We start from the raw sequence: 230,686 nt of genomic DNA on the forward strand, positions 1-230,686 counted from the left end.
CGTATAGAGCCACAGGGCGACCGCACGAGGACGGGCTTTGGTGAGAAAAGCGGCGCTGGGTTGAAGCATGGGAGGCAGATAGTGGTTTGCGAGGCGCGGCGCCATTCCTTCATGATGTGCCGTTGCTTCATGTTGCCGGACCGGCGGAGGTGGGGGCGTCAAGCCCTCTCCGTCATCCTGACGAAAGTCAGGACCCAGGGTACCAAGCGCTGCGGGTTACGGCTCTGGGTCCTGACGTTCGTCAGGATGACGGAGGAGTCGTCGTCGGGTTGATTGAGCATGATTGCCACGCGATCCCTGACGCCGATCCGGCCCAACGGAGCTGAAGATTCCGTCAGAAAAATGCGATGTAATGTTGTATCCTTTCGTTGAGGCGTCTATATCGAACGAACGATGACGCCCTCGGCCACGCATACCCACCGTTTCGCCGGTCTCGATCGCTATGCGATCGGGCTGTCGGGTCTGTGCATGGTGCATTGCCTGGCGACTTCGGTGCTGGTCGCGTTGATGTCGACCGCGAGCGGGTTCCTGCTCGATCCGATCTTTCACGAGGTCGGCCTGACGATCGCGATCGCCCTCGGCGCGCTGGCGCTCGGCCGCGGCGTGCTCAATCACGGCTATATGATGCCCGCCGCAATGGGCGCGCTTGGGCTCGGCATCATGGCGGGCGCGATGACGCTGCCGCACGACAGCGGCGGCGGCGAGACGTTGTGGACGATCGTCGGCGTCGGCCTGCTTGCCTTCGGTCACGATCTCAACCGCCGCGCAGACAGTTGAGCGGGTTGCTGGAACCCCTCCGGCATCCTACTTCGTCCAGCATGGCGCACGCTCACAACCACACCGAACCGCAAGGCGCCGATCTCACCATCGCAGCGCAGACGACGCTCGAAAAGGCCGGCGAGCAATGGACATCCATGCGCGCGAGCGTGTTCGCCGCGCTCGCAAGTTTCGAGAAACCGGCCTCCGCCTACGATATCGCCGAAGCCGTTTCGAAATCCGAAGGCCGCCGGGTTGCCGCGAACAGCGTGTACCGCATCCTCGACCTGTTCGTCGGCGCGAACCTCGCCCGGCGGGTCGAGAGCGCCAACGCCTATGTCGCCAACGCGCATCCCGACTGCCTGCACGACTGCATCTTCCTGGTTTGCGACTCGTGCGGCCAAACCACGCATCTCGACAACGATACGATCACTAAAGGTGTTCGTAACGCGGCGGAGGCAGCAGGCTTCTCCCCGGTTCGCCCGGTTATCGAAGTGCGCGGTCGTTGCGCGGAGTGCGAGGCGAAGTAGGGCTTACCCCGGTTTCAGTTCGTCCCTCCCTGAAAGGGAGGGGTAGGGGTGGGTTGGTCAGTTTTCGCCAGCGTCCCTGATACGGAAGCCGACCCACCCCGGCCCCTCCCTTCCAGGGAGGGGGGGCAGAAGGGAAGCCGTCAGGCCAAATCCTTCCCCATCCGGATCATCGGCACCGGTACCTCTCCCGACGTCTCGATTCTGCTCGATCGGCAGATAACCGCAGGCCCGGTACAGCGGCTCCCCCGCCAGCGTCGCCATCATCTCCGCCCGCATAAACCCCGCCTCCCGCGCAGCCGCCTCGCAAACCGACAGCACCAAGCGTCCGACACCCCGCCGCACGAAATCGGGATCGGTATACATCGCCCGGATACGCGCCGCATCGCGCGCCGGGTCCAGCAGCGCCGAATCGCGCAACGCGGTGCTATGATCGCCACCGTACAAGGTCGCCCGCCGGCTCCACCCGCCACATCCGGCCAGCCGCCCGTCCGCCTCCACGAGCACATACGTCCCGTCCGCGATCAGCTGCGTATCCAGCCCCATCACCGCGCGGCTCGCCTCGATCTGCGCCGGCGTGAGGAAATCCTCCTGCAGCGCGCCGATCGCCCGCGTCATCAGCGCCGCGATCGCCGGGATATCCGCCTCGACGGCAACACGGTGCGTAAAGTTCATAATTGTGCACTTCCCGAGCAATTTCAGCGCGAATGCTAGCTTAGGACACGGTAACAATCGACACGATACCCGCGCTGCATTAAGCCTGCATGATGGCCGACCTTCCCTCGACACCGCTGCTCGATACCGTTTCGACGCCCGACGACCTCCGCAAGCTGAAACCCGATCAGCTCCGACAACTCGCCGACGAGCTGCGTACCGAGACGATCTCCGCGGTCGGCACCACCGGCGGCCATCTCGGATCGGGTCTCGGCGTGGTCGAGCTGACCACCGCGATCCACTACGTCTTCGACACACCGCGCGACCGCCTCGTGTGGGACGTCGGCCACCAATGCTATCCGCACAAGATCCTCACCGGCCGCCGCGACCGCATCCGCACGCTCCGTCAGGGCGGTGGGCTCAGCGGCTTCACCAAGCGCAGCGAGAGCGAATACGACCCGTTCGGCGCGGCGCATTCCTCGACGTCGATCTCCGCAGCGCTGGGCTTCGCGGTCGCCAACAAGATCGCAGGCACGCCGGGCAAGGGCATCGCCGTGATCGGCGACGGCGCGATGTCCGCGGGCATGGCGTACGAGGCGATGAACAACGCCGAGCAGGCCGGCAACCGCCTGGTCGTGATCCTCAACGACAACGACATGTCGATCGCGCCGCCCGTCGGTGGGTTGTCGGCGTATTTGTCGCGGATCGTGTCGAGCCGCGAATTCCTCGGCATCCGCGAACTCGCCAAGAAGCTCGCGCGTCGCCTGCCGCGCCCGTTCCACAACGCCGCGCGGAAGACCGACGGAGTTCGCCCGCGGTATGACGATGGGCGGCACGCTGTTCGAGGAACTCGGCTTCTATTATGTCGGCCCGATCGACGGCCATAATCTCGAACACCTGATCCCCGTGCTCGAGAATGTCCGGGACGCCGAAGAGGGCCCGATTCCCGTCCACGTCGTCACCAAGAAGGGCAAGGGCTATGCGCCCGCCGAGGCCGCGGCGGACAAATATCACGGCGTGCAAAAGTTCGACGTGATCTCCGGCGTGCAGACCAAGGCACCGCCGGGGCCGCCGCAATACCAGAACGTGTTCGGCGCGCAGCTCGTCGCCGAGGCCGCTAAGGACCCAAGGATCTGCGCGATCACCGCGGCGATGCCTTCGGGCACCGGGCTCGACGCGTTTGCCAAGGCCTATCCCGACCGGTTCTTCGACGTCGGTATCGCCGAGCAGCACGGCGTCACCTTCGCCGCTGGCCTCGCCGCACAGGGGATGCGCCCGTTCTGCGCGATCTACTCGACGTTCCTCCAGCGCGCCTATGATCAGGTCGTGCATGACGTGGCGATCCAGAACCTGCCGGTCCGCTTCGCGATCGATCGCGCGGGTCTGGTCGGCGCGGACGGTGCGACGCATGCCGGGTCGTTCGACGTCACCTATCTGGCGACGCTGCCGAACTTCGTCGTGATGGCGGCGGCGGACGAAGCCGAGCTGGTCCACATGACGCATACCGCGGCGCAGTACGACACCGGCCCGATCGCGGTCCGCTATCCGCGCGGCAACGGCACCGGCGTCGCGCTGCCCGAGATCCCGCAACTGCTGGAGATCGGCAAGGGGCGCGTCGTGCGCGAGGGCAAGACCGTCGCGATCCTGTCGCTCGGCACGCGTCTCGAGGAGGCGCTCAAGGCCGCTGAAACCCTCGAAGCCAAGGGGCTGTCGACCACGGTCGCCGATCTGCGCTTCGCCAAGCCGCTCGACGTCGACCTGATCCGCAAGCTCCTGACGACGCACGAGGTCGCGGTGACGATCGAGGAAAACTCGGTCGGTGGCTTCGGCGCGCACGTGCTGACGATGGCGTCGGACGAGGGGCTGATCGACGGCGGGCTCAAGCTGCGCACGCTGCGCCTGCCGGACGTGTACCAGGACCAGGACAAGCCCGAGATCCAGTACGCTGAAGCGGGCCTCGATGCGACTGCGCTGGTCGACACGGTGCTCAAGGCGCTTCGCCACAATTCGGGCGGGGTCGCCGAAGCGCGGGCATGACCGGGCCGACCAAAGCCATCGTGATCATCGTTCTGGCGGTGATCGTGATGGTGTCGCTGAACATCGCGATGTGGCGGCGCATGCGGGGTGGCCTGGCCGCGGCGAAGGCCGAGCAGGTGGCTAATCCCGATCTGTTCGATAAGGACGGTTCTCGGATTCAGTGAATCGCTCCCCGCACGCCACCCCGGCGGAGGCCGGGGCCCAGTTGGTGAGGTCGCAGTAACGAGGGACCGCGCTCCGTTACCAACGCTTCCCAACTGGGCCCCGGCCTTCGCCGGGGTGGTGGCTCATTAAGTAGGCGGCGTTACCCGCCTAAATAGTGCGCCTGCGCAGCATCCGTCCCACTCACCGCAAGGATCGACCGCGCCGTGCTCGGCGGCAAAGCCTGCCCCGCCCATCACCACTCGCCGCGATCACCCGCTCCAGCAGGTCCTGCCCCTCGCGCCACCAGCCGATCCCGCTCGCGGCGTTCAGATGTCCCTGCGGTCCGGCGTCGACGAAGTGGCTGCCCCAGTCGGCTGCCATGCTGTGCGCGCGTTCGGGCGTGACCCAGGGGTCGTCGCTGCTCGCCACCACGATCGACGGGAAGGGGAGCGGCGTGCGCGGCGTCGGCGAGAAACCCTTCAGCTCGGCCTGCGCGCCGCCGCGATCGACATCGGCCGGCGCAACCAGCAAGGCGCCGGCCACCGGCCACCCATAAGGTTGCGGGCTGAGTTCGGCCCACCATGCCACCGCGAGGCAGCCAAGGCTGTGCGCGGCGAGAATCACCGGTGCGTCCGCGCGGCGGATCGCCTCGTCGAGCCGCGTCACCCAGGCGTTGCGGTGCGGCGTGTTCCACATGCCGAGTTCGACGCGGACCGTGTCGGGCCGCGCGTCTTCCCACAGGGTCTGCCAGTGCGAGGGCCGGAACCGCCGAGACCCGGCACGGTCAGGATGGTCGGCTGGACGGATTCATACGGTGCGAAACTACCCACAGCGCTTCTCCTTCTCCAAATTCCCGGTTTCCGGGCCCTCTGGATAGAGGGTGGAAAGCATGGGTGAACGGCGCTCTAGGGGACGCCGGTCACGCCACGCTCTCCGATATCGAAGCTAATCCTACTTAATCGATAGGCAATGAGATTGCGGCGAAAGGAAGGCAGCTTGCGGTGGCCGGACGGGGCGGCGATAGGCGGGCATGGCAAGGATGCGCGCATGGTAAAAATACGGGCGGACCAGATGCTGGTCGACAGGGCCTCGTCGAGTCGCGGACGCGTGCGCAGGCGCTGATCATGGCGGGCCTGGTGTTCGCGGGCACGAAGAAAGTCGACAAGCCCGGCCAGACGCTCCCCGACGACGTCGTGCTCGACGTTCGCGGGCGCGATCATCCCTGGGTCTCGCGCGGCGGGATCAAGCTCGCGCACGGCCTCGCGCATTTCGACTGGGACGTAAGCGGCGCAGTCGCGATCGACGTCGGCTCGTCGACCGGCGGCTTCACCGACGTGTTGCTGAAGAATGGCGCGACCAAGGTGTACGCGGTCGACAGCGGCACCAACCAGCTTGCATGGTCGCTTCGCCAGGACGAGCGCGTCATCGTCCACGAACAGACCAGCGCGCGCATCCTGACGCCCGCGCATATCCCCGAACCCGTCGACCTGATCGTGTGCGATGCGAGCTTCATCGGCTTGGCCAAGGTGCTCGAACGCCCGATGTCCTTCGCCGCGCCCGACGCCCGGCTGATGGCACTGGTGAAGCCGCAGTTCGAGGCGGGCCGCGAGGAAGTGGGGAAGGGCGGCGTCGTCCGAGATCCCGCCATCCACCAGCGGGTCTGCGACGAGGTCGCGGCATGGCTGACCGGGCAGGGCTGGCACGTCGAGGGCGTGGTCGAGAGCCCGATCACCGGCCCTGAGGGTAACGTCGAGTTCCTGATCGCTGCTAGGCTTGGGGATGAAAGGCCTGCATCGGAAGCGTCGAAGTGTCCTCAAACCCTCCCGTCATCCTGACGAAAGTCAGGACCCAGAGCCAAGAAGGCTGCGCTCTGTACTCTGGGTCCTGACTTTCGTCAGGATGACGGATGTGGCGGTGGGTGTGCTTCAAAACCGCGGCCAGCGCCGCCACCGTGCCGGAATGAACCACTAGCGGAACGATTTCCCCGCACGCACGGTTTACGGATCGCCAAACGCGCGGCAGGACGTGCCCGCGTAGAGACGGAAGGACGTATGTGGGCGGTATCGCTTCGAAGGGCCAGTTGAGGATGTCGTTCCTCCGCTGGGCGGTCGTGACCGTGCCCCTGATCCTGCTGCTCGGCTTCCTCTCCGGACGATCGGTCAGCGTCGGCAGCGACAACGCATGGTACATGGCGCTTGCCAAGCCTGCGCTGAACCCGCCGGGCTGGGTGTTTCCGGTCGTCTGGACGACGCTCTACATCCTGATCGGGCTCGCGCTGGCGATGATCCTCAACGCGCGGGGCGCGCGGTTGCGCAGGCTCGCGGCCGCGCTGTTCGTCGGGCAGTTCGTGCTCAACCTCGCCTGGACGCCCGTCTTCTTCGGCGCGCACCGGATCGGTGCGTCGGTATTGGTGATCGTCGCGATGCTGGCGCTGTCGATCGCGGCGACCTTCGTTTTCGCACGGATCCGGCCGGCTGCGGCGTGGCTGATGGTGCCGTACATGGTGTGGATCAGCTTTGCCGGCGTGCTCGCGTTCAGCATCGGGCAGTTGAACCCGGATGCCGAAACACTTGCACCGACGGCCCGTACCTCCCAAATGCTGTGACGCAGCAGTATATGCAACAGTCTCTGGGGTTTTGAAGCAATGCAGTCCGAAAACCGCGTGTTCGACGATATCGTCAAGGTCTTGAACGGTGCGGCCGGTACGCTTGCGGGCGTCGGTCGCGAAGCCGGTTCGGGCGCGCGGGAACGGGCGCGCGAATGGCTCGGCGGGCTCGATTTCGTCAGCCGCGAAGAGTTCGACGCGGTCAAGGCGATGGCCGCCGCAGCACGCGACGAGAACGATGTGTTGAAGGCGCGTCTCGATGCGCTCGAGGCCAAGATCGCGGCCCAGTCGACGGTAAATGCACCGCTCGGGGCGTCGGTCGACTGACTTTTCCACAGTTTTCCGCACAAACGGGTTCGATGGGGTTGCCGTGGCGTTTTTGCCTCGGCACCCTTGTCGTGCGATAAGGACCGCCAGGACCTAATGATGCTCGACCAAGTAGACCACGACCACGAAGACGCTGCTCCGATCGACATGCTCGAAAGCTATTATGCTGCGCATGGCTGGGAGCATGAGCGCCACGAGGACGAGATTGTCGCGACCGTGAAGGGCAGCTGGGCGACGTATGAACTGCGTGCCCTGTGGCGCGAGGACGATAGCGTGCTGCAATTCCTCGCTTTTCCCGACATCAAGGTGCCCGACGAGCGCCGCCAGGCGGGTGTACGAGACGATCGGGCTGGTCAACGAACAGCTCTGGATCGGCCATTTCGAGCTCTGGTCGTCGAGCGGCATATTGTTGTTCCGGCATGCGGCGATGGTCGATGGCGGCGATGACGGGACGATGTCGCTCGAGGCCGCCGAACTGCTCGTCGAATCGGCGATTGAAGAATGCGAGCGCTTCTACCCCGTGTTCCAGTTCGTGCTGTGGGGCGGCAAGACCCCAAGGACGCGCTCGCTGCGGCGCTGATCGAAACGCACGGCGAGGCTTGAGCATGGGGTTTCCGGTCAACGGATTTCCGACGTGCCCGCTATGGTTGATCGGCTGTGGCAACATGGGTGGGGCGATGCTGCGGCGCTGGATCGCCGCCGGGCTCGATCCGGCGAGCGTGACGGTGATCACGCGCAGCGGCAAGGGTGTCCCCGACGGTGTCCGCTCGCTGACCGCGCTGCCTGATGAAGACGCGCCTGGTACGCTGATGCTGGCGCTCAAGCCCCAGCAGATCGACGCGGCGCGGGCGTTGCTCGCGCCGATGAAGGGCGCTCCGAAGCTGTTGCTGTCGATCCTTGCGGGTGTCGATCACGCCGCGCTTGCCGGGCGGTTCGAGGCCGACGCGATCGTCCGGGCGATGCCTAACCTCCCGGTCGCGATCGGCAAGGGCGTGACGTCGCTCTACACGCCCGGCGCGTCGGCCGAGGCGACCACCGCGGCGGAAGCGTTCGCAGCCCCGCTCGGCCATTACGAGTGGATCGCCGACGAAGCGCATTTCGATGCGGTGACCGCGCTGGCGGGCTGCGGCCCCGGCTTCGTGTTCCGCTTCGCCGATGCGCTGGCCAAGGCTGGCGCGGCGTTAGGGCTTCCGGCTGACCAGGCCGCACGGCTCGCGATCGCCACGCTGGAGGGCTCCGCGATCATGGCCGCCGATGCGGACGTCTCGCCCGCTGTACTGGCCGACCGCGTCGCCGGCCCCGGCGGCTCGACCCGCGAAGGCATGAACGTCCTCGACCGCGACGATGCGCTGGTCGCCTTGCTCACCGAAACGCTGGCCGCATCCGAGCGCCGCAACGCCGAAATGGCCGCCGCGGCTCGCTAGATCGATTTAAGGGAAGTTGGCTGGGGCGGCAGGGTTCGAACCTGCGCATGGCGGCATCAAAAGCCGCTGCCTTACCACTTGGCGACGCCCCAACAGAGGCGGCCTTATAGCGGGGCCGCGCCGCGCTGAAAGCCCTTCCGCGCGTCAATCGGCGAGATGGTGCAGCCAGTTGTTGGCGTCGGGGGCGGTGCCGCGCTGGATCGACACGAGCGCGTCGCGCATCCGCATCGTCAGCGCGCCTGGACCACCGCTGCCGATCGTGAAGCGTCCCTCGGGGCTCGCCACCGTGCCGATCGGCGTCACCACTGCCGCGGTGCCGCACGCGAACGCCTCGACCAGTCGTCCGCTCGCCGCATCGGCGCGCCACTGGTCGATCGTGTAGCCCTCTTCGCGCACCTTGATGCCCTGAGCCCGTGCGAGCGTCAGGATCGAGTCCCTGGTGATGCCGGGGAGGATCGTGCCGGTCAGCGCGGGCGTCGCCATGCTGCCGTCGTCGAACACGAAGAAGATGTTCATGCCGCCCAGTTCCTCGACCCAGCGGCGCTCGGCCGCGTCGAGGAAGACCACCTGGTCGCAGCCGTTACGGATCGCTTCCGACTGCGCGAGCAGGCTGGCCGCATAGTTGCCGCCGCACTTGGCGGCGCCGGTGCCGCCCTGCGCGGCGCGGGTGTTGCTGGCTGACCCAGATCGACACGGTCGGGGCGCCGCCCTTGAAATACGCGCCGACCGACGAGGCGAGCACCATGTAGAGATATTCCGACGACGGCTTCACGCCGAGAAACACTTCGGACGCGAACATGAACGGGCGCAGGTACAGCGCACCGCCGTCGCTTTCGGGGATCCAGTCGGCGTCGGTCTTCACCAGCCGCTCGACCGATTCGATGAACAGGTCCTCGGGAAGTTCGGGCATCGCGAGACGCCGCGCCGAATCCTGGAAGCGGCGCGCGTTGGCCTCGGGACGGAACAGCGCGGTGCCGCCGTCGGCGAGTCGATACGCCTTCATCCCCTCAAAGATCTCCTGCGCGTAATGCAGCACCGACGACGCCGGATCGATCGTCAGCGGCGCGCGCGCGGTGATCCGCGCGTCGTGCCAGCCCTTGGCGTCGCTATAGCGGATCATCGCCATGTGATCGGTGAAGACGCGCCCGAATCCGGGATCGATCAGCCGCTTTGCACGCTCGTTCGCCTCGACCGGGGTCGCGTTCGGTTCATGCCGAAAGGCGGAAGGCGACGTAAAAGCTGGAGCGGACATCGAAAATCTCTCTCGTGGCGGGTTGCCGACGACTACGGGCGATGTCTAAACCGGTCAACATGCCTGCCACAGCGTCTTCTGCTTCACCCTGTTCCTTCGGGAACCCGAACTCCGCCGCGGCATGGAGCTGCTGTACTTCGGCTATAGCCACCTGACCCGATCGATCGACCAGGGGCTGGCCGAGGAGGGGCTGGGGCGCGCGCACCACCGCGCGCTGTATTTCATCGCGCGCAAGCCCGACATGACGGTGAGCGAACTCCTGTCGCTGCTGGCGATCACCAAGCAGTCGCTCGGCCGCGTGTTGAACGAGCTGGCGGACCGCAAGCTGGTCGAGACCCGGCCGGGCGAGCGCGATCGTCGGCAACGATTGCTGCGGTTGACGGCCGAGGGCTCGAAGATGGAGCGCGAGCTGTTCGAGGCGGCGCGGATCCAGATGGCCGCGGCGTATGCGAGCGCGGGACAGAGCGCGGTGTCTGGGTTCTGGGCGGTGCTGGAGGGACTGGTGCCCGAGAGCGAGCGGTCGCAGGTGATCGGGTTGCGCGGCTAGCCGGTCCGGCAGCTGGCTGCCTTGGTGCTTGGGACGATTTTGCGTTGACGTCGCCGCAAGGACTGTGGCACTCGGCCGACCATCGAGAGCCGGTGGACGAACCGGACCGACCGGCGTCAGATAGCCGTTCGCGGGTGTAGCTCAATGGTAGAGCTTTTGCTTCCCAAGCAAGTGACGAGGGTTCGATTCCCTTCACCCGCTCCATTCCAGCGTAGCTGAAATCCCAGTCGACTGAGCCGTTTACCGTGCTCGCTCGCCGAGCAGGTTCGCCAGGGTCGGCTCGATCGCCTCGGCCATCATCCGCTGGCCATGGGTGTCAGGATGCAACGGCTTGCCGTGCTGTGGCAGGCGCGGATCGTAGAAGAGCGTCTCGTCGAGCGTGCCGTCCGGGCGGCGGAAGATCGCGCCGATATCGCGGTAGGCGACGCGGGGATCGGCCGCATAATGGTCGGCCAGATAGGCGTTCACCGCTGCATCCGTCGCCGATTTGGCGGCTGTGATCGCACTCGGTAGCAACCCGAGCAGCAGGATCTTCGTGGTTGGCAGGCGGCGCTTGAGATCGTCCACGACCGCGTCGATGCCCGCTTGGGTCTGCGCCGCGGTTCGCCCGGCCCCTGCGGTGTCGTTGGTACCGATCAGCACGATCGCGACCTTCGGACGAAGCCCTCGACCTCGCCGTGCTGGAGCCGCCAGAGGACGTTGGCCGTGGTATCGCCGCTGAACCCGAGGTTGAGCGCGCGGCGGGGCACATAGTATCTCGCCCATGTCGGCGCGAAATTCTCGTCCGGCGGCGTCGCCTTGTCGTAGTTGTTGGTGATCGAATCACCGATCAGGACGACGGCGGGGTCGGGATGTTCAGCGATCGTGGCGAGGATCGCGTGGTGACGATCGGTCCACCATCGCTCGTTCAGGCGGTCCGTCGGCGGTGGCGCGAGAGCTGGCGTATCGGGCGCCTGCCGGGCGATGACGGGCACAGACGCGGTGACCAGTAACGCGGGCAGCAGCCAGAACGGGGATCGGCGCGGGATCACGCCAGATCCTCCCCGTCGATGGTTGTGCTGCCCGCTTGCGCTTGCCGGGGGCGGCGACCGAGAGGCTGGGGTTGAGCGGCATCGCCTGCGGATCGGACCAGCCCAGCGCCTGCGAGATGGCGGTGGCGGTCCGTTTCAGTGCGATCAACGCTTCGTCGGCGGAGATATGCGGGGTCTCGTCGATCACCTCGAGGAACGGGATCGTCAGCGCGGCGACGACATGCCCGTCATAACCGAAGATCGGGCAGCTCATGTCCGATACGCCCGCCATCCGGTTGCTCTTGCTCCATTCATGGCCGCGGTCGCGGATCGCGGCGAGATGCGGGGCGAGGCTCGCTCGGGTCGCGGCGTCGGTCGTCTCGTCGAGGATCGCGGTTCGTGCGTCCTCGCCCATGAACGCGAGCAGGACATGGCCCGAGCAGTTCGTCGCGAGCGCGATACTGGTCCCCAGTCGCACGGCGAAACCGGTCGGGCCCGGGCTTTCCTGCCGCAGCACGATCAGGCCGCTCGCGCCGTTGCGCACGACGAGGTGGCAGGACTGCATCGCGGTCGCCGCCAAGGCGTGCATCAGCGGCGCTGCGACATGCGTCAGTTCCTGCGCCGGGGTCGCGCGGTGGGCGGTTTCGAGCAGCTTGTAGGTCACGCGGTAGCGGTCGCTCGCAGGATCCTTGTGCAGCCACCCGCGCCGGTCGAGCACGACGATCACGCGGAACAGCTCGCTGATCGATCGCGACAGGCGGGTCGCGATGTCGCTGACCGTGAGCCCGCCCGGCTCGCGCGCGAGGAGCTCGATGATCTCGATCGCCTTCTCCAGCGCGGGTGCGGAATAGACGCGGGGCCCTGCGGTATCCGTGTCCGGGGCGGTGTCCGGCTTGAGCGGTGGCGGTGGCGACTGCGGGGAGGGGGCATGGCGGGGCGATCGTGGTTGCGGACGCGAACCTTATGCCGCAAGCGCGGCGGGTCGATACAGCAATCTTTCATATCTGAAAGTTGCTCGCCGTGGTGGTGGCTTGCTAGGGCACGCCCGTACGCCACGGTTTCTGGATCGATGCGCATGAATGGGAGACGCCGCATGACGATCGCCTCGACGCTCGATTTCCGCGAGGCCGCGCGCAAACGCCTGCCGCGGTTCCTGTTCGACTATGCCGATGGCGGCTCCTATGCGGAGGCGACGCTCGCCCGCAACGTGAGCGACTTAGCCGGGATCGCGCTGCGCCAGCGGGTGTTGCGCGACGTGTCCGATCTCGATCTGTCGACGACGTTGTTCGGCCAGCATCAGGCGTTGCCGGTCGGGCTCGGGCCGGTCGGGATCGCGGGCATGTATCATCGTCGCGGCGAGACTCAGGCGGCGTGGGCGGCGCATGCCGCCGGCGTACCGTTCTGCCTGTCGACCGTATCGCTGTGTTCGCTCAGCGAGGTGGTGAAGGCGGCGCCGGCGGGGCCGACCTGGTTCCAGCTCTATGTCATTCGCGACCGCGCGTTCATGCGCGACCTGCTGGCGACCGCCAAGGCGGAAGGCGCGAAGGCGCTGGTGTTCACGGTCGACATGCCGGTGCCGGGCGCGCGCTACCGCGATCAGCATTCGGGGATGTCGGGGCCGCGCGCGCCGCTGCGGCGGATGTTGCAGGCGATGGGGCGGCCCGGCTGGGCGTGGGACGTGGGCTTGCACGGGCGACCGCACCAGCTCGGTAATCTGGAGCCGGTGCTCGGCAAGGCGAGCGGGCTGAACGATTATATGGGCTGGCTCGGTAGCAACTTCGATCCGTCGATCGCGTGGAAGGACCTGGAGTGGATCCGCGAAGGCTGGGACGGTCCGCTGATCATCAAGGGCATCCTCGATCCCGACGATGCGCGCGAGGCGGCGGCGATCGGTGCGGACGGGATCGTCGTGTCGAACCATGGCGGGCGGCAACTCGACGGCGTGCTGTCGAGCGCGGCGGCGCTGCCGGCGATCGCGGACGCGGTGAAGGGGCAGCTTACGGTGCTGGCGGACTCGGGCGTGCGGTCGGGGTTGGACGTGGTGCGGATGCTGGCGTTGGGGGCGGACGGTGTGTTGTTGGGTCGCGCGTGGCTTTATGCGCTGGCGGCGCGGGGCGAGGCGGGGTCACGCAGTTGCTGACGCTGATCGAGCGGGAGATGCGTGTGGCGATGGCGCTTACGGGGGTCAGGTCGATCGCGGAGATCGACCGGGGTATTCTGGTTTGAGAGCGGGACTTCCCAAGGCCCGCTCTATGCAAACGCACGCCGCCCAAGTTCACCACCCCGGCGGAGGCCGGGCCCAGTTGGAAAGGTCGTCATAACGTAGGACGGTCCCTAGTTACCTCCGTCCCCCAACTGGGCCCCGGCCTTCGCCGGGGTGGTGGTTAGTGGCGAGGTCCTGCGAACTCTCCTCGGCGTGTCGTGTTTGGTTGCTCAGTGGATCGTCGGTTGGATCGCCTGACCCGAAACCGTCCGCCCGGCCTTCACCGCGAACGCCAGCACCACCAGAAAACACACCGCCGGCACCAGCATCGCGGTATCGATCCCGGCAAGATCGGAGATGTGCCCCATCAACCCGGTCAGCACAGCGCCGCCGATGATCGCCATGATGATCAGCGACGCCCCCGCGCGGCGGAGCGGGCCCAGCCCGTCCATGCCGAGCGCGAAGATCGTCGGGAACTGGATCGACATGAACAGGCTCGCGAGCACCAGCGCGTACAGCCCGACCTGTCCACCGACGAGCCCCGCGATGCCCGCCAGCACGGCACTCACCACCGCGAAGATCGCGAGCAGGCGAGGGGGCGATCCGGCCCATCAGCGCGGTGCCCACGAACCGGCCGATCCCGAACAGCACGAGGCTGGCGAACAGGTAATCCGCAGCATCGTGCTCGGCCATGCCGGGGACGTTCGCCTGCGCATAGCGGATCGTATAGCTCCACATCCCGACCTGCGCGCCGACGTAGAAGAACTGCGTGATCGTCGCGAAGATCAGCCGCGGATGGCGGAACACGTCGACGAACCGCGACGGCGCACCGACGGTTTCTTCCGCACGGTGCTCGGGAAAGCGGATCACCGCGGCGGCGACCGCGAACAGCAGCACGACCAGCCCGATCACCAGGTACGGCGTCTGCACCGCGACCACTTCGCTGCGATAGAAGGCCTCGCGCGCCGCCGGGGTCATCGCCGCCACCGTGCTATCGTCATGGACGATCTCCGACAGGATGAAATACTTGCCGATCAGCACGCCCACGACGGTACCGACCGGGTTCGCCGCCTGCGCCCAGTTCAACCGCTTGGCCGCGGTCTTCAGGTCGCCCAGCTCGGTCATCAACGGGTTCGCCGACGTCTCGAGGAACGCCAGCCCGCACGCGATCACGAACAGCGCCGCGAGGAAATACAGATATTCGCCGTAATGCGCGGCCGGATAGAACAGCAGCGCCCCCGCCGCATACAGCACCAGCCCGGTGACGATCGCGGTCTTGTAGCCCTTCGCCCGCGTCACCAGCGCGGCCGGGACCGCGAGCAGGAAATAGCCCATGTAGAAGGCCTGCTGGACGAAGCTCGTCTGGAAATCGGTGAGCGTGAACGCCTTCTTGAACTGCGCGATCAGGATGTCGTTGAGGTTGTTCGCCATCCCCCAGAGGAAGAACAGCGCGACCGTCAGCACAATCGCCGGCACGTATTTCCTGTCGGCGGTCGTTCCGCTCATGATCCACTCCTGATTATGTTTTTGGTCGTCAGTCTATCGCGCGGTCGAGATGGGTGTAGCCGCCATCGACGTAGAGCCATTGGCCGGTCGTGTGGCTCGCCCGGTCGGAGAGCAGGAAGACCACCGTATCGGCGATCTCGCGATCCTCGGTCATGCGGTGGCCGAGCGGGATGCGCGCGACGATGCCGTCGAGCTTTTCCGCCGGGTTGTCGAAGCTGTCGATCCAGCGCTGGTAGAGCGGCGTCATCACCTCGGCGGGGATCACCGCATTGACGCGGATCCCGTCGCCGCGCAGCGCCACCGCCCATTCGCGGGTCAGCGCGAGTTGCGCGCCCTTTGCAGCGGCATAGGCGCTGGTATCGCCTTGCCCGGTCACCGCGGTCTTCGACGAGATGTTGACGATCGCACCGCCGGACTTGCGCAAATGCGGCACCGCGTGATGCGCCATCGCGAAATAATGGACGAGGTTCTGGTCGAGCGAGGCGCGGAACTGCGCGGGCGTCTTGTCGAGGCCGATATTGTCGTTGGCCCCGGCGTTGTTCACCAGTCCGTCGATCCGGCCATAGCGCGCGACCGCCGCCTCGACCGCCGCCGCGCACGCATCGTCGTCGGACAATTCGGTCGCGACGAACAGGTGCTCGGCCGTGAAATCCTCCGGCGGCGAGCGCGACACGATCACCGGGATCGCGCCCTCCTCGGCCAGCCCGCGGGCGATGGCGAGGCCGATACCGGCCCCGCCACCCGTGACGATCACGACCTTGCCGTCGAGCCCGAGCTTCATCCGGCGAACCGATAATCGACCAGCGACTGCGGCTTCATCTCAATCGAATACCCCGGCAGCGTCGGCGGCATATAGGCCGCGTCGCGGATCACGCAGGGGTCGACGAAATGCTCGTGCAGATGGTCGACATATTCGATCACGCGCCCCTCCTTGGTCCCGGAGAAGCAGAGATAGTCGATCATCGACAGATGCTGGACATACTCACACAGGCCGACGCCGCCCGCATGCGGGCACACCGGCAGGTCGTACCGGGCCGCGAGCAACAGCACCGCGAGCACCTCGTTGACGCCGCCCAGACGGCAGCTGTCGATCTGCACGACGTCGATCGCGCCCGCCGCCATGAACTGTTTGAACATGATGCGGTTCTGGCACATCTCGCCGGTCGCGACCTTCACCTCGCCGATCGCATCGCGGATCGCCTGGTGGCCGAGGATATCGTCGGGGCTGGTCGGCTCCTCGATGAACCACGGCTTTGCGAAGGCGAGCGCGTTGACCCACTCGATCGCCTGCGGAACGTCCCACACCTGGTTCGCGTCGATCATCAGCTTCCGGTCGGGACCGAGCACCTCGCGCGCGATCGTCAGGCGACGAATATCATCCTCCAGATCGCGACCGACCTTCAGCTTGATATAGTCGAACCCGGCATCGACCGCTTCCTGGGCCAGCCGCCGCAGCTTGTCGTCGGGATAGCCGAGCCACCCCGCCGACGTGGTGTAGCAGGGGAAGCCGGTCGCCTCGAGATCGGCGATCCGCTCGGCCTTGCCCGCAGCGCGGTTCGTTAGCAGCGTGAGCGCATCTTCCGGCGTTATCGCGTCGGTCAGGTACCGGAAATCGATCGTGCGGACCAACTCCTCCGGGGTCATGTCCGCTACCAGCCGCCAGACCGGCTTGCCGACCGCCTTCGCCCACAGGTCCCAGATCGCATTGACCACCGCACCGGTCGCGAGGTGGATCGCGCCCTTGTCGGGGCCGATCCAGCGCAACTGGCTGTCACCCGTCAGATGCCGCCACATCCGCCCCGGATTCTCGATGATCCAGTCGAGGTCGAGCCCGATCACGAGATGCCGCATCGCCTCGATCGCGGCGACGCAGATGTCGTTGCCGCGACCGATCGTGAAGGTCAGGCCGTGGCCTTCGAGCCCGTCCGTATCGGTGTCGAGGACGACATAGGCGGCCGAATAATCCGGATCGGGATTCATCGCATCGGAGCCGTCGAGCCCTGCGCTGGTCGGAAAGCGAAGGTCGATCGTCCTGAGGCCGGTGATTTGCGTCATGCGGCGGCGATCCCGGCGGCGACCATCGTCTGGGTCTGCTCGCCCAGGCCCTCGATACCGAGCCGTACGGTCTGGCCTGCGCGCAGATATACCGGCGGCTTCTGGCCGAGACCGACGCCCGCGGGCGTGCCGGTCGAGATGATGTCGCCCGCCTCCAGCGTGCAGAAGTCGCTGAGGTACGAGACGATCGTCGCAACGTCGAAGATCATGTTGGCGGTGGTGCCATCCTGATAGCGATGGCCGTCGACCTCCAGCCAGAGGTTCAGGTTTGCGGATCGACTTCGTCGGCAGTGACGAGCCACGGCCCGATCGGGCCGAACGTGTCGCAGCCCTTGCCCTTGTCCCACGTACCGCCCCGTTCGAGCTGAAACGCGCGCTCGGACACGTCATGGACGACGCAATAGCCAGCGACGTGCGACAGTGCATCGGCCTTGGCGATGTGGCGACCGGGGTGCCGATTACGACGCCGAGCTCGACCTCCCAGTCGGTCTTTTCGAGCCGCGCGGGATTTCGACGTCGTCGTTCGGGCCCTGGATCGCGCTGGTCCATTTGCCGAACACGACCGGCTCGGCCGGCAGAGCCATGTTGCTCTCGGCGGCGTGGTCCGAATAGTTCAGGCCGATGCAGATGAACTTGCCGGTCCGCGCGACGCACGGCCCGATCCGCGGAGCGCCCTCGACCTTGGGCAGCGTCGCCACATCGAGCGCGGCGATCTTCGCGAGGCCTTCGGGCGACAGCAATTCACCGGCGATGTCGCCGAGCTCCGCGGGCAGCGCGCGAATGACGCCGTCCTGATCGAGGATGCCGGGCTTTTCCTGGCCGCGTGGGCCGTAACGCAACAGTTTCATCTGATGATCCTTAGTTGACCCAGCCGCCGTCGATCACATGGACCGCGCCGGTGGTGAAGCTCGATTCGTCGCTGGCAAGATACAGGAACAGCGCGGCGATTTCCTCGGCACGACCGAGCCTACCCATCGGCTGGCGCGCGACGAAAGCGGCGTCGGCCTCGCTGACCGATATACCCTGTGACCCTGCCTGCGAGACGATGCGTTCGCGCAACGACGGCGTCTCGATCGTGCCGGGGCATACGCAGTTGCAGCGGATGCCGCGCCCGACGAAATCGGCGGCGATCGCCTTGGTCAGCCCGACCACGGCGGCTTTCGACGCGCCATAGGCATAGCGATTGGGGATGCCCTTCACGCTGGAGGCGATGCTGCTCATGTTGACGATCGCGCCGGCGCCCTTGTCGAGCATGCCGGGCAGGAACGCACGCGTCATGCGGTGCATCGCGTGGACGTTCAGGTTGAACGACAGGTCCCAGTCCGCATCGCTGCCTTGCAGGATGTCGCCCGCTGCGACGAAGCCGGCGATGTTGGCGAGGATATCGATCGGGCCGGTCGCCGCGGGCAGCGCGGCGATGGCGGCGGGATCGAGCAGGTCGACGACGATATGCTCGACGCCTTTGACCGCCTTCAGCGCGGCGCCGTCGCGGTCGAGCGCGAACACCCGGGCGCCCTCGTCGCGGAAGCGTTCGGCGGTGGCGCGGCCGATGCCCTGCGCCGCAGCGGTCACCACCGCGGTCTTGCCCGACAGTCTCATTCCATCTCCTGCGCGTCGTTGTGCGTTGGCTCGGTTTTATTAGTCAAAGTAGCTTTTGTGAAGGGTTGCGATATGATTGGGCGGTAGCCGGGTCCCGCGACGCGGTCAGATGAGGCTGAGGATCAAGCGAACATGGCATATCGGATCGTAAGCGCGCTCGATCTCGTCGACGACGCGGCCCTGATCGCCGCCTATCGCGAGCGGCACGCGGCCGGCGCGGTCTGGCCCGAGATCGTTCGCGACATTCGCGACCGGGGCTATCGCGACATGGAGATCTGGCAGGTCGCCGACCGGCTCGTGATGATCGCGGAGGTCGAGGATGATTTTCCCGCGCCGCGGACCCTGCCGTCCAGTCCAAGGTCGCCGAGTGGGAATCGGAGATGGACCGCTACCAGCGGCCCATCGATCCGGCCGGCCCGAAATGGGTGGCCATGGAGAGGATCTTCTCGCTCCGGGACCAGCCGAGCGACTAGGCTCGACCGGTCCTGTTCGGGTTGAATTGGTATTGTTTGGTCGGCGTCGTCGTTACGATCGTGTCACGCCTTGAACAAGGATGCCGCCTTCAACACCGTCGTCCGGCCTGCCGCATCGGTCACGGCATAGGTAAAGCCGGGCAGCAGGCAGAACGCGCCGACATTGCCCTTGTTGTCGAGCGCGAGGAAGCCGACCTGGACGCCGCGGATCGCGTCGCCGCGCAGCTTGGCGATATGGCGAACCACCTCTTCGCACGCCTGTTGCGCAGTGGCGCCGCCGCGCATCGAGGCGACCACCCGCGCCGACCCGGCGACCCGGGTGACCTCTTCGCCGAGCCCGGTCGAGGTCGCGCCGCCGACGCCGGCCTCGACATACAGGCCCGAGCCGACCTGCGGTGAATCGCCGACCCGCCCGCGCATCTTGAACGCCATGCCCGATGTCGTGCAGGCACCCGCCATCCGCCCGTCGGCCGTCCGTGCCAGCAGCCCGATCGTGTCGTGATCCAGCGCACCGCCCGGCGTGCGGGCTGGCTTGAGCCCGCGCACTTCGCTGTTCGCCTCGGGCTGATATTTGGCGGTTTTCAGCCATTCCCGCCATGCCTTCTCGGAGTCTGGCGTCAGCAGCGACTGTTGCGGGAAGCCCTGATCGCGCGCGAACCGCGTCGCGCCTTCGCCGACCAGGAACGTGTGCGGCGTCCGCTCCATCACCCGCCGCGCGACCGAGATCGCGTGCACCGTGTCCTCCAGGGCCGCGACCGCGCCGACGCCACCCGCATCGTCCATGATGACGGCATCGAGCGTCACGTGCCCGTCGCGGTCGGGATAGCCCGAATAGCCGACGCTGTGATTGGTCGGGTCCGCTTCCGGTACCATCGCGCCAGCCTCGACCGCATCGATCAGCGATCCACCTGCGGCGAAGTCGTGCGAATGCCGCGGCATTGGCGGCGGCGCCGAAATCCCAGGTCGACAGGATGACCGCCCCCGATCGACCGCCGGTGGCCGCGGTGGCCGCCCTCGAAAACGGTGCGGCCAGCGAAAAAGTCCCGATCGTTCCGAGGCTTGCGAGCAGTGAACGGCGTGAAGTCATCGGTATTGGCCCCCATTTCACGTGATATCCCGACGGTATCGCGATGTCGCGTGGTCCGCCAGAGGCGTCACGCATTTGCAACATCTCGTCGTAAATGTTCCGTAAAGGTATGGTATAGGTATTGACGGCATAAATTATATGATCAAGCATTTAGCCCACACGCCGGGCAAGCGACGTCGCGCAATCCGGGACAAGGGGTAGGGTATGAACTTCAGTCATTCGGTATCGAAGATAGCGCTAACCGGTTCGCTGATGCTGTGGGCATTGCCCGGCGCGGCGCAGGAGATGACGCCCGATCCCGTCACGCCGGCCCAGGCTGCTGCGCCGACCCCCGCCGACGCCAAGGTCCAGGCCGATGCGACCACCGCCACGACCGCGGTCGGGCCGACCGATAGCGGGGCGAACGATTCGATCGTCGTCACCGGATCGCGCATTCAGCGGCCGAACACGACGTCGGCCGCGCCGATCACCTCGGTCACCGCGCAGGATATCCGCGCGCAGGCCGCTGTGAACGTCGAGGACGTGCTGAACCGCCTTCCGCAGGTCGCGCCGGACAGCCAGCAGACCTATAACGACTCCGACGGCCGCCAGCGGATCAAGCTGCGCAGCCTCGGGTTCGAGCGCACTCTGGTGCTGATCGACGGCAAGCGGCTGGGTACGCAGAACGGCCAGGACGTCGGCATCATCCCGCCGTCGCTGCTCGAGCGGGTCGACGTGCTGACCGGCGGCGCCTCGTCGGTCTACGGATCGGACGCGGTCGCGGGCGTCGTCAACTTCGTCCTCAAGAAGGACTTCGAAGGTCTTCAGATCGACGGCAACTATAATTTCTACAACCACAACAACAAGGACACGGTCGTGTCGCCGCTGGCGCGCGCGGCCGGGTTCAGCAGCCCGCGTGGCCTGACCAACGACGGCGGCCGGGCGGACATCACGGTGACCGCGGGCAAGAAGCTGTTCGACGGCGCGCTGCGCATCAACGGCTTCGTCAACTACAAGCACACCGATCCGGTGTTGCTGTCTGAGCGCTCGAACTCGGGCTGCTATCTCGACGCAGACGAGCCTGAACGCGCCGCTGTCGTGCGGCCTGACCCCGAGCAGCTCGACGAGCGGCCTGATCACGCCGCAGACCGGCGCGAACGCCAACGCGCAGTATGTCAACAACCCCAATGGCACGCGCGAATTCGTGCCGTTCGGTCCGGGTGCCGGCAACGCGTCGAACTATTTCAGCAACTATGCCTATCAGCGGCCTTCGGAGCGCGTGAACGCCGGCGGCTTCGTCAGCCTGGACATCGCGCCGGACGCCGAGCTGTATGCGTCGGGCATCTGGTTCCGCGACAAGTCGTACAACAACTATCCGGCGATCGCGGGCGGCACCGTGAACGTCAACTGCAACAACCCGTTTCTGTCGGGATCGCAGGCGACCGCGATCTGCGGCGCCGCTGCCGGTACCGCGGCGACCGCGCCGATCGACCTGCGCTATCGTCTCGGCGAAGGCAACGATCAACCCGACACGTACCTGAACACCGGCGTCCGCCTGACCGGCGGCGTCCGTGGCAAGGTCGGCGATGCGTGGACCTATGACCTCGGCGGCGTCTATGCGCGCAATCATCAGGATTACACGCCGAGCTTCGTCAACGCGACCAACCTGCAGAATTCGATCACCGTCGGCGGCACGCGTACGTCGCCGACCTGCGCCACCACCACCGATGCCGCCTGCGTTCCCTTCGATGCGTTCAGCGCGGGCAACACCAACACCGCATTGATCGACTATCTGTACGACCAGGGCACCTCGACCACGACCGGCACGCTGTACGACGTGCAGGCGAACGTCACCGGCGACCTCGGCAAATACGGCGTCACGTCGCCGTTCGCCGAACAGGGCGTCGCGATCGCGCTGGGCACGGAATATCGCAAGGATACGCTGAAATCGACCGCCGACAGCGTGTATCGCGCAGGGCTGGGCGGCACCGATACCTATCTGAAGCAGGATGTCTGGGAAGCCAATATCGAGGTGCAGGCGCCGCTCGTCGAGCATAAGCGCTTCGTCGACCTGTTGCAGGTGAACGGCGGCTACCGCGTGTCGAAGTACAGCAGCAACCCAAGCACCTTCAACACCTGGAAGATCGAGGGCATCTACGCGCCGGTCAGCGACCTGACGTTCCGCGCGTCGTTCAACAAGGCGCAGCGCGCACCGACCGTGGTCGAGATCCGCCAGGCGACCAACGTCGAATTCGCCCGCGGCGGTTCGGGCACGATCAACGATTTCTGCGCCCTGACCGTCACCACCAACGCGAACGGCGGCGTCAGCTATGGCGCACCGATCGCCTCGCGTGACGTCTGCCGCGCGACCGGCCTGTCCGACGCGCTGTACGGGAGCCCGACGCTGATCTGCCCGGGCGATGCTTCGACCGGGGCGACCGGGTGCACGGTGCGCTCGGGTGGCTTCACCGCCGATCCGGAAACCGCCTACACGCAGACCTATGGCCTGATCGTGAAGCCGCGGTTCGTGCGCGGGCTGGTCTTCTCGGTCGATCGTTACAAGATCAAGATCGACGACTCGCTCGGCTATAACGACTACAGCTATTACACCGATGGGTGTCAGCGTTCGAACGGCGACGCGTTCTTCTGCCAGGGCATCGTCCGCAATCCCGGCACCGGCACGCTGTATTCGCCGGCGTCGAGCAACCCGACCACCGGGTTCATCCGCCAGGGCACGACCAACTTCTACAAGTCGATCGCGCGCGGCTATGATTTCCAGGCCCAGTACACGATGGATCTGGCCAGCATCGGCAAAGTCGACTGGAGCTTCAACGGGTCGCTGACGACGTTCGCGGGTGGTCAGGATTCGCCGGTTCAGCCGCAGCGCAACTGCGCGGGCTATTACGGCAATGGTTGCGGCCAGCTGATCCCGAAATGGTCGCATGGCCTGCGTGCGACCTATACGACGGTCGACAAGGGCTTCAGCGCGTCGTTCAACTGGCGCTATGTCGGTTCGCTGACCAACGCGGACAATTCGGGTGATCCGGCGATCGGCGGCACGCCCGAGCGCGAGCGGACGAGCTACTACCACGTCTCGCCGCAGAGCTATTTCGATCTCGCGCTCAACTTCGCGATCGCCAAGCAGTTCTCGCTGCGCCTGATCGCGAACAACCTGTTCGACAAGACCCCGCCGATCGTTCCGGACTCGTACAACGTCGCTTCTCGCGCGGACCAACACGATCCTGCAGCGCTACGACTCGCTCGGCCGGAACCTCGCGATCGGCACGACGATCAGGTTCTAAGGGTTTCCTTCTCTCCCCGACTGGGGCCCGCCAGCGATGGCGGGCCCTTTTTTTGTCGAGCGAGCAGGGACGTCTACGGGTTGATCGTGACGAAGCTGTCCATCACGCGCTTGCGACCGGACGTCTCGAAGTCGATCTCCAGCTTGTTGCCTTCGATCTCGGCGATCGCGCCGTAGCCGAACTTCTGGTGGAACACGCGCATGCCGAGCGACAGGTCGTCGCGCCCCTTGTTGCCGAGGCTGATCGCGCTGGACCGGCTCTCGACGACGCGGGCGGGTTTGGCGTTGAAGGTGCTGCCGGTACCGGCGGCGCTTCCCGACGCGCGCTGCCAGCCGGGACCGCGGCCGGTGCCGCGCGCAACGTCGGCGAAGGGATCGGCCCGGTCGGACCAGTTGGCTTGCCAGAGGCTTGCGCCGCCCGACATCGTCGTTTCCGTGTCGATGTGCTCGGCGGGGAGCTCGGCGACGAAGCGCGAGGGATCGACGAGTTCCACTGGCCATAGATGCGGCGGTTGGCGGCGTGGAGTATCACCGCCAGACGCCGCGCGCGCGTGATCGCGACATAGGCGAGGCGGCGTTCCTCCTCGAGGCTCTTCACGCCGCCTTCGTCGAGCGAGCGTTGCGACGGGAACAGGCCTTCCTCCCAGCCAACCAGGAACACCGTGTCGTATTCGAGGCCCTTCGCCGCGTGGATGGTCATGATCGTGACCTGCGGATCCTGCGCGCCGCCTTCGTTGTCCATCACCAGCGAGACGTGTTCGAGGAACGCACCGAGTGAATCGTATTCCTCCATCGCGCGGACGAGCTCGCTGAGGTTCTCAAGGCGCCCGGTCGCCTCGACCGATTTCTCGGCCTGGTACATCGCCGTATAGCCGCTCTCGTCGAGCAACTGCCGCGCGAGTTCGGCGTGCGGCAGGCTGGTCGCCATGTCGCGCCAGCGGGCGATGTCGCCGACCAGCCGGCCGAGCGACTTCTTCGCCGCCCCTGTCAGTTCGTCGGTGTCGAGGATGCGCGCGGCGGCCGTCGTCAGCGGGGTGCCGGTGGCGCGCGCCAACTGGTGGATGCGTGCGACCGCCTTGTCGCCCAGGCCCCGCTTGGGGACGTTGACGATGCGTTCGAAGGCGAGGTCGTCCGCCGGCTGGTTGACGACGCGCAAATACGCCAGCGCATCGCGGATTTCGGCGCGTTCGTAGAAGCGGAAGCCGCCGACGATCTTGTACGGCATGCCGATCGCGATGAAGCGGTCCTCGAACTCGCGCGTCTGGTGCTGCGCGCGGACCAGGATCGCGACCTCGTCGAGGCTCTTGCCCGAGCGACGTACGATGTCGATCTCCTCGCCAACGCGCCGCGCTTCCTCGGGGCCGTCCCAGACGCCGATGACCTTGACCTTCTCGCCCACGTCGCGCTCGGTCCAAAGCTGCTTGCCGAGCCGCCCGCCATTGTTGGCGATCACGCCCGATGCCGCGCCGAGGATGTGCGGCGTGCTGCGGCTAATTCTGTTCGAGGCGGATGACCTTCGCACCCGGAAAATCACGCTCGAACTTCAGGATGTTTTCGACCTGCGCGCCGCGCCACGAATAGATCGACTGGTCGTCGTCGCCGACGCAGGCGATATTCTTCCGCTCCTGCGCGAGGAGCCGCAGCCAGAGATATTGTGACGAGTTGGTGTCCTGATACTCGTCGACCATGATGTATTTGAAGCGCTGCTGATACTGCGCGAGCACGTCGCGGTGCGTCTTCAGGATGACGAGCATGTGGAGCAGCAAGTCGCCGAAATCGCACGCGTTGAGCGCGATCAGGCGCGCCTGGTATTGCTGGTACAGCTCGCCGCCGCGGCCATTGGCGTAGCGTTCGGACTCGCCCGCATCGATGTCGGCGGGGACGAGGCCCTTGTTCTTCCACTGGTCGATCAGTCCGGCGAGGCTGCGGGTCGGGAAGCGCTTCTCGTCGATATCGGCGGCGAGGATCAGCTGCTTCAGCAACCGCAACTGGTCGTCGGTATCGAGGATCGTGAAATTCGATTGCAGCCCGACCAGTTCCGCATGACGGCGCAGCATCTTGGCCGCGATCGCGTGGAAGGTGCCGAGCCACGGCATCCCCTCGACCGCATCGCCGACCAGCCGCCCCACGCGCTCGCGCATCTCGCGCGCGGCCTTGTTGGTGAAGGTGACGCTGAGGATTTCCGACGGCCACGCCTTCCTCGTGAAGATCAGGTGCGCGAGGCGGGCGGTCAGTGCCGCGGTCTTGCCGGTGCCGGCGCCGGCGATGATCAGGACCGGGCCATCGGTGGTCAGCACAGCCTCGCGCTGCGGCGGATTGAGGCCGCGGAGATAGGAGGCTCTGCTTGCGGCGCGGACGTTTGGGCGATCTGGTTCACCGGTGAACAGGTAGGGAACGGCGGCCGATCGGGCAAGCACTTGGTCTTGTCGGCGCGAGGGCATGCGGTAGGGTGGTGGTGCGTGTGAGGGAGATGCCGGATGGATCGACGTGACGTGATCTCGGATGCTGGCGGTGGCCGGCGGGGGCATTGCGATCGGCACGATCGGCGTGGCGCGCGCGATCGCGGCCGAGCCCGGGCGCGTGCTGGTCAGCAAAATCGAACTTGTCGGCAGTCGCGTCGTGATGGCAGTGATGATCGGCGATGCGGGACCGTATCTGTTTGCCATCGACACTGGTGGCTTTCTCAGCCTGATCGACAACGAGCTGGCAAAATCCCTCAAGCTGACCCCGACGGGCATGACCCGAGCTTCGGGCGTGGGCGGACGGACGACCGTGCCCGTCTACCTCGCTCGCGATATCGTGTTCGGCGGGGGCGTTCGGCAGAACGCGGTCGCTTTCGCCGGGGTGGACGGTTTCGGTTTCGGCAGCGACGTGAAAGGAATGCTCGCCGCCGGGATACTGACCACGATGGACAGCGACCTCGACATCGAGGCCGGCGAGTGGCGGACCTATCCCGACGGGCACCCGCCCCGTACCGGCTATTACCGGATCGAGTCCGCGATCAGCGACATGGCGTCGGGTAGCGGACCTAGCGCCGGATCGCGGCATCTGTACGGGAGTGCAACGGTCGGGGGCAGGGGCCTGCGGTTCCTGCTCGATACGGGGGCGCCGGGCGGATTGTCGCTTGATCGGCCGACCGCGCAATCGCTCGGGTTGTGGAACGAGACGCAGCCCTACGCGCCGGTGCGGCCGCGCGGAATCGGCGGACAGGCCGGGATTGCCAGGATCGTGCGCGCCGCCAGCTTCACGTTCGGCGACTCGCAGTTCGACCGCCCATTGGTCATGCTTCGCGGCGAGGGAGACACGCGGCCGCGGGTCAACGGCATCATCGGGTTGCAGGTGCTGCGACAGTTCAACCTGTCGACGGACGTGCGGGCGCGTGCGCTGTGGGTCAAACGGCACACCACCGCCGACGCTTCGGAAGAGCGCTATGGGATGTCGGGGCTGTGGATCGACCGGAAAGGCGAAAGCATGACCGTGGCCGCGGTCGGTACGGGCAGTCCGGCGGCTGCTGCGGGCGTCAAGATCGGCGACCGGATCGTCGGCGAACCGTTTCCGGCGGTGATCCGCAAGATCAGCGGCGCGCCGGGTACGCCAGTGACGCTGTCGGTCGAACGGGGTGGCATCGCGACGGACCGGACATTCGTCCTCAAGCCGTTTCTGTAGGATGAGGATTGCCATCGGCAGGGCCGTGTCGAGCAAACAGGGACTATAGGGGACTGGCCATGACGACGAAAATGACGGGTCGGTGCCATTGCGGCGCGATCCACTACGAAACCCAGGGCGAGCCCGAGCATCATGCGCTGTGCCATTGCAGCGATTGCCGGCGGAACGCGGGCGCGCCGATGGTCGGCTGGATCGCATTCAAGACGGAGCAGGTGACGATCTCGGGCGATCCGGTGACGTACGAATCGTCCGCATCCGGCCGGCGGCAGTTCTGCGGGCGGTGCGGGACGGGGCTGTTCTATGCCAACGCCGAATTTTTGCCGGGAATCATCGATGTGCAGTCGTGCACGCTCGACGATCCCGAAGCGGTGACGCCGGGTGCGCATATCCAGGTGGCCGATCGCCTGTCTTGATGGCGGACGTGGCCGCATTGCCTGCGTTCGAGCGATATCCGGGCATGTGACATAAGGCCGTTCGCGCGGCGCTTGCGACTATGTGCGGCGAATGGTGGCGGCGGTGTCGAACCGTCGCGAAAGCGTCGCGTGGGCGTCATGAACCGCGCCTAGGGAGTGCGCAGCGACGAGGTTCGTCGTCGGAGATGCCGCATCCAGAAAGGCGTCCCGACGCACTGGCGCCGTCGCCCGCAGGCCGAGGCCCGCGGACCGCAGGACCAATCGAGGAACATCATCATGAAGCTTTTCATCAGCGTCGCTTCGGCGGCGATCGTCGGCGCGTGCCTGTTCTCGGCGGGCGCATCGGCCAATCCCGCGCGTGAGCCGGTGTCGGTGCGCGTGTCGCGTGCCGGGCTCGACCTGACCAGCGATGCCGGGCGGACCGCGTTCCAGCGCCGGCTGCGCTCGGCGATCGCCAGCGCCTGCCAGCCGCGGACCGGTGGCCTCGACGCGCTCGCCGATCTCGCGGCAGTGCCGTCAGGAAATGACCGCGGATGCGAGCGTGAAGCTGGCCGCGTTGCTCGGGCGGAGCGGGACGCAGCTCGCCAGCATCGGTGCGGCTCGCTGAACTAGCGCGCTGATCGGGGAAGAACGTCGGTTCTCATTGATCCTCCCCCGCGAGGGGGAGGTGGCTGGCGCTTGCCAGATGGAGGAGGGAAGCGAAACCTCTGCTCCGTGTCCTCCCCTCCGTCACCTTCGGTGCCACCTCCCTAGCGGGGGAGGATCGGTAAGGCGGCTCCCAAATCAGGCCGAGCCATCGCTTGATCTGCATCTGTCATAAGATTGTCATCGTAAGGGCCGACTGCACATTCCCATGGCAACCTCCACATTTGCACCCGACGCGCTAACGGCTGATTCGAGCGCTGCGGCGTCGGTGCCGCACACTGGCCCCAAGCTCGATCATTCGCTGCATCCCGCGGGGCGCTGGCTGTTCCTCGCCGTGTTGATTGGTGGGCTCGCCTATGCCGGGTTCAGCATCGCCTTCGACACCGCGCAGGTCGGCGAAAGCCTGGCGGGCGGCGCGTTCGCGTTCCTCGCGCTCGCGCTGCTGATCGCGCTCGGGTTCGAGTTCGTGAACGGCTTCCATGACACCGCCAACGCGGTCGCCACCGTCATCTACACGCATTCGATGCCCGCGCCGCTTGCAGTGGTGTGGTCGGGGTTCTTCAATTTCCTCGGCGTGATGCTGTCGTCGGGCGCGGTGGCGTATTCGATCGTCACGCTGTTGCCGGTCGACCTGATCCTGAACGTCGGCAGCGTCGGCGGGTTCGCGATGATCTTCGCGCTGTTGCTGGCGGCGATCGTGTGGAACCTCGCGACCTGGGCGGTCGGTCTGCCCAATTCGTCGAGCCACGCGTTGATCGGGTCGATCCTCGGCGTCGGGCTTGCCAACCAGCTCATCAGCGGCGGTGGGGCGGACGGCACGTCGGGCGTCGACATGGCGCAGGTCTGGAAAGTCCTCTCGCGCTCGCGTTCAGCCCGGTCGTCGGCTTTGTCGGCGCGCTGTTGCTGCTGCTAGTGATGAAGCGGTTTCTCCGCGACAAGAAACTGTACGAGGCACCCGAGGGCCAGACGCCACCGCCGCGCGGCATCCGCGCGCTGCTGATCGGGACCTGCACCGCGGTCAGCTTCGCGCATGGCAGCAACGACGGCCAGAAGGGCATGGGGCTGATCATGCTCATCCTGATCGGCTGCGCGCCGACCGCCTATGCGCTGAACCGGACGATGCCCGAGAGCGCGACGCCGGCCTTCGTCCAGGCGGCGCGGGCGGCATCGGCGGCCTATGTCGCGCATGCCAACGGCGCGCCCGCCACGGTCGGCGCGGCGCGCACGACGGTGACGCAGGCGCTGAAATCGAAGCGTGTCGCGGACCCGATCGTGTACGGCGCGCTGGCGACGCTGTCGGACGACGTGTCGAGCCGGATCGCGGGCTATGGCTCGCTCGGCAAGGTGCCGGCGGCGGCGACGCCGAACCTGCGCAACGACATGTATCTCGTGCTCGATACGACCAAGCTGATCGCCGCCGACAAGGCCGCGCAGGGCCGCTTCACCGCGCAGGAGATCACTACGCTGAAGGACTATGGCGGCAAGCTGGAGCAGGGCACGCGCTATATCCCGACCTGGGTGAAGATCACCGTCGCGCTCGCGCTGGGCCTCGGGACGATGGTCGGGTGGAAGCGGATCGTCGTCACCGTCGGCGAGCGGATCGGCAAGACGCACCTGACCTATGGCATGGGCGCGTCGGCCGAACTGGTCGCGGCGGCGACGATCCTGCTGGCGGTGAATTTCGGCATGCCGGTGTCGACGACGCACATCCTGTCGTCGGGCGTTGCGGGTGCGAGCGTTGCCAATGGCGCCGGGCTGCAGCGGCGCACGGTGATGAACATGGCGCTGGCCTGGGTGATGACGCTGCCGGTGGCGATGCTGTTGTCGGGCGGATTGTATTGGCTGCTGCTGACGCTGGCGCATTCGCTCGGGTATTGAAACTACTCCCGTCATCCTGACGAAAGTCAGGACCCAGAGTAACGAGCGCTGTCCTGCACGGCTCTGGGTCCTGACTTTCGTCAGGATGACGGCGGTAAGTCGATAGGCCGAGTGCCGGAGAGCGGCATGGGAACTACGCGCGCACGCCGGGGGTTGCCTGACCCATGCGCTTACGATGCTCGATCTGTGGCAACTGGGACTGGCTCGCGCGCGACAACTGGTCCGAGTGTAGCCACTGCCGCCTGATGGTACGCGACGTGAACGAGGTCGGCGAAGTGTCACGCGACATCGTCGCACGGCTCGAAAGCGGCATCGTCGATCTGAAGCTCGACCCGGCCGAGCAGTGGACGCTCGACCCGGCGGGTTTGCGCAACGCGGCCTGGCGCTTCGGGTTCGAGGTTACGCCCATCGCACACGTCGAAGGCGATGCACGGTTCCCGCCGGATTATAGTCCCGCCCGAGCGCATTCTAGCCGGGCGAAAGCCGAGCCCCACAAGATAGGGCTCGGAATCATGGCGCGCGCCGCCGACGCGGCCGATATCGTCGAGATCGCGACCGACTATCGCGGCGCCTTTGCCCGGATCGTCGTGCTTCTCGACGGCACGGCGGACGAAGCAGGCGGGCTTGCCGCGCAGATCCCGTGGATCGAGGTTGCCCACCACCCGCTGGCAGGCGATTTCGCCGCGCAACGCAACCGCCTCCAGGATATGATGCGGACCCGCTGGATAATGCAGATCGACACCGACGAGCGTCCCGATGCCGCCTTGCTCGACGCGCTGGGCTGGCTGGTCGCGGCGGCGGACCGCGACGGGTTGCGCTCGCTTGGCCTTCCGCGCCGCAACCTCGTCGATGGCGTCCAGTCCGCGTCGTATCCAGACATCCAGTATCGTCTGAACCGGAGCGATATCCGTTTTGCCGGACGCGTTCATGAGCGGCCGGTCGTACCGTTCGTCGAGAGTTCGCTCGCATTGGCCGGCGCGCTCGAACATCGGCTCGACGGCGAGCGGGTGCGCGAGCGCACGCGGATCTACGAGGCCATGTCAACCGGTGCCGGCAGGCCCGAGGACGAGACGTTGCTGCTCGCTCCTTCGATCCCGTCGCAGTGCCATAGACCGCGATCGTCTGCGCGGCGAGCGTGTCGCGCGTGAACATTCCGGCGGCCCGGCGGCTTGCCGCTGCGTAATGCGCGCGCAACACCGGGTCTTCGATCAGCCGCTGGATCTGCGTCGCCAGATCGTCGCCGGTGCAGGTCTTCGCCAGCAATCCGGCGCCGCTCTCGCCGATAAACAGCCGCGCGCTGGGGTCTTCCGCACAGGCGACGACCGGGCGGCCGAACATCATCGCCTCCTGATACACCAGACCGAAGCTCTCGTACCGCGACGGGGCGACGATCACGTGCGCAGTCTCCATCAGGTCATGCAGCGCCGCTTCGTCGACGCGGTGGTGGCAGGTCAGGCGCGCACGCGCCGATGCCGGGATCGCGCCGACGTCCTCCGCGCGTACGCCGACGATCGTCAGCCGGAAATCGCGCATCCCGGCATCCGCGCGACGCGACAGGATGCGCAGCGCCATGATCAACGCGTCGAAGCCTTGCGATGCTCGTCGCGGCCAACGAACAGCAGGTCGATCGGCTCGCCGAGCGGGTAGGGCGCCGCAGAGCCGCGTGCGACGATCTCGGGCGGCAGGCTCAGGCCAATCACCGCGTGCCGCGGGCCTCGCTAGGCGCCGCGACGCCGTACAAATCCGCGATCTTGTCGCCGTGAAGCTGCGTGTTCGAGATCAGCGCCTTGCTAAAGCGCGCGGCGATGCGTTCCGCCAGCATGGCGGCGCGGCGATCGAACCGGTCGCGCAGGCTCGTTACGGTCTCCGCCGAGGTAGCCGCCGGCGTGGAGTTGCGCGTCACCAGCGGCGCGGGGCCGGCAAGCGCGATCGCCAGACCGGGTGCGTACCAGTTGGTCGCCTCGACGATGTCGAACGGTGCGCGGCGGTGCTCGCGTGCCACCGCTCTACGGAAGGCCAGCGGCGCGACGAGATGGCCGATCCCCGCCACCTTCCTCAGCCCGGCGGCGAAGGACCCCTCACGCAAGCCGCACCCGATTACCGAAACCCGGGCGTCGCGGCTGTCTTCGCGCCGATCCATCGTGAATACACAGACGTCGTTGCCAGCATCCGCCAGCGATTGCGCAATCTCGCGAGCCGCGCGCGTAAGTCCGCTTTTTTCAGGGGGATAGGCCCAGGTGAGTAGAGCGATCCTCACGATGCGCAGTCGCAAGTCGAACGGTGCGCCGAATAGAACGTACTAATCTGCGTCAATACAGGGGTTTCGAGGGTCATCGGCCTGGAACTCGGCAACCCCGCGAGGGGTTCCCTGGGTGAATTGCAGATGAACGGGGACGGGTGTTCGTACTTCATATCGCGTTGCAGGGATGTTTACGCGCAACCGACGTTGAATACGGAATCACCGCCGATACCGGTGGCCATATCCGCTATCTGCTCGATCTGGTCGCCGCCAGCGGTCGAAATCCCGCGATCGACCGGATGGAAATCGTTACCCGCGCGTTCCGCCACGCCGTCTATGCCGAATGCTATGCCGAGCCTGTCGAGACGATCGACGGCACCACGCGAATCGTCCGCCTCCCCACCGAGTCCGAGGCCTATCTGGTCAAGGAAGACCTGTGGACCGAGCATGACAGCCTGGTCGAGGCCCTCGTCGCGCACATCGCCACGCTCGAACAGGTGCCCGATGTCATGCATGCACATTATGCCGATGCCGGGCTGATCGCAGCGCGTGTCTCGGCACGTACCGGCATACCGTATGTGTTCACCGCGCACTCGCTGGGCCGCGTGAAGCTGGCCGCGTTCGACCGCGACTGTGCGGAGACCGCCGGGCTCGATCGCCGGATCGCAATCGAAGAAGAGGCGATCGCCGGCGCCGCCGCGATCATCGCATCGTCGCGCGACGAGGCCGAGGTCCAGTACGCGGATTATGCGAACTACGATCCCGGCAGGATCCGCGTGTTTGCCCCCGGCAGTGACCTCAAGCAGTTCGCGAACTGCCGCACCGACACGCGCGTCGATGCGTTGATCGACCGGTTCCTCGACGATCCTTCCAAGCCGGTGATCCTCGCCATCGCGCGTCCTGTGACCAAGAAGAACCTCGCCGCGCTCGTCCACGCTTATGGCCGCTCGCCCGCGTTGCAGGCCGCGGCGAACCTTGTGATCCTGGCGGGCACACGCGACGATAGTGCGACGCTGGAGCCGGAGATCCGCGACAACATCGCCGAACTGCTACAATTGATCGACCGCTACGACCTGTACGGCAAGGTCGCCTATCCCAAGCAGCATCGTCCCGACGATATTGCCGCAGTATATGCCTACGCGCGCACCCGACGCGGTATCTTCGTCAATCCGGCGCTCAACGAACCGTTCGGTCTGACCCTGCTCGAAGCGGCGGCGAGCGGCCTGCCGGTGGTCGCGACCGACAGCGGTGGTCCGAACGACATCGTCGAGACATGCGGCAACGGCATCCTCGTCGATCCGCGCTCGTCGACCGCGATCACCGATGCGATCCTGAAGATCCTCGACGATCCAGCGCTCTGGTCGCGTTATTCGGCAGCCGGGTCGGTCGCGATCCGGGCGTACGACTGGGACCGTCACGTGCAGCTTTATGTCGGGCTGCTCGAAGAGGTCATCGGCGCCTCCGCACCACCGGTCGCCGAGCGCGAAACGGCGTTGCTGTTGGTGTCCGACATCGACGGAACGCTGATCGGCTGCGCGCAGGGTGTCGGCGACTTCGCGGCCTGGCACGAGGCGCAGACCGACGTCGCGTTCGCGATCGCCACCGGGCGCAGCTTCCACAGTGCGATGGCGGTGCTCGGCCAGCACGACGCGCCACGCCCCGAGATCCTGATCACGTCGGTCGGCTCGGAAATCTATTACCGGACGGTGCGCGGCGCGGTGTACGATCGCGACACCGAATGGGACGGGATCATCGCTGCGGGATGGGATCGCGAGGCGGTCGCCGCGTTGATCGGGCAATATGCGGGGCTGACCCCGCAAAGCCCGCTCGAGCAGCGCCGGTTCAAGCTCAGCTATTTCGCGGACGGCGACATGGCGGCGGCCGAACGTGTGCGTGCGCTGCTGGCGGAGCATGGCCATAGCTGCTCGATCATCCAAAGCCATGGCCGCTATCTCGACGTCCTGCCGCATGCCGCGTCGAAGGGGACGGCGGTCGAGCATGTCCGCCGCCGCCTCGGCCTCGAACCGCGCCAGGTGATCGTCGCGGGCGACAGCGGCAACGATATCGAGATGCTGCGTTCGTCGAGGCACGCCATCATCGTCGCGAATTATTCCGACGGCCTCGGCACGCGCGCGGACCTTGCGCACGGCTATGTCGCGGTCGGCCACCACGCCCGCGGGGTGATCGAAGGCGTGGCGTATTTCCGTGCCGCGGGCGGAGACGGCGAACGGATCAAGCAGGCGTCGTGAGCGTCAGCGTCCTGACGCTGGTCCGCGGCCGCCGCGCGCATCTGGTCAACCTGATCGCCGGGCTGAACGCATCGACGCGCAAACCCGACGAACTGGTGATCGCGTATATGCAGGACACGCCGCACGCCGATCTGCCGGCTACCGATTTTCCAGTGCGTACGGTGTTCGTCGAGGGCGACGAGATGCCATTGGCCGCTGCCCGCAACTGTGCCGCGGCGACGGCGATCGGCGAGCAGTTGATCTTCCTCGACGTCGATTGCGTGCCGTCGCCGACCTTGGTCGCGCGCTATGCCGAGACGGCAGGTTGGCCGGGCGGCATTCGGCTCGGCGAGGTGCTGTATCTTCCGGCGGGGCGATCGATGGCGCGATCGACGTCGTTGCGCTCGACCGGATCGGCGTGCGCCACCCTGCCAAGCCACCGATCGCGATCGACGAAATTCGTCCTACGCCAAGCCACGGCGAACTCTGGGGCCTGTCGTTCGCGCTGTCTGCTTCGGACTGGGCGCGGGCAGGGGGCATGGACGAGCGCTATGTCGGCTATGGCGGCGAGGAAACCGACTTCGCCGCACGCCTCGAGCGTGCCGGCGTGCCGATGTGGTGGATCGGTGGCGCGCGTGCGTATCACCAGCATCACGTCGTCCACACGCCCGCCTACCAGCATTTCGACGCGATCGTCCGCAATGCGCGGCTGTTCCGTGCGACCTGGGGGCGGTGGTGCATGGACTATTGGCTCCGGCAGTTTGCCGAGCGCGGGCTGATCGCGTGGGATGCGGATACGATTACGGTCTTGCGCCAGCCAACTGAAGCGGAGGTCGCTGCTTCGAGGATGCCGCCGGAGACGTTGTTCAGTTGATGCGAGGTGTGCGTGGCTTCGATCGCCTCTTGAGTGCGCCGGCTCCCAATACGTCACCCCCGCGAAAGCTGGGGTCTCCCGCGTTGCAGCCGACGGAAGTCCCATGACGATATCCCAGCTTTCGCTGGATGATGGGGGAGGACGAGAGATGGCGGGGACAAACACGGAAGGCAGTTACGTCTCGATCCTCCCCCGCCAGGGGAGGTGGCTGGCGTCAGCCAGACGGAGGGGGCGGTTGGCGACACATCTGTTTCCTGTCCTCCCCTCTGTCACCTTGGGTGCCACCTCCCCTGCCTGGAAAGGATCGTTTACCCCCCGGAGCGCGCCTATTCCGCCGCCCAGAGAGAAACCGCCAGCCCTTCCAGATACGCCGCCGCGACCTTCGCCGCGTCGTCGTCATACAACCCGGCCAGCGCCCCGGGATCGAGCGCCTTCGCAGCGTCCAGAATCCCCCGCCACGGCGCCAACGCCCCGGGCCACGCCGGCAGCGCAACCGCCGCCCCAAGCTCCGCGAGCCGTTCCGCCTTGCGTGTTTGCTCGCCGAAATACCGCCACTCGGGCGCGCACACATAAGGCCGCCCGACCCGTGCGATCTCGTGCACCGTGTTGTCGCCCGCCGACGCGATCACCACGTCGGCCGCGGCGATGTGGTCGGTCACGCCCGGCACCCAGCCCAGCTCGACCAGATTGCCGAAGTCGGTCTCATGCCCCTCGCGGTGGACCGGCCCCAGCACCAGCCACAACGCATCCGGCACCGCCCGCGCCGCCATCGTCAGCGGCGCATACGGTGTGCCCGCCCCACCACCACCGGTGAGTACGACGACAATTTCCTGATCCGGATCTAGGCGGAGTTTGGCGCGCGCCTCGGCCTTGGTCGGCACCGGATCGACCGTCGTGCAGAGGCCGCCCGCGTAGCACGTCTTGGCGCGTACCCAGTCCGGCGTGTCGCCCTGCTCGAGCGCTTCGCCGAAGGGCGCGAGCAGGCCGACGCTCGCCTGATACGCGCCGAGATGCCCCGGATCGAGCCGGTCGCCGTGCATCCGGATGCTGATCGCCGGGACACTGGCGATCCGCGCGAGCAGCGCGATCTCCGCCGACACGTCGACCACGAACAGCGCCGGATCGACGTCGTCGAGATGATCGACGATCGTCCGCATCGTCGCCCGCGTCTTCGACACCCCGAGCGGGACGCAATGCATCACCTCGGGCGTGGCCTGTGCGAACAGCCCCGGGGTCGGCACGGGCGCGCCGATCATGTCGGGCAGCGCCGCGATCGTGATCGGCCGCTCGAAGCCGTCGAACAGCGACGGTCTGGCGGTCAGGATCGTCACCGCGCGCTCGGGCGGAAGTTCGCGAATGATCGCCATCGCGCGGTTGGCGTGGCCGCGACCCTGGTGATGGATGAAGAACGTGATCGGTTGGCTCATGCCGATCGCTGTACCGGAGCCGCGCGCGAAGGCGATTGATGTCGATCAGCATAGTCGGCGCTCAACCCGAATGCCGCCTCGACATCGGGATCGAGCCAAGCCGCGATATGCGCCGCATCCTCCGCCGCCAGATCGGGATACGCGGTCGGCACATAGGGCGCATGGCCTTGCCCCTTGTAGCTGGTGATCGGCACGAACGGCTCGCGCCGCTCGATTTCCGCGACCGCCGCCAGCGCCGTCACGAACGCGGCCGGATCGCGCGAGAACGCATCGTAACCCAGCAGCGCGACGTTGTGCGCGCGGTTCGTCAGCGACGACCAATGGCGAAGCTTGGCGGTCCGCTTGGCGATGCAATTGGCGAAACGTTCGCCGGTCTCCGGATCGCGCTCGTGCAGCATCTCGTCGCCGTGCATCGGGTGGCCGGGCTCGATATGCCCGAAATGATCGTCCCAATAGCTGTGCCAGTCGCTGCGGATGAACGCGTCGAACGGCTTTGCCTTGAGCTCGGGATGCGCATGCCACGGCTGGCGGTGAAGGCTGCGCGCCCAGTCATACGCATCGCGCGCCACCACCAGCACCAGCGTATCCTTCACGAACAGCGTCTGCGGCGGCACGAACCAATGCTTGAACCCGAACGCCTCGGTGATCGCGACGCCGGGCATGTTCGCCTCGATCGCGCGCGTCACGAGGTTGGTCCCGCTGCACCGCTGGCCATAGATCTGGACGCGCGTGATCGGCACGTCGCCACGTTTTACGACCCGCAGCCCGGGCAAAGGCTGTTGCCAGTTCAAGGACTTGGGGGCGTTGGTGGCGATCGACATGATGCCGTGCCGCTAGCCCCGACGCGCGGTTCGTTCAATACCGCCGATCGCGGCAGCCGGCAGCCGACGTGCACCCCCGGTATATGTTTCGTGCATGTTCACAATGTGAATCCCATGACACGCACCAGTCACCAAATGTATAGATCGGCAATGGACCGTTATAAACCGTGCCGACCATACAACACATCACGACGATGACGGTTCGAAGACACTTTAACGATTGTCGAACATTCAGACGCGCTTCAGATATCGGCGACGGAACCAATCCGTAATCGCACAAAAATGCCGCAATACATGGGATTGCGGTTCAGGGAGTATCGACATGCGTCTGGATTTTCGCAAGCGCCTTCTGGCGTCTACGCTACTGCTTGGGATCGCCACGCCGGTCTGGGCGCAGGCCACGGAGCAGACATCGCCTGCCGCATCGCTTGATACGGCGACCGATCAGGCGGCGCCCGAGGATGGCGACACGATCGTCGTGACCGGCTCGCGGCTTGGCGGTGAAAGCCTGCGTCAGGCGTCGCCGATCTCGGTGGTCAGCGCCAAGGAAATCGCGCTGTCGGGCCAGATCAACGTCGAGAGCGTCCTGAAGGACCTTCCGCAGTTGATCCCCAGCACGACCGGCGCCTCGAACAACCCGGGCGGCGGCGTCGCGACGGCGGACCTTCGCGGTCTCGGCTCGACGCGCACGCTCGTCCTCGTCAACAACCGTCGCTACGTCGCCTATGACTCGAACCAGGTCGTCGATCTCAACACCATACCCTCGGCGCTGATCGAGCGCGTCGACATCGTCACCGGCGGCCGTTCGGCAGTGTACGGCTCGGATGCGATAGCGGGCGTCGTCAACTTCGTGATGAAGAAGGACTTCAGCGGCGTCCAGGCGAACGCGAACTACCGAATCAACGAAGCCGGCGACGGCGGCAACTTCAACGGCAACCTGTTGCTCGGCGGCAATTTCGAAGACGGCCGCGGCAATGCGACGATCTATTTCGATTACACCAAGCGCAACGGCATCCTCCAGTCGGCGCGCGATTATTCGCGCCAGGCTCTGGTCGACGACGGCGCGGGCGGCCTGATCGCTGGCGGTTCGGGCTCGATCGAAGGCACCCGCTTCGCGCTCGGCGGCGTCAACCGCAAGTTCGAGACCGACGGCAGCTACTCGGCGTACAACTCGGCGACCGACGCGTATAATTATGCGCCCTCGAACTATCTGCAGGTCCCGCAGGAGCGGTTCCTCATGAGCGCGCAGACGCATTACGAGGTCAGCAAGGCGTTCAACGTCTATGCCGAAGGTCAGCTGATCAACAACCGCGTCAAGAACCAGCTCGCGCCGACGCCGTTCACCGGCTCGGTCGAACTCGACGTCGATTCGTCGTTCCTGTCGCCCAGCTCGCAGGCGTTGCTGCGCGGTCGTGATACCGATGGCGACGGCTATGTGACCTCGACGATCTATCGCCGCCTGACCGAGGTCGGTGCGCGTGTCTCGAACAACGACAACACGGCATATCGCGCGGTGCTCGGTGTCAATGGCGATATCGGCGGCGGCTGGAACTACGACGCGTATTACAGCTATTCGCGTACCCGCGCGACCGAGACCCAGACCGGCAACGTGTCGCGCAGCCGCGTGTTGCAGGCGCTCAAAACCACGTATGACTCCAGCGGTAACCTGGTATGTTCGGATCCCAGCAACGGCTGCGTCCCGCTGAACATCTTCGGTGCGGGCAACATCAGTTCGGCTGCCGCGGACTTCATCTCGATCCCGACGCAGAACTCGAGCACGATCAGCGAGCAGGTCGCCAGTGCGTCGATCTCGAACCGCAACCTGTTCGATCTGGGCGCGGGTCCGGTCGGCATCGTCTTCGGTACCGAGTATCGCCGCGAACAAGGCGCCTATAGCCCCGATTTCGCGCTGTCGTCGGGCGACGTGGTCGGCTTCAACGCGGGCGAAGGGCTCAGCGGCGGTTACGACGTGAAGGAAGCCTATACCGAAGTCGCCGTCCTGTTGCTCGCCGATATCCCGCTGATCAAGAAGCTCGAAGTGAATGGCGCGTATCGCTATTCCTATTATTCGACCGCGGCAAAGTCGGTGAACACCTATTCGGGTGGCGTCGTCTGGTCGCTGATCGACGACATCTCGCTGCGGGGGCAATATTCGCGGGCCGTCCGCGCACCGACCGTGAACGATCTTTACAGCGGTTCGTCGCAGGATTTCCCGGCGGCGACGGATCCCTGCACGACCGCGGTTGCCGTGACCAACACCAACCTCAACGCAAGCTGCCTTCGACCGGCGTTCCCGCCTCGCTGATCGGTACCGCTTATGACGGTGGCAGCACGCAGATCCAGACGATCAACGGCGGCAACCCGGCACTGCGCGAGGAAACGTCGGACACGTACACCGCCGGCATCGTCCTCCAGCCCCGCTTCCTGCCCGGCTTCTCGTTCACGGCCGACTATTACAAGATCAAGATCGCGAACTACATCTCGACGGTCGGCACCACCAACCTCATCCGTGCCTGCTATGGCGATGCGGACAACAACTACACGCCGTACAACGCCAGCTATTGCTCGTCGCTGCCGCGCGACGGCAACAGCTATGCGATCACCGATGCCGTCAACACGCTGGCCAACACCGGTGGCGTGACCACCCGCGGCGTCGATTTCGAGGCGCGGTACGGCCTGCCGTTGAACTTCGGTGCATTCGGCAGCGAAACGAGCAAGCTTGACTTCAGGGTAAGCGGCACGCGGCTGATCGCGTTCAACTACAACCCGCTCGCATCGATCCCCGACCTGACGATCAACTGTGCGGGCAAGTTCGGCACGACGTGCGGCAACCCGTACGCCAAGTGGCGCCTGTCGGCCCGCACGACCTATTCGACCGGTCCGGTGACGGTTTCGCTGCTCTATCGCTACCTGTCGCCGGTGAAGGACGATGACAATGGTACGGTATATGCCGTCGAGAAGATCAAGGCGTACAACTACTTCGACCTGACCACGGCGTTCGAGGTGAAGCCCGGCTTCACCTGGTCGGTCGGCGTGAACAACCTGTTCAACAAGAAGCCCCCGATCATGGGCGACAACCAGGAACAGGCAAACACCTACCCGTCGACCTACGATTCTTACGGCCGTGCCTTCTTCGTCAGCACGAACGTCAAGTTCTAGGGTCGAACGCCTGCAATCCTCCCCGCGGGGCGGAGGATTGCAGGCACTGCCCGACGGGACGCGTGCTCCTGACCCTGTGCTGCCCCCGCCTCCATGTCACCGTGGCGGCTGGGGCAGGGCAGGGCTTTTCGACTTCGCAATATTGCGTGCGGGCCTCGCTGATGCGCGCTTTGAAACAAACGGACATATCGCGGACAAACGCGCGATCCATGACCGCGTACATGATCGCAAACCATTACGGCCTCCCCGTTTCCGTCTCGCCGGGTTCACATGGCCCCGCCTCGCATGTCCCGGCTTCGCAACTCGACGACCACGCAGCCGTCGACGGCACCGATGCCGGTGGCGCGCGGATCGTCATCGTCGACGACGATCCCGGCCTGCGCGAGTTGCTGACCGAGTTCCTCGTCGATCACGGCCTGCGCGCCGAAGCGGTCGATAGCGGCGCGGCACTGCGCACCCGGCTCGGCCGATCGCCCTGCGACCTGATCGTCCTCGACATGATGATGCCCGGCGAGGACGGCCTGTCGGTGCTGCGGACGCTGACCCGTAATGGCCAGGCACCGGCGGTCATCATGTTCTCGGCACTGGCGAGCGAGGTGGACCGGGTCGTCGCGCTCGAACTGGGCGCAGACGATTATGTCACCAAGCCCGCCAGCCCGCGCGAGATCCTCGCCCGGATCCGTTCTGTCCTGCGGCGGCGCTGTGCCGGGCTCGCGCACAGGGATGGCGCATCGAATGCGGAGCAACAGGGCGACGGCGCGGTGCCGCCGGCGCGCGCGATGACCTTCGCGTTCGCCGGCTGGACGCTCGATTGCCGGATGCGCACGCTCTACGCGCCCGACGGCACGATGGTCCGCCTGACCGATGGCGAGTTCCAGTTGCTCAACGTGTTCGTGTCGCAGCCGCAGACCGTGCATTCGCGCGACGACATGATCGCGCAGTCGGGCCGCACCGACAGCATGGCGCGTGGGCGGACGATCGACGTGAACATCAGCCGCCTGCGTCGCAAGCTGCACGCCTATGACACCGTCGAGATCATCCGGACGGTGCGCGGCAACGGCTATATCTTCATGCCGGCTGTCACCGCGGCCTGAGACGTCGCGCGATTCCGACCCCGATCGCCGCTCTGATTGCGGCCCCGATTGCGACAAGCGCACGGTCGCAATACACGGCGCGTGTATGACGCAATCGTTCTTTCCGATCGGCCGCCGGTGATGCGGATCGACGCGCACCAGCATTTCTGGACCTATTCACCGGTCGCGCATCCGTGGATCGAGCCCGGCAGCGTGCTGGCGCGCAATCATGCGCCGGCCGATCTGATGCCGTTGCTCGATCGGGCCGGGTTCGACGGCTGCATCGCGGTGCAGGCCGAGCAGACCGAGGCTGAGACCGACGTGTTGCTTCGGCTCGCCGCGGATACGCCGCGTATCCTGGGCGTGGTCGGCTGGACCGATCTCACCGCGGACGATGTCGAGGACCGGCTCGATGCAGTGCGGCGGGTTCCGGCGCTGGTTGGCTTCCGGCACATGGTGCAGGACGAACCGGCGGACGATTTCCTGCTGACCCTCGCGTTCGTGCGCGGCGTCCGCGCGGCGCTGGCGCGCGGGTTCAGCTACGACATCCTCGTCAAGCCGCGGGAGGCCGGGCATGTCCGCCGGTTCGTCGATCTGGTCGGCGTCGACGCTGTCCGCGAAGGCCAGCTGATCCTCGATCACGGCGCCAAGCCCGCCATCGCGACCGGCGGCTGGCAACCCTGGGCCGATGCGATCGCCGACATGGCTCGCGCGCCTGCGCTGCTTTGCAAGCTGTCGGGGCTGGTGACCGAGGCGGACCACGCGACCTGGACCGCGGATCGGATTGCGCCCTATCTGGATCATCTGCTCGCCTGTTTCGGTCCCGATCGGCTGATCTTCGGCTCCGACTGGCCGGTCTGTCGCCTCGCGGCTGACTATCAGGCGGTCCACGATCTGATCGAAGACTTTGTCACGCACGCCTGTCCCGAAGCGCGCGACCGCATCTTCGGTGGTACCGCGGCGATCGCCTACGGTCTGTAGCGGGCGCGGCGCTCGGTCGGAGCGTCGCGCTCCGCGCTACTCACCCCGCACCCCGCACCATTTCCTGACGGGGATCCCGGTTATGGATGCGGCGATGCCCCAGCGACGCGCTCGATCTCCTGCCGTGCGCCTCGCTCCCACGGCGCTCGCTCCCAGGGCTCTCGCTCGCGGCCATCACCGCGTCGGCCGTCCTCCGAACACTGGCTGCTGCTGCTCGGCGCCGCGGTCGTGTTTGCGGTGATCTGCGGTTCGCTCACCGATCTGCCCTGGCCGACCGCAAGCACCGATTTGCGGCGTCCGCGCCGGCTCACCATGGCGCAGGCCCGCGCCTCCAATGCGCTCGTCCCGATCGTGGTAAAAGAGCGCTCGCCCGCCAAGCGCTTCCGCTTCCGCGGCGGTCCGGCGGCGCGCGAACAGGCGACCGAATGCCTCGCGACGGTCGCGCTGTACGAGGCCGGCAGCGACCGCGACGGACAGCGCGCCGTGATCCAGGTCGTGCTCAACCGGGTCCGCGCGCCGGGGTTTCCCAAGACGGTCTGCGGCGTGGTCTATCAGGGATCGAACCGGAACACCGGGTGCCAGTTCTCGTTCACCTGCGACGGATCGCAGACGCGCCGGCCCGAACGCAACGGGTGGGAGCAGGCTCGCCGTGCCGCCCGCAGGGCGCTCGGTGGTTACGTCTATGCGCCGGTCGGCCGGGCGACGCACTATCACACCGACTGGCTGGTCCCCTATTGGCGGTCGTCGCTGGTCAAGGTGGCGACCGTGCGTTCGCATATCTTCTATCAGCGGCGATGACGCTCTTGCCGGAGCCCATTCCCGCATCGGCCCGACGGACAAGGATATCCATGTCGAACCTTCTACGAACCGCGACCGGCACCGCGTGCCTCGGCCTGCTCGCTTTGGCCGGTTGTGCAGGCGGATCCTATCGCCCGGTCAGCGATGCCCCGGTCAAGCTCGGCGGTCCCTATCGGGTGAGGGGCGCCACCTATGTGCCCGCCGTCGATCCCACCTACGACGTGCTTGGATACGCTAGCTGGTACGGATCGGAATCGGTAACCGTACCGCGAGCGGCGAGCGGTTCCGCCCCGACTGGACGACCGCGGCGCATACCACGCTGCCGCTGCCGACCTATGTCGAGGTCACCGCGCTCGATACCGGTCGGCGGATCATCGTGCGGATCAACGATCGGGGCCTGCTCGCCGGCGGCGCGCGGATTATCGACCTGTCGCGCGGCGCGGCCGATCAACTGGGGGTTCGCGCAGCGGGCCAGGGCGCGGTCAGGGTTCGCATCGTCGAGCCGACCGCCGACGACCGTGCCCGCCTCCGCAAGGGCAAGCGCGCGAGAGCTGCCGCCGATCTCCGAGCATGATCGGCTGAGCCTCAGGTCACAGCTGGCTGCCGCCGGATTCTGATCGCCGAACTATCGGTCAGGATCTACGGGTCAGGATCTATGGGTCAGTCTGCGCGATCGCACCAATGCCCGCGATGCGCAGCCTCGAACGCGGCGAGATCGTCCGCGTCGTCCATCATGCGACGCGCGCGCTCCAGGCAGTGATCGGCCAGTGCGCGGATGTCGCGCCGGCTGCGGGCAGCGCCGAGTGAAGCGCCGCGAGCGTGACGGTCAGCCGGATCGTGACTTCGGCCTCCTGGCTCCCCTCGCGCAGGATCGGGCGGAAGGCATCGGTCAGCATCTCCTCGACGGTCGGGCGCGTCAGATAGACCGGCGGCAGGTCGTCGATCTGCACCGCGTCGGGCTGGTCGACCGGCAGGTTGAGCAGCACCCGCAGCAACGCGTTGAGCACCTCGATCGCGGTACCGGGATCGTTGGTCGCGGGCGACAAGGCCCGGCTTGCAATCTCCGACAGCGCGATCAACCCGAGCCGCGGGTCCTGGTCGAACGAGCGATGCCGCTCGATCGTGAAGGCGCGCAGCATGAGCGTCCGCAGCGCGTCGTCGACCGTGCCTTCGATCCGCATCAGGTCGCGGTGCGGGTGGACCATTGCGCCCGGCAGTACGACGACATGGATGACGATCCCCCGCTGCGTCGCGATCGCACCCAGCGCGGCGACGTCGACATGCGTGACATAGCCGGTCGTCTCGCCACGGATCGACTGTGCCCCGGCCGGCACCGCGATCGCGGGACGCCCGCCGAGATACGGCGTGGCGGCAAAGTCCGTCATCGCGTCGGCGGCGGCATTTTCGACCCGGTCGATGACGTCGGACATCCGGCCGAACGCGGTGATGTGCGCGATCCAGCGCAACAGCGTGACGACCACCCAGATGACGATCAGGACCGTCGCGCCGAACAGGATGATGCGGCCTTCGCTGCCATAGGCGTGCGTCTGGAGGCCGATGATCCCGACGATCGAGAATACGAACGCGCCGAGGAAGGTCGACAACGCGTTCTGCGAGGTGGGGTCGTTGATCAGCAACTGGCGTCGCGCGCGGCGTCGCCAGTTGCGTCGCCGACGAATAGGCGCTGACCATCGCCGTCAGCGAAAAGGTCGTCACCGCCAGCATGCTCGACGCCATGATCTGCAGGATCGTGCCGACCGCGTCCTGGCCCAGATCGGCGCCGAACGCATAAGGGAGATAGGGCACGATCGCGCCCGACAGGATCGCCAGCACGACGCTCAACAGGCTGATGACCGCGGCACGAAACCAGATCTTCCGGACGATCCGGCGCAGGATCCACGACCATTTCTTCATGCCTGTTCCCCGGTCGAAGCCTGTGCGCCCTAGACGGGAACGGTCGCGCGCATGAAACGCTCCGGGGTACATTGCAGCTTGCCATGCCGGGGTGACGGACGAGGGCGCATAATCTAGGTCAATGTCGCATGTCTGGGTTTTTCGATCGATTGATGCCGGCGCGGCGCTGGACCCCGTCGCGGTATCGCGCGCTGCTGCGGGCGCGTGGCCCTCGCTCGGTCCAGTTCAGGACGCGTGCGGCGATCCTGGTAGGGGCGATCCTCATCGGCGTGGTCGCGACCGTCTTTGCCGAGGCGGCGGATTGGGCGGCGTCGGTTTTCGCCGGCTATGCGTCGCGCTGGCACTGGTTGCCGCTGGTGACGACGCCGCTGACCTTCATGGGACTGGTCTGGCTGACCCGCCGCTATGCGCCGTTCTCGCGCGGCTCGGGCATCCCGCAGGTGATCGCCGCGCAGGCCGACCCCAACGAGGCCACCCGCACGCTGATCTCGCCGCGGACCGTCGTCGCAAAGGCGGTGCTGACGATCGGCGCGGTGCTGGGCGGCGCATCCGTCGGCCGCGAAGGGCCGACCGTCCAGCTCGCTGCGGCGGTCATGGGCGCGACGCACCGCCTCGTCCGCGTGCCGTTGCGGGGCGGCGTATTGATCGCAGGTGGCGCGGCGGGCGTTGCCGCGGCGTTCAACACGCCGCTCGCCGGCTTGCTGTTCGCGATCGAGGAACTGGCGTCGGCCTATGAACAGCGCGTGACGTTGCTCGTGCTAGCGGCGATCGTCATTGCCGGGATGGTCGCACAGTCGGTACAGGGCGATTACATCTATTTCGGCGCGATCGGCGCGCACATGCCGCTGCTGTCCGCCTTATTGGTCGCGCCGGTCGCCGGGATCGTCGGTGGCATGGCGGGCGGCCTGTTCTCGCGCACGCTGCTGGCGATGGCGCTCGGACGCAACCGCGTGACGGGCTGGACGCGTGCGAACCCGGTGAAGTTCGCCGGGGCGTGCGGCGCTGTCGTCGCGCTGCTCGGCGTGTTCACCGGGCTCACCTGGGGCACCGGCTATTCCGCCGCGCGGGCGATGATCGTCGGGGTCGACGCGCCGCTCTGGTTCGGGCCCGCCAAGTTCGTCGCGACCGCGGCGACGGCGATCGCGGGGCTGCCCGGCGGCATCTCGCGCCCTCGCTCGCGGTCGGCGCCGGCGTCGGCAACCTGCTGCGCGAGGTCTTTCCCGGCGAGCCCGCAAGCGCGATCGTCATTCTCGGCATGGTCGCCTATTTCGCCGGCGTCGTCCGCGCGCCGTTGACCGCGGTGATCATCCTGTCCGAAACCACCGCCAGTCGCGGCCTCATGCTGCCGATGTTCGCAACCGCCTTCATCGCCGACGCCGCCAGCCAATGGATCTGCCGCGAAAAGCTCTATCACGGACTATCCAAGACCTTCGCCATGCCAGTCCCGTCCTCGCCCGCCGCGACCAAGTGACGGGCTGAGCAGCGGACATCCGAGAAGCTTAGCAGCCGTTTCTCGCTATACCCTTTGCCGAGAAACGTCCGTCTCAGGGCCCGATATCGATCGCCTGCGCCTCGGCCCGCTTCGCCGCCGCCTTGGCGAACCCGAGCTGTTCCGCGATCGGGTCGTTCCAGCCATACGGATCGGTGCGGAACGCGACCCGCCCGCCATCGTCGACATAGACGTTGTGATACAGCAACCGGACCGGGATACGGCGCGGCAACGGCACGAAGGTCATTTCGCCCGAGGCCTGCGCGATCTGCCACGCCTCGGTAACGCCCTCGTCCTCGGCGAGCATCTGCGCGAACCCCAGCGCATCCTCGACACGCACGCAGCCGTGACTCAGATGACGCTGGCTGCGATCGAACAGCCCCGGCGCGGAGGTGTCGTGGAGATAGATCGCCTGGTCGTTCGCCATGTCGAACTTGACCAACCCCAACGCGTTGCTCGGCCCCGGCTGCTGGACGATCCAGCCATCGCGCATCACCATGTTGTGCTCGGCGAGATAGTCTTCGCCGACATTCGCCATTTCGCCGTTCTGGATCGACTTCGGCACCGTCCATGTGGGATTGGCGACGAGGCGATAGATCGGCGACGACAGCGCCGGCGTTTCGCGGCCGGGCTCGCCGACGATCACCTTGCGCTGGTTGACCACCGCGCCGTCGCGGTAATAGCGGAGTTGCGCGGCGGCGGTGTTGACGTCGATCCGCGTCGCCGGTGGGGTCCGCGTCAGCCAGCGCCGCCGCTCGAGCCCGACTGCCAGCGCGCGTGCCCGGTCGCCGGCGCCGAGATTGAGCACCTTCAACGTCTCTGGCCCGACCACCCCGTCCGCGGCGATACCGTAATCGGTCTGTAGCCCTTTCAACGCGTCGGCCATCGCCTGCGTGTAGAGCATCGACGGCTGCGTCGCGGCGAGCGGCACTAGAGCGGGCGGCGCAGGGGCCAGCGGATCGGCGGCCACCGCCAATGGGTCCGTTGCGGTCGGCAGATACCCACTCTCCATCAGTTGCTCGACGATCGTCGGCACACGCGCGTCGCGATTGCCGACGCGGATCACACCTGACGGGATTGCCTGCACCGGCGCTGCGACGGTCGCCTTGGCGCTGAACGCGAGATACGCGTCGGACAGCGCCTTATACTCGGCGTCCTGCGGGGCCAGTCCGTCGAACCACGCGACGAGATCGCCCTTGGCCAGCGCGCGCGCCAGACCCGCGGCGAGGTCCACCTTGGGCCGGGGCAGCGTGTAGACCTCATGCAGCGATGCCGGATCCACCCGACCCTGCGCGAGCGCTCCAGCATAATCGAGCGCGGCTTTCGTGCGGGTGATGTCGTCGCTTTCCGCTGGATCGGCGAGGAACGCGATCCGGTCCAGGCCGTGGCGCGCGCGATCGGCGAGCACGCGGTCGAATGCCTCCATATTGCCCGCCGACCAGACCGCGCGCCACCCGGCCTTGGCATAGAGGGCACGACTGGCAGGATCGGTAACCGCCTGCTTGGTAATGGCGATCGGTCGTTCCGAGGGGGTATCCGCGGGTCGGCGGACAGCGTCCTGAGCGAAGGCGAACCCTGCAGGGGCCAGGGTAACGAACGGCAGCGCGGCCAGAATCAGCCGCGCGCGCAATGTCTTGACTATCATGGCTGCCCAACGCCTGACCGGGGCGATCGCCTCACCAACACGTCAGAATTCGCGCCCGCGACCGGCGGCTATCTTGCTCGAGAGCGTTGTATTTCCGGAGGGGCGGCCGTGAAATTCACGCCGATCGATCGCGACATGCGCGGATCAAAAATGGCTCCCTGAGTAGGATTCGAACCTACGGCCACTCGATTAACAGTCGAGAGCTCTACCGCTGAGCTATCAGGGAACGTTGCCGGAGGCGGCTCTATAAACGGCCAGTCGGACGATGCAAGCAGGTTTCGCCGCAAAAATGCAAAGTCCGCGATAAACCGGGGTCAGGAGACGAACTGCTCCATCGTGATGCGGTCGTCCAGCGCGTGCTCGGGATCGAACAGCAGCGTCAGTTCGCGTGCGCGGTCCATGCAGATGTCGACCTGGGCCACATCGCGGATCTCGCGCTGGTCTGCGACCGCGGAGACGGGGCGCTTGCCGGGATCGAGCACGCGGATGCCGATGCGGGCCTTGTCGGGTAGGATCGCGCCGCGCCAGCGCCTGGGGCGGAACGGGCTGATCGGGGTGAGCGCGATCATGCCGGAGCCAAGTGGGAGTATCGGGCCCTGTGCCGACAGGTTGTAAGCGGTCGAGCCGGCCGGCGTCGCGACGAGGATACCGTCGCAGGCGAGCTCCGGCAGGACGATGCGGTCGTTCACCGTCACTTCGAGGTTCGCGGTCTGGCGGGTCTCGCGCAGGAACGACACTTCGTTGATCGCGGGCAGCGTGTGGGTGCGCCCATCGACGCCGAGCGCGGTCATGCTGAGCGGGACGACCTTGAACGGTTTCGCGCGCTCCAGGCGGTCGCCCAGGCCATGATGGCGCCATTCGTTCATCAGGAAGCCGACCGTGCCGAGGTTCATCCCGAACACCGGAACGGGCGGCTTGCGGCGTTCCAGCATGGCGTGGAGCGTCTGGAGCATGAACCCGTCGCCGCCGAGCGCGATGATGACGTCGGCCTCCTCGACCGATACCCACTCGCCCAGGTCGGCGAGTTGGGCCTCTGCCGCACGAGCGGGCGGGGTGTTGGACGCAACCAGCGCCCGCCGCTCGTACCGGATCATCCGCCGGTGACGCTCATGTGGCGTGCGACGGCCGGGCCTTCGCCCTGGCCGATGCGGAAGTCGTGTGCCTTTGGCTTGGCGAACAGGCCGGCGTCGATCGCTGCGTCGAGCCCGGCGGTACCGCCCTCGCGCAGCGCCGCCTTCAGATCGACCTGATCGTCATGGCCGAGGCACATGTAGAGCTTGCCTTCGGTGGTCAGGCGAACGCGGTTGCAGCCATCGCAGAAGTTCGCGGTCAGCGGCGAGATCAGCCCGAGGCGCGTGCGCGTGCCGTCGACGCTCCAGTAGCGCGCGGGGCCACCGGTCTTGTGCGCGTCGCGCGCCAACGTGAACTGCTGGCCGAGTTCGTCGAACACCTTGGTCAGCGGCAGGAAACGATCGGTGCGGTCCTCGTCGATCGCGCCGAGCGGCATGGTCTCGATCAGCGACAGGTCGAAGCCTTCGTCGCGGCACCAGGCGAGCATCGGCGCGATCTCGTCCTCGTTGAAGCCCTTCAACGCGACCATGTTGATCTTGATCGCGAGACCGGCATCACGTGCGGCGTAGATGCCGCCGATGACCTGCGCGACATCGCCGTGGCGGGTGATGTAGCGAAAGCGCTCCGGGTCGCGGCTGTCCATGCTGACATTGACGCGGCCGATGCCGGCATCGACCATCGCCTCGGCATGCTGCGCGAGACGCGTGCCGTTGGTCGTCATCGTCAGCTCTTCGAGCCCCGATCCGATGTTGTGACCGAGGCGCTGGATGAGTTCCGCAACGTCGCGACGCACGAGGGGTTCGCCACCCGACAGACGGATCTTGGTGACGCCGCGCGCGATGAAGCGCTCGGCGATGATCGCGATCTCCTCGAGGCTCAACAACTTGGCGCGTGGCAGGAACGTCATCTGCTCGGCCATGCAATAGCGGCAGCGCAGGTCGCAGCGATCCGTCACCGAAATCCGCAGATACTTGATCGTGCGGCCGTGCGTATCCTGCAATGGCTTTTGCGTGAGGGTTGGAGCTGACGTCATCGCATCAGAGCTAAGACGTGGCTGTCCCGATAACAATGCCGGATCGGCCGGTAACGGACGGGCAAATGGATTGGCGGGGGCGATGCGCCAGCTAAGCTCGCACCGATGGGAGTGGGTGCGACGGATATGGAAGACATGCAGACAGCAACGACACTGTTTGCGGTATCGTTCCGTCAACGCGGTGAAATCGCGGAGATTTTGACCGGGGCGGGGCTGGTGCGGACTGGCATGCGGCGGTGTCCAGCGATGCCGTTGCGATCGAAAGTCGCTTCCTCGCCAGCGGTGCGGCGGTGGCGCTGATCGACGCGCGCGGCGCGCTCGACGAAGGGCTCGCGGCGACGCTGGCGCTGGGTGGACTGTGCGCGACCAATGGCGCTGCGCTGCTCGTGCTGGTGTCGCGCAGCGACGTCGGGGCGATCGGCGAGTTCTTCGATGCGGGCGCGACGCAGTTCCTCGTCAGCCCGGCAAGCGGCAGCGAACTGGTTCAGGCACTGCGCTTCGCCGGGCGTCATGCGGTCCGCACCGCTGGCAACGCGATCGACCGGCGCCGGATACCCGGTGCGTCGCTGTACGACCGGGAAACCGGTGACGTCCGCCGCTGGATCATCGGGCGGATCGCCGGCGATTGCCCGGTCGCGGTGGTGCTCGTGTCGTTGTCGCGGCTCGACATCGTCAACGCGGCGCACGGACGGCCCGCGGTCGACGCGCTGATCGAGACGGCGGTGCGGCGGACCGAGACGATCGCACACGCGGCGATCGGCGTCGATCTGATGGTGGCCCGGCTCGGCGGTTCGGAATTCGCGCTCGTATTGGAGGCATCCGGCGCGGCCGTGACGGCGGCGATCACCGCACTGGACGCCGCCTTGGCGCGACCGTTCCGCGTGGCGGATACGCGCGCGGTGCTCGGCTGCCGGTTCGGGGTGGCGCAGCGCCAGCCGGGCGACGATGCGGCCGCCTTGCTGCGCAGAGCTAGCGAGGCGCTGGCGGAGGCGAAGGCGAGCGACGGTTCGGTGTTGCACGTCGCGTTGCCCGACGGCGTCGCGCCGATCGATGCGCTGGCGATCGATCTGCATCACGCGATCGAGCGCGACGAGATCGACCTGCGCTGGCAGCCTCAGGTCGAGATTGCGGGCGGGCGGATCGCGGGGGTCGAGGCGCTGGCACGCTGGAACCACCGGACGTTGGGGCCGCTGGGGGCCGATACGCTGTTCGACGCTGCCGACCGCGCGGACCTGGGCATCGCACTGTTCGACCATATCCAGCGGCTCGTCCTGGCGCGTGCGGTGGCTTGGCCGGAGGCGCTGGGGCGCTGCGCGTGTCGCTCAACCTGACCGCGGCGGATATCACCCGGCCCGGGTTCGCGGCGCTGTTCCTGGCGCGGGTAGACGAGAGCGGGTTTCCGCGCGGGCGCCTGACCGTCGAGATCACGGAAACCGGCCTGATCGAGGATCTGGCGGCGGCCTCGGCCTTGCTCGCCGAACTGCGCGGGGCAGGGTGCCGGGTGGCGATCGACGATTTTGGGACGGGCTATTCGAGCCTCGCTTATCTTAAGTCGCTGCCGCTCGATTACGTCAAGATCGACAAGTCGCTGGTGCGCGACATCGACGGTTCGGCGCGCGACCGGGTGGTGGTGGCCGGTGCGATCACGATGGCGCGGTCGCTCGGGCTCGCGGTCATCGCCGAGGGCGTCGAAACGCCGTCGCAGTTGGAACTGCTCGCGGCGGGCGGCTGTGGCCTGTACCAGGGCTTCCTGTTTTCGGAGCCGGTCAATGAGACGGCGCTGCTCGACCTGGTGGGGAAAGAATGATGCGGGCTCTGTTGGTGCCGATCGCGATGATGATGGTCGCTGTCCCTGCCACCGCCGCTCCCGTCGCCCCGGCACCCGCGCAGGTTCCGGCGGAAACCGCGATCCGGCAGGCGATGGAGGCGAGCGCCACCGCCTGGAATGCGGGCGATCTCGCACGGTTCATGGCGGTCTATGCCGACGATGCGGTGTTCGTGACGCCGAAGGGGCTGTTGCGCGGCAAGGAGGCGATCGCCACCAAATACCGGCCGAGCTTTCGCGGCGTCGGCAATGCCCGTGGCGCGCTGACGTTCGCATTCCTCGAGATGCGCAGGATCGATCCGCGTCACGCGATGCTGTTCGCACGCTGGACGCTGACCGGGCCGTCGACCACGGAAAGCGGGATGACGACGCTGGTGTTCGAACGGCGCGGGACGGCGTGGCAGATCATCGCCGATCACAGCAGCTGAACCCCGTACTGCACCGATACAGGATGACGGAATGATCGATACGCTCGACCGCACAACCGCGGCGCGCTTCGCCGCGCTGACGCTGGGGCATCTGACCCGCGAATGGCCGTACAAGCTCGATCAGGTGCTCGACGGACCGGGCGATCTGGCGCTACCCAAGACGCTGCATCCGGTGTTCCACGGCAGCTTCGACTGGCACAGTTGCGTGCACGGCTGGTGGCAGGTCATGCGGCTCGCGCGCCTGTTCCCCGATATGGCCGAAGCCGCCGCGGTCGAGGCATTGGCGGACCGGATGCTCGTACCCGGGCTGATCGCAGGTGAGGTCGCCTATCTCGATCGGCCGGGCACCGGCGGATTCGAGCGGCCTTATGGCTGGGGCTGGCTGCTCGCGCTGCATGGCGAACTGGCATTGCGGCCCGATCGGCCTTGGGCGGCGGCGGTCGAGCCGTTGGCGCGGGCGTTCGCAGCCCGGTTCGCGGCGTATCTGCCGAAGCTCATCTACCCGGTGCGTAGCGGCAAGCATGACTGTACCGCGTTTGCGCTGGTCCACGCGCTGCGGTGGGCGAGGGCGCATGACACGTCGCTGGCCGAGCTGATCGAGGCGCGGGCGCGGGACTGGTATGGCGACGATCGCGACTGCCGGCCGTTCGAGCCGAGCGGCGAGGATTTCCTGTCGGCGACGTTGTGCGAGGCGGCGTTGATGAAGGACGTTCTCGGCACCGACTTCCCTGCCTGGCTGGCAGCGTTCCTGCCAGATCCGTTCGGTGCGGCGACGGCGTGCCTGCGCGCGCCTGCGATCGTCAGCGATCGTTCCGACGGGCGGCTCGCGCATCTCGACGGGCTGAACCTGTCGCGGGCGTGGTGCTGGCGGACGATCGCGGAAGCCTTGCCGGTGCCGGCGGCGGCCTATGCGATCGCCGACGCGCATCTCGCCGAAGCGCTGCCGCACCTCGCGGACGATTACATGGGCGAGCATTGGCTGGCGACGTTCGCGCTGCTGGCGCTGGAAGCCGCCTGATCGCCGATTGGCTCGAGAGAAGGGGTTAGCAGAGCGGACCGCGCTGCCTAAGGTCGCATCATCGAACGAAGAAAGAGTGATGATGCACCAACGCCTGCCGTTCCTGGCCCTGCTGGCCCTTTCCACGACCGCGCTCGCGCAGACGCCCGCTCCGATCCCAGCGCAAACACCGACGCAGGCTCCTTCCAGTGACCCCAACGCGTATCTGGAAGACATTCACGGCGCGCGTGCGCTCGATACGGTCAGGCGGTGGAATACGCGCTCGCTCGCCGCGCTTGAGGCGAAGCCGGGTTATGCGCGGTATCGCCAGCGCGCGCTGGACCTGTTGCAGGCCGACCGCCAGATCGCCAACCCCGACCAGGTCCTCGGCGATCAGGTGCTGAACCTGTGGCAGGACAAGACGAACGTGCGCGGCCTGTGGCGGGTCGCGTCGCTCGCGTCGTTCAGCAGCGGCAAGCCGGTATGGCGGACGCTGATCGACGTCGATGCGCTCGGCAAGGCGGAAGGCAAGAGCTGGGTGTGGAAGGGCGCGACCTGTCGCTCGCCGTCCTATGATCGCTGCATGGTGGCGCTGTCGAACGGCGGCGGCGACGCGGTCGAGGAGCGGGAGTTCGACATCCCTTCGGGCAAGTTCGTCGCGGACGGCTTCGTCGTGCCGATCTTCAAGACGCGGTTGAACTGGGCTGGGCCGGACGCGCTGTACGTCGCGACCGATTTCGGTCCCGACAGCCTGACCAAATCGGGCTATCCGCGCGTCGCCAAGCTGTGGCGCCGCGGTACGCCACTGACCGCCGCGACCGAGATCGCCCGCGCGACGCAGGATGACGTCGGGATCAACGTCAGCGTCTTTCCGGATGGCGAACAGCGCTATCCGCTGGTCGTCCGCGACACCGATTTCTTCCATTCGAAGCGCAGCCATGTCGCGCAGGACGGCCGGCTCGTGCCGTCGCCGCTGCCCGACGACGCAGTGATCAACACCGTGCTCGACGGCCGGCTGATCGCGACGCTGGCGTCCGATTGGCGCGGTGTGCCGGCGGGAGCAGTGGTCGCCTACAGCATCGCCGACGTGTTGGCCGGCCGCGCGCCGACGATCGAGCGGGTGCTCGTGCCGACCGCGACGCAGGCGGTGGAACAGGTCGATTCGAGCAAGTCGGTGCTGTGGGTGAAGATGCTCGACGACGTCTCCGGCCGGCTGGTGTCGCTCACGCGCGGTGCGGACGGGGTCTGGACTCAAACGGTTGCGGCTTTGCCGACCGCTTCGACGATCCACCTCGATGCGACCGCGGGGAAGGATGACCTAGCCTTCGCGACGGTTGAGAGCTTCCTCAGCCCGCCCGCGCTTTACGCCGTTCGCCCGGGCGCCAAGCCGATGACGGTCGACACGCTACCCGCGCGCTTCGATGCGTCCCGGATGCAGGTCGAGCAGCGGTTCGCGATGTCGAAGGATGGGACGAAGATCCCGTATTTCCTCGTGCGGAAAAAGGGCACGAGAGGACCCGTACCGGCGCTGGTCCACGCCTATGGCGGGTTCCGCAATGCGCAGACGCCGACCTATCTCGTCGACCAGCCCTATCGCTCGGGCCCGGCCGGTCTGTTCTGGGTCGAGGAGGGCAATGCGTTCGTGCTCGCCAATATTCGTGGCGGTGGCGAATACGGGCCGCGCTGGCACCAGATGCCGCTGCGCGAGAACCGGCAAAAGGCGTATGACGATCTGCACGCGGTCGGCGACGATCTGGTCCGTACCGGCGTCAGCGCGAAACGGAAGATCGCGGTGTCGGGACGTTCGAACGGTGGCCTGCTGGTCGGCGTCGCGATGGAGCAGCGGCCGGACCTGTACGGCGCGATCGTGATGGGATCGCCGCTGCTCGACATGCAGCGTTACTCGCATCTGTCGGCAGGCGCGTCGTGGATCGGCGAATATGGCGACCCGGACAAGCCGGCGGACTGGGCGTTCATCTCGAAATATTCGCCGTACCAGAACCTGAAGCGCGGCGTGAAATACCCGGTGCCGTTCATCTACACCTCCACCGAGGACGACCGCGTCCACCCCGGCCATGCGCGCAAATTCGCGGCGCGGTTGGAGACGTATGGCGATCCGTTCTTCTACTATGAGAACCCCGAAGGCGGCCACGCGGCGGGTGCCGACAAGATCGAGGACGCCAAGCGCGCGGCGCTCGTCACCGTCTATCTCAACACCCAACTCGGCACCGCTCCACAGCGCTGATCGTCAGGAATTAGACCATGCGTAACTTCCGTCTGCTACTCGGCGCCGCGATCCTGGCGCTGCCCGTTTCATCGATCCCGACCGCAGCCGTGCACGCTGCGGAGAACGCGACGTTCGCATCGCTGTCGAAGCGCTATGTCGATGGGCTCGCGCGGTTGAACCCTCGTCGGCGACCGGCCTTGGCGATCATCGGTTCGACGCGCAGGTCACCGATATGTCGGCTGGCGGTCGTGCCAAGCGCGAGGCGTTTTCCAAGGCGATGCTCAGCGATCTTCAGCGGATCGATCGGAAAGCCTTGTCGCGCGAAGAGCAGGTCGATGCGGCGTTGCTCGACAATGCGCTGCGCTACGACATCTGGGATGCGGAGACGCTGCGCGGCTGGGCGTGGGATCCGCAGGTCTATAACGACATCGCCGGCAGCTCGCTCTATTCGCTCGCGGCCCGCGATTTCGCACCATGGCCGCAGCGGCTGAACGCCGCGACCGCGCGGATGGAGGCGCTGCCTGCGTTGCTGGCACAGGCGCGCGCGAACATCGTCCCCGCGCGCGTGCCCTCGATCTACGCGACGACCGTGGCGAAGCAGAACAGCGGCATCGTCGACATCGCCGAAAGCATGCTGGCGCCGCACAAGACGGAGCTGTCGGCGGCGGACACGAAGCGCTTCGATGCGGCGCTCGTCAAACTGAAGGCGGCAGTGGCCGAGCATCAGGTCTGGCTCGACAAGACGCTGGTGCCGGGCGCGAAGGGCGACTTCCGCCTCGGCGCGGCGCTGTACGACAAGAAGCTCGGCTTCGCGCTGCAATCCGATCTCACCCGGACCGAAATCAAGCGGCGCGCACAAGCTGCGATCGTCGATACGCGCGCGCAGATGTACGCGATCGCGCGGCAGATCTTCGGCGCAAAGCCGGGCGCCATGCTGCTCCCCGATAAGCCCTCCGACGCGCAGCAGCAGACCGCGATCCAGGCAGCGCTCGAACTCACCTACGCCAAGCGCCCGGCACGCGACGGCATGATCGACGCCTCGACCAAGGCACTGGCGCAGGCGACCGCGTTCGTCCGCGACAAGGGGTTGGTCGGGATGCCCGATGGCCCGGTGAAGATCATCACGATGCCCAAGTTCCAGCAAGGCGTCGCAGTCGCCTATTGCGATTCACCCGGCCCGCTGGAGAAGAACCTCGGGACGTTCTTCGCCGTGTCGCCGGTCCCGGACGACTGGACCGAGACGCAGGCGACCTCGTTCCTGAGCGAATATAACGACTATATGATCCACGACCTGGCGGTGCACGAGGCGATGCCGGGGCATTTTCTCCAGCTCGCGCACGCCAATGCGACGCAGTCGACGCTGCGCGCGGTGCTCGGCTCCGGGCCGTTCATTGAGGGCTGGGCGGTGTATGCCGAGGGCATGATGGCGGACGAGGGCTATCTGAACGGCGATCCGCTCTTCAAGCTGACCGTGCTCAAGATGCGGCTGCGCTCGATCTCGAACTCGTTGCTCGACATAGGCATCCATACCGAGGGCATGACGCGCGAGCAGGCGATGCAGCTGATGACCCACACTGCGTTCCAGCAGGAGCGCGAGGCGGCGGGCAAATGGGTCCGCGCGTCGCTCGGCTCGACCCAGTTGCTGAGTTATTTCACCGGCTATTCGGAGCACATGGCGCTGCGGGACGAGGCGAAGAAGCGTGAGGGCGCGAAGTTCGACCTGAAGCGCTACAACGACGCGCTACTCGCGCATGGTTCGCCCCGGTCCGCTACGTCCGCGAACTGCTGTTCGACCTGCCGATCGGGTAAGTGCCGGTCGCTTGACCGGGTCTGCGAATGCTGTGACCCTACTTCGATAAAAGAAGCCATCGGGGGGTGTCATGGCCGCAGGATTTCGTGGGCGCCGTACAGGGTTGCGGCGTTGACCGGCCCGCTCGCCGGGATTCGGATCGTCGAGCTTGCCGGGATCGGGCCCGCGCCGTTCGCCTGCATGATGCTCGCCGATCACGGGGCCGAGGTCATCCGGATCGAACGGCCGGGTGCGAAAAAGGGCGGGCCGGGCGGCGATCCCGCCAAGGACATCCTGCTGCGAACCCGCAAGACGATCGCAGTCGATCTCAAGTCCGCCGAGGGAATCGGTGTCGTCCGCGATCTGGTCGCGTCGGCGGATGGCTTTGTCGAGGGGTTCCGGCCGGGCGTGACCGAACGACTGGGGCTCGGGCCGGACGTGCTGATCGAGACCACCCCGCGGCTCGTCTATGGTCGGATGACCGGTTGGGGGCAGGACGGGCCGTACGCGCAGGCGGCGGGCCACGACATCAATTATATCGCGCTGGCCGGCGCTCTGCACGCGTTCGGGCGTGCGGGTGAAAGCCGACGCCGCCGATCAACATGGTCGGCGATTTCGGCGGCGGTGCGATGATGCTCGCGTTCGGCATGGTCAGCGCGCTGCTCCACGCGCGGACGACCGGGCAGGGGCAAGTGATAGACTGCGCGATGACCGATGGCGCCGCGCTGCTGATGAGCATGATCTGGAGCTTTCACGGGCAGGGCCTGTGGCGCGACGAGCGCGGCGTGAACCTGCTCGATACCGGGACGCACTTCTACGACACCTATGCCTGTGCCGACGGGAAGTACGTGTCGATCGGTGCGATCGAGCCGCAATTCTACGCCGTGTTGCGCGAGAAGGCGGGGCTGGCGGCGGATATGGAGTTCGATCGGCAGATGGATTCGCGGTGCTGGCCAGCGCTCAAGGACAGGCTGGCGGCGGTATTCGCCAGCCGGACTCGCGACGAATGGTGCGCGATTCTCGAACACACCGACGCGTGTTTCGCGCCGGTGCTGTCGCTGGCCGAGGCGCCCGCGCATCCGCACAATCTCGCGCGCGGGACGTTCACGGAGGCGGGAGGCGTCGTCCAGCCGATGCCCGCGCCGCGCTATTCCGCCACGCCGACCGTCGCGCCACGCATGGCCGACGGGCATACCGATACGGATGCGCTGCTCGACGGGCTTGGCTACGCTGCGGACACGATCACCGCGCTCAAGGCTGGCGGAATCGTCGCGTGATAAGATGGGCGGTTGGTGGGCCCGGCAGGAATCGAACCCGCAACCTAGCCGTTATGAGCGGCCAGCTCTAACCGTTGAGCTACAGGCCCCACCGGCGCCTGCGTTAGCGCAAGCGATCATCCGGCAAAAGGGCGCAAAGCAAAACGGCAAAGAAAAAGGGCGCTCCCGAAGGAACGCCCTTTCCGACACTAAATCCTATCGAGCGTAGAAACGCCCGACAGATTTTAGTTCATGTTGTCGGTCTTCTCGTCGGCAGCGTCACGGACGTTGTCGGCAGCTGCGTTCATGTTGTCAGCAGCGTTCTCGAGCACGTCGGTAGCGACTGCGTTCGAGGTGTTGTCCGCCATGGCGTCCATGTTGTCAGCCTGCATTTCCATGTTGTCAGCCAGCATGTCCGCGTTGTTCTCAACGGCGGCGGCTTCTGGCGACTTGCTGCAGGCTGCGACGGACATCAGGCCGGCGGCAGCGGCGATCAGAACGATCTTCTTCATTCGAATGCTCCCAAGCATAGTTTCACTCGCGGCCGACCCGATTGCCGTCGCGAAGTCACGTCAAATAGCGGACCCCGGCGGCCGGTCAATCCGCTAAATTCATCTGTCCGCAAGGTTTGCGGCAGAACGATGACGTTTCGGTTGCTGCAACTCGTCACTTATGGGGCACGATCGGACCGATTTCCTCGGGCGCATTGGCGACCGTCGCGATCATCGCGGTCCACGCCGCGACGTTCTGGCGAAGCTGTTCGGGGTCGATCAGATCCAGCGTATCCTCGGGCGTGTGGTGGTAGTCGAAGTAGCGCAGGCCCGACTGGTTGAGGTCGATCCCGGCGACGCCCGTCGCAATCACCGGGCCGACGTCGGTGCCACCATGCGGGGTGCCGGCACCGCGGATGATCCCGAGCGGGGCGAGTGCGACGGCGAGGCGATCCTCGATGGGCTTGGCGGCGGCGGGCAGGCTGCTTTCGAACCGCCAGACGCGATCCGCACCGAAATCCGATTCGGCGGCGGTCGCGTGGCGCTCGCCGGCATGCGCCTTGGCATAGGCGGCCCCGCCGAAGCCGCCGCTCTCCTCGTCACCGAACCAGACGACGCGGATGGTGCGGCGTGGGCGCTGGCCGCTGTCCATGACGAGCTTGGCGGCAGCGGCGGTGATCGCGATGCCCGCGCCGTCGTCGATCGCGCCGGTACCGAGATCCCAGCTGTCGAGATGGCCACCGACCAGCACGATGCCCGCCTTGGGATCGGTGCCCGGAACCTCGGCGACGACGTTGCCCGATTCCTGCATCCCGGCCTGCTTGTCCTCCAGCACCAGCTTCAGCGTCACCGGCTTGCCGAGCTTCACCAGCCGCTCGACATGCTCGGCGTCCGCGACCGACAGCGCTGCAGCGGGGATCGGCGTCACGCCCGCCTCGAAATTGGTGTTGCCCGCGTGCGGCCCGCGGCCGTGATCGGTGCCGATCGACCGGATCACGATCGCCGCCGCGCCCTTCTTGGCGGCGACGTTCGGTCCGACGAAGCGCGCGGTACCCTGCGATCCATAGCTCGACCCGTCCTGGGTCGGCTGCATCGCGTTCGACACGAAAGCGATCTTGCCCTTCAGGCTGCCGTCGGCGGCGAGTGCCAAGTCGTTGTATGTCGGGAAATACATGATCGGGAGGGTCAGCCCGCCCGGCGGCGTCGCGCCCGAATTGCCGAGGCCGACCAGATGCAGCTTCTGCGCATAGGGCGCGACCAGTTCCCCGCTCTCCGTGCCGCGCGACCAGACCGGGAGCTGGTATGTCTCGATCCGCACGTTCTTGAACCCGAGCGCCTTCAGCTTGGCGACCGACCAGGCGCGCGCCCGCGGTGCCGCCTCGGTGCCGGGCATGCGTGGGCCGACCTCGGTCGTGATCCCCTCGACGATCTTGTAGGCGGTGTCGTCGGTCAGCGCCTTGTCGCGGAGTGCGGCGACCTTCGCATCCGCCGCAGTCGGCGGGGCGGCGGTACGCTGCGCCGACAGGGGAGGTGAGGGCGGAGGCGGCCAGCGCCGCGAGCAGGGTGCGTTTCATCATGGGGGCAGCGTATGTCGGCGCTCCCCGTTTGCCAACGGCTCGCCGCATCGCTATCTGCGCACGTCAAATCCCGCCCTTATTCAGAACGGAGCTCGGCACCCACATGGCCGTCCAGTATACCTACGTCATGAAGGGTCTGTCGAAGACCTTCCCCGGTGCCAACAAGCCCGTTCTCAACAACATACACCTGCAGTTCATTCCGTCTGCGAAGATCGCGATCATCGGGCCGAACGGCTCGGGCAAGTCGACGCTGATGAAGATCATGGCCGGCATGGACCCCGATTTTACGGGCGAAGCTTGGGCCGCAGAAGGCGTCAACGTCGGCTATCTCGCGCAGGAACCGCAGCTCGATCCGACCAAGGACGTGATGGGTAACGTCAAGGATGGCGTGCGGCCCGTCGCGGACCTGGTCGACCGGTTCAACGCGATCTCGGCCGAGATGGGCGATCCGCAGGACGACACCGACTTCGACGCGCTGATGGAGGAGATGGGCGAGCTCCAGGCCAAGATCGACGCGGTCGACGGCTGGGCGCTCGACAGCCAGCTCGAACAGGCGATGGAGGCACTGCGCTGCCCGCCGGGCGATGCATCGGTCGTGAATCTCTCGGGCGGCGAGAAGCGTCGTGTCGCGCTCTGCAAGCTGCTGCTGGAGAAGCCGCAGATCCTGCTGCTCGATGAGCCGACCAACCATCTCGACGCCGAAAGCGTGTCGTGGCTGGAAAACTACCTCAAGGAATATACCGGCAACGTCATCCTCGTGACGCATGACCGCTACTTCCTCGACAACGTCGTCAACTGGGTGCTCGAGCTCGATCGCGGGCGCTACTACACCTATGAGAGCAACTATTCGGGCTATCTGGAGAAGAAGGCGCAGCGCCTCAGCCAGGAAGAGCGCGAAGAGGCCGGCAAGCAGAAGGCGATCGCCGACGAGCTGGCGTGGATGCGCCAGACCCCAAGGCACGCCAGACCAAGTCGAAGGCGCGTATCCGTGCGTTCGACGAGCTGATGGAGAAGCAGGAGAACCGCGTCGCCGGCAAGGCCGCGATCCTGATCCAGCTGCCGGCACGTCTCGGCGGCAAGGTGATCGAGGCGAAGGGCTTGACCAAGTCCTATGGCGACAAGCTGTTGTTCGACGGTCTCGACTTCACGCTTCCCCCGGCGGCATCGTCGGCGTGATCGGCCCGAACGGCGCGGGCAAGTCGACGCTGTTCAAGCTCATCACCGGCCAGGAAACGCCAGACGAGGGTACGATCGAGGTCGGCTCGACCGTCAAGCTCGGCTATGTCGACCAGAGCCGCGACGATCTCGATCCGAACAAGAACGTCTGGCAGGAAATCTCCGACGAGCTCGAGATCTTCCGCTTCGGCAAGCAGGAGATGGGCACGCGGGCCTATGTCGGCGCGTTCAACTTCCGCGGGCCGGACCAGCAGAAGAAGGTCGGCCAGCTTTCGGGCGGCGAGCGCAACCGCGTCCACATGGCCAAGATGCTCAAGGAGGGTGGCAACGTCCTCCTGCTCGACGAGCCGACCAACGATCTCGACGTCGAGACGCTCCGTGCGCTCGAAGAGGCGCTGGAGACGTTCGCGGGTTGCGCGGTGGTCATCAGCCATGACCGCTTCTTCCTTGATCGCCTGGCGACGCACATCCTCGCGTTCGAGGGCGACAGCCACGTCGAGTGGTTCGAAGGCAACTACGCGTCGTACGAGGAGGACAAGCGCCGCCGCATGGGCGATGCGGCCGATCGGCCTACGCGTCTGGCGTACAAGAAGCTGACCCGCTGAGGACGATGCCGGTCGTCGAACACCCCCGGGCGGTACCAACGCTCCCGCTGCTGGCGAACTCGAATATCGTCTTCGCCAGCAGTCGATCCTGGCCGATTTCGGGATTGAGGCACTGCGCGCGCGGGATCTGGATCCTATGCTGCAGCGCGCGACCGAGCTGTGCGGCGAGGGCATGCGGTCGAAATACTGCAAGTTCCTCGAATATCGCCCCGAGCAGGACAGCCTGCTGGTGCGCGCGGGGATCGGCTGGGAGCCGGGGGTGGTCGGGTCGACCGAGATGCGGACCGATCTCGGCTCGCCTGCGGGGTTCGCACTGAAGACCGGCGAGCCGGTGATCTCGAACCATCTCGGCAACGAGCAGCGGTTTCGCACGCCGGAGTTCATGGCGCGCCACAAGATCCGGCGCGCGATCAACGTGCTGGTCGAGACGTCGGGCAAGCGCTTTGGCGTCCTTGAGGTCGATAGCCCCGACGAAGGCCAGTTCGAGCCTGCCGACTTCGCGTTCATGCAGGGCTTCGCCAACCTCATCGGCGTGGCGATCGAGCGGCAGCAGGCGGAACAGCGGCTGAGCGAGGCGATGGAGCACCAGGAGCTTCTCACGCGGGAGGCCAGCCACCGCGTGAAGAACAGCCTCGCTTTGGTCTCGGCGATGCTCAACCTGCAGATGCAGGAGGACGACGATCCGCGGATCCGGCGGCTGCTCGGCGATGCGCAGGCGCGAATAACGGCGATCGCGCAGACCCACGACCAGCTGTGGCGTGGCGATCAGGTCGGCATCGTCGCGCTCAACGATCTGGTCTGCGGGATCGCGACGGGGCTGGGCGAGCAGTCGCTCAACCACCGAATCGACTGCGATATCGAACCGATTCTGATCAGCGCGGACGTCGCGATCCCGGTCGGGTTGCTGGTCACCGAACTCGTCACCAACGCGATCAAATACGCGTATGGCGACGATGGCGGCGTGATTTTGGTCTCGGTGCGCAGCGCGGACGGGCGGATCGTGTTGACCGTGTCCGATGAAGGCGGCGGATTGCCGGCGGACTTCGACCTCAAGGCAGCATCGCGCAAGAGTCTCGGGATGCGGATGATCGGCAGCCTCGCGCGCCAGCTCCGCGGGACCGTGACGATCGAGAACGCCGCGGTCGGGACCTGCGCGACGCTCGAAGTGCCTGATCCACGGGCCGAGGTCGCAGGCTAGCCACAGTTCTCCTGCGTTCGCAGGGGTCCAGAGTCAGGAGCGTTTCGGTTGGTATCCTGGGCTCCTGCGTTCGCAGGAGAACAATGGCTTACGCCGCTACCGCGTCGGCTTTAGTCGCCATCCACGCCTCGGCCTTGGCAAGCGCAGGGGCGTCGTCGACGTCGATCCAGTCGAGGTCGCTGCAATCCACGATCCGAGCGAGACCTTGCGCGGCCAGCAGGCGGACGCCTTCGGTGAGCGAGGGGCTCGACAGCGTTGCCAGCGCATCGGACAGTGCAGGCCCGATCGCGAACACGCCGGTGTCGTAGCAGTCGTGCGGTTCGAGGCCCTTGCCGATCGCGACGATCCGGTCGCCTTCGGTCGCGACGCAGGTCACGTCCTCCGGGTCGACCCAGTCATGGCCGAGGCGTCGGTCAATGCCGAGGCGGAGACCACCGCCAGCGCCGGCTTTCGCCATGCGGGCGTAAAGTTCAGGACTGACGAGGTGGTCGCACATCGCCAGCACCGCTTCGTCACCGGCCAGCGCATCACGCGCCGCGAGGACCGAGACGCCGTTGGGCTCACGGTGGTCGGCGAGCACGGTCTCGACCTTAAGGGGCCAGCGCCGGCTCGCTAAATACGCTTCGATCGCCTCGCGCCCATAGCTGACCGTCACGATCGCCCGCGCAAAACCGGCTTCCGCCAGCCCTTCGAGCGCGTGGGCGATCAACGGCCGCCCGCCACCGGGCAGAGCGGCTTGTACGGGGCGGAGGTGCGAAGGCGGCTGCCTTCCCCGGCGGCGAGGAGGACAGCCGTGTCGATCATCTCAGGCGGCCTTGATGAACCGCTCGACTTCGATCTGTGCGAGATCGTCGGTCATCTGCGTACGCGGGTGCTTGCAGAAATAGGCCGAGGCGGGGTCGATCACGCCGGCGATGCCGCGATCCTTGGCAATCTTGGCGCAACGGATCATGTCGATCGCGACACCAGCCGAATTGGGGCTGTCCTCGACCGAGAGACGCAGCTCGATGTTCATCGGCACGCCGCCGAACAGCTGGCCTTCCATGCGCAGGAAGCAGACCTTGTTGTCGTTCTGCCAGGGGACATAGTCCGACGGACCGATATGGACGTTATCGTCGTCCATCCGCTCGGCCGCGACCGACTGGACCGCTTCGGTCTTCGAGATCTTCTTCGACTCGAGACGGCGATGGTTCGACATGTTAAGGAAGTCGGTGTTGCCGCCAGTGTTGAGCTGGTACGTACGATCCAGCTTCACGCCGCGCTTGGCGAACAGGTCGGTCAGCACGCGGTGGACGATCGTCGCGCCGAGCTGTGCCTTGATGTCATCGCCGATGATCGCGACACCGGCGTCTTCGAACTTCTTTGCCCAGACCGGGTTCGACGCGATGAAGACGGGGATGTTGTTGACGAACGCCACGCCCGCTTCGATCGCGCACTCGGCGTAGAATTCGGTGGCTTCCTGCGAGCCGACCGGGAGGTAGTTCATCAGCACGTCCGCACCCGATGCCTTCAGCTCGGCGATGACGTCTTCACGCGTCGGCTCGGGAGCGTCCGCGACCAGGAAGGTACGGTCGTCCTTGAAGTCGGCCATGTGGTCGGCGACGCCGTCCAGCTTCTTGCCCATCTTCACGATCGTGCCGGTGTTGCCGACGTTCGGTGCGAACACCGCGGTGCAGTTCGGCTTGGCGAAGATCGCCTCGGCGACGTCCTTGCCGACCTTGCGACGATCGACGTCCCAGGCCGCGACGACCTTGATGTCGCTCGGCTTGTAGCCGCCCATGTCGAAATGCATCAGGCCGACCTGGTCGTTTGCCCCCTCGCGGTAGTGCTCGAGGCCTTGCACGAGCGAGCTCGCGCAGTTGCCGATGCCGACCACGGCGATCCGAATGCTATTCATTACTGACCCTGTTCCTTACGAAAGATGCATGCGCGACGCGGTCTTTGGTCGCGGCGGCGTTGTACTACGAACGAAGGCGCGTTCGACACGACGGTGCCAGACGAGCCCGACGATGGCCACGAGCGTCAAAGGGACGATCTCGAACCACCAGAAGATGCGTGGGTTGCCCGCGAAGCAGGCGACGAAGATCGCCCATACTCGTACATTCGCGGTAAGCAAGGCCATCAAGCGCAATGGCGCGACGGCGCGGGTGCCGTAACTGGCGCCGAAGGCCACCGGATCGCTTGCTTGGCCGAGCGTCCGTTCGAACGGCATGGCGATGCGATCGATGCTGCTCGCGACCCCGTCGTAGAACCGGACGAGTGCATTGCCGGTGGGGACGGGAGGCGCTTCGAGCGCTACGCCCTTGATCCGGCGATGGAAGCGCGCGCGCTCGCCTTCGTACATGTTCGACTGCACCGCATGCGCGCCACCGGCGGCGAACGCGAGGATCCAGCCCTCGGGCGTGTCGATCGTGATCGCCAGCGATGTGTAGATCAGCGCGAAGACGCCGTGGTCGCAGAGCCCGTCGAGCATCCGCCCGAGCGGGCTCGCGGTCTTGGTCGCGCGCGCGACCATGCCGTCGAGTCCGTCGGCGATCAGCCACCCCATCGACAGCACCAGACCGACCAGCGCCAGCGCCCAATTGCCCCATTGCGTATAGGCGAGAGCAGCCGCTCCGCCGAGGCAGAGCCCGGCCACCGACACCGCATTGGCCGAAATTCCACGCGCCAGCGCCAACGGCAAGAGCGCACGGCCCGCCGGGTGAATCAGCCAAAGGTTAGATGGGATCTCGATCCGGCGATCGCGCGATCCATCCGGTGGAGCCACTGTCATAGGATTTTCACAATGCGCCCGGCCGCCGATTTATGCAAGGCAGCGCAACTAACCCAACGGAACGCTTGACCGCAATTCTTCGATCCAGACCGTCGCGATCCCGTCCGACGGCGCACGCCAATCGCCGCGCGGCGACAGCGCACCGCCCGCCGAGACCTTCGGCCCGTTCGGCATCGCCGACCGCTTGAACTGACTGGTCGTGAAGAATCGGAACAGGAATTTTTCCAACCAATGCCGGATCGTCGGTAGATCATAGGCGACGCGCGCATCGGCGGGCAGGTCCTCCGGCCACGCGCCGATGCTCGCATCGCGCCATGCGTGCCAGGCGAGAAATGCGATCTTCGATGGCGCAAGGCCGTGGCGGATCACGTAATGCGCGAAGAAATCGTTGAGCGCATACGGCCCGATCATCGACTCGGTGCTTTGCAACGCGCCGTCCGCGCCCGCCGGCACGAGCTCGGGCGAAATTTCCTGCGCGAGGATCGTCGACAGAATGTCGTCGGTCGCGGCGTCATACTGATCGGTGCGGATACACCAGCGGATCAGGAACTGAATCAGCGTCTTGGGCACGCCGCTGTTGACCGCATAGTGGCTCATCTGGTCGCCGACGCCGTAGGTGCACCAGCCGAGCGCCATCTCGCTGAGGTCCCCCGTGCCGAGCACGATGCCACCGCGCTGGTTGGCAAGGCGGAAGAGGTAATCGGTGCGCAGCCCCGCCTGCACGTTCTCGAAGGTAATGTCGTAGACGGGTTGGCCATCGCTGAAGGGGTGGCCAACATCCTCCAGCATACGGCGCGCGGCCGGCCTGATGTCGATCTCTTCCGCGGTTATGCCGAGCGCGCGCATGAGCGCCCAGGCGTTCGCCTTGGTGCCGTCGCCGGTCGCGAACCCGGGCATGGTGAAGCCGAGGATCGCGCTGCGGGGACGCCCAAGCCGGTCCATCGCCTTCGCCGCGACGATCAGCGCGTGGGTCGAGTCGAGACCGCCCGATACCCCGATGACGATCGTCTCGGCGTTCGCGGAGACGAGCCGCTTCGACAGCGCCTCCACCTGGATATTGAACGCTTCGTAGCAATCGTCGTCACGCCGCGTCGGATCGTTCGGGACGAACGGGAAGCGGCGAATGGCACGTTGCAGACTGTCCGATCCTCCCCGCCAGGGGAGGTGGCGCCGTAGGCGACGGAGGGGAGGACACGGAGCAGGCGTTGCGTGTGCCTCCCCTCCGTCAGGCTGCGCCTGCCACCCCCTGGCGGGGGAGGATCGTTGACTTCGAGGTTGATCTCAGCTTCAAGCACCACCGCATGATCGAACGCGATCCGTCGGAAACGCGTCTCAGGATTGCCGGCGAGCACCACCGCATCGTTGAACGTGCCGTTGCGCAGGCGGTCCTGCGTGATGCGCTCGCAGTCGACGTCGGCGATCACCAGTTCCGGCTCGGTCGAGAACCGCGCCGACTCCGCGATCTGCTCGCCGAGTTCGTGGATCAGCCCTTGGCCGTCCCATGCGACTTCGGTCGTGCTCTCGCCGGGGCCCGCGGCGGAATAGACATAGGCGCACATCGCCCGCGCGGACTGCGAGGCCGCCAGCATCGCCCGCTCGCGCGCCTTGCCGATGACGATGTTCGACGCCGACAGGTTGCAGCAGATCAGCGCGCCCGCGAGCGCCCCGCGGTCGAGGGCGGGGTGGGGCCCAGTAATCCTCGCAGATCTCGGCATGGAAGACGAAGCCGGGCAGGTCGCGCGCAGCGAAGATCAGGTCGGTCCCGAAAGGTACCTCCTCACCGTCGAGCGCGATCGTCACTCCGGTCAATCCCGCGCCGCTCGCGAACCAGCGCTTCTCGTAGAATTCGCGATAGTTGGGCAGGAACGTCTTCGGCACCACGCCGAGCACTTCGCCCCGAGCGATCACCAGCGCACAATTATACAGCCGCCCGTTCCGCACCAGTGCCGCACCGACGAGCAACACTGGCCGCAGCGTCGCGCTCGCCTCGACCACCGTCGCGATCGCGGCCAGAGTCGCCCGCTGCTGCGCGGTCTGGAGGTGCAGATCGTCGATCGCATAGGAGGTAATGTTCAGTTCCGGGAACACCACGAGGTCGACGCCTTTCGCATCCGCCTCGCGCGCGAGGGCGATCGTGGCTTCGGCATTGGCGCCGGTATCCCCTACCGAAGCGCGCGGCGTAGCGGCGGCAACCCGGATCAGCCCGTGCGTGTGGATCGCGTAGAATGGATGCGTCATGGCGCACCGATAAACGGCCTCGCCGCGTCACGCCACCGGCTTGATCCAGGCGAGCATTGGCGCGGTGCGCTGTCCTGTGAGAGGATAGGCGCATGACAGCCCGATCAATCCAGCCTCTCGCACTCCTGCTCGTCAGCCTCCTGTATTGGCAGCTCGTCAGCCAATTTTCGGGCGCGAAGGAGCCCTGGGACGCGGATGGCTATTGGCGGATCTGGTATCCCGGGTCGCTGGTGATATCGGCGCTATCGGGTTTCCTGCTGGGACGGCGAGGTTGGCTGGCCGGAATGATCGTCACGTTTTCGCAATTGCCGGTGATGTGGGTCAATACCGGCTTCGGCGGGCTGTTGATGGTCGGTGCGACGATCCTGTGCATCCTGGCCGTACCCGCCGTCGCCGTTTCCATGATCGGTGGCCGGCTCGCACGGTCTCGCGCTGGTGGTGGGAAGACGGACGGCGCGGTATGACGCCGGTCGGTTCGAACCGGTGGCGAACTTTGCGCCACGCGGCGACAGGGAGGCGATTTTGACGATCACGATGTTCGGCATCAAGAATTGCGACACCATGAAGAAGGCGCGCGCGTGGCTGGACGAACACGGCGTTGCGTATGCGTTTCACGACTACAAGACCGCCGGAATCGATACGGCACGCCTGAACGATTGGATCGACCGGGTCGGTTGGGAGGTGCTGCTCAACCGCGCCGGCACCACGTTCCGGAAACTGCCCGAGGCGGAGCGGGCGGATCTCGGTGCAGGAAAGCCACCGCGCTGATGCTGGCGCAGCCTTCGATGATCAAGCGCCCGGTCCTCGATACCGGCGAGACGCTGCTGGTCGGGTTCAAGCCCGAGCGGTATGAGGCGGCGGGGCTGGGGCGCGCTTGAAGGAGACTGACATGCCTGTCGCTACATGGAATGGCCGCGAGATCGCACGATCGGACGATACCGTCGTGGTCGAGGGTAATCACTATTTCCCCGCGGACAGCATAGACCCGGCGCTGCTGGAGGATAGCGCGACGCACTCCAACTGCCCGTGGAAGGGCGCGGCGAGCTACAAGACGCTCGTCGTCGACGGCAAGCGCAACGTCGATGCGGTCTGGTATTATCCGGACCCGAAGTCGGCCGCAGCCGAGATCAAGGGCCGGTATGCGTTCTGGAAGGGCGTGACGGTCGGTTGAGAGGCGGGCGACTTGGATCCTCCCCCGCCAGGGGAGGTGTCGCCGAAGGTGACGGAGGGGGAGGACAGGGAACAGACGTGACCCTTTCCTCCCCCTCCGTCTGGCAAGGCCAGCCACCTCCCCTGGCGGGGGAGGATCAAGGTTCACCTCAGATCGCCCCCGAGAACGTGTCGCACTGCGCGGGATCGCCGCTGTCCAGCCCGCGCTTCAGCCACGCCTGACGCTGCGCCGACGTCCCGTGCGTGAAGCTATCCGGCACCACACGCCCCTGCGACTCCTTCTGCAGCGTGTCGTCGCCGATCGCTTGTGCCGCCGTCATGCCCTCCTGGATATCGCCAGCCTCGAGCCGCGACCGATTCGCCGCCGCCCACACGCCCGCATAGCAATCCGCCTGAAGCTCGAGCCGTACAGACAGCGCGTTACCCTCGGTCTCGCTCGCCTGGCGCTGCGCCTGCTGGACCTGCGCGTTGGTGCCGAGCAACTTCTGGATGTGATGGCCGAACTCGTGCGCGATCACGTAATCCTGCGCGAAGTCCCCGTCCGCCTTGAACCGGGTCGACAGCTCGTTGAAGAAACTCGTGTCGAGATAGATGCCCTGGTCGGTCGGGCAATAGAATGGCCCCATCGCCGACTGCGCCGCGCCGCAACCCGACCGGCCATTGCCGTCGAAGAACACCAGCTTGGGCGCCTCGAAGCGCTGGCCGTTCTTGGCGAAGATCGCTTCCCAGGTATTGTCCGCCGAACTGAACGCGTTGCAGGCCGCCTTGCTCTCGGGCGTCAGGTTGCAGCTCGACGTCGTGTCGGTGCCGGCACGCGGCGCTCCGCTCTGCGTGGTCGGCGCGGACGATTGCCCGCCACCGAGCAGCCCGCCGAGCCCGCCCATGCCGCCGAACACCGCCATCAGGATCAGCACGACGACGATCCCGCCACAGCCGAAGCGGCTGCCGATCATCGGCAACAGCCCCATCAGCAGGCCGCCACCACCGCCGCCGAAACCGCCGCCGCCGCCGCCCGACCCACGCTGGTCCTCGACGTTGATGTTCGGATCGTAATCGTCGAGCCGCATGAATATGCCCCTTTTCGTTTCTTCTCGGGAACGAAATGCGCAAGGTGGCGCTAGAGTTGCACGGCGGTCGAATCCGCTGCGTAAAGCGATAGGGGAGTGCGCATGTTCCTGAAGGGCAAGACCGCGGTCATCACCGGATCCACGTCGGGGATCGGCCTCGCCTACGCCAAGGCGTTCGCGGCGGAGGGCGCCGCGGTGGTGCTCAACGGCTTCGGCGACGCGGACGCGATCGAGCGGGAACGCGCCGCCCTGGCCCAAACCAGCGGCTCGCCTGCGCTCTACGATCCCGCCGACATGACCAAGCCCGACGAGATCGCCGCGATGGTCGCACGGGCCGCCGCCGAGACCGGCAGCGTCGATATCGTCGTCAACAACGCGGGTATCCAGCACGTCGCCGGAATCGCCGACTTCCCGATCGACAAGTTCGACGCGATCATCGCGATCAACCTGTCCTCGGCGTGGCACATGATGCGCGCCGCGGTGCCGCACATGCGTGCGAAGGGCTGGGGCCGGATCATCTCGACCGCCTCGGCGCACTCGCTCGTCGCGAGCCCCAACAAGTCGGCCTATGTCATGGCCAAGCACGCGATCGCCGGGCTCACCAAGACGATCGCGCTGGAGACCGCGACCGACGGGATCACCGTCAACTGCATCTCGCCCGGCTATGTCTGGACCCCGCTGGTCGAGAACCAGATTCCCGACACGATGGCGGCGCGGGGGATGACACGCGATCAGGTGATGAACGACGTGCTGCTCGCCGCACAACCGACCAAGGAATTCGTCACGCCGGAGCAGGTCGCGGCATTCGCGCTGTTCCTGTGTCGCGACGAGGCCAAGGCGATCACCGGCGCGAACCTGTCTATGGATGGCGGCTGGACGGCGGCGTGACCGATCGGCGCGCCGCCGCCGGGAAATCCATTGCAGTTCAAGGGGATACGCGCTTAGCTTGGCGCAGGCCAACGGGACACGAGACGATGCGAACCTGGTTCGGAACTGCCGCGTGCATGATGGTCGTGGCCTGTGGATCGACCGTGGTCGGTGTCGCGAGCGCAGGCGCCGCGCGGTCCAACCTGGATTGGCGCCGGGTAGCCACCCCAGCCGATCGCGCGCGACTGCGCGGCTGGCGGGGCGCGTGGGTCGCCGCCCTCGCGCAGGTCGACCCGGAGGAGGTCGCGCGCGATCCGGTGCTGTTCAATCCCGACCGTTCGCTGGTCGACCCGCTGCCGCCCGCGGGCCCGTATCGATGTCGCACCTACAAGCTCGGCGCCCGCGCGGGCATCGGCCCGACCTTCACGGCCTCGGGCTGGTTCGCCTGCCGGATCGGCACGAGCGAGGACGATGGCGAGCGCGTGGTCAGCCTCGTCAAGCTCGACGGATCGCAGCGCCCGGTCGGCTCGGTCTTCGCCGACACCAATGCGCGGGCCATCTTCCTGGGTACGATGGAGCTCGGCGACGAGACGCGGCCGATGCGCTATGGGCGCGACGCCAACCGCGACATGGCCGGACTGATCGAGCGGATCGCCCCGCAGCGCTGGCGCGTGGTGCTGCCCTATCCGCGGTTCGAATCGCTCCTCGACGTGGTCGAGCTGGTCCCCGCGGCTTAGCGAGCGGCGGGCAGGGGCCCCGGAACCGTCGTCGTCACCATGCTGCATCCGGCCGCTCCCGTCGCGACCGCCACGGCGGGCGACCCGATCGGGCCGAGGCGCGCGAGATACTGCTTGCCGTGCATCTCGATCGGCGTGACGCGGCCGGCGTTACCGGCCAGCACCGCCTTCAGATACGAGCGCGGTTTCTTCATCAACCCCGGCTGATCGAGCGCGGACAGCCCCACAAGGCGCGCGGCTTCCTTGACGAAGTGGACGCAATTATGGTCGCCTAGGCGGTACACGCTGTCGGGCTTTCCCTCGCTCCACGCGTCGACCAGCCGCAACACGGCGACGTATTGCGCGTCGGTCATCACCACCGAGAATTGCGCGTCGCTGCTTGCGACATAGCTCGGCCTGGCGATGTCGAGCTTGCCCGCGACCGGTCCCATCAACAGCGCGGGCGATACCGATTTCGCCGTGAAGCCTGCATTCGTGTCGACCGGCGCGCCGCCTGCATCGGGCACCCCGCGCAAGGTGAAGAACGCGTGCGGGAAACTGTTGCCGAGTTCATGGCTCCAGAACGTGATCGTGACCGCAGCCTGCGCCGGCAGTGCGTATCCGACGCACAGGCAGAACAGGGCGATCAGGCGTAGCAGCGGTCTCATCAACCGAGGCTATCGCCGAGATCTCCAGCCTTACCAGCGGCATGCGTCTGATTTAGATCAGCGCTGCGTGGTAGTTTCGCCGCCGCTGGAGGCCGGGGCGGTAGCGGGCACCGGGGCAAGCGTCGCGTTCTCGCGCTTCTCGGGCCGGATATAGATCGACGACAGCGTCGGCACCGCGGCGCGCAGCTCGGTCTCCATCGCCTCGATCATCGTCTCGCCGTCGCCCATCGTCACCGAGATCGTCGAAGTCCGCGCTGATCGCGGCGAAGATGCTGTCGGGCGCGGCGTGGACCGTTCGGACATGGTTGACCGAGACGATGGCGGGATGCGCCGCGACGATCTTGCGGATCGTGGTGATTACCGCCGGGTCGGCGCGCTCGCCGATCAGCAGGCCCTTCGACTCGCGCGCGAGCAGCACCGCGACCAGCGCGAGGATCAGCCCGATCGCGATCGACGCGGCGCCGTCGATGCGCGGATCGTCGAACGCATGGCTCGCCCAGATACCGATCCCGGCGATCACCAGACCCGCTAGCGCCGCCGAATCCTCGAACAGCACGATGAAGCCGGCGGGATCCTTCGACCGGTGGATCGCCGACCACCAGCCCATTTCGCCCTTGGTCTTCGAGAATTCGCGCACCGCGATCGTCCAGCTGCTGCCCTCGAGTGCGAACGAGATCGCCAGCACGACATAGTTGATCGTCGGGCTCGTGAGCGGCTCGGGCTCCTGGATGTGTCGCCAGCCTTCGAAGATCGACACGCCCGCGCCGATCGCGAAGATCAGGATCGCGACGACGAACGCCCAGAAATACAGCTCGCGGCCATAGCCGAACGGGTGCGCCTCGTCGGCGGGGCGCTTGGCCTTGCGCTGGCCGTAGAGCAGCAGCACCTGGTTGCCGCTGTCGACCACCGAGTGGAAGCCCTCGGTCAGCATCGACGACGATCCGGTCATCCCGGCCGCGACGAATTTCGCCACGCCGATTCCGAGATTGGCGGCGAGGGCGCCGTACAGGACGATGTCGTCCTTGATGCGAGCGGTCAGTGTCTTGGCCATCCCGCCGTCCTACACGAGGGGATGCGGTTGGAAAGGGGCGGCTTTGCAAGAGGTTGGGGGTGCAATCGAAGCGCGACGGCAATTGGAATGCGGCTGCGGCGTGCGACTTGCTACTTCGCGTTGCGTCATCCTGACGAAAGTCAGGACCCAGAGCCACAAGCGTATCTGCCTGTAATCCTGGGTCCTGACTTTCGTCAGGATGACGGATGGCCACAAAGTGCAGCCGCCGCGCCAAAACAGGAATACCCGCCGGTGGACGAACCACCGGCGAGATCCTTTCCTCCCAGGAAACTGCGTAAATCGTGTCAGCCGAGCCGACCAAGGCGGTGGTACAGCGCACTCATCCGCATCAGCCGCGCGTCGTCGATCGAGGTCTTGCTGATCATCTCGCCGAGCACTTCCTTCATCAGCGCGAAATCGTTGGTCGAGAAGACGGCGCGCGCGCGGGGTTGTTCGGTGGTGGTCTGCATGGCTTGCCTCCTTCGATGGCTCGTCTTGTCTCTCTCTTTACAGCGACTGCGTATCGAGAGAGGCGATGCACATTCAATAGCGAGCGAGACCGGCGTGTCGGAAGGCGCGACCGCGTTACGCCAGCGTCGCGGTGTCCGCCGTCCTTGTATCTCGGCTGTCGCTCTGTAAAGATCGTGACAGGAGGGTTTGGGATGGCGGAACGAAAATTGCTCGCGGGGCACGCGATCCGTCGTCTGCGGCGCGGCGCCGGGCTGACGCAGGCGGCGATGGCCGACATGCTGGCGATCAGCCCGAGCTATCTGAACCTCGTCGAGCGCAACCAGCGCCCGGTCTCGGCGACATTGCTCATCAAGCTGGCGGAGAGCTTCGACTTCGATCCGCGCTCGCTCACTGCGGCCGAGCCCGGCGGTGGCGCGGAGGCGATCCGGCGGCGGCTGGCGGACCCGATGTTCGCCGACCTAGAGATCGACCGCAACGAGGTTGAGGAATGGCTTGCCAGCGCGCCCGGCGGCGCGGCGGCGTTCGCGCGCGTGTTCGATCGGATCGGTGGGGGAGAGGTGGTCGAGGCGGGCGACGATCCCGTGACGCTCGTGCGCCGCGAGATCGAGCGCTGGCGCAATCACTTCGCGGATCTCGACGCCGCGGCCGAAGCGCTGGCGGACGAGCTGCGGCTCGGTGCGGGCGACCTGTACGGCGCCATCGCCGAGCGACTGCGCGCGAAACACGGCCTGACGATCCGCGTTCTGCCGGCCGACGTGCTGCCGGACATGCTGCGCCGGCTCGACCTCCACGCGCGCCAGTTGCAGCTGAGCGAGATGCTCGACCCCGCGTCGCGGACGTTCGCGGTCGCGTTCCAGCTCGGCCAGATCGAGGCGAAGGCGGAGATCGATGCGCTCGCGAAGGGCGCAGGCTTCACCGATCGCGCTGCCGAGCGGCTCTATCGCCGCCACCTGCTGGGCTATTTCGCCGCCGCGCTGATGATGCCGTACGCCCGGTTTCTGCGCGGGTGCGAGACGACCGGCTACGATATCGAGCTTCTGCAACGCCGGTTCGGTGCAGGCTTCGAACAGGTCGCACACCGGTTGACGACGTTGCAGCGGGTGGGTGCGCGCGGGCTCCCGTTCTTCATGATCCGGATCGACCGCGCGGGGCAGGCATCGAAGCGCTATCCCGGTGCAAGCGGCGCGGCGCTGGTCGAGGCGGACGGGCGTTGTCCGTTGTGGCGGCTCCACCATGCGTTCGACCGGCCGGGCAGCCTGATGGTCCAGCTCGTCGAGTTGGAAGACGGCGCGCGCTGGCTGACGATGGCGCGGACGGTGACGCCGCAGGGCAGTCGCTTCGGCGCGGTCCATGCCGAATTTGCGATCGGCCTCGGCGTGGCGGCATCGCAAGCCGGCGTGCTGGCGGCGGCGAGCGGTTTCGATCTGGCGGGGAGGGCGATGCCGATCGGCAGGTTGCCGCGCCTGCTTCCGCAACGACTGCCCACAACGCTCGATCGCACCGGCGGGCCGCGCACTGCTGATAAACGAGCGGGAGCGCCGGACCTCGGCGCTAACGTTCGCGGGCGATTAGAGGCAGCCCGACCCCAAACCGATCCTCCCCCGCAAGGGGAGGTGGCACCGAAGGTGACGGAGGGGAGGATACGGAACAGGGGTTTTCCGCCCCCTCCGTCTGGCAAGTGCCAGACACCTCCCCTGGCGGGGGAGGATTGTTGGGTCAGGCGCCGGCTTCGGTCAGGGAGTCCAGCTGGTCCTTCGTCAATTCCAGCGTCATCGCCGGCAGCAAATCCTCGATCTGCTTCACGCTCGTGGCGCTAGCGATCGGCGCAGTCACGCCCGGCTGCGCGATCAACCAAGCGAGCGCAACCTGCGCATGCGTCGCGCCGGTAGCCTCGACCACCGAGTCCATCGCGTCGAGAACGGCCTTGCCCTTTCCTTCGAGCAGTTGGTCCATCCGACCCCCGCGGACGCTCTGCCCGAGATCGTCCTTGGTGCGATATTTGCCGGTCAGGAACCCCGAGGCGAGGCCGTAATAGGGCAACACGCCGATGTTCTCGGTGACGCAGTAATCCTGCAGTTCGCCCTCAAACTTGGTGCGGCTGACGAGGTTATATTCGGGCTGGAGCACGTGATAGCGTGGCAGGTCCGAGGTCTTGGCGGCCTCGACCGCGGATTTCAGCCGCGCGGCGTGGAAGTTGGACGCGCCGATCACGCGGACCTTGCCGGCATCGACCAGCTTGCCAAACGCTTCGAGGACGGCGTCCTGTGGTACGTCCTCGTCATCCTGATGCGCGTAGTAGAGATCGATGCGGTCCGTGCCGAGACGCTTGAGCGAGGCTTCGGCGGCGGCCGCGATGCGCGCGGGGGCAAGTTTCTCACCGCCCTCGCCCGGGAGCATGCCGACCTTGGTCGCGATCAGCACGTCGTCGCGCTTGCCGCTGGCCTTCAGCCACTCGCCGATCATCGCCTCGGACTCGCCGCCTTTATGGCCATCGACCCACCCCGAATAGACGTCGGCCGTGTCGATCATCGTGCCACCACCCGCGACGAACGCATCGAGTACCGCGAAGCTGGCCTCACGGGCGGCGGTCCAGCCGAACACGTTACCGCCGAGGACGAGGGGGCGATCTTCAGATCGGTCGAGCCGAGGCGGCGAAGGGTCATCGAGTCTGATCGCTTTGATTCGAGGGTAGTTCGGGATTCGAGGGTAGTTCTGTATCGCCAGGAGCGGCAGCGACCGCATTCAGGTCGACGCTGTTCGCATCGAGCATCGCGGCGGCTTCGTTCAACTGATGCGCTTCGTCGGCGGTAACGGCGCCGGGTTCGCTGGCCGATGAGCAGGCCGCGAGCGTAGAAACAGCAAACAGCGCCCCCACCATCACACAGTCATGCCAGCGAAAGCTGGTATCTTTCCGCGTAGGTCGTCGTGACCCGACCCGGGAGATCCCAGCGTCCGCTGGGAGGACAGGGAAGTGGGGGCGCCTTGGCAAGGCTTAATCCTTGATCGCGTTGCCGGCGCGGGTCAGCGCGTTGCCGGTGGCGTCGGCGGCGCGGTCGGCACCGTTGGCGATCGACGCGCCTGCGCGGTCTGCGCCAGCTTCGATCCGGTCACCGGCGCGGTCGGCCTTGACGTCGAGATTGTCGGTGGCGTTGTCGAGCTTCGCACCGGCGTTGTCGAGCGAACGCTCGGCCGAACCCAGTGCACGATCGCTGGCGGCGCTTACGTCGTCGACGGCGTTCTCGGTGGTCGCGCTCGCGTCTGCGGCGATCGCGTTGGCAGCCTGGGCCGTCTGGTCCTGCGCGTTGTTGCTGCAGGCTGCGAGACCGGCGGTGAGCGCCAGGGCGGGGATCAGGAACTTCTTCATGCGTATGCACTCCCGTGGATATCGTCTTGTGGACCAGCGAATGCCCGGCCCATAGCGCAATCGAACGCGGATAAAGCGTTTCCGATCCGTCACGATCGTGCGCGATGCGATAAGTCGCAGAGACTTATGGCGGAAGTCGAAGACGCTCACACCTGCGTTGACCTCATATAAAGAAATCTTTATATGAGCTTTTATGACGATGGCGCTCGAAATCTTCCGTGCACTGGCGGACGCAACCCGGTTGCGGATCCTTGCGCTGTTGCGGCGGATGGAGCTGTCGGTCGGCGAACTCGCGCAGGTGCTTGGTCAGAGCCAGCCGCGGGTGTCGCGGCACGTAAAAATCTTGTGCGACGCCGGACTTGCCGAACGCCGCAAGGAGGGCAGCTGGGTGTTCGTCGCGCTCGGCGCGCCGGCTGTGGTCGAGCCGGTCGCGAGTGCACTCGACGTCTGGGCGAAGGCCGAGCCGGATCACTGGGCGGTCGCGGATGCGGCGCGGCTGGCGGCGGTGCGCGCCGACCGGGCGGCGTCCGCGGCGGCGTGGTTCGAGGGGCATGCCGACGAATGGGATGCGATCCGGTCGCTGCATGTCGCCGACAGCGAGGTCGAGACGGCGATGGCCGCGGTACTGGGCGACGCGCCGATCGGGACGCTGATCGATATCGGTACGGGCACCGGGCGGATGCTCGAACTGTTCGGCGGGCGGGCTTCGGTCGCGCTCGGGATCGATCGCAGTTCGGAGATGCTGCGGCTCGCACGCGCCAAGCTGCACGACATGACGCACGCCGAACTGCGCCAAGCGGATTTGTACGCGCTGCCGATGGCGGATGCGGCGGCCGATGTCGCGATTCTGCACCATGTCCTGCATTTCGCGCAGCAGCCCGGCGCTGCGGTGAGCGAGGCGGCACGCGTGCTCGCACCGGGTGGGCGGTTGCTGATCGCCGACTTTGCCAGCCACGACCGCGAGGAACTGCGGGTGCGCGATGCGCATACGCGGCTCGGCTTGCGGACGAGCAGATGGCGGCGTGGTTCGAGGCGGCGGGCTTGCAAACGGCGCGCGTGGAGACGCTCGAGGGCGGTGAGTTGACGGTGAAATTATGGCTCGGCCGAAAGATCGGCGCGAGCTTGCGTGAGGTGAAGGCGGCATGACGAACTCTTCGATTTCCCAATTGGCCCCCAACCCGACCGAAGCGCGCCGCGCGCTCGAGGAACCGCTGTTCGCGGATCTGGCGGGCGACGTCGGCATCAGCTTCGAATTCTTCCCGCCGAAAACCGAGAAGATGGAGACGCAGCTCTGGGAGGCGATCCGCACGCTGGAGCCGCTCGGCCCGGATTTCGTGTCGGTGACGTATGGCGCGGGCGGTTCCACGCGCGAGCGGACGCATGCGACGGTCGCGCGGATCCAGCGCGAGACGTCGATGAACGCGGCCGCGCACCTGACCTGCGTCGAGGCGACCAAGGCCGAGATCGACCAGGTCGCCGAGGAATATTGGGCGGCGGGCGTGCGCCATATCGTCGCGTTGCGCGGCGACATGCCGACGCTCGGCCAGCCGTATCAGGCGCATCCGGGCGGGTATGAGAATGCGGCGGCCTTGGTCGCTGGCCTGAGGAAGCTGCACCCGTTCGAGATTTCGGTCGCGGCCTATCCCGAATGCCATCCGGAATCGGGGGGCATGATGCGGACATCGACAATCTGAAGCGCAAGATCGATGCCGGTGCGACCCGCGCGATCACCCAGTTCTTCTTCTCGCCCGAGGCGTATTTCCGGTTTCGCGACCGGGTTGCGGCGGCCGGGATCACCGCGCAGATCCTGCCCGGTATCCTGCCGGTGTCGAACGTGGCGCAGACGCGGAAGTTCGCCGGGCTGTGCGGGGCGGAGATCCCGGCGTGGATGGACCGGTTGTTCGAGGGGCTCGACGATCATCCCTCGGCGCGGCAGCTCGTGGCGGCGACGATCGCGGCCGAGATGTGCCGACGGCTCTATGCGGGCGGCGTGAAGGATTTCCATTTCTACACGCTCAACCGCGCGGAACTGGCCTATGCGATCTGCCACATGCTCGGTGTTCGCGCGAAGCCGAGCGAAAAGGTCGCCGCGGCATAGCTCCTCCCGCTTGCGGGAGGGGTCGAGGAGGGCGTGGCCCAACCCGACCGTCTCGCTTGCGGCACTTCCCTCCCCGACCCCTCCCGCCAGCGGGAGGAGGAGATTGACGATGACACCACGTGAACGTTTCAACGCGGAAGCCGCCAAGCGCATCCTGATCACCGATGGCGCGTTCGGCACCGAGATCCAGAACTGGAAGCTCGACGAGGCAGCCTATGCGGGGTCCTATGCGGGGTCGCTCGGCCTGAGCCACGACCAGAAGGGCAACAACGACATCCTGGCGATCACCAAGCCGGAAGTCCCCGAGACGATTACGAGGGAGTATCTCGAAGCCGGGTCGGACATCGTCTCGACCAACACGTTCAGCGCCAACGTGATCTCGCAGGCTGATTACGGCGCGGAGCATCTGGTCCGCGAGATCAACGTCGAGTCCGCGCGGATCGCCCGCGCGCTCGCGACCGAATACGAAGCGAAGGACGGCCGTCCGCGCTTCGTCGCCGGCGCGATCGGGCCGACCAACAAGACGCTGTCGCTGTCGCCCGACGTCAACGATCCCGGCTATCGCGAGATCGACTTCGATTACCTCAAGGGCGTGTACCGCGAGCAGATCGACGCGCTGCTGGAAGGCGGCGAAGGGGTCGGCGTCGACTTCATCCTGATCGAGACGGTGTTCGACACGCTCAACGCCAAGGCGGGCATCATGGCGGCGATCGAGGCGGGCGACGCGCTCGGGCGCGACGTGCCGATCATGATGTCGATGACGTTGACCGATCTGTCGGGGCGCAACCTGTCGGGGCATACGGTCGAGGCGTTCTGGCACGCGGTGCGGCATGCCAAGCCGATTACGATCGGGCTCAACTGCTCGTTCGGCGCGGAGCAACTGCGGCCGCATGTGAAGACGCTGTCGGCGATCGCGGACACGCTGATCATGGTGTATCCGAATGCGGGGCTTCCCAACGAACTCGGCGAGTATGACGAGCAGCCGGAGACGACGGCGGGGCTGGTCGGCGAGTGGGCGGTGGCCAAGCAGGTCAACGTGCTCGGCGGGTGCTGCGGGTCGACCCCGGCGCATATCAAGGCGATGGCCGACGGCGTGCGCGGGCTTGAACCGCGTGCGGTCTCGCGGCCCGAAGTGCGGACCAAACTCGCCGGACTAGAGCCGTTCACGATGGCGGCTTAGTTCCCCTTCCGCTTGCGGGAGGGGTTAGGGGAGGGGCTGGCCCAACCCGACCCCCTCGCTTGCGGCACGTCCCTCCCCCGACCCCTCCCGTAAGCGGGAGGAGGAAAGCAGATCATGACCACCACTTCCTCCTCCTCCTTCGTCAATATCGGCGAGCGCACCAACGTCACCGGCTCCGCGCGCTTCAAGAAGCTGATCATGGCGGGCGATTACCCCGCCGCGGTCGAGGTCGCGCGCCAGCAGGTCGAGAGCGGGGCGCAGGTGCTCGACGTCAATATGGACGAGGGGCTGCTCGACGCGCACCACGCGATGACGACGTTCCTCAAGCTGATCGCCGCCGAGCCCGACATCGCGCGCATCCCGTTCATGGTCGACAGCTCGAAATGGAGCGTGATCGAGGCCGGGCTGAAGTGCGTCAGCGGCAAGCCGATCGTCAATTCGATCAGCATGAAGGAGGGCGAGGAGCAGTTCCTGGCGCAGGCCAAGAAGTGCATGGCGTACGGCGCGGCGGTCGTCGTCATGGCGTTCGACGAGGTCGGGCAGGCCGACACCAAGGACCGGAAAGTCGAGATCTGCGAGCGCGCGTACAAGCTGCTCGTCGGGATCGGCTTCCCGCCCGAGGACATCATCTTCGATCCCAACGTGTTTGCGGTCGCGACGGGGATCGAGGAGCACAACAACTACGGCGTCGACTTCATCGAGGCGTGCAAGGAGATCAAGGCACGCTGCCCGCACGTCCATATCTCGGGCGGGCTGTCGAACTTCAGCTTCTCGTTTCGCGGCAACGAGCCGGTGCGCCGGGCGATGCACAGCGTGTTCCTGTACTACGCGATCCCCGCGGGCATGGACATGGCGATCGTCAACGCCGGCCAGCTTGACATCTATGACGACATCGATCCCGAGCTGCGCAAGGCGGTCGAGGACGTCGTGCTCAACACCGATCCCGAGGCCGGCGACCGGCTGGTCGCGCTCGCCGAGCGCTATCGCGGCACCGACGTGGTCGCCGAGAAGGCGGCGGCGGAATGGCGTTCGCTCGGCGTCAACAAGCGGCTCGAATATGCGCTGGTGAAGGGCATCGACCTGCACGTCGTCGAGGATACCGAGGAAGCGCGGCAGATCATCGCCGGCAACGGCGGGCGGCCGATCGAGGTCATCGAAGGCCCGCTGATGGACGGCATGAACGTCGTCGGCGACCTGTTCGGCTCCGGGAAAATGTTCCTGCCGCAGGTCGTCAAGTCGGCGCGCGTGATGAAGAAGGCGGTCGCGCATCTGCTGCCGTATATCGAGGCGGCCAAGGAGCCCGGCGCACGCGGCAAGGGCAAGATCATCATGGCGACCGTTAAGGGCGACGTGCATGATATCGGCAAGAACATCGTCGGCGTGGTGCTCCAGTGCAACGGCTTCGACGTGGTCGATCTTGGCGTGATGGTGCCGTGGTCGAAGATCCTCGAAGCGGCGAACGAGAACGACGCGGACATGATCGGGCTTTCGGGGCTGATCACGCCAAGCCTCGATGAGATGGTGACGGTTGCCGAGGAGATGAAGCGGGCGGGCATGACGATGCCGCTGCTGATCGGCGGCGCGACGACGTCGAAGGTCCACACCGCGCTCAGGATCGCGCCGGCCTATGATGGGCCGGTGGTGCATGTGCTCGACGCGAGCCGCGCCGTGGGTGTGGCGTCGACTTTGGTGTCGGACACGATCCGCGACGAGTTCGTGACGAAGACTGCGGACGAATATGAGGCGGTGCGGATCTCGCGCGCGAACAAGGGGCAGAGTGAATTGCTGCCCTTGGCTACCGCACGGGAGCGTAAGTTCGTGGCGGACTTTTCGTTGAAGCCTGCTGCGCCCGTGAAACCCGGCGTGCACGTATTCGCGGACTGGGACCTGACCGATCTGCGCGACTATATCGACTGGACGCCGTTCTTCCGCGCGTGGGAACTGGCGGGCAATTTCCCGGCGATCCTGACCGACGAGGTCGTCGGCGAAGTGCGAGCGCGCTGTATGCGGATGCGCAGGCGATGCTCGACACGATCGTCGCGGAGAAGTGGCTGACCCCGCGCGGTGTTGCGGGGCTATGGCCGGCGCGCCGCGAAGGCGATGACGTGGTGGTTACTGCTCCTCTCCCCTGCGGGGAGAGGGCTGGAGTGAGGGGCAGCCAAGCCAGTGCTGCGCCCGGAACAGCCCCTCACCCCAGCCCCTCTCCCCGCAGGGAGAGGAGCAGGAAGAGTCCGCCTCCCATGCTGCGCCAGCAGATCGCCAAGCGCGAGGGCCGCGCCAACATGTGTCTCGCCGACTTCATCGACACCCAGGACGACTGGTTCGGCGGGTTCGCGGTCGGCATCCACGGCATCGACGAGCATATCGCGCGCTTCAAGGCGGGGCATGACGATTACAACGACATCCTGCTCAAGGCGCTCGCCGACCGCTTCGCCGAGGCCTTCGCCGAACGCCTCCACAAGCATGTCCGTCAGGAGCTGTGGGGCTATGCGCCGGAGGAGCAGCTCACAAACGACGCGCTGATCAAGGAGCAGTATCGCGGCATCCGCCCCGCACCGGGCTATCCCGCGTGCCCGGACCACAGCCTCAAGCCGATTCTGTTCGACCTGCTCGACGCGCCGACCGCGACCGGCCTCGAACTGACCGAGAGCTTCGCGATGTTCCCGACCGCCGCCGTCTCCGGCTTCTATTTCGGCCACCCGCAGGCGGAGTATTTCGGCGTCGCGCGCGTCGGCCGCGACCAGCTCGAGGATTACGCGACACGCCGTGGCGCCGACCTCAAGACCGCGGAACGCTGGCTTCGTCCTAACCTCGACTAAGGTCCGGGCTCGCGCGCGGAACAACCGCCGCGAGCCCGCGCTTATCATGGGTCCACATGCGGAGACCCGATGACCGTTCCCCAATATCTCTCGATCGCCACGCTGATCGGCATGATGGCGCTCTTCATCTGGGGCAGGTTCCGCTACGACGTCACCGCGATCCTGGCGTTGCTTGCCAGCATCGCGCTCGGCATCGTCAGCCCGAAGGAGGCGTTCAAGGGCTTCTCGGACGACATCGTCATCATCGTCGGCTCGGCGCTGGTGATCTCGGCGGCGGTGCAGCGCTCGGGCATCATCGAACGCGCGCTCGCCAAATTCGCCAAGCGGGTGACGCGGGTCCGCTCGCAACTGCTACTGCTGACCGCGTCGGTCGGGTTCGCCTCCGCGCTGGTCAAGAACATCGGCGCGCTGGCGATGCTGATGCCCGCCGCGTTCCAGATGGCGAAGAAGAACAATACGTCGCCCTCGGTCTTCCTGATGCCGATGGCGTCCGCCTCTTTGCTCGGCGGGCTCATCACGCTGGTCGGCACGTCGCCCAACATCATCGTCAGCCGCGTCCGCGAACAGATGACCGGGCACCCGTTCGGGATGTTCGACTACGCGCCAGTCGAGCTCGGGCTGACGCTGATGGGGCTGGTCTATCTGCGGTTCGCGTACCGGCTGCTGCCGCGCGATCGGCGGGCGGCACCGACGATGGGCGAGGCGCTCGACATCAAGGGCTACTGTGACCGAGGCGATGATCCCGGAGGGGTCTCCGCGGTCGACGATACGGTCGACGCGTTCCTCGACCGTCACGACCACGAGGTGACGATCACCCGCATCCTCCGCGCCGGCATGCGCAGCGCGCCGCACGACCACACGCATCTGCGCGCCGGCGACACGCTGATCCTCGGCGGCGATCCCGATGCGCTCGAACGCGTGATCGCGCGCGACCGGCTGAAGCTGGAGGGCGAGGACCGCGAGAAGGCCGACGAGGACGACGACGACGAGGTCGGCGTGATCGAGGCGGTCATCGGGCTCGGCTCGGCGCTGGTCGGCAAGACCGCGGCGCGGCTTGCATTGCAGGCGCGCTACGGCGTCAACCTGATCGCGATCTCGCGGCAGGGCGAGCATCTCTCCCGTCGTCTCGCCAACACCGAACTCCGCGCTGGCGACGTGCTCGTTTTGCAAGGACCCCTCGAGCAGCTGCCGAGCAAGCTGCGCGATCTCGGCTGCCTTCCGTTGGCGCAGCGCGAGATGCGGCTCGGCGTATCGAAGCGGAGCTGGCTGCCGATCGCCATCCTCGCGGTGGCGATGAGCGCGACCGCATTGGGGTTCGTGCCGGTGGCGGTCGCGTTCTTCGCCGCGGCCGGCTTAATCATGGCGACCGGCGTGCTGCCGGTGCGCGAGGCGTACGACCATGTCGAATGGCCGATCCTGATCATGCTCGGCGCGCTGATCCCGGTCAGCGATTCGCTGCGCACCACGGGCGCGTCGGAGGTGATCGCGACCTGGCTGTCGTCGACCGCGGCGACCTTGCCACCCTGGGGCGCGGTCGCGCTGATCCTGGCGGCGGCGATGGCGGTGACGCCGTTCCTCAACAATGCCGCGACCGTGCTGGTGATGGCGCCGATCGCCGCGACGTTCGCGGGCGATCTCGGGTTTCGGCCCGAGGCGTTCCTGATGGCGACCGCGGTCGGGGCAGGGTGCGATTTCCTCACCCCGATCGGCCACCAGTGCAACACGCTGGTGATGGGGCCGGGCAGGTACAGGTTCAGCGACTACGCGCGGCTCGGCGCACCGCTGTCGCTGCTGGTGCTGCTGATAGGCACCCCGCTGATCGTAGCGGTCTGGCCGATGCATTGAGGCTACCTGGATCCTCCCCGCCAGGGGAGGTGGCTAACCCTTGCCAGTCGGAGGGGAGGAAAGGGTAACTATTGTTGCGAGTTCCGCCCCCTCCGTCGCCTACGGCGCCACCTCCCCCTGGCGGGGAGGATCAGAAGAAGACCCGCGTCCCTCCGAGAAAGGGTTTACGCGCCAGCTTCAGCCGGCTTTCCCTCGCGAACGTCACCCGGCAGGCCGGTGATCGTCTTCACCTCCATGAAGTCCGTCAGCCCATAACGCCCGTTCTCGCGCCCATTCCCCGACTGCTTGTAGCCACCGAACGGCGCGCCGATGTCCGGGCTCCACGAGTTGATCGTCACCAGCCCCGCGCGCAACCTGGGCGCGACCTTCGCCGCCGCCGCCGGATCGCCCGAGATCGTCGCCGACAGCCCGTATTCGGTCGCGTTGGCGATGCGGATACCCTCGTCCTGATCGGCATACGCGGTAATCGTCGCGACCGGCCCGAACGTCTCCTCCTGCGCGATCCGCATGTCCGGCCGCACGTCGGTGAACAGCGTCGGCTGGATATAATAGCCGGCGTTGCGCCCGTCCGGCCGACCCACGCCGCCCGTCACCAAGGTCGCACCCTCGTCGATCGCGGACTGGATCAGCCCCTGGATCTTGTCGAACTGCGCCTTGTTGACGACCGGGCCGATATGCTGGCCCATTTCGGCGGGATCGCCGACCTTGGTCTGCTCCATCATCGACTTCACGATCGCGGTCGCTTCGGCGACCTGGCTCGCATGCACCAGCAGCCGCGTCGGCGCGATACAGCTCTGGCCCGAATTGGCGAGCACCCCCGCGACCGTCGGCGGCAATAGCGCTGGCGAGATCCGAACCCTCCAGCACGAGGTTCGCCGCCTTGCCGCCAAGCTCCTGATGCACGCGCTTCACCGTCGGCGCCGCCGCCAGCGCGACCGCGATGCCGGCGCGCGTCGAGCCGGTGAAGCTCACCATGTCGACGTCGCGATGCGCGCACAGCGCCGCGCCGACGCCCGGCCCGTCGCCGTTGACCAGGTTGAACACCCCCGCCGGCACGCCCGCCGCATCCATGATCTCGGCCAGGATCACCGCGCACGATGGCGCTTCCTCGGAGGGTTTCAGGATCATCGTGTCGCCTGCCGCGAGCGCCGGGGCGACCTTCGCGCAGATCTGGTTCAGCGGCCAGTTCCACGGTGTGATCATCGCGACGACGCCGAGCGGCTCGTGCACGACGGTCGCCTTGCCGATGACCTCGGAAAACTCGAACGCCGCCAGCGCCTTCGCGGTGGCCGAGAAATGCGCGAGCCCGGTGGGCGCCTGCGCCATCGAGGCGAGCGCCATCGGCGCGCCCATCTCCTGCGACATCGCCTTGGCCAGATCGGGCATCCGCGCCTTGTATTCGGTCATGATCCGACCCAGCACGTCGAGCCGCTCCTGCACGCTCGTCTGGCTCCAGCTCTCGAACGCCGACCGTGCCGCGGCGACCGCCTTGTCGACATCGGCGGCGGTGCCGAGCATGATCTCGGTACACGGTTGCTCGGTCGACGGGTCGATCACCTGATAGACGGTGCCGCCCTCGCTCTCGACCCACGCGCCATCGATATACTGCTTCAAATAGCTTTTCATCGTGCCTCTCCGCATCTTGTCTCGCCAAGGAATGGGCTCGGCGGAGATCGGTTGCAACCCGAAACGCATGCCGTAGGGTAACCCGGAAATTCATCAGGAGGCCGGCATGGCGAAGTGGCATTCTTCGAACAGACCGGCGGCCCGGAAGTCATCCAGTGGCGCGACGTGACGCTGCCGCCGCCCGCCAAGGGCGAGGTCTGGATGCGCAACACCGCGGTCGGGCTGAACTATATCGACACCTATCACCGCAGCGGCGTGTACCCGGTCGACCTGCCCTCGAGGCCTCGGCAGCGAGGCGGCGGGCGTCGTCATGGCAGTCGGCGAGGGCGTGACCGACTTCGCACCCGGCGACCGCGTCGGCACCTTCGGCCCCTCGCGCGGCGCCTATGCGACCGAACGCAACGTGCCCGCGAGCCAGCTCTTCAAACTCCCCGACACGCTCGACGACCGCACCGCGGCGGCGATGCTGCTCAGAGCACCACCGCCGAGTTCCTCGTCGAACGCTGCGCCAAGGTCCAGCCAGGTCAGACCGTCCTCGTCCACGCGGCGGCGGGCGGCGTCGGCCACATCCTTGTGGGCTGGTTGAAGGCGATCGGCGCCACCGTCATCGCCAGCGTCGGCAGCGAGGACAAGGCCGCACGCACCCGCAAAGCCGGCGCCGACCACGTCATCCTCCACAAGTCCGAGGACATCGCGGCCCGAGTCCGCGAGATCACCGATGGCAAGGGCGTGCCGGTGGTGCTCGACGGCGTCGGCGGCGCGACCTGGAACGCCTCGCTCGACAGCGCGGCCAAGCGTGGCCTGATCGTGAGCTACGGCAATGCCGGCGGGGTGGTCGACGGCGTCAACCTCGGCATCCTCGCGCGGAAAGGGTCGCTGTTCGTGACCCGCCCGACGCTGTTCGATTACTACGTCACGCCCGAGGAAAGCAGGCCGGTATCGCCCGCCTGTTCGCGATGCTCGACCGCGGCGCGATCACCCCCGAGATCGGCCAGACCTTCGCCCTCGAAGACGCCGCCGACGCGCACCGCGCGGTCGAAAGCGGCGAGACTTCTGGCAGCACGCTGCTGCTGCTGCCGTGATCCCCGAGTCAGCGAAGGAAGGTTGATTCATGCGGAGGCGCGGAGACGCGGAGGGTCACGTACGGGACCAATGGTCCCCTTCATCATCGACGTTGGGGTATTGGACGGGACGGGCGTACCGATCGAGACACCTCCGCGTCTCCGCGCCTCCGCGCGAACCCATTCTTCTATCCTCTTCGCGCCTTCGCGCCTTCGCGCCTTCGCGTGAATCCATGCTGAGGCTACGGCCTCCGCGCGTTAAGATGGCGCAAGCGCTTCCCCGAGTGAGACGACGATGAGCCTGAACCTGTTGCTGGTCGAGGACGATGCGGTGTTCGCGCAGGCGATGGCGGAGGAACTGCGCGGGCTCGATCACCGCGTCACGATCGCGGTCGACGGGCGCGAGGCGCTGGCCGCGGTCGACAGCGCGCCGTTCGATGCGGTGGTGCTCGATCGGATGCTGCCAAGGATCGACGGCATGACGGTGCTCGAACGGCTGCGCGGCAGCAACATGACCCTACCAGTGATCATGCTCACCGCCCTCGGCCGCTCGGTCGAGAAGGTCGAGGACTCGAGGCGGGCGCGGACGATTACGTCGTCAAGCCGGTCGCCGCCGCCGAACTCAGCGCGCGCCTTGCCGCCGTCGTACGCGGACGCGGCTGGACCGGGGGCAGTGCCGACACGATCCGCGCGGGCGACATCGTCGTCAGCCCTACGAAGTTCCGCGCGTGGCGCGACGGCATCGCGCTCGACCTCGGCAAGCTCGAGTTCAAGCTGCTCGCCGAGTTCGTCGCCAATGCCGATGCGGTGCTGACGCGCGCGATGCTGGTCGAGCGCGTCTGGGGGTATGACTTCGCACCGACCACCAACATCGTCGACGTCTATGTCCGCCACCTCCGCGTGAAACTCACCGCGGCCGGGGGCGAGGATCCGATCGTGACGATGCGCGGCGTCGGTTACATGTTGCGCGGCTGATGCGGTTCCGGTCGCTGCGCGCGCTGACGCTGGCGTTCCTGCTGGCGTTCCTGCTGGCGACGATCGGCACCGGTTTCGCGATCCACGGAATCACGCTGCAGACGATTGAGCGGCTGGTCGACCGCCGTATCCTCGTCGTTAGCGACGCCATCGCAGGCGCGCCGGGCGATCGCCGACCGGCCGACGTCTTCCGCCGCATCGACGCGGCGATGCGCGAGCGCGATACCGGTGATATCGGCCTGCTGCTGGTCGACGCAAACGGAAATCGGCTCGGCGGCAACATCGCTTTGTCGCGCCGCCTGCCGCTCGGCTTCTCGACGATCGCCCGTGACGATCGGATCGCCGGGCTGTCCGCAGGCCGCGCGCTGGTCCGCGACGTCGGCGGCGGCATGACGCTGACGACGGTCGCCGAGACCGAGCCGTTTGACGACTACAACGCCGCGCGCACGCGAATTTACCTGATCGGGTTCGGCTCGATCGTGCTGATCGTGGTCGGCGGCATGGTCTTCTTCGTCGTCACGATCGGCCGGCGGATCGGCGAAACCCGGCGCACGGTCGAGGCGATCATCGACGGCGATATGACGCGACGCGTGCCGATCCACCCCTCGGGCGGCGAGTTCGCGCATCAGGCGATGGCGTTCAACCGGATGCTCGATCGCATCGCCGAACTGATGGCGAGCATCAGCAACGTCTCCAACGACATCGCGCACGATCTGCGCACGCCGCTCGCCCGGCTGCGGAGCCAACTCGCCCTGGCGCTGCGCCGGGCCGAGACCGAGGCGCAGCGCGACGATCTGGAGGCTGCGATCGCAATGAGCGACGAGTTGCTCGCGATGTTCGCGGCGATGCTGCGGATCGCCGAGATCGAGGGTGGCGATCGTCGCGCCGCGTTCGCGCCGTTCGATCTCGCCGACCTGGTTCGGGAGGTAGGCGACATGATGCAGCCGGTTGCGGCCGATAGCGGCCGGCAACTCGACATCGCCGTGGATGCACCGACCAGGATAATCGGCGATCGCCAGTTGCTGGGCCAGGCGATGGTCAACCTGATCGAGAACGCGATCCGCCATACGCCGGCCGGCACGCGGATCGAGATCGGCGTCGTCTCGACCGATGCCGCGACAATGCTGACGGTGACCGACGATGGCCCAGGCATCCCAGTCGACCAGCGCAAACTGGCGCTTCGCCGGTTCGGGCGTCTGGACATCAGCCGTCACGAGGTCGGGCACGGCCTGGGCCTCGCGCTGATCGATGCGATCGTCCGCCTGCACCGCGGCACGTTGTCGCTCGAGGACGCCAATCCGGGTTACGCGTGGTGCTGAGCTTGCCACGCGGCTGAGCAAACAACTAATCCTCCCCTTGCGGGGGAGGATCGCGCGGTCAGAACTTGACCGACGCCTCTATGCCGTAGGTCCGCGGCGCGTTGAAATTGCCATAGTCGCCCAGCACGTTGCTGATGCTGCCCGACGTGGTGCTCGTCGTCGGTGAGCCCGGCAGGCTGTTCGACGGATCGCGGCGGAACACATATTGCTTGTCGAACAGGTTGCGGACCCAGGCGGAGATCGTCACCGCGTTGCTGCCGCCGACCCGGATGTTGGCCAGCGCAAGACGTGCGTTGGCGAGGAACGCCGCGTCGTTCTTGGTCGCATATTGGTCGAAGGTCTGCGTGGCTTGCGAATAGTTGCCGTCGAGGTGGAATTTCAGGTCCATGTCGCCGATCGGCATCGTATAGTCGATCGCGCCGTTGGCCGCATTGCGCGGCGTGAAGACGATGTAGAAGTTCTGGTACACGCCGGTCGACTCGATCAGCACCGGCGGGATCTTGGTGTAGGTATAGGCATAGCCCGCGGTCAGCGTCAGGCCGGTGACCGGCTGCACCGTCAGGTCGGCCTCGATCCCGCGGATCTTGGTGATGCCGGGCGCATTGATCGTCACCAGGTTGTTGAAGCTGCCCGTCGAGGTGGTCTGGATCGAACTGATGTCGACCTGGCTGTTCTTGCGATCCATGATGTAGCCGGCCAGGTTTAGGCGGGCGCGGTGATCCCAGAAATCGGTCTTCGCGCCGATCTCGTACGACTTCACGTCCTCGGGATTGAACGTCTGGTAGTTCGATGTGCGCGAGCTGGCACCGCCGGCGCGATAGCCGGTCGCGTACTTGGCGTACAGGTGGAGCAGATCGCTGGCGTCATAGGCCAGCGTCGCCATCGGATTGAACCGGTTCCAGCTCGCGTCGAGCGGCTTGTAGCCCGCCGCCGTCAGCTGCGCTGTGGTCGCCGTGTCGTAGTTCAAATTGCGCGAATAATGCAGCACGCCCTTCTTGTCGTCGTGCGTGTAGCGGCCACCTGCGGTCAGGTGGATCCGATCGGTCGCGTTCCAGGTGACCTGGCCATAGCCGGCATAGCTCTTCGACCAGACTTCGGACGCCCGGTCGATCGAGCGGCAACCCTCCTGCGAGCCGAATCCGCCCGAGCCGGTGCAGGGATCGAGCACGGTGATCGTCGACAGCGTGGAATCGAACGCCAGTGAGTTCGGCGTTGCCGCGTCGTCGCTGACGTGCTCGTTGAAGTAATACAGCCCGGCGACATAGTCGAACTGGCCGACCGTGCCGACCGCCTGGAATTCCTGACTGAATTGGTTCTGGTGCAGGTCGGCGAGGCTGTAGCGGCTGAAGTTGCACGCGGTTCCGGTGCAGCCGGCCGCGACGACGGGCACGCGGTGATAGCCGCCGCTATTGTCATACTGGGTCGCATTCACGCCGCGCCACGCGGTGATCGAGCGGAGTTCGATCTCGGGTGCGACGTCCCAACGGATGTTCGAGGTGAAGCCGTGCGTCTTGTCGACGCTCGGCTGCTGCGGCACGCCGATGTCGGCGACCTTCGCGCGGCTGGTGCCGTTGACCACGACCCGGCTCGGCAGCGGCTTCACGCTGCCGGTGAGCGTCGTGTAGTTGGTGCCGGGCAGGGCACAGGCGGGCGATGCAGACTGCGCACCCGCCTTGCACCCGTTCGGGTTCACGTTGAGCAACTGGCTGTAGAACGGGCTGTTCGAGTCGTAGCCGTTATCGTAGCTGAAATCGGCGGTCATGCCCGAGATCGGGTGGACCCGCGCGGTCGCCTTGAAGCCGCGGCGATGATAATAGTTGAAGCCGGTCTGGCCCTCGAGCGGGTTCTTGGTGGTCGCATCCTTGATGCTGGATGACGCCGTCGAGCTTCAGCGAAACGCCGTAGGTTTCGGGCAGGTCGAGATGCAGCGCGCCGTTATAGCTGCCGTAGTTCGCGATGCCGCCGGTCGCGCTGCCGCCCCATTTGCCGGTCAGGCCCTTGGTGACGATGCTCAGCGCGCCGCCCTCGGTGTTGCGACCGAACAGCGTGCCCTGCGGGCCTTTGAGGACTTCGATCCGGTCGACATCGAACAGCGCGGCGTTCAAGCCGTGCTGGCGCCCGAGGTACACGCCGTCGATATAGACGCCGACCTCCCTGCTCGCGCGCGGGCTGGTTCGCATCGAGCGGGACGATGCCGCGGATACCGATCGTCAGCGCGGACTGGCGTGCCTCGAAGGTGGCAACGCGCAACGACGGCACCGCGCCATCGGCGAGATCGTACAGGCTCTGCACATGGCGATCGGTCAGCGCCTGGCTGCTGAGCACGCTGATCGCGATCGGCGTCTTCTGGAGATTGGTCTCGCGCTTGGTCGCGGTCACGACGATCTCGCCGAGACCCGTCTGGTCGGCGGGGGCGGCCGCAGCGGGATCGGTGGGCGTGGGATCGGTAGCGGCAGTCGGTGCCGGGTCTTTGGCGGCAGTCGGCGTGACGGCAGTCGGCGTGGCGGCGGCGGCGAAGGCGGGCGACGCGATCGCGACCGTCAGGGCGGCGCCGGCCAGCAGCCGCAAGCGCAGGCTTGCTGAATTCAACATCGAGGGGTTCCCTTTTTCGGCAGTGTTTGCCTTGGGGGCGCGATAAGCGGCGGTCGTGGCACGTCCGTTACGAATATAAGAATCGCGTGTCCGGCGTTTTTAACGTTGGTTTAATGTGGGATGTTCGGCGCGATTACGGGATCGGGTTGCTGCCGACGCGGCTGTCACGGCGTTGTCACGCTGACGTAACGGCGCTGCCATGCGCGACCGCTACCGCGCCTCCCAAGCCGGCTGAAGAAGTCGGGACCATCCGGGGAATACCATGAAATCGAACCTGTCGAACCGCGTCCGCGGTCGCGTCCTCGCGCATGCGCTGCTCGCCGGCTGCGCGCTGAGCCCGCTGACCATTGCGAGCGCCCATGCGCGTCCCGACGCAGCGACACCGGTCGGTGCACCGCGCGCGCCCGGCGCGATCACCGGCACCGTGTCGCAGGCGGGCAGCGGCGAGTATCTCGATGGCGCATCTGTCTCGATCCCCGCACTCGACCTGTCGACCGTGGTCGACCGCACGGGACGGTTCTCGCTGGTCGGCGTTCCCGCCGGCACGCACGAGCTCGTGATCCGCTATGTCGGCTTTCCCGATGCCCGCCGAACCGTGACGGTTGCAGACTCCCAGGTCACGCTCGACGTCGCGATGACCACCGAAGTCGGCGCAGGCGCAGGCGAGGGGCCGAGATCGTCGTCTCCGGCTCGCGCCCGATCGCGGAATCCGAAGCCGCAGCACTCCAGATCCAGCGTACCAGCCCCTCGCTCGTCTCGGTCATCGCCTCGGATCTCGATCGGTCGACTGCCCGATCAGAACGTCGCGCAGGCGGTCAGCCGCCTCCCCGGTGTCGGCGTCCAGCGCGACCAGGGCCAGGCGCGCTACATCACGCTGCGTGGAGCGCCGATCAACTGGACCACGCTGTCGATCGACGGCATCAACGTCGTCAGCCCCGAAGGCCGCGATGCCCGCTTCGACTCCATCCCCTCGGCGATCGCCTCGCAGATCATCGTGCGGAAAGCCGTCACCCCGGACATGACAGGCGAGACGATCGCCGGCAATGTCGACATCATCACGCGATCCGCGTTCGATTATCCGGGCATGAAGGTGCAGGCCAAGGGCGGCCTGGGCCATGTCGAACTCGGCAAAAAGACCGAATATGAGGGCTCGCTCGTCGTGTCCGACCGGATCGACACCGGGATCGGCGAGTTCGGCATCGTCTCGTCCGCCAGCCTGTACCGCCGCGGCATGGTCACCGACAATTTCGAAACCGATTTCGAGGCGGTCAAGGAAGACAAGCGCCCCGGCTACCAGACACGCAACTGGGCGCGCGAGACCGAGAACAAGCTGTATCGCCTGACGCGGAAGAACTACTCGCTCTCGACCCGGCTCGACTGGCGCCCGGCATCCGGCCACAAGCTGTTCGCGGAGACGATCTACTCGGCGTTCCAGGACGATGAGCAGCGTAACAACTACATCTTCGATCTCGACGACCAGCAGTCGCGGGCGCCGACCGGCAGCGCTGCCTGCAACGTCAACGCACGGCCCGCGTCGGGCACCACCGGCTATGCCGACATCTGCACCGGCAACACGCCCTTGCTCGGCACCGTCTACGGCGTCGATCTCAACGCGAACTTCACGGTGCGCAAATACAAGCAGTCGGTGTTCACCAACACGGTCGGCGGCGATCACGAACTGGGCGAGTGGAAGGTCGCATGGCGCGGCAACTTCACCCGCTCGATCGACGACCGGACGCAGCCGGCGCAGCTGAACTACGAAAGCCCCAGCTTCACGAACGCCACCAACCGGCTGACCGTGGGTTATGACCTGACCGACCCGCAGCTTGCCAAGGTCCAGCTGTTCCGCACGATCCGCAACGCCGACGGGACGTTCTCGCGCGGTGCACATGTGACCGCGATCGAGGATTTTCCGACGTCGCTGACCCGCCTCCGCTCGCTGAAGGCGCAGGACGTGACCGAGGCCTACACCGCCAAGCTCGACATCAGCCGCGAGGCGTCGCTGTTCGGGGCGCAGACGGTGTTCACCGCCGGCGTCCGCTATGACGACCGCACCAAGACCGCCAACGAGGATCTGCTCGACATCAACAGCGCGGCACAGTTCGCCGCCGCGGGGATCTCCACCAACTATTCCGCGATCGCCAAGCCCGGCGGGTTCCAGGGCGAGATCCCGCTCGGCTACACCTTCCAGTATTTCGACCGCGACAAGGTGCTCGGGCTCGTCGATCAGGCCAAGAGCGTCGCCAGCTACCAGCCGGTCGACGCCAATTTCTACGAGGTCGGCGAACGGGTCTATTCGGCCTATGCGATGGCCACCACGACGACCAACTGGGGCAGCATCGTCGGTGGTGCCCGCGTCGAGCATATCCGCAACGACGCGCGCGCCTTCTCGATCGACGCGGCGACCAGCGTGGCGACGCCGGTCGAGGCGAAGTCCAATCAGACGCTCGTCTACCCGAGCCTCCACCTCAACTGGGACGTCAACGACCGGATGAAGGCGCGGCTGTCGTTCAACACCGGCGCCGCACGGCCCGATTACGATCAACTGCGTCCGAACCTGACGTACAACGACGCGAACCTGACGGTATCCGGCGGCAACCCCGACGCGAAGCCCGAAAAGGCCAAGGGCGTCGACGCCTATGTCGAATATTACACGATGCCGCGCGGCTTCCTGTCGATCGGTGCCTATTACAAGGACGTCACCAACGTTCTGTTCGACTCGGTGCAGACCTTCGGCAGCACGATCCTCAACAGCGGCAATACCGATCGTTCGCAATATCAGTTCTCGACCGTCCTGAACGGCGGCAAGGGCTATATCATGGGCATCGAGGGCGCGATCCAGCAGCAGCTCGACCGTTCACCGCCGATCTCGGCCTGCCGGACTGGATGGGCGGCTTCGGCATCCAGCTCAACGCGACGATCAACAAGAGCCGCGCGGATACGCCCGGCACGGGCGATATCCCGTCGCGGAAGGTGCCGCTGCCCGGTGCATCGGACGCGATCTACAATCTGATCGGCTATTACGAGAAATACGGATTCTCGGCCCGCGTCTCGTATCAGAACCGCTCGGCATGGCTCGACGCGATCGGGTCGGTGGCGAAGGTCGGCGACACCGTCCGTGGCGTCGACGGCGGCGATTTCTACTGGGCCAAGGACAATGAACTGGACGCATCGGTCCGCTACGCGATCAACGGCAATGTCGAGATCTATGCCGATTTCGCCAATCTCCTGAACGGCCCCGGTCGTCGCTATGTCGGCACGTCGGCCTACACGATCGAGCATGAGACGTTCGGTCGGCGTTACACCGGCGGCGTTCGGGTGACGTTCTGATGCGCGCGTATTCCCTCGCCGCCGCGCTGTTGCTGGCGGGATGCTCGACGACCTCGGTCCCGGTGGGGGGCGAGGCACCGATGGTCGCTGCGGCCGCGGAGACCGATCCGGTCGACACCGCCGCCGATGCCGCGGACGATCCCGCGATCTGGCGCAACGCCGCCGATCCATCGAAGAGCCTCGTCATCGGCACCGACAAGAAGGCCGGCATCCACGTCTACAGCCTGACGGGCAAGCGACTGAGCTTCACGCCGGCCGCACGGTTGAACAACGTCGATCTTCGCGATCTCGGCGGACGGGTGATTGCCGCTGCCAGCGACCGCGCCGAAGCGGCGACCGCACATGTCTCGCTGTTCACGCTCGACACGGCGGCGGCAAAGCTCGTGCCGCTCGGTCGCTTCCCGGTCGGTGCGGGCGAGGCCTACGGCATGTGCCTCTGGACCCGTGCCAGCGACAAGGCGTTGTTCGGCTTCGTCGTGCTCAAGGACGGCCGCATCGACCAAGTCGCGATCGACCTGTCCGGGACGACGCCAAAGGTCACGACGGTCCGCTCGATGAAGCTCGGCACCCAGTCGGAAGGCTGCGTCGTCGACGATCGCACCGGTCAGCTTTATGTCGCGGAAGAGGATGTCGGGCTCTGGCGCTTCGATGCCGACCCATCCGCACCGGTGACCGCAACGCCGATCGCCAAGGTCGACGGCAAGACGCTGGTCGCCGACGCCGAAGGCCTCGCGCTCGCGCCCTTCGGCAAGAGCGGCGGCTATCTCGTCGTGTCGAGCCAGGGCGACAACGCCTACACGCTCTATCGCCTGCCGGACGTCACCTATGCCGGCCGCTTCCGGATCGGCAGCGGCCCGATCGACGGCATCAGCGACACCGACGGCATCGACCTGATGCTCGGCGATTTCGGCCCGGCCTACCCGCGCGGCCTGCTGGTAGCGCAGGACGGCGACAACGCCCCGCCACGCAGAACTTCAAATATGTCAGCTGGGCCGGCGTGCAGCGGGCGCTGAAGTTGCGCTGAACCTCACGATGGCGCGCCGTCGCAATAGGCTGCGACCATCGCACGGACGTCGACCTGCGCCTTCAACCGCGCGGCGAGCAGCGCGGTGCCGCTGATCTTGCGCTGGACGAACAGCGTATCGATCGGCGGCAGGTGCCACGTATCGCGGTCGCGCGCGATCTCGGTGCCCTGTTCGCGCAGCACGCCGACGAACGCGCGGTCGCCGAAGTCGAACGGGCCGGGCTTGGCGAGTTCTGCGAGGATCACGTCGATCATCCGGTCGACCAGCGCGCGGTGCTGGAGGACGGCCGCTTCGCCGAGAAAACCGGCGGCTATAGCGGCTTCGCGGACTGCATCACGATCGCCCGCCAGCGCCGCGGTGAGCAGTCGGCGATAGCCTTCGCCGGTTTCGGCGGAGGGAGCGGGCGGCACCGAAATCGAGCAGGACCAGCTTCTCGGTTTCGGGCTGCCAGCGATAATTGGCGAAGTTCGGATCGGTCTGCATCAGCCGCCAATCGAACAGTTCACGCAGCACGAGCGAGATCAGGTCGTGCATGACGCGGTCACGCACGACCTGCGGCGCGGTCTCCACGTCTCGACCGGAACGCCGGTAACGAAGCTCATCGCGAGGACGCGCGGCGTGGTGAGATCGGAATGGAGCGTGGGGACGACGAACTGTGGCTGGTCGGCGAGCAGATCGCCGTAGCGCGCGAGCATCTGCGCCTCGCGAAGGTAATCGGCTTCCTCGTGGAGCTGCTTCTTCGCCTCGTCCAGCAACGGCGCGATGTCGAGCGACTTGGGCAGCATCCCCGACACGCGGAGCAGCGTCGCGACGTTGTCGACATCCGCGTCGATGCTCTCCTTCACGCCGGGATACTGGACCTTGATCGCCAGCTCGGTGCCGTCGGGCAGGCGGGCACGGTGAACCTGGCCGATCGAAGCGGCAGCGACCGGGTGTGCCTGGAAATGCGCGAAGCGGCGACGCCAGTCCTTGCCCCATTCGGCGGCGAGCACGCTGTCGAGCTGCTGCGGCGGCATGTGGTGCGCGTTGTTGCGAAGCCGTGCGAGAATAGTCGCAAGCTCGGGCGGGAGCATGTCGCCCGCGTCCATCGAGATCATCTGGCCGAGCTTCATCGCTGCGCCACGGAGGTGGGAGAGCTGGTCGGCGACTCGCGTGGCGTTGGCGGGGGTAGGGAGAAGATCGCCGATCTTGGGACGTTCGCCGCTGGCAAGCCGACGCGCGCCCTCGGCGACGACGCCGCTCGCGACCCCGCCCGCGAGTTTGCCGAAGACGCCGAGGCGAGCGAGACGGCCGCTCGGGATCGCGCGTCCGGCGCTGTTACCGCTGTCTTCGGTCACGGATGTTCCTTGGGTTTTTGGGGAAGTCTCTCTGGAGGGATATGGGTGGCGAGAGCGGTCGATCAATCCGAGCCCAGCGAGCGAAGTTAACCGAAGCTACCCCTTCTTGTTCTCCCGCGAAGGCGGGAGCCCAGTCTGGTTCCCCGCCTTCGGGAGGAAACAAGCTTGGCGCGGACGCAATTGAGCCCATACCTTTTCATCATTCCCAACCCCCATTCCCAGCCCCATCGTCATCCCCGCGCAGGCGGGGATCCATATTCTCGACCGCTCGCGCGTCTATCGCGCGGTCAGCCAGTATGGGTTCCCGCCTCCGCGGGAATGACAGGAACGGACCCGCCTGCAACGTGATCCTCCCTGCAAGGGGAGGTGGCAGCCGCTTGGCTGACGGAGGGGTATCCGCCCTATCGAGAACGGAGATACCCCTCCGTCTGGCTACGCCAGCCACCTCCCCTTGCAGGGGAGGATCTACGAAAAAGGGCGCCCGGATTGCCCCGGGCGCCCTCTTCTCATTCAGCGACGTGGCAAAGCCACGCCGTCGGTCGTCGCTACACGACGCCGGCCGACAGCGGATATCCGCTGCGCGGATCGGCGCGAGCGTGGTCGCGCCTTATCCGCTGTAGTACATGTCATATTCAACCGGGCTAGGCGTCATCTCCCAGCGCGCAACCTCGGCGTACTTGATCTCGACATAGCTCTCGATCTGGTCCTTCGAGAACACGTCGCCCTTCAGCAGGAAGTCGTGATCCGCGAGCAGGCATTCGAGCGCCTCGCGGAGCAGAACCCGCGACGGTCGGGACCTGGGCGAGCTCTGCCGGCGGCAGGTCGTACAGGTTCTTGTCCATCGCTTCGCCCGGATGGATCTTGTTGAGGATGCCGTCCATGCCAGCCATCATCAGCGCCGCATAGGCGAGATACGGGTTGGCCAGCGCGTCCGGGAAGCGCACTTCGACGCGCTTCGCCTTGGGGCCGGTGCCGTACGGAATGCGGCACGATGCCGACCGGTTGCGTGCCGAGTATGCGAGCAGCACCGGCGCTTCGTAGCCGGGGACGAGGCGCTTGTAGCTGTTGGTCGACGGGTTGGTGAACGCGTTCACAGCCTTGGCGTGCTTGATGATGCCGCCGATGAAATACAGGCACATGTCGCTGAGGCCCGCATAGCCGTTGCCGGCGAATAGCGGCGTCTTGCCGTCCCAGATCGAGAAATGCGTGTGCATACCCGAACCGTTGTCCTCCTTGATCGGCTTCGGCATGAACGTCGCCGTCTTGCCATAGGCATGCGCGACCTGGTGGACGACATACTTGTAGATCTGCATGCGATCCGCGGTCTGCGTCAGCGTGCCGAAGGTCAGGCCCAGCTCATGCTGCGCGGCCGCGACCTCGTGGTGATGCTTGTCGCAGGGAAGGCCCATCTCGATCATCGTCGAGACCATCTCGCCGCGGATGTCGACAGCCGAGTCGACCGGCGCGACCGGGAAATAGCCGCCCTTGGCGCGCGGACGGTGGCCGAGGTTGCCGCCCTCATATTCGCGACCCGAATTGCCCGGCAGCTCGATGTCGTCGATCTTGTAGTAGCTGGTCGAATAGCTGTTCTCGAAGCGGACGTCGTCGAACATGAAGAATTCGGCTTCGGGGCCGACATACACGGTGTCGCCGACGCCGGTGGTCAGCAGATACGCCTCGGCGCGCTTGGCGGTCGAGCGGGGATCGCGCGCGTACAACTCGCCGGTCGACGGGTCGCTGATGTCGCAGATCAGGATCATCATCGGCGTCGCCGAGAACGGATCGACATAGACCGCGTCGAGATCGGGCTTGAGCGTCATGTCGCTCTCGTTGATCGCCTTCCAGCCCTCGATCGACGAACCGTCGAACATCAGGCCGTCGGTCAGCTCGTCTTCGCCGATCAGGCTGGCGACCATCGTCAGATGCTGCCACTTGCCCTTGGGATCGGTGAACCGCAGATCGACCCACTCGATCTCCTGGTCCTTGATCATCTTGAGAACGTCGGAGGCCGAATTCGCCATGATGCTTGCCCTTCGTTTTTGAGACTTCCGCCGCGCCATGCGGGAATCTAATTGCGGTATGGATTAAGAATTCCACACAATGTTGCGCTGCGTCAAATGACGATGTCGTCACTAGCCGTCAACGCCGTATGTATGGTTGAAACCTAGATTGCGTCGTCGTCGCGCTCGCCGGTGCGGATGCGAAGCGCACTCTCGACCGGGATGACGAAGATCTTGCCGTCGCCGATCCGGCCGGTCTGGGCCGCCGCGGCGATCGCCTCGACGACGCGCTGCGCGAGCCCGTCCTCGACGACGACCTCGAGCTTCACCTTCGGCAGGAAGTCGACGACATATTCCGCGCCGCGGTACAGCTCGGTATGGCCCTTCTGCCGGCCGAAGCCCTTGGCCTCGGTCACAGTGATGCCGCTCACGCCGATCTCGTGCAGCGCTTCCTTCACCTCATCCAGCTTGAACGGCTTGATGATGGCTTCGATCTTTTTCACAGGTACGCCCCCGATTGTCGTTGAAACCCTCGCCCTCGCGAGCGAGCCGTCCGCCCTGAAGGGCGCCTTGCACCAAGCGTGCCAGCCGCAGCGCCCTCGGGCAACCGCGTAATGTGGGTGATTTCACTGCCCGAAATTGCGGCACCTGGGCGGTGCGTGCGCAATGCGAGGGCAGGGAGCCGATCACAGGATCTCGTTCAGCCGTGCGATCGGGCGGCCTAGCCGGACGCCCTTGTCGGTCTCGACCAGCGGGCGCTCGATCAGCAGCGGATCGATCATCATCGCGTCGAGGATCGCCTCGGCGTCGCCGTGCTTGACCGCCTTGGCGCCGTCCTCGGCCATGCGAAGGCCTTGCCGCGGCGTCATGCCGGCGCGGTCGTAAAGGCGGACGAGTTCGGTGCGGGAAAGCGGAGTCTTGAGGTATTCGACGATCGTGACGTCCGCCCCGGCCTCCTGCAGCAGGGCAAGCGCCTCGCGGGACTTGGAGCAACGCGGGTTGTGGTAGATCGTCGCCTTCACGAATGCTCCGTCAGAACTCCCCTCCCTGGAAGGGGAGGGGTAGGGGTAGGTCGGTTTCGAGGGAACGTCCGGCCAGCCCTAAGCCGACCCACCCCGGCCCCTCCCTTCCAGGGAGGGGGACGTCAGACGGTTAAGCCCCTGCTTGGCCAACCACTCTTCCAGCCACTTGATCGTGTACGCGCCCTCCTGGAACTCGGGATCGTCGAGCAGCGCACGGTGCAGCGGGATCGTCGTCGTAACCCCTCGATCACCATCTCCTCCAACGCACGCCGCAACCGCCGCAGCGCACCCTGGCGCGTCGTGCCATAGACGATCAGCTTGGCGATCATCGAGTCATAGTAAGGCGGTACGCGGTACCCCGCATACAGCCCGCTATCGACGCGCACATGCATCCCACCCGGTGCGTGATACACCTTCACCAGCCCCGGCGACGGCGCGAACGTGCGCGGGTCCTCGGCATTGATGCGGCATTCGATCGCATGGCCGCGGAACTGGACATCTTCCTGGCGGAGCGTCAGCGGATGACCTTCGGCCACGCGGATCTGCTCGCGAACCAGATCCAACCCGGTGATCATCTCGGTCACCGGATGCTCGACCTGGAGCCGGGTGTTCATCTCGATGAAGTAGAATTCGCCGGCTTCCCAGCAGGAACTCGATCGTCCCCGCGCCGCGATAGCCCATGTCGGCCATCGCTTTGGCGACGATCCCGCCCATCCGCTCGCGCTCTTCCGCGGTGATGATCGGCGAGGGCGCTTCCTCGAGCACCTTCTGGTGGCGGCGCTGCAGCGAGCAGTCGCGCTCGCCCAAGTGGATCGCGTTGCCGTTGCCGTCGCCGAAGATCTGAAGTTCGATATGCCGCGGATTGCCGAGGTATTTTTCCATGTAGACGGTGGCGTCGCCGAACGCGGCCTTCGCCTCGCTGCCGGCCTGCTGCATCTGCGTCTCGAGATCGTCGGCGTCGTTGACGACCTTCATCCCGCGACCACCGCCGCCGCTCGCGGCTTTGATGATCACCGGATAGCCGATCGACTCGGCGATTGCCTTGGCCTCGGCGATGTCGCTGATCGCGCCGTCCGAGCCGGGGACGAGCGGAAGCCCGAGCGCGCCCGCGGTGCGCTTGGCCTCGACCTTGTCGCCCATGGTGCGAATATGCTCGGGCTTGGGGCCGACGAACAGGATGTTGTGCAGCTCGACGATCTCGGCGAACTGCGCGTTCTCGCTGAGGAAGCCGTAGCCCGGATGGATCGCGTCCGCACCCGAGATCTCAGCAGCCGAGATGATGTTCGGGATGTTCAGATAGCTGTCGGTCGCCGACGGCGGTCCGATGCAGATCGCCTCGTCGGCGAGCCGCACATGCATCGCGTCGGCGTCGGCGGTCGAGTGGACGGCCACCGTCTTGATGCCCATCTCATGGCAGGCGCGGTGGATCCGCAGCGCGATCTCGCCGCGATCTGCAATCAGCAGCTTCTTGATTTGCGGCATTATTCGACCACTACGAGGGGCTGGTCGAACTCGACCGGCTGGCCGTTCTCGACCAGGATCGCGGTCACGGTACCGGCCGATGGCGCGACGATCGTGTTCATCACCTTCATCGCCTCGATGATCAGCAGCGTGTCGCCAGCCGCGACCTTCTGGCCGACCGTCGAGAACGGCTTCGCCTCGGGGTTGGCGGCGAGATAGACGGTGCCGACCATCGGCGACTTGACCGCGCTCGCGCTGGTCGCGGGGGCGGACGCGCCGACCTCGGCCTGCGGGATCGACAGCGGTGGCGAGACGGGGGCCGGGGCGGGCGCCGGCGCATAATGCGCGACGGGTGCAGCCTGCGCGGCCTTGCGCGCGACTCGGATGCGACGCGAGCCGTCCTCGACTTCGATCTCGGTCAGCTGCGTGGTGTCGAGCAGTTCGGCGAGCTGGCGCACCAGGGTCACGTCGACCTGCATTGCGCCTGTGTTTTCGGTTGTATCGTTCATGGCGGGGCCTCCTGTCAGAACCGTGCGACGGCTTCAAGCGCGAGCAGATACGAAAGCGCGCCGAAACCCGCGATCGTGCCCTTCGCCGCCTGCCCGACCAGGCTCACATGCCTGAACGATTCACGCGTGTGGGGGTTGGAAAGATGCACCTCGATCACCGGCGTCTTCACGCCCTTGATCGCGTCGTGCACCGCGACCGAGGTATGCGTGAACGCACCCGCGTTGAGGATCACGGCCTTGGCACCACGCGCTTGCGCCTCCTGGATCCAGTCGACGAGGTGCCCCTCGTGATTCGACTGGCGCATGTCGATTGCCAGGTCGAGTTCGCGGGCGCGGTCTTCCAGCATCCCGGCGATATCGTCGAGCGTCTCGTCGCCATAGATCTCCGGCTCGCGCGTTCCCAGCAGGTTGAGGTTGGGGCCGTTCAGGACGAAAACGGTATCTGGCAAGAGCGATGGCCTTTCGGTTGCGGATCGGTTGCGGGGCCGGCGAAGCGATCCCTATATGCGCGTCACGCCATTCCTTACAGGCACCGCTCGCGACAAGTCGAGCCGTGCCTTCGCAGTATAGTGGATCACACACCCATGCCCCATTCCGATGGCACCGTCTCGATCACCGTCAACGGCGAGCACAAGCGCGTCACCGCGGGGCTGAGCCTCGCCGAACTCGCGACCGAACTGGGGCTCTTGCCCGAGAAGATCGCGGTCGAGCGCAACATGGAGGTCGTGCCGCGCTCGACGCTGGCGGACGTGATGGTCGAGGACGGCGACGATCTGGAGATCGTGCATTTCGTCGGTGGTGGCGATCATGAGGACAGCTGGACCGTCGCGGGCAAGACGTTCAAGTCCCGGCTGATCGTCGGCACCGGCAAGTACAAGGACTTCGCGCAGAACGCCGCCGCGGTCGAGGCGTCGGGTGCCGAGATCGTCACGGTCGCCGTCCGTCGCGTCAACGTGTCGGATCGCAACGCACCGATGCTGACCGACTTCATCGACCCCAAGAAGATCACCTACCTGCCCAACACCGCCGGCTGCTTCGATGCCGAATCGGCGATTCGCACGCTGCGACTGGCGCGGGAAGCTGGCGGCTGGGAGCTGGTGAAGCTCGAAGTGCTCGGCGAGGCGAAGACACTGTATCCGGACATGGTCGAGACATTGCGCGCGACCGAGATCCTGGCGAACGAAGGCTTCAAGCCGATGGTCTATTGTGTCGACGATCCGATCGCCACCAAGCGCCTCGAGAACGCCGGCGCGGTCGCGATCATGCCGCTGGGTGCGCCGATCGGTTCGGGGCTTGGTATCCAGAACCGCGTGACGATCCGGCTAATCGTCGAGGGGGCAGGGGTGCCTGTGCTGGTCGATGCCGGCGTCGGCACCGCGTCGGATGCGGCGGTGGCGATGGAACTCGGCTGCGACGGCGTGCTGATGAACACCGCGATCGCGGAGGCCAAGGACCCGCTAATGATGGCTGCGGCGATGAAGGCGGCGGTCAGATCGGGGCGGCTCGCCTATCGCGCCGGGCGGATGGGGCAGCGCCGCTATGCCGACCCGTCGAGTCCGCTGGCGGGGTTGATCTGATTCGGCGGGTGATGACGCAAACGTCACGGAACCCACGGTAAAGACGGCCGTTATACCTTGGCAAGTTCAAGCGGCCCGGTTGGCGGGTCCGCAAAAGCAAGTGGAGGCTCTGATGGGCGAGTTCACCGATAAGGTCGCAGCAGCCGGCAACAAGGTTGCAGGTAACGTCAAGGAAGCCGTCGGCAAGGCAACCGACAACGAGAAGCTGGTAGCCGAAGGCGAGGCGCAGCAGGCCAAGGGCACTGCGCAGAACGTCAAGGGCAGCGTCAAGGGCGCACTCGGCGACGACATCTAAGCTTTGGTTTGATGAGAGAATATAGGCCGCTTCGGGAAACCGGAGCGGCCTTTTCTGCGTGGTGGGTTTTTGCTGCCGTCACTGCCAGAACTGCCACCACCCCGGCGAAGGCCGGGGCCCAATTGGAACGTCCTGAGTAACGAAATGAACCGCTCCGTTAGCTGCGTCCCCCAATTGGGCCCCGGCCTTCGCCGGGGTGGTGACGGGCGCCGAACCAAATCGCCTTGCCCAACCCTACAACCTCCCTCACGAGCCCCCGCATGACTCTCCCTACCCGCACCTACGCCGCGTTCCTGTTCGACATGGACGGCACGATCCTCACCTCGATCGCCTCCGCCGAGCGAACCTGGACCAAATGGGCGATCGCGCACGGCCTCGATGCCGCGACGTTTGTGCCGACGATCCACGGCGTGCAATCGGTCGAGACCGTCCGCCGCCTGAACCTTCCCGGCGTCGACCCGGTAGCCGAAGCCGCAGCGATCACCGCGGCCGAGATGGAAGACGTCGACGACATCGAACCGATCGCCGGCGCCGCCGCGTTCCTGGCCAGCCTGCCCCCCGAACGCTGGACGATCGTCACCTCGGCCCCGCGCGCGCTGGCTGAGGTCCGCCTCAAGGCCGCCGGACTGCCGATCCCCGCCACCATGATCGCCGCCGACGACATCCCCAACGGCAAACCCGCACCGGATTGCTTCCTCGTCGCTGCCGAACGTCTCGGCGTCGCGGCCAGGGATTGCCTCGTGTTCGAAGACGCCGCCGCCGGAATCACCGCAGGCGGGGCGGCGGGAGCAGACGTGCTGGTCATCACCGCCACCCACGGCGCGGCCCATGATCTCGCCGCGCGACATGTACGGATCGTCGACTATCGTGACCTAACGGTCGTGACGCAACCCAACGGCGGATTGGTCCTCGCGCTCCGCTGAGCAAGTCTAGTTCTAGGTACTTGACCGCTGCGCCCGAGCGATCAGTTCATCGAGCGCCGCCTCATCCAGCCGCCCGGCGGTCCGCAGCGCGGCTTCGGGCGTCATCGCAATGATCTCCCCGTCCGGCCCGTCGATGATCACCTCGCCATTTTCATGGAAGACGTCGCGGGGTTGGGCATGCGGACGGGTCATCGCGCTCTCCTGGCTTTTCGGGATCAACGTCAGCCGGCACATATAGGTCCGTCATGCTGGCCTACATCGTCACCCCGAGACGAGTTCGCCCATCCAGCGATCGAACAATTGCGGCCATAACGATCCAGGCGACCGCGGCGACAGGCGCGTGCCGAGATCCGTGGCCGCCGTGCTGGAGGAAATGCGCTTCCGCCGGGATGCCGGCGCGGCGTGCGGCGGCCAGCGTGTCGACGCTGTTCGCGACCGGCACGGTGGTGTCGTCCTCGGCATGGACCAGGAACAGCGGCGGGTCGCCAGCCTTCAACTGCCGGTCGATCACGAAGCGTGCCTGCACGGCCGGCAGTGGATCGGGGCCCAGCAGGTTCGCGCGCGATCCGCCATGGCTGCGGCCCGGGTCCATGTTTGAGACCGCATACATCAGCCCGGCCCAGGCAGGGCGCGCTGAGTGACGATCGGCCGCATCGACGGTCCGGTAGGCCTTGAAGTCGGGCAATATCGTCAGCGAGCCGGCAAGGTGCCCGCCGGCGGAGAAGCCGAGCACGCCGAGCTTCTCCGCCCGGATCCCGTAGCTGCGGGCATTGGCGCGGATCAGCCGCATTGCGCGCTGCGCGTCGGCAAGCGGTACGTCGGCCCGGTCGGCCCAGCCTTCGCCGGGCAGCCGGTAGCTCAACACAAACGCGGTGATCCCGAACGCATTCAGCACGCGCGCGACGTCGATGCCTTCGTTACGCAGCGACGTGATCGAATAGCCGCCGCCGGGCACGATCAGCACCGCGCGACCATCGGGCCGAGTAGGCCGGAACACGCCGACCTCGGGACGCACCACGCCGCGCATCTGGAAGTCGCGATAGCCGTCAGGATAGCGCGGCATGCGCGGCTGCGGGACCGGCAACGGGTTCGGCGCGCCCTGCGGGATGCCGGGCCACAACGCAAACCGCTCGGCCGGCGGCCAGACCGGCAGCTCCGCTGCGCGAGGCTGGCCGGCTGTCAGTTGCGCCCCATTCCGCGCGAACGCCGGTAGCGTCAGCCCGGCAGCGAGGAAGGGTGAGGAGCGAGCGGCGGTCGAAGGTCATGCCGGATTTCTAGACGATCGATCGGTATCGGGGAGGGGCGGATCACACGATCGGCGATTATTTGTGTCACTGTCTCAAAACACCGCCAAAGCCGCGTGCAGCGTCAACGCGGCGAGCATCACGCTCGACAGGATGAAGAACAGAAAGCGGACGCGGACGCGGTTGCTGGTTGCCTGCACCAAGCTGTGCACGATCCGCAGCCCGACATAGGCCCAGGCTATCCACGCGTTGACGCCATTGCCCGTGCCGCTCAGCGCGAGCACGGCGCAGACCGCGTAGAACAGCGTCGGCTGTTCCATCAAATGATTGTAGTTGTGCGCCTTCCACTGCGCCTGAGGCGGCAACGACCGGTCGGCATCGGATGCCTTGGTCCCGACCAGCTTTCCCATGTCGACGCCCGCCGCCTTCATCGCGGGTAGCCGCGTGACGAGCATCCACGCGAGCATCACCAGCGTCCAGACGATCAGCACGACCATCGGTCGCAGGATCTCGCTGTGCATGAAAAAGCCTCCCCGGTTATCCGGGAGAGGCTGCATCAATTGCTCCGCAGGAGCAACGGTATCTCTAATCCTCCCCCGCCAGGGAGGTGGCAGGCACTTGTCTGACGGAGGGGAGGAAAGGGCAAACCGACGGTATCGCCGCCTCCCCTCCGTCGCTTCGCGCCACCTCCCCTAGCGGGGAGGATCAGCGAAGCCGCCTCAGGCCTTGTCGAAGCTCGCGCCCCACTTGCGGACCGGACGGTCCTTCCAGAGACCACGATGATACGCATCCGACGCCAGCAGCGGCATGACCGAACCGGCCTCCGCGAACACCATCTGCTCGATCCCCGTGTTCACCTTGCCCCACGAAGCCGCTTCCTGCAGCGTCGACGACGAGCACGCACCGTCGCGAACGTCGGCAACGGTGATCTGCACCGCGTACTTATGAACCTGGACGTCGTCGTGACCGAGGATCTCGGCGCAAACCACCGTGTCCTGGATGAAGTTCTTCGGCACGCCGCCGCCAATCATTAGCAGGCCGGTGGTGCCCGCCTTGATCTTGATCTCCGTGAGCTCACGGAAATCGGCGATCGCATCGAGCACCATGTACGGCTTGCCCGCCTTCGCGGCATCTACCTGGTGCTTGACCAGACCGAAGCCCGCCGAGCTGTCGACGAACGCCGGGCAGAAGATCGGCACATCATGCTCGTAGGCGAGCTTGACGAGGCTGTTCTCCTTCTTGCCGTGCTCGACGAGATACTTGCCCATCTCGCGAATGAACTCGCGGCTCGAATAGGCGCGCGGCTCGAGCGTCTCGGCGATCTCGAAGATCGTGTGGTCGACGTGCTGGAGCTCTTCCTCGTCGATATAGGTGTCGTAGATCCGGTCGATCATCAGCGAGCGCAGCACGTCGTCGTGCGGCACTTCGAGCGCCTGGTAATGCTTGTGGCCGAGACCCTCGAAGAAATCCATGTCGACGATCGTCGCGCCGGTCGCAACGATGCCGTCGATCATGTTGTTGCGCAGCAGCTCGGCATACAGATCCATGCAACCGCCGGCCGACGTCGAGCCCGCGATCACGAGGAAGATCGTGCAGTCCTTGTCGGCCAGCATCTGGTTGTAGATGTCGGTCGCACGGCCGAGGTCGCGGCTGGTGAACGACATCTTCTTCATCGCGTCGACGATCGGCCGCGCGTCGAAGCTCTTGATGTCGATATGCTCGACGGTGGTGGAAAGGAGTTCCGCCTTGCGCTGCGCGTCGATGCGGGTGTCTTCGGTCATAACATGCTCCATAAATCCCCCTTCCGCTTGCGGGAGGGGTTAGGGAGGACTGAAATATCCGCGAACGCCACGCTCGCGGACAAGCCCTCTCGACCCCTCCCGTAAACGGGAGGGGAGGAAGAAGGGCGCGGTACTAGAGCTTGGTTACAGCTTGACGACGTTCGACGCGAGGTCCTGGAAGCGTTCGTCGTACAGCGAGACCATCGGCTCGTCGGTGACGATCACCGTCTCGTCCGATCCGAACCCGTTGAACGCGGTCCGCATCGCCGAGCCATAGGCGCCAAGCATGCCGATCTCGATATAATCGCCAGCCTGCGTGTCCGCGGGCAGCATGAACGGGCCGACCATGTAATCCATGTCGTCGCACGTCGGACCGTAGAAGCTGAACTCCATGTCCTTCGCGCGGCTGTCCGGCTCGCGGAGCAGCTCGGTCGGGAAACGCCAGCCGATATGCGCCGCATCGAACAGCGCGCCATACGCGCCGTCGTTGATATACAACTCGGTCCCGCGACGCTTCTCGACGCGCACGATGATCGACGAATATTCCGCGCACAATGCCCGGCCCGGCTCGCACCACAGCTCGGACGAATAGCTGACGGGCAGCGATTCGAACGCACGGTGGATCGTCTCGAAGAAATGCTCGAGCGGCGGGGGCTCCATGCCGGGATACGAAGACGGGAAGCCGCCGCCGACGTCGATGACGTCAACCGTGACCGCCGCTTCGACGATCGCCGCACGGACGCGCTCCATCGCGTTCGAATAGGCCTCCGGAGTCATCGCCTGCGAGCCGACATGGAAACAGATGCCGAGCGCATCCGCTGCCTGGCGTGCCGCGAACAGCAGCTCCTTGGCTTCGTGCGGTGCCGCACCGAACTTCGACGCCAGCGACAGCTTCGAATGCTCGGACGACACGCGCAAACGCACGCAGAGCGTCAGATCGGAAGCTTCGCGGGTGGCACGGACGACCTTGTCGAGCTCTTCGAGGCTATCGAGGCTGAAGGTGCGGACGCCGTGCGTGAAATACGCCTCGGCAATCGCTTCCTCGGCCTTGACCGGGTGCATGAAGCACAGCGTAGCCGCGGGAAGCGTCCGTGCGACCAAACGCACTTCGGCGATCGACGCCACGTCGTAATGCGTGATGCCGTTGTCCCACAGGATCTGCAGGAGTTCGGGAGACGGGTTCGCCTTCACCGCATACATCGAACGGCCCGGGAACTTCTCGACGAAGAACCGAGCGGCGCGCGCAGCGGCGTGCGGACGAACGAGCGTGACCGGGTTGACCGGGCGCCCTTTAGCGATGTCGATGCCGCTCCCGATGCGGGAGGTGTCGGCGGTCGAATGGGCTTTCGCTAACCCCAGCGCGATATGATGCTTGACCAATTCAAGGGACCTCCAATGTCCTGAGACAAATTACGAAAACACTGCCTTGCGGTTGGAAGTCCCATGGGGCAGCGGAAGGGCGATCTACGGTCGCTTGCCCCCCATGTAAATAGGGTTGGGCGCATAGGAGCCAGTGTGTGACGATTTTGCGACAGCCGACGCGGGCGGGGGTACGGGACGCCGCGGAAAAGATCGCGCGGGTCTTGCCGCCAACGCCGCTTTTTATTAGTGAAATCAAAGGCGTAACGGTCGCGTTCAAGGCCGAGTCGTTGCAACCAATCGGCGCGTTCAAGATCTGCGGTGCGTGGCATCGGCTCACCGCCCTGGACGACGCAGCGCGAAAAAGGTGTCGTCGCATTTTCCTCGGGCAATCACGCGCAGGGGTGGCCTGGGCGGCGAAGCGGCTCGGAATGGCGGCAACGATCGTGATGCCGTCGCATGCGCCACGGCTGAAGCGCGAATCGACGCTGGCACTGGGCGCGGAAGTGGTGACTTACGACCGCGCCACCGAAAGCCGCGAGGTGATCGCTGCCGGACTGGCGGAAGCACGGGGTGCGACACTGGTGCCGAGCTTCGACGATCCGTGGATCATCGAAGGGCAGGGCAGCGCGGGCATCGAGGCGGCTGCACAGATGGCGGCACTGGGCTTGGGCGTGCCGAGCCGCGTGATAATCCCGTGCGGCGGTGGCGGCCTGTCGGCCGGTATCGCGCTGGCCTTGAAGGACAGCGCGATCACCGTCGTCGAGCCCGAAGGCTGGGACGACATGCGCCGCTCGCTCGAGGCCTCCTGGATCGAACCGGTCGGCCCCAACCCGCCGCCGACCGCGTGCGATCTGCTCCAGACGTTGCGCGTGTCGCCGCTGACCTTCGACGTCCTATCCCGCCGCGACGCGACCGGCGTGGCGGTCACTGAACCGGAAATCGCCGCGGCCCAGCGCTGGGCCGCGGAGAAGCTTCGGCTGGTGATCGAGCCGGGTGGCGCGGTCGGGCTGGCGGCGGTGCTGGCTGGCAAGGTGGCGCTCGAACCCGGACTGCTCGTCATCCTGTCCGGTGGCAACGTCGACCTCGCTGCGTACGCAAAGGTAATGGCCGCATGAACCCCACACTGACCTCGATCGCCGCCGCGGCGCCCGCCATCGCCATGCTGGGGATGTTCGCCTGCCTCATCGGCGGGATCATGTTGATCGTGAAGAAGCGCGACCGCAAGAACGGCTTGCTGATGCTGGTGATGGCTGCGGTGTTGCTGGCCAACGTCGCGATCTGGACGCTGTAACCTCCCTCGCCCTGCGGGGCGAGGAAGGACCCGCCGCGCTTGCGGTGGGAAGGGAGAGGGAGTTGGGGAGAGCTGGCCCATCCCAACTCCCCTCATCCGGCGCTGCCGCGCCACCTTCTCCCCAAGGGGAGAAGGACGAAATCACCTAATCGGCGAGTTCGGGTCGAGCCGCATGTCGAGATACTTGTCCACCGACCCCATCAGCTCCGGCATCTCATGCTCGAAGAAGTGGTTAGCCTTCGGGATCGTGTCGTGATGGATGGTGATGTGCTTCTGCGTCCGCAGCTTATCCACCAGCTTCTGCGTGGCGCCCGGCGTCGCGACCTCGTCGGCCTCGCCCTGGATGATGATCCCGCTCGACGGGCATGGTGCCAGGAACGTGAAGTCGTACAGGTTCGCCGGCGGCGCGATCGAAATGAACCCGCGGATCTCCGGACGGCGCATCAGCAACTGCATGCCGATCCACGCACCGAAGCTGACGCCCGCGATCCAGGTCGTCTGCGCCTCGGGGTGGAAGCTCTGCACCCAGTCGAGCGCGCTCGCCGCATCGCTCAGTTCGCCGACGCCATTGTCGAACACGCCCTGGCTCTTCCCGACGCCGCGGAAATTGAACCGCAGCGTCGCAAACCCGCGCCGCTGGAAGGTCTTGTAGAGCTGCTGTACGATCGCGTTGTTCATTGTGCCACCGGCTGACGGATGCGGATGCAGGATCATCGCCACGGGTGCGCGCGGACGCGGGCCCGGCGCAAAACGACCTTCAAGACGGCCTTCGGGACCGGGAAAAATGACTTCTGGCATAGGCACTCGCGAGCTGGGATACGCACTCGGGTGGAGTGCGGGATGATCTGCATTATATAGGCGACACGCCCCTTTCCGCAATTGGAACCGACCCTGTCCCGTACCGAGTCCCGCATCTACCTCGATCACGCCGCCACCACGCCGATGCGCCCCGAGGCGGTGGCGGCGGTGACGGAGGGCATGGCGCGCTGGGCGAACCCGTCGTCGCCGCATGCCGAGGGGCGCGCGGCGCGGGCTGCGCTGGAGGATGCTCGGAGGCGTATCGCCAAGGCGCTGGACTGGCCGCATCACGTGATCCTGACGAGCGGCGCCAGCGAGTCCGCGGCGCTCGCGTTGCGGGGGCGGCCGGGCATCGGCGTAGCGGCGGTGGAGCATGACGCTATTATCCGAGCCGCGGAACAGCCGGTCATGCTCGACGTCGATGCGGGCGGCATCGTGATGAACCGGGAGGGCTCAGCGTCGATCGCGCTACAGTCCGCCAACAGCGAAACCGGCGTTCTGCAAAGCTCCGCCACCGGCTTCCGCATCGCCGACTGCGCGCAGACCGCCGGCAAGCTCCCGCTTCCCGACGCCGACCTCATCATCGTCTCCGCGCATAAGCTTGGTGGCCCCCCGGCATAGGCGCGCTGCTGGTCCGCGACCTCGGCCTCCTCGACCCGACCGGCGGGCAGGAGCGCGGCTATCGCGGCGGCACCGAGAACCTCCCCGGCGCACTTGGTTTCGCCGCCGCGCTGGAGGCTCCGCGAGACTGGTTCGCGGGCATGGCCGATCTCCGCGCCAAGCTCGACGGCGCGATCCTCGCAGGCGGCGGCGAGATCGTCGCGCACCACGCCCCGCGCATCCCGACGATCGCCTCCTACCGCATGCCCGGCGTAAGCTCCGCCGCGCAGTTGATCCGCCTCGACATGGCCGGGTTCGCCGTCTCCGCGGGCAGCGCCTGCTCGTCGGGCAGCATGCGCCCGAGCCACGTCCTCGCGGCAATGGGCTATTTCCCTGAAGCTGCTGCCGAAGTCGTTCGCGTCAGCTTCGGCTGGACCACGAAACCCGACGACGTCGCGAAGTTCGCCGAAGCCTGGACGCGCATCGCCACCGACATAAGGCGGGCCGCATGACCTATCTCGACTACCAGGCGACCACCCCTCGCGCCCGAAGCGCTCGCCGCGATGCTCCCCTGGCTCGAATCTCAGCACGCCAATCCGCATTCGTCCCACCGCGAAGGCCGTCGCGCCAAAGCCGCCGTCGAAGTCGCGCGTGATCAGGTCGCCGCACTGCTCCCCCGGCGGCCGCATCGCTTTCACCAGCGGCGCGACCGAGGCGCTCAACTGGGCGATCAAGGGTACGACCGGCCCGATCGTAACGCTGGCTACCGAACACGCGGCCGTCCTCGACACCACCGCGGCCGAAGCGGCGATGGGGCGCCACGTAACGATCCTCCCAGTCGGCGCAAACGGCCTAAGTTTCGGCGCAGACGGCCTAGCTTGGAGCGACATTCGAGGTGCCGGCAGTCAATTCGTCTCTTCCCCCTGGAAGGGAGGGGCTGGGGTGGGTTCGCCAGCTTTTGCCGCCCACGTTCGATCATACGGAAGCCGACCCACCTCGACCCCTCCCTTCCAGGGAGGGGAAGTAGAAAATCGATCCACGCTAGTCGACCCCGACACATCCTGCGCCGCGATCCCCGGGGACCGGCGTGGTCGCCGCGATGCTCGTCAACAACGAGATCGGCGTCGTCCAGCCGATCGCCGCGCTCGCCGAATTCGCCCACGCAGCCGGCGCGCTCATTCTCTGCGACGCGGTCCAGGGCTATGGCCGGGTAGCAATCCCAGACACCGTCGACCTGATCGCCATCTCGGCACACAAGATCCACGGCCCCAAGGGCATCGGCGCACTCTGGATTCGAGACGGCATCGACCTCGCCCCTGATGCACGGCGGCGGACAGGAAGCCCTCGGCCGCTCCGGCACACTCGCCCGCACTCTGCGCCGGCTTCGGCGCCGCCGCGCAACTCATGGCCGACCGCAAGGATCAGGACTCCGCGCACATCGACCGTCTCTGGTCGCTGGCGCTCGACCGCCTCGGCCCCGGCTGGACGATCAACGGCGCGACCGACCCCCGCTATCACGGCAACCTCAACATCCGCCGCGAAGGCCTCGACGTGAATCGCCTGATGTCCGACTTGCGCGACATCGCCTTCTCCGCCGGCTCGGCCTGCGCCAGCGGTTCGGGCCGCTCCAGCCACGTCCTCCGCGCGATCGGCCTCACCGAACCACGGGCGCGTTCCAGCATCCGCCTCGGCTTCGGGCGCTACACAACCGAAACCGAACTCCGCGACGCCATCGATGCGATCGTCGCCGCAGCCGAGGCGCAATGGCCATGATCGTCCGCTTCATCGCCCGAGACGGCACCGCGACCATCGTCGCCGCAAGCCCCGGCGACCGCCTGCTCGATGTCGCACAGGCACATAACCAGCCACTCGAAGGCACCTGCGAAGGCCAGCTGTCCTGCGCGACCTGCCACGTCATCGTCGACCCCGCCGATTTCGCCCGACTGCCGCCGGCGAGCGAGGACGAGGAGGACATGCTCGATCTAGCGCACAATGCGACGCGCACCAGCCGTCTCGCCTGCCAGATCCGGCTGACCGACACGCTCGACGGACTGACCGTGCGGATCCCCAACTAGGTCAGCAAAGCTTACAGGAAGACAACGGCCGGTTCATGGAACGTGCACGGCCGGAAGCGGATTATCCCCTCATCGCCTCAATGTACGAGGTCGTGAGAGGAGTACCGAACATGAAGATCATCGCAATGTTCGCCGCTGGCGCCTTGGCCGCGGGAACCGTTTTCGCCGCAGCCCCCGCCGATGCGCAGCGTTATGGATGGGACGGCCCGCGCGGCGGCCCCGGGTGGCATGGACCACGCGGCAACCGCGGCTGGCACGGCCGTCGTGGCTGGGATGGCCCGCGTCACGGCTATCGCGGCTACCGCGGCGGCTATCGTGGCGGGGGCTATGGCTATCGCGGACCGCGCGGTTACGGCCGCTCGCGCGTCGTATGCCGGATCGAGCGTGGCTATTATGGGCCGGTTCGTCGCTGCTTCCGCCGCTGAATCCGACGTACTTAATTCTGGGTCTGATACGGAACCGTAACGATCGAGCCTGGTTTATTAACATAGGTTGCAGGACTCAGCAGAGTTCAGACCCAGTAGGAGATTATCATGAAGTTGTTCACCCTTGCCGCCGCCGGTCTCGTCGCGCTCACCGGCCTCGCACCGGTCGGCATCGCTGCCGAAGCCTCGGCGCAGCGCACCGTCGTCCATGAGCGCACCGTCGTGCGTCACAATGCCAACCGCCCGGGCTATCGTCGTCATGCCGTGCGTACGCGCCAGGTTTGCCGCAACGTCTACCGCAACCATCACCGCCAGCGCGTCTGCCGTACGGTTCGCGTTCGCCGCTAAGACCGAGCCCGCTCCTAAAGCGGCTTGATCATCCCGCCCGACCCCGCCATATGCGCCGCGGGAGTCGGGCGGACGTGGTCGTCGCCAACTTGGTCAGATCCGGAAGGAAGCAGCCACAACGACTAAGCCACGGGTCGTCCCGGCTCCCACCGCGAACGTTTGCAAGCAAACGTGAGCGCGGCCAGCGGTGCGAAGCGCCGTCTGACGATGCGGCTAAGCCGCAGCGCACTTCTCATTCTTAAAAATCCGATAGCAGCCCTAACCTAGACCTCTGCGTCCGCGTGGGAACAGAAAGGGTTCGCTAGCCCTTCGACACCGCCCCCCAAACCGCCTATATCGACCGCAATGTCAGATTCCTTCGACCTCGGCGAACCCCGCAGCCGGCCAAAGCGCCAGACGCCGCCTATCGCGTGCTGGCCCGCAAATACCGTCCGCAGACCTTTTCGGAGCTGATCGGCCAGGACGCGATGGTCCAGACGCTGGGCAACGCGATCAAGCGCGACCGGCTCGCCCACGCGTTCCTGATGACCGGCGTCCGCGGCGTGGGAAAAGCTTCGACCGCACGCCTCATCGCGAAGGCGCTCAACTGCATCGGTCCCGACGGTGAGGGCGGCCCGACGATCGACCCCTGCGGCGTCTGCGAGCCGTGCCGCGCGATCGCCGAGGGCCGCCATATCGACGTGATCGAGATGGACGCCGCCAGCCACACCGGCGTCGACGACGTCCGCGAGATCATCGACGCGTCGCGCTATTCGGCGGTCACCGCGCGCTTCAAGATCTACATCATCGACGAAGTCCACATGCTGTCGAAGAACGCGTTCAACGCGTTGCTGAAGACGCTCGAGGAACCGCCGCCCCACGTAAAATTCCTGTTCGCGACCACCGAAGTGAACAAGGTGCCCGTCACGGTGCTGTCGCGCTGCCAGCGCTTCGACCTCCGCCGCATATCCGCGGAACATCTCGCCAAGCACTTCGCCTGGGTCTCGACCGAAGAAGGCGTCGTCGCCGATCCGGAAGCGCTGATGCTGATCGCCCGCGCCGCCGAAGGGTCCGCACGCGACGGCCTGTCGATCCTCGACCAGGCGATCGCACATGCCGGGCTCGAAGGTGGCGGCGTGACGGCCGACGCGGTACGCCAGATGCTCGGCCTGTCCGATCGCGGTGCGGTCCGTGACCTGCTCACGCTGATCCTTGCCGGCGACGGGGCAGGGGCGCTCGCCTCGATGCGCCGCCAATATGATTACGGCGTAGACCCTTTGTCGGTACTCCGCTCGCTGCTCGAAACCGTCCACGGCATCACGCTGACCAAGGTCGGCACGCCGCCCGACGCAGCGCAGCCGATGGAGGAGCGCGCGGCACGCGAGGAATGGGCGGCATCGCTCGGCTATCCCGCGCTCCACCGTCTGTGGCAGCTGTTCCTCAAGGGTCATGACGAGGTGGCAAAGGCGGCGCTCCCGATCGAGGCAGCGGAGATGGCGCTGCTGCGCGCGATTTACGCCTCGACGCTGCCGGACCCCGGCGAGTTGGCGCGGCAAATCGTCAGCGGCAGCGCCCCGCGGCCGCACCAACGCCGTCAACGCCGCCGCCACCTGCGCCCTCGTCCGGCGAAGCGCTGCCCTGGAACGCAGCATCCGCTGCGAAGGTGCCCGAACCGGTGGCGACCGGACCGATCCTGCCGCCGACTTTCGAGGCGTTGGTCGATCTGCTAGACGAATCGGGCGGCCTCGCGATCGCCGCGCGGCTCCGCCACGGTGCACGCGTGGTCAGCTATGCGCCGCCGGAATTCACCATAAGCGGCAGTCGCCCGGTATCGGCCGACACGCTCGCCGAACTCAATGCGCTGTTGAAGAGCGTGACGCGGACCGCGTGGAAAGTGTCGATCGTCGACGCCCCTGGCGAGCCGACGTTGCGCGAGGCGCAGGACGCGGCCGATGCGGCGGTGCGGCAAGCCATTCTCGAATCCCCATCATGAAGGCCGCGGTGGCAGCGTTTCCCGACGCCCAGCTCGAATCGTGGCCCGGCCAAAGGAGCAATGCATGAAGAATATCGATGAAATCCTCGCCATGGCGCAGAACGTCCAGAGCGAGCTCGAAAAGGCGCAGGCCAATCTCGACACGATCGAGGTCGAGGGCGCGTCCGGCGGCGGCCTCGTCAAGGTGAAGGCGTCCGCCAAGGGCCGCATCATCGGCATCGCGATCGACGATCTGCTGATGCAGGTGAGCGAGAAGCAGATGCTCGAAGACCTGCTGACGGCAGCGTTCAACGACGCGCGCGCGAAGGCCGATGCGGTGTCGGGCAGCGAAATGTCGAAGATGACTCAGTGGGTTGCAGCTGCCACCGGGCTTCAAGCTGCCGTTCTGAACCGTTTCGGTTGGGTCGTTTCGGCGCGGGAACAATCGATCTTCGGCCGGCGTTTCGCTCTTTCAGTAATCAGGGAGAGTGAAATGGCCGAAGAGCGCATCGTCGAAACGCCGACTACCCACACCACGATCATCGAACGCCGTAGCGCCGGCAGTGGCATGCTGATCGGCATCGTCTTGCTGATCGCGGTGTTGATCGGCGGCTATTACCTGTTCAGCCGCGAAGGCGCGCAGAACAGCAAGGACGCCGCGATCACGTCGGCGGCGAAGAGCGTCGGCAGTGCCGCCGACAAGGCCGGCGACGCGGTCGAGAAGTCGACGCAGTAATCACAGGTAGCTTGTTTCCCCGCGAAGGCGGGGACCCAGTCTGGGCTCCCGCCTTCGCGGGAGAACAAGGTAAGGCAAGGTCGAAGCTAGAATTCACCCCGGCGAAGGCCGGGCCCCAGTTGGGGGACATGACTGATTGAGCGGGATGCTCCGTCACAGCAACCTTTCCAACTGGGCCCCGGCCTGCGCCGGGGTGTCAACGTTGTGACGGGCGGTATTGGTCAGGATCGCAGACACCCATCCAACCTGTCGTTCCGCACCACCGAAACGCGCCGCGACAGCGTATTTCCATGCCGCCGCACGAACCCATGCGGATCGATCGCCGCGCGCTTCTTCGGCAACGGCAACACGGCGGCGATCCGCCCCGCCTCGGTCGGCGACAACCGCGATGCATCGTGATTAAAATAGCGGATCGCGCCGGCGTTCGCGCCATATGTCCCGATCCCCGTCTCGGCGATGTTGAGATACACCTCCATGATCCGCCGCTTCGGCCACAGCGCCTCGATCAGCACGGTGAAATACGCCTCGAACGCCTTTCGAACATAGCCGCCGCCCTGGAACAGGAACGCGTTCTTCGCCGTCTGCTGGCTGATCGTCGAGCCACCGCGGATCCGTCCGCCCTGCGCATTGCGCGCCGCCGCCCCCGCGATCGCCTTGAAATCGAAGCCGTGATGCGAGCAGAACCGTGAGTCTTCGCCCGCGATCGCCGCGCGCGCCATGTCCGGGTCCATCTCAGACAGCGGCATCCAGTCCTTGGTGATTGTGCGTCCGGACATCAGGTCCCCCATCATCGTCCAGGTGAACGGCACCGGTACGAAGCGGTACAGCCCGACCCAGGCGACCGTGACCAGCACGAACAGGAAGACGATCTTGGCGAGGATGCGGAGGAAGCCCATCGGCGTTCCTTATGCGATCGTCACGGACTCGCCAATGATCGCGCGCGCCGCCGCGACGCCGGTCTCGTATGCGCCGTGCGCGGTCGAGAAGTCGAACAGGTGGCACGCCTCGCCGGCGAAGTGGATGCGGCCGTCAACCGAGGCGGCGAGGAGGGTGCGTTGCCCGGCCCGACCGACGCGCGCGTGGCTGTAGCTGCCGCCGATATAGCGTTCGTGGCGCCAGCGGGTCGCGACGAGCGGCGTGAAGCGCTTGCGCCAGTCGCTACCGAGCAGCCCGACGAGCTCGTCGATCGCGAACTGCGCCGCATCGCCATCCTCGAGCATTTCCGCGCAGTCGCCACCGAAGAAGCTCTCGACGATCGGCCAGCCGAACGGCGACAGCCGGTGGCTGGCAGTGCAGGCGCTATAGGGACTGCCGACCAGATGCGCGTTGGTCGGCCATTCGGGCCGGTCGACATTGAGGAACACCTTGTCCGCGAGCCCGAGCGGAAGGTCGGCAGCGGCGGCATGCTTGTCGGGGAGCGGCGGGTGGAACACGACCTGCGATTTGGCGACGACTGTGGTCGGGACGCAGACGATGACGTGGTCGGCGTCGATCGTGCCGGCCGGGGTGTCGAGCTTGAGGACGCGGCCGCTATGATCGATGCGGGTTACCGGTGTCGAGAGGCGGATGTTGAGGCCGGCGGCGTGGCTGGTGACGAGCGTGCCGTAGCCTTCCTTCACTGTCCAATTGTCGTCGGTCGAGGCTTCTTCGTACGCGGCCCAATCGTGGAGCGAGACCTGGCCCAGGTTCGCGCCATTGGCGTATCCGGAGATCGCGTCGATCTTCGGGCGCCATAGGTCGTTTGGAGTGATGAAGTCGGAGAGGGCGGTCTGGGCCTTCGATGGCCGCGAGAGCGCGCTCGTTCCAGTTTGTGTAAGCTTCTGAAGAAGCTGCTTGGTCTTCGGGCGGGAAGCCGAGATCGCGCCACTGCGTGCGCCAGTTTGCGTCGGAGCGGTCGACGGTGAAGCCGGTAGCCTCAGCTATCGAAGTCCAAGGGTTGCGTTGGGCGGAGTGAAGCCAGCCGCAACCGGCGTCGACATGTTCCCCCGCGAAGGCGGGGTCAGTCTGGGCCCCCGTCTTCGCGGGGAACAGAAGCGAGCGAAAGGCTCCTGGCTCGACCGCCGAGCCGGTCGCTGGCCTCGACGAGAAGGACGTCACACCCAGCGTCATGCAGCGTTCTCGCCGCGGCAATACCGGCCGCACCGCCGCCGATGACGACGGTGCGCGCCAAGTTACGCCGCCAGCAGGCGCTTCTCGCCGGCGATCCGCATCATCGCCTTTTGCAGCTTCTCGAACGCACGGACCTCGATCTGTCGCACGCGCTCGCGTGACACGCCGTAGACCTGCGACAATTCCTCAAGCGTCTTCGGATCGTCGGTCAGACGGCGCTCCGTCAGGATATGCTGCTCGCGCTCGTTCAGATCGTCCATCGCCGACACCAGCATCGAATGGCGGACGTCAGCCTCCTGCGCGTCGGCGACGATCTTGTCCTGCAATGGCGCATCGTCCTGCAGCCAATCCTGCCACTGGCCCTCGCCGTCCTCGCGCATCGGCACGTTGAGCGACGTATCGCCGCCCATCGCCATACGCCGGTTCATGCTGACGACGTCGGTCTCCGCAACGCCAAGATCGGTCGCGATCTTGGTGACGTGCTCGGGACGCAGATCGCCATCCTCGAACGCATCGAGGCGGCTCTTCATCCGGCGCAAATTGAAGAACAGCTTCTTCTGCGCCGCCGTCGTGCCCATCTTCACGAGGCTCCACGACCGCAGGATATATTCCTGGATCGACGCGCGGATCCACCACATCGCGTAGGTCGCGAGCCGGAAGCCGCGCTCGGGCTCGAACTTCTTCACGCCCTGCATGAGGCCGATATTGCCCTCGGAAATCAGCTCCGACGTCGGCAGGCCATAGCCGCGATAGCCCATCGCGATTTTTGCCACGAGACGGAGATGCGAGGTCACCAGCTGCGCCGCGGCCTCCGTGTCGCCATGCTCCTGGAAACGCTTGGCGAGCATGTATTCCTGTTCGGGTTTCAGCAGCGGGAATTTCTTGATCTCGGCGAGATAGCGATTGAGACCCGCCTCGCTGCCGAGCGCAGGTATCGTCGCTGGAACGTTGGAGCGGGCTGCCATGGTCGTAATCCCTTTCTGCTGACCCCGATTGCCGCACTGCGGCCCCGGCTGCCGCGTTGCGGCATGGTGTCGATTATCTATACGTGAAGTTGGGTGAACAGTTCCTGCATGTCTGCAGGCATTTCGCTTTCGAACGCCAAAGCGACGCTTTTCACCGGATGGATGAACCCCAGATGCGCCGCGTGCAAGGCCTGCCGGCGGAAACCGAGCGTTTCGAGCAGCGACTTCTGAGCTTGCTTTGTTCTACCATAGACCGGGTCTCCCAACAAGGCGTGGCCGATCGACGCCATGTGCACACGCACCTGATGCGTCCTTCCGGTCTCAAGTCGGCATTCGATCAACGCCGCATCGCGGAGGGTCTCGATCGTCGAGAAATGCGTCACTGCGCGCTTGCCGCCCTCGACGATAGCGATCTTCTTGCGGTTCTGCGGACTCCGCGCGAGCGGCGCATCGACCGTGCCGCTCGGCGGGCGCGGGATGCCACCCACAATCGCCTTGTAGCGGCGGTCGATGCTGTGGTCGTGGAACTGCTTCGCCAAGCCTTCGTGTGCGCGGTCGGTCTTGGCGGCAATCATGAGCCCCGACGTGTCCTTGTCGATGCGGTGGACGATTCCCGGCCGCGCGACGCCGCCGATGCCCGACAGATTGCCGGCACAGTGATGAAGCAGCGCGTTGACCAGCGTGCCGTCGAAATTGCCCGCGGCGGGATGGACGACAAGGCCCGCGGGCTTGTCGATCACGATCAGGTCGTCGTCCTCATAGGCGACGACGAGCGGGATATCCTGCGCTTCGTTGTGCAACGGGGTCGGCGGCGGGATCGCGACCGAGAACACTTGGCCGGTCGCGGCCTTCTTCGCCGAATCGCGCCATTCTCTGCCGTTGAGCGTCACTTGCCCCGCGGCGATGAGCGCCTTCAACCGTTCGCGCGACATTTCGGGCAGCACTTCGGCGAGCGCGCGGTCAAGCCTCCAGCCATCCGTGGCCGGCGTGATCGATGCTTCGACGATGGAAACCCCCGGTCCATGTCGTAGCGATGTGGCGATGAGCGTGACGATTTCAAGCGAAGTGCTGACACAACTCATTGCCGCAGCGGCTGCGTCGCCGGATGCCGAGATTTGTGGGCTATTGTTCGGGGTGGCGGAGCGAATCGAGGCGACAGAGGCGTGCGCGAACGTTGCGGCGAGCCCGGCGAGGACGTTCGAGATCGATCCTAAGGCTCTGTTCGCGGCGCATCGGCGCGCGCGGGGCGAGGGGCTGGCGGTGATCGGACACTATCATTCGCACCCGTCTGGTTCGCCTATCCCGTCTCCGCGCGACGCGGCACAGGCGATGGGGGACGGCGCGGTGTGGGTTATTCTCGGCGGCGGCGGTATGGCGCGCGCGTGGCGATCGGTCGAGGTCGGCGCTTTCGTCGAAGAGGCAATCGATCCTATCGGATAGCCGCCCGAGCTTCCCTCTCCTGGAAGGGAGGGGCTGGGGTGGGTTGGCCGGTTTTATCCACGACGCCGTAAACATGCGGAAACCGACCCACCCCAACCCCTCCCTTCCAGGGAGGGGGAAGAATATCTTCAACCCTTCCCATCCGAGCAGGGAAAGAAGTTAGAGTCGCTCACCCCAACCATAAGAAGCGCGAAACTAAAGAGATGTGGCATTGCGTCCCCGCCGCACCGCCGCCACAAGACGCTCCAGAATTAGGGGATTTTCATGACGGTCAGCCCGGTCGATTTCGCGAGCCTCCTGTGTTCGCGCCTGTGTCACGACCTGCTGTCGCCGGTGGGGGCGCTCAACAACGGGCTGGAACTGCTCGCCGACGAAACCGATCCGGCGATGCGCGAGCGGGTCATGCAACTGCTCGCCGACAGTGCGCGCGCGTCCGCCAGCAAGCTGAAGTTCTTCCGACTGGCTTTCGGGGCGGCCGGCGGGTTCGGCGAACTGGTCGACACGCACGAGGCACGCAACGCGATCGAGGGGCTGGTCGCGGAGAACAAGCGGATCACTTTCGTCTGGGCGGTCGAGGCCTCGGCGATGCCCAAGTCCGCGGTGAAAGTGTTGCTCAACCTCGTGCTGGTCGCGACCGAATCGCTGGTCCGCGGCGGGACCATGGAGGTCGGCGGCGAGGAGAATGACGGGCAGCTGGAGATCGTCGTGAAGATCGAGGGCGCGCGGATCGTGCTCGACCCCGAGATTCGCCGCACGTTGGTCGAAGGCGAGGGCGCGCATACCGTCACGCCGCGCGCCGCCGCTGCGTACCTGGTCAACACGGTCGTGGCGGAGGCGGGCGGCACGGTGATCGTGTCCGAGCCGGCCGAGGGGATCATGATCTTCGGCGCGGTGTTCAACGCGCGGTAAGGCGCAAGTTCCATCCTCCCCCGCCAAGGGGAGGTGGCTGGCTCTTGCCAGACGGAGGGGAGGCAAGCGACCACTTCTGTTCCGTATCCTCCCCTCCGTCACCTGCGGTGCCACCCCCTGGCGGGGAGGATTGAAAAGACGGGCTAACGCGCCCTTAACCTCCGTCATGCATGACAGGCCTCGAACGCGGGGCCCGCATGGACGATCTGTTACAGGAATTCATTGCCGAGACGCGCGAAACGCTGGAGGCTATCTCCGGCGAGATCGTCGCGTGGGAAGCCGCACCCGCGGACAGCGGGCGCCTCGATGCGATCTTTCGCTTCGTCCATACGGTCAAGGGAAGCTGCGGTTTTCTCGATTTGCCGCGCCTCGCCCGACTGAGCCACGCGGCAGAGGACGTCCTCGCGGCGGTCCGCGACGGAAAGAGAACTCCCGATACCGCGCTCGTCAACGCGGTGCTCGGCATCGTCGACCGGATCGGCGAGATCGTCGAGGCGATCGACAGCGGCTCGCCGCTCGACGATCTGGGTGAGGACTTGCTGATCGCCGCGCTCGCGCCCGACGCGCAGCCCCGGGCTCAGGCGCCAACCACCCCGCACAGTCGCGCCGCCAGCCGCAGCGTACGCCTCAACGTCGACCTGCTCGATCACATGATGAGCGGCATGTCCGAGATGGTGCTCGCGCGCAACGAACTGGCCCGGCGGCTGCGCGACTGTGACGTCGATCCGAAGGTCGAGGCGGCGCTCGAACGCCTGTCGCTGACCGTCGCCGACATGCGCGATACCGTCACGCGGACGCGCATGCAGAAGGTCGACGCGCTGTTCTCGGCGCTGCCGCGGATGGTGCGCGATACCAGTGCCGAGCTCGGCAAGAGCGTCGATCTCGCGATCGAGGGCGCGGATGTCGAGCTCGACCGCGAGATGATCGAGCTGATGCGCGATCCGCTCGTCCACATCATCCGCAATTCGATCGATCACGGCATCGAAGGACCAGCGGAGCGCCGCGCGCTCGGCAAGCCCAAGAACGGCCGGCTGGTCGTCTCCGCCCGCCAGTCCGGCAATCAGATCCTGATCGAGGTCGCCGACGACGGCAAAGGCATCGACGTCGCGCGGATCGTTGCCAAGGCCGCGGAAAAGGGGCTCCACAGCGTCCCCGAACTCGCGGCGATGAGCGACGCGGCCAAGCTCGACCTGATCTTCGCTCCCGGCTTGTCGAGCCGCGATGCGGTGACCGCGATCTCGGGGCGAGGCGTCGGCATGGACGTGGTGCGCGCCAATATCGAGCAGATCGGCGGCCGGATCGTGCTGACCAACGATCCGGGGCGCGGGCTGCGGATCGTCATTCACGTGCCGCTGACGCTGTCGATCCTGTCGACGATCATCGTCGGCGTCGGCACGCAGCGGTTTGCGCTTCCACGCCAAGCGATCGAGGAGATCGTGATGGTGCGCGGCGATGCCGTGCGGATCGACACGATCGGCGACGCGGCCGCCGTCACGGTGCGCGGCCGGCGGATGCCGCTGGTATCGCTCGGCCAGCTGTTCAAGCTGAACGACGACGCGCCGCCGACGCTGGTGATCGTGTCGACGCGCGAGGGGATTACGCGCTCGGCGTCGATACCGTGCTCGATACCGAGGAACTGGTGGTGAAGCCCGCCTCGCCCGCGGTGATGGCGACCGGCGTCTATGCGGGCAAGACCTTGCCCGACAACGGCCTGCCGATGCTGCTGCTCGACGCGTCCGGAATCGCCGCGGTCGCAGGGTTGCGCTTTACGCCGGTGGTCGCCGCGTCGGCCGAGGTAGAGGACGTCGTGCCGGGCGTCCCCGCTCTACTGTTCGACGATCTCGACGGTTGCCGCCGTGCGATCGCGCTGGCGGTGATCGACCGCGTTGAACCGGTACCGGTCGACGCGATCCGCTGGTCGGGCGGGGCGATACGGCTGTCGATCGGCGATGCGATCATCCCGCTCCACGCGGTCGCGGCGTTCGGCACGCGTACCGAGGTTGCGGTGCTGCGCCTGACCGACGGCGAAAGCGAGATGGCCTATGCGATTGCCGAGGCGATCGAGATCGTCGCGCTGCCCGCGGAGATGGCACCTGCGCGCGGCACCGGGCCGATCGCCGGCGTGATCTCGATCGCTGGCGAGCAGATCGAACTGGTCGATCCGCATGCGCTGTTCGCGGGTCAGCCGGTTACGCTCGCGTCGCTGCCGGTGTGCCTGTTGCAGGTCGACGGGTCGGGCTGGATGGAGACGTTCCTGAAGCCTGCGCTCGAAGCCTCGGGCTATCGCTGCGTCACCGCGCTAACGGCGGGCGAGACGGCGGCGGTGGCGCTCGCGATGGAGGATACGCCGCTCCGCGAGACTCTGGCGCCGGTGGTGACGCTGCGCCGGACGCGCACCGCCGAGGGTGAGGATGACGCGAGCATCTATCGCTACGACCGGCCGGCGTTGATCGCTGCGCTGGCGGCGCGGAGGGCGATGTGAGCGAGCTGTTCCTGGTGGCGCACATCGCCGGGCGCGGCGTCGCGATCGCCGCTGCGCAGGTCGACTCGGTGGTCGATATCGGCGAGGTGATCGCGGTGCCGCGCGCGGACGCGTTCGTGCGCGGTCTCGCGGCGCTGCGCAGTCGCGTGGTCACGGTGATCGACACCGGCACCGCGCTCGGCCTGGAGTCGACGCCCGACACCGTCCGTCGCGCGGTCATCACCGTGGTCGAGGGACATCATTACGCGATCCTGGTCGACTCGGTCGAGGACGTCGCGCCGTTCGCGCGGTTGCCGCTGTCGTCGGGACTGGCGCTGCATCGTGGCTGGGCGACGGCCGGGACCGGCATCGTCGAGCGCGATGGCGAACCGCTGCTGATCCTCGATCTCGCTGCGGTTATCCCCGCGATCGTGCCCGCCGCTTGAAATTTTCCGTTGCTTAACCCGGCGCTTACGCTTTCCCGCGTAGACCGGCCTCACGATTTCCCCGGAAGGCTTTCCATGAAGACCTGTCTCGTCGTCGATGATTCAAAGGTGATCCGCAAGGTCGCGCGCCACATCCTGGAGACGCTCGATTTCACCGTCACCGAAGCCTGTGACGGTCGTGAAGCGCTGGCATCGTGCATGGCGTCGATCCCGGACGTGATCCTGCTCGACTGGAACATGCCGGTCATGAGCGGCATGGATTTCCTACGCGCGCTGCGTGAAGCCGACGTCCCGCGCCGCCCCAAGGTGGTGTTCTGCACGACCGAAAACGGCATGGCCTATATCCGCGCGGCGATCGAGGCCGGGGCTGACGAATACGTCATGAAGCCGTTCGACCGCGAAACGCTGGAATCGAAGCTCCAGATCGTCGGCATGGCCTGATCCGGGCAAGACGGTGGCGAACCGACCCTCTCTGCCCCGCGCCCGGCGGACCGCGACAGCGCGGACACGGCACGCGTGCTGCTCGTCGATGATTCGGTCGTCGCGCGCGCGGTGATCGCGCGGACGATCGATGCGAGCGATCGATTCTCCGTGGTCGGTGCGGTCGGCAGCGCGGCCGCTGCGCTGGAGTTTCTCGGTCGCACGACGGTCGAGTTCATCCTGCTCGATATCGAGATGCCGGGGATCGACGGGCTGACGGCATTGCCCGCGCTGGTCGCGGCCGGGAAGGGGCCAAGGTTCTGATCGTCTCGTCGAGCGCGGACGAGGGTGGCCCGAAGGCCATGCAGGCGCTCGCGCTCGGTGCGGCGGAGACGTTGATCAAGCCCTCCGCCGGGAGCTTTCCGGGCGGTTCGGCGGCGCGCTGGTCTCCAAGCTCGAAAGGCTGTGCGAGGATTCGATGCATTCGCCACCGATCGCACTCGTCCGGTCGACCCCGACCACCACAAGGTCTTTCGCAGCCCCCCAGCTACACCGCGCCGCGTCTCGCCAAGCGAAGATTACGACATCGTCGCGATCGGCGCCTCGACCGGTGGTATCCACGCGATCAGCCAGATGTTCCGTGCGATTCCCGCCGGGTTCCGCCTGCCGATCGTCATCACCCAGCATCTGCCGGCGTCGTTCATGCCCTATTTCGCGGCGCAGATCGCGTTGCTCGCCGGCCGCCCCTGCGAAGTCGCGACCGACCGGCTGCGGATTCGTCCGGGCCGGATCATCGTCGCGCCGGGCGATGCGCATCTCAAATGCGTCAAGCTGCGGGACGGCGGCGCCGCCTTCCGTCTGACGCACGAGCCCGCGGGTAGCGGCTGCATGCCGTCGGTCGACCCGATGCTCGCCTCGATCGCGGACGTGTACGGCGCGCGCGCGCTGGCGATCGTGCTCAGCGGGATGGGGCGCGATGGCGCGGAGGGCGCGCAACAGGTGCACGACGCCGGCGGTTGCGTCGTCGCGCAGGACCGTGACAGCTCGGTGGTCTGGGGCATGCCCGGCGCGGTCGCGTCATCGGGAGTCGCCGACGCGGTTCTCCCGCCGGCCGCGATCGGCACGCTGATCGCATCGCGACGTCGACCATGACCCCTAGGTCTGCGGCGTCCCCCCGCGTCCTCCCCGCGTCTCCACCAGCATCGCAGACCGCGATCAACGTGTTGACCGCGCTGCTCGAGGCGCGCACCGGGCAACAGATCGCCGCCTATCGCTCTTGGCGGCTCGATACCGCGCTCAAGCCTTTGCTCCGCGACCGCAATCTCGACACGCTCGATCAGCTCGTGACGCAGTTGCTAGAGGGCAATGATCGGCTGATCGGCGACCGGATCGTCGACGCTCTGGTCAACCAGGAAACCTCGTTCTTCCGCGACGCGCAGGTCTTCGAGATGCTTGCCGAGGCGGTCGCGGCGGCTGAGTCCGGTGGGCGTCGCGCTCGTATCTGGTGCGCCGGCTGCTCGACCGGGCAGGAGCCGTTGTCGCTCGCCATGCTGTTCGCCGATCGCCACGAAACGACCGGTGCGCCGGTGCCGGAGATCGTCGCCACCGACGTGTCGGACGCGGCGATCGCCCGCGCCCGCGCCGGCCGGTTCTCGCAATTCGAGATCCAGCGCGGCCTGCCGGTGCGGCGGATGGTGCGCTGGTTCGACACCACCGGCAGCGACTGGATCGCCAAGCCCGACCTGCTCAAGCGCGTCGTCTTCCGCCGCATGAACCTGATGGCGGACCCGGCGCCGGCCGGCCGGTTCGACGTCGTGCTCTGTCGCAACGTGCTGCTCTACTTGTCCGCGACCACCAAGGAGCAGGTGTTCCCCAAGATCGCCGCGGCGCTGAACCCCGGCGGCGTATTCGTCATGGGCGCGGGCGAGACCGTCATCGGCCAGACCCGCCTGTTCGAGCCCAGCAAGCGCTTCCGCGGCTTCTACGAAACGCCGCGCTGACGGACCGGCCAAGCCGATTAGCCGATCCCCAGGTCCGCCGGGCCGAACGCGTCCGGCAGCAATTCCGAGATCGCATAGGTTCGGATCGCCTCGCCCTCCGCCGCACCACAATGGACGGGCAGGTCGCGGCCACCCATTTGCGCGGCTTCGTTGATGACCTGGCGGCAGCGTCCGCACGGGCTCACCGGCGAGCTACCGGTCGCGCGCCCCTCGGCGTCCATCGCCCCGCCAATCACGCCGATCGCGACGATATCGCGCAGCCGCCCCGCGGCGCTCGCGGTGGCGATCGCGACCGTCTCCGCGCATAGCGACAGGCCGTAGCTCGCGTTCTCGACGTTCGCGCCGGTGATGACGCTGCCGTCGTCGAGCAGCACCGCCGCCCCGACCGCGAACCGCGAATAGGGCGCATGGGCATTGCGCGCGGCCTCGCGGGCTGCGGCTACGAGTGCGATTGCGTGTTCAGTCATGATGTCACCACGTCCCAGTTCACCGGTCCCTCGATCCCGTCGATGCGCCGAAAATCGCTCGCCCGCCACATCCGCCACGGCCGCGCGGTATAGTCCGGCTTGATCACGTTCGACACCGCCCATAACGGTCGCGGCACCGCACTAGACAGCGCGTATTTCGCATCGACGTCCTTGCTGATCCGCAGCATCACCGGTTGCGCGGTATGCGTCTCGACCATCGTCACGAACTGCGCGACGTCGGCGATCAACGTCGCGCGATCCGGTCGCGCGGTGCAGTCGTCGTGGAAGGCGATGTCCAGCGCGGTCGGCAGCGCATCGGACGTGCGCGGCACGAACGTGTTGAACGCATTCGCCTGCTCGTCCGCACGCTGGCACAGCGAATAGACATGGACCGCGCCGCGTCGCAGGCCGGCCTCGGGCAACGCGGCCCAATTGGCCTCGAACCCAGGATCGCGCCGGTCGGTGCCGGACGTGGCGACGATATAGGCGAAGTCGGCGCCGCTCGCGCGGACCGTGCCCCATTCGACCGGGCCGGCATTTTCGCTCAGGTCGATGCCCTGCAACGGATAGCGTTTCACGTCGGGATGCCAGCCGGTCGCGGCGGTCCAGCCGCAGATGCCGACAAAGCCGGCCGCGGCCAGCGCGCCGGCGAATTTCAATAGTCCGTAAGCCATGTGTCTTCTAGTTGCGGATGTGGAGGACGCAGATTAGCGTGAACAGCCGCCGCGCGGTGTCGAAATCGACCTCGATCTTGCCGTCGAGGCGCTCTTTCAGCAGCTCTGCCGCCTCGTTGTGGATGCCGCGGCGCGCCATGTCCACCGTCTCGATCTGCGCTGGCGAAGATTGCCGGATCGCTTGGTAATAGCTGTCGCAAATCGCGAAATAATCGCGGATCGGCCGGCGAAAGCGCCCCAGCGCGAGCACCAGCGTCTCCAGATGCGTGTCGTCTTCGCGGTGGATGTGGATGCCGAGGCGTCCTTCCTCCGACTGGAGCTTGATCCGATAGGGGCCGGCATAGCCATCGGCATAGGCACGCTGCGGCGCGAAGTGATTGCCCTCGATCAGGTCGAAGATCGCGATCCGCCGCTCCTGCTCGACGTCGGGCGAGCGCCAGCCGAGACTGGTCTCGTCGAGTTGCACATCGATGATCCGCGGGTCGGCCATGACGGTGCGATAGCGGGGCGCGTTCGGTGTGTCACTTGGTCTGAACGCCACGGAGGCCGGCAGCGCGACGCGCTCCCCTCCCTAAAAGGGAGGGGCAGGGGTGGGTAGGCTGGCTCTGGCCGCAACTGGGCAACGATCCGGGAACCGACCCAACCCCTCCCTTCCAGGGAGGGGAGAAGCAGAGGGAGAAGCATAGGGAGAAGAACGAACGACTTATCCCCATCATTCCACCGCACGTTGCTTGGACGCGCGCGCGTGCATCGCGTAGATGCGAGCGATGGCAACTCTCGCATTCCCCGTTCCCGCCGCCGCCGAGCCGCAGCAGCTTCCCCGCAACGTCGAGGCCGAGGCCGCGATGCTCGGCGCGATGATGATCGACAACCGGCTTGCGGACGATCTCGTCGACAAGCTCGAACCCGGCCACTTCTTCGAGCCGGTTCACGGACGCATCTTCGCGGCGATCAAGACGCTGCGCGGCAACGACATGCTGGTGACGCCGGTCACGCTGCGACCGATGTTCGATGCCGACGAAGGCATGCGCGAACTCGGCGGGCCCGCGTATCTCGCCGGACTCACCGGCAGCGGCGCCGGCCTGATCGGTGCGCGCCAGTTCGCACAGCAGATTTATGATCTCGCGATGTTGCGCGCGCTCGTTTCGGTCGGGCGGACGCTCGTCGACCGCGCGATGGACACCTCGGAAGAGGTCAATCCGCGCGCGCAGATTGAACTCGCCGAGGAGGAGCTGTTCAAGGTCGCAGCCGATGGCGGCTCCGAGAACACGGTGAAGTCGTTCGCGCAGGCGACGACCGCCGCGGTCAAGATGGCCGAGCGCGCGCTGAACTCGGGGGCAACCTGTCGGGCGTCACCACCGGCATCGATTCGATCAACGCCAAGATCGGCGGCATGCATCACAGCGATCTCATGATCCTCGCCGGGCGCCCCGGCATGGGCAAAACCTCGCTCGCGACCAACATCGCGTTCAATGCCGCGCGGCGCTGGATGCGCGACATGGCCGACGGGATCGCGCCGAAGGACTCGGTCGGCGCGAAGGTCGCGTTCTTCTCGCTGGAAATGTCCGCGGATCAGTTGGCGACGCGTATTCTCGCCGAGCAGTCGCAGATTTCGTCAGAGTCGCTCCGCATGGGTAAGATCAGCCGCACCGAGTTCGCACAGCTCGCCGCCGCCGCCGCCGAGCTGGAGAATTTGCCGCTGTTCATCGACGATACCGGCGGTCTCTCGATCGGTGCACTACACACGCGCGTGCGCCGGTTGCAGCGCCGGCACAACAACGAGATCGGGCTGGTGGTGGTCGACTACCTCCAGCTGCTGTCGGGGTCGGGCAAGAGCAAGGACGGCAATCGCGTCCAGGAAATCTCCGAAATTTCGCGCGGGTTGAAGACGCTGGCGAAGGATCTCAACGTGCCGGTGCTGGCGCTGTCGCAGCTGTCGCGTGCGGTGGAATCACGCGAGGACAAGACGCCCATGCTATCGGATTTGCGCGAGTCGGGATCGATCGAGCAAGACGCGGACATGGTCTGGTTCGTCTACCGCGAGGATTATTACGTCGCGTCGAAGGAGCCCAAGCGACCGGCGGAAGGCGACAGCGCGAAGATCTTCGAGGATCACGCATCCTGGGCGGCGGAGATGGAGCGGGTGTACGGTCTGGCGGAACTGATCATCGCCAAACAGCGCCACGGCGCGACCGGCAAGGTCCGGATGAAGTTCGATCCGACGATCACCAAGTTCTCGGATCTGGCCGAGTATTGAACCTACCGAGTCCCTCGCCCCTCCGGGGAGAGGGAAGGGGCCCGCGGCTTCTTGGCCGTGGGAAGGGAGAGGGAGTGAAGCTCAGGACGTTGCGTCCCAACGCCCCTCTCCCTTCCGTCGCCAAGTCGCTCCTCCCTCCCTCTCCCCGTAGGGGCGAGGGAAAGTGGTCAAATCATCGGATCGTAATCGGTCGGCGCGTGGATGCCGCATTCGACCTTGTCGAAACTGCGCCACCGGCCCGCGCGCGGGTCTTCGCCGGGGGCGACCTTCGTCGTACACGGCGCGCAGCCGATCGACAGGTACCCTTGCGCTTCGAGCGGATGCCGCGGCAGTTCGTGCTCCGCGAAGTAGGCGTCGAGCTTGGCCTTATCCCAATCCGCCAGCGGGTTGATCTTCAGCCGGCCTTCATCCTCCTCGAACCGTGGCAAGGCAGTGCGAGTCCCCGACTGGAACCCCTTCCGCCCCGAAATCCAGGCGTCGAACGGCGCCAACGCCCGCCGCAACGGCTCCACCTTGCGAAGATCGCAACACCCATCAGGATCGTACGACCAGCGCAACCCCGTCTTGTCCTTGATCGCCAGCAACCGAGGATCGGGACGGAACACGCGCAGGTCAGTCAGCCCCAGCTTCTCCGAAAGCTCGTCGCGGTACGCCAGAGTCTCCCCGAACATCTTCTGCGTGTTGGTGAAGATCACCGGCACGTCGACATCGACCTGCGCGACCATGTGCAGCAGTATCGCCGACTCCGCGCCGAACGACGACACCGAAGCAATCCGCCCGCGCAACTCGCCGACCAGCAACTCGCGCAGCATCTCCTGCGCCGACACGCCTTCGAAGCGCATCTGCATCACGAGCGCATCCTCGCGCGTGAACGCCGGCGTGACGTCGATCATGTCGAGCTTGCGCGCGGGCTCACCCATGGCGCAGCTTCCATACCGGCACCGCACCGTCCGCCGCCTTCTGGTACGGCGTGTCGTACCGCTCCAGGCTCGCCCGCAGCACGTCGATGTCGATCGGTGCCTGGGGCGCGAAGCTGTCGAACCCGCAGCGCCGCATCAGCGGAATCTGGTCGACCAGCACGTCGCCCTGCGCTCGCAATTCGCCGGTATAGCCCGCCTCGCGGAGGATTCGCGCCGACGAATAGCCACGCCCGTCGCGATAGCCCGGAAAGCTCACCTCGATCAGCGCGAGCTGGTCGATCTGCGGCAACAGCGCGCGTGCGTCGTCGCCTGCCTCCAGGCGCACCGCGGCGGCATTGCTCTGGCCGATGAACGAGTCGAGCGTCACCGCGGGCTCGTCATGCGGCTCGTCGTCGCGGAAGCGGAGCAGCGTCTGGTCCGGATACTCAACCATAGATCGCCTCCTTGAACGTCTCGAAGCCGACGCGGCGGTAGGTGTCGAGGAAGCGCTCGCCGGGATCGCGGACCTGCAGATAGCGGTCGGTGACGCGCTCGATCGCGTCGACCACGCCGTCCTCGGAGAAACCGGGCCCGGTGATCTTGGCGAGGCTCACATCCTCCGCGCCCGAGCCGCCGAGCGAGAGCTGGTAATTCTCGGTGCCCTTCTTGTCGACGCCGAGGATGCCGATGTGGCCCGCGTGATGATGCCCGCACGCGTTGATGCAGCCGCTGATCTTGAGTTTCAGTTCGCCTAGGTCGCGCTGGCGATCGAGGCTGCCGAAGCGGGTTGCGATCTTCTGCGCGAGCAGGATCGAGCGCGCATTGGCGAGGCTGCAATAGTCGAGTCCCGGGCAGGCGATGATGTCGCTGATCAGGTCGAGATTGGCCTCCGCAAGCCCGGCGTCGTTGAGCGCCGTCCACACCGCGTGGAGGTCGGCGATGCGGACGTGCGGCAGGACGATGTTCTGCGCATGCGTGACGCGCAATTCGTCGAAGCTGTAGCGCGTGCCGAGATCGGCCATCACGTCGATCTGGTCCGCGGACGCGTCGCCGGGGATGCCGCCGATCGGCTTGAGGCTGATATTGACGATCGCGTAGCCCGGCTGCTTGTGGGCTTTAACGTTCTGATCGAGCCAGACCGCGAAGTCGGGATCGCTGCGGTCGATGTCGGTCGAGGCGTTCGGATCGAAGTCGGGCGCGCCGAAGTGGCTCGTAATACGCTCCAGTTCGGCCCGCGGAGGATCGAGGCCGAGGCCCTTCACCGCGGCGAATTCCTCCTCGACCTGGCGGCGATATTCGTCGGGGCCGATCTCGTGCAGCAGGATCTTGATCCGCGCCTTGTAGATGTTGTCGCGGCGGCCGTAGCGATTGTAGACGCGCAGGCACGCCTCGAGATAGCTCATCAGGTCGTCGGCGGGGACGAAGTCGCGGATCTCGTGGCTGATCATCGGCGTGCGGCCCATGCCGCCGCCGACGAAGATCTTCGCGCCGAGTTCGCCGTCGCGGACGTGCAGCCCGATGCCGATATCGTGCAGGCGCATCGCCGCGCGATCCTCGTCCGCAGCGATCACGCAGATCTTGAATTTGCGCGGGAGGTACGTGAATTCGGGGTGGAAGGTCGACCATTGGCGGATCAACTCGGCCCACGGGCGCGGGTCGGCGACCTCGTCGGCGGCGGCGCCGGCAAACTGGTCGGAACTGATGTTGCGGATGCAGTTGCCGCTGGTCTGGATGGCATGCATCTCGACCGTCGACAGCTCCTGGAGGATGTCCGGGGTCTGATCGAGCTGGATCCAGTTGAACTGGATGTTCTGGCGCGTGGTGAAGTGGCCGTAACCACGATCGTATTTGCGCGCGATGTGGCCGAGCATCCGCATCTGGCGCCCGTCGAGCGTCCCATACGGCACCGCGACGCGCAGCATGTATGCGTGCAGCTGGAGGTACAGGCCGTTCATCAGCCGCAACGGCTTGAACTGGTCCTCGGTCAGCTCGCCAGAGAGGCGGCGGCGGACCTGATCGCGGAATTCGTCGACGCGCTGGTCGACGATCGCCTGGTCATATTCGTCATATTTATACATATCAGATTACCCAGCTGCCGGCGTTCGGGTCGGCGGGTTTGAGAGTCAGGTCGGGCCGCATCGTCGGGCCGAGCGCGCGGATGCGGTCCTTGATGTGGGCGGGACAGGGGCCTTCGTCGGTTTGCGTCGCCTCGATCAAATAGGGCACGTTGACCCGGCGTGCGCCTTCCTCAGCCTGGAGGATGGATTCACCCGCAACGCCGACGTCGACCGCGTCCTCGATATGGCGCGACCAGCCGTTGCCGGTCCACCACACGACATCGCCGGTGGGAAGGTCGTTTCCGGTCAACAGCTTCATGCGGCGGCGTCCTCTGCTACGCGAGCCCAGCGGGCAAGTTTGTCTTCGGCGTCCGACAGTTCGACGACCTCGCCGACGACGATGATCGCGGGGCTTTTCACCGCCTCACGCGCCACCATGGCGCCTAGATCGGCGAGTAGCGTCCGGATCGCCCGGCTGCCTTGCAACGTGCCGCGTTCGAGCACGGCGACGGGCATGTCGGGCGCGACGCCGTCGGCCATCAGCTTGTCGGCAATGTCGGTCGCGGTGGCGATGCCCATGTAGATCACAAGCGTGCGGCCTTGGCCGGCGAGCCCCGACCAGTCCTGATCGGTCAAACCCTTGCACTGGCCCGCGACGAAGCTGACTGCGCTCGAATGATCGCGGTGCGTCAGCGGCAGCATCGCTTCCGCCGCGCAACCGAGTGCCGCCGAGACGCCAGGGATCACTTCGACGGGGAGGCCGGCGGCGCGGACCGCCTCCACTTCCTCGCCGCCGCGACCGAACACGAACAGGTCGCCGCCCTTGAGGCGAATGACGATCGCGCCGGTCTTCACGTGCGCAATGATCAGCGCGTTGATCGCCTCCTGCGGCAGCGTGTGACGCGCGCGCTGCTTGGCGACCGAGATACGCTGTGCCGATGGCGGTGCGATGTCGAGCACGCGTGGGTCGATCAGTCCGTCATGCACGACGACGTCGGCGGTCTTCAGCGCCTCGACCGCGCGGACGGTCAGGAGACCGGGATCGCCCGGGCCCGCCCCGACGAGGATGACGCGCCCGCGGGCGAGTGGGGTCTAGGAGGCTTGCCATGGGATGAGAGATGGCGGGCAACCCGCTGCACCGCAACCGAATGATGCTTTGGCGGGGGTAGGATTGCTTTTGCGGGGGCAGGCTGCGGCGCGCAGCCGTCGAAACCGAGCGATCCTCCCCCGCCAGGGGAAGTGGCGCGCAGCGACGGAGGGGAGGATACGGAGCATCGGCTATCCCTTTCCTCCCCTCCGTCTGGCAAGCGCCAGCCACCTCCCCTGGCGGGGAGGATCGTTAATCCACCACGTTGGTCAGCCGTCGGCCAGACCGATCCCGATGCTCGCACGCGCGCTCTCGGACTCGCTGCTGACTACCGGGTAGGCGCAGTAATCGGCGGCATAATAAGCACTCGGCCGGTGGTTGCCCGACCAGCCGATGCCGCCGAACAGTGCGCCCGACGAAGCACCATTTGTCGGCTTGTTCCAGTTGACGATGCCCGCCCGGATGTTCGCCCAGAAGCGGTCGTACAGCGCAGGCGTCTGGCTGATCAACGACGCGGACAGGCCGTATCGCGTGGCGTTCGCCTCTGCGATCGCGGCGTCGAAATCGTCGACGCGGACGACCTGGAGGATCGGGCCGAACAGTTCGACATCGGGACGGTCGGCGACATCGGTGACGTCGATCAGCGCGGGCTTGAGGAACGGCAGGTCCGCGACCGGACGTTCGAGATGACGGACCGGGCGACCGCCGCGCGTGAGCAGTTCGAGGAAGCTCTCGGTCAGTTGTTCCGCGGCTTCGTTGTCGATCACCGGTCCCATGAACGGCGCGGGGTTGGCATGCGGTTCGCCGACGATGATCCGCCCGACCATTTTGTCGAGCGTGGCGATCAGCGGGTCGTAGAGCTTGGTGTCGACGATCAGCCGACGTGCGGCCGTGCAGCGCTGGCCGGCGGTGGTGAAGGCGGACTGGATGATCAGGACGGCGGCGGTGTGCAGGTCTGGTGCGTCCCATACGACGATCGGGTTGTTGCCGCCCATCTCCAGCGCAAGGATCTTTTCGGGTTTTTCGGCAAATGCCCGGTTGAGCGCGAGGCCGGTGCTGGCCGAGCCGGTGAATAGCAGGCCGTCGATATCGGGATGCGCGGCGAGGGCCTTGCCTTCGTTCGGGCCGCCGATGACGAGGCGGATGCACTCGGCCGGCACGCCCGCGGCGCGGAAGCATTCGACGAGGAACGCGCCGACGGCCGGGGTCTTTTCCGACGGCTTGAAGACGACGGCGTTGCCGGCGATCAGCGCCGGGACGATGTGGCCGTTGGGCAGATGTGCCGGGAAGTTATACGGCCCGAGCACCGCGAGCACGCCGTGCGGCTTGTGGCGGACGGCGATCCGCGAGCCCATCGTCGCTTCCAGGCGGCGCTGCGCGGTGCGATCGGCATAGGCGCTGACCGAGATGTCGACCTTGGCGATGACCGTCTCGACCTCGCCGCGCGCTTCCCAGATCGGCTTGCCGGTCTCGCGCGCGATCAGGTCGGTGAAGGCGTCGTTGCGCTGTCGGACGATGTTGGCAAAGCGCCGCATCGTCTCGATCCGGAAGGCGAGCGGTTTGGATGCCCAGCTCGACCAGCCGGCGCGGGCGCAGGCGACTTCGGCATCGACGTCGCCGATCGGATGGCGCCAGAGGACCGCACCGGTGGCGGGCTCGTAGGAGATGATCTCGTCGGACATGCGTCACTCTTGCCTTGATTCGCGGCGGGTTTCCACTGGGGGATGTGCGCGACCTGTCCGTCGGGAGATACGCGCTCCCCTCCCTGGAAGGGAGGGGTTGGGAGTGGGTCGGTCGGTTGTTTGCCGTTTCGGATCCCAAGCAGCCTACCCACCCCCAGCCCCTCCCTTCCAGGGAGGGGGCATACGCGGCTAGCGCTTCGCCCATTTCGCGGATCGTGGCGACCTTGGCGTCGAGCAGCGACCAATCGTCTCGCTCGGCGATCGGCGCCCAGATTGCTTCCACTTCGTCGATCAGCATGCTGCACGGTTCGCCCGACCAATAGGGATGCGAGCGGTCTTTTCGCGGTTCGTAGGGCACCAGTGCCGCGCGGACCTGGTCCCATTGCGCGTCGTACGTGTCCGGCAGGTTTCCGCCGAACACATCGAAGAAGAACCGGTCGATGCCGACGCCCGAAGTGCGTAGCGCGCGTTCGGTGGCCTGGACGAGGTCGCGGTCGGTGTCCGGATCGCGCGGACGGACGCCGAGGCGCCAGAGGATCGCCTGCGTGACTTCGGGTTGATAGCGCGGACCGAACTGGTCGAGCGCCGCGACGAGCGGGTCGCTTTCGGCGATTTGGCGGAGTGCGACCGCGAGCTGCATCACGTCCCAGTGGATCGCCTCGGGCTGGCGGCCGAACGCATATAGTCCTTGATGGTCGAAATAGGCGGCGGTGAACGCAGGGTCCCAGGTCGGCGCGAACCGCCAGGGGCCGTAATCGAAGCTCTCGCCGGTGACGTTTATGTTGTCGGAATTGAGCACGCCGTGGACGAACCCAGCCGCCATGTAGCGCGCCGCGAGCCGCGCGGTGCGGCCGACGACGAGATTGAGCAGGCGCACCGGGTCGTCGCTGTCCTCTTCGTACAGGTTGTGCAGCGTATAGCCGACGAGCTTGCGCAGGCCCACCTCGTCGCGCTCATATGCAAGCCGCTGGAAGCTGCCGATGCGGACATGGCTGTGGTTGAGGCGGACCAGGACCGCGGGCAGGTCGGGCTGGGCTCGTCGCCCCGCTGGAGTTCCTCGCCGGTCTCGATCAGCGACAGCGTGCGCGACGTAGGCACATTGAGCGCTTCGAGCATCTCGGTCGCGAGGATTTCGCGGACGCCGCCCTTGAGTGTGAGGCGGCCATCGCCGGCACGGCTCCACGCGGTCTGGCCCGACCCCTTGGTGCCAAGGTCCATCAGGCGACCGCGATCGTCGCGCATCTGCGCGAAGGTGAAGCCGCGACCGTCACCGAGATCGGGGTTGTAGCTGCGGAACTGGTGGCCGTGATAGCGGAGGGCCAGCGGCTGGGGGAGCGTGTCGGGCAGCGGATCGAACCGGCCGAAGTGGCGCGTCCACTCGTCGTCGGTGAATGCGTCGAGGCCGATCTGCGCGGCGGCGCGGTCGTTGCGGAAGCGAAGCCGGGTCTCGGGGAAGTCGGCGGGGGCGACGGGATCGAAAAGTCGTCCCCGAGCGTCAGGAGTTCGGCTTCGGGGCGATAGGCTTGCGGGCGGATGGGCATGCGGCGATATGGTGGCCGCTACCCGAAGGACGCAACCATGGCTGCTTACGAAAACCTCTATTGGTGGTCCAATGACGGGCTGAGACTGCATGCGCGGGACTATCCGGGCGGGGCGGAAGGGCAGCCGCCGATCCTCTGCATGCCGGGCCTGACGCGCAATGCGCGCGATTTCGATGCGTTGGCGGCAAGGCTGGCGGGGCGCTGGCGCCTGATCGCGGTGGATTTTCGCGGGCGCGGCGAGAGCGCGTATGCGAAGGACCCGATGTCGTACGTGCCCTTGACGTACGTGCAGGACGTCGAGGCGTTGCTGACGGATCGCGGCATCGACCGGTATATCGCGTTCGGCACCTCGCTTGGGGGATCGTCACGATGCTGATGGCGGGGCCTTCGCGAGACCGAATGGCCGGGGCATTGCTCAATGACGTCGGCCCCGAGATCGACGCGCACGGCCTGTCGCGGATTCGCGGATATGTCGGCAAGGCGAGCGTCTTCCCGACCTGGATGCACGCCGCGCGGTGCGTCGCGGAGAATAACGGCGACGTCTATCCCGACTTCTCGATCGAGGACTGGCTGGCGATGGCCAAGCGACTGTACCGGCTCAACAGTTCGGGGCGGATCGTGCTGGATTACGACCTGAAGATCGCCGAGCCGTTCCGAGTGCCGGGGAACGAGGCGGGGCCGGACATGTGGCAGGCGCTCGGCTCGTTGCGCGACGATGCCGACGCTGATCGTGCGGGGCGGGCGATCGGACCTGCTGTCGGCGGCGACGGCGGATCGGATGGCGGCATCGCTCGACCGCGCCGAACTGGTGACGGTGCCGGGCGTGGGCCATGCGCCGACGCTGAGCGAGACGATGCTGCAGGAGCCGATCGACCGGTTGCTGGCGCGCGCGCTTGAGGGGGCGGCGATCCGCGCTTAGGGACACCCGGCTGGGGCTGCGCGTTAGGCGGAGACTTACTGACAAGCCGGGACACTTGATGACTGAACTCGCCGACGCACATACGACCGTCCGCCCGCTAAAAGGCCGCCGCGCCATCATTACCGGGGGGACCACCGGGATCGGCCGGGCGATCGCGGTGCTGCTGGCGGCGGAAGGCGCAAGGTCTTCATCTGCGGTCGTGACGAGCGCTATCTGCGCGATGCGCTGGCGCGTATCCGCGAGGTCGGCGAAGGCGACGGGATGATCACCGAGCTTGCCGACCCCGACAAGGTCCGCGCGTTCTTCGATGCGGGCGAGGCATATCTCGGCGGCTTCGACATCACTGTCGTCAACGCGGCGGTCGCGGCCGGCGGTCTGACGCAGATGAGCGAGGATGAACTCCGCTACGCGATCGCGGTCGACTTCACGGCGTATCTGCTCAGCGCGCATCACGCCGCACACCGAATGAAGCCGATCAGCGACATCGTCATCATCGGCTCGCTGAGCGCGCATATCCTCGGGCCGAGCTCGACGGTGTATGCCGGGGTCAAGTCGGGGATCGCCGGCTTCTCGGAGGCGTTGCGACGCGAGCTGGGGCCGAAGGGAATCAAGGTCTCGCTGGTCGAGCCGGGCAAGGTCGGGTCGAACATGCAGTATCCGGACGTGCCCGACGACAAGCAGCGCCAGATGATCGAGGCGGAGCAGATGCTGCGCGCCGAGGATATCGCGGTCGGGGTGGAGTTCGTGCTGACTCAGCCGACGCGGACCGTGATCCAGCAGATCGTGATCGTGCCCCGGGCGCTGGAGGGGGAATAGGCTTCTCTTCCTTGTTCTCCCGCGTAGGCGGGAGCCCAGGGTTACACGGGACTGCGTTTGTGATCCTGGGCCCCGCCTTCGCGAGGGAACACAATGGATTACGCATCAAAGGAGAATAGCATGTTCGACCAGCTCGTCTTCACCCCTGCGGACATCGACCTGTCGCGCTCGCCGCTGGCGGGGAAGGTCGGCGCCGAAACCTATGTGCTCGGCGCGTTCAATCCGGGGATGACCCGGCTGGCGAACAGCAACCTGCTGCTGATGGTGCGCGTCGCCGAGGCACTGAAGCAGCCGATCAAGGACGGCAACGTCCACGCGATCCGCTGGGAGGACGGTGCGTATGTGCTCGACGCGTGGCCGTTGCAGCAAGTGGATACCAAGGATCCGCGCAAATTCCTGATCCCCGGCGGCGGGTGGAAAGTGATGGCGTTGACGTCGCTGTCGTGGTTGCTGCCGGTCGAACTGGACGCCGAAGGGCGCTCGGTCGTAGCGGTGCATTACGACAAGGCGATCGCACCGCGGACGTCGTACCAATGCTACGGGGTCGAGGATGCGCGCATCTCGAAGGTCGGCGACCGCTATCTGATGACCACCTGTTCGGTCAGCCCCGAGCGGCATTCGACCACGCTGTACACGTCCGCCGACGCGCTCGACTGGCAGCTCGAGGGGATCGTCCTCGATCACCAGAACAAGGACATGCTGATCTTCGAAGGGCTGATCGACGGGCAATATTGGGCGCAGACGCGGCCGCTCGGCGACCTGTATTTCGCGTATCCGCCGGGCAGCGAATGGCGCGCCGGACCGTCGATCAACCTGTCGCGCTCGCCCGACGCGCTGCACTGGAAGCCGCACGACAAGCCCGGTATCCGCCCGCACGCCGCCACCGTCTCGACCGCGCGGATGGGTGGCGGCGCACCCCGATCCTGACCGATCGCGGCTGGCTGACGCTGTGGCACGGCGTCGAGCCGTCAGGGGTAGTCGGCATCTACCGCACCTATTGGTCGATCCTGGACAAGGACGACCCGTCGATCACGGTCGCGACCGAGCACACCGCGCTGCTGGAGCCGAACCCCGCGCTGACCGAGCCGCTGAAAGACCGGATGTACCTCGCCAACGTCGTCTTCACGACCGGCATTGCCGACGCCGGGGACTTCTACGTCGTCGCGAGCGGCGAGGCGGATCTGGCGTGCCGGATCACGCATATCGCGAAGGACGTGTTCAGCCGGTAATCGGTCCCGCCGCCAGACCCGGCAGGTCCAGCTCGTGTTCGGACACGATCCGGATCGCGCCCCCGAGGCGGCGATATTGCTCGGCTCGGCGGAACGCGCCGCTGTTGCGGACGGAATAGGCGAACGGCGCGCGTCCGGCGATCACCAGCGCGGTCGTGGTGTTGCCGACGGCCGAGACGATCCGGCCACCCAGCGCGGCGATCCGGCAGGCCAGGGCACCATCCGGGGTTCGCCCAGGATCGCGATCCGCTCGCCGCTGAGCGGTCCGGACGGCGCAGGACGCGGTGCGGGTCCGGGCTTGCGCGGCGGGGCTAGCCATTCGTCGAGCGCGATACCGGTATGGTCGATCGCCTTGACGATCACCCAGCCAGCCGCGCGCGCATCGCTCAGCGCGTCGTGATGCTTGTGCTCGATCCCCAGATATCGGGCGAGCAGCCCGAGCCGGTGGCTCTCCAGATCGGGCCAGGCGCGCTTGGCGACGCGCACGCTGTCGAGCCAGACCGTCTCAATCGCAGGGCGGTCATGGACCCTGCATGCAGCCGCCAGCGCGCCCTTGTCGAAATAGGAATGCGCCACCGTCGTTCGACCGGAAAGATGGCCGTGGACGATGCCGTGGACGTCGGCGAAGCTCGGCTGGCCGACGACGTGGTGCTCGGCGATGCCGTGGATGCGGGTGTTGAACAGGTGGAATTCGTCGCGCGGATCGAGCAGCGTCTCGTATTCGAAGATCTCGCGTCCGTCGCGAAACCCGACGATGCCGATCTGGCAGATGCTGCTGACTCGCGAACAGGCGGTCTCGACGTCGATCACGACGAAATCCGGGGGCAGGGTGTCAGGGGGATCGGATCGCGTCACGGTCGAGATGTCGAGCATCGCGCCTCCATGCACGCATGTGCGCGGCGGATAAACATCTTTGGAAGAAGCCGGAATTGGGCCGGAGCCTGAAAAGCCGGTCGGCGCGGCGCGAGGCGAATTGCGCCCTTGCCCGGTTCTCAGCGGCAGGGCCCCTTCGCGCACCGCCGCCCGCTCATTCCACGGCGCACCAGAACCGTACCGTCGACGACGGGTCTGCCCGATGCAGATTGGTGGTGAGCAATCCGAGCGTCATGGCGCAATTCTGCCGGTTGAAATCCCCCGATCGTATGGAGTTGAAGCTGGCGAAGTGGACCCTCGGGGCGCTGTCGTTCGAGGAGCGATAGAGCCGGTAGGTCGCTCCGGCCATCGGCGTGCAGCCGCCCAATATAACGCCCAATATAACGATCGTGGCAAGCGCCGTCAGTGCCGTAATGCCGTGCAATGCATGTGTGATCGCGATGTCCCCTGGAGGTCCCAATGGGTCGCTCGAAGACTTCAGGCAAGCGGCAAGGTTGCGCAGCCGACTATCGGGTCCGGCAAGAATTCAGGTATTCGTCTTTTTATTGGGGAAAGACATGATCTTGGTATTTTCAGAAGAATATTCAGATGCCGAATAAATTACGCGGACGTCGTCCCGTTTAGGATCAAACCCGATCCCGACTGCCTCGAACACCCGAAAAGGACGATCCATCCGAGCGGTTCGATCAGCCAAAGTCCTGCCGTGCTGCACCCGAATGGTCCGGCCGCCCGGCGCTGCTGGAGCAATGTCGCCACGGATGACAGGCAGGGTGCATCGTTAGCGCGCCGACCCCGAATGCCGCGCAATCAACGCGTGAACAAGAACCCACGCAGAACAGGAACGTCGCACCTTCCAGCAGTCCTACAAATACGTTCCCGGCGGCGCGCAATAGGTTGATGCTCAGCGCCTGTGCGAACCACCGCGTTTCTACGATCCAAAGATTCACGATGCTCAATCCGACGAGCCAATGGCCCACCATCCGCGTCACTTCGTGCTGGTCGAACCCGAAGCTGCTACCGACACTCAGGCCGAGCGCAAAAACAGCTGCCGGATAACATTGCTCGTAGAAAGGCTGCTGTAGAAGTGCGATCGAGCTTGATCTTGCGCCTGCGCACCATGCGCGCTGCCAGGAAGAGTGGGAAACCAGCGAAAACGACGACGCGAAGGACCAGGGCACTCGCATTGTCGTTGACCAGGTCGGCGAGGCCATGATGATTGGCGATAATTTCGTCGGTCTGGCCCAGCGCCGTGGAGACCGTGTGCGCCAACAACAGCGTCAGAGCCAAAAGCAGGGGCGGACTGAGCACCGACGCATATCGTTCATCGTCGGGGAGCGCCATTTCGCGCTCGATCTGCTTCATCGTACCGACCGGTCGCAACAGCGCCTGCCAAAGCGTAAGGGGAAGAAGATCACCCAGCTCATGACCTCGTAGAGAGTTCATCGAGCGAATTTAGCCACTTCATAAAGTCCATATCGCATGATGTGCGATGTAGAATTTGATCGCAACGGTTTGCTATTCGTTGTCGTCGGGTTTTCGAGGCTCGCCCACGGCGGAACCCGCGGCAGCAATAAGTGATTGAGAAGCGTCGACAGTGATGGACGCCGTCATCCCGCTTCCATAAACTCGTCGCATTGATGAAGAGGTAGTTTCGAACGAACGGGAGAGTCGCCATGCGTTATCGAGCACACGTGTCGAAGATCACGACCGCAGTTCTTTTAGGAGCAGCACTTCCGGCGGTTGCCGATGCGCAATCTACGGGGCTCGAGGACATGGTAGGCGCCCGTGCCGGCCAAGCTGAGATGGAGTTGCAGCGGCGCGGCTACGTCAACATCCTCGGTGAGCAGGGTGATGATCGCGCCTATACCTATTGGTGGAACGCCGATCGCCGCCAGTGCGTCAGCATCGCCACGATGGACGGCCGCTACAATTCCATCCAACCGACCACGTCCCCCGATTGCAGGAAGCCCGCGAACCTTCGCCCCAACCCCAACTACGGTGGACCGCCTGCGTCCCGGCCGCGCCCAGACTATGAGCCCGATCCGGCATATGGACGCGCGCCAGTGGGGCCCGGTGGCGGTCAGGCCAACTCTCCGTCGGGGGGCCCGTCGTCGATGGAAGGAACGTGGAACTGGGGCTCGTCTGTTTCGGGGACGGGTCGAAGACCGGTTTCGCCAGTGGTACGACGTGGAATTGGAACCGTGATCGTGATCGGTATGAGTCCGGCAATTACACCGAAACCAGAAGGGAGGTCTTCGATGCCTCGCTCACGATCCAGACGTGGGCGGGGTGGACGTATCCGGCTACCCAAATCACTGATCCCGCCGATCAATTCTCGTGGCGATCAGGGATGGTGGGAGCTGCGCGACGTATCCGTCAGCCCCGATACGATCCGCGCCAGTTACCGCCTGAACGGGTTGAACAAGCCAAAGCTGACGATCGACCGGCGCAGCGGCCGCATCACGGTCGAGGGTATGAGCAACTATGGCTTTCGCGGCACGTGCGACACGATCGGGCACGAACCGCGGCGATTCTAGGGTAAAGCGGGGTGGACGCGCTGCCGACGCGTGGTGGGCGATAGCCGAGGCGCGCGCTTGAACGACTGTTATCGGGAGTTCTGATTCCTCAACCTGAGCATCCGTGCGTGGACACTTTCGGCCAACCCCGTTTTCGGGGATCGAGTTTCGGAAACGACCGGGTTGGGAAGATTGCGGACTGCACCTTTTGGGAGTGCGGGTAGCGATAGCCGACGTCGCTGCCTTTCCATAAAAGTTAGACTTTCGGTAATTGCTGGTCGCGTCGTATCAAAGCGGCGATACTAGAATGGAGAGGGGCCATCATGAACAGCAAAGGACGTAGTAATACTTTCATTTTTGCCAGTTTATACATGATGCTTTCCGGGCCGGTACATGCACAATCCGATGTCTCCCGAGCGACTTTAATACAAGCTAAGCAAGTGCGTATCATATCCGAACCCGGTGTAATGCTTGCTGGTGAATTGCAGGTCCCGCGTTCCGGAGACACACGCAAGCCTGCGGTGTTGCTGCTGGGCGGGGGCGGTGCTTCACCTCACGGCATTTATCCGCTGTTGGAGGCAAGGCTACACGCGAAGGGGATCGTGACGCTCAGCTTCGACAAACGAGGTGTAGGCCAATCGACGGGTACGTTCGATGATGCGATGGAACCCGCGCAACGCGATGCCCGCGCGGCGCTTGCCTATCTGCGATCGCGCCGTGACGTCATCGACATAGATCGCATCGCAATACTGGGACTGAGCCAAGGGGCGGTGATTGGGCCGGCGCTTGCTGTCGAGAACCCGTCTATTGCCGCTGTTGTCGCGCTGGCTGCCCCGGCGGGAGAGCGCGGGATGCTGTTCCTCGATGCGATGCGGGTAAAGCTAGCGGCTGCTGGGATGGAGGCGAAGGCTGTCGAGCACGTCGTCAGCGCTACGCGCTTCTATCTCGATGCGCTGACGACAGCCGCGCCGCCTGAGACGATTGCTGGTGGTCGTATCGCATTGGTTCAGTCGTTTGTCGCCAGTGGATGGAAGCAGGATCAGGCCGAAGGCGCAGTGAAAGCTTTGAGCGATCCGGCAACGTCGTCCCTCTACACCGTTGCCGCCAATCAGGTTCTCTCGCAGGTTCGTGCGCCGGTGCTGGTGATCTATGCGGCAGACGACACGGTCGTATCCAGCGCACTCAGCATACCGGAGGCGAGGCGCGCTTTGAGCAAGAACAAAGATGCTTCTATCGTCGAAATGCCCAACGTCGAACACGGTTTCAAACCGCTTGTTCTAACGGCATCCGGAAAGCGGGACTATCAAGGGTGGCCTATCTCTGATCCTGCCACCCTCGATCTCATAAACGAGTGGCTCCCCCGCCGCCTTCTTCAACCCACAAAAGCAAAATAGATGCTTGGCAAGACGCCTCGCACGCGCATGATAGTCCGTCGCCAGTCGCGTAGTTAACGGCACGTGAGCGTTCCACAAACGAACCCATGGCGGGACACTTGTGCGGGCGATCACGCCGATAGCCGTCCAGGACATCGCCTTTCGCAAAAGCTGTTTCCGATCGCTCTTTCCCGAAATGGGCTGTCGGAGACGGCAAAACAGGAAAGCTCGTACTTGACGAATGGCTGCTATCGGAAGTCCGAAACGCCAACTCAAGCCTCTGGATGTCGGCATCATGCGCCTGCGCGTGGCGGTTTGCGATAGCGTCAGCCCTCGCGTGTTCGCGTCTGTGCGAAGGCAGCCGAACAATGGCGAAAAAGCTGGTGCCCCCGGCGAGATTTGAACACGCGGCCTACGGTTTAGGAAACCGTCGCTCTATCCGGCTGAGCTACGGGGGCATCGTCGGCGCATTACGCCGGTCGGGGGGACGATCAAGCTCGGGTAAGCGTGGAAAGCTCGGGGCTTGCGTCCGGTCGGTCGGCCTGTCGCCGGACCCTTGGTATAAACTTCGTGGCGTCGAACGGCTGATCGCGATCAAGGCGCGATCAGAGTCGCGCTCGGGAGGCAATCAAGCTTGCGGTCGGGTTGCGATCAGGATCGTGATCGGGTCCGATCAAGGGCGACGGGTATCGCTCACGATGCCCCGTCGCCGCTTGCCGTGCAGTGCAGTGCAGGCGGTTAGGCCTTGACGTGCTGCGAGATGTACTTGTTCATCTCGAACATCGTGCACTTGTCACGCCGAAGACCTTCTTCAGCTTCTCGTCAGCCAGAATCTCGCGCTTGTTCTCGGGGTTCTGGAGGTTGTTGGCCTTGATGTAGACCCACACCTTGCTGATCACTTCGCTGCGCGGCAGCTTGTCGTTGCCGACGATCTCGCCGAGCTCGGGAGAGGGCTGGACGGGGGCGTGGATGCCGCCGGTCTTGGGAGCTGTAGCCATAAGCATTCCTTCCTGTTGCACGCGTGCGTTAGGCACTGCGCGCGTGGTCACGCCTTGGTGAGCGCGTCCGCCTTGTGCGCTGCCTTGCCGCCCTTGTCACTCCTTACGATGAACTGCGGCTCCTCCTTGGAGGCCTTGACGGTGTGGCCCTTGATCTTCGTGTCGGTCGTCTGCTTCTTCTCGACCGTGCCGTGCGCCTCGCCGCCGTGCGATTTCCAGGTGACCTCGTCGCCCTTCTTCGGATCCTTCATCGCGCCATCTCCTTGATTTGAAAGGATCAAGCGCGGGAAAGCGGCATTGGTTGCATCGGCGGCGGGTTGCGGAGGCGGGGCGCGGGGGGCATCAGGGCGGCAATCAAGGAGACCGACCGATGAAGACCCGCGCCGCTGTCGCATTCGAGGCAAAAAAACCGCTCGAGATCGTCGAACTCGACCTCGAAGGGCCGAAATCCGGCGAAGTTCTCGTCGAAATCATGGCGACGGGCATCTGCCATACCGACGCGTACACGCTCGACGGGCTTGATTCGGAAGGCTTGTTTCCGAGCGTGCTGGGCCATGAAGGCGCCGGCATCGTCCGCGAGATCGGCGCTGGCGTGACGAGCGTCGCGGTCGGCGATCACGTGATTCCGCTCTACACGCCGGAATGCCGCCAGTGTAAGTCGTGTCTCAGCCAGAAGACCAACCTGTGCACCGCGATCCGCGCGACGCAGGGGAAAGGGCTGATGCCCGACGGGACGACGCGGTTCAGCTACAAGGGCCAGCCGATCTTCCATTACATGGGCTGCTCGACCTTCTCGAACTTTACGGTGTTGCCGGAGATCGCGGTCGCCAAGATCCGTGAGGACGCGCCGTTCGATACGTCGTGCTACGTCGGTTGCGGCGTGACGACGGGCGTCGGCGCAGTGGTGCACACGGCGAAGGTCCAGCCGGGCGATACGGTCGTGGTGTTCGGGCTCGGCGGAATCGGACTGAACGTGATCCAGGGCGCACGGCTTGCCGGCGCGGGGATGATCGTCGGTGTCGACATCAACCCGGACCGCGAGGAATGGGGGCGTCGCTTCGGCATGACTCACTTCGCCAACCCGAAGGATGTCGGCGACATCGTCCAGCACATCGTCGCGCTGACTGATGGCGGTGCGGACTATACGTTCGACGCGACCGGGAATACGACGGTGATGCGGCAGGCGCTGGAGGCGTGCCATCGCGGCTGGGGCACCTCGATCGTGATCGGCGTGGCCGAGGCGGGCAAGGAGATCTCGACGCGGCCGTTCCAGCTCGTCACCGGGCGCAACTGGCGCGGGACCGCGTTCGGCGGCGCGCGCGGGCGGACCGATACGCCGAAGATCGTCGACTGGTACATGAACGGGATGATCGAGATCGACCCGATGATCACGCACCGCCTGACGCTCGACGAGATCAACAAGGGCTTCGACCTGATGCACGCCGGCGAGAGCATCCGCTCCGTCGTGATCTACTGAGGAGCGCGTCCATGTTTACGCACATCATGCTCGGCGCCGACGATATCGCGGCCTCGAAGGCGTTCTACGACGCGGCGCTGGGTGCGCTCGGCGTTCCCGAGGGTGTCGTCGATGACTGGGGGCGAGTGGTCTATGCGCATGACGGCGGGCGCTTCCTGCTGACCAAGCCGATCGACGGGCAGCCGGCGAGCCACGGCAACGGCAGCACGATGGGGTTTGCCGCCGCGTCGACCGAGGCCGCCGATGCTTGGCACGCTGCTGGGCTTGCGAACGGCGGGACGGCTTGCGAGGATCCGCCGGGCGTCCGGGAAGCGACCGGGGGCGGAAGCTGTATCTGGCGTATCTCCGAGATCCGTCGGGGAACAAGATCTGCGCGCTGCACCGGGTCGCGTGATGAAGACCGTCTCCACCAGCAAGGCGTATGGCGGCATTCAGGACGTGTACCGCCACGCCTCGACCGCGACCGGCACCGACATGACCTTCGCCGTCTATGTCCCGCCGCATGACGAGGGCGCGCGGTTGCCGGTATTATGGTTCCTGTCGGGGCTGACGTGCACGCATGCGAACGTCATGGATAAGGGCGAGTATCGGCGGGCGTGTGCCGAGCTTGGCGTGATCCTCGTCGCGCCGGATACCTCGCCGCGCGGGGACGACGTGCCGGACGACGACGCGTACGACTTCGGCAAGGGCGCGGGCTTTATGTGAACGCGACCGAGGAGCCCTGGGCGAAGAATTTCCGGATGCGGTCCTATGTCGAGGACGAACTGCCCGCACTGATCGCAGCGCAGTTTCCGATGGCGGACATGGCGCGGCAGGGGATCTTCGGACACTCGATGGGCGGCCATGGTGCGCTGACGATCGCGTTGCGCAACCCGGACCGATTCGGAGCGTGTCGGCGTTCGCGCCGATCGTGGCGCCGTTGCAGTGTCCCTGGGGCGAGAAGGCGCTCGGCGGGTATCTCGGGGCGCACCGGACGGCGTGGCGCGCGTATGACGCTTGCGCGCTGATCGAGGATGGCGCGCGGGTATCGGAGATTTTGGTCGATCAGGGGGATGCGGATGGCTTCCTGGTCGAGCAGTTGAAGCCGGACTTGCTGGCGGCGGCGTGCGAGGCGGCTGGGATCGGGCTGACCTTGCGGATGCAGCCGGGATACGACCACAGCTATAACTTCATCTCGACCTTCATGGCGGACCACGTCGCTTGGCATGCGGAGCGGTTGGGGCGCTAACCGCGGTTTCGATGGTTCAAGGCTGTCGGTGTGCAGGCCGTGCCCTCACCCTCGCCTCCTTCGGCGTCTCTCCCTCTCCCGACGGGAGAGGTAAGGAGCACGCGGCGTCTTCGCCTTGGGAAGGGCGAGGGCGAGGGAGTATGTGTCGTCACGGTGTGGTTTGGGCCAACGCCGTCCCAAAGATCGTCATCCTGACGAAAGTCAGGACCCAGGGTTACGTGCGCCGCACCGATTGGCTCTGGGTCCTGACTTTCGTCAGGATGACGGCTGCGGCATAGGTCAGTCGTATCGACGTCCGATCTACCAATCCTCCCCCGCTATGGGGAGGTGGCTGGCACCTGCCAGACGGAGGGGGAGGCCAGCGAAACCTCTGTTCCGAGTCCTCCCCCTCCGTCGCTTGCGCCACCTCCCCTGGCGGGGAGGATCAGTTAGATCGCCGTCCTGTCCTACGGAATTGCTTCGCGAGCCCTCAGAACTTGAACCCGGCCGCGACGCCGTACCGGCGTGGTTCGATCGTGAAGATGTTGGTGAACAGCCCGGCGGACTGGTCGGTCACATATTGCCCGGTCGTGGCATCGTTGTTGGTCAGATTCTGCACATAGGCACGGACGTAGAAGCGGTCTTCGCGGGCGTTGAGCTGGACCTGCATGTTGACGACTTCATACCCCGGAATCCGGTCGATCTGGGTGTTGAAGATGCTGGCCGAGAGCCCGCCGGTATAGTTGAGGTCGGCACGCGGCACGAGGCTCATGCCGTTGACGAAGTCGATCGTGTACTGCGCGCCGACCGACCATTTGTAGGTCGGCGCCTGCGGCAGGCGGTTGCCGCGGATGTTGGTGGTCACGCCGTCGAGCACCGACACGCCGCTCGCCGCGGCGTTGGCCCCCAGCGCGGAGCAGATCCCGAACGCGCCGGTCGCCGAGATCGTCGGGATCGCGGTCGGGGCGCGCAGGCCGATCGCGCGATTGACGGCCGCGACATAGCCGTTCGACAATGCCGCATTGCCCGCGGCGTTGGGGACGACGACGCAGTTCGACGCGTTGGTGATGTCCTTGATGATCACCGCGTCGGCACGGCCGCCCGACACGTCGCGCGGGTTCACCAGGAACTTGTCGCTCGACACCTTTGAGTGGAGGTAGCTCGCGTTCATGTTGACCACGAACGCCGGCACCGGGCTCATGATCGCCTCCGCCTCGACGCCGTAGATATCGGCGTCGACATTGTCGTTGACCGAAGTGCGCGCGACGATCCGGCTCAGCTGCAAATTCTTGTACTGGTAATAGAAGCCGGTGAGGTTCAGCCTGAACTGGCCGCCGCCGAACGTATTCTTCGAGCCGATCTCGTACGCGTTGACCTGTTCGGGCAGGAACGTGCTGCTGACGTTGAACATCGGCAGCAGCGGTGGGTTGATCCCGCCCGACTTATACCCGCGCGAATAGGACGCGTAGAGCAGGTTGTTCTCGGTAATCCGGTAATCGATCACCGCGCGGCCGGTCAGCCGCGAGAAGCTGACCTGCGCATTGGCGAACTCCTGGCGCCCCGGCAGGTTCGGGTCGAAATCGACCGTGCCGTAGTTCAGCCCCTGCTCGATGCCAGTCGCGCCGATCGGCGTCAGCACGTTGAGCGCGAGGTTGCGCGCTTGGTCGGTCTTCTCGTCATGGTTGTAGCGCAGGCCGACGGTCAGCTTCAGCTTGTCGGTAAACTTGAAATACGTTTCGCCGAAGATGCCGTAGGATTTCAGGCGGAACTCGACGTCGCTGTTGCGATAGAACGGCGTGGACAGGAAATAGCCGTTGCCGGCGGGCAGCCCGCTCCGCCGCGTTCGCCGAGCCGAGGATGCCCGAAGCATAGTCCAGCCCGAACGCGTTGACGAAATAGTCGGTGTTGGTCGATTTGCTGTCGACATAGATGCCGCCGAGCAGGAAGTTGAACATCCCGTCGAAATTGCTGTCGAGATGCGCTTCGGCGGAGAACTGGCGGCTCTTCTGGCGCGAGCGATCGAAGTCGAGGCTCTGCGCATAGCACCCGATCGAGTTGCCGCCATAGATGCCGACATTGTTCGGATCGGCAGCGGACTGGCACACGCCGCCGGCGGGGCCGTTGGGGATCAGCGCCTGCCGTACGCCGCTGAGGAACGCGAACGGCGATCCGGTGCGCGCAATTGCATTGAGCGTGGCAAGCCCGACATTGTTGGTCAGCGGGTTCTCGACCGCGAGGTTGTAGTCGGCGGTGCTGTCGACGACGTTGCGCGTGTAGCCACCGGTGAAGTTCAGGCTGACCGGGCCGAAATCGTGGAAGATCTTCGCGGTATATTGCTCCTCCTCGGCGAAATAGGTCGGGCTGTAGTCGAGCGATACGGTCCGCACGTCCGATGGGTTGACCACGCCGGCATAGGTATCCTGGCCATAGAGGCTCTGCAGCCCGAAGCGTCCCAGCGCGGGGTTGTTGACCGCGAAGAACTCGCTCGAACTGAGCACCGCCGCCAGCGTCGAATTGCCGTTCGCGGTCTCGTTGGCGAGGCGGTCGGGAAGGCAGCCGAGGATGCCGGTCGGATCGCGGTGGCAGAGCTGCTTCTGCAAGCGAGAGCGATCGTCCTTCTCGCGAAAATACGATCCGATCAGGTCGATCCGGGTGTTGCTGCTCGGCTCCCACGACAGCGTGCCGCGCACCGAATACAGATCCCGTCCATCGATGTCGCGACCGTCGTACAGGTTCTTGGTATAGCCGTCGCGGTTGAGATAGGTGCCGGCGACGCGGATGCCGAGCGTGTCGGTGAAGGGCAGGTTGATCATCGCCCGCACGCGCTTCGAGATCGTAATTGCCATATTCGAACTCGGCGGCGGAATGCACGCCGGTGAGGTCAGGCTTGGCGGAGATGAAGTTGACCACGCCCGACGTCGCGTTGCGGCCGAACAGCGTGCCCTGCGGACCGCGCAACACTTCGATCCGCTCCAGATCGAAGAACTCGCTCTCGAACAGGCGGGTCGTCACCAGCGGCATGTCGTTGACGTGGATACCGGTCGCGGTGTCGCAGGTCGCACCGGTGCACAGATCGCCGATCCCGCGGATCGTGAAGCTCGACGTCGTGAAGTTGGTCTTGGTGAAGGTGATGTTGGGCAGCGTCTGCTGGAGCGCGCTCGGGTTGACGATCTGCTGCTTGGCGATGTTGTCAGCGGTAAAAGCGCTCACAGCAATCGGAACAACCTGCAAACGCTGCGATTGGCGTTGGGCGGTAATCACGATATCCTGCGCGCCGTACGGATCGGTCGGCGGCGCGGTGGAGACGTCTTGGGTCGTCTGCGTTGAGGGGGCCTCCTGACCGGGCCCATTGGTGGGTGCGGTGTTTTCAGCCGATGTCGTGGTGGCCGTCTGCGCCATTGCCGGCGCAATCGACAGGAGTATCATCGCCGAAGCGGCGAGCAATTCGAACTTAGCCATGGCAGTCCTCTCCCCGATCGTGCCGGTCTTTGCCGATTCACGATTTAGTTTTTCAGGTATGGCGAAGTAACGATTAAAAAAATCAATCGTCAACGCTTTTCGTGCCCGGAAAACGGGGATTTATGGCAAGTGGCCGAAATGAAACAGTTGCAAAAGAGGACCCATGTTCTGATGTTTGGGTATGCTGATAAAGGGTGTTGCGATGCGGGATGAACTGGACGGGGCCGCAGGGCAGGCGGTTACTGACGATGTGCTGGGTCCCGACGGCAAGCTGATTGTCCCCGAAGACGTAGCGTCGGCGATCCGTACGCTGATCCGTTGGGCGGGCGACGATCCGACGCGTGAGGGGCTGCTCGATACGCCGCGGCGTGTTGCACGTGCGTGGAAGGAATATTGCGCGGGCTATGGCGACGATCCGGCGAAACACCTCGACCGCGTGTTCGAAGAAGTCGGCGGCTATGACGAGATCGTGCTGCTGAAGGACATCCCGTTCCAGTCCCACTGCGAGCATCACATGGCGCCAATCATCGGCAAGGCGCACATCGCCTACCTGCCGCGCAACCATGTCGTCGGCATTTCCAAGCTCGCGCGCGTGTTGCACGGGTTCGCGCGGCGATTGCAGGTGCAGGAGCGGCTGACCGCGGAAGTGGCCGACTGCATCTGGGACAATCTCAAGCCGCAGGGCGTCGCGGTGGTGATCGAGGCGAGCCACGCCTGCATGACCGCGCGCGGCGTGCGGACGCCGGGCGTGACGATGGTGACGAGCCGGATGATGGGCGTGTTTCGCGACGACGAACGCAGCCGCAAGGAAGTGCTGGCGTTGATGGGACAGCGCGCCTGATGCGGACCGTGCTGGTCACGGGCGGGGCGAAGCGGTTGGGCGCGGCGATCGTGCGGCGGCTGGCGGCTGATGGCCATGCGGTGATCGTGCATCAGGGGCATTCGCGGGACGAGGCCGAGGCGCTGGTGGCGAAAATCATCGGCGAGGGCGGTCGTGCCGCGGCGGTGGCGGGCGACCTGAGCGATCTCGGTGCGATCGGCGACCTGTTCGCGGCGGCGCGGGCTGCGATTGGCGGCCCGGTCGACGGGCTGGTGAACTGTGCCTCGCGGTTTGAGTTCGACCGGCCGCCGAGTGTGGACCCGGTGCTGTTCGCCGAGTTGAGCGCGATCAATTGCGGCGCGCCGGTGCTGCTGGCGTCTGCGCTCGCTTCGCAGGACGACGTGGCGGACGGCGCGGTGGTCAATGTGCTCGATCAAAAAATGGCTAACCTGAACCCCGACTTCTTCTCGTACAGTTGCGGGAAGATCGCCCTGGAGGGCGCGACGACGATGCTGGCACAGGCGCTCGGCCCGCGGATCGCGGTGAACGCGGTGTCGCCGGGTCTGACCTTGCCGAGCGGCGACCAGACCAAAGCGGAGTTCGCGGCGGTGGCCAGCGACAATCTGCTGCGGCGACCGGTCGGATCGGAGGCGGTCGCGGATGCGGTCGCGTGGCTGCTGACCGCGAAGGGTGTGACGGGGCAGAATATATTCGTCGATTGCGGGCAGCGGTTTTGGCGCGCGATGGCGACGTGATGTTTGAGGGACGCAATGGCTGAGTTCACGACGATCCTCGACGGGCTCGAGGTCATGATGCGGCTCGGCATCCATCCGCATGAGGTGGCGCCGCAATGCGTGGTCGTTTCGGTCGAGATGACGGTCGTGTATCCAGGCCCGCTTGGCGAGGATGCGATCGAGGAGGTGCTCGATTATGATTTCGTGCGCGCGGGGATATTGGCGATGGTGGCGGCGCGCCCGATCGCCTTGCAGGAGACGCTGTGCGAGGGGATCGCGGCGCTGTGCCTCGCGGACGAACGGGTGCGTCGGGTGAAGGTCCGCACCGTGAAGGCCGACGTCTACCCCGACGCCCGCGTAGGCTGCGAGATCGTTCGGGAACGCTAATCCTCCCCGGAACGGGGAGGGGGACCGCCACGCACTTGCGGGGTGGTGGAGGGGCTGTCCCAGTAGCGTAACGCTCGCGGCACGCCCCTCCACCAGCTATGCTGGTCCCCCTCCCCGCGTGCGGAGGAGGATTACGCGCGGTTGGCGGCGCTCAATACCGCCCGCACCGAAGCAGTGGCGATGTCGGTGTCCATGCCGACGCCGAACACCGTCTTGCCCTCGGCGGTCCGGCATTCGACATACGCCGCCGCCTGCGCATCCGCCCCGTGGCCGATCGCGTGCTCGTTGTAATCCACCACGTCGAGTGTCGGCCCGGTCGAGTCCGCGATCGCCGCGATCACACCCGAGATCAGCCCGTTGCCACGCCCCGAGATCGACCGCTCCTCGCCATCGATCGCAACCCGACCGATGAACACGCGCTGCCCCGAGGCGCCGCTTTCCTCATAATCGCGCAACTCTACGCGGTCGTCGGCCTGCGGCATGTACGTCCGCTCGAACAGGCCCCAGATGTCGGCCGCGTTCAGTTCGCGGCTCGTCTCGTCGGCATAGGCCTGCACGTGCCGGCTGAAGTCCGCCTGGAGCCGCTTGGGCAGCTTCAGCCCCTTGTCCTGCTCGATCACCCAGGCGACGCCGCCCTTGCCCGACTGCGAATTGACGCGGATCACCGCCTCGTAGCTGCGGCCGAGATCGGCGGGGTCGATCGGCAGATAGGGGACCTCCCACAGCGTGTCGTTCTTCGCCTCCTGCGCCGCGAAGCCCTTCTTGATCGCGTCCTGATGGCTCCCCGAGAACGCGGTGAAGACCAGGTCGCCGGCATAGGGCGTGCGCGGGTGGACGGGGATGTTGGTGCAGTAGTTCACGGTGTTCACGACGCCGTCGATGTCCGACAGGTCGAGCTTCGGATCCACCCCTTGCGTGTACATGTTGAGCGCGACGGTCACGAGATCGCAATTGCCGGTGCGTTCGCCATTGCCGAGCAGGCAGCCCTCGACCCGGTCCGCGCCCGCCATCATGCCGAGCTCTGCCGCCGCCACGCCGGTGCCGCGATCGTTGTGCGTGTGCAGGCTGATCGCGACCGAGTCGCGGTTGCGGATGTGGCGGCCGAACCATTCGATCTGGTCGGCATAGATGTTCGGCGTCGCGCATTCGACGGTCGCGGGCAGGTTGAAAATGATCGGATTCTGGGGCGTCGGCATCAGGACGTCCATCACCGCCTCGCAGACCTCGAGGCTGAAATCGAGTTCGGCGGTGGAGAAGGTCTCGGGGCTGTATTCGAACTGCCAGCGGACGTTGGGCTGCTTGGCGGCTTCGTCGCGCAGCACCTTGGCGCCGTCGATGGCGATCTGCTTCACCTGCGCGCGGTCCATCCCGAACACGATCTTGCGCCATGCCGGGCTGACCGCATTGTAGAGGTGGACGATCGCGGTCTTGGCGCCGACGAGGCTGGCGAAACTCGTCTCGATCAGGTCGCGGCGCGATTGGGTCAGCACCTGGATCGACACGTCGTCGGGAATGCGGCCGGTCTTCACGAGCCCCGAGATGAAGTCGAACTCGGTCGCGCCCGCGCTCGGGAACCCGACCTCGATCTCCTTCAACCCGACCTTGCAGAGCAGGTCGAAGAAGCGCGTCTTCTTCTCCGCATCCATCGGGTCGATCAGCGCCTGGTTGCCGTCGCGCAGATCGGTGGAGAGCCAGCAGGGCGGCTTGATGATCGTCTTCGACGGCCATTGGCGGTCGGGTAGGACGACTTGCGGGAAAGGTCGGTATTTGGTCGATGGGTCGCGCAGCATGGCTCGTATCTCTCGTGTCGTCGGGAGCGTTCGGGTCAGCCCTTAGGCGCGAGGCGCGGGGCAGGGCCACCGCGCAAACGATCGGCGCGCCTAAGGGCGCGTAAGTCGAAGCAGCAGGAGGCGGCCGTGCGTCATTAACGGCGTCCTATCGCGCGGACACGTCCCGTGTCCAGCGCGATAGGAAGTTCGACAGATTATTGCGCCGAGAACGCGGCGTTGATCGTGAGGTCGACCTTGTCCGACACCACCGGGGCGTAAGCGCCGATGTTGAAGTCGCTGCGCTTGATCGAGGTCGTCGCGCGGAAGCCGAAGTTCAGCTTCTTGTTCATCGGGTTCGCGCCCGCGCCCACGAACGTCGCCTGGAGCACGACCGGCTTGGTGACGCCCTTCAGCGTGAGGTCGCCGGTGATGGTCGCCTTGTCGCCGGTCGCGACGACCTTGGTCGAGACGAACTTGGCGGTCGGATAGGTCGCGGAGTCGAAGAAGTCCTTCGACTTCAGATGCCCCGCGAACGGTGCCGAGGTGACCGAGAGCTGGTCGATCGCGAAATTCACTTCGACCTTGGTCGCGTTCGGCTTGGCCGGATCGATCGTGATGCTGCCACCCGACGCGCCGAGCTGCCCTTCGAGCATCGAGAAGCCCATGTGGTTGACCTGCCACGTGACCTGCGTGTGGTTCGGATCGACCGCGTAGGTGCCGGCGGTGACGCGCGCCTTGACGGGCGCGCCGGGGATGGCGGCGGTCTGCGCCATGATGGGGGCTGCGGTGAGGGCGAGGACGGTGGCTAGGACTAGGCGCATGCGGGGTCTCCTGTTGATCGCGCGATGCTGGCCGAGGTGAGGGGCGCGTCAAATGACGTTATGCCAACGCTGTGTTTCAGGATTGGGTCGGTGGGGGCGGGGGCGCTTGCGCTCGCGGTAGAGTGCACCGCCAGCTCTCATTCCCCCGCGGACGCGGGGCCCAGCTAAACCACGATCACCGCCCGAGATCCTGGGCCCCCGCGTTCGCGAGGGAACAGGGAGGCAGCGGCCGACGCTTCTCCCAAAACGCCACCACCCCGGCGAAGGACGGGGCCCAGTTGGAAAGGTCGAGGTAACGGAGCGTCGTCGTCCGTTAGCAAAGTCCCCCAACTGGGCCCTGGCCTTCGCCGGGGTGAGTATGGGTTGGGCGCGACTTCGAGCTAGTCACTTTCCTCACGCCAGCCCGTCGGCCCCGGCGAAGCCGTGCCCTATGGGCAGGCTCCGTCGTGCCGGCCGCGCTCACGCGCTATCGCGCGCTCGCGTCAGTTCTTCGCCTTGTCGACCAAAGCATTCTTCCCGATCCAAGGCATCATGCCGCGCAGTTCCGACCCGATCTTCTCGATCGGATGCGCCAGCGCCTGCTTCCGTGCCGCCTTCAACTCGGGCTGACCCGCGCGGTTGTCGAGGATGAAGTTCTTGACGAAGCGGCCCGACTGGATATCCGCCAGCACGCGCTTCATCTCGGCCTTCGTCTCCGCCGTGATGATCCGCGGACCCGTCGTGATGTCGCCATATTCGGCGGTGTTAGAGATCGAATAGCGCATGTTGGCGATCCCGCCCTCATACAGAAGGTCGACGATCAGCTTGGTCTCATGCAGGCATTCGAAATACGCCATTTCGGGCGCGTAGCCGGCCTCGACCAGCGTTTCGAACCCGGCCTGGATCAAATGGGTGATACCGCCGCACAGCACGGCCTGCTCACCGAACAGGTCGGTCTCGCATTCCTCGCGGAAGTTGGTCTCGATGATGCCCGAGCGACCGCCGCCGACGCCCGACGCGTAGGCGAGCGCGATGTCGTGCGCGTTGCCCGACTTGTCCTGGTCGATCGCGATCAGGCAGGGGACGCCGCCGCCGCGGACATATTCGCTGCGCACGGTGTGGCCGGGGCCCTTGGGCGCAATCATGATAACGTCGAGATCGGCACGCGGCTCGATCAGGCCGAAATGCACGTTCAGGCCGTGCGCGAACGCGATCGTCGCACCCTGCTTGAGGTTGTCGTGCAGGTCGCTCGCGTAGATCGCCGCCTGATGCTCGTCGGGCGCGAGGATCATGACGATGTCGGCCCAGGCGGCGGCTTCCTTGTTCGACTTGACCGCGAAGCCCGCCTCGATCGCCTTCTTGGCGGTGGCCGAGCCTTCGCGCAGTGCGATCGCGACGTCCTTGACGCCCGAATCGCGGAGGTTCTGCGCGTGCGCATGGCCCTGCGAACCATAGCCGACGATCGCGATCTTCTTGTCGGTGATGAGGTTCAGGTCGGCGTCGCGATCGTAATAGACACGCATTGAATGGTCCTTTCGATAAGGTGTGTCCCTCCGCGAAGGCGGAGGTCCAGGCTGGGCTCCCGCCTTCGCGGGAGAACAAAACTTTAAAAGCGGAGAAGTGTTAAGCCGGCTCTTTGCCGCGGGCGATCGCGACGATGCCGGTTCGGGCGACTTCGATCAGACCGACTTCACCCATGAGTTCGACGAACTTGTCGATCTTGTCGATGCCGCCGGTGACCTCGAACACGAAGCTCGACGTCGTCGCGTCGACCACGCGCGCGCGGTAGACGTCGGCGAGACGCAAAGCCTCGATCCGGTGGTCGCCCGTACCGCGGACCTTCACCAGCGCCAGCTCGCGCTCGACGTGTGCGCCCTGTGCCGTCAGGTCGGTGACCTTGTGGACGGGCACCAGCCGGTCGAGCTGGGCGATGATTTGCTCCATCGTCGCCGGCGAAGCGCTGGTGACGATCGTGATCCGGCTGACCGACTTGTCCGCGGTGATCTCCGACACCGTCAGGCTCTCGATATTATAGCCGCGCGCGGTGAACAGACCGGCGATCCGGGCGAGGATGCCCGGTTCGTTGTCGACGATGACGGCGAGCGTGTGTCGCTCGGCCTTTTCCTGGGAAATATGCATGACTAGCCTTCTCCCCTCCCTGAAAGGGAGGGGCCGAAGTGGGTTGGTTTCGATCGGCGGCGGCGGTGGCCAAAGCAGGCCGACCCACCCCAACCCCTCCCTTTCAGGGAGGGGCGCAGCAGAAGGATGCCCCATCAGACCAGCGCCTTCGCTTCGTCGTCCATCGTGCCCGACACTTCGTTCGCCTGCAGGATCATGTCGGTATGCGCGGCCCCCGATGGGATCATCGGGAAGCAATTCGTCAGCTGCGACACGCGGCAATCGACGATCACCGGGCCGTCATACGCCAGCATCTCGGCGATCCCGCTGTCGAGCTGGTCGCGCGTCTCGATCAGGATGCCCTTCCAGCCATAGGCCTCGCCGAGCTTGACGAAATCGGGCAGCGAGATCCGAATAGCTTTCGGCATAGCGGCTCTCATAGGTGAGCTCCTGCCACTGGCGGACCATGCCCATATACTGGTTGTTGAGGATGAAGATCTTCACCGGCAACCGGTATTGCGTGGCGGTCGCCAGCTCCTGGATGTTCATCTGGATCGAGGCCTCGCCGGCGATGTCGATCACCAGCGCGTTCGGGTTCCCCAACTGCGCGCCGATCGCGGCAGGCAGGCCATAGCCCATCGTGCCGAGCCCGCCCGATGTCAGCCACTTGTTCGGCTTCTCGAACCCGAAATGCTGCGCGGCCCACATCTGGTGCTGGCCGACCTCGGTCGTGATGATCGGCGAGCGCGCGTGCGTCGCGTCGAACAGCGCCCGGATCGCGCGCTGCGGCATGATCTCGGTCGGATCGGTCTCGGGAAAATCGAGGCACTTCTTGGCACGCCAGCCCTCGATCCGCTGCTGCCACTCGGTCGTGTCGGGCTTGGGATGCTGGCGGCTCTTCCAGATCCGGATCATGTCCTCGAGCGCATGGCCGACATCGGCGATGATCCCCAGATCGACGCGCACGGTCTTGTTCACCGACGAGCGATCGATATCGACATGCACCTTCCGCGAGTTCGGGCTGAACGCATCCAGCCGTCCCGTCACGCGGTCGTCGAAGCGCGAGCCGAGCGCGACGACGAGGTCGGCCTGGTTCATCGCCATGTTGGCCTCGTACGTCCCGTGCATCCCGAGCATGCCGAGCCACTGCGGCCCCGACGCGGGATAGGCGCCGAGGCCCATCAGCGTCGACGTCACCGGCGCGCCGGTGATGCGGACGAGTTCGCACAGCAACTGGCTCGCGGCCGGGCCCGAATTGATGATGCCGCCGCCGGTATACAGGATCGGGCGTTCGGCCGCGGCGAGCATGTCGACGAGCTGCTCGATCTGCGACTGGTCGGCCTTCACCTGCGGGCGATAGGTCTTGTGCTGGATCGGCCCCGGCTTCTTGTAGCGCGCGGTTGCGACCTGCACGTCCTTCGGGATGTCGACGACCACCGGGCCGGGACGACCCGAGGTGGCGATGTGGAACGCCTCGTGGATCACGTCGCCAAGCTTGGCAGGATCCTTCACGAGGTAATTGTGCTTCGAGCAATGGCGCGTGATGCCGACGGTATCGGCCTCCTGGAACGCGTCGGTGCCGATCAGCGCGGTCGGCACCTGGCCGGTGATCACGACCATCGGGATCGAGATCCATCAGCGCGTCGGTGATCCCGGTGACCGCATTGGTCGCGCCCGGGCCCGAGGTGACGAGCACGACGCCGGGCTTGCCGGTCGAGCGCGCATAGCCTTCCGCGGCATGCGTCGCAGCCTGTTCGTGGCGCACGAGGATGTGCTTGATCCGGCCGCTGCGAAACAGCGCGTCGTAGATCGGCAGCACGGCACCACCCGGATAGCCGAAGACGACCTCCACGCCGAGATCGCACAGCGCCTCGATCAGGATATCGGCTCCACTCTTCTCGGTCATTTCATATCATCCTTTGCGAGAACGCTGCCTTTAGCGTCTCGTGGTGGAGACCGGCTACCGATATAAAAGATGCGTGTCAAACATCATTTGAGCAATATAGTTTCAAATTGTTGCAGGCGCGTTGATAGGTCGAGGGCTTCGGTGCAGGTCCAGGCAGCGGGCGGCTGGTGTCGGAGCCAGGTGTATTGGCGCTTGGCATAGTGCCGCGTGGCGAGCGATCCGGCGGCGATGGCGTCGGGTTTCGAAGTCTCGCCACGGACAAGGGCCGAGATCTCGGGCACACCGATCGCGCGGCGGATCGGGCGTCCTGCGGAATGTCTGTGCGGGCGAGAAGCGCGGTTATCTCGTCGCGGCTGGTGTCGGCCATCGCGGCGAAGCGCTGGTCGATGCGCGCGTTGAGCCAGTTGCGGTCGGGGATCAGAATCAGCGCGCGGACGTCGATCGTGTCGCCGATCCCGCCGACCTTCTCCGTCTGCCATTCTGCGAGCGTGCGCCCTGTGCCGCGGACGACCTCGAGCGCGCGGGCGACGCGGGTGGTGTCGGCGGCATTGAGTTTGGCCGCGGCTTGCGGGTCGAGTTGCGCAGAGCGGCGTGTGCGTCGGCGACGGGGAGGGCGCGGACTTGCTCGCGGAGGGCTGGGTCGATCGCAGGGACGGGGGCGATGCCGTCGAGCAGCGTGCGGACATAAAGCCCGGTGCCACCGACCAGGATCGGCAGCTTGCCCTCGGCCAGCGTATCGCGGATCGCCTGCATCGCTTCGGCGGCCCAACGCGCGGCGGAGTAGGTGGCGTCGGCGGCGTCGACATGGCCGAACAGTTTGTGCGGGGCACTGGCCTCTTCTTCCGGCGAAGGCCGCGCGGTGAGGATGCGGAGGTCGGCATAGACCTGCGCGGAGTCGGCGTTGATGACGACGCCGTCGTGGCGCGCGGCGATGGCGAGCGCGAGCGCGGACTTGCCGCTCGCGGTCGGCCCTGCGATGAGCGCGACCTTCGGGAGATTATTCATGTTCACGGCAACGCTTATAGCCTCGGGCACGCTGACCGCAGGCGATATTTCGACCGCGATGGACCGCCTGCGCGACGCCGGCTGCGCACCGGGCGCAAGCGGCTGGATCGACGAGGGTGACGCGGCCGACCTGATCTTCGGGATGGCGCCGGATGCGGCGCGCGTCGCGCTTGAGGGCGCTTTCGCCGGGGCGGACGTGGTCGTGCAGTCCAGCCTGACGCGCACCAAGAAGCTGCTGGTCGCCGACATGGATTCCACCATGATCACCGTCGAATGCATCGACGAACTCGCCGATTACGCCGGGATCAAGCCACAGATCGCCGAGATCACCGAACGCGCGATGCGCGGCGAACTCGATTTCGAGGCGGCGCTGGATGCGCGGGTGGCGCTGCTGAAGGGCTTGGCCGAGAGCGACATCGAACGCTGTCTTGCCGAGCGGGTGACGATCATGCCCGGCGCCAAGGCCCTGGTGCGGACGATGCGCGCGCGGGGGCACTGGCGGTGCTGGTATCAGGCGGCTTCACCCGCTTCGCGGAGCCGGTCGCAAAGCAGATCGGCTTCGATCGCGCAATCGCCAACGTACTGGAGATCGACGGCGGGATGCTGACGGGGACTGTGACCAAGCCGATCGTCGGGTCGAACACGAAGCTGACGACGCTGCGGGCGGCAATCGCCGAGCGAGGGATCACCGTCGAGGAGTCGCTCGCGGTCGGTGACGGCGCGAACGATCTGGCGATGATCGAGGCGGCGGGACTTGGGGTGGCGTATCACGCCAAGCCGGTCGTCGCGGCGGCTGCGGCTGCGCGCGTGGATCATGGCGACCTGACTGCGCTCCTCTACGCGCAGGGTATAGCGCGCCGTGACTGGGTGCTGGACTAGAGCCTTCACCCCTCCCTGAAAGGGAGGGGCAGGAAGTGGGTCGGCTTCCGCATGTCCAAACCCCAGTGACTGAAGCTGGCCGACCCACCCCCAACCCTTCCCTTCCAGGGAGGGGCGCAGAAGTGAAGGTCAGCCCTTCGCCAGCGGCGTCCCGCTCGCCGCACACACATACGTCGCCAGTTCCTCACGTAACGGCAGCCCCTTGATCGGCCGCAGCGGGCCGTCATGCGCGATGTTGGTCTCGACCAGCGCGCGATTCGGGCCGACGCCCAGCACGTGGAACAGGCGGTTGGCGCAATCGGTTTCGGTCCGCGCATAGGCGATCTTGCCCGCATGCTCCTGCCGCAGGATCGCGATGATCGTGCCGCCGACGGCTTTGCGCTCGCGCAACAGGAAATGGCGCGAGGTCGGGTCGGACAGGGTCGGGATCAGCCGCCCCTTGACGGTCAGTTGCTCGGGTTTGGGTACGGCCACGTCGGTCTCGGCAAGGTTGCGCAACGACACGCCGTTTTCGGTCATCATATCGGTATTGGTCGTTACAGGCTGTTCGCCAGAACACGCGGCCAACAGCGTTGCGCCAGCAAATGCCAGCGCCAAGGTCTTCGAAATCATGCATCTAGCTCCCGGTCGATGTCGAAACGAAACGACCGGTCCGGCTATTTCGATCCCTGCCGCGCGATGTTGCTCGTGCGCAGAGGCAGGAGGCGCCGTTTTAGCGGGGTTTTCGTCCACCCCGGTCCGGGCGGGGGCCGGGCGGGTCGCGATGTTCGTCGGCGCCGCTGGCGCGCAGATACGACGGGTCGGCTGGCAGGCGATGCCGACCGTCGAGCATCCCTTGACGCTACCCTCGGTCGAGGCACGCACGGCATTGCTGCCTGATCTCGGTGCAGGTCGGCGACGCGGATACCAGTGCCAAGCTCAGCAGGATCATTCGCACATCCCCGTCACGAGTATCGTCATGCGTATCGCCGCGTTCGAGCCTATCAAGTCAGGGCGCGACGACCACGCAGGGCACACGTGCGGCCGAGCAGGCGCGCGTCGCGTCCGCCTTCGATGCGAACCCACCGGCCTGAAGCCGCGTCACGCTGCCCGCCTTCGTATAGAAGGGCTGCGCACCACGAAGCCTGCCGCGCACCGTGTTCCACTGTGTCTCGGCATTGCCTTGGTCGCGGAACGCGCCGAGCTGCACCCGCCACTTCCCGGTCGCCTTGACGGGCGCGGGTTTCGAGGCAACCGCCTTCACCGGCGCCGGTTTCGGGGTCGTCGGCGTGGGCGCAGGCTCGCGCGTCGGCGCGGGAACGCGGGCAGGGGCGAACTCGGCGGCAGGCGGGTAGGCTGCGGCGTCTCGGCCACCCGCGATGCCGGCACGTCGACCCGCGCGCTGTTCCCTCCGACGGTCGAGCGCGACGGCGCGGCGGGCGTCGCCTGCAACGCATATTTCTGTGCCAGCGCGGTGCCCTTCTCGCGGTCGGCGGGCGAGATATACTGGTCCATCTGCGCCAGCGTCTGCGAGGCGGACTGCAACCCGGATGCGGACGCGCGCGTCATTAGCGCATAGGCGCGGGGAAATCGCGCGGCACGCCGTCGCCGTTGAACAGCATCGTCCCCAGCACCAGCTGCGTGCGCGGCTCGCCACGTGCGGCGGACTTTTCGAGCCAAGGTAGCGCGTCGGTCTTCTTTCCCAACTGGAACAGCGCAAGCCCGTAATTGTCGCCCGCCTGGAGATGCCCCTGGAGCGCCGCCTTGCGGAACCAGCTCTCGGCAAGACCGGGATCGAGTGGGACGCCGCGCCCCAGCTTGTACGCCTGGGCGAGGTTGAACTGTGCGTCGGGATCGCCGGCGATCGCGAGCGGCCGCCATTCGCCGACGGCGCGCGTGTAATCGCCCTTGCCCCAGGCGTCGACGCCGGCCTTCACATCGGCATAAGCGGGGACGGCGGCGAGCACGCCGCTCAGTGCGATCGCACCCACCAGAAGCTTACGCCCAACCGTCATCGCTCTACCTCATATCGTCTCGTCGCCACCATGCCGCCGATCGTCGCGCAAGGCAAAGGGCGCGCGGATGCTTTCCGGCCAATTCAGTATTTTCCGGCCGATATCGTTCGATCCACACCCATTATGACGCTGCGTTAACCGCTTCTTGGACGTCCACATGGCACGCCATCCGCGATTACCGGGGTCGGGGACTTATGCGCGTTCTAGCGTTCGCATCGCAGAAGGGAGGATCGGGGAAGACGACCTTGACGGGTCATCTCGCCGTCCAGGCGGAGCGTGCCGGCCATGGTCCGGTGGTACTGATCGACATCGATCCGCAGGGCTCGCTGTCTGACTGGTGGAACGAACGCACCGCCGAGGAGCCGGCCTTCGCGCAGACCACCGTGTCGCGCCTGGCCGCCGATCTCGAGATTCTCCGCCAGCAGGGCTTCAAGCTGGCGATGATCGATACCCCGCCCGCAATCACGATGGCGATCCAGAGCGTGATCCAGGTCGCCGAACTGATCGTGGTGCCGACCCGGCCGAGCCCGCACGATCTGCGTGCGGTCGGCGCCACCGTCGACATGTGCGCACGCGCCGGCAAGCCGCTGATCTTCGTCGTCAACGCAGCGACGCCCAAAGCGCGGATCACCGCCGACGCGACGCTCGCGCTGTCGCAGCACGGGACGGTCGCGCCGGTGATCGTCCACCAGCGTACCGACTTCGCCGTCTCGATGATCGACGGACGAACGGTCATGGAGCTCGACCCCAGGAGCAAGTCGACCGCCGAGATCGAAGCGCTGTGGACCTATGTCTGCGACCGGCTCGAGAAGAATTTCCGCCGTACCGTGTTCAGCGTCCCGACTGCGGTCGGCCAGCGTCCCGCCGCTGGGGGCTTCGGCCGCCGGGTCATCGGCTGACGCCATGGCACGGCCCGGACCACTCCCGTCGCTCACGTCCTCGCTGCTGGCGCGCAAAGGCACCGCGCGCCCGGCGATGCGTCAGCAGGATCTCGACGCCCCGCCAGCAGACGCGCTCGACGATCTCGGCTGGAACGACATGGGCGGTCCGCAGCCCCAGGTCTTGGTTGATCGGGAAGCCCTGAAGGTCGAGATCGAACGGCCGGTCGCACCCGTATCGAAGGCGACCGCCACGCGGATCGGGCGCGAGACGTTGGCCAAAACCGGGGGGCAAAGGCCGCCTTCACGCTTCGTCTCGATACCGACCGGCATCTCCGGCTGCGGCTGGCGAGTGCCGTCACCGGCCGTTCGTCGCAACAGCTCGTCACGCAGGCGCTCGACGCTTTTCTACACACGGTACCGGAGGTGGATGCGCTCGTCGCGCAGCTGCCGCCGACTACGTCAAAACGTTGAAACAGGGATTATCCCGATGAACACGCGCGCACTTCTCCTCGGCGGCATCTCCGCCCTCCTGCTCGGCGGTACGATGGTCGGCTGTGCGGCCAATGGCGGTAGCATCGCCTCGGCGAGCGACCGCAGCGGCGCGTTGGCGGCCAAAGGCGCGGCGAGGAATGCCGGCAAGGCGCAGACCGCGCTCGCCCGGCACGAGGGACCGGTGGCGATCGGCTATGCGGAGGGTGCGGTGGCGCTGATGCCGCAGTCGGCCGAATACCGCATGCTGCTCGGCCAGAGCTATCTGCAGGGCGGGCGTTTCACGTCGGCCTCGCGCGCGTTCGCGGATACGCTCCAGCTGTCGCCGACCAACGGCAAGGCGGCGCTGAACCTCGCGCTGGCGCAGGTCGCGACGGGCGATTGGCAGGCGGCCCGGCAGACGCTGGCGGCGCACGCGGCGATCATCCCGGCGCCCGATCGTGGGCTGGCCTTGTCGCTGGCGGGGGATACGGCGGGCGGGATCGCGCTGCTGACCGAGGTCGCGCGGTCGCCCGAGACGAATGCGAAGGTCCGGCAGAATCTGGCGCTGAGTTTCGCGCTGGCGGGCCGCTGGCAGGAGGCGCGCGTGGTCGCCGCGGCGGACATGGCGCCGGCCGATGTCGACGCACGGCTCGCGCAATGGGCGCTGTTCGCACAGCCGGCGACCGCGTCGGATCAGGTGGCGAGCCTGCTCGGCGTGCGGGCGGTGGCGGACGCCGGCCAGCCGGTCGCGCTGGCGCTGAACGCGCCGGCGCAGGTCGTGCCGGGTGTTCCCGGGCAAGCCTTGGCGGCGGCGGAGCCGGTCGCTCCGCAGACCGACGCCGTACCGGTCGAGGTCGCCTCGGCACCAGCTGCTGGGTTCTCCAAGGTGTCGTTCGGCCCGCGGCAGGAGGTCGTCCAGGCGCTGCCGACGATGATGCTTCGCCCGGGGAATGGTCCGATCAAGCTTGCATCTATCCTCGCGTCGAACGGACGCGGCATGGCAACCGCGGCCTATGAAGTGAAGGCACCGGCGACGGGCCGCTGGTATGTCCAGCTCGGCGCGTTCGAGAGCGCGGGCGTGGCCAGGGACGCCTGGGGTCGCGCCTCGCGCCGGTTTGCGATGCTCGCTGGGCATTCGCCGAACGGCATGACGTTCAAGGCGAACGGCGAGGATTTCTACCGCCTCTCGGTCGGCGGGTTCAGCCGGTCGGCGGCGAACTCCATGTGTCGCCAGTACCGCGCCAAGGGTGGGGCGTGCTTCGTCCGCCAGGGTGCGGGCGACGCGATGGCGCAGTGGTTGCGCAAGCCCGGGATGCAGATGGCGTCGCGGTAAGGGGGCGTATCGAGCGCTTCTGGATCGCCCTTTATACCACCCCGGCGAAGGCCGGGGCCAATTGGGAAACGGTGTTAACTGAGCGCTGCGTGCCGTTACTCCAGCCTTGCTAATTGGGCCCCGGCCTTCGCCGGGATGATGCGCAGTTGTCTGGTGTGTGAGTTGTGTGGCGCGCATGTAGCTTTTGCCATGTGGCCTCTCACCGAACCTCGCGGCCACCCTTCCACAACCGCAACACGCGCCCCTGCACCGGCAAGCCATCGAACGGCGTATTCCCCGCCTCGGCCAGGAACTCTTCCCCGACGACCTGCCACGGCGCCTGCTGATCGAACAGCATCAGGTCGGCCGGCTTGCCCGCCTCCAGCGTCCCCGTATCGAGCCCCAGGACCCGCGCCGGATTGCGCGCCAGCAGCGCGAACAGGCGTTCCAGCGTCAGCAGCTCGTCGCGCACGAGCATCAGGGCCAGTGGCAGCAACGTCTCCGCACCGGCCATCCCACTGCTCGAATCGGTGAACGGCAGCCGCTTTTCCTCCGGCCCGCGCGGCTCGTGTCCCGAACAGAGCACGTCGATCGTCCCGTCGGCGATCGCGTCCAGCGCCGCCCGTCGATCGCTCTCGGCACGCAAAGGCGGGGACAGCAGCGCGAACGACCGGAAATCGCTGACCGCGATCTCCGACAGATGCAGGTGTGCAGGCGTGATCCCGCAGGTGACGGCAACGCCGCGACGCTTGGCCGCGCGGATCAGGTCGAAGCCCGCCGCAGTCGTCACCTGGCGGATGTGGAGACGCGCGCCGGTATCCTCTGCGAGCATCAGGTCGCGCGCGATCGCCAGTGCTTCGGCAACCGCAGGCGCGGCGGGCAGGCCGAGCCGCGTCGCCGTCTCGCCCTCGGTCGCGACGGCACCGGCGGTCAGCCCGCCATCCTCGGCATGCACGACGACCGTCACGTCCAGATCGCGCGCATAGGCCAGCACGCGCCGCATCACGCCGCTGTCGGCGATCCAGTGTTTCCCCGTGCCGACCGCCTTCGCTCCCGCCGAAACGCAGATCGCCATCTCGGCGAGGTCATGGCCTTCGAGCCCACGCGTGGCGGCGGCGATCGGGTGTATCCAGAGGTCGGGCTTGCCAATCAGCGCCGCGCGCTGGACGATGCCGGGGTCGTCCAGCACCGGCGACTGGTCGGGCATGAGACCGATCCGGATGATCCCGCCGGCGCGGAACGCCGCGCGGTCGACCTTGGCCACGCCGAGATCGACGATCCCCGGCGCGACGGTCTTGCCCGCGCAATCGACGATTTCGGCGTCCGACGGAATATCGACGATGCCGGTCGCGACGATCACGCCGTCGCGGACCAGCACATTGCCCTTCGTCACGCCGCCGACCGGGCAGGCGAGCGTGGCGTTGGTGAGTGCGAGGATCATGCCCAACCCTCCACGCCGCGCGCTCTTCGGGTCAGCACGTCGAGGCACGCCATGCGCACGGCGACCCCCATCTCGACCTGCTCGGTGATCGCCGAGCGGGCGTGATCCGCCACCGCCGAGTCGATCTCGACGCCGCGGTTCATCGGGCCGGGGTGCATCACCAGCGCATCTGGCGCCGCCTTCGCCAACCGATCCAGCGTCAACCCGTAGCGCAGCCGATATTCGCGCGTGGAGGGCACATAGGCGCCGTCCATCCGCTCGTTCTGGAGCCGGAGCATCATTACCACGTCGGCGCCCTCCAAGGCCTTGTCGAAATCGGAAAAGGCGGTGACGCCCATCCGCTCGATCATCGGCGGCATCAGCGTCGACGGCGCGCACACGCGAACCTCGGCGGCGAGTGCGGTCAGCGCCAGAATATTCGATCGCGCCACCCGGCTGTGCAGCAAGTCGCCGCAGATCACGACCCGCTGCCCTGCGATCGCGCCTTTGCGACGACGGATCGTCAGCGCATCGAGCAGTGCCTGGGTCGGATGCTCGTGCCGCCCGTCGCCCGCGTTCAGGACAGGACAATCGACCTTGTCCGCAATCAATCGCACCGCGCCCGACGACATATGGCGAATGACGATCACGTCCGCACGCATCGCGTTGAGCGTCATCGCGGTGTCGATCAGCGTCTCCCCTTTTTCACGCTCGACTGCGCCGCATGCATGTTGACCACGTCGGCGCCGAGCCGCTTGCCCGCGATCTCGAACGACAGCAGCGTCCGCGTCGAGTTCTCGAAGAACGCGTTGATCTGGGTGAGACCGGCGAGCCGCTTGTCGGGCGTCGCATGCGTCCGGTTCGCGCCGACCCACGTCTCCGCCTCGTCGAGCAGGAACGCGATCTCGTGCGGCTGGAGCCCGTCGATACCGGTGAGATGCCGGTGCGGGAAGACGGCGCCGCCTTCGATGAGGGCGGCGGGGCGGTGATCTGAGGTTCGCATTAAAGCCGCGGGATAGTGGCCGCGGGGGCAGGGGGCAAGGCTCGGATGGGCCTGTGTGCAATCCGGTACAGTGCGCCGCGGCTGCCCGACCAGGTAGGTCGAAGGTCGCGATCGTTCGGCCAGGCTGTGGGCGGCGTGTCGATCAGCCATACGAAGTCGAACGCCGCCCTCGGCATCGTCGAGAGGGCGCGGGGAGATCGTACCGCGGATCGTACCGGCATCCGGCGGGGAACAGCGTCTGGCTGCCGGCATAGACGAAGCCGGTGGCGTCGGGTCGGTGCACCGTCAGTTGCGACGACGGCATGTTCCACACGCCGTTGGCGAACGCATCGCGGCGGACGATCGCCATCAGCCCGAGATGATCCATCCGCCGGCTGCTCCATGCCGATTCGCACGGGAGGGTGACGAGAACGAACACGCGGCTGCCGCGCGGGATATGGTCGAGCGCGGCGAGTTGTTCCTGCTGCAGCGTCGCGGTGCGCGCCCAGCCGATCGTCTGGACCGCCAGCCGCAGCCCCAGGAACGCCAGCGCGGCGATGGCGAGCAGATTGAGGTTACGTTGCGCCGTGCTGGTCGGCGACAGCGACAGGATCGCCAGGGCCAGCTCGCAAGGCAGCACGCGCATGTCGGCGAGCGCGGAGCCCATGATCATGCCGGGCATGACGAGGAAGGCCGCGAACACCGCCGCGGCCGCGCAGGCGAGGCGTGGCTCCATGCGGAAACCCATTCCGCGCAGGCCGAACACGACGAGGATGTAGAGCAGCACGGCGCTGGCGATATCGAACACGGCGTTCTGGTCGCGCAGCACGGCAAGGACGAAGAACAGCTTCAGCGATCCGTCGAACCAGTGCGAGATGCCGATCGTCGATGATCCGCCCGGCTGGAGCAGTAGGAGCGCGAGCGGCGCGGCGAGCGGCAGGCAGGCGACGACCGCGCGCCACCAGAGGCGCCATCGCGTCGCGCGGTCGCCAGTTCGATCGCGAACAGGACGAGGCCGAGCAGCCCCCAGCCGGCAAGATGCGTGATCCAGATCGCCAGGCTGATCGGCACGAATACGGCAGCGCGAACGATACCGCGATCCAGCTGCAACCCCAGCCGCAGCCACAGCGCGATCGCCGGGAACACCAGCGCGACCGACAGGCTGTAGTTGAGGAAACCGTAGTGGAACGGCATCCCGAACACGAGCGGCAGCGCGAACGGTGCGGTCGGCGGGAGCCGGCCATGCGCCGCGCGCGCGACGAGCAACATGCCGCCGCCGGTCAGCACCGCGGTCGCGATCATGGTGATCTTGGTGACGAGGACGATGCCGAACGCCGGGCCGAACGCGGCCGCGATCAGGTCGACGCCCAGATTGCCCGACAGCTGCCAGTGCGTCGCGAACCACTGGTGGAGATACGGCGATGTGCCGATCCGTTCGACGATCGTGTAGCGCGCCAGATGGCCGAAGATGTCGGTCAGCGGCGGGATCGCCGGCCACAGCAGCAGGACCGCGAGCAGCAGGCTGACCAGCACGATATAGCGGCGCGTGGCCCACCATGGCTTCGGCCTGTCCGGGTCGGTCGCGTGCGGCATGGGGCTGGTCATCGCATGCCATCCGGCAAGGGACGGTTAACGGCGTGCTAGATCTGCGCGGTCACCAGCGCATCGATCGCGCCTTGCAGGATGTAGGCGGCGGCCATCTTGTCGACCAATTCGGCGCGCTTGGCACGGCTGGCGTCCTGTTCGATTAGCGTGCGGGTGACCGCGACGGTCGACCAGCGCTCGTCCTGGAGCAGGATCGGCAGGCCCATGTCCTTGAGGTTCTGCGCGAACGCCCGCGTCGACTGCGAACGCGGGCTTTCGCTGCCGTCGAGGTTGATCGGCAGGCCGATGACGAGGCCGACCACCGCCTGCGCCTTGATGATCTCGGCGAGCGCCGCCTTGTCCTTCTGGAACTTGGTGCGGCGGATCAGGAGCGCGGGGCTCGCGAAGCTCCAGCCGGCATCGCAGAGCGCGGTGCCGATCGTCTTGGTGCCGACATCGAGGCCGATCAGCCGGCCGCCATTGGGGAGCGCGTCGCGAAACTGCGCGGCGGAAAGCGTGATCATTGCGCGAAAGCCTTCAGGCGGCGGTTGGCGTCGGCGCGGATGTTCGCCCAGAACAGGCTGTAGTCGTAGACGTGGTAGTTGTTGCCGGGCAGCACGTACGGCCCGAGGTTCGGCCCCTCGCCGATCAGCAGGAAGCCGCGGTCGGCACAGCGCGCGGGGACGCTGCCGATCGCCATGGTCGCGGTCTTGAGGTCGGCGGACAGGACGAGCGTGCCGAGGTTGGCGGTGGCGGGCGCAGCGGCGTCGGCGGTGCCGGTCAGCGGATTGGTGCAGACGATCGCCGTGCCCTTGCGTGGCTGGCCGTTGAAGCCGGTGGTCTGGTCATAGGTATCGACGATCAGCGATGGGTCGGCGGGTTCGGCAAAGCTCTCCCAGGACAGGATGCAGCCGGTCTGGTCGGCGGTGCGACATTCGGCGAGCCCCATGCGTGGCAGGTCGGTGACTCGCGAGACGGGCCAGCCGACGACATACGCCGCGACGATCCGCGCCTTCAGTTTCGGATCGCTCGCAACGCGGTCGCGGAGCAGGCGGGTGAGGTGGAGCGCGCCCTGGCTGTGCCCGGCGAGGATGATCGGGCGGGTCGGGCCGGCCTCCTTGAGGAAGCGGTCGAACGCGGCGGACACGTCGCCGTACGCCAGCGCCAGCGCGCGTTCGCTGTCGGCCTCGCTGGTGAGGAACGCGCCGAACGTCGCCTGGCGATAGCGCGGTGCCCAGATGTCGCCGGCCTCGTTGAACGCGCTCGCCTGACCGCGGAGGAACAGTTCCGCCCTCGCATTGGTCTCGGGATCGTCGATCGGCGCGTTCCAGTGGTCGCGATTGATGTACGAGGTCGGGTGGATGAAGAAGATCGCCGCGCCTTTGCCGGGCGTTCCGGGCGTGTAGCCGGGCGGCGTCCAGAGCGCGGGATTGCCGGGGGCATCGGGACGGGCGAGCCACATGATTTTCCGCGCGTAGATGTTGCGTGGGGCTTCGCGTTGCGCCTGGAAATTCTCGCTCGGGACCATGACCGCGCGCATCAACTGCGTGCCGAACAGGCGGTAGGCGAGCAGGGCGGCGATCGCGAGAACGATCATCGCGGCGACGAAATAGAGAAACTTGCGGGCCAAGCGGGACCTTCCGTGCAGGCGTTGGGGCTCCCGTGCCGCAATGAGCTCGTGGTTGCAATCGGCGGCAGTCTACGGCGGATCGACATTCTGCGCGCGCGCATCGGTTGTCGCCGTCGCAGCTCTTCTCCCCTCCCTGGAAGGGAGGGGCTGAAGTGGGTAGGTCCGCTGAGCCACCACCGTCTGAACACGGGGAACCCGACCCACCCCCGATCCCTCCCTTCCAGGGAGGGAGAAAAGCTGCGAACGCGTCTATTTCAATCGGCCAGCCTGAAGCACCCACGCCAAAGATGTTGCGCCCTCGCGCCGCGCGGTGCTAGCCGCACGGCATGTCCGTAGATACTGCAACCGTGAAGCGGATCGCGAGCCTTGCGCGCATCGCGATCACCGACGAGGACGCCGCCCGCATGGCGCCGGAACTCGGAAACATCCTTGGCTGGATCGAGATGCTGGGCGAGGTCGATACGACCGGCGTCGAGCCGATGACCGCCGTCATTCCCAACACGCTGCGGCTGCGCGACGATGTCGTCAACGCCGACCCGCTGACCGGCGGCAGCATCCGCGAGCAGGTGCTCGCGAACGCGCCCGTTGCAGAGCACGGCTTCTTCGCCGTGCCGAAGGTGATCGAATAATGACCGAGCTTACCGATCTGGGCGTTGCCGGCATTCGCGACGGCGTGCGCGACGGCTCCTTCAAAGCCCGCGACGTCGCCGACGCGTTCATCGTGAAAGTCAGCCAGGCCAAGGCGTTGAACGCGTTTCTTGTCGAGACGCCCGAACACGCGATCGCCGCCGCCACTGCCGCAGACACCGCGCGCGCCGCCGGCGAGACGCTCAAGCCGCTCGCCGGCGTGCCGATCGGCATGAAGGATTTGTTCTGCACAGCGGGCGTTACCACGACCGCGGCGAGCCATATCCTCGAAGGCTTCACGCCGACCTACGAGATCGACCGTCTCGCAGAACCTGTGGGATGCGGGCGCGGGGATGCTCGGCAAGCTGAACATGGACCAGTTCGCGATGGGTTCGTCGAACGAGACCTCTGCGTTCGGCAACGTGATCAGCCCTTGGAAGCGCAACGACGGCGGTAACGCCTCGCTGGCCCCCGGCGGCTCGTCGGGCGGCTCGTCCTCGGCGGTCGCCGCACGGCTCTGCCCCGGCGCGACCGGCACAGACACCGGCGGCTCGATCCGCCAGCCCGCCGCCTTTACCGGCATTTCGGGCATCAAGCCCACCTATGGCCGCTGCTCGCGCTGGGGGACGATCGCGTTCGCCTCGTCGCTCGACCAGGCCGGACCGATGGCGCGCGACGTCAAGGATTGCGCGATCCTGCTCGAGGCGATGGCCGGGTTCGACGCGAAGGACGGCACCTCGCTCCAGCTCGACGTGCCGAAATGGGAAGCGGGTTTGTCCGCCAATCTGAGCGGCCTGCGCGTCGGCATTCCCAAGGAATATCGCGTCGACGGGATGCCCGAGGAGATCGAGGCGCTCTGGCAGCAGGGCATCGACTGGCTGAAGGATGCCGGCGCGACGATCGTCGAGGTCTCGCTCCCACACCAAATACGCGTTGCCCGCCTATTACATCATCGCGCCCGCCGAGGCATCGTCGAACCTCGCCCGCTATGACGGTGTGCGCTACGGCATCCGCGATCTGCCGACGGGCGCCGGCCTGCAGGACATGTACGCCGCGACACGCGCCGATGGCTTCGGCCCCGAGGTGAAGCGCCGCATCATGATCGGCACCTATGTGCTGTCGGCCGGGTTCTACGACGCGTATTATACGCAGGCGCAGAAGGTCCGGACGCTGATCGCGCGCGATTTCGAACGGGCTTGGGAGACGTGCGACGTGCTGCTGACGCCGACCGCACCCTCGGCAGCGTTCGGCCTCGGCGAGAAGGTCGATCCGATCTCGATGTATATGAACGACGTCTTCACTGTGCCGTCTTCGCTCGCAGGGCTGCCGGCGATGTCGGTGCCGGGTGGCCTCGACAAGCAGGGGCTGCCGCTCGGGCTTCAGATCATCGGCAAGCCGCTCGACGAGCAAGGCGTGCTGAACGCAGGGCTCGCGATCGAACAGCGAGCGGGATTTACCGCGCGACCAGAGGCTTGGTGGTAACATGAGCGACTATCGGATCCAGGGCGAAACCGGCGAGTGGGAGGTCGTGGTCGGCCTCGAGGTGCACGCGCAGGTGACGTCGAACGCCAAGCTCTTCTCGGGCGCGGCGACCGCGTTTGGCGCGGAGCCCAACACGCAGGTATCGCTGGTTGATGCGGCGATGCCGGGCATGCTGCCCGTGCCGAACCGCGAGTGCATCCGCCAGGCGGTCCGCACCGGCATGGCGATCGAGGCGCAGATCAACAAATGGTCGCGGTTCGACCGGAAGAACTATTTCTACGCCGATCTCCCGCAGGGTTACCAGATCAGCCAGCTTTATCATCCGATCGTGGGCGAGGGGGCGATCGACATCAGCCTCGACGAGAAGAATCCGGATGCGACGGGCAAGCGGATCGGCGTCGAGCGCATCCATGTCGAGCAGGATGCGGGCAAGCTGATGCACGACCAGCATCCGACGCAGTCGTACGTCGATCTCAACCGGTCGGGCGTCGCGCTGATGGAGATCGTGTCGAAGCCCGATCTCGCATCGCCAGCCGAAACGAGGGGCTTACCTGCGGAAGCTGCGATCGATCCTGCGCTATGTCGGATCGTGCGACGGCAACATGGAGGAAGGCTCGATGCGCGCCGACGTCAACGTCAGCGTGCGGAAGGTCGGTGACGAACTCGGCACGCGGACCGAGACGAAGAACGTCAACTCGGTGCGCTTCGTGATGGCGGTGGTCGAGCAGGAGGCCAAGCGTCAGGTCGAGGTGCTCGAAGCCGGTGGCAAGATCGTCCAGGAAACGCGGCTCTACGATCCCGATCGCAACGAAACGCGCTCGATGCGGTCGAAGGAAGACGCGCATGATTACCGCTACTTCCCCGATCCCGATCTGTTGCCATTGGTGCTCGACGATGCGTTCCTCGCCGAATGCCGGGCGTCGCTGCCGGAGTTGCCGGATGCGAAGCGGGCTCGGTACGAGGCGCTCGGGATCGCCCCGTATCAGGCGACCGTTCTGACCGCCGAGGTCGAGGCGGCACGCTGGTTCGATGCGTTGCTCGACGCGGGAGCAGAAGCCGGCGGCGGCGGCAAACTGGACGACATCGGAGCTGTTCGGGGCATTGAACCGGACCGGCAAGGACATCGAGAACTCGCCGGTTTCGCCGGCTCAGGCAGCGGAACTGCTGGGACTGATCGCGGACGGCACGCTGTCGGGTAGCTTGGCGAAGCAGGTGTTCGAGGTGATGCTCGAGACCGGCGACGGCGCGGCGAAGGTGGTCGAGGATCGCGGGTTGAAGCAGACCAGCGATACCGGCGCGATCGAGAAGGTCATTGCCGAGGTGATGGCGGCGAATGCGGACAAGGTTGCCGATTACCGCGGCGGCAAGGACAAGCTGTTTGGGTTCTTCGTCGGGCAGACGATGAAGGCGATGGGGAGCAAGGCTAACCCCGCTGTCGTTAATGAGGTGCTGAAGGGCGCGCTTGGGGAGTCGGTGGCTTCGTAAGCTCTCGAACGTTTCTCCTGCTCGCCACCTCCCTCCGCCCCTTGCCGTTCTCCCGCGAAGGCGGGAGTCCAGGGTAACCGAACGCAGCGCTGCTTGATTCCTGGGCCCCCGCGTTCGCGAGGGAACAGAAGGAGGGACATCTCTCCCAATCGCCACCACCCCGGCGAACGCCGGGGCCCAATTGGGGGACGTTGCTAACGGAGGGCAGCGCTTCGTTACTGCGGACGTTCTAGTGGGTCCCGGCCTTCGCAGGGGTGGTAGTTGAGTGAGGTGGGATCGAGTAAAACGCGAGGGCGAGGGCGAGGGCGAGGGCGAGGGCGAGGGCGAGGGCGAGGGCGAGGGCGAGGGCTGAGCGGCGGAGCCTTACGCCGCCACCTTTTGCGGATGATGCGGCACCAATATCAGCGTGTTCTCCTCCACGCGCCACGACGCCAGCCGCGACAGGAAGTTCATTCCCAGCACGTTGGTATCCCCGAACGCCGGCGAAACCACGACCTGCAAGTCGCGCGCGACGATCGCGCCCAGTTTCAACTCCGAGATGTTGCCGGTTTTCGCGGCGATAGACCCATTGGCGGTCTGCAACACGATCGGCACCACCCCGACGCGCGCCTCGATCCCCGCCGCGTCAGCCGTCTTCTCTGAAATCGCCGTGATCGTCGCGCCGCTGTCGATCAGCAACCGCTGGCTCACTCCGTCGATCGTCGCGCGCGCCCAGAAGTGCCCATCCGGCGACATCCGAATACGAACCTCGCCGCCGACCACCTGCTGGTCCTCGATCTTCAGGAACCGCGCGATCTTGCCGACATAGGGATCGAACTGGCGCCGCTGGTCGATCGCGACGAACAACAAGCCGACCATCACGAGCGTCATGCCGATATTCACGAGCGTTCGCACGATCGGAATGCGCTGCGCGACGACGAGCACGACGACGGCGATGCCGAGTGCGACATAGAGCGTGTGCGGTTGGCTGGGGTTGGGCAGCGTGAAGATCGACGGGTCCTGAAATAGAGGAAACGCAGTATCTTAGCGTAGTCGTGGCAACCTGTATCGGTGCTGACCGGCGTGTGGCAGACCGGCGCTCGAAAAAAGGACCGATCCGAAACCGGCCGGATTGCCGTCCCCACGGATTGCGCGTGACCGTCGAACGCGCTTCACTGTGACCCGGGGGCGGCAGATGGCGATCAGATGGACAATGACGGTCGCGATCCTGACGCTCGTCATTGGTCAGGCGTCGCCCGCACCAAGCCAGTCCAGCGGCGAGCGCCGGCTTGCGGCGATGACGCCGGCGCAATTCAGGCCCGAACGACGCTTCGTGACGACGCTCTGGACACCGTTGCGACGATCACCACCGCGAACGGATTTGTCGAGCGAAGGCCGCTGCTGGGGGCCGCGCACGATGACGTTTTTCTTCGAGCGTTCATCGACAAGACGACGGGGCGGGCCACGTATCAGGCCTATGTCAGGATACGGTATCGCGACTATGGCTGGGCGAACTGGAACACAGCCAATTATGCGACGCCTGCCGGGCCGCGTACGACAGCGACGCAACGGATGGCGCGCGTCAGGGCATCATGCCCGAGGGGCTACGCGTGCTTACGATCTGAGACCATCGGTTTTGCGATCGGCGCGCCCCTGTTGAGGGCCAACGCCAAACTGTACGTCGGCGATGGAGCGACGTCATGGCCATTCAAAATCTTGGCGCAAAACGGCGGCGAACGTTCGTTCCTGCTCTCGGGGGCGGAAATCGCCGGCCTGCTGATGGCGGTCGACGCCTATCGCACCGACCGCCATTTGCCGTCCTCTTAACGATTATTGCGCGTCGTCGTCCTGGTTCTTCACGACGCCACCGGTGCCACCGACGCCGTCAGGCAGTCCGCCGTCGGTAAACGTCTCGGGTTCGTCGCCGCCCTCGCCGCGCTCGACCGCGTCTGAGCGGGACCTTACAGCCTGTTTGATATCGCTGCGGGTATCCTCGTCACGATCCTCGGGAAGGGCGTCCGGGTTCGTGCCGGAGTGCGGATCGGCCATGCTCAAAACTCGGGCTGCACGGGTGCAGGATCGTTCGATGGCGTGCCCGGTGCTGGCACGTCGATATCCGGTGCAGGCGGATTGAACTCAGGCGGCGGTGCGGTCGGCTCGACGGGCGGCGTCGGGGTCGGGAATTCTGCCGGGGGTTGGGTAGCCATGATGTCTCTCCTTCTGGATGCTCAACGCCCGTAATCAGCGGGAGTTGCCTATGTGCTTGCCCCGCATGCATCGTTGGTATAGACGCGCCCGCTACGGCGATGTCCTGTGCGGGCGTGGCGGAACTGGTAGACGCGCTTGGTTTAGGTCCAAGTATCGCAAGATGTGGGGTTCGAGTCCCTTCGCCCGCACCAGCCCGCCGCGCAGGCGAGGCGACCGCCCGACGAATTATCCCGAATGCTCTTATAACAAAGGCCGGACATGCAGACTGTCGAGACGTTGAACGAGGGCCTCAAGCGCGCCTTTACGCTCACCATCACCGCAAAGGATATCGATGCCAAGGTCGATGTCGAGCTGAAGCGCCTCGCGCCGCAGATGAAGATGCCAGGCTTCCGTCCAGGCAAGGTGCCGGCGAACCTCATCCGCAAGATGCACGGCCCGGCGCTGACGCAGGACGCGCTGAACGCGGCGATCCAGGAGGGCGTCCAGACGCTCGTCGCCGAGAAGCAGCTTCGCCCCGCGATGCAGCCCTCGGTCGAGCTGGAAGACGGCTATGATCTCGGCAAGGACGCCGTGGTCAAGGTCGAGATGGAGGTCCTCCCGCAGGTCCCCGCTCCCGCGATCGACGGCCTGAAGCTCGAGCGCCTGACCGTGCCCGTCGCCGACGAGGCTGTCACCGAGCAGCTCCAGAAGTTCGCCGACCAGCAGAAGAAGTGGGACGACGCCAAGCCGACCTACAAGGCGAAGATGGGTGACCTCGTCACCGTCGATTTCGTCGGCAAGACCGCCGACGGCGTCGCGTTCGAGGGCGGCACCGGCACCGACATGGGCGTCGAGCTGGGCGCGGGTCGTCTGATCCCCGGCTTCGAGGATCAGCTCGTCGGCGTGAAGACCGGCGACGACAAGGTCCTGAACGTGACCTTCCCCGAGGAGTATCAGGAGAAGTCGCTCGCAGGTCAGCCCGCGACGTTCGACATCACCGTCAAGTCGGTGAAGACCGCGGGCGAGAGCAAGATCGACGAGGATCTGGCGAAGTCGCTCGGTCTCGAGAGCCTCGAGCAGCTTACGGGCTTGCTCAAGGGTCAGATCGAGCAGGAGCATAACGGTCTCACGCGCACGCACATGAAGCGCAAGCTGCTCGACCAACTCGCGGAAGGGCACGACTTCGAAGTGCCGCCATCGATGGTCGAAGCCGAGTTCAACCAGATCTGGTCGCAGCTCCAGCATGAAGCCACCCACGAGGCCGATCCCGAGGCTGCGATGGCCGAGATGGAAGGCGAGCGCGACGATTACCGCAAGATCGCCGAGCGTCGCGTGCGCCTCGGCCTGCTCCTGTCCGAGATCGGTCAGGCGAACGGCGTCGAGGTTTCCAACCAGGAAATGCAGCGCCTGCTCGCCCAGGCTGCGCAGCAGTATCCCGCCGAGCAGCGCCAGCAGTTCATGCAGTACGTCCAGCAGGAGCCGATGGCGGCCGCCCAGCTGCGCGCGCCGCTGTACGAGGACAAGGTCGTCGACTTCCTGTTCGAGAAGGCCGAGATCACCGACCGCGAAGCCACGCGCGAGGAGCTTGAGGCGGCGATCGAGAGCGAAGACGGTTTCGCCAGCGGCACGCACACGCATGATCACGACAACCACAAGCCGAAGAAGAAGGCTGCCGCCAAGAAGAAGGCCGCTGCTTCGGACGAGGCCGTGACGGAAGAAGCTTCGGCTTCGGACGCGACGGAAGAGGCCAAGCCCGCGAAGAAGGCACCTGCCAAGAAGAAGGCGGCCCCTGTCGAGGCCGAGACGGCCGTGACGGAATCGTCGCCGGTTGCTGCCGAGAACGCAGAGGGCACCGAAGCCGCCGACGCACCGGCGAAGAAGCCGGCCGCGAAGAAGCCAGCTGCCAAGAAGGCTGCGACCAAGACCGAGGCGTAACGCCTTCCCGTCACCCCGGATCTGGTTCGGGATGACGGGTCGCACTGTACGACCCGTAAAGGGGCACTTCCCCGGTGGAGGCCGGGGCCCAGTTGGAAAGGTAGCTGTAACGAGCCGCAAAGCTCCGTTATGGGCCTTCCCCAACTGGGCCCCGGCCTTCGCCGGGGAAGTGCGTTTTGGGATGGTGCGTTGACTGACGTTTCGACCGCTGCTCGATCTCCGATGTCGTCTTTCAACTCCGTAGGGCAGGGCATGACCGAACCGAGAATCGCCGTCCTGCTCCCGTGCTACAACGAGGAAGCCGCGATCGCGCAGACGATCGCCGGGTTCCGCGCCGCGCTGCCGGGCGCCACCATCTACGTCTACGACAACAACAGCGCCGACCGCACGATCGAGGTCGCGCGCGCCGCCGGTGCGGTCGTCCGGACCGAGCGCATCCAGGGCAAGGGCGCGGTCGTCCGCCGCATGTTCGCCGACATCGACGCCGACATCTACGTCATGGCCGACGGCGACGCGACCTACGACGCCGCCTCCGCACCGAATCTGGTAAAGCGCGTCCTCGACAAGCAGCTCGACATGGTCGTCGGCTCACGCATCAGCCAAGTCCAGGAATCATACCGCCGCGGGCACCGCTTCGGCAACGCGCTGCTCACCGGCATGCTCGCCCGCCTGTTCGGCCGCAGCTTCACCGACATCCTCTCCGGCTACCGCGTGTTCTCGCGCCGGTTCGTGAAGAGCTTCCCGTCGCTCTCGGCCGGATTCGAGATCGAGACCGAAATCAGCGTCCACGCGCTGGAACTGAAGATGCCGATCGGCGAGGTCGAGACGCCCTATTACGCGCGCCCAGAAGGCTCCGAATCGAAGCTCAGCACCTATGGCGACGGCTGGCGCATCCTGCGGACGATCATGACGCTGTACCGGATCGAGCGCCCGCTCTGGTTCTTCGGCGCGATCGGCAGCGTGTTCGGACTGCTCGCGCTGAGCCTCGGCATCCCGCTGGTGTTGACCTATATCGAGATCCACCAGGTCCCGCGCTTCCCGACCGCGATCCTGATCACCGGGCTCGGCATCTTCGCCGCGCTTAACGTCTTCACGGGGTTGATCCTCGACACGGTAGTAAGAGGCCGCCGCGAAGTCCGCCGCCTCGCGTACCTAGCCTACCCCGCCCCAGGCCTCTGACTCCCTCGCCCCTCAATTCTTGTGATCCTCCCCCGCAAGGGAGAGTGGCTGGCCCTTGCCAGACGGAGGGGAGGTAGCCGATAATCGCGGTTCCGTGTCCTCCCCCTCCGTCGCCTTCGGCGCCACCTCCCCTGGCGGAGGAGGATCGCTCAGCGTCTCTCACTCCCCGGTGGGAGAGGTGCGAAGGGCTTGAACTCCCCTCCCGGACAGCCGATGTTAGCGGTTCACTGGGGCATAAGAGAGATTTCCATGCACAATCCGTTCGAGACCGGCGATTTCGCGAGCCCGTTGGCCAGCGCCGGGCTCGGCCTGCAGCAGACGCAAGCAGGCCTGGTTCCCATCGTCATCGAGCAGTCGAACCGCGGCGAGCGCTCTTTCGACATCTTCTCGCGCCTGCTCCGCGAGCGCATCATCTTCGTGACCGGCGGCGTTGAGGACGGCATGGCCTCGCTGATCACCGCGCAGCTGCTCTTCCTCGAGTCCGAGAACCCGAAGAAGGACATCTTCATGTACATCAACTCGCCGGGCGGCGTCGTCACGGCGGGCATGGCGATCCATGATACGATGCGGTACATCCGCCCGCGCGTCGGCACCGTCTGCATCGGCCAGGCCGCGTCGATGGGCAGCTTTCTGCTCGCGAGCGGCGAGCCCGGCATGCGCGTCGCGATGACCAACGCACGCATCATGATCCATCAGCCATCGGGTGGAGCACAGGGCATGGCCAGCGACATCGAGATCCAGGCACGCGAGATTCTCCGCATCCGCAAGCGCATGAACGAGCTGTATTCGCAGTATACCGGCCAGCCGATCGAGGAGATCGAGCGCCGGATGGACCGCGATACGTTCCTCGAAGCGAACGAAGCGAAGGATTTCGGCCTGGTCGACGAGGTGTTCGACAAGCGTCCGGCACCGGCGGATGATGCTGCAAAACCCGCTTAACCGACACTGGCATGGGGCGAATCGTAAACCCTGCCGGTTTATTTGATTGTAGGAACTCCGGGGTGCGTTACGGTAGCGGCCCCGGAAACGGCACGTGCACCGACATGCGCGAGAGGTGATTGAATGACGAAGCTGAGCGGTGGCGACTCGAAGAGCACCCTCTATTGCTCGTTCTGCGGCAAGTCGCAGCATGAGGTACGCAAGCTGATCGCGGGTCCAACCGTGTTCATCTGCGACGAGTGCGTCGAACTTTGCAACGACATCATCCGTGAGGAGACGAAGTCCGCGCTGGTGTCCAAGAAGGATGGCGGCGTGCCGACTCCGCAGGAGATCTGCGACGTCCTTGACGATTACGTGATCGGCCAGAAGCGCGCCAAGCGCGTGCTGTCGGTGGCGGTGCACAATCACTACAAGCGGCTCAACCACGGCGCCAAGGGTGCCGATGTCGAGCTGTCCAAGTCGAACATCTTGCTGGTCGGCCCGACCGGCTGCGGCAAGACGCTGCTCGCGCAGACGCTCGCTCGCATCCTCGACGTGCCGTTCACGATGGCCGATGCGACGACGCTGACCGAGGCGGGTTACGTCGGCGAGGACGTCGAGAACATAATCCTCAAGCTGCTCCAGGCATCCGACTACAATGTCGAGCGGGCGCAGCGCGGCATCGTCTACATCGATGAGATCGACAAGATCTCGCGCAAGGCCGAGAACCCCTCGATTACGCGCGACGTGTCGGGCGAGGGCGTACAGCAGGCTCTGCTGAAGCTGATGGAAGGCACGACGGCGTCGGTTCCTCCGCAGGGCGGGCGCAAGCATCCGCAGCAGGAATTCCTGCAGGTGGACACGACCAACATCCTGTTCATCTGCGGTGGTGCGTTCTCGGGTCTCGAGAAGATCATCGGCGATCGCCTCCAGGGTAAGTCGATCGGTTTCGGCGCGTATGTCGCGGGGCCGGACGAGCGCAAGACTGGCGAGACGTTGAAGTCGGTCGAGCCCGAGGATCTGCTGAAGTTCGGGCTCATCCCCGAGTTCGTCGGTCGTCTGCCGGTGATCGCGACGCTCGAGGATCTCGATGTCGACGCACTGGTGAAGATCCTGAAGGAGCCGAAGAACGCGCTGGTCAAGCAGTACCAGAAGCTGTTCGAGATGGAGGACGTCGCGCTCGGCTTCACCGACGACGCGCTGGTGTCGGTCGCCAAGAAGGGCATCGAACGCAAGACCGGCGCGCGCGGGCTTCGCTCGATCCTCGAGAGCATCCTGCTCGACACGATGTTCGACCTGCCCGGCATGGACGGCGTCGACGAGGTGATGATCGACAAGGACGTGATCGAAGGCCGCAAGGAACCTATTCGGGTTTATGCCGAGAAGAAGAAGACCGGCGACGCTGCTTAAGCGGAACTGGTTCGAGACACGGAAGATGGCGTCGAGCGATCGGCGCCCTTTTTCGTTTTGCCCGAGAGAGCGGGGTCAGCAAATGCCCCGTCATCCTGACGAAAGTGAGGACCCAGGGTCCGGCACGCAGGTCTTGGTCGCTCTGGTTGCCGACTTTCGTCAGAACGGGCGGCATCGGTGCGGCGGAGATCGCTTTGATCCTCCCCTGCAAGGGAGGTGGCAGCGCGGAGCGCTGACGGAGGGGTGACCCGCTCTCGATAGGCCATCACCCCTCCGTCGCTTCGCGCCACCTCCCCTTGCAGGGGAGGATCTCTTGCCGAGCCTGATCGTCCGTCCCGTCGTCACCTATAATTGTGGGAATGCTGAGGGTGAATTTGACGCTACGTCTGCGAGGTCAAAAGCCGAACCCGCTCCAGATCCTTCGGACGCCCGAACAGCCTGAGCATCCCGGCTAACTCCGCGCGCTCTGGTACGTCGACAGCGCATCCTTCGACGAAGATCGGTACGCGCGTCCTCGGTAAAACCTCCGTCCACCCAGCCGACGTCGCAACATGAAACCCCGCCATGATCTCGACGACCAAGGGCGGCGTCTCCCACCGCCCGAACAGCGTCGACCGAAAGAGCGAACTCGCGCCATCCTCGATCGGAGCTATCCCAAGCCCATCCATCAGTCGTCGGGCGTCGCCCACGCTCATCAACAGATCGACATCGCCGACCTCGACCGGTCCGACACCGTGGAGTGCCACCGCCGCGCTGGAAATGACCCACCACGGGTCCTGCGCTTCACGCATCGCCGCCGCCGCCTTGACCAGCGTTTCGCGAAGATCGGGCGCCAACATCGCAGCAACCTATCCGATCCACCTCGCACCGCAATCGCCCCGACTCGGACCCTTATCGCCCCTCACGCATTCGTTATCCAAGTGGAACGAGGGAGCATGCATGACGATCGAAGTGGCCGACCGACCGACCGAACACGTGGCGGAGACGATGCCGGACCGGCTGGCGCTCCCGATCTGGACGCTGATCGCACCGGGCCTCGGCCTCGTCGCGGTCCTGATCGGGCTTGCCAAGATGGGCACGCTCGGTACTGCGGCCGCGGTGATCGTCCTGATCGGCAGCGTGCTCGCCGCGGTGCATCATGCCGAGGTCATCGCGCATAAGGTCGGCGAACCGTTCGGCACGCTCGTCCTTGCCATCGCGGTCACCGTGATCGAGGTGTCGCTGATCGTCTCGCTGATGCTGTCCAATGCTGGCGACGCGGCCACGCTCGCGCGCGACACGGTGTTCGCGGCGATCATGATCATCCTCAACTTCATCATCGGCCTCTGCCTGCTGGCGGGTGCGGTGCGGCATCACGAGCAGCGCTTCACGTTGAAGGGCATGACCGCGGCGCTCGGCGTGCTGGCGGCGATGGCGGTTCTATCGCTGATCCTGCCAAACTACACCTCGTCGACGGCGGGGCCGACCTACGCATCGTCGCAGTTGATCTTCGTCGCGGTCGTGTCGCTGGTCCTCTACGGGACGTTCGTGCTGGTCCAGACGGTGCGCCACCGCGACTATTTCCTGCCCTCGACCGACGACAAGGACGATCACGCCGCGCCGCCATCGGGCCGCGCGACCGGGATCGCGTTCGCGGCGTTGCTGGTCGCACTCGTTTCGGTGGTGCTGCTCGCCAAGACGCTGTCGCCGACGATCGAAGCCGCAGTCATCGGTGCCGGCCTGCCGCTAACGGTGGTCGGCGTGATCATCGCCGCACTGGTGCTCGCGCCCGAAAGCCTCGCCGCGTACAAATCCGCACGGCGCAACCGGTTGCAGACCAGCCTCAACCTCGCGCTCGGTTCTGCGCTGGCCACCATCGGCCTGACGATCCCGAGCGTGGCGATCGTGTCGCTAGTGCTCGACCTGCCGATCGCGCTGGGCATCGATGCGAAGAGCATGACGCTGCTCGCGCTGTCGTTGTTCGTGGCGACGCTGTCGCTCGGCACCGGGCGGACGACGGTGTTGCAGGGCGTCGTCCACCTCGTGATTTTCGCCGCCTATCTGTTCACGACGGTGGTGCCCTGAGCTCAGGGGCCTCGCGTCGACAGATAGGCGATGACGTCGGCGCGATCCTTCGGGTCGGGCACGCCTGCGAAGGCCATCGTGGTGCCGGGCACCATCCGGCGCGGGTTGGCGAGCCACCGGTCCATGCGCTTGGCGTCCCAGTTGCCGCCGAGCGCCTTTAGTCCGGCGGTGTACGAGAAGCGCGGGCGGCGCTCGCCGATCGGGCCGCCCATCACGCCGTAGAGATTGGGACCATCGGTATCGCCCGCATATTGCCCGATCGTGTGGCATGCGGTGCAGCGACTGAACACGCGCTTGCCCCGCGCGATCTGGTCGGTCGCGCCGGCGTCCGGCCCCGAGCCGCAGCCGGCAAGCGCTAGCGCCGGCAGGAGCCAGCCCGCCGCCTTCATCGTCTCTGGCGTGCCGCCAAGGCGAGGCCTGCGGCGATCTGCACGACTGCATACAGGCGGCGGCGACCGGGCCGATCGACGAACGGCTTTACCAGCGTCTCGGTGCCAAGTGCGTCGTCCTTCCAGAGATCGACGTGTCGGCGGGGCTGGAGCAGACCGATCAAGCCGTCCCCGACCATGAAGATCGCCGCCATCTCCGCCGCGCGGGATCCCCAGATGTTCTCCTGCGCACGCAGGAGTCCAGGAGTGTCGAGCGCCGTCTCCTGGGACCCTTGGCCCACGCGTTCGCGGGGAACGATGAAGAGGTCATTGGGGCTTGGCCTTCGCAGCTTGCGCGGCTTTCCAGGCAGCCACGTCTTCCAGCGCGACACTACGCCGCAGGACCAGCGCATCGGGGTCGATCACGACATGCGCGCCAGCGGGGACCGACAAGCTCGCCTTCCCACCCGTCATCGGCAAAGTCCGCGTCTTCCCATCGATCTGCACCTCGACCGGCAGCGGGAACGGTCCGTTACCCGGCACCTTCCACGCCAGCGACACCGTATTCCCCGTCCGCGTCTCGACCAGTTCGGGCAACGCCGCCTGACGGAGATACACGTCGAAGAACCACTTGTAATCCTGCCCCGTCACCTTCCGCACGAGCGCCTCATACTCCTTGGTCGACCCGAACCGCGGCGCGAAATTCCCTGGCTTCGGATCCGCGCGTCCGTACACCGCGAGCCGCGTGACGTCGAAGAACGCCTTGTCCCCGATCAGCCCGCGCAGCGTGTGGAGCATCCACGAGCCCTTGTAATAAATGTCCTGCCCGGCGCCGCCCTTGTCGAGTTCGTACACCTCCTCCTCGGTGGTGACGCGCTGTTGGGTGATTGGCTTGAGGTTCATGATCGAGGTGCGCTCGCCCTGCATCATCGCCGCATAGCGCGCGCGCCCCTCGCGCCACTGGCCGTAGAGCGGCTGCATGTAGGTGCCATAGCCCTCGTGCAGCCAGTAATCGTCCCAATTGGCGGCGGTCAGCTGGTTGCCGAACCATTCATGCGCGAACTCGTGCTGGAACAGCCAGTCGAACCCCTCTGGCGCCTTGGCATAATCGTTGCCGTACGCATTGATCGTCTGGTGCTCCATGCCCTTGTGCGGCGTCTCGACCACGCCGAGCTTCTCGTCGCCGAACGGGTAGGGGCCGATCATGCTCTCGAAGAAATCGAGCGTCGGCGCGAACTCGGCGAACAGCTTTTCCGCCTGCGCCTTTTCGCCCGGCAGATACCAGTAATACATCGGGATGCTGTTGCCGAACCGGCTCTTGTACGCGCCACTGATCTCTTCATACGGCCCGACGTTCAGCGCGATGCCATAGGTGTTCGGATGCTTGGCGCGCCAGTTCCACGTCGTCCGGCCATCCGCCAGCGTATCGACGCCGAGCAGCACGCCGTTCGAGGGGCCTTCAACCCCTTCGGCACGGTGATGTGCAGCGTCACCAGCGCGGGCTCGCCGGTCGGGAAATCGAGGCACGGCCAGAACAGGTCGCAACCATAGCCTTCCGCGGTCGTCGCGAACCAAGTCCGGCCATCGGGCGTCTTCGACCAGACCATCCCGTCGTCCCACGGCGCCTTCACCGCGACGTGCGGCGTGCCGCCATAGGTGATCTTCGCGGTCACCTTGCCACCGGCGGGGACCGGCTTGGGCAGCGTGATCATGAGCCGTCCCTCGGGATTGCTCCACGCCCAGGGTGCCAGCGGCACGCCGTCGATCGCAATCGCGCTGACCGGAAGGTTGCGGTCGAGGTCGATCGGCAGGCGGGCGAGGGGGCCTTGGCGGTGAAGACCAAAGTCGCCACGCCGTTCAAGCTCTCCGTCTCCGGCAACACCTCGAACGCGAGGTCGGCGCTGTCGAACCGGAGCGCGGTCTGCTCCGGGGTCAGTACCCCACCGGACCGCTGCGTCTGCGCGGTGATCGCCGGTTCGCCCTTCTTCGGGAGCGGTGCGGCGGCGAGGAGCGCGGTGGCGCTGGCGGCGAGGAGGAGACGGGAGATCATGCCGCGTTCTCGCGCCTGGGAGGCCCGCATACAAGTGCGATCCGGCCTCTTCGGTTCTCCTGCGAACGCAGGAGCCCAGGATCACGAGTACCGCCGCTTGATATCCTGGACTCCTGCGTTCGCAGGAGAACGACTGGCCGTCGGCTACCGCGCGAAAACCCGTTCCAACCGGCAACCAATTGATGGACGCTTCATCCTCACCATATAAGCTACAGATTATGCCCCCATGCAGGCACCCACCGGAGCGTTCATGACCCAGTACCCCGTCCTTCCCCTTCGCGACATCGTCGTCTTCCCGCACATGATCGTGCCGCTGTTCGTCGGCCGCGATAAGTCCGTCGCCGCGCTCGAAGCGGCGATGGCAGCGGACAAGGAGATCTATCTCGTCGCGCAGGTCGACCCGGCCGAGGACGATCCCGCGCGCGACGACCTGTATTCGATGGGCGTGACCGCGACCGTACTCCAGCTGCTGAAGCTCCCCGACGGCACCGTCCGCGTTCTGGTCGAGGGCAAGCAGCGCGCGACGCTGGAGACGCTGGACGAATCGGGCGACTTCCTGACCGCCACGGTCGAGACGGTCGCCGATGCCGAGGTCGAAGGCGCCGAGGTCACCGCGCTGATGCGATCGGTGGTCGAGCAGTTCGAGAATTACGCCAAGCTCAATCGCAAGCTTGCGTCCGAGACCGCGGTCCAGATGTCGGAGATCGAGGACGCGTCGAAGCTGTCCGATGCGGTCGTTGCCAACATCGCGATCAAGGTCGCCGAGAAGCAGGCGATGCTGATCGAGACCAACCCGTCTAAGCGTCTCGAAATGGCGATGGTCGCGATGGAGGGCGAGCTGGGCGTCCTGCAGGTCGAGAAGAAGATCAAGAGCCGCGTCAAGCGCCAGATGGAGAAGACGCAGCGCGAGTATTACCTGAACGAGCAGTTGAAGGCGATCCAGCGCGAGCTGGGTAACGAGGACGGCGAAGGCGAAGGCGACGAGATCGCCGAGCTGACGCAGAAGATCGCCACGCTCAAGATGAGCAAGGAAGCGCGCGGCAAGGCGACCGCCGAGTTGAAGAAACTGAAGACGATGGCGCCGATGAGCGCCGAGGCGACCGTCGTTCGCAATTATCTCGACGTGCTGCTCGGGCTCCCCTGGGGCAAGAAGTCGAAGATCAAGAAGGACATTGCCGCCGCGCAGGTGACGCTGGACGAGGACCATTACGCGCTCGAGAAGGTCAAGGACCGGATCGTTGAGTATCTCGCGGTGCAGGCGCGCACCAACAAGCTGAAGGGGCCGATCCTTTGCCTCGTCGGTCCTCCGGGTGTCGGCAAGACCTCGCTCGGCAAGTCGATCGCCAAGGCGACCGGGCGCGAGTTCATTCGCCAGTCGCTCGGCGGCGTGCGCGACGAAGCCGAGATCCGCGGGCATCGCCGTACCTATATCGGCTCCCTGCCGGGCAAGATCGTGACCAATCTCAAAAGGCCGGCACGTCGAACCCGCTGTTCCTGCTCGACGAGATCGACAAGCTCGGCCAGGATTTCCGCGGCGATCCGGCGTCGGCGCTGCTCGAAGTGCTCGACCCGGAGCAGAACGGCAAGTTCCAAGATCATTATCTGGAGGTCGACATCGACCTGTCGGACGTGATGTTCGTTTGCACCGCGAACTCGCTCAATCTTCCGCAGGCGCTGCTCGACCGCATGGAGATCATCCGTCTCGAAGGCTACACCGAGGATGAGAAGGTCGAGATTGCCGAGCGGCATCTGATCGAGAAGCAGATCGAGGCGCACGGCCTGAAGCCGGGCGAGTTCACGCTGACGCAGGAGGGGCTTCGTACGCTCATCCAGCAATACACGCGCGAAGCCGGTGTGCGCACGCTGGAGCGCGAAATCGCCAAGCTGTGCCGCAAGGCGCTGCGCCAAATCCTTGAGAATAAGACCACCAGCGTGACGATCACGCCTGAGAACGTCGGCGAATATGCGGGCGTGCAGAAGTACCGCCACGGCCTCGGCGAGACCGAGAACCAGATCGGTGCGGTCACGGGGCTCGCCTGGACCGAGGTCGGCGGCGAGCTCCTGACGATCGAGAGCGTGACGGTGGCGGGCAAGGGCCAGGCCAAGCTCACCGGCACGCTCGGCGACGTCATGAAGGAGTCGATCGAGACCGCGTTCAGCTATGTGAAGGCCCGCGCCCCGAGCTACGGGATCAAGCCGAGCCTGTTCGCGCGCAAGGATATCCACATCCATCTGCCCGAGGGGCGGTACCGAAGGACGGCCCGTCGGCGGGGATCGGCATGGTCACGTCGATCGTCTCCACGCTGACCGGCGTGCCGATCCGGCGCGAGGTGGCAATGACCGGCGAGGTCACACTGCGCGGTCGGGTGCTGCCGATCGGTGGCCTCAAGGAGAAGCTGCTCGCGGCGCTGCGCGGCGAGATCGAGACGGTGCTGATCCCGGCCGAGAACGAGAAGGACCTCGTGGAGATTCCGGCGAACATCAAGGCGGGGCTCAAGATCATTCCCGTCAAGCATGTCGACGAGGTGCTCCGTCTGGCCCTGACCGAACCGCTCGAAGCGATCGAGTGGACCGATGCCGACGAGCTGGCGGCCCTGCCGCCTGCACCGATCGCGCCGGTCGGGGGTGGCCTTCACCACTGATCCATGTTTGGATCGTAAGCGATAACGCGGCGGTTTCGTTTGACAGCAGACGGAGCCGCCGCATTGTTCCGCGCTGAGTGCGGCTGCGAGTCCATCGCAGGCGATTCGAGTTTTCCGGGGACTATATGAACAAGCAGGAGCTGATCGCTACGGTTGCGGATACGTCTGGGCTCGTAAAGGCCGACGCAACCAAGGCGGTCGAGGCGGTGTTCGACGCGATCGAGGCATCGTTGAAGAAGGGCGACGAGGTTCGCCTGGTCGGTTTCGGCACGTTCTCGATCTCGAAGCGCAAGGCGTCGACCGGCCGCAATCCCCGCACCGGCGAGCCGATGACGATCAAGGCCTCGACCCAACCCAAGTTCAAGGCCGGCAAGGGCCTAAAGGACGCAGTCAACTAACAAGCCCTCGATCCTCCCCCGGCAGGGGAGGTGGCAAGCGGCAGCCTGACGGAGGGGGCGGTAAGCGGATCCTGCGTTGCGTGGTGCTCCCCCTCCGTCGCCTTTGGCGCCACCTCCCCCTCGCGGGGGAGGATCGAAGAGATCGCCATCGAAAGGGCTGGACAGGCAGGCGCGCCCTGCCTAAAGGCCCGCTTCCGAACGAGTTTCGGGCGCGTAGCTCAGCGGTAGAGCACACCCTTCACACGGGTGGGGTCACAGGTTCAATCCCTGTCGCGCCCACCAGATTTACGCCGGTTCCTTCGCACGAAGGGGCCGGCGTTTCTATTCTGGCTACGGCGTCACCCTTCGTCCTTTGCTCCCAGGAAGGCGCTCCTTCTTCCCCCTCCCTGAAAGGGAGGGGCTGGAGTGGGTCGGCATCCGTATCGGCGGACGGTTGCGGCACAAGCGGGCCTACCCACCCCCAACCCCTCCCTTTCAGGCGGGGAGGAGGCGTCCGGATAGAGCCTGACGCCCCCCCAAACATGACATCTTCTTCATTAGGCTCGTTCGTTCGATCGAACTAAACGCTCCGCGTGGTCCAGTCCCGACTCCTCGACATCGCGATCAGCGAATTCGGCGCCAAGGGCCTCGAAGGCGCCAGCACGCGCGGCATCGCCGCTGCGGCCGGCACCGCGATGTCGTCGATCACCTATCATTACGGCGGCAAGGAGGGGCTGTACCTCGCCGCCGCCGACCGGATCGCCGAGCGCATGTCCGCGGTGATGGGCGACCCGCTCGACCTCGACCATGAGATCGCGGCCGACGATGCGGCTGGCGCACGCGCGCAGATTCACCGCATCCTCGGCCGGTTGGCCGACAAGATGGCGAGCGCCGACAGCGCCGACTGGACGCTTTCGTGCTGCGCGAACAGATGAAGCCGAGTGAGGCGTTCGAACGGATCTATGGCGGGGTGATGGGCCAGATGGTGCGACAGCTCGGCGAGTTCGTCTGCATCGCGACCGGCCTGCGCAACGTCCGCACCGCGCGGATCGCGACGATTACGCTGCTCGGGCAGGTAGTGGCGTTGCGATCGAGCCGCGCGACCTGCCTCAAATTGCTCGAGCGCGACACGCTCGAGCCTTCCGACATCCTCGATATCAAGGCGCGGATCGACGCCAATATCGACGCCATTCTCGATTCGATGCGTGCTGAAGAACAGGGCCAGGCATGACCGACCAGACGAACCACTCAGATACCGACCACGAGGACGACGGCCGCAAGCCCGACCCGAACGGCGAGGATCAGCAGTCCGATACCGAGCAGCAGGACGAGGCGGACGAAGACGACAAGAAGCCGTCGGTGTTCAAGAAGCCGCTGTTCTGGATCATCCTCGTCATCGTCGTCGGCGGGCTGATCATCGGTGGCGTGCTCTACTGGCTGCACGCGCGGCAGTTCGAATCGACCGACGACGCGTTCGTCGACACGCATATTGTCCGCCTCGCGCCACAGGTCGCAGGCACGCTGGTCCAGGTCGCCGACATCGACAACCGCCACGTCGAGGCCGGCCGCCTGCTCGCCGTCATCAAGGCATCCGGCCGCGACGCGCAGGTCGCCGAGGCGCAGGCGAACAGATCGCAGGCGCGTGCGCAGTTCGCGCAGGCGCAGGCGCAGGTGACCGCCGCCGAAGCGCAGCGCCAGCAGGCGGCCGCGCAGGCGCGCGTACCGATGGCAGCCGCGATCAAGGCGCAGCAGGATCTCGCGCGCTATGAGGCGTTGCTGCGGCTCGATCCGAGCGCGGTCGCCGGGCAACAGCTCGACCAGGCACGCGCCACCGCCCGCCAGACCGCCGCCGATGCCGCCGCCGCGCGTGAGCAGATCGACACCGCCACCGCCCAGATCAGCGTTGCCCGCAAACAGGTCGGCGCAGCGAAGTCGGTGATCGACGCCCGCCGCGCACAGGTCGAGCAGGCGAAGGTCACGATCGGCGATCTCCGCCTCACCGCGCCGGTCGCGGGGCAGGTCGTCAACCGCTCGGTCAACGTCGGTTCCTACGTGGCCCCCGGTACGCAGCTGATGGCGATCGTCCCCGACACAATGTGGGTGACCGCCAACTTCAAGGAAACGCAGCTCACGTTGATGAAGATCGGCCAGCCCGTCGACATCCATGTCGACGCGTATCCCGGCGTCGACTTCAAGGGCCATGTCGACTCGATCCAGCGCGGCGCCGGCCAGGCGTTCGCGCTGCTGCCCCGCAGAACGCCACCGGCAATTACGTGAAGGTCGTCCAGCGCGTCCCAGTGCGGATCGTGTTCGATGCCAAGAACGGCCCCGATCCGAAGCGCTATCCGATCGGCCCGGGCATGTCGGTGGTGCCGACCGTCAAGGTTCGCTGAGGTGGCCAAGGCGCCCGCTCAAAAAACTGGGGCGAAAGCCGATGCGGGCGGCGGCCATGTCTGGTCGCCGAGCCGGTCGGCGGCGGGCAAGTACAGCCCGTGGCTGATCGTCGCGATCATCTCGATTCCGACCTTCATGGAGGTGCTCGACACCTCGATCGCCAACGTCGCGCTCGATCATATCTCGGGCGGGCTGTCGATCACCACCGATCAGGCGACCTGGGTGCTGACCAGCTACCTCGTCGCCAACGCGATCGTCATCCCGATCTCGGGCTGGCTCAGCGACGCGATCGGCCGGAAGCGCTATTTCCTGCTGTCGATCGCGCTGTTCACGCTCGCGTCGCTGCTCTGCGGCCTCGCGCCCAATATCGGTACGCTGGTCGTCGCGCGGGTGCTGCAAGGCATTGGCGGCGGTGGTCTCGCGCCGGTCGAACAGTCGATCCTCGCCGACACCTTCCCGCCCGAAAAGCGCGGCATGGCGTTCGCGGCCTTCGCGATCGTCGTCGTGGTGGGCCCCGTGCTCGGGCCGACGCTCGGCGGCTACATCGTCGAATATTCGAGCTGGCACTGGGTGTTCCTGATCAACGTCCCCGTCGGGATCGCCGCGTGGTTCGCGGTCGAGACCTTCGTCGACGAGCCGGCGCAAGTGAAGAAGGACCGCGACGAGCGCTTCAAGAACGGCCTGACGATCGACTATGTCGGCGTCGCGCTGGTCGCGCTGGGGCTCGGCTTCCTCGAACTCACCTTCGACCGGGGCGAGCGCGAGGATTGGTTCGCGAGCGGCTTCATCGTGATGTCGGCGATCATCGCAGCGGTGTCGCTGGTCAGCCTCGTCATCTGGGAATTGAACCACAAGGACCCGGTGATCGATCTCAAGCTGATGAAGAACCGCAATTTCGCGCTGACGATCGGCGTGATGGGCGTCACCGGCATGATCCTGTTCGGCACCACGCAGCTTATTCCGCAGATGCTGCAACAGGTGCTCGGCTACAGCTCGCTCGACGCAGGCCTCGCGCTGACCGCCGGCGGCCTCGCGACGCTCGTCATGGTGCCGTTCGCAGGGCGGCTGAGTGGGCTGGTCGACGTCCGCTTCCTGCTCTTCCCGGCCTTGCTCGTCCAGGCGTTCGCGCTGTGGAACATGAGCCACCTGACCGCCGACATCGCGTTCTCCGACGCGGCGTTCGCGCGGCTGTTCCAGGCGATGGCGCTGCCGTTCCTGTTCGTGCCGATCAACGCGATCGCCTATGTCGGGCTCAAGCAGACGCAGACCGCGCAGGCCTCCAGCCTGCTCAACGTGTCGCGCAATTTGGGTGGCACGATCGGCATCTGCTTCGCGCAGACCCAGCTCGCAGGCGGATTGCAGCGGCACCAGTCGGAACTGACGCAGACGCTCAACCCGCTCGATCCGAACTACAACGACTGGATGCAGAAGGCGGCGGGCGCGTTTGCGGGGCAGGGCGATCCGTCGACCACGCCGCTGGCGGTGCTCTACAGTCAGATGCAGCGGCAGGCGACGATGCTCGCCTTCCTCGACGTGTTCCGCGCGATGATGGTGGTCGTGCTGGTCGTCGCGCCACTGGTTCTATTCATGCGCTCCGGCAAGACCGGCAGCGCGCCCTCGGGAGGGATGCATTGATGCGTGCGCGGTTTTCGCTCGTTGGAGCAGCCCTGCTCGCGGGCTGTACGGTCGGTCCGAACTATGTGGCGCCGGAAATGCCGGTGCCGCCGGCGTTCGTCGGGCCGCAGGCTAGCGTAGGTGCGACCGTCGACCCGGCGCGCTGGTGGTCGGCGTTCGGCGATCCGCAGCTGGACGGCCTCGTCGAGCGCGCACTGAAGGGCAATCCCGACATCGCGATCGCCGCCTCGCGCGTGCGCCAAGCGCGGTTGCAGGAGATCGTCGCGCGCTCGCAAGGCCTGCCGAGCGTCAACGCCAGCGCCAGCCCGAGCCATATCGAGTTCAGCAAGAATGCCGGCCTCGCGTCGATCGCGCGCGCGTTCAGCGGCGGTACGGGCGCAGGCGGCACCGGCTCGGCCGGAGGCATCGCGCTGCCCGGCAGCGGGATCACAACCTATTCGGTCGGCTTCGATGCAAGCTGGGAACTCGACCTGTTCGGCGGCGTCCGCCGTAGCACCGAGGGCGCGCGCGCGCACCGAGGCGGCGATCTGGTCCAAGCGCGACGCCGCGGTGACGCTTGCCGCCGAAGTCGCACAGGCATATTTCGCGCTCCGGCTCGACCAGGCACAGCTCGCGACGATCGAAGGCGAGATCGCCAACCAGCGCCGTTCCCTGACCATCGCCGGCAACATCGCCAAGGTCGGCCTCGTCCCGCCGATCGACGTGACGCGCCAGCGGGCCTCGATAACTTCGACCGAGGCGCGTGCCGAACCGGTTCGCGCCGATGTCGACGTCCGCATGCACGCGCTCGCGATCCTGCTGGGCGAGCCGCCTGCGACGCTGATGACCGAACTCGCGGCGCCTTCGGTCGCGCCGCTCGGCGTGCCGACGATCCCCGCCGGGCTGCCCTCCGAGCTGTTGCGGCGACGTCCCGACATCCGCGCGGCCGAACGCGATCTGGCCGCGTCTACCGCCGATATCGGCGTCGCGGTGGCGGATATGTACCCGAAGTTCAGCCTGACCGGCATGAGCCAGCTCATCTCGACCGCGCTCGGCAATCTGTTCTCGGGCGACAGCCTCCAGCTGACCGCGAGCGGTGCGGCGCAGTTCCCGCTGCTCGACTGGGGCCGGCGCAAGTCGACCGTGAAGTCGCGCGAAGAAGACCGCGAGCAGGCGTATCTCCGCTATCGCTCGACCGTGTTGCAGGCGTTGCGCGACGTCGAGGACCCGCTGGCGCAGATCGCGGCCGAACGGCGTCGGAATGCAGCGTTGCAGCGGGCGGTGGTCGATGCGCAGAGCAGCGCGAAGGCGGCGGAGTCGCAGTACCGCACGGGATTCGTGGCGCAGAATACGCTGCTGGATGCCGAGACGGATGTTTTGTCGGCGAGGGAGCAGCTTGTGGCGAGCGACGCACAGTTGCGTCAGCTGACGGTAGCGCTGTTCAAGGCGCTGGGGGCGGTTGGGAACAGGCGGAATAAGGGACACCCTCAGCCGTCCGTTATCCGCACTTCCTTGGTCTGGAGAGGTCGTGCGGCGCCCACACGCAACCACCCCGGCGAAGGCCGGGGCCCAACTGAGGAACGTCGCTAACGACGAACTGCGCTCCGTTACCGGAACTTTTCCAATTGGGCCCCGGCCTTCGCCAGGGTGGAGTTCGGGTTTGGGCGACCTGTCAGTATCGCCGCCTTAGCGGGGCGGCACCACGGCCGCCCCCAACATCACTTCTTCTTGTTCTTCCGCGCCGCATATTTCGCGTCGCGAGATCGCCTTCTTCTCGGCGTCGGTCAGCTCGACCTTGGCCTCGGCCTCGCGCTTCTTCGCAGCAGCAGCCTCGGCTTCGGCCTTCTTCGCAGCCTTGGCCTCGTCCTCGGCCGCACGCTTGGCGGCGCGCTTCTCGCGCTCGGCGAGTTCCTTGGCTTCGCGCGCGGCAAGGCGCTCGGCGACGACGGCTTCGTCGATCGGCGGCTTCGCCTTCAGCGCTTCGAGCGCCTTCTGCTTGGCGGCGGCTGCGCTGCTCGTGCGGTCCTGGAAACTGGGGTCCTTGAAAGAGGCCATTGTTGTCGAGATATCCTGTAATGATGGTCTGACCGCACGGTCGCAGGGATGCGCCAGCGGTGACTCTGGCTGCGCCTGTAAATCATCGCGCGCCGGATCGGAAGAGATGTGTTCGCGCGCCCCGATTTCAACCCTTCGCCGGGCGCGCTGTCATCGAACAGTCATATCGCAGTCATGCAAGCGTCACGCAAATCGCATCGTAACGTCACGCGCCCCGCATAGTCGCCTAATCGAGGTCGGCAGGGGAGCCTGAGTCGATCCATCAGATCAACGATTTCGACCGGGAGTCTCTCGAATGACCATCTTCAAGCGCACGAGTCTTGTCCTGCTGGCGGGCACTGCCTGCCTCGCACTCTCGGCCTGCGATGGCGCTGACAGTGTCGCCTCGCCGGGTGAGGGCGTGATCGTCGTTCCGGGTACGCCGACGCCGAGCCCGACCCCTTCGCCGACGCCGACGCCGACCCCGGGTACGCCCGCCACGTCGTGCCCGACCGGCACCACCGACGTCGGCGTGCTCGGCAATTACCGTTCGTGCCGCCTGCCGTCGCTGATCACCACCGCGCTCAGCCTGCCGAAGGTCGCGGGCGTCGCCTATGAGATCAACGGCCGGGTCGATGTCGGTGTCGACATCGGTGGTGCCGGCACCGTGCCGACGGGCATCCCCACTACGTTGACGATCGCGGCCGGCTCGCTGGTCTATGCGAACACCACCAACGCGGACAACGACTACATGGTCGTCAACCGCGGCTCGAAGCTGATCGCCGAGGGCACCGAGACGCAGCCGATCATCTTCACCGCACAGGCTAACCTGACCGGCGGCGTCACCGACGAATCGCAGGGCCTGTGGGGCGGCATCATCCTGGCGGGTCGCGCGCCGATCTCTAACTGCAACACCACCGTCCCCGGCGGTAACGCAGCCTGCGAGAACGTCGTCGAGGGCACCAGCACCGCATTGTACGGCGGCGCCATCCCGACCGACAACAGCGGCACCATCCGTTACGTCCAGATCCGGTATTCGGGCACCGTCATCAGCCCGAACAACGAGCTTCAGGGCCTGACGCTCGGCGGCACCGGGTCTGCGACCGTGCTCGATCACATCCAGATCCACAACAGCTCGGACGACGGCATCGAGATCTTCGGCGGCCGCAGCAACCTGCGCTATCTCGCGCTGACCGGTTCGGACGATGACGGCCTGGATACCGATGTCGGCTGGCAGGGTTTCGTGCAGTTCGTGCTCGCGATCCAGAAGCCGAACAACACGCAGACCGACAACTACTCGACCGAGATCGACTCGAACGGTTCGGAAGATGCCCTGCCGCGCCAGGCTTACAACCTTGCCAACTTCACCTTCATCCAGACCTCGACCGCGACCAACGCGGCGATCCGTCTGCGCGGTGGTGCCGATGCGACCTTCGTCAACGGCATCGTCAGCAATCCGAGCAGCGCGTGCCTGAACGTCATCGCCGGCGCCGACGCAGGCGGCAAGACGACCATCCGTCCCGCCAGCACGACACTGGAGGACAAGGGGCCGCCGGTATTCAACTCGGTCGTGTTCAGCTGCCTGACGCCGTATGCGACAACCACCGTAAACGGCGTCACCGTGACGACCGAAGAGCAGCAGGCCCTCTTCCGCGCCGGCACCAACAACACCGAGAGCGCGGCCGTCGGTTCGGCCGTCACGGGCACGTTCCTGCCGGCCGGCGTGTCGACCACGACCACCGCGTTCAACGCGGCGACGCTCAACCCATCGGGCAGCTCGTTCCTCGTGAACACGAGCTATGTCGGTGCGGTCAACGGTACCACCGACACCTGGTACCGCGGCTGGACCTGCAACTCGAACCGCGCGAGCTTCGGTACGACCAGCACCGCCTGCACCGCGCTGCCGACCAGCTGACACCGACGCAAGCCTGAGGCTGCGCGGGGGCGGGGGCCCGCCGCGCAGCCTTTACCTACCGAATTCCTCTTGTTGCCGGGGCAGCCATGAAGTCATCCGTTCTCGTCTCCGTCCTGCTCGCGACGACGACGCTCGTCCCGGCGCAGTCGTTCGCGCAAAGCGCTCCAGCCGGCAGCGTCGTCTCGCCACAGGCGGGCACGCCGGTCGAAGACCGTGGCAACCCGACGGCAGAGGCCGCCCAGACGCAGGAGCAGGTCGAGATCTCGACCCCGGCGGCAATTCTGGCGGTGAAGACATCGTCGTCATCGGACGCAACGTGCCCAACGCGGTGCGCGCCACCGCCGAAGTCGTCAACGTGCTGTCGTCCGCCGATATCGCGCGAACCGGCGAAGGCGATATCGCTGGCGCTCTCCAGCGCGTGACCGGTCTGTCGGTCGTCGGCAACGGCCTCGTCTATGTCCGCGGTCTCGGCGATCGCTATTCGTCGTCGCTGCTCAACGGCTCGCCGCTGCCATCGCCGGAGCCGCTTCGCCGCGTCGTCCCGCTCGACATCTTCCCGACCAACGTGATCGCATCGGCGGTCGTCCAGAAGAGCTATTCGGTCAATTACTCGGGTGAGTTCGGCGGCGGCGTCATCAACCTGACGACCAAGGCGGTTCCGGAAAAGACGTTCTTCCAGTTCGGCGGCTCGGTCGGCGCGGACACCGTCACGACCAGCGAACTCGGCTATGTCTATGATGGCGGCAAGCACGACTGGACCGGTTTTGACAGCGGCGAGCGCAAGGTGCCTGGCTTCGTCAAGACGGCGGGCGCGGACGGCACGTCGCTGACCGGCGCGCAGATCACCGCGCTGTCGAACGCCAAGACGACCTTGCTGCAACAGAACAACCAGATCCCCGCCAATCTGTCGGGCGAGACCAGCTTCGGCACCTCGGCCGATATCGGCAGCACCCGGGTCGGCGTGATCGCCGCGGCCGGGATCAGCAACACGTGGCGGACGCGCGACACGATCCAGCAGTCGACCGACGACGTCGGCGGCATCCTCACGCGCGATTTCCGCACGGTGCTGACCGACAACCGTTCGATCGTCAACGGCCTGCTCGGCTTCGGCGCGGAGTTCGGCGAGAACAAGATCCGCTGGACCAACCTCTACATCCACGACACGCTGAAGCAGGGTCGCCTCAGCACCGGCTCGACCTCGAACATCGGCGATGTCGCCGGCATCCAGCCGTTCATCGTCCAGAACACCAGCTGGTTCGAACGCCAGTTGATGGACACGCAGCTGGTCGGCGAGTTCAAGTTCGGCGATTTCGCGCTCGATACCCGCGGCAGCTACGCCAAGACCGAGCGCAACTCGCCCTACGAGCGCCAGTTCACCTATCAATATAACGAGAACGTCGGCGACTACACGAACAACCTCAGCGGCTTGCAGAGCGCGACGGTCGCGTTCAGCGAACTCGACGAGACATTGTGGTCGGGACAGGCCAACCTCACCTGGAACGTGCCGTTCGACCGCCCGTTCGCGCTGTCGGTCGGCTATGCCTATAGCGACACCGACCGTACCTCGAGCCGCTACACCTTCCGCTACCAGACCGCGGGCAACGTGGCGCTGAACGATGCGGTCGCGCAGCAGCGGCCAGACTTCCTGCTGTCGGACTTCAATCTCCAGACCTATGGCATCGGCCTCGCGAACACCTGCGTCGCGCCGACCTGCGCGCCGACCTATGATGCGTCGCTGCGGATCCACGGTGCCTATGCCCAGGTCGAGGGCGAGATCACCGACGGCCTGCGCGCCAATGTCGGCATCCGCTACGAGGACGCACTGGAAACGGTGCTGCCGGGTGGTGGTGTCGGCGTATCGTTCGCGCAGACCAACCTCGCGCGGTCCTATTGGCTGCCGGCCGTCACGGTGACGTGGAACTTCGCGTCCGACATGCAGCTTCGCGGACATATGTCGAAGACGCTTGCCCGGCCGCAGTTCCGCGAACTCGCACCCCAGCTGTACCAGGATTTCGAGAGCGATCGCCTGTTCTTCGGCAACCCGTTCCTGACCGACTCGCAGCTGTATAACGGCGAGCTTCGCTACGAATGGTATTTCGCGCGTGATCAGAAGTTCAATCTGGCGGGCTTCTACAAGCGCATCGACAACCCGATCGAGGCGGTCGCGTTCTTCCCGGCCGGCAGCGACACGCTCCAGACCGGCTTCGCCAACGCCCCGCGCGCGGACCTGTACGGCGGCGAGGTCGAGCTTCAGAAATACATCCCGCTAGACGGCGTAGGCGGCGATTTCTTCGCGACCCGCCGCCTCGTCGCCATCGCCAACTACACCTACACGCATTCGGCGCTGAAGATCGGCGACGAGCTGATCGCCAGCCCGATCCAGTCCAACGGCACGACCGCCAGCCTTCGTCCAGCGAACGTGCTGTTCCAGGACGGCGCGGCGCTGACCGGCCAGTCGGACCATCTCGTCAATCTGCAGCTCGGGATCGAGGACAAGGCCAGCCTGTCGCAGCTGACGTTGCTGTTCAACTACGCGAGCGACCGCGTGACGAACCGCGGCCCGGTCGGCGGCGGCGGTGGCGTCCGCCTGCCCGACCTGATCGAGAAGCCCGGCATCCGCTTCGACGTCGTCGCGCGCCAGGGCATCCCGGTGGCGGGCAAGCAGATCGAGGTGAAGTTCGAGGCGCGCAACCTGACCGGCACCGGGTACCGCGAGTACCAGACCTTCTCGAACGGCAACGAAGTCGACATCAACCGCTACAAACTGGGCCGCGTCTTCACGCTGGGAGCGAGCGTGCAGTTCTAGAGGCGTTCGGGTTCCACTCTTCGATCCTCCCTCGCCAGGGGAGGTGGCACCGAAGGTGACGGAGGGGAGGAAACGGAACAGAGGGTTACCCTTTCCGCCCCTCCGTCTGGCGAAGTGCCAGCCACCTCCCCTGGCGGGGGAGGATCGAAGCACCAAGCCTCACCGCCATTCCTTCTCCCGAAACCATTTCGTGATCACGTATTTGACCCCTGCACGCACCTTCATCCCGTGATGCAGCGTCGCCGCATTCAGGCTCCCGTCCGCACGCCGGTTGTTCCACGCGAGCAGCTTGCCCGTCTCCGGTTGGACGATCTTGTCGATCGCCTTGAACCGCGTCGCGCCGCCCGCCTCGGGCTGGTTGAGATAGACCATCACGGTCCACGTCCGGTTTCCCGCGACCCCGCAATAGCGCTGGTAATCGATGCCGCTCGGCTCGAAATAATCGGTGTGTCCCTTGAACTCCTGCCCGACCGCATAGCGCTGCCCCTGCAACGGCTCGCCATGCGCAGGGTCCAGTCCGGTCAGCGCCAGGATACGACGCTCGACCTCGATCACCGCCGGATCTTCCGCCGACAGGTCGCCCGTCTCGCTCGTCCGATAGCTCGCATCGCCGTTCGAATCGGAGATCGTCGACGGTCGCCGCACCGCATCGATCCGCTCGATCAGCGCCGCACACAGCTCTGGCGGCAGGAAATCCTTGCGCACGAACAGGTCGAGCTTCGCGCTCGGCACCCGCTGCACGCCGGGGGCGGAAAGCCGCGCGATGACCGGTTCGGGGGCAGGCCGGAGCCGCTGGAGGGAGATGCTCGGACATCCGCGTCTTCTGCCAACCCCGAACGCGATGCGCTACCCCATCGGAATGCGGGCAACCAACGCGCAAGCCATTGACGCGGAATTGTAACATGGCATGCCTACGCGACGAGATGCGGGAAAATGGGGTGGGTCGCGGATGCGATTGAAGCTGGACGCGCGGGCGCGCCGTATCTTGCGGCGTATGCCGGTCGTGAATGTCTATAGTGTCGTCGAACTCGCGCTGCTGGCCGGGCTGGCGGTGCAGTGCGCGCGGCTGGCCTGGACGATCGTGACGCCGATCACGCCGCTCGGCGACTGGCGTCCGGCTGCGGCGATGGTGGTCGGTTCGCCTGCCGACATCCTCCGTGGCTTCGACCCGTTCTTCCGTCTGGGCGGTGCCGGCGGCCAGCCCTCCACCGTGACGTCGCTGCAACTCACGCTGTTCGGCACGCGCATGGACGAGGCGATGGGGCGCAGCTCCGCGATCATCGCCGGCCCCGACGGCGTGCAGCAGAGCGTCGCGATCGGCGACGAGATCCAGCCCGGGGTGCGGCTCAAGGCGGTCGCGTTCGATCACGTCACGATCGACCGCGGCGGCGCCGACGAAGACCTGTTCCTCGACCAGTCCGGCGCCGTCACTCCGGTCGCGCCCGGTGCCGCTCCGGTCGGCGCGCCCACCGCGTCTTCCGGCATCCCCGCAGTCGGCATCCCGGTCGCGCAGCTCCGCAGCGAGATCGGCTTCATCCCGCGGATCGACGGCGGCCGCATCAGCGGGCTCACCGTCCGCGCGCAAGGTACCGGCAACGCCTTCCGCTCGGCCGGGCTCAAGGACGGCGACGTCGTCACCTCGATCGGCGGTCGTCCCGTCTCGGGCCCCGGCGATCTCGACCGGATCGCCAAGGATTTCGCGGGCGGCGGCAACGTCCCCATCACCGTAGAACGCGGCCAGGATACCCTGCCGCTCGCCATCACGATCGCGCCACCCAAATGAAAACGGCCACATGAAAAAACTGATCCTCGGTCCGGTCGTTGCGCTCGCGCTGGCGGCAAGCGTCCACGCACAGACCACGCTCAACGTCCGCGACGCCGATATCCGCGCGTTCATCGCCGATGCCGCCAAGGTCACCGGGCGGACCTTCATCATCGACAACCGCGTCGCGGGAAGGTGACCGTCGTCACCGATCGCCCGCTGTCGCGCTCCGAATATTACGAGGTCTTCCTCTCGACCCTGCGCGCCAACGGCCTCGTCGCGGTGCCGACCTCGAACGGGGCGTTCCGCGTCCAGCCGCTCGACAACGCCGCTTCGCAGCCCAGCCGGATCGGCGTCGCGGGGGCCGCGCGCAACAGCTACGTCACCGAGATCGTCCGCCTTCGTGCGATCGACGCGCAGTCCGCGGTGGAGACGGTTCGCCCGCTGGTCAGCGCGCAAGGCTCGGTCAGCGCGAACCGCGGCGGCAACAGCCTCGTCGTCGTCGATTTCGCCGACAACATCCGCCGCATCCGCGAAGTCCTCCGCCGGATCGACACCGACACCTCGTCGACCCGCGTCGTCGCGCTGAAAAACGCCAGCGCCAAGGAGATCGCCACCGCGCTCCAGGGCTTGATCGGCGCGGGCACCGGGGCGGGCAGGGCGGTGCAGCCGCGACCGGCCCTAGCGCCTCGGTCGTCGCCGTCGAAGGCTCGAACGCGGTCGCGCTTCGCGGCGATCCGACCACCGTCGCCCGCCTCGCGCAGGTCGCCGCCGACCTCGATCAGAAGGCGCGCAACGGCACCGAGATCAGGGTCGTCTTCCTCGAAAATGCCGATGCCGAGCAGTTGCTGCCGGTGCTCCAGGAACTCGTCGGCCAGACCCCGACCCAGCCCGTCCAGACTGCCTTGTCGCGCTCGAACTTCGGATCGAGCAGTACCAACGGCGCGTCCGGCGGCCAGTCGAACATGTCGCAGCCGCAGATCCCGCAGTCGGGGCCGTCACCGAGCGGCGGGGGTGGCGGCTCGGGCCAGCCCGCGATCACCGCGGCCGGCGGCAAGACCGCCGCGGTCGTGACGCGCTTCGCCGGCGCCAACGCGATCGTCATCGCCGCCCCCGCCGAGATCCAGCGTCAGCTCAACGACGTCGTCCGCCAGCTCGACACCCGCCGCGAACAGGTGCTGGTCGAGGCGATCGTCGCCGAAGTGTCGGATTCGACTGCCCGCACGCTCGGCGCGCAGTTCATCGTCGGCGACCCCAGCGGCGGCGCGTTCGGCGCGTCCACCTTCTCCAACTCCGCGCCCAACATCCTGCAGATCGCCGGCGCGATCGGCGCGACCCAGCTCAACACGTCGAGCACGACGACGGTCAACACCGACGGCAGCACGACGACGACCAACACCACCAGCGACGCCGCGAATACGCTGCAACAGTCGGCGATCAGCTCGATCCTCGCGGCAACCGGCGGTTTCGGCGGTTTCGGCGGCAAGATCGGCAGCACCTTCTTCGGCGCGATCATCAACGCGGTGAAGAGCGACACGACCTCGAACCTGCTCCAGGTCCCGCATCTCGTCACGCTCGACAACCAGGAGGCGCACAGCCTCGTCGGGCAGGAAATCCCGATCACCACGGGGCAGGCGCTCAGCACCAATTTCGACAATGCGTTCCGGACTACGCAGCGGCAGAATGTCGGTATCGAATTGACGGTGCGGCCTCAGGTGAACTCGTCGGGTACGGTTAAGTTGAACCTTCGCCTCGAGGTCAGCTCGATCGCCGGTCCGGTGTCGAGCGACAATAGCGACCTGATCCTCAACAAGCGCGAGGTCGAGACCGTCCGCACCGTGGACGACGGCCAGATCGCGGTCATCAGCGGCCTGCTCGACGACAATGAGCGCCGCACGATCGAGAAGATCCCGCTGCTCGGCGACATCCCGGTGCTCGGCCACCTGTTCACGTCGAAGGCGAAACAGCGGTCGAAGACCAATTTGATGATCTTCATCCGCCCGACGATCCTGCGCACCGCGGAGGACAGCCGCAAGCTGACCGAACAGCGCTACGGTTATGTCCGCCTGCAACAGGGCTTGCAGGAGCCGGGCGCCGAGCCGTCGATCGACCAGCTCGTCCGCGATTACATGGGTGCCGCGCCGCCGATCCCGTCCGGCCCGACCCCCGGCAGCATCGAAGACCCGCGCATCGCAGTCCCCGTGCGGACCTCGACGATGGTCGTCCGGCCCAAGAAATGATCATCCGCGAAGGCCATGAGATCGAAGGTCTTCCTTCCCCCTCCCGCTTGCGGGAGGGGTCGAGAGGGGCTGCCTTACTCACGGACGAAGCGATCGAGGGATATGCCGTGCCCTCCCCGACCCCTCCCGCAAGCGGGAGGGAGCAGTGAAGCGTTACCGTCGCTGGACATCCCCCAGATCACGATCCCCTACGCCTTCGCCCGAAAATTCGGCGTCGTCATCGACCACACCGACACCGATTCGCACCTCACCATCGCCATGCGCGCCGGCGCAGACCCGAAAGTCCTGCTCGAACTCCGCCGCTACCTCGCCCGCCCGTTCGACGTGACCTTCGTCGAACAGATCGCCTTCGACCGCCTCCTCTCCAACGTCTACGCGATGGACGGCCAGGCCAACGCGCTCGCCGCGGTCGGCATGGGCGACGAACTCGACCTGCTCGCCGGCGACATGCCGACCGCGGAGGATCTGCTCGACACCGCCGACGACGCCCCCGCGATCCGCCTGATCAACGGCATCATCGCCGACGCCGCGCGCAACGGCGTGTCCGACATCCACATCGAACCGTACGAGACCGGTCTAGTCGTCCGCATGCGGATCGACGGCGTGCTCCGCGAGACGCTGCGCATGCCGCCCAACGTCGCGCCGGTCGTGGTCAGCCGCATCAAGGTGATGGCGCGCCTCGACATCGCCGAACGCCGCGTGCCGCAGGACGGCCGCATGGGGCTGACACTCGGCGGCAAGCTGCTCGACGTCCGCGTCTCGACGCTGCCGAGCCGCGCGGGCGAGCGCGTGGTGCTGCGTATCCTCGACAAGGAGAATGCCGGCATCGATCTGGAGGCGCTCGGCCTGCCGCCCGCGCTGTTCGCGTTGCTGAACGAAGCGCTGAGCGAACCCAACGGCATCATCCTCGTCACCGGCCCGACCGGCTCGGGCAAGACCACCTCGCTCTACGCCGCGCTCCGCCTGCTCAACGACGGCAGCCGCAACCTCCTGACCGTCGAGGACCCGGTCGAGTACGCCGTCGACGGCGTCGGCCAGACGCAGGTCAACCCGAAGGTCGGCCTCACCTTCGCGGCGGGCCTGCGCGCGATCCTTCGCCAGGACCCCGACGTCGTGATGGTCGGCGAAATCCGCGACCGCGAGACCGCCGAGATCGCCGTGCAGGCGTCGCTCACCGGGCATCTCGTGCTGTCGACCGTCCACACCAACGACGCGATCGGTGCGATCACCCGCATGCGCGACATGAAGGTCGAGAGCTTCCTGCTCGCCTCGACGCTGCGCGCGGTGATCGCCCAGCGCCTCGTCCGCCGCCTGTGCCCGACCTGTCGCAAGGCGGTGCCCGCCTCCGATACGGTAGCCCCGTTGCTCGGTATCGCCCCGGAAGCGATCGTTCACGTCGCGCAAGGCTGCGAAGACTGCAACCAGACCGGCTACAAGGGCCGTATCGGCGTCTTCGAAGCGGTCCGCATCGACGACACCATCCGCCGCCTGATCAACACCGACGGCCACGAATCCGAAATCACCGCGCACGCCTTCGCCAAGTTCCCGAACCTGGCGCAGTCGGCGCGCGACCTAGTCCTGACCGGGCAAACCACCGCCGAAGAAGCCGTCAGAGTATCCCGCCGCGACACGACCGAAGTGCTGGAAGAGGTGGCCGATGCGTAACCCCTCTTCCCCCTCCCTGAAAGGGAGGGGCCGGAGTGGGTAGGCCGGCTCGGGCCACCGACCCCCGCATCATAACCCAACCCACCCCCAACCCCTCCCTTCCAGGGAGGGGCGCAAGTCGTGGCTGATTTCGACTATATCGCGATCGACACCAAAGGCGCCGAACGCCGCGGCCACGTCGCCGCGCCCGACATGGACGTCGCGCGCGCCACCCTCGACGCGCGTAAATTCTACGTCGTGAAGATCACCCCGGCGCCCCACCACAGGCCACCAAGGGCCGCCCGCTGTTCGGTCTCCAGCTCGGCACGCCGAAGATGTCGGGCAAGAACCTCACCCTCTTCACCCGCCAGCTCGCCACGCTCAACCGCGTTTCCCCGCTGGAGGAGTCCCTCCGCACCATCACCCGACAGACCGAGCAGGACAGCGTCCGCACCCATAGTCCAGCACGTCCACGCCGGCGTCGTCGAAGGCCGCCGCCTCGCCGACGCGATGGCGCGCGAACCCAAGAGCTTCCCGCCGCTCTACCGCGCGATGGTGTCGGCCGGCGAAAGCTCGGGCTCGCTCCCGACCATCCTCGACCGCTTGGCGGCCCTGCTCGAACGCCAGGCCGAGATCCGCGGCAAGCTCATCACCGCGCTGGCCTATCCCTCCATCCTCGCGCTCGTCGCGCTAGGGGTAGTGACCGCACTGATGATGTTCGTCGTCCCCCAGGTGGTCGAGCAATTCGACACCGTTGGCCAGCAATTACCGTTACTTACGCGCATGGTGATGGCCTTCTCGGCATTCCTGGTCGGCTATTGGTGGGTGATCGTTCTTGGCCTAACCCTGTCTAACCTTCTTTTGTGGCGCGCCCTCAAGGACCCCACCTTCCGCCTCGCCTTCGACAGCTGGCTGCTCCGCATTCCGATGCTTGGCCGCATGATCCGAGACCTCCACGCAGCCCGCATGGCGCGCACGCTTGGCACGATGGTCGCCAGCCGCCTGCCGCTGCTCGACGGCCTCAACCTCACCGCCAGCACAATCCATAATCGCCGCCTGCGCCTCGCCTCTGACCAGATCGTCGACGCGATTCGCGGCGGCGGCTCGCTGTCGGCCGCGATGCGCCGCGCAGGCGTGTTCCCCCGCTGCTGACCTATCTCGCAGCATCGGGCGAAGCCGCCGGTCGCCTCGACGAGATGCTGGAGCGCGCCGCCGACTATCTCGAACGCGAGTTCGACCGCTTCACCGCCACCGCATTGTCATTGCTCGAACCGCTGATCATCGTCGTGATGGGCGGCATCGTTGCGACGATCGTGCTATCCATCCTGCTCCCGATCCTCCAGCTCAACACGCTGGCCGGACAATGAGGTCGTACATGCGTCCAGAAGACAAAAGAAGCGCCGCGAGGCGAGGCTTTACCCTCGTCGAGTTGATGGTGGTGATCGTCATCATCGGCCTGCTCGCGACGATCGTCGCGCTCAACGTGCTGCCGTCCGGCGACACCGCGCGGATCCAGAAGGCCAAGGCCGACATCGCCCAGATCGAGGGCGGCCTTGAACTCTACAAGCTCCAGAACATGACCTTCCCCAACACCTCGCAGGGCTTGAACGCACTGGTCAGCGCGCCCGCGGGCCTGACCGATCCCTCGCGCTATCAGCGCGGCGGCTATCTCAAGAAGCTGCCGAACGATCCCTGGGGTCGCCCGTATCTCTATGCGTCACCCGGCACGCACGGCGAGGCCGATGTCTGGACCTTCGGGGCCGACGGCAAGGAAGGCGGCGAGGGGATCGATGCCGATATCGGTAGCTGGCAATAAGCGCGAAGCCGGTTTCACGCTGGTCGAGCTGATGGTCGTGGTCACGATCATCGGCCTTGCATCCGCCGTCGCCGTCCTCGTCATGCCGGACCCGCGCGGCCGCGTGCTCGACGAGGCGACGCGCTTCGCCCTGCGCGCCCGTGCTGCGCACGACTCTGCGATCGTCGAGGCGCGGCCGGTGAGCGTCTGGATCAGCCGCGGCGGCTACGGTTTCGACCGGCGTTTGGCCGGAGGTTGGACGCCGATCGCGGAGAAACCGATGCGCGTCGAACGCTGGAACGACGGCACCAGGGCCAGTATAGGCGACGCCAGCGGTCGCATGCGCGTAACCTTCGACCCGACCGGGCTCGTCGACCGTCCTGCCGAAATCCGCCTCGACCGCGGCGGCGTCGCGGCGACCGTGCATATCGACGCCGACGGCAGCGTGCGCGCCGATGCGGGCTGAGCGCGGTTTTACTCTGATCGAGATCATGGTCGCGCTGGCCGTCTTCAGCCTCGCGGCGATGGCGCTCGTGCGTCTGGAAAGCGCGACGATCCGCGGCGCCTCGATCCTCGACGAAACGCTGGTCGCGCAGATGGTCGCCCGCAACGTCGCGATCGAGGCGGTGACCGACGCGCAACCGCCGACCGCAGGCCGCGTCACGGGCGTCGAGACGAACGGCGGCCAGGCCTGGACCTGGACCCGGCAGGTCAGCGCGCTCGGCGGCTCGCGCGTGCTGCGGATCGACGTGGTGGTCGCCGACCGTACCGGCACCCAACTCGGCCGCCTGACGATGGTCCGCCCCGCGCCCAACGTCGCGACTCCACAGGCGGCGACATCATGAGCGGGCGTCGTCGCGACACTGCAATCGGTACGGACGAGGTGGCGAAGTCGGCAGGCGAGGCGGGCTTTACGCTGATCGAGGTCATGGTTTCGCTGATGATCTTCGGGATGATCGCCGCGGCGGGCGTTGCCATTCTGTCGTTCAGCGTCAGGGCGCAGAGCTCGACCGGAGCCAAGCTCGACGATATCAGCGCGCTGACCCGGACGATGTCGATCCTCTCCGCGGACCTCGCCCAGGCGGCGAATCGCGTCACACGCGACGAAGCCGGAACGCGGATACCGGCGTTCGTCGGCGAAAGCGGATCGGGCGTCACGCCGATGCTCCGCCTCGTCCGCGCCGGCTGGAGCAATATCGACGGTACCGCACGGTCCAACCTGCAAAGGTCGCCTACCGCGTCGATGCGGGCACGCTCCAGCGGATCGCCTATCCGATGATCGATGGTGCCCAGCCTCTGCCCCCGGCCGCGCTGCTGACGCGCGTGCGGCAGGTCGGCCTTCGCTACCGGATCGCCGGCGCCTGGAGCGATCGCTGGGACGGCGCAGGCGGCGCGCCCTTGCCCGACGCGATGGAATTGCGTGTCCAACGCGACGACGGGACGCAGTTTCGCCAGATGTTTCTGGTCGGCACCGGCTACACGCCGATGCCCGCCGACATCAGCGAGGCTAGTTCTCCGGCGACCCCGCCTCGCAACAGGGGGCGTCCGGTGCGCCAAACTGATCCGTTGCCGTCGCGGGGTATTGAGCGGGGGCAGAGCGGGGCGCCGCGTTGCTGACCGTGCTGATGCTGGTCGCGATCATCGCCGTGATGGCCGGCGCCGCGCTGGAGAAGCTGCGACTGTCGACGCGGTTGGCGGGGAATGCCGCGACCGGCGAACAGGCGCGTGCCTATGCGCTGGCCGCCGAGACGATGGCGCTCACCCGTATCTCAAACCTGCTCGGCCAGAGCTCGAAGCGGGTCACGCTCGCCGGTAATTGGAGCAACACCCCGTTCGGTCTGCCGGTCCCCGGCGGCTTCGCGACCGCGCGCGTACGGGATGGTGCGAATTGCTTCAACCTCAACAGCCTGGTGCGGATGACCGGACCCGGCGTCTACACGACGCAACGCGAGGCCCGCCCGCAGTTCGTCCGCCTGATGCGGCTCCTCGATGTGCCGGTACAGGTCGCCGAACAGGTCGCGGCAGGCACGGCGGACTGGATCGACACCGATCAGGATCAGCAGCAGATGGGGGCGGAGGACGGCGCCTATCTAGGTCGGGAGACGCCATATCGTACCGCCGGTACGCTGATGACCGACCCGAGCGAACTGCGGGCGGTGCTCGGCATGACCCCGGAAATCTACGCCAGGCTGCGGCCCTGGATCTGCACGCTGCCGATCGCGAAACCATCGCCGATCAACGTCAATACGCTGTTGCCCGAACAGGCGGTGCTGCTGGCGATGATGTATCCCGATACGCTGTCGATCGGCAACGCGCAGCAGGCGTTGCTGCGGCGGCCGGTCCAGGGCTATGCCGAGATCGGCCAGATGCAGACGAGCCTGTCGCTGCTCGGGGCTTCGACGATCGCGCCAGGCGCGGAAGCCACGGTCGTCTCGAAATGGTTCACGCTCGATATCGACGTGACGCTCGGCCGCACGCAAATGCAGGAACGTGCGTTGATCGATGCGAACAGGGTTCCCGCGCAGCTCGTATCGCGGCAATGGGGCGAGCCATCATGACGACGCTGTTGTTCCTTCCCGCCGGCGAGACCGGATATCGCTGGATGCGCGTCGTGGACGCGCGTGGTCGGGGAGGAAGGAATTCCCGAAGCGATCGACGACGAGACGATCGCGGTGGCGCCGGCCGAGGCGGTGACGCTGCATTGGGCGGAATTGCCCTCCCGCTCGACGGCGCAGGCGACCGCCGCCGCACGGATACTGGCGGCCGAGGCGAGCGCATCGCCGCTCGTGGAACTCCATGTCGCGGTCGGGGACGAGGGCGCGAGCGACCGTCCGATCGGCGTCGTCGGTGCGGCCACGATGCGCGAGTGGCTGCGGATGCTCGCCGAAGCGGGCGTCGATCCGGTCGCCGTGATTCCCGCGCCGATGCTCCTGCCGCGGCCCGAAGAGGGTACGCGCGCGCCGAGCTTGCCGGCAGCGGCGTGGTGCGCGGTACGTCGAGCGGGTTCGCGGACGAGGCGCGTCTGACCGAGCTCGTGACCGGGGGCAGCGCGCCGGCGACGATCGACCGCGACACGCTGGAAGCGGCGATCGTTGCCGCCGCCGCATCGCTCCCGCTCGACCTCCGCCAAGGCCCGTTCGCGCGGCGGCGCCGGTTCGCGATCGACTGGCGGCTGATCCGGCGACTGGCATTGTTGTCGCTGACGATCCTGGCGGTGACTCTTGCCATCTCGCTCGTTCGCATCGCCAAATACAGTTTTGGCGCGGATGCGTTGGAGGCGGAAGCCAATACGGTGGCCGTCACCGGCCTGCCGCGTGGCGAGACGGTTGTCGATGCCGCCCGCCAACTCGACGAGCGGCTGTCGCGCGTGCGTGGGCCTGGGCTCGGGTTCACCAATACGACGGCGGCGGCGTTTGCGGCGGTACGCGCTACGCCGGGAGCGAAGTCACCGGGCTCGATTTTCAGGCGAACGGCGACCTGCGACTGTCTGTAGCAGTCGAGCGCGAGGCGTTGGCCACCGATCTCAAGCGCGCGCTGGAGTCGGCGGGCTTCACCGTCCGCGCGGGTGTGTTCCAGGCGGCGGCCGGGCGGGTGACGGGTGAACTTACGATCAGTCCAGCATCGGGGAGCGGACGATGACCGGCCTGAAGACTTGGTTCGAAGGGCGTTCGCTCAGGGAGCGGCGCCTGCTGCTCGTGATGGCCACGCTCGCGGTGCTCACGTTGCTGTGGGCGGTGATCATCCGCCCGGTCGGCGATGGTCTGTCGAGCGCCCGCGAACGCCACGCCAGCGCGGTGACGCGGCTCGGCGAGACTCGCGCGCAGGTTGCCACGTTGCGCGATATCCAGCGGACGCGCGCGACGCCGCTGACGGGGGCACTTGCCGACGTGGTGCGTGCCGAGGCCGATCAGGCCGGTTTCGCGCTCGCGTCGCTCGATCAGGATGGTGCAGACCGCGTCCGTGTCGGTATCCAGTCGGCGCGTCCTGCTGCACTGACCGCGTGGCTCGCGCGGCTCGAACGGCTCGGCATCCTCGTCGACTCGGTTACGATGACCGACAAGGGGGACAAGACCGTCGGCGTCGCGCTCACGTTGAAGGCGCGGGCGGCATGAGGCGGATTCGACTGCGGACCGGACCCGCGGCGTTGTTCGGCGGCATGCTGCTGATCGCGCTGATCGTCTTCCTGCCGATGCGCGCGGTACTCGGCTGGGTCGGTGTCGGTGACGAAGGGCTCGTCGCACGCCGCGTCTCGGGCACGATCTGGGGCGCGACCCTGACCGACACTCGGTTCGGCGATCTTGCGCTCGGCAACCTGCACGCACGGCTGTCGCCCCTGCCGCTGCTGGTCGGCCGCGCGACGATCGTCTTCGCCGGTCCCGAATCGGTATCTGCCAAACCTCTCACAGGCTCGGCAAGCGTCAGTCGCCACGGCTTCGGCGTCGACCACATGACCGCCACCGTCGCGACCGGTCGGTTGTTCGCACCGGTGCCCGTCTCCGCGCTCGATCTCGACGACGTGTCGGTCCGCTTCCGCGACGGGCAGTGCGAAGCCGCCGAGGGCCGCGTCCGCGCGACGCTGGCGGGCGAGGTCGGCGGGATCGCCCTGCCGCAGTCGGTGAGCGGCACCGCGCGCTGCGACGGCACTGCTTGCTCCTGCCGCTCGCGAGCCAGTCCGGCACCGAAAGCATCGCGCTCAGGATCAAAGGGGCAGGGACCTACCGTGCCGAACTTTCGCTGCGCCCGTCCGATCCGCTGGCCGTCCAGAAGCTCGAACAGGCCGGCTTCGTAAACGGCCCGAACGGTTACCGTCTCGCCATCGAGGGACGATTTTGAGGCGTTTATGCAAGTCGGCGGTTGACGGGGACCGACGACCCCGCTAGGGGCGACGCCTTCGCGGCGATCGTAGTTCAATTGGTTAGAGCGTCGGCTTGTGATGCCGGATGTTGCGGGTTCAAGTCCCGTCGGTCGCCCCATTATCTCAGTATTTTCGACGAGCCCCCGCACTGCGGGCGCTTTGGGCTGGTCAAACGCCCCAGAAAATAATATTTCGCCTCCCGGTAATTTTATTCCTCCTCAGGAGCCGGCGATGACAGCGGTTTGGGACCTTCCCGATTTCGACGACCACGAGGGCGTTCATGCCTTCACCGATCCCGAATCGGGCCTGCGCGCGGTAATTGCGCTGCACTCCACCAAGCTCGGGCCGGCAGCTGGCGGCACGCGCTTCTGGCATTATGCCGATAACGGTCGCGCGGTGACCGACGCGCTGCGCCTGTCGCGCGGCATGAGCTTCAAGAACGCGATGGCCGGGCTCGAGCTCGGCGGCGGCAAGGGCGTGGTCCTCGCGGCCAAGCCCGGCGATGTCATCACGACGGCGCAGCTCGAGGCGTTCGGCCGCGCGGTCGATTCGCTCGGCGGTCGTTACGTGACGGCGGAAGACGTCGGCATGTCCGAAGAGCGGATGAAGGTAATCGCTACGCAGACGCGCTACGTCTCGGGGCTGCCGGTCGCGAGCGGCGCTGCCGGCGGCGATCCCGGACCGTACACCGCGCTGGGTATCTATCTCGGCGTGAAAGCGGCGGCGGCTCGCGGCCTCGGCGCGACCGACATGAAGGGCGTGCGCGTCGCGATCCAGGGCGTCGGGTCGGTCGGCGGCGGGCTCGCGCGGTTGCTCGCCAAGGACGGCGCGGTGCTGACGCTGGCTGATGTCGACGAAGGCCGTGCACAGAAGCTTGCCGGTGAACTCGGCGCGACCGCGGTTGCGGCCGAGGCGATCCTGACGACCGAGGCGGATATCTTCAGCCCGAATGCGCTCGGCGCGATCCTGACCGAGATGTCGATCGCGGCGTTGAAGGCGAAGGTCGTTGCAGGCGGTGCGAACAACCAGCTGAGCGTGCGCGAGGACGGCGCGCGCCTGCATGCTCGCGGTATCCTGTACGCGCCGGATTATGTGATCAACGCGGGTGGGATCATCAACGTCGGTCTCGAATATCTGGGTCATGGTGACGAAGCCGAAGTGAAGGCACGGATCGCCCGTATCCCTGAGCGCCTGACCCAGGTCTGGGACGAAAGCGACCGCTCGGGCGAGCCGTCGTCGGACGTCGCGGACAGCATCGCCAAGCGCCTGATCGGTCGCTGAACCTAGGCGACCGTTGCTCGGGCCGAGGGCGCACGCTCCAGTTACTCCCGTCATCCTGACGAAAGTCAGGATCCAGAGTAACGGTACGTTGCCCTTTGCGGCTCTGGATCCTGACTTCCGTCAGGATGACGGCGTACGGGAGGGGCGCCCCCTCCCCGAGAAGCGAGGGGCTATAACTCCCGCGTGACGTCAGCGAATTAAGCCAATAAGGCTACATCCAGTGGCCACCTTACACGCCTTCGCAAATCCAGCGCGCTTTCTGCAGATCGCCAAGCCGTTGACTCCGTTGCTCTTCTGGCTCGGCGTCGCCTTCATCGTGCTCGGCTGCTGGGCAGGCCTGACGCAGACCCCGCCCGATTACCTCCAGGGCGAGACGGTCCGTATCCTCTACATCCACGTGCCCGCCGCGTGGCTCGGCATGGGCGGGTGGAGCGGGATCGCGATCTCCAGCATCATGTTCCTCGTCTGGCGCCACCCGCTCGCCAGCGTCGCCGCGCGCGCGATCGCGCTGCCGGGCGCGGTATTCGCCGCGCTCTGCCTGATGACCGGTTCGATCTGGGGGCGGCCGACCTGGGGAACGTGGTGGCAATGGGACGGCCGGCTGACCTCGATGCTGCTGCTGTTCTTCGTCTACCTCGGCTACATGGCGCTCGCGAAGGCCGATGCGGATCGAGGCGGCGACGGGCGCGTGCCGGCGCTGTACGGGATCGCCGGATCGGTGCTGCTGCCGATCATCCGCTATTCGGTGGTGTGGTGGAACACGCTGCATCAGGGGCCAAGCATCGGGCTGACCAAGTCGACGATCGACGGCTCGATCCTGTGGCCGCTGCCGATCATGCTGGCCGGCTTCACCTTCGCGTTCGCGGGGATCGTGCTGATGCGGATGCGGACGATGCTCGCCGTTGCGAAGACCGAAGCCCGCATGCGCAGGATGGCCAGAGCATGAACCCCTGGCCGTTCGTAACTGCCGCATATGTCGTGACGCTCGGTGGCGGTGCGATCCTCGCGCTACTGAGCTACCTCGCGATGCGGAAGGCCGAGAAGTGAAGGCCAAGCATCAACGCCTGACGCTCGCGCTGCTGGCGCTCGGCGCGGTCGTAGTTGCGGGCCTGCTCGCGCTGTCGGCGCTCAAGGACCAGGCCGCATTCTTCTACGCACCGTCCGACGTGCGCCGCGACGGCCTGCCGCTCGGTCGCGCGGTCCGGCTCGGCGGGATGGTCGAGAGTGGCTCGATCAAGCGTGCATCCGACGGAATCACCGTCCATTTTGTAGTCACCGACGGGCTGGCGACCACCCCCGTCGTCTTCGCCGGCATCGTCCCCGACCTGTTCCGCGAGAAATCGGGCGTCGTTGCCGAAGGCCAGTTCCAGCCGAACGGCAGCTTCGTCGCCTCGAACCTGCTCGCCAAGCATGACGAGAAATACATGCCGCCCGAAATGGCCGGCAAGATGCACGAAACCAAGACACTCGAACCGGACGCTAAGCAGTGATCGCCGAAGCAGGCCTCGCCGCGCTCTGGTTCGCGGGCGCGCTGGCGGCGTTGCAGCTGGTGATGGCGGCGATCGGCATCGCACGCGATCGTGACGACGTGGCGGCGGCCGTACGACCTGTGGCGATCGTTCAGGGGCTGCTTGCGCTGCTGGCGATGGCGCTCCTGATCGAGCTGTTCCTCGAGTCCGACATGTCGGTGAAGCTGGTTGTCGAGAACAGCCATTCCGCCAAGCCGTGGCTTTACAAGTTTGCTGGCGCATGGGGGAATCACGAAGGCTCGATGCTGCTCTGGGTGACGATCCTGGGGCTGGCCGGCGGGGCGGTCGCGATCTTCGAGCGCTCGCTTCCCGAACGCACGCTGACCGCGACGCTCGGCGCCCAGGCGACGATCGCGCTCGGCTTCTACGCGTTTCTGCTGTTCTCCTCGAACCCGTTCGCGCGGCTCAATCCGGCAGCGCCCGACGGCCTCGGGCTCAACCCGCTGTTGCAGGACCCCGGCTTGGCGTTCCATCCGCCGACGCTCTACACGGGGTATGTCGGCCTTTCGGTCGCCTTCTCGTTTGCCGTCGGCGCGCTCGTCACCCGCGACGTGGGACCGGCGTTCGCGAAGGCAATGCGGCCTTGGGTACTAATCGCGTGGATATTCCTGACGCTAGGCATCACCGCTGGCAGTTACTGGGCGTATTACGAGCTCGGCTGGGGCGGCTGGTGGTTCTGGGACCCAGTCGAGAATGCGTCCCTGATGCCGTGGCTCGCCGCGACTGCGTTGCTCCACTCGGTGACGGTTCTCGCGACACGCGACGGATTGCGTGCGTGGACGATCATGCTGGCGGTGGTCGCGTTCTCGATGTCGATGATCGGCACGTTCCTGGTCCGCTCGGGCATCCTGACGAGCGTCCACGCCTTCGCGGTCGATCCGGAGCGGGGCGCGTTCATCCTGGCGTTGCTCGCGATCTATATTGGCGGTGCGCTTGCGTTGTTCGCCGCGCGGATCGGCACCGTCCGTGCTGGCACGACCTTCGATCCGGTCAGTCGCGAAGGCGGGCTGGTCGCCAACAACCTGCTCCTTTCGGTAATCCTCGGGATCGTCCTGATCGGCACGCTCTACCCGATCGTCGCGGCGAGCTTCGACGTGCAGCTGTCGGTCGGCCCACCGTTCTTCAACAAGGCCGCGGGGCCGATCGCGTTGCTGCTGGTCGCGGTGATGGCGGTCGGGCCGTTGCTGCGCTGGCGGCGTGACGACGCAAAGGCGGTGTTCGGCCGTGTGATGCTGCCGATTGGCGCAACGGTCGCGGCCGCGCTTGCGCTGTTGTTCGTGTGGCCGGGTTGGCTCCCCTGGGCCGGGCTGTCGCTCGCCGCAGGGCTCGCTGTCGCCAGCGTCGCGCCGCTTTGGAAGCGAAATCTCAGGCGCACGCCGTTGTTTACCTACGGCATGGTCATCGCGCATCTCGGCATCGCTGTGAGCCTCGCGGGGATGGCGTCGGACAGCGCGTTTACCAAGGAAACGCTGGTCGCGGTGCGCTCGGGTGAACCAGCGCGGGTCGGGCCTTACACCGTGACGCTGGATGGAATATCGCCCGTGATCGGCGAAAACTGGTCAGCCCTCGAAGCACGACTCACCGCAACGCGAGGCGGCAGAGAGAGCATCTTGCGCCCGCAACTCCGCTTTTTCGCCAACCCGCCAACCAGCACCAACGAGTCCGCCATTCTGACGGTGCTCGACGGCCAACTCTATACCGTACTCGGCCAGCCGGATGGGCAGGGACGGTGGCAGCTTCGACTGTGGTGGAAGCCGTTCGTGACGTTGATCTGGTTCGGCGGCGTGCTGATCGCGTTGGGCGGGGCGCTGTCGCTGCTCGGCCGGGTGCGGCGTGAGCGACGTGCCGCAACACGGGCTGAATGGGCATGAAGCGGTTCGCACTCTGGGCACCGCTGGCGATCTTTGCGCTGCTGTTCGCGGTAGTAGCGAGCGGGCTGTTCCGGCCTGCCGAGAAGGTGGTGCGATCGGCGATGGTCGGCAAGCCGCTCCCCGATTTCGCGCTGCCCGCAATGGTCCCCGGCAAGCCGGGCCTGACCAGCGCGTCGTTCCGGCAGGGCAAGCCGCGGTTGCTCAACGTGTTCGCAAGCTGGTGCATCCCGTGCATCGCCGAGGCACCGCAGCTTATGCGGTTGAAGGCGATGGGCGTGCCGATCGACGCGATCGCGATCCGCGACACCGCGCCGGCGATTGCCGGGTTCCTCCGACGCAACGGCGATCCGTACGAGCGGATCGGCAGCGATCGGGCCAGCCAGGTGCAATTGGCGCTGGGCTCGTCGGGCGTGCCGGAGACGTTCGTGATCGACGGCCGCGGGATCGTCGTGAAGCAGATCATCGGCGACATCCGGCCGGAGAATGTCGCCGAGATCGCCCAGGCTGTGAAGGATGCGCGATGAGGAACTCGCACTTCATTCCCCTCCCGCTTGCGGGAGGGGTTAGGAGAGGGTTTTCTTCTCAGGGGCATCCGCGCGTTCGCGTCATGCCCTCCCCGGCCCTTTCGCTTGCGGGAGGGGAGCTGTTTGCGGCGCTGTTGCTTTGCGCTTCGCCGGCCGTCGCCCAACCTGTCACGCCGCCCGCGCATTATGCCAACGTTCAACTCGCCGACCCGACCAAAGAAGCCTCCGCGCGCGCGCTCATGGAGACGCTGCGGTGCCTTGTCTGCCAGGGCCAGTCGATCGCCGACAGCGATGCCGACATGGCGGCCGACATGCGGGCGCTGGTCCGCGAACGGATCGAACGCGGCGAGAAGCCCGCGTCGATCTGCGACTGGCTGATCGCCCGCTACGGTGACTATGTGACCTATGATCCGCCGCTGTCGGGGCTGACCTGGCCGCTGTGGCTCGCGCCGATCCTGCTGCTCGGCGTCGGCGGCTGGATCGCGCGGTCGAGTTTCCGGCGAAGGACACGCTGATGGGCTGGGTATGGCTTGCCGCGATCGGTGCGGGCGTCTTCGCGCTGCTCGCAGTGCTGAAGGTCGATCGACTGCTGTGGACGATGGTTGCATCGGCGTTGATGCTGGGCGCGGCGGGTTACGCGTTGCAGGGGCAGCCGGGGCTCGTTGGGCACCCCGTCACGACCGGTCTCGCAGCGACGCCCGACGATGGCGCGATGCTAGAACTGCGCGATCAGATGCTGGAGCGGTACACCGGAGCGGCTGCGTATCTGGTGGCGGCGGACGCGATGACGCGGATCGGCGATCGCCGTGCGGCGGTGCAGGTGTTGCTAGGCGGGATTCGGATCGCGCCGAAGAGCGTGGTGTTATGGACCGGACTCGCTAACGCGCTGTCCGCACACGATGCGAACCAGGTTTCCCCGCCGGCGCTGTTCGCGTTTCAACAGGCGACGCGACTAGCCCCGAAGCATCCGGCGCCGCCGTTCTTTCTGGGGCTGGCGTATGTCCGAGCAGGGGAGTTTGCGAAGGCTCGGCCATATTGGGCGAAGGCTTTGGCGCTAACCCCATCGGATATCTCGTATCGCGGTGAGATAGCAGTTCGACTGGCGTTGCTCGACCGATTGCTTGCTGCTCAGGACGCTGAAACGCCGCGCCAATAATCCCGTCATCCTGACTTACGTCGGGATGACGGGATGAAGGCTTACTGACCCCGGCCGGTCTTCGACTGCAGTTCGTCGATCTTCTTCGACGCATCCGCCTTGGTCAGCGTCTCGTCGAATTCCTCGTGCGCTTCCTCGGACAGCGTCTTGAGGTAGCTCGCCTGCGCACCGGTCATCTTCTCGTCGCCGGTGGTCCAGTCGTCGAGGTCCTTCTCGGCGTTCGAGAACGGTTCGGACTTGGGGTTCGGGGTGTCGGACATTGGAAATTCCTTTCCCCTGTCCAACACCCATGTTCCGTATCCGTTCCCTATCAGCCGGCCCAAGCTTCGTAAGGTAAACCTAGATCATCCGCGACCGCCTTGTACGCGATCTTGCCCTTGTAGACGTTCAGCCCGTTGGCGAGATGCGGGTCGGCCTTCATCGCCGCCTCCGCACCCAGATTGGCCAGCTTCAACGCGAACGGCAGCGTCGCGTTGTTCAGCGCGAACGCCGAGGTCCGCGCGACTGCGCCTGGCATGTTGGCGACGCAGTAATGGATCACGCCGTCGACCTCGAACACCGGGTCCTCGTGCGTCGTGGCATGCGACGTCTCGAAGCACCCGCCCTGATCGATCGCGATGTCGACCAGCACCGAGCCGCGCTTCATCGTCTTCAGCATCTCGCGGGTGACGAGCTTCGGCGCAGCGGCCCCCGGCACGAGTACCGCGCCGATCACCAGATGCGCGTTCTTGACCGCTGCTGCGATCGCAGCCTTCGAGGCGTAGGCGGTCTTGATCTGGCTGGAGAAGAACATGTCGAGTTCGGCCAGCCGATCGTTCGAGATGTCGTAGATCGTCACGTCGGCGCGCATGCCGACCGCCATCTGCGCGGCGTTGACGCCCGAGACGCCGCCGCCGAGGATCGCGACTTTGGCAGGTGCAACACCGGGGACGCCGCCGAGCAGGACGCCACGTCCGCCCTGCTCCTTTTCGAGATAATGCGCGCCGACCTGCACCGACATGCGGCCCGCGACCTCGGACATCGGCTTGAGCAACGGCAGCCCGCGGCGATTGTCGGTGACCGTCTCGTACGCGATGCAGGTCGCGCCGGACTTCATCAGCCCCTCGGCCTGCGGTTTGTCGGCGGCGAGGTGGAGGTAGGTGAACAGCAGGTGGCGCGGTTCGAGCATCGCGATCTCGCCCGGCTGCGGCTCCTTGACCTTCACGATCATGTCGGCGCCGGCGAACACCGCGGCGGCGGTCGGCAGGATCGTCGCGCCCGCGTCGATATAATCCTGGTCCTCGAAATCGATGCCCGATCCGGCCTGCGTCTCGACCACGACTTCGTGACCGGCCGCGACCAGTTCGGCGACCGATGGCGGGGTCAGGCCGACGCGATATTCGTGGTTCTTGATTTCCTTGGGGACACCGACGCGCATTGATTCCACTCCATTATCGTTTGCGCGATACTAGCGCGCCTTGGACGGGAAGGGTTCGCAAACTCGTTTCGATACGATAGCGCGTTTGCAAGATACGTGCATCCTTCGCCGTCGAAACGAGAAAATCTTGAGCATCACGATCGAACGCAGGATACTCGACCTGCTCGCTGCCAATTCCGACCTGACTAGCGCAGAGCTCGGCGACGCGGTCGGCCTCTCGGCGAGCGCCGCGCATCGGCGTGTCGCGCAACTGCGGGAGAGCGGCGCGATCACCGGCTACCGTGCAGTATTGTCGCGCGCGGCTCGCGGCGATCCGAGCATCGTCCTCGTCAACGTCACGCTCCGCGACCAGCGCAAGGAGACGATGGCGGCATTCGAGGCGGAGATCGTCGACTGCCCGCAGGTGGTGCAGTGCTTTTTGATGAGTGGCGAGGCGGATTACATGCTCCACGTCGAAATCCGTCACGGCGAGACGTTCGAACGCATCCACCGTGAGACGCTTTCGCAACTGCCGGGCGTGACGCGGCTGGCGTCGCATTTCGTGATCCGCGAAGTCGTCACCCGCTAGATGCCAGCGACCCTTCTCCCCTCCCTTCCAGGGAAGGGAGTAGAGTGTCGACACCTCTCTCTGCGCGCCACGATCAGCCTCGGTTAATCTACGCTAGCGCCCCGCCGTTGCCGCCCTCTACCCCTCATGCTAAATGCGCGCGCTTGGGGCACAGGGTGAAATCGGAAATTCGATGAAGATTGCTGCACTTCCGGGTCGATTCACCGTCCAGTGAGCGTCGACCAGACAGCCGCGGCCTCGACCGTGCCACCCGCCAATCTCGATCTCGAGACGGGACATCATCATTCCGACGGCATGCTGAAGCTCGCCTTCGGGGCGATCGGCATCGTCTTCGGCGATATCGGCACCAGCCCGCTCTACGCCTTCCGCGAGACCTTCGCCGGCCACCACAAGCTTGCGCTCGACGCGGCGCACATCATGGGCGTCATCAGCCTGATGTTCTGGTCGATGATGATCGTCGTGACGGTCAAATACGTCATCATCATCATGCGCGCCGACAACAAGGGCGAGGGCGGTAGCCTCGCATTGCTCGCGCTCGTCTCGGGCAAGACCAAGACAAAGCGCTGGAGCAAGGGCATCATCCTGCTCGGCGTGTTCGCGACCGCTTTGTTCTACGGCGACAGCATGATCACGCCCGCAGTGTCGGTGCTGTCGGCGGTCGAGGGCCTGGCCGTCGCCGCGCCCGCCTTTGCCGGCCTGGTGCTGCCGATCGTGATCGTCATCCTGATCGCGCTGTTCTGGGTCCAGAAGAGCGGAACCGCGCGCATCGGACTCGTCTTTGGCCCGATCATGCTGGTGTATTTCAGCGTCATCGCGGTGCTCGGTATCCTCAGCATCGTCCAGACCCCTGGCGTCCTCTGGGCGCTGTCGCCGCATTACGCGGTCGAGTTCTTCATCATCGATCCGGAGCGGGCATTCCTGGCACTTGGCTCGGTCGTGCTCGCGGTCACCGGCGCCGAGGCACTGTATGCGGACATGGGGCATTTCGGGCGCAAGCCGATCGGCCTGTCATGGCTGTTCTTCGTGCTCCCCGCGCTGATTCTGAATTACATGGGGCAGGGCGCGCTGCTGTTCCGTGATGGCCAGGCCGCGCTGGTCAGTCCGTTCTACAATCTCGCCCCCGAAAGCCTCCAGCTGCCGCTCGTCATCCTCGCGACGATGGCCGCGGTGATCGCGTCGCAGGCGGTGATCTCGGGCGCGTTCTCGGTGACGCAGCAGGCGATCCAGCTCGGCTTCATCCCGCGCCTCCGGATCGAGCACACCAGCGCCTCAACCGCCGGCCAGATCTACATCCCGCTCGTCAACGGCGCGCTGATGGTCATGGTAATCTTGCTCGTGCTGTTCTTCCGCACCTCGTCGAACCTGACGAGCGCCTACGGGATCGCGGTCACGGGCGCGATGTTCATCGACACGTGTCTGCTCGGGGTGGTGCTGTTCCGCCTGTGGAACTGGCCGAAGATCGCGGCTATTCCACTGCTGGCGATCTTCTTCACCGTCGACGGCGCTTATTTCGCGGCGAACCTCACCAAGGTGCCCGCCGGCGGGTGGTTCCCGCTGCTGGTCGGCTTCATCATCTTCACCTTCCTGACGACCTGGTCGAAGGGGCGGCAGCTGATGATCGACCGGATGCACGAGGCGGCGATGCCGATAAAGGTGTTCATTGGCTCTGCGGCAAGCTCGGCCTCACGCGTGCCGGGAACGGCTGTCTTCATGACCTCGACCGCGGACGGCGTGCCGCATGCGTTGCTCCATAACCTCAAGCACAACAAGGTGCTGCACGAGCGCGTCATTCTCCTCACCGTGAAGATCGTCGGGCAGCCTTACTGGCCCGCCAACGATCGTGCGGTGCGCGAGGAGCTTGGCGACGGCTTCCATCGGCTCGTGCTGCGCTACGGCTTCATGGAGGACGCCGATGTGCCCGCGGCGTTGCGCCAGGTCCATACTTGCGGCGCGGACTTCAAGATGATGGACACCAGCTTCTTCCTGTCGCGCCAGACGCTGCTCGCGTCGGACAAGCCCGGGATGATGCTCTGGCGCGAAAAGCTGTTCGCGTGGATGCTGCGGAATGCAGAAAGCGCGATGGAATTTTTCCGCTTGCCGACCAATCGCGTCGTCGAACTCGGCAGCCAGGTCGAGATTTGAACACGCTGTAACCCCACCACTCGCTGCCGTAAGCGCATTGGGTGCTCGGGTGTGATCAAACACGCACATCCCCGGCGAAGGCCGGGGCCCAGTTGGAAAGGTCGTGGTAACGGAGCGCGGCCTACGTCAACAACGTTTCCCAACTGGACCCCGGCCTCCGCCGAGGAGGGATTGAGCATAATGGGAAACACCCCGCAAGTGACCGAAGTAGCCCCGATCATCGTCACCGCCTTGTTTGGTCGCCAGGATACCGCGTTCTTCGATCTCTATGCGTCGCGAGCATTTCCCGCCCGAGCGCAACCAGCTCGACGCGCATCTGACTCTGTTCCATCACCTGCCGCCCTCGGGCCTCGCCGAGCTCAAGCACCGGCTCAACCAGGAAACGCGCGGCATCCGTGCCCCACAGGCGCGTGTGGGCGGCCTGATGTCGCTTGGCCGCGGTGTCGCCTACCGTATCGAATCCCCGACCTCGTCGGCATTCGCGCGCGGCTCGCCGACGCGTTCACCGGCATGCTGACGCCGCAGGACGCGGGCGGCTGGCGTCCGCACGTCACGATCCAGAACAAGGTCAGCCCGCAAATCGCGAAGCTCCTGCTCGCCAATCTACAGCGCGATTTCAGCCCGCGCGACGTCGAAATCGCCGGTCTGGGCGCATGGTGGTATCGCGGCGGACCGTGGGAAGCGATTTCCCGGCATATGTTCGCTTGACCGTCTGGAAACCGCTTCCTATAGGCCGCGCCTCGCAGGGAAGAATGCTTCCCTGACGGACGGTACGGCGAAGTAGCTCAGTTGGTTAGAGCACGGGAATCATAATCCTGGGGTCGGGGGTTCAAGTCCCTCCTTCGCTACCATTTCGGACCTGGCGCAAGGCGCCGCCGGCATATTACCCGCAGACCGACGCAAGCGATCACCAACTGCGGGAAACTCGTCTTCGCAATCGCAAAATGCGCTTCTATTGCCTTGGGTTAATGGTCAGCCTGTGTGCCGTATTTCGAGCGCACGCGTCGGCCCGGCCTTACGGGAGATACGAGTATGCGTGACAAACGCCCTGATGGGATCGCCGA

179 protein-coding genes, 9 tRNA genes, 1 other RNA gene and 58 pseudogenes (2 of these 247 cut by a window edge) are annotated in these 230,686 nt (G+C 66.1%); 141 read left to right on the plus strand and 106 right to left on the minus strand.

Annotated elements, in window-relative coordinates; all coding sequences use genetic code 11:
* On the minus strand, positions 1-69 hold the 5' end (the start) of the coding sequence (locus AC0IX7_RS02995) for a COX15/CtaA family protein (RefSeq protein WP_471810464.1). 996 nt of this gene lie to the left of the window's left edge; only the first 69 of its 1,065 coding nucleotides appear in the window; the start codon lies at positions 67-69; its stop codon lies beyond the left edge, outside the window.
* A 324-nt stretch (positions 70-393) separates the two neighbouring features.
* On the opposite strand from AC0IX7_RS02995, the gene AC0IX7_RS03000 reads away from it, so the two are divergent.
* Positions 394-777 (plus strand): MerC domain-containing protein, encoded by a 384-nt coding sequence (locus AC0IX7_RS03000; protein WP_332799739.1) that lies wholly within the window; start codon positions 394-396, stop codon positions 775-777.
* Positions 778-818: 41 nt separating this feature from the next.
* A complete protein-coding gene (locus tag AC0IX7_RS03005; RefSeq protein WP_187503499.1) occupies positions 819-1,286 on the plus strand; it encodes a Fur family transcriptional regulator in 468 nt (155 codons plus the stop codon).
* Positions 1,287-1,343: 57 nt separating this feature from the next.
* Here AC0IX7_RS03005 and AC0IX7_RS03010 read toward each other — a convergent pair whose 3' ends face one another.
* Positions 1,344-1,958, minus strand: coding sequence for a GNAT family N-acetyltransferase (locus tag AC0IX7_RS03010; RefSeq protein ID WP_471810466.1), 615 nt, complete (start codon positions 1,956-1,958; stop codon positions 1,344-1,346).
* A gap of 92 nt (positions 1,959-2,050) precedes the next feature.
* Between AC0IX7_RS03010 and dxs the strand changes: the two are divergent.
* Both dxs and AC0IX7_RS03020 read left to right on the plus strand, forming a co-directional pair.
* Positions 2,051-3,974: pseudogene (gene dxs / locus AC0IX7_RS03015) on the plus strand (1-deoxy-D-xylulose-5-phosphate synthase).
* A complete protein-coding gene (locus AC0IX7_RS03020; RefSeq protein ID WP_471810468.1) occupies positions 3,971-4,138 on the plus strand; it encodes a hypothetical protein in 168 nt (55 codons plus the stop codon). The pseudogene dxs and the gene AC0IX7_RS03020 overlap by 4 nt, the downstream one beginning before the upstream one ends.
* Positions 4,139-4,278: 140 nt before the next feature.
* Here the strand turns inward: AC0IX7_RS03020 and AC0IX7_RS03025 are convergent.
* A pseudogene (locus tag AC0IX7_RS03025) lies at positions 4,279-4,948 on the minus strand (RBBP9/YdeN family alpha/beta hydrolase).
* 217 nt (positions 4,949-5,165) lie between these two features.
* On the opposite strand from AC0IX7_RS03025, the pseudogene AC0IX7_RS03030 reads away from it, so the two are divergent.
* The 5 genes and pseudogenes from AC0IX7_RS03030 to AC0IX7_RS03050 all read left to right on the plus strand — a co-directional run bounded on the left by AC0IX7_RS03030 (position 5,166) and on the right by AC0IX7_RS03050 (position 8,474).
* Positions 5,166-5,953 (plus strand): annotated as a pseudogene (locus tag AC0IX7_RS03030) (TlyA family RNA methyltransferase).
* 251 nt (positions 5,954-6,204) lie between these two features.
* Entirely contained in the window at positions 6,205-6,723 is a 519-nt protein-coding gene (locus AC0IX7_RS03035) for a TspO/MBR family protein (RefSeq protein ID WP_471813705.1), read from the plus strand.
* A gap of 39 nt (positions 6,724-6,762) precedes the next feature.
* Complete coding sequence (locus tag AC0IX7_RS03040; RefSeq protein WP_471810470.1) at positions 6,763-7,050, plus strand: accessory factor UbiK family protein; 288 nt, start codon at positions 6,763-6,765, stop codon at positions 7,048-7,050.
* Positions 7,051-7,146: 96 nt separating this feature from the next.
* Positions 7,147-7,653 (plus strand): annotated as a pseudogene (locus tag AC0IX7_RS03045) (type III secretion system chaperone family protein).
* 2 nt (positions 7,654-7,655) lie between these two features.
* The gene (locus AC0IX7_RS03050; RefSeq protein WP_471810472.1) at positions 7,656-8,474 is read left to right on the plus strand and encodes a pyrroline-5-carboxylate reductase family protein; all 819 of its coding nucleotides are present in this window, start codon (positions 7,656-7,658) and stop codon (positions 8,472-8,474) included.
* A gap of 17 nt (positions 8,475-8,491) precedes the next feature.
* On the opposite strand, the gene AC0IX7_RS03055 is transcribed toward AC0IX7_RS03050, so the two are convergent.
* Positions 8,492-8,566 (minus strand) — tRNA-Gln (locus AC0IX7_RS03055).
* A 52-nt stretch (positions 8,567-8,618) separates the two neighbouring features.
* A pseudogene (locus AC0IX7_RS03060) lies at positions 8,619-9,726 on the minus strand (branched-chain amino acid aminotransferase).
* Positions 9,727-9,847: 121 nt separating this feature from the next.
* On the opposite strand from AC0IX7_RS03060, the gene AC0IX7_RS03065 reads away from it, so the two are divergent.
* Together AC0IX7_RS03065 and AC0IX7_RS03070 are read left to right on the plus strand one after the other, a co-directional pair.
* Positions 9,848-10,273, plus strand: coding sequence for a MarR family transcriptional regulator (locus tag AC0IX7_RS03065; RefSeq protein ID WP_471810474.1), 426 nt, complete (start codon positions 9,848-9,850; stop codon positions 10,271-10,273).
* A 130-nt stretch (positions 10,274-10,403) separates the two neighbouring features.
* A tRNA-Gly gene (locus AC0IX7_RS03070) sits at positions 10,404-10,477 on the plus strand.
* A 36-nt stretch (positions 10,478-10,513) separates the two neighbouring features.
* Here the strand turns inward: AC0IX7_RS03070 and AC0IX7_RS03075 are convergent.
* The 4 genes and pseudogenes from AC0IX7_RS03075 to AC0IX7_RS03090 all read right to left on the minus strand — a co-directional run.
* Positions 10,514-10,966, minus strand: a complete 453-nt coding sequence (locus tag AC0IX7_RS03075) for a GDSL-type esterase/lipase family protein (RefSeq protein WP_471813707.1) — start codon at positions 10,964-10,966, stop codon at positions 10,514-10,516.
* Complete coding sequence (locus tag AC0IX7_RS03080; protein ID WP_471813981.1) at positions 10,909-11,247, minus strand: SGNH/GDSL hydrolase family protein; 339 nt, start codon at positions 11,245-11,247, stop codon at positions 10,909-10,911. The genes AC0IX7_RS03075 and AC0IX7_RS03080 overlap by 58 nt, the downstream gene beginning before the upstream one ends.
* Positions 11,129-12,010, minus strand: coding sequence for an IclR family transcriptional regulator (locus AC0IX7_RS03085; RefSeq protein WP_471810476.1), 882 nt, complete (start codon positions 12,008-12,010; stop codon positions 11,129-11,131). The genes AC0IX7_RS03080 and AC0IX7_RS03085 overlap by 119 nt, the downstream gene beginning before the upstream one ends.
* Before the next feature lie 15 nt (positions 12,011-12,025).
* A pseudogene (locus AC0IX7_RS03090) lies at positions 12,026-12,118 on the minus strand (helix-turn-helix domain-containing protein); the annotation flags it as partial.
* A gap of 258 nt (positions 12,119-12,376) precedes the next feature.
* Between AC0IX7_RS03090 and lldD the strand changes: the two are divergent.
* Positions 12,377-13,509: pseudogene (lldD, locus tag AC0IX7_RS03095) on the plus strand (FMN-dependent L-lactate dehydrogenase LldD).
* Between the two features lie 112 nt (positions 13,510-13,621).
* Here lldD and fucP read toward each other — a convergent pair.
* From fucP to AC0IX7_RS03120, 5 genes and pseudogenes are all read right to left on the minus strand, one after another.
* Positions 13,622-14,992 (minus strand): L-fucose:H+ symporter permease, encoded by a 1,371-nt coding sequence (fucP, locus tag AC0IX7_RS03100; protein ID WP_471810478.1) that lies wholly within the window; start codon positions 14,990-14,992, stop codon positions 13,622-13,624.
* A 28-nt stretch (positions 14,993-15,020) separates the two neighbouring features.
* Positions 15,021-15,773 (minus strand): L-fucose dehydrogenase, encoded by a 753-nt coding sequence (locus AC0IX7_RS03105; protein ID WP_471810480.1) that lies wholly within the window; start codon positions 15,771-15,773, stop codon positions 15,021-15,023.
* Entirely contained in the window at positions 15,770-17,047 is a 1,278-nt protein-coding gene (locus AC0IX7_RS03110) for an L-fuconate dehydratase (protein WP_471810482.1), read from the minus strand. The genes AC0IX7_RS03105 and AC0IX7_RS03110 overlap by 4 nt, the downstream gene beginning before the upstream one ends.
* Positions 17,044-17,895: pseudogene (locus tag AC0IX7_RS03115) on the minus strand (fumarylacetoacetate hydrolase family protein). The gene AC0IX7_RS03110 and the pseudogene AC0IX7_RS03115 overlap by 4 nt, the downstream one beginning before the upstream one ends.
* Before the next feature lie 10 nt (positions 17,896-17,905).
* Positions 17,906-18,646, minus strand: coding sequence for an SDR family oxidoreductase (locus tag AC0IX7_RS03120; protein ID WP_471810484.1), 741 nt, complete (start codon positions 18,644-18,646; stop codon positions 17,906-17,908).
* Between the two features lie 132 nt (positions 18,647-18,778).
* Between AC0IX7_RS03120 and AC0IX7_RS03125 the strand changes: the two genes are divergently transcribed.
* Positions 18,779-19,144: an L-rhamnose mutarotase gene (locus AC0IX7_RS03125; protein ID WP_471810486.1), complete on the plus strand. Its 366-nt coding sequence runs from the start codon at positions 18,779-18,781 to the stop codon at positions 19,142-19,144.
* 38 nt (positions 19,145-19,182) lie between these two features.
* Here the strand turns inward: AC0IX7_RS03125 and AC0IX7_RS03130 are convergent, their stop codons facing one another.
* Positions 19,183-20,058 (minus strand): N(4)-(beta-N-acetylglucosaminyl)-L-asparaginase, encoded by an 876-nt coding sequence (locus AC0IX7_RS03130; protein ID WP_471810488.1) that lies wholly within the window; start codon positions 20,056-20,058, stop codon positions 19,183-19,185.
* A 352-nt stretch (positions 20,059-20,410) separates the two neighbouring features.
* Here AC0IX7_RS03130 and AC0IX7_RS03135 point away from each other — a divergent pair, with 352 nt between their 5' ends.
* Entirely contained in the window at positions 20,411-21,787 is a 1,377-nt protein-coding gene (locus AC0IX7_RS03135; protein WP_471810490.1) for a TonB-dependent receptor plug domain-containing protein, read from the plus strand.
* The gene (locus AC0IX7_RS03140; RefSeq protein WP_471813709.1) at positions 21,741-23,663 is read left to right on the plus strand and encodes a TonB-dependent receptor domain-containing protein; all 1,923 of its coding nucleotides are present in this window, start codon (positions 21,741-21,743) and stop codon (positions 23,661-23,663) included. The genes AC0IX7_RS03135 and AC0IX7_RS03140 overlap by 47 nt, the downstream gene beginning before the upstream one ends.
* Here the strand turns inward: AC0IX7_RS03140 and AC0IX7_RS03145 are convergent.
* Positions 23,561-25,927 (minus strand): annotated as a pseudogene (locus tag AC0IX7_RS03145) (ATP-dependent helicase). The gene AC0IX7_RS03140 and the pseudogene AC0IX7_RS03145 sit on opposite strands and share 103 nt — an antisense overlap.
* Before the next feature lie 61 nt (positions 25,928-25,988).
* On the opposite strand from AC0IX7_RS03145, the gene AC0IX7_RS03150 reads away from it, so the two are divergent.
* The 5 genes and pseudogenes from AC0IX7_RS03150 (at position 25,989) to AC0IX7_RS03170 (ending at position 31,236) form a co-directional block, all read left to right on the plus strand.
* Positions 25,989-27,152 carry a retropepsin-like aspartic protease gene (locus AC0IX7_RS03150; protein WP_471810492.1) on the plus strand — a complete coding sequence of 388 codons (1,164 nt, stop codon included), beginning with the start codon at positions 25,989-25,991 and terminating at the stop codon, positions 27,150-27,152.
* Between the two features lie 59 nt (positions 27,153-27,211).
* Positions 27,212-27,565 (plus strand): GFA family protein, encoded by a 354-nt coding sequence (locus tag AC0IX7_RS03155; RefSeq protein WP_471810494.1) that lies wholly within the window; start codon positions 27,212-27,214, stop codon positions 27,563-27,565.
* 276 nt (positions 27,566-27,841) lie between these two features.
* The gene (locus AC0IX7_RS03160; RefSeq protein WP_471810496.1) at positions 27,842-28,177 is read left to right on the plus strand and encodes a UrcA family protein; all 336 of its coding nucleotides are present in this window, start codon (positions 27,842-27,844) and stop codon (positions 28,175-28,177) included.
* 241 nt (positions 28,178-28,418) lie between these two features.
* Positions 28,419-30,088: pseudogene (locus AC0IX7_RS03165) on the plus strand (inorganic phosphate transporter).
* A 245-nt stretch (positions 30,089-30,333) separates the two neighbouring features.
* Complete coding sequence (locus AC0IX7_RS03170) at positions 30,334-31,236, plus strand: glycosyltransferase family protein (protein WP_471810498.1); 903 nt, start codon at positions 30,334-30,336, stop codon at positions 31,234-31,236.
* Between the two features lie 76 nt (positions 31,237-31,312).
* Here AC0IX7_RS03170 and AC0IX7_RS03175 read toward each other — a convergent pair.
* Both AC0IX7_RS03175 and AC0IX7_RS03180 read right to left on the minus strand, forming a co-directional pair.
* Positions 31,313-31,660: pseudogene (locus AC0IX7_RS03175) on the minus strand (glycosyltransferase); the annotation flags it as partial.
* Positions 31,661-31,784: 124 nt separating this feature from the next.
* On the minus strand, positions 31,785-32,345 hold the full coding sequence (locus AC0IX7_RS03180) for a glycosyltransferase (RefSeq protein ID WP_471810500.1): 561 nt from the start codon (positions 32,343-32,345) through the stop codon (positions 31,785-31,787).
* 140 nt (positions 32,346-32,485) lie between these two features.
* On the opposite strand from AC0IX7_RS03180, the gene AC0IX7_RS03185 reads away from it, so the two are divergent.
* Together AC0IX7_RS03185 and AC0IX7_RS03190 are read left to right on the plus strand one after the other, a co-directional pair.
* Entirely contained in the window at positions 32,486-34,576 is a 2,091-nt protein-coding gene (locus AC0IX7_RS03185; protein ID WP_471810502.1) for an HAD-IIB family hydrolase, read from the plus strand.
* Between the two features lie 256 nt (positions 34,577-34,832).
* Complete coding sequence (locus AC0IX7_RS03190; RefSeq protein ID WP_471810504.1) at positions 34,833-35,429, plus strand: glycosyltransferase family 2 protein; 597 nt, start codon at positions 34,833-34,835, stop codon at positions 35,427-35,429.
* 326 nt (positions 35,430-35,755) lie between these two features.
* Here AC0IX7_RS03190 and AC0IX7_RS03195 read toward each other — a convergent pair whose 3' ends face one another.
* Positions 35,756-36,856: a glycosyltransferase gene (locus AC0IX7_RS03195; protein WP_471810506.1), complete on the minus strand. Its 1,101-nt coding sequence runs from the start codon at positions 36,854-36,856 to the stop codon at positions 35,756-35,758.
* Positions 36,853-37,677, minus strand: coding sequence for a hypothetical protein (locus tag AC0IX7_RS03200; RefSeq protein ID WP_471810508.1), 825 nt, complete (start codon positions 37,675-37,677; stop codon positions 36,853-36,855). Before AC0IX7_RS03200 ends, AC0IX7_RS03195 begins: the two co-directional genes overlap by 4 nt.
* A gap of 322 nt (positions 37,678-37,999) precedes the next feature.
* Between AC0IX7_RS03200 and AC0IX7_RS03205 the strand changes: the two genes are divergently transcribed.
* The 6 genes and pseudogenes from AC0IX7_RS03205 to AC0IX7_RS03230 all read left to right on the plus strand — a co-directional run bounded on the left by AC0IX7_RS03205 (position 38,000) and on the right by AC0IX7_RS03230 (position 44,305).
* Positions 38,000-39,982, plus strand: coding sequence for a TonB-dependent receptor plug domain-containing protein (locus tag AC0IX7_RS03205; RefSeq protein WP_471810510.1), 1,983 nt, complete (start codon positions 38,000-38,002; stop codon positions 39,980-39,982).
* A gap of 62 nt (positions 39,983-40,044) precedes the next feature.
* On the plus strand, positions 40,045-40,836 hold the full coding sequence (locus tag AC0IX7_RS03210) for a TonB-dependent receptor domain-containing protein (protein ID WP_471813711.1): 792 nt from the start codon (positions 40,045-40,047) through the stop codon (positions 40,834-40,836).
* 209 nt (positions 40,837-41,045) lie between these two features.
* Positions 41,046-41,930 carry a response regulator gene (locus tag AC0IX7_RS03215; protein WP_471810512.1) on the plus strand — a complete coding sequence of 295 codons (885 nt, stop codon included), beginning with the start codon at positions 41,046-41,048 and terminating at the stop codon, positions 41,928-41,930.
* Between the two features lie 81 nt (positions 41,931-42,011).
* Positions 42,012-42,890 (plus strand): amidohydrolase family protein, encoded by an 879-nt coding sequence (locus AC0IX7_RS03220; protein WP_471810514.1) that lies wholly within the window; start codon positions 42,012-42,014, stop codon positions 42,888-42,890.
* Positions 42,891-43,118: 228 nt separating this feature from the next.
* Positions 43,119-43,688: a cell wall hydrolase gene (locus AC0IX7_RS03225; RefSeq protein WP_471810516.1), complete on the plus strand. Its 570-nt coding sequence runs from the start codon at positions 43,119-43,121 to the stop codon at positions 43,686-43,688.
* Between the two features lie 50 nt (positions 43,689-43,738).
* Positions 43,739-44,305 (plus strand): annotated as a pseudogene (locus tag AC0IX7_RS03230) (septal ring lytic transglycosylase RlpA family protein).
* A gap of 114 nt (positions 44,306-44,419) precedes the next feature.
* Here AC0IX7_RS03230 and AC0IX7_RS03235 read toward each other — a convergent pair.
* Complete coding sequence (locus AC0IX7_RS03235; RefSeq protein ID WP_471810518.1) at positions 44,420-45,325, minus strand: DUF2254 domain-containing protein; 906 nt, start codon at positions 45,323-45,325, stop codon at positions 44,420-44,422.
* Between the two features lie 16 nt (positions 45,326-45,341).
* Positions 45,342-45,674: pseudogene (locus AC0IX7_RS03240) on the minus strand (DUF2254 family protein); the annotation flags it as partial.
* A gap of 56 nt (positions 45,675-45,730) precedes the next feature.
* Here AC0IX7_RS03240 and AC0IX7_RS03245 point away from each other — a divergent pair.
* Positions 45,731-47,073, plus strand: a pseudogene (locus tag AC0IX7_RS03245) (chloride channel protein).
* A 73-nt stretch (positions 47,074-47,146) separates the two neighbouring features.
* Here AC0IX7_RS03245 and AC0IX7_RS03250 read toward each other — a convergent pair.
* From AC0IX7_RS03250 to moaA, 4 genes are all read right to left on the minus strand, one after another.
* Positions 47,147-48,736, minus strand: coding sequence for a L,D-transpeptidase family protein (locus tag AC0IX7_RS03250; RefSeq protein ID WP_471810520.1), 1,590 nt, complete (start codon positions 48,734-48,736; stop codon positions 47,147-47,149).
* Between the two features lie 151 nt (positions 48,737-48,887).
* Positions 48,888-48,962 (minus strand) — tRNA-Asn (locus AC0IX7_RS03255).
* An 88-nt stretch (positions 48,963-49,050) separates the two neighbouring features.
* Positions 49,051-49,830: an NAD kinase gene (locus AC0IX7_RS03260; RefSeq protein WP_471810522.1), complete on the minus strand. Its 780-nt coding sequence runs from the start codon at positions 49,828-49,830 to the stop codon at positions 49,051-49,053.
* Positions 49,827-50,840, minus strand: a complete 1,014-nt coding sequence (moaA, locus tag AC0IX7_RS03265; RefSeq protein WP_471810524.1) for a GTP 3',8-cyclase MoaA — start codon at positions 50,838-50,840, stop codon at positions 49,827-49,829. Before moaA ends, AC0IX7_RS03260 begins: the two co-directional genes overlap by 4 nt.
* A gap of 236 nt (positions 50,841-51,076) precedes the next feature.
* Between moaA and AC0IX7_RS03270 the strand changes: the two genes are divergently transcribed.
* The 7 genes and pseudogenes from AC0IX7_RS03270 to AC0IX7_RS03300 all read left to right on the plus strand — a co-directional run bounded on the left by AC0IX7_RS03270 (position 51,077) and on the right by AC0IX7_RS03300 (position 59,383).
* Positions 51,077-52,171 carry an EAL domain-containing protein gene (locus AC0IX7_RS03270; RefSeq protein WP_471810526.1) on the plus strand — a complete coding sequence of 365 codons (1,095 nt, stop codon included), beginning with the start codon at positions 51,077-51,079 and terminating at the stop codon, positions 52,169-52,171.
* A complete protein-coding gene (locus AC0IX7_RS03275) occupies positions 52,156-52,647 on the plus strand; it encodes an EAL domain-containing protein (RefSeq protein WP_471810528.1) in 492 nt (163 codons plus the stop codon). Before AC0IX7_RS03270 ends, AC0IX7_RS03275 begins: the two co-directional genes overlap by 16 nt.
* A complete protein-coding gene (locus tag AC0IX7_RS03280) occupies positions 52,647-53,093 on the plus strand; it encodes a YybH family protein (RefSeq protein WP_471810530.1) in 447 nt (148 codons plus the stop codon). The genes AC0IX7_RS03275 and AC0IX7_RS03280 overlap by 1 nt, the downstream gene beginning before the upstream one ends.
* A 34-nt stretch (positions 53,094-53,127) precedes the next feature.
* Complete coding sequence (locus AC0IX7_RS03285; protein WP_471813713.1) at positions 53,128-54,111, plus strand: DUF2891 domain-containing protein; 984 nt, start codon at positions 53,128-53,130, stop codon at positions 54,109-54,111.
* A gap of 82 nt (positions 54,112-54,193) precedes the next feature.
* Positions 54,194-56,335: a prolyl oligopeptidase family serine peptidase gene (locus AC0IX7_RS03290; RefSeq protein ID WP_471810532.1), complete on the plus strand. Its 2,142-nt coding sequence runs from the start codon at positions 54,194-54,196 to the stop codon at positions 56,333-56,335.
* Between the two features lie 118 nt (positions 56,336-56,453).
* Positions 56,454-58,064: pseudogene (locus AC0IX7_RS03295) on the plus strand (DUF885 domain-containing protein); the annotation flags it as partial.
* Positions 58,065-58,238: 174 nt separating this feature from the next.
* Positions 58,239-59,383 (plus strand): annotated as a pseudogene (locus AC0IX7_RS03300) (CaiB/BaiF CoA transferase family protein).
* A 13-nt stretch (positions 59,384-59,396) separates the two neighbouring features.
* Here AC0IX7_RS03300 and AC0IX7_RS03305 read toward each other — a convergent pair.
* From AC0IX7_RS03305 to AC0IX7_RS03315, 3 genes are all read right to left on the minus strand, one after another.
* Positions 59,397-59,472: transfer RNA gene (locus AC0IX7_RS03305), tRNA-Ile, on the minus strand.
* A gap of 135 nt (positions 59,473-59,607) precedes the next feature.
* Positions 59,608-59,874, minus strand: coding sequence for a hypothetical protein (locus AC0IX7_RS03310; RefSeq protein ID WP_031393308.1), 267 nt, complete (start codon positions 59,872-59,874; stop codon positions 59,608-59,610).
* Positions 59,875-60,028: 154 nt separating this feature from the next.
* Entirely contained in the window at positions 60,029-61,246 is a 1,218-nt protein-coding gene (locus AC0IX7_RS03315; protein ID WP_471810534.1) for a M20/M25/M40 family metallo-hydrolase, read from the minus strand.
* A gap of 287 nt (positions 61,247-61,533) precedes the next feature.
* On the opposite strand from AC0IX7_RS03315, the pseudogene ettA reads away from it, so the two are divergent.
* A pseudogene (ettA, locus tag AC0IX7_RS03320) lies at positions 61,534-63,211 on the plus strand (energy-dependent translational throttle protein EttA).
* A 127-nt stretch (positions 63,212-63,338) separates the two neighbouring features.
* Entirely contained in the window at positions 63,339-64,409 is a 1,071-nt protein-coding gene (locus AC0IX7_RS03325) for a sensor histidine kinase (protein WP_471813715.1), read from the plus strand.
* A gap of 88 nt (positions 64,410-64,497) precedes the next feature.
* Here AC0IX7_RS03325 and AC0IX7_RS03330 read toward each other — a convergent pair whose 3' ends face one another.
* The 4 genes and pseudogenes from AC0IX7_RS03330 to AC0IX7_RS03345 form a co-directional block, all read right to left on the minus strand.
* Positions 64,498-65,118 carry an NTP transferase domain-containing protein gene (locus AC0IX7_RS03330; protein ID WP_471810536.1) on the minus strand — a complete coding sequence of 207 codons (621 nt, stop codon included), beginning with the start codon at positions 65,116-65,118 and terminating at the stop codon, positions 64,498-64,500.
* Positions 65,119-65,214: 96 nt separating this feature from the next.
* A complete protein-coding gene (locus tag AC0IX7_RS03335) occupies positions 65,215-66,306 on the minus strand; it encodes an inositol-3-phosphate synthase (protein ID WP_471810538.1) in 1,092 nt (363 codons plus the stop codon).
* Positions 66,307-66,321: 15 nt separating this feature from the next.
* Entirely contained in the window at positions 66,322-67,092 is a 771-nt protein-coding gene (locus tag AC0IX7_RS03340) for a CDP-alcohol phosphatidyltransferase family protein (protein ID WP_471810540.1), read from the minus strand.
* Between the two features lie 138 nt (positions 67,093-67,230).
* Positions 67,231-69,420, minus strand: a pseudogene (locus AC0IX7_RS03345) (NAD(+) synthase).
* 92 nt (positions 69,421-69,512) lie between these two features.
* Here AC0IX7_RS03345 and AC0IX7_RS03350 point away from each other — a divergent pair.
* The 3 genes and pseudogenes from AC0IX7_RS03350 (at position 69,513) to AC0IX7_RS03360 (ending at position 70,591) form a co-directional block, all read left to right on the plus strand.
* Positions 69,513-69,884: a hypothetical protein gene (locus tag AC0IX7_RS03350; RefSeq protein ID WP_471810542.1), complete on the plus strand. Its 372-nt coding sequence runs from the start codon at positions 69,513-69,515 to the stop codon at positions 69,882-69,884.
* 58 nt (positions 69,885-69,942) lie between these two features.
* A pseudogene (locus tag AC0IX7_RS03355) lies at positions 69,943-70,298 on the plus strand (ArsC family reductase).
* 11 nt (positions 70,299-70,309) lie between these two features.
* Positions 70,310-70,591 carry a DUF427 domain-containing protein gene (locus tag AC0IX7_RS03360; protein ID WP_471810544.1) on the plus strand — a complete coding sequence of 94 codons (282 nt, stop codon included), beginning with the start codon at positions 70,310-70,312 and terminating at the stop codon, positions 70,589-70,591.
* A 148-nt stretch (positions 70,592-70,739) separates the two neighbouring features.
* Here the strand turns inward: AC0IX7_RS03360 and ypfJ are convergent, their stop codons facing one another.
* A complete protein-coding gene (ypfJ, locus tag AC0IX7_RS03365; protein WP_471810546.1) occupies positions 70,740-71,657 on the minus strand; it encodes a KPN_02809 family neutral zinc metallopeptidase in 918 nt (305 codons plus the stop codon).
* 102 nt (positions 71,658-71,759) lie between these two features.
* On the opposite strand from ypfJ, the gene AC0IX7_RS03370 reads away from it, so the two are divergent.
* Together AC0IX7_RS03370 and AC0IX7_RS03375 are read left to right on the plus strand one after the other, a co-directional pair.
* Positions 71,760-72,545 (plus strand): 3-hydroxybutyrate dehydrogenase, encoded by a 786-nt coding sequence (locus AC0IX7_RS03370; RefSeq protein WP_471810548.1) that lies wholly within the window; start codon positions 71,760-71,762, stop codon positions 72,543-72,545.
* Positions 72,546-72,631: 86 nt separating this feature from the next.
* Entirely contained in the window at positions 72,632-73,261 is a 630-nt protein-coding gene (locus tag AC0IX7_RS03375; RefSeq protein ID WP_471810550.1) for a DUF4893 domain-containing protein, read from the plus strand.
* Here AC0IX7_RS03375 and AC0IX7_RS03380 read toward each other — a convergent pair.
* From AC0IX7_RS03380 to AC0IX7_RS03390, 3 genes and pseudogenes are all read right to left on the minus strand, one after another.
* Positions 73,258-73,908 carry a hypothetical protein gene (locus AC0IX7_RS03380; RefSeq protein WP_471810552.1) on the minus strand — a complete coding sequence of 217 codons (651 nt, stop codon included), beginning with the start codon at positions 73,906-73,908 and terminating at the stop codon, positions 73,258-73,260. The two genes, AC0IX7_RS03375 and AC0IX7_RS03380, sit on opposite strands and share 4 nt — an antisense overlap.
* A 57-nt stretch (positions 73,909-73,965) precedes the next feature.
* Positions 73,966-74,959, minus strand: a pseudogene (locus AC0IX7_RS03385) (cation diffusion facilitator family transporter).
* Positions 74,960-75,264: 305 nt separating this feature from the next.
* Entirely contained in the window at positions 75,265-75,429 is a 165-nt protein-coding gene (locus AC0IX7_RS03390; RefSeq protein ID WP_167398800.1) for a hypothetical protein, read from the minus strand.
* A 192-nt stretch (positions 75,430-75,621) separates the two neighbouring features.
* Here AC0IX7_RS03390 and AC0IX7_RS03395 point away from each other — a divergent pair.
* Positions 75,622-77,002, plus strand: a pseudogene (locus AC0IX7_RS03395) (helix-turn-helix domain-containing protein).
* Positions 77,003-77,146: 144 nt separating this feature from the next.
* On the opposite strand, the pseudogene AC0IX7_RS03400 reads toward AC0IX7_RS03395, so the two are convergent.
* The 3 genes and pseudogenes from AC0IX7_RS03400 to AC0IX7_RS03410 form a co-directional block, all read right to left on the minus strand.
* Positions 77,147-78,093, minus strand: a pseudogene (locus AC0IX7_RS03400) (aldo/keto reductase).
* Entirely contained in the window at positions 78,090-78,308 is a 219-nt protein-coding gene (locus AC0IX7_RS03405; RefSeq protein ID WP_471810554.1) for a hypothetical protein, read from the minus strand. Before AC0IX7_RS03405 ends, AC0IX7_RS03400 begins: the two are co-directional and overlap by 4 nt.
* Positions 78,309-78,422: 114 nt before the next feature.
* The gene (locus AC0IX7_RS03410; protein WP_254685893.1) at positions 78,423-78,794 is read right to left on the minus strand and encodes a hypothetical protein; all 372 of its coding nucleotides are present in this window, start codon (positions 78,792-78,794) and stop codon (positions 78,423-78,425) included.
* Positions 78,795-78,987: 193 nt separating this feature from the next.
* Between AC0IX7_RS03410 and AC0IX7_RS03415 the strand changes: the two are divergent.
* The 5 genes and pseudogenes from AC0IX7_RS03415 to AC0IX7_RS03435 all read left to right on the plus strand — a co-directional run bounded on the left by AC0IX7_RS03415 (position 78,988) and on the right by AC0IX7_RS03435 (position 86,736).
* Positions 78,988-79,940, plus strand: a pseudogene (locus AC0IX7_RS03415) (ArsR/SmtB family transcription factor).
* Positions 79,937-80,892, plus strand: a pseudogene (metF, locus tag AC0IX7_RS03420) (methylenetetrahydrofolate reductase). Before AC0IX7_RS03415 ends, metF begins: the two co-directional pseudogenes overlap by 4 nt.
* Positions 80,893-81,001: 109 nt before the next feature.
* Complete coding sequence (locus AC0IX7_RS03425) at positions 81,002-82,072, plus strand: homocysteine S-methyltransferase family protein (protein ID WP_471810556.1); 1,071 nt, start codon at positions 81,002-81,004, stop codon at positions 82,070-82,072.
* Between the two features lie 198 nt (positions 82,073-82,270).
* A pseudogene (gene metH / locus AC0IX7_RS03430) lies at positions 82,271-84,891 on the plus strand (methionine synthase).
* A gap of 69 nt (positions 84,892-84,960) precedes the next feature.
* Positions 84,961-86,736: an SLC13 family permease gene (locus tag AC0IX7_RS03435; RefSeq protein WP_471810558.1), complete on the plus strand. Its 1,776-nt coding sequence runs from the start codon at positions 84,961-84,963 to the stop codon at positions 86,734-86,736.
* Positions 86,737-86,900: 164 nt separating this feature from the next.
* On the opposite strand, the pseudogene AC0IX7_RS03440 reads toward AC0IX7_RS03435, so the two are convergent.
* Positions 86,901-88,362 (minus strand): annotated as a pseudogene (locus AC0IX7_RS03440) (aldehyde dehydrogenase family protein).
* 114 nt (positions 88,363-88,476) lie between these two features.
* Here AC0IX7_RS03440 and AC0IX7_RS03445 point away from each other — a divergent pair.
* The 4 genes and pseudogenes from AC0IX7_RS03445 to AC0IX7_RS03460 all read left to right on the plus strand — a co-directional run bounded on the left by AC0IX7_RS03445 (position 88,477) and on the right by AC0IX7_RS03460 (position 91,717).
* Positions 88,477-89,444: pseudogene (locus AC0IX7_RS03445) on the plus strand (quinone oxidoreductase family protein).
* 274 nt (positions 89,445-89,718) lie between these two features.
* Entirely contained in the window at positions 89,719-90,237 is a 519-nt protein-coding gene (locus tag AC0IX7_RS03450) for a response regulator (RefSeq protein WP_471810560.1), read from the plus strand.
* A complete protein-coding gene (locus AC0IX7_RS03455) occupies positions 90,231-90,398 on the plus strand; it encodes a winged helix-turn-helix domain-containing protein (protein WP_471810562.1) in 168 nt (55 codons plus the stop codon). The genes AC0IX7_RS03450 and AC0IX7_RS03455 overlap by 7 nt, the downstream gene beginning before the upstream one ends.
* Entirely contained in the window at positions 90,398-91,717 is a 1,320-nt protein-coding gene (locus AC0IX7_RS03460; protein WP_471810563.1) for a HAMP domain-containing sensor histidine kinase, read from the plus strand. The genes AC0IX7_RS03455 and AC0IX7_RS03460 overlap by 1 nt, the downstream gene beginning before the upstream one ends.
* Positions 91,718-91,775: 58 nt before the next feature.
* Here AC0IX7_RS03460 and AC0IX7_RS03465 read toward each other — a convergent pair.
* Positions 91,776-94,309 (minus strand): annotated as a pseudogene (locus tag AC0IX7_RS03465) (TonB-dependent receptor).
* Between the two features lie 262 nt (positions 94,310-94,571).
* Between AC0IX7_RS03465 and AC0IX7_RS03470 the strand changes: the two are divergent.
* Genes AC0IX7_RS03470 through AC0IX7_RS03480 form a run of 3 tightly spaced genes read left to right on the plus strand, consistent with a single transcriptional unit; the run spans position 94,572 to position 98,652 of the window.
* Complete coding sequence (locus AC0IX7_RS03470) at positions 94,572-97,322, plus strand: TonB-dependent receptor (RefSeq protein WP_471810564.1); 2,751 nt, start codon at positions 94,572-94,574, stop codon at positions 97,320-97,322.
* Positions 97,283-97,639, plus strand: a complete 357-nt coding sequence (locus AC0IX7_RS03475; RefSeq protein ID WP_471810565.1) for a hypothetical protein — start codon at positions 97,283-97,285, stop codon at positions 97,637-97,639. The genes AC0IX7_RS03470 and AC0IX7_RS03475 overlap by 40 nt, the downstream gene beginning before the upstream one ends.
* Positions 97,639-98,652, plus strand: a complete 1,014-nt coding sequence (locus tag AC0IX7_RS03480; protein ID WP_471810566.1) for a phytase — start codon at positions 97,639-97,641, stop codon at positions 98,650-98,652. Before AC0IX7_RS03475 ends, AC0IX7_RS03480 begins: the two co-directional genes overlap by 1 nt.
* A gap of 14 nt (positions 98,653-98,666) precedes the next feature.
* Here AC0IX7_RS03480 and AC0IX7_RS03485 read toward each other — a convergent pair.
* From AC0IX7_RS03485 to aroQ, 7 genes and pseudogenes are all read right to left on the minus strand, one after another.
* Positions 98,667-100,001 (minus strand): annotated as a pseudogene (locus AC0IX7_RS03485) (ABC1 kinase family protein).
* A 607-nt stretch (positions 100,002-100,608) separates the two neighbouring features.
* Positions 100,609-102,022 (minus strand): annotated as a pseudogene (gene glnA, locus AC0IX7_RS03490) (type I glutamate--ammonia ligase).
* Between the two features lie 143 nt (positions 102,023-102,165).
* Entirely contained in the window at positions 102,166-102,504 is a 339-nt protein-coding gene (locus AC0IX7_RS03495) for a P-II family nitrogen regulator (RefSeq protein ID WP_055875939.1), read from the minus strand.
* A 183-nt stretch (positions 102,505-102,687) separates the two neighbouring features.
* Positions 102,688-103,023, minus strand: a complete 336-nt coding sequence (locus tag AC0IX7_RS03500) for an arsenate reductase family protein (RefSeq protein ID WP_471810567.1) — start codon at positions 103,021-103,023, stop codon at positions 102,688-102,690.
* 78 nt (positions 103,024-103,101) lie between these two features.
* Positions 103,102-104,505, minus strand: a pseudogene (accC, locus tag AC0IX7_RS03505) (acetyl-CoA carboxylase biotin carboxylase subunit).
* The gene (gene accB, locus AC0IX7_RS03510; protein ID WP_471810568.1) at positions 104,505-104,993 is read right to left on the minus strand and encodes an acetyl-CoA carboxylase biotin carboxyl carrier protein; all 489 of its coding nucleotides are present in this window, start codon (positions 104,991-104,993) and stop codon (positions 104,505-104,507) included. The pseudogene accC and the gene accB overlap by 1 nt, the downstream one beginning before the upstream one ends.
* A gap of 14 nt (positions 104,994-105,007) precedes the next feature.
* Positions 105,008-105,442: a type II 3-dehydroquinate dehydratase gene (gene aroQ / locus AC0IX7_RS03515; RefSeq protein WP_471810569.1), complete on the minus strand. Its 435-nt coding sequence runs from the start codon at positions 105,440-105,442 to the stop codon at positions 105,008-105,010.
* Positions 105,443-105,577: 135 nt separating this feature from the next.
* Here aroQ and thiS point away from each other — a divergent pair, with 135 nt between their 5' ends.
* The 3 genes from thiS to AC0IX7_RS03530 all read left to right on the plus strand — a co-directional run bounded on the left by thiS (position 105,578) and on the right by AC0IX7_RS03530 (position 107,788).
* Positions 105,578-106,570: a sulfur carrier protein ThiS gene (gene thiS / locus AC0IX7_RS03520; RefSeq protein ID WP_471810570.1), complete on the plus strand. Its 993-nt coding sequence runs from the start codon at positions 105,578-105,580 to the stop codon at positions 106,568-106,570.
* Positions 106,571-106,682: 112 nt separating this feature from the next.
* Positions 106,683-106,865 carry a CsbD family protein gene (locus AC0IX7_RS03525; protein WP_056050734.1) on the plus strand — a complete coding sequence of 61 codons (183 nt, stop codon included), beginning with the start codon at positions 106,683-106,685 and terminating at the stop codon, positions 106,863-106,865.
* Between the two features lie 260 nt (positions 106,866-107,125).
* A complete protein-coding gene (locus AC0IX7_RS03530; protein WP_471810571.1) occupies positions 107,126-107,788 on the plus strand; it encodes an HAD-IA family hydrolase in 663 nt (220 codons plus the stop codon).
* 12 nt (positions 107,789-107,800) lie between these two features.
* Here the strand turns inward: AC0IX7_RS03530 and AC0IX7_RS03535 are convergent, their stop codons facing one another.
* From AC0IX7_RS03535 to AC0IX7_RS03555, 5 genes are all read right to left on the minus strand, one after another.
* Positions 107,801-107,980: a hypothetical protein gene (locus tag AC0IX7_RS03535; RefSeq protein ID WP_471810572.1), complete on the minus strand. Its 180-nt coding sequence runs from the start codon at positions 107,978-107,980 to the stop codon at positions 107,801-107,803.
* A 61-nt stretch (positions 107,981-108,041) separates the two neighbouring features.
* On the minus strand, positions 108,042-108,851 hold the full coding sequence (locus AC0IX7_RS03540) for an alpha/beta hydrolase (RefSeq protein WP_471810573.1): 810 nt from the start codon (positions 108,849-108,851) through the stop codon (positions 108,042-108,044).
* 276 nt (positions 108,852-109,127) lie between these two features.
* Complete coding sequence (locus AC0IX7_RS03545) at positions 109,128-109,553, minus strand: MAPEG family protein (protein WP_471810574.1); 426 nt, start codon at positions 109,551-109,553, stop codon at positions 109,128-109,130.
* 198 nt (positions 109,554-109,751) lie between these two features.
* Complete coding sequence (locus AC0IX7_RS03550) at positions 109,752-110,813, minus strand: 1,9-bis(guanidino)-5-aza-nonane synthase (RefSeq protein WP_471810575.1); 1,062 nt, start codon at positions 110,811-110,813, stop codon at positions 109,752-109,754.
* Between the two features lie 144 nt (positions 110,814-110,957).
* Positions 110,958-112,193, minus strand: coding sequence for a type III PLP-dependent enzyme (locus tag AC0IX7_RS03555; RefSeq protein WP_471810576.1), 1,236 nt, complete (start codon positions 112,191-112,193; stop codon positions 110,958-110,960).
* 137 nt (positions 112,194-112,330) lie between these two features.
* Between AC0IX7_RS03555 and AC0IX7_RS03560 the strand changes: the two genes are divergently transcribed.
* The gene (locus AC0IX7_RS03560) at positions 112,331-113,290 is read left to right on the plus strand and encodes a threonine ammonia-lyase (protein ID WP_471810577.1); all 960 of its coding nucleotides are present in this window, start codon (positions 112,331-112,333) and stop codon (positions 113,288-113,290) included.
* Positions 113,287-113,466, plus strand: coding sequence for a hypothetical protein (locus AC0IX7_RS03565; protein WP_471810578.1), 180 nt, complete (start codon positions 113,287-113,289; stop codon positions 113,464-113,466). Before AC0IX7_RS03560 ends, AC0IX7_RS03565 begins: the two co-directional genes overlap by 4 nt.
* A gap of 141 nt (positions 113,467-113,607) precedes the next feature.
* Here the strand turns inward: AC0IX7_RS03565 and AC0IX7_RS03570 are convergent, their stop codons facing one another.
* Complete coding sequence (locus AC0IX7_RS03570; RefSeq protein ID WP_055878070.1) at positions 113,608-114,264, minus strand: alpha/beta hydrolase; 657 nt, start codon at positions 114,262-114,264, stop codon at positions 113,608-113,610.
* Positions 114,265-114,408: 144 nt separating this feature from the next.
* Here AC0IX7_RS03570 and AC0IX7_RS03575 point away from each other — a divergent pair.
* The 9 genes and pseudogenes from AC0IX7_RS03575 (at position 114,409) to AC0IX7_RS03615 (ending at position 120,399) form a co-directional block, all read left to right on the plus strand.
* Positions 114,409-115,376: pseudogene (locus AC0IX7_RS03575) on the plus strand (cysteine desulfurase family protein).
* Positions 115,373-116,637, plus strand: a pseudogene (locus AC0IX7_RS03580) (cysteine desulfurase family protein). The pseudogenes AC0IX7_RS03575 and AC0IX7_RS03580 overlap by 4 nt, the downstream one beginning before the upstream one ends.
* Entirely contained in the window at positions 116,634-116,939 is a 306-nt protein-coding gene (locus tag AC0IX7_RS03585; RefSeq protein WP_471813717.1) for a 2Fe-2S iron-sulfur cluster-binding protein, read from the plus strand. Before AC0IX7_RS03580 ends, AC0IX7_RS03585 begins: the two are co-directional and overlap by 4 nt.
* Positions 116,940-117,049: 110 nt before the next feature.
* A complete protein-coding gene (locus tag AC0IX7_RS03590; RefSeq protein ID WP_471810579.1) occupies positions 117,050-117,364 on the plus strand; it encodes a hypothetical protein in 315 nt (104 codons plus the stop codon).
* A gap of 108 nt (positions 117,365-117,472) precedes the next feature.
* A complete protein-coding gene (locus tag AC0IX7_RS03595; RefSeq protein ID WP_471810580.1) occupies positions 117,473-117,712 on the plus strand; it encodes a hypothetical protein in 240 nt (79 codons plus the stop codon).
* Positions 117,713-117,770: 58 nt separating this feature from the next.
* Positions 117,771-117,864, plus strand: an RNA gene (ffs, locus tag AC0IX7_RS03600) — signal recognition particle sRNA small type.
* Between the two features lie 193 nt (positions 117,865-118,057).
* Positions 118,058-119,752, plus strand: a pseudogene (locus tag AC0IX7_RS03605) (DNA polymerase III subunit gamma/tau).
* Positions 119,749-120,073 (plus strand): annotated as a pseudogene (locus AC0IX7_RS03610) (YbaB/EbfC family nucleoid-associated protein). Before AC0IX7_RS03605 ends, AC0IX7_RS03610 begins: the two co-directional pseudogenes overlap by 4 nt.
* An 83-nt stretch (positions 120,074-120,156) precedes the next feature.
* Entirely contained in the window at positions 120,157-120,399 is a 243-nt protein-coding gene (locus AC0IX7_RS03615; protein WP_471810581.1) for a hypothetical protein, read from the plus strand.
* A 221-nt stretch (positions 120,400-120,620) separates the two neighbouring features.
* Here AC0IX7_RS03615 and mtgA read toward each other — a convergent pair whose 3' ends face one another.
* From mtgA to AC0IX7_RS03640, 5 genes are all read right to left on the minus strand, one after another.
* Positions 120,621-121,295 (minus strand): monofunctional biosynthetic peptidoglycan transglycosylase, encoded by a 675-nt coding sequence (gene mtgA, locus AC0IX7_RS03620; protein WP_471810582.1) that lies wholly within the window; start codon positions 121,293-121,295, stop codon positions 120,621-120,623.
* Positions 121,296-121,304: 9 nt separating this feature from the next.
* A complete protein-coding gene (locus AC0IX7_RS03625; RefSeq protein WP_471810583.1) occupies positions 121,305-122,018 on the minus strand; it encodes a flavin monoamine oxidase family protein in 714 nt (237 codons plus the stop codon).
* 380 nt (positions 122,019-122,398) lie between these two features.
* Positions 122,399-122,569: an FAD-dependent oxidoreductase gene (locus AC0IX7_RS03630; protein ID WP_471810584.1), complete on the minus strand. Its 171-nt coding sequence runs from the start codon at positions 122,567-122,569 to the stop codon at positions 122,399-122,401.
* Position 122,570: 1 nt separating this feature from the next.
* A complete protein-coding gene (gene rpoH / locus AC0IX7_RS03635) occupies positions 122,571-123,473 on the minus strand; it encodes an RNA polymerase sigma factor RpoH (RefSeq protein ID WP_056048373.1) in 903 nt (300 codons plus the stop codon).
* A 77-nt stretch (positions 123,474-123,550) separates the two neighbouring features.
* Complete coding sequence (locus AC0IX7_RS03640) at positions 123,551-124,417, minus strand: RluA family pseudouridine synthase (protein WP_471810585.1); 867 nt, start codon at positions 124,415-124,417, stop codon at positions 123,551-123,553.
* Between the two features lie 97 nt (positions 124,418-124,514).
* Between AC0IX7_RS03640 and AC0IX7_RS03645 the strand changes: the two genes are divergently transcribed.
* The 8 genes and pseudogenes from AC0IX7_RS03645 to AC0IX7_RS03680 all read left to right on the plus strand — a co-directional run bounded on the left by AC0IX7_RS03645 (position 124,515) and on the right by AC0IX7_RS03680 (position 131,149).
* A complete protein-coding gene (locus AC0IX7_RS03645; protein WP_471810586.1) occupies positions 124,515-124,913 on the plus strand; it encodes a M67 family metallopeptidase in 399 nt (132 codons plus the stop codon).
* 264 nt (positions 124,914-125,177) lie between these two features.
* Positions 125,178-125,822: a histidine phosphotransferase family protein gene (locus tag AC0IX7_RS03650; RefSeq protein WP_471810587.1), complete on the plus strand. Its 645-nt coding sequence runs from the start codon at positions 125,178-125,180 to the stop codon at positions 125,820-125,822.
* A 197-nt stretch (positions 125,823-126,019) separates the two neighbouring features.
* Positions 126,020-128,304: pseudogene (locus AC0IX7_RS03655) on the plus strand (chemotaxis protein CheA).
* Positions 128,301-128,729 carry a chemotaxis protein CheW gene (locus tag AC0IX7_RS03660; RefSeq protein ID WP_471810588.1) on the plus strand — a complete coding sequence of 143 codons (429 nt, stop codon included), beginning with the start codon at positions 128,301-128,303 and terminating at the stop codon, positions 128,727-128,729. Before AC0IX7_RS03655 ends, AC0IX7_RS03660 begins: the two are co-directional and overlap by 4 nt.
* 75 nt (positions 128,730-128,804) lie before the next feature.
* Complete coding sequence (locus AC0IX7_RS03665; RefSeq protein ID WP_187504579.1) at positions 128,805-129,170, plus strand: response regulator; 366 nt, start codon at positions 128,805-128,807, stop codon at positions 129,168-129,170.
* Positions 129,171-129,245: 75 nt separating this feature from the next.
* Positions 129,246-129,473, plus strand: coding sequence for a response regulator (locus tag AC0IX7_RS03670; RefSeq protein WP_471810589.1), 228 nt, complete (start codon positions 129,246-129,248; stop codon positions 129,471-129,473).
* Positions 129,474-129,614: 141 nt separating this feature from the next.
* Complete coding sequence (locus tag AC0IX7_RS03675) at positions 129,615-130,301, plus strand: CheB methylesterase domain-containing protein (protein WP_471810590.1); 687 nt, start codon at positions 129,615-129,617, stop codon at positions 130,299-130,301.
* Between the two features lie 62 nt (positions 130,302-130,363).
* Positions 130,364-131,149 (plus strand): CheR family methyltransferase, encoded by a 786-nt coding sequence (locus AC0IX7_RS03680; protein ID WP_471813719.1) that lies wholly within the window; start codon positions 130,364-130,366, stop codon positions 131,147-131,149.
* A gap of 17 nt (positions 131,150-131,166) precedes the next feature.
* On the opposite strand, the gene AC0IX7_RS03685 is transcribed toward AC0IX7_RS03680, so the two are convergent.
* The 3 genes from AC0IX7_RS03685 to AC0IX7_RS03695 are packed head-to-tail and all read right to left on the minus strand — an operon-like array spanning position 131,167 to position 132,780.
* Positions 131,167-131,616 carry a cytidine deaminase gene (locus tag AC0IX7_RS03685; protein ID WP_471810591.1) on the minus strand — a complete coding sequence of 150 codons (450 nt, stop codon included), beginning with the start codon at positions 131,614-131,616 and terminating at the stop codon, positions 131,167-131,169.
* Positions 131,613-132,290: a glycoside hydrolase family 25 protein gene (locus tag AC0IX7_RS03690; RefSeq protein WP_471810592.1), complete on the minus strand. Its 678-nt coding sequence runs from the start codon at positions 132,288-132,290 to the stop codon at positions 131,613-131,615. Before AC0IX7_RS03690 ends, AC0IX7_RS03685 begins: the two co-directional genes overlap by 4 nt.
* A 7-nt stretch (positions 132,291-132,297) precedes the next feature.
* Entirely contained in the window at positions 132,298-132,780 is a 483-nt protein-coding gene (locus tag AC0IX7_RS03695; RefSeq protein WP_187504583.1) for a UPF0262 family protein, read from the minus strand.
* Between the two features lie 277 nt (positions 132,781-133,057).
* On the opposite strand from AC0IX7_RS03695, the pseudogene AC0IX7_RS03700 reads away from it, so the two are divergent.
* Positions 133,058-134,547, plus strand: a pseudogene (locus AC0IX7_RS03700) (replicative DNA helicase).
* Between the two features lie 167 nt (positions 134,548-134,714).
* Here the strand turns inward: AC0IX7_RS03700 and AC0IX7_RS03705 are convergent.
* From AC0IX7_RS03705 to AC0IX7_RS03735, 7 genes and pseudogenes are all read right to left on the minus strand, one after another.
* Complete coding sequence (locus AC0IX7_RS03705) at positions 134,715-135,467, minus strand: phosphoadenylyl-sulfate reductase (RefSeq protein WP_471810593.1); 753 nt, start codon at positions 135,465-135,467, stop codon at positions 134,715-134,717.
* The gene (locus AC0IX7_RS03710) at positions 135,460-135,900 is read right to left on the minus strand and encodes a DUF934 domain-containing protein (RefSeq protein ID WP_056050673.1); all 441 of its coding nucleotides are present in this window, start codon (positions 135,898-135,900) and stop codon (positions 135,460-135,462) included. The genes AC0IX7_RS03705 and AC0IX7_RS03710 overlap by 8 nt, the downstream gene beginning before the upstream one ends.
* Positions 135,893-137,524 carry a nitrite/sulfite reductase gene (locus tag AC0IX7_RS03715; RefSeq protein ID WP_471810594.1) on the minus strand — a complete coding sequence of 544 codons (1,632 nt, stop codon included), beginning with the start codon at positions 137,522-137,524 and terminating at the stop codon, positions 135,893-135,895. Before AC0IX7_RS03715 ends, AC0IX7_RS03710 begins: the two co-directional genes overlap by 8 nt.
* 1 nt (position 137,525) lies before the next feature.
* Positions 137,526-137,822, minus strand: coding sequence for a DUF2849 domain-containing protein (locus AC0IX7_RS03720; RefSeq protein WP_471810595.1), 297 nt, complete (start codon positions 137,820-137,822; stop codon positions 137,526-137,528).
* Positions 137,819-138,611, minus strand: a pseudogene (gene cobA, locus AC0IX7_RS03725) (uroporphyrinogen-III C-methyltransferase). Before cobA ends, AC0IX7_RS03720 begins: the two are co-directional and overlap by 4 nt.
* A gap of 248 nt (positions 138,612-138,859) precedes the next feature.
* Complete coding sequence (astD, locus tag AC0IX7_RS03730) at positions 138,860-140,272, minus strand: succinylglutamate-semialdehyde dehydrogenase (RefSeq protein ID WP_471810596.1); 1,413 nt, start codon at positions 140,270-140,272, stop codon at positions 138,860-138,862.
* A gap of 190 nt (positions 140,273-140,462) precedes the next feature.
* Positions 140,463-141,813, minus strand: a pseudogene (locus AC0IX7_RS03735) (protein adenylyltransferase SelO family protein); the annotation flags it as partial.
* A 37-nt stretch (positions 141,814-141,850) separates the two neighbouring features.
* Here AC0IX7_RS03735 and AC0IX7_RS03740 point away from each other — a divergent pair.
* From AC0IX7_RS03740 to AC0IX7_RS03755, 4 genes and pseudogenes are all read left to right on the plus strand, one after another.
* Positions 141,851-142,732, plus strand: a pseudogene (locus AC0IX7_RS03740) (alpha/beta fold hydrolase).
* Between the two features lie 58 nt (positions 142,733-142,790).
* Positions 142,791-142,997 (plus strand): hypothetical protein, encoded by a 207-nt coding sequence (locus tag AC0IX7_RS03745; protein WP_471810597.1) that lies wholly within the window; start codon positions 142,791-142,793, stop codon positions 142,995-142,997.
* Positions 142,967-143,548 carry an SDR family oxidoreductase gene (locus tag AC0IX7_RS03750; RefSeq protein ID WP_471813721.1) on the plus strand — a complete coding sequence of 194 codons (582 nt, stop codon included), beginning with the start codon at positions 142,967-142,969 and terminating at the stop codon, positions 143,546-143,548. The genes AC0IX7_RS03745 and AC0IX7_RS03750 overlap by 31 nt, the downstream gene beginning before the upstream one ends.
* Before the next feature lie 120 nt (positions 143,549-143,668).
* Positions 143,669-144,777 (plus strand): annotated as a pseudogene (locus AC0IX7_RS03755) (glycoside hydrolase family 130 protein).
* Here AC0IX7_RS03755 and AC0IX7_RS03760 read toward each other — a convergent pair.
* The 3 genes from AC0IX7_RS03760 to AC0IX7_RS03770 form a co-directional block, all read right to left on the minus strand.
* The gene (locus AC0IX7_RS03760) at positions 144,767-144,922 is read right to left on the minus strand and encodes a hypothetical protein (RefSeq protein ID WP_471810598.1); all 156 of its coding nucleotides are present in this window, start codon (positions 144,920-144,922) and stop codon (positions 144,767-144,769) included. The pseudogene AC0IX7_RS03755 and the gene AC0IX7_RS03760 sit on opposite strands and share 11 nt — an antisense overlap.
* Positions 144,919-145,650, minus strand: a complete 732-nt coding sequence (locus AC0IX7_RS03765; RefSeq protein ID WP_471810599.1) for an exonuclease domain-containing protein — start codon at positions 145,648-145,650, stop codon at positions 144,919-144,921. Before AC0IX7_RS03765 ends, AC0IX7_RS03760 begins: the two co-directional genes overlap by 4 nt.
* Positions 145,651-146,664: 1,014 nt before the next feature.
* Positions 146,665-147,012, minus strand: coding sequence for a hypothetical protein (locus tag AC0IX7_RS03770; protein ID WP_471810600.1), 348 nt, complete (start codon positions 147,010-147,012; stop codon positions 146,665-146,667).
* Positions 147,013-148,489: 1,477 nt separating this feature from the next.
* Here AC0IX7_RS03770 and AC0IX7_RS03775 point away from each other — a divergent pair.
* Positions 148,490-149,560, plus strand: coding sequence for an alpha/beta hydrolase (locus tag AC0IX7_RS03775; RefSeq protein WP_471810601.1), 1,071 nt, complete (start codon positions 148,490-148,492; stop codon positions 149,558-149,560).
* 360 nt (positions 149,561-149,920) lie between these two features.
* Here the strand turns inward: AC0IX7_RS03775 and AC0IX7_RS03780 are convergent.
* The 3 genes and pseudogenes from AC0IX7_RS03780 to AC0IX7_RS03790 all read right to left on the minus strand — a co-directional run bounded on the left by AC0IX7_RS03780 (position 149,921) and on the right by AC0IX7_RS03790 (position 150,788).
* A tRNA-Arg gene (locus tag AC0IX7_RS03780) sits at positions 149,921-149,997 on the minus strand.
* Positions 149,998-150,277: 280 nt separating this feature from the next.
* Positions 150,278-150,537, minus strand: a pseudogene (locus AC0IX7_RS03785) (SWIB/MDM2 domain-containing protein).
* Positions 150,538-150,584: 47 nt separating this feature from the next.
* A complete protein-coding gene (locus tag AC0IX7_RS03790; protein WP_056482645.1) occupies positions 150,585-150,788 on the minus strand; it encodes a hypervirulence associated TUDOR domain-containing protein in 204 nt (67 codons plus the stop codon).
* 119 nt (positions 150,789-150,907) lie between these two features.
* On the opposite strand from AC0IX7_RS03790, the gene AC0IX7_RS03795 reads away from it, so the two are divergent.
* The 3 genes and pseudogenes from AC0IX7_RS03795 to fghA all read left to right on the plus strand — a co-directional run bounded on the left by AC0IX7_RS03795 (position 150,908) and on the right by fghA (position 153,242).
* Positions 150,908-152,014: an S-(hydroxymethyl)glutathione dehydrogenase/class III alcohol dehydrogenase gene (locus tag AC0IX7_RS03795; RefSeq protein ID WP_471810602.1), complete on the plus strand. Its 1,107-nt coding sequence runs from the start codon at positions 150,908-150,910 to the stop codon at positions 152,012-152,014.
* An 11-nt stretch (positions 152,015-152,025) separates the two neighbouring features.
* Positions 152,026-152,408, plus strand: a pseudogene (locus tag AC0IX7_RS03800) (VOC family protein).
* An 80-nt stretch (positions 152,409-152,488) separates the two neighbouring features.
* A pseudogene (fghA, locus tag AC0IX7_RS03805) lies at positions 152,489-153,242 on the plus strand (S-formylglutathione hydrolase).
* A 469-nt stretch (positions 153,243-153,711) separates the two neighbouring features.
* Here the strand turns inward: fghA and AC0IX7_RS03810 are convergent.
* Together AC0IX7_RS03810 and AC0IX7_RS03815 are read right to left on the minus strand one after the other, a co-directional pair.
* Positions 153,712-155,091, minus strand: coding sequence for a TonB-dependent receptor domain-containing protein (locus AC0IX7_RS03810; RefSeq protein ID WP_471810603.1), 1,380 nt, complete (start codon positions 155,089-155,091; stop codon positions 153,712-153,714).
* Positions 154,980-156,647 carry a TonB-dependent receptor plug domain-containing protein gene (locus tag AC0IX7_RS03815; protein WP_471813723.1) on the minus strand — a complete coding sequence of 556 codons (1,668 nt, stop codon included), beginning with the start codon at positions 156,645-156,647 and terminating at the stop codon, positions 154,980-154,982. Before AC0IX7_RS03815 ends, AC0IX7_RS03810 begins: the two co-directional genes overlap by 112 nt.
* Between AC0IX7_RS03815 and AC0IX7_RS03820 the strand changes: the two genes are divergently transcribed.
* The 4 genes from AC0IX7_RS03820 to AC0IX7_RS03835 all read left to right on the plus strand — a co-directional run bounded on the left by AC0IX7_RS03820 (position 156,574) and on the right by AC0IX7_RS03835 (position 158,621).
* Positions 156,574-156,750 carry a hypothetical protein gene (locus AC0IX7_RS03820; RefSeq protein ID WP_328805564.1) on the plus strand — a complete coding sequence of 59 codons (177 nt, stop codon included), beginning with the start codon at positions 156,574-156,576 and terminating at the stop codon, positions 156,748-156,750. The two genes, AC0IX7_RS03815 and AC0IX7_RS03820, sit on opposite strands and share 74 nt — an antisense overlap.
* A gap of 132 nt (positions 156,751-156,882) precedes the next feature.
* Entirely contained in the window at positions 156,883-157,521 is a 639-nt protein-coding gene (folE, locus tag AC0IX7_RS03825) for a GTP cyclohydrolase I FolE (RefSeq protein ID WP_471810604.1), read from the plus strand.
* Complete coding sequence (locus tag AC0IX7_RS03830) at positions 157,521-158,255, plus strand: SDR family NAD(P)-dependent oxidoreductase (protein ID WP_471810605.1); 735 nt, start codon at positions 157,521-157,523, stop codon at positions 158,253-158,255. Before folE ends, AC0IX7_RS03830 begins: the two co-directional genes overlap by 1 nt.
* A 15-nt stretch (positions 158,256-158,270) precedes the next feature.
* On the plus strand, positions 158,271-158,621 hold the full coding sequence (locus AC0IX7_RS03835) for a dihydroneopterin aldolase (RefSeq protein ID WP_471810606.1): 351 nt from the start codon (positions 158,271-158,273) through the stop codon (positions 158,619-158,621).
* A 131-nt stretch (positions 158,622-158,752) separates the two neighbouring features.
* Here the strand turns inward: AC0IX7_RS03835 and leuA are convergent, their stop codons facing one another.
* From leuA to AC0IX7_RS03870, 7 genes and pseudogenes are all read right to left on the minus strand, one after another.
* Complete coding sequence (leuA, locus tag AC0IX7_RS03840; RefSeq protein ID WP_471810607.1) at positions 158,753-160,411, minus strand: 2-isopropylmalate synthase; 1,659 nt, start codon at positions 160,409-160,411, stop codon at positions 158,753-158,755.
* Positions 160,412-160,605: 194 nt separating this feature from the next.
* Entirely contained in the window at positions 160,606-161,211 is a 606-nt protein-coding gene (locus tag AC0IX7_RS03845) for a YceI family protein (protein WP_471810608.1), read from the minus strand.
* A 482-nt stretch (positions 161,212-161,693) separates the two neighbouring features.
* On the minus strand, positions 161,694-162,713 hold the full coding sequence (gene ilvC, locus AC0IX7_RS03850; protein WP_471810609.1) for a ketol-acid reductoisomerase: 1,020 nt from the start codon (positions 162,711-162,713) through the stop codon (positions 161,694-161,696).
* 100 nt (positions 162,714-162,813) lie between these two features.
* On the minus strand, positions 162,814-163,329 hold the full coding sequence (gene ilvN, locus AC0IX7_RS03855; RefSeq protein ID WP_056048113.1) for an acetolactate synthase small subunit: 516 nt from the start codon (positions 163,327-163,329) through the stop codon (positions 162,814-162,816).
* 134 nt (positions 163,330-163,463) lie between these two features.
* Positions 163,464-165,214: pseudogene (locus tag AC0IX7_RS03860) on the minus strand (acetolactate synthase 3 large subunit).
* An 83-nt stretch (positions 165,215-165,297) separates the two neighbouring features.
* Positions 165,298-165,693: a hypothetical protein gene (locus tag AC0IX7_RS03865; protein WP_471813725.1), complete on the minus strand. Its 396-nt coding sequence runs from the start codon at positions 165,691-165,693 to the stop codon at positions 165,298-165,300.
* Positions 165,594-166,219 (minus strand): annotated as a pseudogene (locus tag AC0IX7_RS03870) (tRNA (adenosine(37)-N6)-dimethylallyltransferase); the annotation flags it as partial. The pseudogene AC0IX7_RS03870 and the gene AC0IX7_RS03865, both read right to left, overlap by 100 nt.
* Between AC0IX7_RS03870 and serB the strand changes: the two are divergent.
* Positions 166,218-167,098 (plus strand): annotated as a pseudogene (gene serB, locus AC0IX7_RS03875) (phosphoserine phosphatase SerB). The pseudogenes AC0IX7_RS03870 and serB sit on opposite strands and share 2 nt — an antisense overlap.
* Before the next feature lie 129 nt (positions 167,099-167,227).
* Here the strand turns inward: serB and AC0IX7_RS03880 are convergent.
* The 4 genes from AC0IX7_RS03880 to AC0IX7_RS03895 all read right to left on the minus strand — a co-directional run bounded on the left by AC0IX7_RS03880 (position 167,228) and on the right by AC0IX7_RS03895 (position 169,092).
* Complete coding sequence (locus tag AC0IX7_RS03880) at positions 167,228-167,710, minus strand: hypothetical protein (RefSeq protein WP_471810610.1); 483 nt, start codon at positions 167,708-167,710, stop codon at positions 167,228-167,230.
* A gap of 376 nt (positions 167,711-168,086) precedes the next feature.
* Complete coding sequence (locus AC0IX7_RS03885) at positions 168,087-168,341, minus strand: SPOR domain-containing protein (protein ID WP_471810611.1); 255 nt, start codon at positions 168,339-168,341, stop codon at positions 168,087-168,089.
* On the minus strand, positions 168,338-168,646 hold the full coding sequence (locus AC0IX7_RS03890; RefSeq protein WP_471810612.1) for a hypothetical protein: 309 nt from the start codon (positions 168,644-168,646) through the stop codon (positions 168,338-168,340). The genes AC0IX7_RS03885 and AC0IX7_RS03890 overlap by 4 nt, the downstream gene beginning before the upstream one ends.
* Positions 168,646-169,092, minus strand: a complete 447-nt coding sequence (locus tag AC0IX7_RS03895; protein ID WP_471810613.1) for a tetratricopeptide repeat protein — start codon at positions 169,090-169,092, stop codon at positions 168,646-168,648. The genes AC0IX7_RS03890 and AC0IX7_RS03895 overlap by 1 nt, the downstream gene beginning before the upstream one ends.
* Before the next feature lie 194 nt (positions 169,093-169,286).
* Between AC0IX7_RS03895 and AC0IX7_RS03900 the strand changes: the two genes are divergently transcribed.
* Both AC0IX7_RS03900 and AC0IX7_RS03905 read left to right on the plus strand, forming a co-directional pair.
* Positions 169,287-169,991: a ParA family protein gene (locus AC0IX7_RS03900; RefSeq protein WP_128453054.1), complete on the plus strand. Its 705-nt coding sequence runs from the start codon at positions 169,287-169,289 to the stop codon at positions 169,989-169,991.
* A 4-nt stretch (positions 169,992-169,995) separates the two neighbouring features.
* Positions 169,996-171,777: an SPOR domain-containing protein gene (locus AC0IX7_RS03905; RefSeq protein WP_471810614.1), complete on the plus strand. Its 1,782-nt coding sequence runs from the start codon at positions 169,996-169,998 to the stop codon at positions 171,775-171,777.
* Positions 171,778-171,976: 199 nt separating this feature from the next.
* On the opposite strand, the gene AC0IX7_RS03910 is transcribed toward AC0IX7_RS03905, so the two are convergent.
* From AC0IX7_RS03910 to AC0IX7_RS03935, 6 genes and pseudogenes are all read right to left on the minus strand, one after another.
* Entirely contained in the window at positions 171,977-173,197 is a 1,221-nt protein-coding gene (locus tag AC0IX7_RS03910) for a dihydroorotase (protein ID WP_471810615.1), read from the minus strand.
* Positions 173,194-174,179 (minus strand): annotated as a pseudogene (locus AC0IX7_RS03915) (aspartate carbamoyltransferase catalytic subunit). The gene AC0IX7_RS03910 and the pseudogene AC0IX7_RS03915 overlap by 4 nt, the downstream one beginning before the upstream one ends.
* A 142-nt stretch (positions 174,180-174,321) precedes the next feature.
* Positions 174,322-174,987, minus strand: coding sequence for a hypothetical protein (locus AC0IX7_RS03920; RefSeq protein ID WP_471810616.1), 666 nt, complete (start codon positions 174,985-174,987; stop codon positions 174,322-174,324).
* Positions 174,988-175,007: 20 nt separating this feature from the next.
* Complete coding sequence (locus AC0IX7_RS03925; RefSeq protein WP_471810617.1) at positions 175,008-175,763, minus strand: hypothetical protein; 756 nt, start codon at positions 175,761-175,763, stop codon at positions 175,008-175,010.
* Between the two features lie 35 nt (positions 175,764-175,798).
* Positions 175,799-176,266 (minus strand): Holliday junction resolvase RuvX, encoded by a 468-nt coding sequence (gene ruvX / locus AC0IX7_RS03930; RefSeq protein ID WP_060524389.1) that lies wholly within the window; start codon positions 176,264-176,266, stop codon positions 175,799-175,801.
* Positions 176,263-177,372, minus strand: coding sequence for a DUF3089 domain-containing protein (locus AC0IX7_RS03935; RefSeq protein WP_471810618.1), 1,110 nt, complete (start codon positions 177,370-177,372; stop codon positions 176,263-176,265). Before AC0IX7_RS03935 ends, ruvX begins: the two co-directional genes overlap by 4 nt.
* Before the next feature lie 326 nt (positions 177,373-177,698).
* Between AC0IX7_RS03935 and gatC the strand changes: the two genes are divergently transcribed.
* The 3 genes and pseudogenes from gatC (at position 177,699) to gatB (ending at position 180,966) form a co-directional block, all read left to right on the plus strand.
* A complete protein-coding gene (gene gatC / locus AC0IX7_RS03940) occupies positions 177,699-178,001 on the plus strand; it encodes an Asp-tRNA(Asn)/Glu-tRNA(Gln) amidotransferase subunit GatC (protein ID WP_471810619.1) in 303 nt (100 codons plus the stop codon).
* Positions 178,001-179,481: pseudogene (gene gatA / locus AC0IX7_RS03945) on the plus strand (Asp-tRNA(Asn)/Glu-tRNA(Gln) amidotransferase subunit GatA). The gene gatC and the pseudogene gatA overlap by 1 nt, the downstream one beginning before the upstream one ends.
* A 1-nt stretch (position 179,482) precedes the next feature.
* Positions 179,483-180,966: pseudogene (gatB, locus tag AC0IX7_RS03950) on the plus strand (Asp-tRNA(Asn)/Glu-tRNA(Gln) amidotransferase subunit GatB).
* 363 nt (positions 180,967-181,329) lie between these two features.
* On the opposite strand, the gene AC0IX7_RS03955 reads toward gatB, so the two are convergent.
* Entirely contained in the window at positions 181,330-181,890 is a 561-nt protein-coding gene (locus AC0IX7_RS03955; RefSeq protein WP_471810620.1) for a retropepsin-like aspartic protease family protein, read from the minus strand.
* A 261-nt stretch (positions 181,891-182,151) separates the two neighbouring features.
* Here AC0IX7_RS03955 and AC0IX7_RS03960 point away from each other — a divergent pair, with 261 nt between their 5' ends.
* Positions 182,152-182,772, plus strand: a complete 621-nt coding sequence (locus AC0IX7_RS03960) for a hypothetical protein (protein WP_471810621.1) — start codon at positions 182,152-182,154, stop codon at positions 182,770-182,772.
* A gap of 3 nt (positions 182,773-182,775) precedes the next feature.
* On the opposite strand, the gene AC0IX7_RS03965 is transcribed toward AC0IX7_RS03960, so the two are convergent.
* Together AC0IX7_RS03965 and AC0IX7_RS03970 are read right to left on the minus strand one after the other, a co-directional pair.
* Positions 182,776-182,994, minus strand: a complete 219-nt coding sequence (locus AC0IX7_RS03965; RefSeq protein WP_471810622.1) for a hypothetical protein — start codon at positions 182,992-182,994, stop codon at positions 182,776-182,778.
* Between the two features lie 2 nt (positions 182,995-182,996).
* Complete coding sequence (locus tag AC0IX7_RS03970; protein ID WP_192145012.1) at positions 182,997-183,152, minus strand: hypothetical protein; 156 nt, start codon at positions 183,150-183,152, stop codon at positions 182,997-182,999.
* 108 nt (positions 183,153-183,260) lie between these two features.
* On the opposite strand from AC0IX7_RS03970, the gene AC0IX7_RS03975 reads away from it, so the two are divergent.
* The 5 genes from AC0IX7_RS03975 to clpX all read left to right on the plus strand — a co-directional run bounded on the left by AC0IX7_RS03975 (position 183,261) and on the right by clpX (position 188,574).
* Positions 183,261-183,344: transfer RNA gene (locus AC0IX7_RS03975), tRNA-Leu, on the plus strand.
* A 67-nt stretch (positions 183,345-183,411) separates the two neighbouring features.
* On the plus strand, positions 183,412-185,067 hold the full coding sequence (gene tig, locus AC0IX7_RS03980) for a trigger factor (protein WP_471810623.1): 1,656 nt from the start codon (positions 183,412-183,414) through the stop codon (positions 185,065-185,067).
* A gap of 252 nt (positions 185,068-185,319) precedes the next feature.
* Positions 185,320-186,246: a glycosyltransferase family 2 protein gene (locus AC0IX7_RS03985; RefSeq protein ID WP_471810624.1), complete on the plus strand. Its 927-nt coding sequence runs from the start codon at positions 185,320-185,322 to the stop codon at positions 186,244-186,246.
* Positions 186,247-186,495: 249 nt separating this feature from the next.
* Positions 186,496-187,185 carry an ATP-dependent Clp protease proteolytic subunit gene (locus AC0IX7_RS03990; RefSeq protein WP_031396413.1) on the plus strand — a complete coding sequence of 230 codons (690 nt, stop codon included), beginning with the start codon at positions 186,496-186,498 and terminating at the stop codon, positions 187,183-187,185.
* A 123-nt stretch (positions 187,186-187,308) separates the two neighbouring features.
* Positions 187,309-188,574: an ATP-dependent Clp protease ATP-binding subunit ClpX gene (clpX, locus tag AC0IX7_RS03995; RefSeq protein ID WP_056048170.1), complete on the plus strand. Its 1,266-nt coding sequence runs from the start codon at positions 187,309-187,311 to the stop codon at positions 188,572-188,574.
* Between the two features lie 380 nt (positions 188,575-188,954).
* Here the strand turns inward: clpX and AC0IX7_RS04000 are convergent, their stop codons facing one another.
* On the minus strand, positions 188,955-189,413 hold the full coding sequence (locus AC0IX7_RS04000) for a hypothetical protein (protein WP_471810625.1): 459 nt from the start codon (positions 189,411-189,413) through the stop codon (positions 188,955-188,957).
* Positions 189,414-189,513: 100 nt separating this feature from the next.
* Here AC0IX7_RS04000 and AC0IX7_RS04005 point away from each other — a divergent pair, with 100 nt between their 5' ends.
* Entirely contained in the window at positions 189,514-190,638 is a 1,125-nt protein-coding gene (locus tag AC0IX7_RS04005; RefSeq protein ID WP_332745374.1) for a calcium:cation antiporter, read from the plus strand.
* Between the two features lie 2 nt (positions 190,639-190,640).
* On the opposite strand, the gene AC0IX7_RS04010 is transcribed toward AC0IX7_RS04005, so the two are convergent.
* From AC0IX7_RS04010 to AC0IX7_RS04020, 3 genes and pseudogenes are all read right to left on the minus strand, one after another.
* On the minus strand, positions 190,641-191,027 hold the full coding sequence (locus AC0IX7_RS04010) for a c-type cytochrome (protein WP_471810626.1): 387 nt from the start codon (positions 191,025-191,027) through the stop codon (positions 190,641-190,643).
* A complete protein-coding gene (locus tag AC0IX7_RS04015) occupies positions 191,024-191,308 on the minus strand; it encodes a hypothetical protein (RefSeq protein ID WP_471810627.1) in 285 nt (94 codons plus the stop codon). The genes AC0IX7_RS04010 and AC0IX7_RS04015 overlap by 4 nt, the downstream gene beginning before the upstream one ends.
* 25 nt (positions 191,309-191,333) lie before the next feature.
* Positions 191,334-193,056 (minus strand): annotated as a pseudogene (locus AC0IX7_RS04020) (M1 family metallopeptidase).
* A gap of 250 nt (positions 193,057-193,306) precedes the next feature.
* On the opposite strand from AC0IX7_RS04020, the pseudogene lon reads away from it, so the two are divergent.
* The 8 genes and pseudogenes from lon to AC0IX7_RS04060 all read left to right on the plus strand — a co-directional run bounded on the left by lon (position 193,307) and on the right by AC0IX7_RS04060 (position 201,673).
* Positions 193,307-195,698: pseudogene (gene lon / locus AC0IX7_RS04025) on the plus strand (endopeptidase La).
* Between the two features lie 125 nt (positions 195,699-195,823).
* Positions 195,824-196,096: an HU family DNA-binding protein gene (locus AC0IX7_RS04030; RefSeq protein WP_131585619.1), complete on the plus strand. Its 273-nt coding sequence runs from the start codon at positions 195,824-195,826 to the stop codon at positions 196,094-196,096.
* A 207-nt stretch (positions 196,097-196,303) separates the two neighbouring features.
* A tRNA-Val gene (locus AC0IX7_RS04035) sits at positions 196,304-196,378 on the plus strand.
* Between the two features lie 290 nt (positions 196,379-196,668).
* Positions 196,669-197,010, plus strand: coding sequence for a TetR family transcriptional regulator (locus AC0IX7_RS04040; protein ID WP_471810628.1), 342 nt, complete (start codon positions 196,669-196,671; stop codon positions 197,008-197,010).
* Positions 196,992-197,306 carry a CerR family C-terminal domain-containing protein gene (locus tag AC0IX7_RS04045; RefSeq protein ID WP_471810629.1) on the plus strand — a complete coding sequence of 105 codons (315 nt, stop codon included), beginning with the start codon at positions 196,992-196,994 and terminating at the stop codon, positions 197,304-197,306. The genes AC0IX7_RS04040 and AC0IX7_RS04045 overlap by 19 nt, the downstream gene beginning before the upstream one ends.
* On the plus strand, positions 197,303-198,352 hold the full coding sequence (locus AC0IX7_RS04050) for an HlyD family secretion protein (RefSeq protein WP_471810630.1): 1,050 nt from the start codon (positions 197,303-197,305) through the stop codon (positions 198,350-198,352). The genes AC0IX7_RS04045 and AC0IX7_RS04050 overlap by 4 nt, the downstream gene beginning before the upstream one ends.
* A 117-nt stretch (positions 198,353-198,469) precedes the next feature.
* Entirely contained in the window at positions 198,470-200,104 is a 1,635-nt protein-coding gene (locus tag AC0IX7_RS04055) for a DHA2 family efflux MFS transporter permease subunit (RefSeq protein ID WP_471810631.1), read from the plus strand.
* Positions 200,105-200,181: 77 nt separating this feature from the next.
* A pseudogene (locus AC0IX7_RS04060) lies at positions 200,182-201,673 on the plus strand (efflux transporter outer membrane subunit).
* Positions 201,674-201,769: 96 nt separating this feature from the next.
* Here the strand turns inward: AC0IX7_RS04060 and AC0IX7_RS04065 are convergent.
* Complete coding sequence (locus AC0IX7_RS04065; RefSeq protein ID WP_471810632.1) at positions 201,770-202,138, minus strand: DUF6481 family protein; 369 nt, start codon at positions 202,136-202,138, stop codon at positions 201,770-201,772.
* A 295-nt stretch (positions 202,139-202,433) separates the two neighbouring features.
* On the opposite strand from AC0IX7_RS04065, the gene AC0IX7_RS04070 reads away from it, so the two are divergent.
* The 3 genes from AC0IX7_RS04070 to AC0IX7_RS04080 all read left to right on the plus strand — a co-directional run bounded on the left by AC0IX7_RS04070 (position 202,434) and on the right by AC0IX7_RS04080 (position 206,838).
* The gene (locus AC0IX7_RS04070; protein ID WP_471810633.1) at positions 202,434-204,032 is read left to right on the plus strand and encodes a hypothetical protein; all 1,599 of its coding nucleotides are present in this window, start codon (positions 202,434-202,436) and stop codon (positions 204,030-204,032) included.
* 86 nt (positions 204,033-204,118) lie between these two features.
* The gene (locus tag AC0IX7_RS04075; protein ID WP_471810634.1) at positions 204,119-204,454 is read left to right on the plus strand and encodes a hypothetical protein; all 336 of its coding nucleotides are present in this window, start codon (positions 204,119-204,121) and stop codon (positions 204,452-204,454) included.
* The gene (locus tag AC0IX7_RS04080) at positions 204,349-206,838 is read left to right on the plus strand and encodes a TonB-dependent receptor domain-containing protein (RefSeq protein WP_471810635.1); all 2,490 of its coding nucleotides are present in this window, start codon (positions 204,349-204,351) and stop codon (positions 206,836-206,838) included. The genes AC0IX7_RS04075 and AC0IX7_RS04080 overlap by 106 nt, the downstream gene beginning before the upstream one ends.
* A gap of 159 nt (positions 206,839-206,997) precedes the next feature.
* On the opposite strand, the gene AC0IX7_RS04085 is transcribed toward AC0IX7_RS04080, so the two are convergent.
* Entirely contained in the window at positions 206,998-207,642 is a 645-nt protein-coding gene (locus AC0IX7_RS04085) for a prolyl hydroxylase family protein (RefSeq protein WP_471813726.1), read from the minus strand.
* A 145-nt stretch (positions 207,643-207,787) separates the two neighbouring features.
* On the opposite strand from AC0IX7_RS04085, the gene AC0IX7_RS04090 reads away from it, so the two are divergent.
* The 21 genes and pseudogenes from AC0IX7_RS04090 (at position 207,788) to AC0IX7_RS04190 (ending at position 225,495) form a co-directional block, all read left to right on the plus strand.
* Positions 207,788-208,621, plus strand: coding sequence for a type II secretion system protein N (locus AC0IX7_RS04090; RefSeq protein ID WP_471810636.1), 834 nt, complete (start codon positions 207,788-207,790; stop codon positions 208,619-208,621).
* Positions 208,622-208,631: 10 nt separating this feature from the next.
* Positions 208,632-210,840, plus strand: a pseudogene (gene gspD, locus AC0IX7_RS04095) (type II secretion system secretin GspD).
* A 102-nt stretch (positions 210,841-210,942) separates the two neighbouring features.
* Positions 210,943-212,505: a GspE/PulE family protein gene (locus tag AC0IX7_RS04100; protein WP_471810637.1), complete on the plus strand. Its 1,563-nt coding sequence runs from the start codon at positions 210,943-210,945 to the stop codon at positions 212,503-212,505.
* A gap of 120 nt (positions 212,506-212,625) precedes the next feature.
* Positions 212,626-213,851 (plus strand): annotated as a pseudogene (gene gspF, locus AC0IX7_RS04105) (type II secretion system inner membrane protein GspF).
* 8 nt (positions 213,852-213,859) lie between these two features.
* The gene (gene gspG / locus AC0IX7_RS04110; RefSeq protein WP_471810638.1) at positions 213,860-214,300 is read left to right on the plus strand and encodes a type II secretion system major pseudopilin GspG; all 441 of its coding nucleotides are present in this window, start codon (positions 213,860-213,862) and stop codon (positions 214,298-214,300) included.
* Positions 214,275-214,745 (plus strand): GspH/FimT family pseudopilin, encoded by a 471-nt coding sequence (locus AC0IX7_RS04115; protein WP_471810639.1) that lies wholly within the window; start codon positions 214,275-214,277, stop codon positions 214,743-214,745. The genes gspG and AC0IX7_RS04115 overlap by 26 nt, the downstream gene beginning before the upstream one ends.
* Positions 214,735-215,124: a type II secretion system minor pseudopilin GspI gene (gene gspI / locus AC0IX7_RS04120; RefSeq protein WP_471810640.1), complete on the plus strand. Its 390-nt coding sequence runs from the start codon at positions 214,735-214,737 to the stop codon at positions 215,122-215,124. The genes AC0IX7_RS04115 and gspI overlap by 11 nt, the downstream gene beginning before the upstream one ends.
* Before the next feature lie 83 nt (positions 215,125-215,207).
* Positions 215,208-215,896 (plus strand): annotated as a pseudogene (gspJ, locus tag AC0IX7_RS04125) (type II secretion system minor pseudopilin GspJ).
* 2 nt (positions 215,897-215,898) lie between these two features.
* A complete protein-coding gene (gene gspK / locus AC0IX7_RS04130) occupies positions 215,899-216,837 on the plus strand; it encodes a type II secretion system minor pseudopilin GspK (protein WP_471813728.1) in 939 nt (312 codons plus the stop codon).
* Positions 216,838-216,969: 132 nt separating this feature from the next.
* Positions 216,970-217,772: pseudogene (gspL, locus tag AC0IX7_RS04135) on the plus strand (type II secretion system protein GspL).
* 17 nt (positions 217,773-217,789) lie between these two features.
* Complete coding sequence (locus AC0IX7_RS04140) at positions 217,790-217,918, plus strand: hypothetical protein (RefSeq protein WP_471810641.1); 129 nt, start codon at positions 217,790-217,792, stop codon at positions 217,916-217,918.
* Positions 217,915-218,391, plus strand: coding sequence for a type II secretion system protein GspM (gene gspM, locus AC0IX7_RS04145; RefSeq protein WP_471810642.1), 477 nt, complete (start codon positions 217,915-217,917; stop codon positions 218,389-218,391). Before AC0IX7_RS04140 ends, gspM begins: the two co-directional genes overlap by 4 nt.
* Positions 218,388-219,068 (plus strand): type II secretion system protein N, encoded by a 681-nt coding sequence (gspN, locus tag AC0IX7_RS04150; protein WP_471810643.1) that lies wholly within the window; start codon positions 218,388-218,390, stop codon positions 219,066-219,068. Before gspM ends, gspN begins: the two co-directional genes overlap by 4 nt.
* A gap of 107 nt (positions 219,069-219,175) precedes the next feature.
* Positions 219,176-219,252, plus strand: a tRNA-His gene (locus AC0IX7_RS04155).
* Between the two features lie 113 nt (positions 219,253-219,365).
* Positions 219,366-220,415: a Leu/Phe/Val dehydrogenase gene (locus AC0IX7_RS04160; protein ID WP_471810644.1), complete on the plus strand. Its 1,050-nt coding sequence runs from the start codon at positions 219,366-219,368 to the stop codon at positions 220,413-220,415.
* Positions 220,416-220,635: 220 nt separating this feature from the next.
* Positions 220,636-221,361: a heme ABC transporter permease CcmC gene (ccmC, locus tag AC0IX7_RS04165; protein WP_471810645.1), complete on the plus strand. Its 726-nt coding sequence runs from the start codon at positions 220,636-220,638 to the stop codon at positions 221,359-221,361.
* 97 nt (positions 221,362-221,458) lie between these two features.
* Positions 221,459-221,905, plus strand: coding sequence for a cytochrome c maturation protein CcmE (gene ccmE, locus AC0IX7_RS04170; RefSeq protein WP_471810646.1), 447 nt, complete (start codon positions 221,459-221,461; stop codon positions 221,903-221,905).
* Entirely contained in the window at positions 221,902-223,815 is a 1,914-nt protein-coding gene (locus tag AC0IX7_RS04175; protein ID WP_471810647.1) for a heme lyase CcmF/NrfE family subunit, read from the plus strand. The genes ccmE and AC0IX7_RS04175 overlap by 4 nt, the downstream gene beginning before the upstream one ends.
* Positions 223,812-224,339, plus strand: coding sequence for a DsbE family thiol:disulfide interchange protein (locus AC0IX7_RS04180; protein WP_471810648.1), 528 nt, complete (start codon positions 223,812-223,814; stop codon positions 224,337-224,339). The genes AC0IX7_RS04175 and AC0IX7_RS04180 overlap by 4 nt, the downstream gene beginning before the upstream one ends.
* An 83-nt stretch (positions 224,340-224,422) precedes the next feature.
* Complete coding sequence (locus AC0IX7_RS04185; RefSeq protein WP_471810649.1) at positions 224,423-224,854, plus strand: cytochrome c-type biogenesis protein; 432 nt, start codon at positions 224,423-224,425, stop codon at positions 224,852-224,854.
* Entirely contained in the window at positions 224,779-225,495 is a 717-nt protein-coding gene (locus AC0IX7_RS04190; RefSeq protein ID WP_471810650.1) for a tetratricopeptide repeat protein, read from the plus strand. The genes AC0IX7_RS04185 and AC0IX7_RS04190 overlap by 76 nt, the downstream gene beginning before the upstream one ends.
* 41 nt (positions 225,496-225,536) lie before the next feature.
* Here AC0IX7_RS04190 and AC0IX7_RS04195 read toward each other — a convergent pair whose 3' ends face one another.
* Positions 225,537-225,671, minus strand: a complete 135-nt coding sequence (locus tag AC0IX7_RS04195) for a DUF3072 domain-containing protein (RefSeq protein WP_471810651.1) — start codon at positions 225,669-225,671, stop codon at positions 225,537-225,539.
* Positions 225,672-225,805: 134 nt separating this feature from the next.
* The gene (gene ald / locus AC0IX7_RS04200; RefSeq protein ID WP_332795229.1) at positions 225,806-226,912 is read right to left on the minus strand and encodes an alanine dehydrogenase; all 1,107 of its coding nucleotides are present in this window, start codon (positions 226,910-226,912) and stop codon (positions 225,806-225,808) included.
* A 127-nt stretch (positions 226,913-227,039) separates the two neighbouring features.
* On the opposite strand from ald, the gene AC0IX7_RS04205 reads away from it, so the two are divergent.
* The 5 genes and pseudogenes from AC0IX7_RS04205 to AC0IX7_RS04225 all read left to right on the plus strand — a co-directional run.
* Positions 227,040-227,480, plus strand: a complete 441-nt coding sequence (locus AC0IX7_RS04205; RefSeq protein WP_471810652.1) for an Lrp/AsnC family transcriptional regulator — start codon at positions 227,040-227,042, stop codon at positions 227,478-227,480.
* Between the two features lie 243 nt (positions 227,481-227,723).
* The gene (locus AC0IX7_RS04210) at positions 227,724-229,622 is read left to right on the plus strand and encodes a potassium transporter Kup (protein WP_471813730.1); all 1,899 of its coding nucleotides are present in this window, start codon (positions 227,724-227,726) and stop codon (positions 229,620-229,622) included.
* 180 nt (positions 229,623-229,802) lie between these two features.
* A pseudogene (locus AC0IX7_RS04215) lies at positions 229,803-230,330 on the plus strand (2'-5' RNA ligase family protein).
* Between the two features lie 66 nt (positions 230,331-230,396).
* Positions 230,397-230,473, plus strand: a tRNA-Met gene (locus AC0IX7_RS04220).
* 181 nt (positions 230,474-230,654) lie between these two features.
* On the plus strand, positions 230,655-230,686 hold the 5' portion of the coding sequence (locus AC0IX7_RS04225) for an FdhF/YdeP family oxidoreductase (protein ID WP_471810653.1). Its footprint extends 2,341 nt past the window's final position; the window shows 32 of its 2,373 coding nt (coding positions 1-32); it begins with the start codon at positions 230,655-230,657; its stop codon lies beyond the right edge, outside the window.

It is taken from the genome of Sphingomonas sp. AC411 (genome assembly GCF_979253035.1).

Coding starts and splice junctions, on each gene's coding strand:
- AC0IX7_RS03000 (WP_332799739.1), top strand. CDS start 394: ATGACGCCCTCGGCCACGCATACCCACCGTTTCGCCGGTCTCGATCGC.
- AC0IX7_RS03005 (WP_187503499.1), top strand. CDS start 819: ATGGCGCACGCTCACAACCACACCGAACCGCAAGGCGCCGATCTCACC.
- AC0IX7_RS03010 (WP_471810466.1), bottom strand. CDS start 1,958: ATGAACTTTACGCACCGTGTTGCCGTCGAGGCGGATATCCCGGCGATC.
- AC0IX7_RS03020 (WP_471810468.1), top strand. CDS start 3,971: ATGACCGGGCCGACCAAAGCCATCGTGATCATCGTTCTGGCGGTGATC.
- AC0IX7_RS03035 (WP_471813705.1), top strand. CDS start 6,205: ATGTCGTTCCTCCGCTGGGCGGTCGTGACCGTGCCCCTGATCCTGCTG.
- AC0IX7_RS03040 (WP_471810470.1), top strand. CDS start 6,763: ATGCAGTCCGAAAACCGCGTGTTCGACGATATCGTCAAGGTCTTGAAC.
- AC0IX7_RS03050 (WP_471810472.1), top strand. CDS start 7,656: ATGGGGTTTCCGGTCAACGGATTTCCGACGTGCCCGCTATGGTTGATC.
- AC0IX7_RS03065 (WP_471810474.1), top strand. CDS start 9,848: ATGGAGCTGCTGTACTTCGGCTATAGCCACCTGACCCGATCGATCGAC.
- fucP (WP_471810478.1), bottom strand. CDS start 14,992: ATGAGCGGAACGACCGCCGACAGGAAATACGTGCCGGCGATTGTGCTG.
- AC0IX7_RS03105 (WP_471810480.1), bottom strand. CDS start 15,773: ATGAAGCTCGGGCTCGACGGCAAGGTCGTGATCGTCACGGGTGGCGGG.
- AC0IX7_RS03110 (WP_471810482.1), bottom strand. CDS start 17,047: ATGACGCAAATCACCGGCCTCAGGACGATCGACCTTCGCTTTCCGACC.
- AC0IX7_RS03120 (WP_471810484.1), bottom strand. CDS start 18,646: ATGAGACTGTCGGGCAAGACCGCGGTGGTGACCGCTGCGGCGCAGGGC.
- AC0IX7_RS03125 (WP_471810486.1), top strand. CDS start 18,779: ATGGCATATCGGATCGTAAGCGCGCTCGATCTCGTCGACGACGCGGCC.
- AC0IX7_RS03130 (WP_471810488.1), bottom strand. CDS start 20,058: ATGCCGCGGCATTCGCACGACTTCGCCGCAGGTGGATCGCTGATCGAT.
- AC0IX7_RS03135 (WP_471810490.1), top strand. CDS start 20,411: ATGAACTTCAGTCATTCGGTATCGAAGATAGCGCTAACCGGTTCGCTG.
- AC0IX7_RS03150 (WP_471810492.1), top strand. CDS start 25,989: ATGCTGGCGGTGGCCGGCGGGGGCATTGCGATCGGCACGATCGGCGTG.
- AC0IX7_RS03155 (WP_471810494.1), top strand. CDS start 27,212: ATGACGACGAAAATGACGGGTCGGTGCCATTGCGGCGCGATCCACTAC.
- AC0IX7_RS03160 (WP_471810496.1), top strand. CDS start 27,842: ATGAAGCTTTTCATCAGCGTCGCTTCGGCGGCGATCGTCGGCGCGTGC.
- AC0IX7_RS03170 (WP_471810498.1), top strand. CDS start 30,334: ATGGTACGCGACGTGAACGAGGTCGGCGAAGTGTCACGCGACATCGTC.
- AC0IX7_RS03195 (WP_471810506.1), bottom strand. CDS start 36,856: ATGAGCCAACCGATCACGTTCTTCATCCATCACCAGGGTCGCGGCCAC.
- AC0IX7_RS03200 (WP_471810508.1), bottom strand. CDS start 37,677: ATGTCGATCGCCACCAACGCCCCCAAGTCCTTGAACTGGCAACAGCCT.
- AC0IX7_RS03205 (WP_471810510.1), top strand. CDS start 38,000: ATGCGTCTGGATTTTCGCAAGCGCCTTCTGGCGTCTACGCTACTGCTT.
- AC0IX7_RS03215 (WP_471810512.1), top strand. CDS start 41,046: ATGACCGCGTACATGATCGCAAACCATTACGGCCTCCCCGTTTCCGTC.
- AC0IX7_RS03250 (WP_471810520.1), bottom strand. CDS start 48,736: ATGATAGTCAAGACATTGCGCGCGCGGCTGATTCTGGCCGCGCTGCCG.
- AC0IX7_RS03260 (WP_471810522.1), bottom strand. CDS start 49,830: ATGATCCGGTACGAGCGGCGGGCGCTGGTTGCGTCCAACACCCCGCCC.
- moaA (WP_471810524.1), bottom strand. CDS start 50,840: ATGACGTCAGCTCCAACCCTCACGCAAAAGCCATTGCAGGATACGCAC.
- AC0IX7_RS03280 (WP_471810530.1), top strand. CDS start 52,647: ATGCGGGCTCTGTTGGTGCCGATCGCGATGATGATGGTCGCTGTCCCT.
- AC0IX7_RS03290 (WP_471810532.1), top strand. CDS start 54,194: ATGCACCAACGCCTGCCGTTCCTGGCCCTGCTGGCCCTTTCCACGACC.
- AC0IX7_RS03310 (WP_031393308.1), bottom strand. CDS start 59,874: ATGAAGAAGATCGTTCTGATCGCCGCTGCCGCCGGCCTGATGTCCGTC.
- AC0IX7_RS03315 (WP_471810534.1), bottom strand. CDS start 61,246: ATGCCCGGCACCGAGGCGGCACCGCGGGCGCGCGCCTGGTCGGTCGCC.
- AC0IX7_RS03335 (WP_471810538.1), bottom strand. CDS start 66,306: ATGAATAGCATTCGGATCGCCGTGGTCGGCATCGGCAACTGCGCGAGC.
- AC0IX7_RS03350 (WP_471810542.1), top strand. CDS start 69,513: ATGACAGCCCGATCAATCCAGCCTCTCGCACTCCTGCTCGTCAGCCTC.
- AC0IX7_RS03360 (WP_471810544.1), top strand. CDS start 70,310: ATGCCTGTCGCTACATGGAATGGCCGCGAGATCGCACGATCGGACGAT.
- ypfJ (WP_471810546.1), bottom strand. CDS start 71,657: ATGCGGCTCGACGATTACGATCCGAACATCAACGTCGAGGACCAGCGT.
- AC0IX7_RS03370 (WP_471810548.1), top strand. CDS start 71,760: ATGTTCCTGAAGGGCAAGACCGCGGTCATCACCGGATCCACGTCGGGG.
- AC0IX7_RS03375 (WP_471810550.1), top strand. CDS start 72,632: ATGCGAACCTGGTTCGGAACTGCCGCGTGCATGATGGTCGTGGCCTGT.
- AC0IX7_RS03380 (WP_471810552.1), bottom strand. CDS start 73,908: ATGAGACCGCTGCTACGCCTGATCGCCCTGTTCTGCCTGTGCGTCGGA.
- AC0IX7_RS03390 (WP_167398800.1), bottom strand. CDS start 75,429: ATGCAGACCACCACCGAACAACCCCGCGCGCGCGCCGTCTTCTCGACC.
- AC0IX7_RS03405 (WP_471810554.1), bottom strand. CDS start 78,308: ATGGTGGGGGCGCTGTTTGCTGTTTCTACGCTCGCGGCCTGCTCATCG.
- AC0IX7_RS03410 (WP_254685893.1), bottom strand. CDS start 78,794: ATGAAGAAGTTCCTGATCCCCGCCCTGGCGCTCACCGCCGGTCTCGCA.
- AC0IX7_RS03425 (WP_471810556.1), top strand. CDS start 81,002: ATGACACCACGTGAACGTTTCAACGCGGAAGCCGCCAAGCGCATCCTG.
- AC0IX7_RS03435 (WP_471810558.1), top strand. CDS start 84,961: ATGACCGTTCCCCAATATCTCTCGATCGCCACGCTGATCGGCATGATG.
- AC0IX7_RS03450 (WP_471810560.1), top strand. CDS start 89,719: ATGAGCCTGAACCTGTTGCTGGTCGAGGACGATGCGGTGTTCGCGCAG.
- AC0IX7_RS03460 (WP_471810563.1), top strand. CDS start 90,398: ATGCGGTTCCGGTCGCTGCGCGCGCTGACGCTGGCGTTCCTGCTGGCG.
- AC0IX7_RS03470 (WP_471810564.1), top strand. CDS start 94,572: ATGAAATCGAACCTGTCGAACCGCGTCCGCGGTCGCGTCCTCGCGCAT.
- AC0IX7_RS03480 (WP_471810566.1), top strand. CDS start 97,639: ATGCGCGCGTATTCCCTCGCCGCCGCGCTGTTGCTGGCGGGATGCTCG.
- accB (WP_471810568.1), bottom strand. CDS start 104,993: ATGAACGATACAACCGAAAACACAGGCGCAATGCAGGTCGACGTGACC.
- thiS (WP_471810570.1), top strand. CDS start 105,578: ATGCCCCATTCCGATGGCACCGTCTCGATCACCGTCAACGGCGAGCAC.
- AC0IX7_RS03525 (WP_056050734.1), top strand. CDS start 106,683: ATGGGCGAGTTCACCGATAAGGTCGCAGCAGCCGGCAACAAGGTTGCA.
- AC0IX7_RS03530 (WP_471810571.1), top strand. CDS start 107,126: ATGACTCTCCCTACCCGCACCTACGCCGCGTTCCTGTTCGACATGGAC.
- AC0IX7_RS03535 (WP_471810572.1), bottom strand. CDS start 107,980: ATGACCCGTCCGCATGCCCAACCCCGCGACGTCTTCCATGAAAATGGC.
- AC0IX7_RS03540 (WP_471810573.1), bottom strand. CDS start 108,851: ATGCCGCGCTATCCTGACGGCTATCGCGACTTCCAGATGCGCGGCGTG.
- AC0IX7_RS03545 (WP_471810574.1), bottom strand. CDS start 109,553: ATGCACAGCGAGATCCTGCGACCGATGGTCGTGCTGATCGTCTGGACG.
- AC0IX7_RS03550 (WP_471810575.1), bottom strand. CDS start 110,813: ATGACCGAAGACACCCGCATCGACGCGCAGCGCAAGGCGGAACTCCTT.
- AC0IX7_RS03565 (WP_471810578.1), top strand. CDS start 113,287: ATGAACCCCACACTGACCTCGATCGCCGCCGCGGCGCCCGCCATCGCC.
- AC0IX7_RS03570 (WP_055878070.1), bottom strand. CDS start 114,264: ATGCCAGAAGTCATTTTTCCCGGTCCCGAAGGCCGTCTTGAAGGTCGT.
- AC0IX7_RS03585 (WP_471813717.1), top strand. CDS start 116,634: ATGATCGTCCGCTTCATCGCCCGAGACGGCACCGCGACCATCGTCGCC.
- AC0IX7_RS03590 (WP_471810579.1), top strand. CDS start 117,050: ATGAAGATCATCGCAATGTTCGCCGCTGGCGCCTTGGCCGCGGGAACC.
- AC0IX7_RS03595 (WP_471810580.1), top strand. CDS start 117,473: ATGAAGTTGTTCACCCTTGCCGCCGCCGGTCTCGTCGCGCTCACCGGC.
- AC0IX7_RS03615 (WP_471810581.1), top strand. CDS start 120,157: ATGGCCGAAGAGCGCATCGTCGAAACGCCGACTACCCACACCACGATC.
- mtgA (WP_471810582.1), bottom strand. CDS start 121,295: ATGGGCTTCCTCCGCATCCTCGCCAAGATCGTCTTCCTGTTCGTGCTG.
- rpoH (WP_056048373.1), bottom strand. CDS start 123,473: ATGGCAGCCCGCTCCAACGTTCCAGCGACGATACCTGCGCTCGGCAGC.
- AC0IX7_RS03645 (WP_471810586.1), top strand. CDS start 124,515: ATGAGCGTGACGATTTCAAGCGAAGTGCTGACACAACTCATTGCCGCA.
- AC0IX7_RS03650 (WP_471810587.1), top strand. CDS start 125,178: ATGACGGTCAGCCCGGTCGATTTCGCGAGCCTCCTGTGTTCGCGCCTG.
- AC0IX7_RS03665 (WP_187504579.1), top strand. CDS start 128,805: ATGAAGACCTGTCTCGTCGTCGATGATTCAAAGGTGATCCGCAAGGTC.
- AC0IX7_RS03685 (WP_471810591.1), bottom strand. CDS start 131,616: ATGACTGAACACGCAATCGCACTCGTAGCCGCAGCCCGCGAGGCCGCG.
- AC0IX7_RS03690 (WP_471810592.1), bottom strand. CDS start 132,290: ATGGCTTACGGACTATTGAAATTCGCCGGCGCGCTGGCCGCGGCCGGC.
- AC0IX7_RS03695 (WP_187504583.1), bottom strand. CDS start 132,780: ATGGCCGACCCGCGGATCATCGATGTGCAACTCGACGAGACCAGTCTC.
- AC0IX7_RS03705 (WP_471810593.1), bottom strand. CDS start 135,467: ATGGGTGAGCCCGCGCGCAAGCTCGACATGATCGACGTCACGCCGGCG.
- AC0IX7_RS03710 (WP_056050673.1), bottom strand. CDS start 135,900: ATGGTTGAGTATCCGGACCAGACGCTGCTCCGCTTCCGCGACGACGAG.
- AC0IX7_RS03715 (WP_471810594.1), bottom strand. CDS start 137,524: ATGTATAAATATGACGAATATGACCAGGCGATCGTCGACCAGCGCGTC.
- AC0IX7_RS03720 (WP_471810595.1), bottom strand. CDS start 137,822: ATGAAGCTGTTGACCGGAAACGACCTTCCCACCGGCGATGTCGTGTGG.
- astD (WP_471810596.1), bottom strand. CDS start 140,272: ATGTCCGACGAGATCATCTCCTACGAGCCCGCCACCGGTGCGGTCCTC.
- AC0IX7_RS03745 (WP_471810597.1), top strand. CDS start 142,791: ATGACTGAACTCGCCGACGCACATACGACCGTCCGCCCGCTAAAAGGC.
- AC0IX7_RS03765 (WP_471810599.1), bottom strand. CDS start 145,650: ATGCTCGACATCTCGACCGTGACGCGATCCGATCCCCCTGACACCCTG.
- AC0IX7_RS03770 (WP_471810600.1), bottom strand. CDS start 147,012: ATGAAGCAGATCGAGCGCGAAATGGCGCTCCCCGACGATGAACGATAT.
- AC0IX7_RS03775 (WP_471810601.1), top strand. CDS start 148,490: ATGAACAGCAAAGGACGTAGTAATACTTTCATTTTTGCCAGTTTATAC.
- AC0IX7_RS03790 (WP_056482645.1), bottom strand. CDS start 150,788: ATGAAGGATCCGAAGAAGGGCGACGAGGTCACCTGGAAATCGCACGGC.
- AC0IX7_RS03795 (WP_471810602.1), top strand. CDS start 150,908: ATGAAGACCCGCGCCGCTGTCGCATTCGAGGCAAAAAAACCGCTCGAG.
- AC0IX7_RS03810 (WP_471810603.1), bottom strand. CDS start 155,091: ATGCTTCGGGCATCCTCGGCTCGGCGAACGCGGCGGAGCGGGCTGCCC.
- AC0IX7_RS03815 (WP_471813723.1), bottom strand. CDS start 156,647: ATGATACTCCTGTCGATTGCGCCGGCAATGGCGCAGACGGCCACCACG.
- folE (WP_471810604.1), top strand. CDS start 156,883: ATGCGGGATGAACTGGACGGGGCCGCAGGGCAGGCGGTTACTGACGAT.
- AC0IX7_RS03830 (WP_471810605.1), top strand. CDS start 157,521: ATGCGGACCGTGCTGGTCACGGGCGGGGCGAAGCGGTTGGGCGCGGCG.
- AC0IX7_RS03835 (WP_471810606.1), top strand. CDS start 158,271: ATGGCTGAGTTCACGACGATCCTCGACGGGCTCGAGGTCATGATGCGG.
- leuA (WP_471810607.1), bottom strand. CDS start 160,411: ATGCTGCGCGACCCATCGACCAAATACCGACCTTTCCCGCAAGTCGTC.
- AC0IX7_RS03845 (WP_471810608.1), bottom strand. CDS start 161,211: ATGCGCCTAGTCCTAGCCACCGTCCTCGCCCTCACCGCAGCCCCCATC.
- ilvC (WP_471810609.1), bottom strand. CDS start 162,713: ATGCGTGTCTATTACGATCGCGACGCCGACCTGAACCTCATCACCGAC.
- ilvN (WP_056048113.1), bottom strand. CDS start 163,329: ATGCATATTTCCCAGGAAAAGGCCGAGCGACACACGCTCGCCGTCATC.
- AC0IX7_RS03865 (WP_471813725.1), bottom strand. CDS start 165,693: ATGGCAGACGGAGAAGGTCGGCGGGATCGGCGACACGATCGACGTCCG.
- AC0IX7_RS03880 (WP_471810610.1), bottom strand. CDS start 167,710: ATGATTTCGAAGACCTTGGCGCTGGCATTTGCTGGCGCAACGCTGTTG.
- AC0IX7_RS03890 (WP_471810612.1), bottom strand. CDS start 168,646: ATGACGCGCGCGTCCGCATCCGGGTTGCAGTCCGCCTCGCAGACGCTG.
- AC0IX7_RS03895 (WP_471810613.1), bottom strand. CDS start 169,092: ATGACGGTTGGGCGTAAGCTTCTGGTGGGTGCGATCGCACTGAGCGGC.
- AC0IX7_RS03900 (WP_128453054.1), top strand. CDS start 169,287: ATGCGCGTTCTAGCGTTCGCATCGCAGAAGGGAGGATCGGGGAAGACG.
- AC0IX7_RS03905 (WP_471810614.1), top strand. CDS start 169,996: ATGGCACGGCCCGGACCACTCCCGTCGCTCACGTCCTCGCTGCTGGCG.
- AC0IX7_RS03910 (WP_471810615.1), bottom strand. CDS start 173,197: ATGATCCTCGCACTCACCAACGCCACGCTCGCCTGCCCGGTCGGCGGC.
- AC0IX7_RS03925 (WP_471810617.1), bottom strand. CDS start 175,763: ATGACCAGCCCCATGCCGCACGCGACCGACCCGGACAGGCCGAAGCCA.
- ruvX (WP_060524389.1), bottom strand. CDS start 176,266: ATGATCACGCTTTCCGCCGCGCAGTTTCGCGACGCGCTCCCCAATGGC.
- gatC (WP_471810619.1), top strand. CDS start 177,699: ATGTCCGTAGATACTGCAACCGTGAAGCGGATCGCGAGCCTTGCGCGC.
- AC0IX7_RS03960 (WP_471810621.1), top strand. CDS start 182,152: ATGGACAATGACGGTCGCGATCCTGACGCTCGTCATTGGTCAGGCGTC.
- AC0IX7_RS03965 (WP_471810622.1), bottom strand. CDS start 182,994: ATGGCCGATCCGCACTCCGGCACGAACCCGGACGCCCTTCCCGAGGAT.
- AC0IX7_RS03970 (WP_192145012.1), bottom strand. CDS start 183,152: ATGGCTACCCAACCCCCGGCAGAATTCCCGACCCCGACGCCGCCCGTC.
- tig (WP_471810623.1), top strand. CDS start 183,412: ATGCAGACTGTCGAGACGTTGAACGAGGGCCTCAAGCGCGCCTTTACG.
- AC0IX7_RS03985 (WP_471810624.1), top strand. CDS start 185,320: ATGACCGAACCGAGAATCGCCGTCCTGCTCCCGTGCTACAACGAGGAA.
- AC0IX7_RS03990 (WP_031396413.1), top strand. CDS start 186,496: ATGCACAATCCGTTCGAGACCGGCGATTTCGCGAGCCCGTTGGCCAGC.
- clpX (WP_056048170.1), top strand. CDS start 187,309: ATGACGAAGCTGAGCGGTGGCGACTCGAAGAGCACCCTCTATTGCTCG.
- AC0IX7_RS04000 (WP_471810625.1), bottom strand. CDS start 189,413: ATGTTGGCGCCCGATCTTCGCGAAACGCTGGTCAAGGCGGCGGCGGCG.
- AC0IX7_RS04005 (WP_332745374.1), top strand. CDS start 189,514: ATGACGATCGAAGTGGCCGACCGACCGACCGAACACGTGGCGGAGACG.
- AC0IX7_RS04010 (WP_471810626.1), bottom strand. CDS start 191,027: ATGAAGGCGGCGGGCTGGCTCCTGCCGGCGCTAGCGCTTGCCGGCTGC.
- AC0IX7_RS04030 (WP_131585619.1), top strand. CDS start 195,824: ATGAACAAGCAGGAGCTGATCGCTACGGTTGCGGATACGTCTGGGCTC.
- AC0IX7_RS04050 (WP_471810630.1), top strand. CDS start 197,303: ATGACCGACCAGACGAACCACTCAGATACCGACCACGAGGACGACGGC.
- AC0IX7_RS04065 (WP_471810632.1), bottom strand. CDS start 202,138: ATGGCCTCTTTCAAGGACCCCAGTTTCCAGGACCGCACGAGCAGCGCA.
- AC0IX7_RS04070 (WP_471810633.1), top strand. CDS start 202,434: ATGACCATCTTCAAGCGCACGAGTCTTGTCCTGCTGGCGGGCACTGCC.
- AC0IX7_RS04075 (WP_471810634.1), top strand. CDS start 204,119: ATGAAGTCATCCGTTCTCGTCTCCGTCCTGCTCGCGACGACGACGCTC.
- AC0IX7_RS04090 (WP_471810636.1), top strand. CDS start 207,788: ATGCGATTGAAGCTGGACGCGCGGGCGCGCCGTATCTTGCGGCGTATG.
- AC0IX7_RS04100 (WP_471810637.1), top strand. CDS start 210,943: ATGCCGTGCCCTCCCCGACCCCTCCCGCAAGCGGGAGGGAGCAGTGAA.
- gspG (WP_471810638.1), top strand. CDS start 213,860: ATGCGTCCAGAAGACAAAAGAAGCGCCGCGAGGCGAGGCTTTACCCTC.
- AC0IX7_RS04115 (WP_471810639.1), top strand. CDS start 214,275: ATGCCGATATCGGTAGCTGGCAATAAGCGCGAAGCCGGTTTCACGCTG.
- gspI (WP_471810640.1), top strand. CDS start 214,735: ATGCGGGCTGAGCGCGGTTTTACTCTGATCGAGATCATGGTCGCGCTG.
- gspM (WP_471810642.1), top strand. CDS start 217,915: ATGACCGGCCTGAAGACTTGGTTCGAAGGGCGTTCGCTCAGGGAGCGG.
- gspN (WP_471810643.1), top strand. CDS start 218,388: ATGAGGCGGATTCGACTGCGGACCGGACCCGCGGCGTTGTTCGGCGGC.
- AC0IX7_RS04160 (WP_471810644.1), top strand. CDS start 219,366: ATGACAGCGGTTTGGGACCTTCCCGATTTCGACGACCACGAGGGCGTT.
- AC0IX7_RS04180 (WP_471810648.1), top strand. CDS start 223,812: ATGAAGCGGTTCGCACTCTGGGCACCGCTGGCGATCTTTGCGCTGCTG.
- AC0IX7_RS04185 (WP_471810649.1), top strand. CDS start 224,423: ATGCCCTCCCCGGCCCTTTCGCTTGCGGGAGGGGAGCTGTTTGCGGCG.
- AC0IX7_RS04195 (WP_471810651.1), bottom strand. CDS start 225,671: ATGACCGGTGCGCAGGCGAGCTACCTCAAGACGCTGTCCGAGGAAGCG.
- ald (WP_332795229.1), bottom strand. CDS start 226,912: ATGCGCGTCGGTGTCCCCAAGGAAATCAAGAACCACGAATATCGCGTC.